The organism is Streptomyces sp. NBC_00503 (genome assembly GCF_036346895.1).
GTDB lineage: Bacteria > Actinomycetota > Actinomycetes > Streptomycetales > Streptomycetaceae > Streptomyces.
This window is the reverse complement of the sequence record NZ_CP107855.1, coordinates 2,891,385-3,122,070: the sequence shown is the minus strand read 5'-3', so window position 1 is coordinate 3,122,070 and position 230,686 is coordinate 2,891,385. Positions and strand designations below refer to the sequence as shown.

Sequence of the window (230,686 nt, the reverse complement as noted above, 5' to 3'; positions counted from 1 at the left end):
GGCCCGGGACCTCGCGGAGGCGGACGGCGGACGCCTGGAGCTGCTCCAGACCCAGCCGCCGGTGTTCGCGCTGTTCCTCAGCCAGACCGCGCCGGCCCGCACCGAACCGCCGCAGACGGTCCGCTGAGCCTCAGTTCGCGGCGGTCTCCGGCGTCCGCGCCGGGACCTCGGCCTGACCGTCCCGCTGCTCGACGACCAGCGAGACCGGCGCCGCCGCGGGCAGGGCCTTGAAGACCCAGGTCCGGTAGGACCAGAAGCGGAACACGGTGCCGAGGCCGATGCCCGCGAACTTGAAGAAGTTCGAGGCCAGGGGTCCGTCCCAGTGGAAGCCGTAGGTGGCGGCGAACAGGATGCCGTTCTCTATGACCAGGCCGATCGCGCTGAACGCGACGAACAGGCCCAGCTCCCGGGTGCGCCCGGACCCGGTGCGCTCGGCACGGTCCCGGTAGGCGAAGTAGCGGAAGCCCAGGTAGTTCGTGCCGATGGCCACCAGTGTGGCTATCACGCTCGCCCGCACGACCTGGAGGTCGGTGAGGCTGCGGATCAGGTTGAAGACACCCAGGTTGACCAGGACGCCGAGCCCGCCGACAGCCCCGAACCGGGCGACCTCGCGTACGAGCGAGCGCACGCGGTCGAGGACGGAACTGCTTTCCGGCTTGCTCATATGAGGCTTCAGTCCTGTCCCTCGGGCCCCCCGTATGAGGCATCAAGCTTTCTCGACGGCCCCATGCTAAGTGTCGCCCCACCGGTACGTCTGCGCCTTCGGGCACCGTGCGACACACGGCACACCACCCCGCCCACCGGCGGGTACCGGCCGGGGTCCCGTCCATATGGCGGAATACCGGCGGATACTCTGGAGGAGTGACGTTCCCGGTAGTCGGTATGGTCGGCGGCGGACAGCTCGCCCGCATGACCCACGAGGCGGGCATCCCCCTCGGCATCAGATTCAAGATCCTCAGTGACACCCCACAGGACTCGGCGGCCCAGGTCGTGAGCGATGTCGTCATCGGCGACTATCGCGACCTGGAGACGTTGCGCGCCTTCGCGCGCGGCTGTGACGTGATCACTTTCGACCACGAACACGTACCCATCGAGCACCTGCGGGCCCTGGAATCGGACGGCATCCCCGTCCGGCCGGGGCCCGACGCGTTGGTGCACGCCGCCGACAAGGGGGTGATGCGCGCCAAGCTCGACGAGATCGGCGCGCCCAGCCCCCGCCACCGGATCGTGAGCGATCCGGCGGACGCGGCGGCCTTCGCGCAAGAGGTCGGCGGTTTCCCCGTCATCCTCAAGACGGTGCGCGGCGGGTACGACGGCAAGGGCGTGTGGTTCGTCCGCACGCAGGAGGACGCCCAGGCCCCGTTCAAGGCGGGCGTCCCGGTCCTGGCCGAGGAGAAGGTGGACTACGTCCGCGAGCTCGCGGCCAACATCGTCCGCTCCCCGCACGGCCAGGCGGTGGCCTACCCGGTCGTGGAGTCCGTCCAGGTGGACGGGGTCTGCGACACGGTGATCGCCCCCGCCCCGAACCTCTCCGAGGAGCTGGCGGGCGAGGCCCAGGCCCTGGCCCTGCGCATCGCCAAGGAACTCGGGGTCACCGGCCACCTGGCCGTGGAGCTCTTCGAGACCACCGACGGCCGCATCCTGGTCAACGAACTGGCCATGCGCCCGCACAACAGCGGCCACTGGACCCAGGACGGTGCCATCACCTCCCAGTTCGCCAACCACGTCCGCGCCGTCCTGGACCTCCCCCTCGGCGACCCGCGCCCCCGGGCCCGCTGGACGGTCATGGCGAACGTGCTGGGCGGGGACTACCCCGACATGTACGCGGCGTACCTGCACTGCATGGCGCACGACCCCCAGCTGAAGATCCACATGTACGGCAAGGACGTGAAACAAGGCCGCAAGGTCGGCCACGTCAACACCTACGGCGACGACCTTGACGATGTGCTGGAGCGCGCACGTCACGCAGCCGGCTACCTCAGAGGAACCATCCAAGAATGAGCACCTCCGCAGCAGCTCCCGTCATCGGCATCGTCATGGGGTCGGACTCCGACTGGCCCGTCATGGAGGCCGCCGCCAAGGCCCTTGACGAGTTCGAGATCCCCTACGAGGTCGACGTGGTCTCCGCCCACCGGATGCCGCGCGAGATGATCGCGTACGGGGAGCAGGCCGCCGGGCGCGGTCTGAAGGCGATCATCGCGGGCGCGGGCGGCGCCGCCCACCTGCCCGGCATGCTCGCCTCCGTCACCCCGCTGCCGGTCATCGGCGTGCCCGTCCCGCTGAAGTACCTCGACGGCATGGACTCGCTGATGTCGATCGTCCAGATGCCCGCCGGAGTTCCCGTCGCCACCGTCTCGATCGCCGGTGCCCGCAACGCCGGGCTGCTCGCCGTACGGATGCTGGCCGCGCACGATCCGGAGCTGCTGGGCCGGATGAACGACTTCCTGCAGGAGCTGAACGACCAGGCCACCGAGAAGGGCAAGCGGCTGCGTACGAAGATCGCGGGCCAGGAGTCGTTCGGGTTCGGAAGGTGAGCGCGGCCAACGGGACGGCCCGCCTCGCGCAGGCGCGCGAGCTGCTCAGCGAGTACCCGGTGGTCGACGGGCACAACGACCTGCCGTGGGCGCTGCGCAACCAGGTCCGCTACGACCTGGACCAGCGGGACATCGCCGCCGACCAGTCCGCGTTCCTGCACACCGACATCCCCCGGCTGCGGGCCGGCGGGGTCGGCGCGCAGTTCTGGTCGGTCTACGTGCGCTCCGACTACGCGGGCGACGAGGCGGTCAGCGCCACCCTGGAGCAGATCGACGTCGTCGACCAGCTGATCGCACGCTACCCGCGCGATCTGGTGCGGGCGCTGACGGCCGACGACATGGAGGCGGCCCGTGCGCAGGGCCGGATCGCCTCGCTGATGGGCGCCGAGGGCGGGCACTCCATCAACAACTCGCTCGCCACCCTGCGCGCGCTGCACCGGCTCGGCGTGCGGTACATGACGCTGACGCACAACGACACCATCGACTGGGCGGATTCGGCGACGGACGAGCCCCGCCACGGCGGTCTGAGCGGGTTCGGCCGCGAGGTCGTCCGCGAGATGAACCGCGTGGGCATGCTCGTCGACCTCTCGCACGTCGCCGCGACGACGATGCGGGACGCCCTCGAGGTCTCGGTGGCGCCCGTGGTGTTCTCGCACTCCTCGGCCCGCGCGGTCTGCGACCACGTGCGCAACGTCCCCGACGACGTGCTGGCGCTGCTGCCGGCCAACGGCGGGGTCGCGATGGCCACCTTCGTGCCGAAGTTCATCCTGCCGGCGGCCGTCGAGTGGACCCTGGCGGCCGACGAGAACCTGCGCGCGCACGGGTTCCACGCCCTCGACACCACCCCCGAGGCGATGGTCCTGCACCGGGCCTTCGAGGAGGCGCGCCCGCGCCCGGTGGCCACGGCCGCCACGGTCGCCGACCACCTGGACCACATGCGCGAGGTGGCCGGGGTCGACCACGTCGGCATCGGCGGGGACTACGACGGCACCGCCTTCACCCCGTCCGGGCTCGATGACGTGGCCGGGTACCCGAACCTGATCGCCGAGCTGCTGACCCGCGGCTGGTCCAAGGCCGACCTGTCCAAGCTGACCTGGTCGAACGCGGTACGGGTGCTGCGCGACGCCGAAGCGGTGGCGCGCGAGGAGTCGGCCTCCCGCGGGCCCTCCAACGCGGTGCTCACGGCTCCGTAGCCCCCGCGGCAACCCCGCGCCGGGCCCGTCCGGCGGATGCGGCGACCTGGTGTGACCTGCCGGTTACACCCGAACGCCACATCCGTCGGGCGCCCGCGGCGTCCCACGTGTCACGGTGGCACCATCTCCCTGCTTCTCTCCCCGCTGCTTCCCGTACAAGCACAGCCGCCGAGACCGGAGCGACTGCCATGGCCGACCTGCAGGATGAACCGCACGCGATCCCGGTGACCCCCGTGGGCCCGGGCTCCCTCGGAGCCGAGGACACCCCCGCCTCCCTGATGCCCAGCGCCCTGGAACGGGCTGCCGCGCTGTTGTCCGTCCATCCCGTCGCGGACGGGTGCAACACCCTCGTCTGGACCTTGCACCAGAGCCCGTACCACGACATCGACACCCCCGACACGGGCGTGGACACCGACATCCCGCGGCTGCGCGCCGGGGGAGTGGGCGCCCAGTTCTGGTCGCTGCTCGTGCCGCCGGGCCAGGAGCGCGCGCCACGCGGGACGCAGGCCCCCGACCAGGTGGTGTCCGACACCCTTGAACAGATCGACGTGGCGCTCGCCCTGATGCGCCGCTATCCCGACAGCCTCTGCCTCGCGCTGAACGCCGACGACCTGGCCGATGCCCGCAACCGCGGCCGCATCGCCTCGTTCCTGGGCCCCGTGCCGGGCCGTACGCTGACCGACTCGCTCGGCGCGCTGCGCGCCTTCCACGCCCTGGGCGTACGGATCCTCGCGCCGGCCGGAGCGCCGTGGGCCGTGGAGGGGCTGACCGCCTTCGGCCACGAGGTGGTCAAGGAGACGAACCGGCTGGCGATGCTGCTGGACCTCACCGGCTGCCCGCCCGCGGCGGCCTGCCAGCTCGCCGCGGCCTCCAAGGCGCCGGTGATCATCTCGCACACGGCGGCGGCCGCGCTCAATCCGCACCCGGACAACGTGACCGACGAGGTACTGCTCGCGCTGCGCGCGGCGAACGGCCTGGCGATGGTCACCTTCGACACCGCGCTCACCGGGGACTCCCTGCACGCGGTGGCGGACCACGTCGAGCACGTACGGGCCGTGGCGGGCCCGCACTGCGTGGGCCTGGGCGCCGGCTTCGGCGCCGAGCCGGGCATCCCCCGGCCGATGGGCCTGACCGACCCCTCGGGCTATCCGCGGCTGATCGCGGAACTGCTGGAGCGGGGCTGGCCCGAGACCGACCTGGCGCTGCTGACCTGGGGCAACGCCCAGCGGGTGGTGCGCGACGCGGAGTTCACCGCCCGCGCCGCGCAGCACCGTAGGACATGCTCGTGACGCGGTACCGCCTGACGCGGTACCACCCGATGCGGTACCACGTGGCGCGGTACTAGACCCGCGCCGGAACCCCCGCCTTGGCCGCGGCCGGGGCCGGGGTCACGGCCTTCGGCCCGGGCTCCGGGAGGCGGGTGACGGAGGCCTTCCACAGCCGCTTGCAGGACAGGACGGCGGCCCAGGCCAGCAGTCCGTTGCGCAGGCACAGCAGGACGGTGCCGACGACGGTGCCCGGCAGGATCTGCGAGCCGTAGGTCAGCGGGTAGATCACCGTGCTGAGCGCGGTGGAGGCGACGATCAGCCAGGCGACCTGGCGCTGCGTGGTGTGCCGGCAGGTCAGGCAGACCGCGGCGAGCCCGACCAGCCAGATCAGGTACTGCGGGCTGAGGACCCGGCTGGTGATGGTGAACACCAGGATGGCGCAGAGCGCGGCGTCCAGCGGGGTCGCGGTCGACCAGCGGCGGGCCTTGACCCGCCACAGCAGCAGCCAGCCGAAGCCGGTGACGGTCAGCGCGACGGAGAGCATGGCCACGCTGGAGACGTACGGGCCCAGGTACTCGTAGGCGCCGTAGCGGATCTCGGTCTTCCCCGACCAGGCACCGACGAGCTTGCCGAACATCAGGGCGGAGCCGCCGAGGGACTCGACCTGGATGCCTCGGTTGCCCTGGTTGCCCAGGAAGCCGAGGGTGTCGCGGAAGAACAGCGCGAGGACGGCGAGCAGCGCGGCGGCGGCCACCACGGCGGCGACCACGGCGTCACGGGTGGTGCGCCCGCGCGGGGTGCCGATCAGGGTGAGCAGCGGCCACACCTTCACCAGGGCTCCGATGCCGGCCAGCACGCCGCCGAGCTTGCGGCGGAAGCGCAGGCACAGCAGCGAGCCGACGGCGAGCAGGGTGACCTGGAGGTCGTAGCGCCCGAAGGGCAGCGACAGCAGCAGCGGCAGCGAGGTCAGCCACAGCACGGCGCCGGCCATGCTGCCGTCGGGGCGCCGGGCGGCGCGGACCAGGCCGACGGCGATCAGGGCGTCGCAGACGACCGTCAGCGCGACGAAGGCCTGGAAGTAGCTGAAGAAGGGGAGCAGGTCGGGCGAGAGGAAGACGGCCGCCGCGGCCGGCGGGTACTGCCACATGACGTCGTTGTGCGGCATCGTCCCCGTGACGAGGACGTCGTACCAGTTGTTGTAGGTCTGGGTGATCTCCACGCGCACCGAGGAGGTGCCGTGCAGGTTCACCACCAGGAGGACCACCATCAGGATCCGGGTGGCCAGCCAGAATCCCGCCATGGCCAGGTGGCCACGGCGGGTCCGCAGGACCGAGTCGATGCGTCCCCGACCGGCACGCGGGGCAGCCCCCGGCGCGCCTGCGGTGGGGCGGACAGCGCTTCTCGTGCTGGTACTGGTCATCGGCGGCGAGTCTAGCCACGCACGAGGTGACGCCCGGGTGCGTGCTGCCAACAATCAGGTGACGGGATGTGAAACCGCCCATTCCGCAACGAAGTGGATCAAGCGCGGGGGCGGCCCATGGCGCGGTAGGTCCAGCCGGCCGCGCGCCAGCGCTCGGGGTCCAGGGCGTTGCGGCCGTCGAGGATGAGGCGGTCGGTGACGGCCTCGCCCAGGGCGGCGGGGTCGAGGTCGCGGAACTCGCTCCACTCGGTGAGGTGGAGGACGACCTCGGCGCCGCGGGCCGCGGCGATCGCGGAGTCGGCGTAGCCGAGGGTGGGGAAGACCCGGCGGGCGTTGTCCATGCCCTTGGGGTCGTAGACGGTGACCTGGCCGCCCTGGAGGTGGATCTGCCCGGCCACGTTCAGGGCGGGGGAGTCGCGGACGTCGTCGGAGTCCGGCTTGAAGGTGGCGCCGAGGACCGCGACCCGCTTGCCGAGGAACGAGCCGCCGACGGCCTCACGGGCCAGCTCGACCATGTGCCCGCGGCGGCGCATGTTGATGGAGTCGACCTCGCGCAGGAAGGTCAGGGCCTGGTCGGCGCCGAGCTCTCCGGCCCGTGCCATGAACGCCCGGATGTCCTTGGGCAGGCAGCCGCCGCCGAAGCCGATGCCGGCGCGCAGGAACTTCTTTCCGATGCGCTCGTCGTGGCCGATGGCCTCGGCCAGCTTCACCACGTCGCCGCCGGCCGCCTCGCAGACCTCGGCCATCGCGTTGATGAAGGAGATCTTCGTGGCGAGGAAGGAGTTGGCGGCCGTCTTGACGAGTTCGGCGGTGGGGAAGTCGGCGACGACCAGCGGGGTGCCCTCGCCCAGGGGGGTCGCGTAGACCTCCCGCAGGAGCTTCTCGGCGCGCTCGCCGTCGGCTCCGCCGCGGACGCCGATGACGATCCGGTCGGGGTGCAGGGTGTCCTGGACGGCGTAGCCCTCGCGCAGGAACTCCGGGTTCCAGGCGAGTTCGATCTCCTCGCCGGCCGGGGCGAGCGCGGTCAGCTTCGCGGCGAGGCGCTCGGCGGAGCCGACGGGCACGGTGGACTTGCCGACGACCAGGGCGGGCCGGTTCAGGTGCGGGGCGAGCGATTCCACGGCGGAGTCGACGTAGCTCATGTCGCAGGCGTACTCGCCGTGCTTCTGCGGGGTGTTCACGCAGACGAAGTGGACGTCGGCGTCGAAGGCGCCGAGCTCCTCGTAGGAGGTGGTGAAGCGCAGCCGGCCCGTGGAGCCGGGCAGTCCGGCCACGTGTGCGGCCAGCAGCTCCTCCAGCCCCGGTTCGTACATCGGTACGCGGCCGGAGGCGAGCACCTCGATCTTCTCGGGGACCACGTCCAGCCCGAGCACGTCGAAGCCCAGCTCCGCCATCGCCGCGGCGTGGGTCGCGCCGAGGTATCCGGTGCCGATCACTGTGATCTTCAGGGGGGCCATGCGTGCTCCTGGTGGTGCGGGGCCGTATGCGGCAACCGAGCATAGTCGGGCCCGTGACCGGGGATGCATTCCGCCGGCGGCCTCCCGGTCGCCCCTGCTGTCACGCAACTCACGTGCGACGCCCATGTCGCGCTCGAGGACCGGACACTAAGCTTGGGTTACTTAACGGTAGTTAGCATCACGCACCACCTGGGGAGTGAGAGATCTTGGCGGGTTCTGCCGACTTCGACCTGTACCGCCCGGCCGAGGAGCACGACATGCTCCGCGAGTCCGTCCGCGCGCTCGCCGAGGCGAAGATCATGCCCTTCGCCGCGGCGGTCGACGAGGAGTCCCGCTTCCCGCAGGAGGCGCTCGACGCCCTCGTGGCCAGCGACCTGCACGCCGTGCACGTGCCCGAGAGCTACGGCGGCGCGGGCGCCGACGCCCTCGCCACCGTGATCGTGATCGAGGAAGTGGCCCGCGTCTGCGCCTCCTCCTCCCTGATCCCGGCCGTCAACAAGCTCGGCTCGCTCCCGGTGATCCTCTCCGGATCCGAAGAGCTCAAGGCCAAGTACCTCGGCCCGCTGGCCAAGGGCGACGCGATGTTCTCGTACGCGCTCTCCGAGCCCGACGCGGGCTCCGACGCGGCCGGCATGAAGACCCGCGCGGTGCGCGACGGAGACTTCTGGGTCCTCAACGGCGTCAAGCGCTGGATCACCAACGCGGGCGTCTCCGAGTACTACACCGTGATGGCCGTCACCGACCCGGAGAAGCGCTCCAAGGGCATCTCCGCCTTCGTGGTCGAGAAGAGCGACGAGGGCGTCTCCTTCGGCGCCCCGGAGAAGAAGCTCGGCATCAAGGGCTCCCCGACGCGCGAGGTCTACCTCGACAACGTGCGCATCCCGGCGGACCGCATGATCGGCGCCGAGGGCACCGGCTTCGCCACCGCCATGAAGACCCTGGACCACACCCGCATCACCATCGCGGCCCAGGCCCTCGGCATCGCCCAGGGCGCCCTGGACTACGCCAAGGGGTACGTCCAGGAGCGCAAGCAGTTCGGCAAGCCGATCGGCGACTTCCAGGGCGTGCAGTTCATGCTCGCGGACATGGCCATGAAGATCGAGGCCGCCCGCCAGCTGACCTACGCGGCCGCCGCCCGCTCGGAGCGCGTCTCCGGCGGAGGCCCCCACGAGGACCTCACCTTCTTCGGCGCCGCCGCCAAGTGCTTCGCCTCGGACGTGGCCATGGAGGTCACCACCGACGCCGTCCAGCTGCTCGGCGGCTACGGCTACACCCGGGACTACCCGGTGGAGCGCATGATGCGCGACGCGAAAATTACTCAGATCTACGAAGGCACCAACCAGGTCCAGCGGATCGTAATGGCACGGAACCTGCCGTAACCGCCGCAGTCGCCGCAGGCGGTCCCCACCGGGTCCGCCTGCGGCTGCTCCGGGTCCCGGCGATGGGCTAGCTTGGGACCTCGTACGCCCGGAACCGGTTGGGGAGAAAGTTCATGACGGAAGCGATCCTGCTGGTCGGCGGGCAGGGGACGCGACTGCGCCCCGTCACGGTGAACACGCCGAAGCCGATGGTTCCCACGGCCGGCGTTCCCTTCCTCGCCCATCAGATAGCACGCGCCGCCGCCGCCGGTGTCACCCACATCGTGATGGCCACCTGCTACCTGGCCGAGGTCTTCGAGCCCTACTTCGGCGACGGATCCGACTTCGGCGTCCACCTGGAGTACGTGGTCGAGGACGAGCCCCTGGGAACCGGCGGAGCCATCCGCAACGCGGCCCGGCTGCTCACCGGCGGACCGGACTCCTCGGTCCTCGTCTTCAACGGAGACATCCTCACCGGCCTGGACATCGCCGGTCTCGTCGAATCGCACAAGGCGGCCGACGCGGACGTCTCCCTGCACCTGGTGCGCGTCGAGGACCCGCGCGCCTTCGGCCTGGTCCCCACCGACGCCGACGGGCGGGTGCTGGCCTTCACCGAGAAGCCGCAGACCCCCGAAGAGATCATCACCGACCAGATCAACGCCGGCTGCTACGTCTTCCGCCGCAGCGTGATCGATTCCATCCCTGCCGACCGCGCCGTCTCCGTCGAGCGCGAGACCTTCCCCGGCCTGCTGGCCTCCGGGGCCACCCTGCACGGAGTCACCGAGAACACGTACTGGATGGACCTCGGCAAGCCGGAGGCGATCATCCAGGCCTCCGCCGACCTGGTCCGCGGAGTCGTCTCCTCCCCGGCCGTCCCCGGACGGCGCGGCGAGTTCCTGGTGCTGCCCGGAGCGCAGGTCGCGACCGGGGCCAAGCTGTCGGGAGGCACCGTCGTGGGCGCCGGCGCCCGCGTCGATGCGGGCGCGGTCCTCCAGGGCTGCATCGTGCTGGAGGACGCCGTCGTGGGCCCCGACGCGCAGCTGAACGCCAGCCTGATCGGCGCCGGCGCCTCGGTGGGCGCGCGGACCGTGCTGGACGCCGTGGTCATCGGCGACGGCGCCGTCGTGGGAGCCGACAACGAGCTCCGTGCGGGCGCCCGGGTCTGGTGCGGGGCGCAGCTGCCCGCCGCGTCGATCCGCTTCTCCCCGGACGCCTGACACCCGACTCCAGGGTCGCGGGTCCGGGGAGCCCGACCGGGCCCCGGACCGGGCCCCGGACCAGGACCAGGACCGGCCCGGCCGCGGTCAGTTGCCGCGGACGGTGACCTTCTCGTCCTTCTGGATCTGCTGCACCAGCTGCTGGACCTTGGCCTTGTCCCAGACGAGGTTGCCGCCGCGCTGCCCGGAGATCGGCATGTTCATCGAGACGCCGTCACCACTGCTGATGCCCTTCATCGCGAAGAACATCTGACCCATGTCCCACAGCGACATGTCCTTGTCCACGATCAGCGTGTCCAGGCCCGCGCCCAGCACCGGGTACAGCGTGAACGGGTTCAGGACCGTGGAGGGGGTCGCCGCCTGGCTCGCCAGCGCCGACAGGAACTTCTGCTGGTTCTTCGTCCGCTGCAGGTCCGACTCGGCGAAGGCGTAGCGGGTGCGCACGTAGGCCAGTGACTGCTCGCCGTTGAGCGTCTGCGTGCCCTCCTTGAAGTCGGCCCCCGACTTCTCGTCCTTGAACCCCTTCTCGATGTTCAGCTCCACCCCGCCCAGCGCGTCCACGATGTTCGCGAAGCCGGCGAAGCCGATCTCGGCGTAGTGGTCGATGCGCAGGCCGGTGTTGAACTCCACCGTCCGCACGAGCAGCTCGGCGCCGTCGTCCGCGTACGCCGCGTTCAGCTTCTCCCGCTTGCCCGTCCCCGGGTACTTCTTCCCCGACTGCGAGCCGACGAAGGAGGGGATCTCCACGTCCGAGTCGCGCGGCAGCGAGATCATCGTGTTCCCGCTGGAGCACTTCGCCAGGATCATCATCGAGTCGGTCCGCTTGCCCTCGGCCGAGCCCGTGTGGAGCTTCTTCTTCTCCTCGGCGGACATGCCCTCGCGGCTGTCGGAGCCCACGATCAGGTAGGTCGTGCAGTCGCCCTCCTTCGGGCGCTCGATGACCTTGGAGAGGTCCACCTCGCGGCGCACCTTGGAGTCGGCCCAGAAGTAGGTGCCGACGCCCGTCACGACCAGCGCCGAGACCAGCACGATGGAGCCGATCTTGATCCGCTTGCCCCAGTTGGGGGCGCCTCCCGCCGGGCCGCCGGTGCCGCCCGGACCGCCGGTGCGCCTGCCCGGCCCGGTGGGGGGCTGCTGGCCGCCATGGCCGCCGCCGTAGACCTGGCCGGTGTTGTAACCGCTGTCGTACCCGTCGCGACCGGCGCCGCCGACGCTGCCGTACGAGCCGTCCTGCTGCCCGGGCACGTACGGGGTCCGGGCAGGGCCGCCGGGACCGGCGGGCGGCGGTACGGGAGGCTGCGCCGGCCGCCGCGGCTGCTGGCCCTGCTGCCCCTGCTGGGCCGGCCGCTGGACGTGCCGCATCCGCTGCGCGCCTTCCGGCTGCGCCTGGCCGCTGCCGCGCCCGTACCCGTCATCGCGGCGGCCGCGCTGGTCCTGCTCGCCGCTCCACCCGTCCCAGTCACTCATGTGCCCAAGAATGCCTGGCCGGGCGTGTCGCCGAACAGCCCGGGAGGGTGTTCGTACCGGTGCTGTTGCAGAGCTGATGCCTCGGCGGCGCACTTAAGGTGGCTGCATGACAGAGATACCGGGCGAGCCGGCGGGCAAGCCGATCTCGGCTTCCCGCACCACCCTGAGCCACATCATGACCGCCAACGACACCAACCTCCTCGGTACCGTGCACGGCGGTGTGATCATGAAACTGGTGGACGACGCCGCCGGCGCCGTGGCCGGCCGCCACTCCGGCGGCCCGGCGGTCACCGCGTCCATGGACGAAATGGCCTTCCTCGCCCCCGTCCGGGTCGGCGACCTCGTACACGTCAAGGCCCAGTGCAACTGGACGGGCCGCTCCTCCATGGAGATCGGCGTACGCGTCCTCGCCGAGCGGTGGAACGAGTCCACCCCCGCCACCCAGGTCGGCAGCGCCTACCTCGTCTTCGCCGCCGTCGACTCCGAGGGCAGGCCCCGCCGGGTCCCGCCGGTCCTCCCGGAGACCGAGCAGGACGAGCGCCGCTACCAGGAGGCCCAGATCCGCCGCACCCACCGCCTGGCCCGCCGCCAGGCGATCATGGAACTGCGCGAGCACCGCGCGGCCCAGGGCTTCGACGAGCTCTGAGGCACCCGCGGGCCCTCTGCGTCGGGCCCTACTTCGCGCAGACGACCTGGTCGCCGGTGACCACGCCGAACTCGCCCTGGTACGGGTCCTCCGCGCGCACCGCCACCACCTTGCGGTAGTCCGCGCCGGCGATGACCACCACGGTCTTGCCCTGGCCGGGAACGGCCCGCAGCTCGCTGCCGGGGAGCGCGGTGGCCACCGAACGGGCCGTACGGTCCCAGCGCGGGTCGTACGTGATCACCGTGCGCTTGACCTCGCGGCTCGCGCCCGTCCCCGGAGCTCCGGTGGTGTCGAAGCCGGTGGCGCGCAGCGCCGAGTCCACCCGGGTGCCCAGCCCGTCGATCCTGGTGCCGTTCTCCACCTGCACCCGGACCTGCTGCGGAGCCACGTCCACCGGTACCGCCGGCTGCTGGCGGGGCGCCGGCCGGCCGGGGGCGGGGGCCGGGGCCAGCGGCCGGTCCTCGCGCAGCGCCTCGAAGAGCTTCGCGGCCTTGGCCTCGTCCCACTTCACGGTGGAGCCGAGGCCCTTGACCGGGAAGGAGGCGTCGCCCACGGGCACCGAGGCGAACTCCGACGAGGAGGGGGTGAAGTCCCGCATGGCCTGCCCGAGCGCCAGCATCTGCTCCGATCCGAAGCCCTTGTCGGCCCGCACCGACCCGAGCAGGGTGGAGCTGACCTCCTTGAACTTGACCGGGTTGAGCAGCACCCCGCCGTGGGTGGCCTGCTTGATCAGGGCGGCGATGAACCGCTGCTGGCGCTGCATGCGGCCGAGGTCCGAGGCCCCGTCCACATGGCGCGAGCGCACGTACTGCAGTGCCTGGCCGCCGCTGAGGCGGTGGGTGCCGGGGAGCAGGTCGAGGCCGGTGTTGGAGTCGTGCAGGGGCTTGGCGGTGCAGATCTCCACGCCGCCCATGGCGTCGACCGTCTTCATGAAGCTGGTGAAGTCCACCTCCAGGTAGTGGTCGATCTTCACCCGGGTCATGTTCTCGACGGTGCGCACGGTCAGGTTGGGGCCGCCCTCGGCGTAGGCGGCGTTGAGCTTCACGGGGTGCGCCCCGTGCTGCTTCCCGCTGGACTCGTCCAGGTGCGCGGGCAGCTCCACGTAGCTGTCGCGGGGGAGGCTGATCACGCTCGCCCGGGTCCGGTCCGCCGAGAGGTGGACCAGCATGACGGTGTCGGTGCAGTGGCAGGGCGCCCCGCCGAGGCGGTACTCGCGCTTCTCGTCCGCGGTGATCTTGTCGCGGCCGTCGGTGCCGACGAGCAGGAAGTTCACCCCGTGCCCGGCCTGCGGGCGGTTCTTCATGTCCTTGAAGGGGTCCACCCGCTGGATGCCGGTGTCCAGCCCGGTCATCACGGCGTGCCCGAGCGCGCCGGAGCCCAGCACCGCCACCGACAGACCGGCCGCGAGCCGGACCCCCCAGCGGGGCTTGTCCGCCCGGCGGGGCTCCCGCTGCGCGCGCTGCGTCGGCCGGGCGGGCCGGGTGGGACGGTGCGGCTGGGGCACGGGGGAAACCTCCGCGGGGTCAGCGGTTCGGGTCGATCCGGAAGCTCACATTCGGCTGATTCGTCAGAACAGTAGGTCCATACGATCAGCCTCTGTCCGTACCGCTCATCCGCCGCGCACCCGTTTCCCCCGTACGCGGTAACGTGACACCGATACCCGACCTTGAAGGACCACATGCCCGTCCAGCAGCCCGCAGTTTCGGTGATCATGCCGGTACTCAACGAGGAGCGCCATCTGCGCGACTCGGTCCGCCACATCCTCGGACAGGAGTACGCCGGGGAGATGGAGGTGGTGATCGCGCTGGGGCCGTCCACGGACCGCACCGACGAGATCGCCGCCGAGCTCGTACGCGAAGACCCGCGGGTCCATACCGTGCCGAACCCCACCGGCCGGACCCCCGCCGCTCTGAACGCCGCGATCAACGCCTCGCGCCACCCGATCGTGGTACGCGTGGACGGCCACGGCATGCTCTCCCCGAACTACATCGCCACCGCGGTCCGCCTCCTGGAGGAGACCGGCGCGCAGAACGTCGGCGGCATCATGCACGCCGAGGGCGAGAACCCCTGGGAAGACGCCGTAGCCGCCGCGATGACCTCGAAGATCGGCGTCGGCAACGCGGCCTTCCACACCGGAGGCGCCGCAGGCCCCGCCGACACGGTCTACCTCGGCGTCTTCCGCCGCGAGGCCCTGGAGCGCGCGGGCGGCTACAACGAGGAGTTCATCCGCGCCCAGGACTGGGAGCTGAACTTCCGGATCCGCGAGGCCGGCGGGCTCATCTGGTTCTCGCCCGAGCTCAAGGTCCAGTACCGCCCGAGGCCCTCCGTGCGGGCGCTCGCCAAGCAGTACAAGGACTACGGGCGCTGGCGCCACGTGGTGGCCCGCTACCACTCGGGCTCCATCAACCTGCGCTACCTCGCCCCGCCGACCGCCGTCTGCGCGATCGCGGCCGGACTGGTCGCCGGCGCGGCCGTCACCCCCTGGGCCTTCGTCGTCCCGGCCGGCTACCTCGCGGCCATCACCGCCGGGTCCGTCCCGGCCGGCAAGGGGCTCTCGCTGAAGGCCCGCGCGCAGATCCCCGTCGCCCTGGCGACCATGCACCTGTGCTGGGGCTTCGGCTTCCTGACCAGCCCGCGCTCGCTCGCCGCCAAGGTGATCGCGAGCCGGCGCCCGTCGGTGCGCCGCGACCCCAGCGAGGTCTGAGCTTCGTACGCACGAGAAAGGGGTGAGCCGGTCCGATCGGACCGGCTCACCCCTTTCTCATGACCCGCGCCGGCTCAGTTCACCAGCGGAAGGGCTCGTAGATGTCCATGCAGCTGGTGTCCGTGCCGTTGAGGATCTCGGCCGACTCCGGGACCGCTCCGGCATCGGGTGCGGCCTGCTGCGGGTAGACGTTGCCCTCCCGCCAGTCCGCGCCCACCACGAGGGTGATCCGGTCGGCCCCGGCGGCCTTCTGCACCGAGCTCGCCGGAATCCCGAGGGCCGCCGCCACGCTCTGCGCCTCGGCCGCCTGGGCGTCCGCGGCGTAGCGCACGACCGTGGTTTTCTCCGGGGTGAGCGTGCTGTCCGCCTTGGCCAGCGCGAACCCCTTGGTGACCAGCTGGCCCGCGACGACCGTGGCCCGCCTGGGCGCCGGGGCCGACCCGACCCCGGTGCCGTTGACCACATGTACGGCGATCTTCGCCGGGTCGGTGGCCGGGGCCTTGGAGGGCTCGGGGGACGGCGACGGGGAAGCGCTCGTACCGGGCTTGCCGCTCTCGGCCGGGTCGCCGTTGGAGTCCATGGCGACGTCCTTGCGGAGCATCGTCCACATCTTCTCGGCGTCCGCGGGGTTGAGAGCCACCCGGTTCTTGTCCCCCGGGTAATCCATCACCGGGATCGTGGCCATCGTGATGCGGTTGATCGGTACGTCCTTGAGCGCGAGGCCGAGGTCGAGGAGCTTCTTGACCGACCCGATCTCCTCCGACACCTTCAGCGACTTCGTCGCCGCCTCCGCCAGACCCGTCAGGCGGGGGATGTCGGTGAAGGCGTTCTGGCTCTTGAGCCCGCGCATCATCGAGTTCATGTACATGTGCTGTGCCTTGGCCCGGCCCATGTCACTGCCGAAGGAGTGCCGGGTGCGCAGCCACTGGAGCGCCTGCTCGCCCTGGACCTTGGTGGTGCCCGCCTTCAGCTTGAGGCCGGATCCGCCCGTCCCCGAGCCCGGCTTCGACTGGTCGAAGACGTTCTGGTTGACGCAGACGTCGACGCCGCCGATCGCGTCGGCCATGCTCACGACACCGGTGAAGTCGATCATCATCCAGTGGTCGATGTAGACGTTGGTCATCTTCTCCCAGGTGGCCAGGGTGCAGCCGGGACCTCCCCGCGCGAGGCTCTCGTTGATCATCGTCTTGGTGGCTTTGTACTTGTCGCCCGTCTTGGGATCGGTGCACTCCGGGATGTCCACCATGGTGTCGCGCGGGACGGAGGTGACCGAGGCGTTCTTCCGGTCGGCGGAGATGTGGATCAGCATCTGCACGTCGGCCCGCGCGGGGCCGCCGATGTTGTCCCAGCCCCCGCCGAGCTTCGCGTTCGCCTCGTCGCGGATGTCGGAGCCGAGCATCAGGATGTTGATCGGGCGCCGGCCCGCGGCGTCGGCCTCGGTCCTGGCGACCCCGCTGTCACCGCTCAGGCGCTGACCGCTCTGGATGTTCCCGTTGAGGTGGCGGTAGTAGAGGTAACCGGCGGCTGCCGTGCCGAGTATGAGCAGCGCCACGACGGAGGCCACCCAGCGCAGCACGCGTCGTTTGCCGCGCCGGGTCGAGCGCTTCCCGCCACCGCTGCCGCTGCCGCCGCGGCGGCGTCGGCCGGACCCGTTCCGCGGCGGGGGTACGGATCCGCTCGCGGCCGGACGGCCGCCGGATATGCCGTCGTCGGCCTGGGCCGACGACCCCTCCCCTTGCACGCTGCTGTGCCTCACACGTCCCCCCTCAAGATCACTCTGTGTCGGCGTACTGCCGGTCCGACAGTCCAGGAATGCTATGTGGTGTTCGGGATCGGCCCGGTGGCCGCCCCGTCGGTCACTTCGCGCAGACCGACTTGTCCGCCTCGACCCGCTGGATGTCCTCGGGCGCCTTCTGCGGAGCCGTCATGGAGACCCCCGCCCCCTTGAAGTCCGCGCCGAGCGTCAGCTTCATCGGGGTCTTGGGATCGGCATCGGCCGTACCCATCTTCAGCGCTGCCGCGGGAAGACCCATCATCTCGGCCAACGCACGGGCCTGGTCGGCCTGGTTGGGCGCGTACTCCAGCTGCGTGGCGTCCACCTTGGCGGGCGCGTTGCCCAGGTTGGCGGACTTCAGGACCTTCTTGGTGTTCTGCAGCCAGGTCAGCGTGGCGGAAGCGGAACCGGCCGGCCCGCCGCCGTTGGAGACGTCCACCCGGACGTCCTTGGCCGCGGCGCGGGGCCCCTGCATGAGCGCGTCCAGCTTGGCCTGCTCCTGCGCGTCCGCCGTGTCCTGAGCTGCCTTCTCCTTCTTCTCGACCTCCGTCAGCGAGACGTCCCCGCGGATCATCTGCAGCAGCGGCTCGGCCTGCGCCGTCTTGACCACCACGGTGGCCGCCGCGCCGGGCGGCTCCGCCGGATTGTCGAGAACCGGAAGAGTGGTGAAGGTGATGTTCTTGAGGTCGATGCCCTTCAACTCACCCGCGAGATCGGTGAGTTTCCCGATCGAACCTATTCCCGAATCCACGCTCAGTGATTTGGTGGCCGCTTCGGCGAGGGAGAAGAACTTCTGCGGACTGGTCAGCGTCTGCTTCGACTTCATTTCCCGCATCATCGAACTCAGGAACTGCTGCTGGGTCTTGATCCGGTCGAGGTCGCTGCGCTGGCCGAAGGCGTGCCGGGTCCGTACGAAGGCCAGTGCGTCCTCGCCCGACAGCCGGTGCTCGCCCGCCGACAGCTTCAGCTTGGAGTCCTTGTCGTCCACGGCCTTGTCCAGGCAGACCGGCACTCCGCCGACCGCCGTGCTCAGGTTCTTCACCGCGTTGAAGTCGGCCATCATGAAGTGGTCGACCTGGATCCCGGTGAGCTCCTTGACCGTGCGCATCGTGCAGCCAGGGTCGCGGCCGTCCTGCCCGAGGCTGGTGTTGAAGCGGACGCCGTGCGCGCCGGCGATGTTCTTCGTCGAACCGTTCGGCTGTTTCGTGGGGCAGTCCGGCACGTTGGTGATCAGGTCGCGCGGAATGGACAGCGCCGTGGCGTTGGAGCGGTCCTTCGCGACGTGGAACAGGATCGTGGTGTCGGCGTGGCCGACGCTGCCGGCGTCCCCGTACCCCTCGTTGCCCGCGCCGCTGCGCTTGTCGGTGCCGATGACCAGGATGTTGATCGGCTGGTCCTTCTTGAAGCCGCCGCTCGTTCCGGCACTGCCGACGTCGGTGACCTTGAGGTTGCCGTTCAGGTGGTCGTAGTAGAGGTACCCGGCGATCGACCCGGCGACCAGCACGAACGCCAGGGATCCGCCGGTGATGACCAGGATCTTCTTGCGCCGTCCGCCGCCGCCCTTGCGCGGCCGTCCGCCGCGCCGGCCTCCGCCGGGCGGGACGTCACCGCGGCGCGGTCCGGGAACCGCCGGGGCGGCGGGGGCACCGGGGGCCGTGCGCGGCTTGGTGCCGGGGGCGCGCCGCTGCCCGGGCGCTTGCGGAGCGGATTGCTCCAGTCGCAGTTCGTAGTTACCGGTGCGGGGGTTGAGCACCCACTGGTCTGCGGGGTCGATCTCGTCGGCCCGTCCACGGCTTTGCGCATCCACGGTTTGCTCGAATCCTCCGTCGGTGCTTCACGACGCGCCTCCCCTTGGGCGCCCGGTCAACGATCCGGCTGCTGGCGCGCGGCCTCTGTACTGGCCGGGCACCGGGTCGCTCACCTTATCCGGACCGCTTCGCCGCAAACCATGCTGGTGATGAATTCCACGTTCTTACAACGGGGCAATCGCCTCAACAAGCTCGGCCCCGTCACCGGCTTTTGGGATTGCTTTACCGGCAGTCCGCGACGCCCGCGGTGGTTCCGGTGAAGGTGGGGACGGGGGCGGGGGCGTCCGCGGTTCCCTCGCCGTCGGCCTTTCCGGGAGCCGTCGAGGGCGCTTTCCCGTCGGCGCCGCTCTCCGCGGCCCGGTCCGCCTGATCGCTCTGAGGAGTGGACCGGGGCGTTGACCGGGGCGTCGGCTCGGGCGGCGCGATGCTCAGCGGCTCGTCCGCCCGCAGCCGCTGGAACAGCTGGCTCGCGTCGGGCTCCCGCAGCTCGTCCCGGTTCGCATCGGCGTGGTACGGCCGGCGCGGCACCGTGAGGAACTTGATCTGGTCGGTCGGGATGTCGCGCACGCCCCGTACGAGCTCGTACAGCCCCCGCAGCGAGGCCAGCCCCGGGTCCGTGGTCACCGAGGACGTCGCCGCGTCCAGCAGCGGATAGAGCTTCCCGGGATTGAGCAGCACCCCGTTGCTCTGCACCTTCTTCACCAGCGAGCCGAGGAACAGCTGCTGGCGCTCCATGCGCTCGGTGTCGCTGCCGTTGCCCAGGCTGTAGCGGGCCCGTACGAAGCCCAGCGCCTGCTCACCCTCCAGGGTCTGGCGTCCGGCCGACAGCTTCAGCTTGGCCTCCGGGTCGTCCACCGGCCGCTTCAGGCAGACCTCCACCCCGCCGATGGCGTCCACCATCTTCGTGAACCCGCCGAAGTCCACCACCATGTGGTGATCGACCCGGATGCCGGTCATCGCCTCCACCGTGCGGATCGTGCAGGCCGCCCCGCCCCACTCGAACGCCCAGTTGAACTGGGCGAACTGCTCCCTGGTGCGGTTCCCGTCCGGCTTCAGGCAGCCGGGTATCTCCGTCATCAGGTCCCGCGGTATCGACACCGCCGTCAGGCTTGTGCGGTCCGCGGGCAGGTGCAGCAGGATCGTGGTGTCCGAGCGCTGGGTCCCCTCGTCCTGCCCGTAGCGGGAGTTGTCCTTGCCGGAGCGGGAGTCCGAGCCGATCAGCAGGATGTTCTGCGCGCCGCCCGCCAGGTGGACCGGACGCTCCCGGTCGTAGCGCCGCAGCTCGGCGGCGGCGGAGGTGTCCTCGGTGATGTTCCCGTCGAGCTTGGAGTAGACCCACCAGCCGCCGGCCGCTCCGGCGACGACGAACAGGCAAGCCCCGATCCCGGTCCAGCGCAGCAGCCGGCGCCTACGGCCGTTCGGAGGCTTCGCACTGCCTCCGGCCGCTTCGGTGCCGTCCGGTATGCCCGCGCTGTCCCTCACTCGCGTTCCGTCCCCTCACCCGTCCCGGCAGGCCGTACGGGTGAGTACGGCCTGTGCCGATCCTGCCCCCGGGTTGCCGCGGCGGCCCGGGGGCAGGGCCCTGTACAGGGCCATGTGGGTGACAAATAGCCCGCGGGACCCGTTGGGCGGTGTGGGTGACGGGGTGCGGCCGGACGGGTAAGGCGTCCCGGAGGCCGCCGCCGGAAGGGTTGGGCCGACCGGAGGCCCGCCGGTCAGACGGTGTGGGTGACGCGCTCGCTCTCGATCCGCTGCGCCAGCCCCTCGGCCGCCAGCCGGTCCAGGTTCCGGCACAGCACCACGGAGCCGCCGGTGGCCAGAGCCGCGTAGAGCCCGGCGGACAGCCCCTCCCAGCCGTCGTAGCCGAGCCCGGTCAGCACGCGCGAACCCTCCCCGAGGCCGAGCTTCGCCGCGTCCTCGCGGGCCCGCTCACAGATCCGGGCGTACGAGAGCTCCTCGCCGCCGACCACCAGGCCGGGCCCGTCCGCGTCCACCGGCTGGAACGGCGCGAACCGGTCGCCCTGCCCCGGCACCTCCACGGCGTAGTCCGCGAACCCGGCCGGAGGCTGCGGGAACCGCCCGCCCAGCGGCCGCAGCGCGAGCGCGACCCGCTCGCCGGAGCAGGCCAGGGCCGCGTCGAGGGTGTCCGGCCCCGAGACGACGAGATCCGCGTCGGCCGGATCCCCGCCCACCTCGGCGACGACCCCGACCGAGGCGCAGGCGAGCAGCCACACCGCGCTCTGCCAGTGCGCGGGCAGCAGCAGGGCCAGCCGGTCGCCGGGCTCCGCGCCCAGGTCGCCCTGGAGCAGATTGGCGGTCTTGGCCACCCAATTGGCGAAGGTGGCGACGGACAATTCGACGCGCTCGCCCGTGGCATCGTCGTAGAAGGTGACGAGCGGGCGGCCGGGATCGGCGGCGAGCGCGGATCGCAGCAGGTCGGCAGGGGTGCGGTCAGTGGCGTTCACGCCCCAGAGCCTACGCGGCACCGGGCGGCCCCCTCCTCCGTACGGCGGCGGCAAAGTCCCCCGTACGGGGGAGGGGTATGGGCGGCTCCATCAGACGGGGCGTCAGTTCTCGGATGGCGAGCGCCGCCCGGAGTCCACAGCATCCTTTCCATGCGTGGATTCCTTGCTTCCTCGATCGGCGTCGCGACGGCTGCCGTACTGGCCCTGCCGCTCGCGCTCCCCACTACGGCCCTGGCGGCGGAGGCGGCGCCCCCGGCCGCCCGGACCGCCCAGGCCGCCCCCGCGGCCCCCGCCGGGTCCACCGAATCGGTACCGCTCGTCCCCCTGGGACCCGCGGCCGACCGCACCCCCGGCGTCCCCGGAATGAGCGCCTCGCCCCGCCTGCCCGAGACGCAGGGCCTGGCCGCCCGCGACGCCAGGAACTTCTCGCTCGTCGGCGTCGTCTGGGACGACGCGAGCGCCCGGCTCGAAGGCACCGTCCAGGTCCGCACCCGCTCCGCGGCCACCGCGGCCTGGTCCGACTGGCAGGACGTCGAAACCCACAACGGAGAACACGCCGCCGACCCCGACACGGCCGAACGCGGCTCCGGCCGCGTCCACGGCGCCACCGCCCCCCTCTGGGTCGGCGAGTCCGACGGCATCCAGGTCCGGGTCCAGGCACCGAGCGGCACCCTGACCAAGCTCCCGAAGGGGATGCGGATCGACCTCGTCGCCCCCGGGGACACCTCCGGCCGCCCGGCGACGGACGCCAAGAACGGCGCGGCCCCCGAACCCGCGCCCGCGCCGGGCCCCGCCGGAGAAGGCGACGACAAGGGCGAACTGCCCCTGCTCCCCGGCATGACCATGGAGATGACGGAGTCCTCCTCCGCCAACGTCCCCATGGCCCCCCTCGGCGCCAACGAGATCGCCGCCCTCAACAAGGCCGACTCCACCGCCGACGCCGTCCTCGCCGACAGCTCGCTGAACGCCGCCGCCCGCCCCTTCATCGGCCCGCGCCCGCGCATCGTCACCCGCAAGGGCTGGGGCGCCGACGAGAACCTCCGCGAACGGGGCTTCATCTACACGAACACGGTCAAGGCCGCCTTCGTCCACCACACCGCCTCCGGCAACGGCTACGCCTGCAAGGACGCCCCGGCGGTGCTGCGCAGCCTCTACCGCTACCACGTCGTCAGCGAGGGCTGGCGGGACATCGGCTACAACTTCGCCGTCGACAAGTGCGGCACGGTCTACGAGGGCCGCGCGGGCGGGGTCGCCAAGCCGGTCATGGGCGCGCACACCATGGGGTTCAACACCGACAGCATGGGCGTCGCGGTGATCGGCACCTTCACCAACACGGCCCCGCCGAAGGCGGCGGTCGACGCGGTGGCCCGCCTCACCGCCTGGAAGCTCGGCCTCTTCGGAGCGGACCCCCGCGCGAAGACCACCCTGCGCTCGGGCGGCGGCAACCTCTACCCGAAGGGCAGCAACGTCCGCCTGAACGTCATCTCCGGCCACCGCGACGGCTTCGCCACGGAATGCCCGGGCCGCCTGCTCTACGGCGAACTCCCCCCGACCCGCACCTCGTCGGCGAAGCTCCAGGGCCGGTAGGGACCGGGACCCCTCAGAGCCTGCCGATGTCCCCCCGGGGCATCCGGGGGGTACGGCGGGGCGGGACCACGGACGGGCCGGCCAGCAGGATCAGCCGGGCCGCCCGGTGGCGCTGGCCCGCGTACGGCGCGAGCAGCTCCAGCATGGCGGCGTCGTCGGCGTCCCGGTCCCCGGCCAGGGCGTAGCCGACGATGCCCGGGAGGTGCAGGTCACCGGTGGTGACGGCGTCGGCGTGGCCGTTGCTGCGCTGGAGGGTCTCGGCGGAGGTCCACGGCCCGATGCCGGGAACGGCCTGGAGCCGCGCGGTGGCGGCCGGCAGGTCCATCGCGGCGGCCTCCTCGAGGCGGGCGGCGACACGGGCGGCGCGCACGATGGTGGCCGAGCGCTTGGAGTCCACACCGGCCTTGTGCCAGTCCCAGGAGGCGATCATCGCCCAGGTGCGGGCCGCCGGGGGGACGTGGAGGCCCGGCTCCGGTCCGGGAGCGGGTTCGCCGTACTGGACGACCAGGCGGCGCCAGGCGCGGTACGCCTCGTCGGTGGTGACCTTCTGCTCCAGGATCACCGGGATCAGGGACTCCAGGACCAGACCGGTACGGGTCAGCCGCAGACCCGGACGGCGGCGGTGACTGGCGTGCAGGAGCCTGTGCCGGGGTACGAAGGCCGCCGGATCGTCGGCGCCGCCCAGCAGCTCGGGAAGCCGGTCGAGCACCCAGTCGGCGCCCGGCCCCCAGGCCTCGGCGAGCACCTCCCCGCCCTGCGCGGCCACCCGGAGGGTGGCGGGGCCGGCGGGGGTACGGGTGGCCCGCCAGACGGCACCGGCGGCGGTCCGGAAGGCGGGATCGGCCGGGCCGCGCCTCAGCGGCCCCAGGACGAGCCCCAGATCGACGGGACCGGGCGGAGCCCAGGTCCGGGTCTTTCCGGTGGCCGTGCCCGTCGGCTGCTGCGGCGCGGCCGGGGGCACGTCGGTGCGGCCGCCGCGGACCGCGGCGCGGGTGAGTGGGTCGAAGCGGCCGGCCATGCCTCGAGCGTAGCCCTGCGGGGTCAGCGGACCTCGATGAAGTCCTCTGTCGGGCGTTCCCACCGGGTCGGGGCCGGGGATGCCGGGTGGCCCACCGCCACCGCGCCCATCGGGTCCCAGTCCTCCGGCAGGCCCAGGACCTTGCGCACCACCTCGCGGCAGAACATCGTCGAGGACACCCACGCCGACCCCAGCCGTTCCCCGGCCAGCGCGACCAGGAAGTTCTGCACGCCCGCGCCCATGGCGACGACGAACATCTCCCGCTCCGCCGCGTCCCGCCGCGCGTGCCCGTAGTCGTGGGCGCCGTCGCTCACCATGCACGGCACCACCAGGTACGGCGCGGCCCGCAGGACGTCGCCCCGCCGGACCCGCTTGGCGATGGACTCCTCGGACTTGCCGTCGCGCCGCAGGTCCGCGATCCACGCGTCCCGCATCGCGTCGAGGAGTTCCAGCCTGGACCCCTCGGACTCCAGCAGGACGAAGCGCCACGGAGTCGTGTGGTGCGGAGCCGGGGCCGTCACGGCCGCCGCGACCGCCCGGCGGACCGCGCCCGGGTCCACCGGCTCGGACGTGAAGGCCCGTACGGTACGGCGCTGGGTGACGGCCTCGCGGACCGCCTCCGAGGTGCCCAGCCGGAACATGTCGTCGGCGGGGGAGCGGACCAGGTCCGCCGCCGAGGAGCCCTCGCCGAGCACGTGCGCGAGGCCCCGTACGACCGCGACCGGCAGTCCCTCGGACTTCCCCTTGACCAGGTCGCCCGCGGCGGCCAGCTCGTCGGCGGTGGCCACGATCGTCGCGCTCAGCGGGTTCCCGTGGGCGTCGGTGCCCCCGCGCAGGTCGTCGAGGACCCGTACGCCCGCGGCGCCGATCGCCACGTCCGTGAGCCCGGTGCGCCACGGCCGCCCGAAGGTGTCCGTCACGATCACGCCCACGTCCACGCCGAGCGACTCCCGCAGCCCCGCCCGGATCGCGGCGGCCGAGGCGTCGGGGGCCTCGGGGAGCAGCAGGACGGTGCCGGCGGGGGTGTTCGAGGCGTCGACCCCGGCCGCCGCCATGACCAGGCCCTGCCGGTTCTCCACGATCCGCAGGGGGCCCCGGCGCGCGACGACCCGTACGGTCTCGGCGTCGATCGCGGCCTCGCGCGAATCGGCACGGACGATCCGGCCCTCCGCCTTGGAGACGATCTTCGAGGTGACGAGCAGGACGTCCCCGTCGCGCAGGGCGGGCCCGGCGGCCGCGATCAGCTGTGCCAGGTCGTCGCCGGGCCGCACCTCGGGGATCCCGCCGATCGCCCGCACCTCGTACGAGGGCACGTGCGGGTGCGGAGCGTCCGGGGCGTGCGGGGCGGTCACCGGGAGGCCTCCGCCAGTTCCAGCGCGGCCCGCGCCATGGCGGCGGTGGCCTCCAGGTCGGTCATCATCAGCGGAACCGCCCGGCAGGTGATGCCGGCGGCCTCCACCTCCGCGACGGAGTCCGCGTCGGCGGTGTCGACGAGCCAGCCGTCGAGCAGTCCGGTGCCGTAGTGCAGGGCGACGGCGGAGGCGGTGGACTCGACGCCGACGGCGGCGAGCACCTTGTCGGCCATCCCGCGGACGGGGGCACCCCCGACGATGGGGGAGAGGCCCACGACGGGTGCCCCGGCGGTGGCCACGGCCTCGCGGATCCCGGGCACGGCGAGGATGGTGCCGACCGAGACCACGGGGTTGGACGGCGGGAAGAGGATCACGTCGGCGGCCGCGATGGCCTCCAGTACGCCGGGCGCGGGCTTGGCCTGCTCGGCGCCCACGGGTACGACGGCCTCGGCGTCCACCGCGGCGCGCATCCGCACCCAGTACTCCTGGAAGTGGATGACCTTCCGCTCGCCCGTGCCGGGCTCGGTGATCGCGACGTGGGTCTCGACCCGGTCGTCGGACATGGGGAGCAGCCGGACTCCGGGCTGCCAGCGGTCGCACAGGGCCTCGGTGACGGCGCTGAGCGGGTAGCCCGCACCGAGCATCTGCGTGCGGACGATGTGGGTGGCGAAGTCGCGGTCGCCGAGGCCGAACCAGCTGGGTCCGACCCCGTACGCCGCGAGTTCCTCCTTGACGGTGAAGGACTCCTCGGTGCGGCCCCAGCCCTGGTCCTCGTTGATGCCACCGCCGAGGGTGTACATCACCGTGTCCAGATCGGGGCACACCTTGAGCCCGAACAGGTGAATGTCGTCACCGGTGTTGCCGATGACCGTGATGTCCGCGTCGGGAACCGCCGACTTGAGTCCGCGGAGGAAACGGGCGCCGCCGATGCCGCCGGCCAGAACAACAATGCGCATGCAGACAGTCTGTCAGCCGCAGGCTGATCCTTTGAGGGGTGGTGGTCGGGTGACGGGCGGGACTGTCAGGCCGCTACCGGCGGGTGGCGCTCCGGTCAGACCGAGACGGTCTGGAGCCGGGCCGGGGAGCAGTTGTGCATCGGCATCGCGGTCAGGCCGGGGAAGTAGACGTGCAGGCTGACCGCCCCTTCGAGGCCGTCGTTGGCGACCTCGTGGGCGTAGCCGGGGGCGAAGACGCGCTGGGAGCCGGCTCGCAGGGTGAGCGGGCCGCGGGCGGTGTGCTCGGTGAGCTCCCCGTCCAGGACGGTGAGCACGCCGGAGGACGGGCCGTGGTCGTGCAGCCCGCTGCCCTGGCCGGGGACCCAGCTGAGCAGCCAGACCTCGTAGCCGGGGCCGGTGCGCAGCCGGTGGTACCAGCGGGTGGTGGCGTCGTAGCGGACCAGGTGCTCCCACTGGGAGCGGTCCTCGGCGATGGAGCGGGCGAGGCCCACGAACTCGGCGACGGTGGCCGGGTGCTCGCGGGCGGGCTGCAGGAGGTGCTGGACGGAGAGGATGTCGCCGGCGATCTGGAGGTCGCTCTCGACCATCGGGGCGGCGGCGGAGGCGGGGACGGACGTGCGGGGAGCCGTGGTGGGGGCGTGGTTCAGGGTGCTGGTGCTGTTCATCGGGGGGTTCCTCGACGGATGTCAGTCGTGCAGGCGGTCGCTGTGGGGGGCCGGGCTGGAGCTCAGCGGAGCCGGAGCTCCGTGGGCATCAACAGCTGCAACAGCAACAGCGAACCTGGGCAGCGCACAGGAACCCACGAATGGGGGTCCGGGTGGCGACTGCGGGCGCTGACATGGCAACAAGGAGACCGGGTGAGGGGCCGGACTGTCAACCCAATGTCCGGTTTGGTAGAAAAGTTTCACCTCATCCGGTTACCGTGCCCGGAGAAAGGTTTGTGCACCCCCCACCAGGGGATGTGGCGCTGCAAGTCGCGCCACAGCTGCTGTGGCCGTCTCAAACCTGTCAAGAGGTGCGATGTCCCCCTGTGGCTGAAATGTGATCTACGCCGCTTCTTCGGCCGGATCGGAACCACACCACAGAGTGACGCGTCGACTACAGGGGAGGAGGTGCAGCGTGCGATGCATGTGGCATGTGTCACGATTTTTGGCGATATGAACACTTTCTGCATAGGCTTGGTTCCGCAGAGTGAATAAGGGGCCCAATAGCAGATCTCGGCTTGACTGCGCTGGAGCCTCACACTTGTAATTTCACTCGTGTCGTTACGTAGCTATGAGTAACGGCAACACCACGGGGACGCACAGACAGAGCGAGGGGCGCACATGACCGAGCTGGTTCAGGAACTGCTGGTCGAGGAGGCGGACGAAGAGCTCGGATGGCAGGAGCGAGCTCTCTGCGCCCAGACCGACCCCGAGTCCTTCTTTCCGGAGAAGGGCGGCTCCACCCGCGAGGCCAAGAAGGTCTGCCTCGCATGCGAAGTCCGCTCCGAATGCCTTGAGTACGCCCTCGCCAACGACGAGCGATTCGGCATCTGGGGCGGCCTGTCCGAGCGCGAGCGCCGGCGTCTGAAGAAGGCCGCCGTCTGAAACGCCCTCGGCGCGCGACGATCGGCGCCCACGGCACCGCGTACGACATATCCGACGGCGACCCCGACGGCATATCCACCGGCATAGCCGACCGTGCCCGCGACAGTACGCACCGCCGTACGCATAGCGGCACAAATGGCAGTACAGCGAACAGCACGGCAAGCAGTACGACGAGCAGAGCAAACGGTCCGCCTCCCGCACCTTCCCCGCAGGAGGCGGACCGACTTGTTCCCAGCCGTTAGTGTGGGGCGCTGTCCAGCAGCCTCCGAGGGCACAACACCCCCGGACCCCCGGCCGGAGGGCCCGTACCGCGATGTCCCTGCACAGCCAGTCGAGCGCCTCCCACCAGGCTGCCGCCGCACCAGAGTTCCCCCGGCACGTCGTCACCGCGGTCCTCGTCGCCCACGACGGCTCCCGCTGGCTGCCCCGGACCCTCGCGGGCCTCCTCGGTCAGGAGCGCCCCGCCCAGAACCACATCGCCGCGGACACCGGCAGCGCCGACGACTCCGCGCGCCTGCTCGGCGAAGCCTTCGGTGAGGAACGCGTCCTGCACCTCGCCCGCCGCACCGGCTTCGGCGCCGCGGTCGAGGAAGCCGCCCGCACCGCAGGCACCCTGAGCCCCGAAGACCTCCCCTACCTCAAGCGCCCCTCCGGCTGGGATCCCGTCAGCCGCACCTGGCGCGACGACACGTACGACCTGCCCGAACTGCCCCACGGCGAACCCGTCCAGTGGCTCTGGCTGCTCCACGACGACTGCGCACCCGAGCCCGACGCCCTCGCCGAACTCCTGCGCGTCGCCGAGGAGAACCCCGACGCCGCCGTCATCGGCCCCAAACTGCGCGGCTGGTACGACAAGAAGCAGCTCCTCGAAGTCGGCGTCACCATCGCCCGCAGCGGCCGCCGCTGGACCGGACTCGACCGCCGCGAACAGGACCAGGGCCAGCACGACCAGGTCCAGCCCGTCCTCTCCGTCTCCACCGCCGGCATGCTGGTCCGCCGCGACGTGTACGACGCGCTGGGCGGCTTCGACCGCCGACTGCCCCTCATGCGCGACGACGTCGACCTGTGCTGGCGGGCCCAGAGCGCCGGCCACGCCGTCCTCATCGCCCCCGACGCCGTCGTCCGGCACGCCGAGGCCTCCGCCCGCGAACGCCGCACCGTCGACTGCGCCGGCCGCACCACCGCCAGCCCGCACCGCGTGGACAAGGCCGGCGCCGTCTACACGATGCTGGCCAACAGCTCCGGCCGCGCCCTCCCGTACGTCCTGCTCCGCGTCCTCCTCGGCACCCTCCTGCGCGCCCTCGCCTACCTCATCGGCAAGGCACCCGGACAGGCCGTCGACGAGATCACCGGCCTCCTCGCCACCCTGCTCCGCCCCGGCCGCATCCTCGCCGCCCGCAAGGCCCGGCGCCGCCCCGCCGTCCCCGCCAAGGAACTGCGCCCCCTCTTCCCGCCGTCCGGCGCCACCCTGCGCGCCAACGCCGAACAGCTCGCGGGCTACTTCGGCGCCGACGGCGACACCGACAGCAGCAACGCCGGCCGGCACGGCGGAGCCGTCGAATCCGGACCCGGCGGCGACGACGCCGACTACCTGGAGATCGAACAGTTCGCGCGCCTCAAGCGGATCGCCCGCAAGCCCGCGCCCGTCCTCTTCGGACTCCTCCTGCTCGTCTCCGTCGTCGCCTGCCGCTCCCTCCTCGGCGGCGGCTCCCTCATGGGCGGCGCCCTGCTCCCCGCCCCCGGCAGCGGATCCGCCCTCTGGCACGTCTACTCCGACGACTGGCAGCCCGTCGGCACCGGCACCACCACCGGCGCACCCCCCTACCTCGCGGTCCTCGGAGCCCTCTCCACCCTGCTCTTCGGATCCACCAACGCCGCCCTGACCCTGCTCCTCGTCTGCTCCGTCCCGCTCGCCGGACTCAGCGCCTACTTCGCCTCCCGGCCGCTCGTCGAATCCCGACTGCTGCGCGCCTGGGCCGCCGTCGCCTACGCCTTCCTGCCCGCCGTCACCGGAGCCCTCGCCGGCGGCCGCCTCGGCACCGCCGTCCTGGCGATCCTGCTCCCGCTCATCGCCCGCTCCGCCGTCGCCGCCTTCGGATTCGACAGCACGGCCGGCGGCGACGGCCCCGGGGGCAGCTGGCGTTCGGCCTGGACCTACACCCTCCTGCTGACCCTGGCCACCGCCTTCACCCCCGTCGTCTGGCCGCTCGCCGCCGTACTCGCCGCCGCCGCCCTGGTCCTGCGCCGCGCGCACTGGAAGACGTACGCACCGCGCCTCCTCGCGATGCTCGCCGTCCCGCTCCTCGTCCTCGCACCCTGGTCGCTGAGCCTCCTCCTGCACCCCACCCGCTTCCTGCACGAGGCCGGACTGCCCTACGGAGCCGGCTCGGCCGGCGCCCTGGACCTGCTCGGCATCAGCCCCGGCGGACCCCGCACCGCCGGCGGGCTGATCCTCATCGGCATCGTGCTCGCCGCCCTGGGCGCCCTGCTGCGCACCGACCGGCAGTTCGCCGTCCGCACCGCCTGGGCCACCGCGCTCGCCGCGCTCGTCCTCGCCGTCCTCGTCAACCGCACCGCCTGGGCCGGCCCCGCCACCCTCGTCTACGGACTCGCCCTGCTGGCCGCCGCCACCGTCGGCGCCGACGGAGCCAGGGAACGCGTCGCCGCCCGCAGCTTCGGCTGGCGCCAGCCGCTCGCCGCCCTCATCGCGCTGGCCGCCGCCGCCGGACCCCTCATCGGCGCGGCCGGCTGGATGCTCAGCGGCGCCGCCGGACCGCTGGAGCGCCGCGACCCCGTCCAGGTGCCCGCCTTCGTCGCCGAAGAGAGCGGCACCCGCGACCAGGCCCGCACCCTGGTCATCGGCGCCACCTCGCCCGCCGCCCTCTCCTACAGCCTCGTCCGCGGCTCCGGCGGCCGCCTGGGCGACGCCGAACTCGCCGACCAGGCCGGCAGCGACACCCGCCTCGACAAGGTCGTCTCCAGCCTCGTCGCCGGATCCGGCGCCGACCAGAGCGACCAGCTCGGCGGCTTCGCCATCCGCTACGTCCTGGTCCGTGACGGAGCCCCGCAGGAGATCGGCCGCGTCCTCGACGCCACCCCGGGCCTCAGCCGCCTCAGCAAGCTCGAAGGCAGCGCCCTGTGGCGCGTGGACCGCCAGGTCGCCAGGGCCGTCATCGTCTCCGCCAAGCCCGGCGAAGCACCCATCCCCGTCGCCTCCGGCCCCGTCGAAGCCCACACCAAGATCCCGGCGGGCGAGGCGGGCCGCACCCTGCGCATCGCCGACACGGCCGCCCCCGGCTGGCAGGCCACCCTCGACGGCAAGCCCCTCAAGGCCAAGACGCTGGACGGCTGGGCCCAGGGCTTCGAACTCCCCGCCTCCGGCGGCCGTCTCGACCTGGTCCACCAGGACGCCCTCACCCGCACCGCCTGGCACTGGGCGCAGGGCTTCCTCGCCCTCGTGCTCCTGGTCATGGCCCTCCCGGGCCGCCGCACCAGCCTCGACGACGACCTCCCCGAAGAGGAGACCGCGCCCGCCGAGGAGGCCGGCGAGGGCCGCCGCGCCCGCCGGCTGCGCGAGCAGTCCGAGGCGGAGGCCGAAGCCCCCGCCGAGGCGGCCGTCGCGGCCGACCCGTACGCGCAGATCCCGCAGCAGCAGGCGTACGGGGACGACGCGTACGCCTACCAGCAGGCTTACGTGGACCAGGACGGCTACGCCTACGGCGGGCAGGAACCGCAGCAGCAGGCGCCGCACCAGCCGCAGTACGAGCAGTACGAGCCCTACCCGTACCCGCAGCAGCCCCCGCAGCAGCCGCAGTACGGGGAACAGCAGCCGTACCAGGAACCGCAGCAGCAGCAGCAGCCTCAGCAGCAGTACGAGCAGTACCCGTACGAGCCGTACGACGCCTACGGACAGCCGCACGACGGACAGCACGACGGGCAGCACGTCCCGCGTCCGGACGGGAGCCCCCAGCAGTGAAGCAGCGCGTACCCCTGACGCTCGCCGCCGTGACGGCCGCGCTGGCCGCCGTCACCGGCCTGGCCACCCTCATCGCGCCCGCCGCGGACGGCGCCCCCGCCGCCGCGTCCGGCAAGGCCGCGGCCCGGATGCCGGTGGAGCGGTCCCTGCTGGTGTGCCCCGCACCCAGCACCTCCGACATCGCCGAGACCGTGTACACCTCGATCACCCCGGGCGCGGCCGCCGCCGGTGGCAAGGGCACGGCCCGGCTGCTCGGCGCGACCAAGGAGGCCAAGCCGGTACTGGAGCTCAAGGAGCCCGGAAAGCCCGTCGGCGCCAAGGCCTCCGGCGCCGAGGCCCCCGCGCTCACCGGCACCGCCGACGGGTTCCTCGCCCCCGGCTGGACCGCGCAGCAGACCACCGTCGTCTCCGTCGGCCGCGCCCGCGGACTCCTCGGCACCAGCTGCACCGTGCCCGCCACCGACTTCTGGTTCCCCGCCGTGAGCACCGCCAAGGGGCGCGAGGACTACGTCCACCTCACCAACCCCGACGACAACGCCGCCGTGGTGGACATCAAGCTCTTCGGCCCGGACGGAGCGGTCAAGGCCGAGGCGGGCACCAGTGAGAACATCCGGATCGACCCCAAGTCCAGCAAGGCCATCTCGCTGGCCTCCCTCGCCCCCGGCGCACAGCTCGCGGACCTCACCGCGCACGTGACCACCCGGGCCGGCCGGGTCGGGGCCACCGTGCAGGTGGGCGAGGAGGGCGTCGGCTCCGACTGGCTGCCCGCCTCCGTCGACCCGACGGGGACGCTGGTCATGCCGGGCATCCCGGCGGACGCCACTGACGTACGGCTGGTCGTCTTCGCCCCCGGCGAGGAGGACGCGGACCTCAGGATCCGCCTCGCCGGAGCGAGCGGCTCCATCAGCCCGGCGGGCAACGAGGAGATCCACGTCAAGGCCGGGATGACCGCGAGCGTCGACCTCAAGGACGTCACCCGCGGCGAACCGGGCTCCCTCGTGCTGTCCCCGTCCGAAGGCAAGCAGACCGTGCCGGTGGTCGCCGCGCTGCGGGTGGTCCGCGGCAGCGGTGCCAAGCAGGACCTCGGCTTCATCCAGGCGGCCGCCCCGGTGGGCAAGCGGGCGACCGTGGCCGACAACCGCACCGACGACAACGCGACGGTGCTCTCGCTGACGGCGACCGGAGCCGACGCGAAGGTCAAGGTGACGGCCTCGCCGGGCACCGAGGGCGGCGATCCGGCCGGCCAGGAGGTCACCGTCAAGGCGGGCACGACCCAGAAGGTGACCCTCGCCCCGGCGGGCGGCAAGGGCTCCTACGCCCTGACGGTGGAGACCGTCTCCGGCGGTCCGGTCTACGCGTCCCGCACCCTGACCGTGCCGCGAGACGGGACCCCGATGTTCACCGTCCAGACCGCGTCGGACGACCACGCGACGGTCTCGGTCCCCAAGGCCACCCAGGACCTGTCGGTCCTCACGGACTGAACGGCCGACGGGCTTACCGTGGACGCGGCTTACCGTGGATGCATGAGTTTCGAAGACATGTTCGCCGAGGTCATGGCCTCCAGCGACCGGTTCGGCCACCGCCAGCACGTGCACCTCACCTGGCTGGCCGTCCGCCGCCACGGCGTGCCCGCGGCGGCCGAGCTCGTGGCCGAGGGCATCGCGCGCACGGCCACCGCGGCCGGCGCCCCGCAGAAGTACCACGCCACGACGACCCGGGCCTGGGTCGAGCTCGTCGGCCGGGCGGCGGGGGCCGCCGACGTCACCGGCTTCGACACCTTCGCCGACCGCCACCCCGACCTGCTCGACAAGGACCTGCTGTCCCGGTACTACCGCCCCGAGACCCTGGCGTCCGGCAAGGAGACCTGGGTACAGCCCGACCTCGCACCGTTCCCCGGGCAGAGCGAGACGGCCTAGTCCTGCCCGTACCTCGGGTCCACCGTCTCCGGCGACAGGCCCAGCAGCTCCGCCACCTGCTCCACCACGATCTCGTGCACGAGCATCGCCTTCTCGTCCCGCGTCTTCGTGCGGATCTCCACCGGCCGCCGGAACACGACGATCCGCGCCGGCCGCCCGTCCCCCGCCTCGGCGAGGCCTCCCAGCGGCACCGCCTCGTCGTTCCAGCCGGCCTCCGCGCCGCCCGGCGGGCCGGGGACGTCGCCGACCATGAACTCCACGTCCGCCAGCTGCGGCCAGCGCCGCTCCAGACGTTCCACGGAATCCCGTACGAGGTCGCCGAAGAGCTCCGCCCGACTCGCCGACAGCGGTACCTGCGGAGGGGCCACCGGCCCGCGCATCCCCCGACCGTGCCGGTCGCGCCGCCGCACCCGCGGTTCGCCGCCGACAGCGGCCGGGGCATCGGAGTCGTTCGGAAGGGGAGGCAGGGTGCTGTCCGTCACCCCCGCAGGGTAGCCCGCACACCCCCACCGGGGCGGGGCTGATCAGCCGACACGGGGGAGCGGCCGGGGGGAGAGTCGTCGCGGCCCGGTCAAGAGTGCGGTACCGTCCAACGTCGTGAGCCTTGTACGTCGCTGTTCGCGCACTGCGTGCGGCCGCCCTGCCGTCGCGACACTGACGTACGTCTACGCCGATTCGACCGCAGTTCTCGGCCCGCTCGCCACCTACGCCGAACCCCACTGCTACGACCTGTGCGCCGAGCATTCGGAGCGCATGACCGCCCCGCGCGGCTGGGACGTCGTGCGTCTCACCGACGGTTCCCCGCCCTCGCGCCCCACCGGCGACGACCTCGAAGCCCTCGCCAACGCCGTACGCGAAGCCGCCCGCCCTCCGGAGCGCACGGCCGAAGCCCGCGGCGGCACCGGCCAGGGCGGACCCACCACGGGCGAGACCCGGCGCGGGCACCTGCGCGTGCTGCGCTCGCCGGACTCCTGAGCTCGCCGGATTCCTGAGCCGGTCCCGCGACTGTTCGAATCGCCCGACTGGCGGTCAGGTGTCCACGGTAGGTTTGCCCCACCGCACATCACCCTCAGGAGGGCAGGCAGTGGCCACCGATCTATCGAACATCGTCAAGGCGTACGACGTACGGGGCGTCGTGCCGGACGAGTGGGACGAGCCCCTGGCCGAACTGTTCGGTGCCGCGTTCGTCGAGGTCACCGGCGCGAGCGCGATCGTCATCGGCCACGACATGCGGCCCTCCTCGCCCGCCCTGTCCGGCGCCTTCGCCCGCGGCGCCGCGGCCCGCGGCGTGGACGTCACCCTGATCGGGCTGTGCTCCACCGACCAGCTGTACTACGCCTCCGGCAAGCTGAACCTGCCCGGCGCCATGTTCACGGCCTCCCACAACCCGGCCAAGTACAACGGCATCAAGCTCTGCCGCGCCGGCGCCGCTCCGGTCGGCCAGGACACCGGCCTGTCCACCATCCGCGAGCTCGCGGAGAAGTGGAGCGACGAAGGCGCCCCCGCGATCCCCGCAGGCACCGTCCCGGGCACCGTCACCGAGCAGGACACCCTCACCGGCTACGCCGCGCACCTCAAGGGCCTGGTGGACCTCGCCGCCATCCGCCCCCTCAAGGTCGTCGTCGACGCGGGCAACGGCATGGGCGGCCACACCGTCCCCACCGTCTTCGAGGGCCTCCCGCTGGACCTCGTCCCCATGTACTTCGAACTGGACGGGACCTTCCCCAACCACGAGGCCAACCCCCTCGACCCGAAGAACATCGTCGACCTCCAGGCCCGCGTGAAGGCCGAGGGCGCCGACCTCGGCATCGCCTTCGACGGCGACGCCGACCGCTGCTTCATCGTCGACGAGCGCGGCGAGGGCGTCTCCCCGTCCGCCATCACCGCCCTGGTCGCCGCCCGCGAGCTGGCCCGCAACGGCGGCAAGGGCACCGTGATCCACAACCTGATCACCTCCTGGTCCGTACCCGAGGTCGTCCGCGAACACGGCGGAACCCCCGTCCGCACCCGCGTCGGCCACTCCTTCATCAAGGAGGAGATGGCCAAGACGGGCGCCATCTTCGGCGGCGAGCACTCCGCGCACTACTACTTCAAGGACTTCTGGAACGCGGACACCGGCATGCTCGCCGCGCTCCACGTCCTCGCGGCCCTCGGCGGCCAGGACGGCCCCCTCTCCGGCCTGGTCTCCTCCTACGACCGCTACGCCGGCTCCGGCGAGATCAACTCCACCGTCGCCGACCAGGCGGGACGCCTGGCCGCCGTCAAGGAGACATACGGGGGACAGGAGGACGTCACCCTGGATGAACTCGACGGGCTCACAGTGACGAGCACCGACTGGTGGTTCAACGTACGCGCCTCCAACACCGAGCCGCTGCTGCGCCTGAACGTGGAGGCCCGCGACCCCGCGACCCTCGCCAAGGTCCGCGACGAGGCGCTGGCGCTCATCCGGGCATAGCCGACCCCACCAGGGGCCCCGCCGAGTTCACCTCCGGCCCGCACCGGAGGTGACTCGGCGGTAGGCTGACCAGGCCCGATCCACATCCCCGAAGGGAACCGCACCATGCCGCTCGAAGCCGGCCTTCTGGAGATCCTCGCCTGCCCCGCCTGCCACGCCCCCCTCGAGGACAAGTCGGCAGACGAAACGGCCCCCGAGCTGATCTGCACCGGAGGCCGGGAGTGCGGCCTCGCCTACCCGGTCCGCGACGGCATCCCGGTGCTCCTGGTGGACGAGGCGCGCCGACCCGCCTGAGGTTGCCGCAGCCACCCCGCGCACACGCTGAGACTGGTTCCGTCACCACCCTGGTTCGCTCACCACTGGTCACGTCACAGACATAGCCGGAGGCCGCCAATGCTCGACGAGTCGCTCCTCGACGCACCGGACGATCTCGCCCGTGCCGACCGCCGCGGCCTGCTCCGCGGCGCCGCCGACGCCGGGGCCCGGGTGCGCACCGCGGCCCGGCACGCCGCCGAGGCCGGCCTCGGCGACCTGCGCCCGGACGGCCGCCCCCGCGCGGTCCTCATCGCCGGGCCCGGCACCGCCGCCACCGGAGTCGCCGACCTGCTCGGAGCGCTCGCCGGAGCCTCCGCGCCCGTCATCAGGCTCCACCCCACCGGCGTGGCCCACGCCGCCGGAGCCCTGCGCTGGACCCTGCCCGGCTGGGCCGGCCCCGTCGACCTGCTGCTCATCGCCACCACCGACGGGACCGAGCCAGGCCTCGCCGTCCTCGCCGAGCAGGCCTACCGGCGCGGCTCCACCGTCGTCGCCGTGGCCCCCGAGCGCTCGCCGCTCAGCGAAGCCGTGGACGGGGCGCACGGGCTCCTGGTACCGATGGCGAAAGCCCCGTACCAGGAGTACGACGAATCCGCCGCGGCCGGACCCGGCGCCCTGTGGGCCCTGCTCACCCCGCTGCTGGTGCTCCTGGACCGGGTCGGCCTGATCGCCGCCGCCCCCGGCACCCTGGAGGCCGTGGCCGACCGGCTCGACCGCACCGCCGCCCGCTGCGGACCCGCCATCGCCACCTACTCCAACCCGGCCAAGACCCTCGCCTCCGAGCTCGCCGACTCCCTCCCGCTCATCTGGAGCGAGGGCATCGGAGCCGGACCCGCGGGCCGCCGGTTCGCCGCCACCCTCGCCGAGCTCGCCGGCCGCCCCGCACTGGCCGCCGACCTCCCCGAGGCCCTGCCGGCCCACGGAATCCTGCTCGCCGGCTCCTTCGCCGCCGGCGCCGATCCCGATGACTTCTTCCGCGACCGAGTGGAAGAACCGCAGGCCCTTCGCGCACGCATCGTCCTGCTGCGCGACCGGCCCGCAGGCGGACTGACAGCCGCCCCTGCCGCACGAGAGCTCGCCCTCAGCCACGACACGGCCATCAGCGAGCTCGAACCCGAGGAGGGCACCGAGCTGGAACAGCTCGCCGAACTCCTCGCCGTCACGGATTTCGCCACCGCCTACCTGGCGCTGGCCTCCGGGGGACACAGCTGAGGCGCGCCCGCGTGCCTCTCTCACCCAGGAAAGACGACCGATGGACCGCCTCACGAACACGATCCGCCCCTACGCCTGGGGATCCACCACCGCGATCCCGCGGCTCCTCGGAGTCGAGCCCACCGGTGAACCCCAGGCCGAGATGTGGATGGGCGCCCACCCGGGCGCACCCTCCCGCCTCGACCGGGGCGGCGGCGAGACCACCCTCTCGGACGTCATCGCCGCCGACCCGGAGCGCGAGCTGGGAGCCGCGGCCGTGGCCAAGTTCGGCCCCCGGCTGCCCTTCCTCCTCAAGCTCCTCGCCGCGGGCGCCCCGCTCTCCCTCCAGGTCCACCCCGACCTGGCACAGGCCAAGGAGGGCTACGAGGACGAGGAACGGCGCGGCGTCCCGATGGACGCCGGCCACCGCAACTACAAGGACCCCAACCACAAGCCCGAGATGATCTGCGCGATCACCCCCTTCGACGGGCTCTGCGGGTTCCGCCCGCCGCTGGAGGCCGCCGACCTCCTGGAGGGCCTCGGCGTCAACTCCCTGAAGCCCTACGTCGACCTCCTGCGGGCCCATCCCGAGGAGGCGGCCCTGCGCGAGGTGCTCACCGCCGTACTGACCGCCGACCGCACCGAAATGGCCCGCACGGTCACCGAGGCCGCGGCCGCCGCCGCCCGGCTCGGGGGCCCGTACGAGCCGTACGCCTCGCTCGTCCACGACTACCCGGGCGACCCGGGCGTGATCGCGGCCATGCTGCTCAACCACGTCCGACTCCAGCCCGGCGAAGCCATGTTCCTCGGCGCCGGCGTCCCGCACGCCTACATCGACGGCCTCGGCGTCGAACTGCTCGCCAACTCCGACAACGTGCTGCGCGCCGGGCTCACCCCCAAGCACGTGGACGTCCCGGAGCTGCTGAAGGTGGTCGTCTTCGCACCCAGCGACCCCGGAGTGATGCGCCCCGAGGGCAACGGCGAAGAGGTCTACGAGACCCCCATCGACGAATTCCGCCTCTCCCGCTTCGTCCTGGCCCCCGGCGGCGCCCCCCGGGTGCTCCCCGACACCGCCCCGCAGATCCTGCTGTGCACGGCGGGCTCCCCGAAGGCCACCTCCCCGGTCTCCGGCGAACTGGCACTGGCCCCGGGGGAGTCGGTGTTCGTACCGGCGGGCGAAAAGGTTGAACTGTCCCAAACCGGCACCGTCTTCCGTGCCACGGTGGTGGTCTGACGTACCGTCCCTCGAGGCGGCTGTGAGAATCTGCGGCCGTAGCGCGGCGTCCCGGACCGGGGCGCCGCACCGAGGAAGGGACACATCGCAACCATGAGCGCGTCGGGCGGTACCAAGGCGATCGTGGCGGCACTCGCCGCCAATCTCGCCATCGCTGTAGCCAAGTTCGTGGCCTGGTTCTTCAGCGGCTCCTCGTCGATGCTCGCGGAAGGCGTCCACTCGCTCGCGGACTCCGGCAACCAGGGCCTGCTGCTGCTCGGCGGCAAGAAGGCACAGCGCGAGGCGACACCGGAGCACCCCTTCGGATACGGGCGCGAGCGCTACATCTACGCCTTCCTCGTCTCCATCGTGCTGTTCACCGTCGGTGGCATGTTCGCCATCTACGAGGGCTACGAGAAGATCCACGACCCGCACGAGATCACGCACTGGTACTGGCCGGTCGGCGTCCTCGTCTTCGCGATCGTCGCGGAGTCCTTCTCCTTCCGCACCGCGATCAAGGAGTCCAACGAGATCCGCGGCAGCCTCTCGTGGAGCCAGTTCATCAAGCGCGCCAAGGCCCCCGAGCTCCCCGTGGTCCTCCTGGAGGACTTCGGCGCCCTCATCGGCCTGATCCTCGCCCTCGCGGGCGTCGGCCTCGCGCTGCTGACCGGCAACGGCGTCTGGGACGGCATCGGCACCCTGTGCATCGGCATCCTGCTGATCATCATCGCCATCGTGCTCGCCGCCGAGACCAAGTCCCTGCTGCTCGGCGAGGCCGCCGGCACCGAGGAGATCGACAAGATCAAGGCCGCCGTCGTCGACGGGGACACCGTCACCGGCGTCATCCACATGCGCACCCTGCACCTGGGCCCCGAGGAACTCCTCGTCGCCGCGAAGATCGCCGTCCAGAGCGACGACACGGCGACCGAGGTGGCCAACGCCATCAACGCCGCCGAGGCCCGCATCCGCGCGGCCGTCCCGATCGCCCGCGTGATCTACCTGGAGCCGGACATCTTCAACGCCGAGGCCGCGGCGAAGGGCACCAACCCGGGCAACTGAGCCCGCGCCGACGCGCACCGGATACGGAGATGCCCCCCTGCGAAGGCGCAGGGGGGCATCTCCGTATCCGGTCCGTGCCGGGCGGCTACTGGATCTCGCGCAGCACGTCCAGGATCGCGGCCTCGTCCGGCGCGGACTGCAGCCGCTCCCGGAAGCCGGTGTCCATCAGCTTGCGCGACAGGAGCGCCAGGATCCGCAGGTGTTCGTCCCCGGCGGCCGCCTCCGGCACCGAGATCATGAACACCAGCCGGGCCTTCGTCCCGTCCAGGGCGCCCCACTCGATGCCCTCGTCGGACCGGGCGAAGCCCACCGTCGGGCGGGTCACCGCGTCCGTCTTGGCGTGCGGGATCGCGATCGACTCGCCGAGACCCGTCGTGCCCTGTGCCTCCCGCGCGAGTGCGACCCGTACGAGCTCGTCCACGTCGCGGACGTTGCCGGTGGTGGCCAGCATCTCCGCCATCTCGCGGATCGCCGCCCCCTTGGAGTCGGAGGCCAGCTCGGTCTTGACGGTCTGCGCGGTCAGGTACCCGGACAGCACCTCCGGCTTCCCGGCCCCGGTCCCGCCGACGGGCGCCGCGGCCGCGGCCCGGCTCCGTACGGCCGTACCAACACCCGTACCCGCACCCGCACCCACGCCGGCCCCGACCAGGGCGGGCTCCCGCGCGAGCACCGACGGCCCGGCCGGCGCGCCTTCCCGGCGCTGCTTGAACTCGATCAGAGCATTGGTGGTCAGCGCCGTCACGACGGCACCGGCGGCGATGGCGACGAAGAACATCGCGACCCCGCTGATCGCACCGAACAGCGAGACGATCGGACCGCCGTGCGGCACGGAGTCCTGGACCCCGGCCACACCGGCGATCGCACCGGCCACCGCGCCACCGAGCATGTTCGCCGGGATGACCTGGGCCGGCCGGGCGGCCGCGAAGGGGATCGCGCCCTCCGAGATTCCGAAGAAGCCCATGAACAGGGCGGCGAGGCCGGTCTCGCGTTCCTCGTCGCTGTAGAGCTTGCGGCGCAGCAGCGTGGCCAGGCCCTGTCCGAGCGGCATGACCGGGATGGCCGCCGCGGCCATGCCCATGACGTGGTTGTTGGTGCCGATGAGTCCGACGGCGACGAGGAACGCGGTCTTGTTGACCGGACCGCCCATGTCGAAGGCGATCATCAGGCCGATGATGGTGCCGAGCACGATCGCGCTGGAGCCGGTCATCCCGTTCAGCCAGCTGGTCAGGTGCGTGAAGAGCCAGGAGATCGGCTGGCCGATCACGTAGATGTAGACCAGGCCCAGGGCCAGTGTCGACAGGATCGGGATCACGATGATCGGCATGATCGGCTGGATGACCTTGGGGACCTTGACCCTCTTGATCCACACGACCAGATAGCCCGCGAGGAAGCCCGTCGCGATGGCGCCCAGGAAGCCCGCGTTCGCCTCGGCCCCGTAGATGTTCACGGCGTCGGCGGCGAGGAAGCCGCCGATCATGCCGGGTACGAGGGCCGGCCGGTCACCGAGTGCGTAGGCGATGTAGCCGGAGAAGATCGGCAGCATCAGCTTGAAGCCGGTCACGCCCAGGGCGTTCACGTAGAACCAGAAGGTTCCCTCGGGAATGACCAGCCCGCCCTTGGAGTCCGCATGCCCGCCCAGGGACAGCGACACGGCGAGCAGCAGACCGCCCACGACCACGAAGGGGATCATGTGGGAGACGCCGTTCATCAGCGCCTTGTACGCCTGGCTGCGCTGCCTGCCGCCGCCACCGCCCCCGCTGCCCGGGGCCGCCGAGGTTCCGGCCTGCACCGGCGCGCTGCGCACGCGCTCGAAGAGCTCCTCCGGCTTGTGGATGCCGTCCGCGACGCCCGTGGACAGGACCCGCTTGCCGGCGAAGCGCTCGAGGTCCACTTCCTTGTCGGCGGCGATGATGACGCCGTCCGCCTCTCTGACATCGTTGTCAGTGAGGACGTTCTCGGCCCCGATCGAGCCTTGGGTCTCCACCTTCATCGAAATGCCGAGGCGATCGGCGGCCTGCTGGAGCTTCTCGGCGGCCATGTAGGTGTGCGCGATCCCCGTGGGACACGCGGTGACGGCCACCAATTTCACGGGCCTCGGCCCGCTCGTGCCCCCGTCGCCAGGAGCGCCTGCCGGACTGGTCACTGAAATCTCCTCACGCCATCGTGATGCGGACCGCGCTCACGACCCGGCCCACCGGCATCCTCCACCACCGCAGGGGTGGAGTAAAAGTCCGAAAGGCCCTGAAGTGTTCGGCTGGAAGGCCTGAAACCGCGACACTGCACGGAGCAAGATTCCAGACGCCTCACTCCGCCGATCGGTGTAGATTCGTCATCAGTGTCAGGCGTCGCTGCTGATGGCGGTCGGGCGGTCCTTGGAGACCGGCCGAGGGGAGAGAGGACCCCCGACGGACTGAGCGCCGGGTACGTCGTCCCCCGCGGACGGTGTACTGCTCAGCCGTACCCACCCTCTCGATCATCAGGAGCAGCATCTTCATGACTGCCGCATTCACCGACTTCAAGGTCGCGGACCTCTCCCTCGCCGTCTTCGGCCGCAAGGAGATCACCCTCGCCGAGCACGAGATGCCCGGTCTGATGTCGATCCGCAAGGAGTTCGCGGCGACCCAGCCCCTGGCCGGCGCCCGCGTCACCGGCTCGCTGCACATGACCGTGCAGACCGCCGTCCTCATCGAGACCCTCGTCGCCCTCGGCGCCGACGTCCGCTGGGCCTCCTGCAACATCTTCTCCACCCAGGACCACGCGGCCGCCGCCATCGCGGTCGGCCCGAACGGCACCGTGGACAACCCGCAGGGCGTCCCCGTCTTCGCCTGGAAGGGCGAGACGCTGGAAGAGTACTGGTGGTGCACCGAGCAGGCGCTGACCTGGCCGAACACCCCCACCGGCGGCCCGAACATGATCCTCGACGACGGTGGCGACGCCACCCTCCTGGTCCACAAGGGCGTCGAGTTCGAGAAGGTCGGCGCGGCCCCGGACCCGGCCACGGCCGACTCCGAGGAGTACGCCCACATCCTCACGCTCCTCAACCGCACCCTGGGCGAGGCCCCGCAGAAGTGGACGCAGCTCGCGTCCGAGATCCGCGGCGTGACCGAGGAGACCACCACCGGTGTCCACCGTCTCTACGAGATGATGGCCGAAGGCTCCCTGCTGTTCCCGGCGATCAACGTGAACGACGCCGTGACCAAGTCGAAGTTCGACAACAAGTACGGCTGCCGCCACTCCCTGATCGACGGCATCAACCGCGCCACCGACGTCCTCATCGGCGGCAAGACCGCCGTGGTCTGCGGCTACGGCGACGTCGGCAAGGGTTCCGCCGAGTCCCTGCGCGGCCAGGGCGCCCGCGTGATCATCACCGAGATCGACCCGATCTGCGCGCTCCAGGCGGCCATGGACGGCTACCAGGTCGCCACGCTCGACGACGTCGTGGAGACCGCGGACATCTTCATCACGACCACGGGCAACAAGGACATCATCATGGCCTCGGACATGGCCAAGATGAAGCACCAGGCGATCGTGGGCAACATCGGCCACTTCGACAACGAGATCGACATGGCCGGTCTCGCCAAGATCGAGGGCATCGTCAAGGACGAGGTCAAGCCGCAGGTCCACACCTGGAAGTTCCCCGACGGCAAGGTCCTCATCGTGCTGTCCGAGGGCCGCCTGCTGAACCTGGGCAACGCGACCGGTCACCCGTCCTTCGTGATGTCGAACTCCTTCGCGGACCAGACCCTGGCCCAGATCGAGCTCTTCACCAAGCAGGCCGAGTACCCGACCGACGTCTACGTGCTCCCCAAGCACCTCGACGAGAAGGTCGCCCGCCTCCACCTCGACGCCCTCGGCGTCAAGCTCACCACCCTGCGCCCCGAGCAGGCCTCCTACATCGGCGTCCCGGTCGAAGGCCCGTACAAGGCCGACCACTACCGCTACTGAGCCCACCGGATCCCCGAGGATCCCGATCGGCACACCGCGCGAAGCAGGCCCCCGGCACCACGCCGGGGGCCTGCCCCGTACCCGCTCCGAACCCCGCCCCGAAACCACGATCCGCACCCCGCTCCGCACAGCAAGGACCCGCCCCGATGCCCCGCGGCCGCTACTCGCTCCACGACACCCACGACCACACCCCCCTCGGCGAGGAGCACTTCCACTGCGCCCCGGGCCCCTCGGGCTGGCGCTACGTGTCCCAGCTCACCGCGCCCGACGGCAGCCACCGAGGCTCCGTGGACCTGGCCATCGACGAACTCGGCCGCCCCATCCGCCTCGAAGCCAACGCCTCCAGCTGGCAGGTCCGCGGCGCCGCCATCGACGGCGTCACCTGGGTCCGCACCGACCCCCTCGGCGCCGAAGCCACCGAAGGCAACGTCCAGGCCCCCGGGTTCACCGGCACCTCCCCGGCCTTCCTCATCGCCACGACCCGGCTGCTGCGCCTCACCCCGGGCGCCCCCGCCACCCGGGTCCGCCTCCTCGCCCTGACCGACCCCGTCCTGGCACCCCGTACGGTCGACCAGGCCTGGGCCCTGCTGCGCCGTGCCGAGCACGCCACCGACAGCGGACCGCTCCTGGTCGACGAATACCAGGTCAGCGCCCTGGACACCGGCGAGGTCCACACCGTCCACATCGCCGGAGACGTGGTCCTCTCGGCCCCCGGCATCGAGCTCGAACACCTGGAAACCCCGCCCTCGGCCTTCGAGGACTAGGGGGTCTCCCCGAGCCCGTCTCAGGCGGGCGGAGCGAACCCCGTGGCCCGGGGCGGCTGTGCCCCTACGGGCGCTACGGGCGCCACGGCGGGCACCGCGGCCACGACGGGCGGTTGCGCCGGCGCCACGGGCACGCCGGGCATGACCGGCATCCCGCCGTGCGGTCCGGGAGCCACCGGCGCCGGCGCGTACACCGGGACCTGCGGCTGCGCCTGAACACGGGCCGGGGAGAAGGCCCGCGCCGCATCCCGCGACTGCCGCTCGTGCACCACCGCCATCAGGAACGCGGCAGCCGGCACCCCGACGGGCGCGGGCGCCCCCGTACGCGCCACCAGATCGTCCGCCAGCCGCGCCGCCATCGTCGCGCCCGTCTGCGGATCCAGCTGGTTCATCCGCGTCAGGTACTGCCGGATCGCCAGCCACAGGCCGTCCGGTACCCCCGACAGGTCCAGCCCGCCGAAGCGCCCGGCCAGCCACGGCGGCGGCGGAGGCACCGGCATCACCCGGGCCCCGGGCACCCGCTCCCGGATGACCAGGGTCCCCGCGAAGACGTCGCCCAGCCGCCGACCCCGCGCGGAAACCAGCGAAGCGATGCAGGCCACGGCCCCGAAGAACGCGTACAGCTCGATGACCCCCATGGCTCCGCGCACCAGCGCGTGCCGGAAGCGGATCGGCCCGCCGTCATCGCGCACCACGCGCAGCCCGCAGGCGAGCTTGCCGAGCGAGCGCCCGTGGCTCAGCGTCTCCACCGCGATCGGCACGCCGATGAGGACGAGGACGGACGAGGACACGGCCACGGCCGCCTGCGCTGCATCGTCCAGCGAGGCGGTGGCGAAGGTCAGCCCGAGGGTGATCAGCAGATAGCCGGCGACGTAGACGGCCATGTCCAACATGATCGCCAGCGCCCGGCTCGGCAGCCTCGCAGGCCGCAGCCCCAGGACGACCGCATCCCCCGTCACCAGATCACTCACCGGTCCACACACCCTTCACCCGACCTGCCCCGCCCCTTTGGCATCCAGTCTGCCAAGCTGACGACGGAAGAAGTAAGAAAATCAGGGGCCGTTCATCGGAGCACCAGGGGCAGGGGAGCGCCAACCGCATGGATCTCGACGTCTTCGTGGCAGCGCACCAGGCCGAGTGGGCCCGGCTGGAACAGCTCCTGGGCCGCGGCCGCCGCCTCACGGGCGACGAGGCGGACGAGCTCGTCGCGCTCTACCAGCGCACCTCCACCCACCTCTCCCTCATCCAGTCCAGTACCCCGGACCCGATGCTCACGGGCCGCCTGACCCAGCTCGTGGCCCGCGCCCGCGCCACGGTGACGGGCGCCCGCCGGGGCGGCTGGCGCGACGCGGCCCGCTTCTTCACCGCCGGCTTCCCGGCCGCCGTCTACGTCAGCCGCCGCTGGTGGATACCCACGGCGCTGATCTCCCTCGCCGTCGCCGTACTCATGGGCTGGTGGATCGCCACCCACCCCGAGGTCCAGAGCGCCATCGGAGCTCCCGAGGACCTGAAGGCGATGACGAAGCCGGGCGGTGAGTACGAGACGTACTACTCGAGCCACCCCGCGGCCTCCTTCGCCGCCCAGGTCTGGACGAACAACGCCAAGGCGGCCGCGATGTGCCTGGTCTTCGGCGCCTTCCTGGGCCTGCCCGTGCTGGGGATCCTCTGGGTGAACATGGAGAACCTCGCAGCCGGCATCGGCCTGATGGGGGGCGCCGACCGCCTCGACGTCTTCCTCGGCCTGATCCTCCCGCACGGCCTGCTGGAGCTGACCGCGGTCTTCGTCGCCGCCGGTACGGGCCTGCGCCTGGGCTGGACGGTCATCGACCCGGGCCTGCGCACTCGCCGCGAGGCCCTGGCGGAACAGGGCCGCGCCGCTCTGGGCATGGCCATGGGCCTGACGGTCGTCCTGTTCGTCTCGGGCCTGATCGAAGGCTTCGTCACCCCCTCCGGCCTGCCCACCTGGGCCCGCATCGCCATCGGCGTGGCGGCCGAGGCGGCCTTCCTGCTCTACGTCTACGTCCTGGGCGGCCGCGCGGCCCGTGCGGGCGAGGTGGGCGACGTGGAGCTCGCCGACCGGGCGGCGACTCTCCCCACCGCTGCCTGATGTGCGTTCCAGCCGTCTGAGCTGCTAGTCTCCTCCTCTGTCCCGCAAAGACCGTTGACACGGACCGCGCGGGGAGGTAGATTCGAACGGTTGCCTCGAACTGGACAAGTTCGGCAGCGATGGTTTAAAGTCTTTCTCGCCCCCCGGAATTGAATTCCAAGAGGGCACACTCGACTCTCCTTTCAGGAAATCGAAGCCGGTAAATCCGGTGGAAAACTTCTGATAGAGTCGGACTCGCCGGAGAGGGAAAAGCGCGAAAGCGCAGGACCCGGAAGGCGGAAAACAAGCGAGACTGACTCTGATAGAGTCGGAAACGCAAGAACAGAACGAAGGAAGCGCCCGGAGGAAAACCCGCAGGGGTTAGTACAAAGGAAGCGTCCGTTCCTTGAGAACTCAACAGCGTGCCAAAAATCAACGCCAAAAAGTTGATACCCCGTCCACCTCGGTGGATGAGGTTCCTTTGAAAAAAGACCTGTGAGGTCGCGGTTCTGCCGCGTCACTTGTAGGCAATTACACAGCGAGGACGCAGTGGACGGTCGGTCTTATTCCGACATGACTGTCCCGCTCTAAGTGCGTGTGCACCCGATTACGGGTAAACATTCATGGAGAGTTTGATCCTGGCTCAGGACGAACGCTGGCGGCGTGCTTAACACATGCAAGTCGAACGATGAAGCCCTTCGGGGTGGATTAGTGGCGAACGGGTGAGTAACACGTGGGCAATCTGCCCTTCACTCTGGGACAAGCCCTGGAAACGGGGTCTAATACCGGATAACACTCCTGCCTGCATGGGCGGGGGTTAAAAGCTCCGGCGGTGAAGGATGAGCCCGCGGCCTATCAGCTTGTTGGTGGGGTAATGGCCCACCAAGGCGACGACGGGTAGCCGGCCTGAGAGGGCGACCGGCCACACTGGGACTGAGACACGGCCCAGACTCCTACGGGAGGCAGCAGTGGGGAATATTGCACAATGGGCGAAAGCCTGATGCAGCGACGCCGCGTGAGGGATGACGGCCTTCGGGTTGTAAACCTCTTTCAGCAGGGAAGAAGCGAAAGTGACGGTACCTGCAGAAGAAGCGCCGGCTAACTACGTGCCAGCAGCCGCGGTAATACGTAGGGCGCAAGCGTTGTCCGGAATTATTGGGCGTAAAGAGCTCGTAGGCGGCTTGTCACGTCGGATGTGAAAGCCCGAGGCTTAACCTCGGGTCTGCATTCGATACGGGCTAGCTAGAGTGTGGTAGGGGAGATCGGAATTCCTGGTGTAGCGGTGAAATGCGCAGATATCAGGAGGAACACCGGTGGCGAAGGCGGATCTCTGGGCCATTACTGACGCTGAGGAGCGAAAGCGTGGGGAGCGAACAGGATTAGATACCCTGGTAGTCCACGCCGTAAACGTTGGGAACTAGGTGTTGGCGACATTCCACGTCGTCGGTGCCGCAGCTAACGCATTAAGTTCCCCGCCTGGGGAGTACGGCCGCAAGGCTAAAACTCAAAGGAATTGACGGGGGCCCGCACAAGCAGCGGAGCATGTGGCTTAATTCGACGCAACGCGAAGAACCTTACCAAGGCTTGACATATACCGGAAAGCATTAGAGATAGTGCCCCCCTTGTGGTCGGTATACAGGTGGTGCATGGCTGTCGTCAGCTCGTGTCGTGAGATGTTGGGTTAAGTCCCGCAACGAGCGCAACCCTTGTCCTGTGTTGCCAGCATGCCCTTCGGGGTGATGGGGACTCACAGGAGACCGCCGGGGTCAACTCGGAGGAAGGTGGGGACGACGTCAAGTCATCATGCCCCTTATGTCTTGGGCTGCACACGTGCTACAATGGCCGGTACAATGAGCTGCGATACCGTGAGGTGGAGCGAATCTCAAAAAGCCGGTCTCAGTTCGGATTGGGGTCTGCAACTCGACCCCATGAAGTCGGAGTTGCTAGTAATCGCAGATCAGCATTGCTGCGGTGAATACGTTCCCGGGCCTTGTACACACCGCCCGTCACGTCACGAAAGTCGGTAACACCCGAAGCCGGTGGCCCAACCCGTAAGGGAGGGAGCTGTCGAAGGTGGGACTGGCGATTGGGACGAAGTCGTAACAAGGTAGCCGTACCGGAAGGTGCGGCTGGATCACCTCCTTTCTAAGGAGCACAGTACCGATTGCAGACAAACGTTCTGCACGGTCAGCTCAGGGTGGAACGTTGATTAGTTGGCACGGTTTCCAAAACCTTCTGTGAGTACTGCTTCGGCGTGGAAAACGGTTTGAGTGGCGGGGATCGTGCTTGGCACGTTGTTGGGTATCTGAGGGTACGGCCGTATGGTCATGCCTTCTGCGATGCCGGCCCCAGTGAACTCGCCAGCTTGTCTGGTGGGGTGATGGGTGGCTGGTCGTTGCTTGAGAACTACACAGTGGACGCGAGCATCTGTAGGCCAAGTTTTTAAGGGCGCACGGTGGATGCCTTGGCACCAGGAACCGATGAAGGACGTGAGAGGCCGCGATAGGCCCCGGGGAGCTGCCAACTGAGCTTTGATCCGGGGGTGTCCGAATGGGGAAACCCGGCAGTCGTCATGGGCTGTCACCCACTGCTGAACACATAGGCAGTGTGGAGGGAACGCGGGGAAGTGAAACATCTCAGTACCCGCAGGAAGAGAAAACAACCGTGATTCCGGGAGTAGTGGCGAGCGAAACCGGAACAGGCCAAACCGTATGCGTGTGATACCCGGCAGGGGTTGCGCATGCGGGGTTGTGGGAATTCTTTTGATCGGTCTGCCGGCCGGTCGGCGAGTCAGAAACCGTTGATGTAGTCGAAGGACATGCGAAAGGTCCGGCGTAGAGGGTAAGACCCCCGTAGACGAAACATCAGCGGCTTGCTTAAGAATCTCCCAAGTAGCACGGGGCCCGAGAAATCCCGTGTGAATCTGGCGGGACCACCCGCTAAGCCTAAATATTCCCTGGTGACCGATAGCGGATAGTACCGTGAGGGAATGGTGAAAAGTACCGCGGGAGCGGAGTGAAATAGTACCTGAAACCGTGTGCCTACAAGCCGTGGGAGCGTCGCCGTTATTCTTCGGAATAACGGTCGTGACTGCGTGCCTTTTGAAGAATGAGCCTGCGAGTTAGCGGTGTGTAGCGAGGTTAACCCGTGTGGGGAAGCCGTAGCGAAAGCGAGTCCGAATAGGGCGATTGAGTTGCACGCTCTAGACCCGAAGCGGAGTGATCTAGCCATGGGCAGGTTGAAGCGGAGGTAAGACTTCGTGGAGGACCGAACCCACCAGGGTTGAAAACCTGGGGGATGACCTGTGGTTAGGGGTGAAAGGCCAATCAAACTCCGTGATAGCTGGTTCTCCCCGAAATGCATTTAGGTGCAGCGTCACGTGTTTCTTGCCGGAGGTAGAGCACTGGATAGGCGATGGGCCCTACCGGGTTACTGACCTTAGCCAAACTCCGAATGCCGGTAAGTGAGAGCGTGGCAGTGAGACTGTGGGGGATAAGCTCCATGGTCGAGAGGGAAACAGCCCAGAGCATCGACTAAGGCCCCTAAGCGTACGCTAAGTGGGAAAGGATGTGGAGTCGCAGAGACAACCAGGAGGTTGGCTTAGAAGCAGCCACCCTTGAAAGAGTGCGTAATAGCTCACTGGTCAAGTGATTCCGCGCCGACAATGTAGCGGGGCTCAAGCGTACCGCCGAAGTCGTGTCATTGCAGCAATAGGGCCAACGCCCGCTGTGATGGGTAGGGGAGCGTCGTGTGCCGGGTGAAGCAGCAGCGGAAGCTAGTTGTGGACGGTTCACGAGTGAGAATGCAGGCATGAGTAGCGATACACACGTGAGAAACGTGTGCGCCGATTGACTAAGGGTTCCTGGGTCAAGCTGATCTGCCCAGGGTAAGTCGGGACCTAAGGCGAGGCCGACAGGCGTAGTCGATGGACAACCGGTTGATATTCCGGTACCCGCTTTGAAACGCCCAATATCGAATCAGGCGATGCTAAGTCCGTGAAGCCGTTCCGGACCCTTCGGGGAAAGGAAAGTGGTGGAGCCGACGAACCAGACTTGTAGTAGGTAAGCGATGGGGTGACGCAGGAAGGTAGTCCAGCCCGGGCGGTGGTAGTCCCGGGGTAAGGGTGTAGGCCGAGGGGTAGGCAAATCCGTCCCTCATATAAGGCTGAGACCTGATGCCGAGCCGATTGTGGTGAAGTGGATGATCCTATGCTGTCGAGAAAAGCCTCTAGCGAGTTTCATGGCGGCCCGTACCCTAAACCGACTCAGGTGGTCAGGTAGAGAATACCGAGGCGTTCGGGTGAACTATGGTTAAGGAACTCGGCAAAATGCCCCCGTAACTTCGGGAGAAGGGGGGCCAGTCCTGGTGATCGGATTTACTCCGTGAGCTGGGGGTGGCCGCAGAGACCAGCGAGAAGCGACTGTTTACTAAAAACACAGGTCCGTGCGAAGCCGTAAGGCGATGTATACGGACTGACGCCTGCCCGGTGCTGGAACGTTAAGGGGACCGGTTAGTCACATTTCGGTGTGGCGAAGCTGAGAACTTAAGCGCCAGTAAACGGCGGTGGTAACTATAACCATCCTAAGGTAGCGAAATTCCTTGTCGGGTAAGTTCCGACCTGCACGAATGGCGTAACGACTTCTCGACTGTCTCAACCATAGGCCCGGTGAAATTGCACTACGAGTAAAGATGCTCGTTTCGCGCAGCAGGACGGAAAGACCCCGGGACCTTTACTATAGTTTGATATTGGTGTTCGGTTCGGCTTGTGTAGGATAGGTGGGAGACTTTGAAGCTGTGACGCCAGTCATGGTGGAGTCGCCGTTGAAATACCACTCTGGTCGTGCTGGATGTCTAACCTCGGTCCGTGATCCGGATCAGGGACAGTGTCTGATGGGTAGTTTAACTGGGGCGGTTGCCTCCCAAAAAGTAACGGAGGCGCCCAAAGGTTCCCTCAGCCTGGTTGGCAATCAGGTGTTGAGTGTAAGTGCACAAGGGAGCTTGACTGTGAGACCGACGGGTCGAGCAGGGACGAAAGTCGGGACTAGTGATCCGGCGGTGGCTTGTGGAAGCGCCGTCGCTCAACGGATAAAAGGTACCCCGGGGATAACAGGCTGATCTTCCCCAAGAGTCCATATCGACGGGATGGTTTGGCACCTCGATGTCGGCTCGTCGCATCCTGGGGCTGGAGTCGGTCCCAAGGGTTGGGCTGTTCGCCCATTAAAGCGGTACGCGAGCTGGGTTTAGAACGTCGTGAGACAGTTCGGTCCCTATCCGCTGTGCGCGTAGGAATATTGAGAAGGGCTGTCCCTAGTACGAGAGGACCGGGACGGACGAACCTCTGGTGTGCCAGTTGTCCTGCCAAGGGCATGGCTGGTTGGCTACGTTCGGGAGGGATAACCGCTGAAAGCATCTAAGCGGGAAGCCTGCTTCAAGATGAGTATTCCCACCTCCTTGAGAGGGTAAGGCTCCCAGTAGACGACTGGGTTGATAGGCCAGATGTGGAAGCCCGGTAACGGGTGGAGCTGACTGGTACTAATAGGCCGAGGGCTTGTCCTCAGTTGCTCGCGTCCACTGTGTTAGTTCTGAAGTAACGAACTGTGTTCATATCCGGTTGGTTAACTTCATAGTGTTTCGGTGGTCATAGCGTTAGGGAAACGCCCGGTTTACATTCCGAACCCGGAAGCTAAGCCTTTCAGCGCCGATGGTACTGCAGGGGGGACCCTGTGGGAGAGTAGGACGCCGCCGAACAATCATTGTAGAGAGCCCCGTACCAGGGAACTGGTACGGGGCTTTTCTGCGTTTACCCCCGCCCGGTGTTTACGCGGACGTATACTCGGAGCATGTCTGATGCCATGATCCGCGTGCCGGCCGAGGTGAGAGACCGCCTTGCCGTCATCGCTGAGTCCCGTGGGACGTCCATCCGGTCTCTGGTGCAGGAGTTTGCGGAGACGACGCTGACCGCAGAGGAACGGCGGGAGCGGGCAGAGCGCGCTCGGGCCTACATGGCTGAGCACTTCGGGGTTGAAGTGACTGACGAGGAGAGCGGGGCCATGGGGCGGAAGCTCCGTGAGGCCTTCGAGCAACAGCAGAACGCTGCCGCGTGATCCAACACCACCTCGTCCTGGACACGCCGTCGTTGCTTGCGCTGTCCGGGAACCGGCAGGTGTCCGCACTGATCCACCGCGCCTATCTGGATACGGACACGCGTTTGTGGGTGCCGGTCCTGTCGGTTCTCGAGGCCGACGTGGTGCTCGCGGGGATCGCCGAGCACATCGGCCAGCTCGACGTCATCCACATGCTTGACCTCGACTATCCGGCGGTCCTGGCTGTGGCGCAGATGTGCCGCGACGGAGTTCCCGCGGGTATCGGAGCAGCCGTCCACGCAGCACGTCACCTTCCCGAATGGGGCTCCCAGGCTCTGGTCGCCACGGTCGAACCGAAGACCTATGCAGGTCTGGGAGTAGGCGTACTCGATCTGAATCGCTGAGCCCTGCGCTGCTCAGAGCCGGCCGGCGGCCTTGAGGGCGAGGTAGGCGTCTGCCAGGGCGGGGGCCAGGGTGTCCGGGGTGGCGTCGACCACGTGGACGCCGTGGCGGGTGAGCTGGTCCGCCGTGCGGCGGCGGGCCGACTGGGACTGGGTGGCGGCGGCCGCTTCGTAGACCGCTTCGATCGTGGAGCGGGACGTGCTCATCTCCGCGATGTGCGGGTCCGCGACCGAGGCCAGCACGACGGTGTGGCGCTGCGTGAGGCGGGGGAGGACGGGCAGGAGGCCCTCTTCCACGGCGGCCGCGTCCAGGCTGGTCAGGAGGACCACCAGGGAGCGGCGCGGGGCGCTGCGCAGGATGGTGGAGACCAGGGTGCGGGAGTCGGTCTCGACGAGCTCCGGTTCCAGGGTGGCCATGGCGTTGACGAAGGCCGGCAGGGTGTCGGCGGCGGAGCGGGCCTGGACCTGTGCGCGGGTGCGGCGGTCGTGGGCCAGCAGGTCCACGCGGTCGCCGGCGCGGGTGGCCAGGGCCGTCAGGAGCAGGGCGGCGTCCATCGCCGAGTCCAGGCGGGGGGCGTCGCCGACGCGGCCGGCCGAGGTGCGGCCGGTGTCGAGGCAGATGAGGATGTGGCGGTCCCGTTCGGGACGCCAGGTGCGGACGGCCACCTTCTGCTGGCGGGCGGTGGCCCGCCAGTCGATGGAGCGGGTGTCGTCGCCGGGTACGTAGTCGCGCAGGCTGTCGAACTCCGTGCCCTCACCGCGTGTCAGGACGCTGGTGCGGCCGTCGAGTTCGCGCAGTCGGGCCAGGCGTGAGGGCAGGTGCTTGCGGCTGGCGAAGGGCGGCAGGACGCGGACCGTCCACGGGACGGTGTGGTTGCCCTGGCGGGCCAGGAGGCCGAGCGGGCCGTAGGAGCGGATCGTGACGCGCTCGGCCCGGCGGTCGCCGCGGCGGGTGGGCCGCAGGCGGGTGGTCAGGAGGCGGCGTTCGCCCGCGGGGACCGTCAACGCGTGGCGGGAGGCGTCGACTTCGGTGCCGGGCACCCAGCTGCTGGGGGGCCATGCGTCGCGGATCCGGGCGCGAAGGGTGCGCTGGGAGGGGTTGGTGACGGTGAGGTGCACGTCGGCGGATTCGCCGAGGCGTACCGAGGTGTCGCCGGAGCGGGTCAGCCGGAGCGTGCGGACGGGCGCCGCGAGGGCGTAGTCGACCGCGCAGGCCAGGGCGAGCGGGCCGTTGACGGCGAGGATCCCCGTCCAGCTCGGTTCGAGGAGGCCGACGGGGAGGCTGCCGAGGGCCGCCAGGAGGGCGGCGCGTCCGGTGAACCCCATCAGCGCGGTACGGGGACGTGGGAGAGGATCGCGGTGATGACCGCGTCGGCCGTGACGCCCTCCATCTCGGCCTCGGGGCGCAGCTGGACGCGGTGGCGCAGGGTGGGCAGGGCCAGGGCCTTGACGTCGTCGGGGGTGACGTAGTCGCGGCCGACGAGCCAGGCCCAGGCGCGGGCGGTCGCCAGCAGCGCGGTCGCGCCGCGGGGGGAGACGCCGAGGGTGAGCGAGGGCGATTCGCGGGTGGCGCGGCAGATGTCGACGACGTACGCGGCGATCTCCGGGGAGACGCTGGTGGCCTCGACGGCCTTGCGGGCGGCTTCGAGTTCGGCGACGCCCGCGACCGGGCGGATGCCGGCGGAGCGCAGGTCGCGCGGGTTGAACCCGGCGGCGTGGCGGGTCAGTACGCCGATCTCGTCCTCGCGGGAGGGCAGCGGCACGGTGAGCTTGAGGAGGAAGCGGTCGAGCTGGGCCTCGGGGAGGGGGTACGTGCCCTCGTACTCGACCGGGTTCATCGTGGCGGCGACGAGGAACGGCTCGGGGAGCATGCGCGGGACGCCGTCGACGGTGACCTGGCGCTCCTCCATCGCTTCGAGGAGGGAGGACTGGGTCTTGGGAGGCGTGCGGTTGATCTCGTCCGCGAGGAGGAGGTTGGTGAAGACCGGGCCGTTCTGGAAGGAGAACTCGGCGGTGCGGGCGTCGTAGACCAGCGAGCCCGTGACGTCGCTGGGCATCAGGTCGGGGGTGAACTGGACGCGCTTGGTGTCGAGTTCGAGGGAGGCGGCGAGGGCCCGTACGAGGAGGGTCTTCGCTACGCCGGGGACGCCTTCGAGGAGGACGTGGCCGCGGCACAGGAGGGCTACGACGAGACCGGTGACGGCCGAGTCCTGGCCGACGACGGCCTTTCCGATCTCGGTGCGGAGCGCCTCCAGTGCGGAGCGGGCGCTGCTGTCCGTGGTGGCCGTCATGAGGAGCGGACCTCTCTTTCGAGGGCGTCGAGTTGGTCGGCGAGCGCGATGAGCGCGGCGTCGTTGGTGGGGGTGGTGCCGAAGAGCAGGGAGTGGAGGTCGTGCGAGCCGTCGGTGAGGCGGGCGGAGACGGCGGGCACGAGGGAGACGGGGTCGTGGGCCTGGGACGCCGGTACGCCGACCAGTGCGGCCAGGCGTTCGCGGGAGGCGGCGCGTAGCACGGTGGCGGCGCGGTCGCGGGCTCCGGCCTTGTGGTAGAGGCGGGCGCGGCCCTGGGTGGCCTCGGAGGCGGGGACCAGGACGGGCAGCCGTTCGGTGACGAGCGGGCCGAGGCGCCGGGCGCGCCAGAGGCCGGCGACGGCGGCGGCGAGGAAGAGCTGGAGCAGGGCCCAGCTCCAGCCCGCCGGGATCAGTTCGAGGAAGCTCTTGCCCTCGGCCTCGGCGTCGTCCGGGTCGGAGTCGGCGAGCGAGGGCATGTACCAGACCAGGTGGGGCCGGGTGCCGAGGAGTTGGAGCGCGAGGGAGGCGTTGCCCTCCTTGGCGAGGGCGTTGTTGAGGAAGATGCGCTCGGAGCCGATGAGGACGCTGTCTCCGCCGCGGGTGGAGCTCGGCAGGACGAGGAGCGTGGGGTGGCCGTCGCTGGGGTAACAGGCGGTGGCTTTGGGGGTGTTGGTGGTGTAGTGGTAGCCGCCGCCGGTGGTGGCGCGGCCCGCGGAGGTGGCTGCGGGCAGTGCGCAGCCCGGGTCGAGGTCGGTTTCCTCGCCGGTCCCGTCGGGCTGGGCGCGGGTGCCGGGGGCCAGGGCGGGGAGGCTGAGGGTGCTGGGGGCGAGCAGTACGGTGCGGCCGCCCGAGAGGTCCATGGCGGACCGGATCGCGCGCAGCCGGCTGTCTTCGAGCCGGTCGGGATCGGTGACCAGCAGGGTGGTGTCGGGTCCGGCGGCGTCGGCGGCCGCGTCGGCGGTGGTCACGACGCGGGTGTCGACCCCGTGGTTCTTGAGCAGTTCGGCCACGGCCCGGCTGCCGAAGGGGTCGGCGGAGCGGGGGTCCAGGTATCCGTGCCGGGCGCCGGAGTTCATGGCGGCCAGGGCCAGCCCGGCGGTGAGGAGCAGGGCGAGCGCGATGAGGAAGCCGCGGGCGCGGGTCCACAGGACGCCGGGGGTCAGGGGTGCGGCGGCGGTCGCCGGGGCCGGGGCGGGCGCGCCCGCGGGGGCTGCGTCCGTGGCGACTGCGGGGGCTCCGGCCCAGGCGGTCGTGGCGGCGGCGGGCGGGACGCTGGGGTCCTGGGGGCGGGTCATGGGGTGGGGCCTGTCAGGAGCGGCTTCGTGCGGGTCAGGTCCAGGTCCAGGTCGCGCAGGGTGGCGTACATGGCCCCGTTGGCCGGACGTGCGCCGTAGGTGACCTCGTCGAAGGTGCGGGCCGCGGCGCGCAGGGCGGCCTCGTGGGCCGGGAGGGACACGGCGGCTTCGGTGGCCGCCTCGTCGGCCGTGCGGCCGGGGCGGGGGTCCAGGAGGGTGCGCTCCTCCAGGGAGCGGACGACGGCGCGCATGCGCTCCTGGACGGCTTCGTTCCAGCGGCCTTCGGCGGCCAGTGCCTCGGCGCTCGTGCGGTGGTCGGCCGCGCTGCGGACGCCGTCGTCGAAGAGGGTGCCCGCGGCGCCGGCGGCCCGCTTCGGGGCGCCGAGCCGCCACCACAGGGCGGCGAGGACGAGGACGGCGAACACGGCGACGGCCACCAGGCCCAGGGCTCCGCCGGGCGTAGAGGCCGAGGCGTGGTCGAAGAGGCTCCCGACCTTGTCCCAGAACCAGTCCAGGGCGCGCTGGAACAGCCCCGGGTCGTTCTGGTGGTACATCGGCTTGGACAGCTCCTGCGCTGCCGCCTCGCGGGCGGCGTCACGGCCGATGGTGACCGGTGGCGCCGGTGATGCCGATGGTGATGCGGTCGCCGTCGCGGCCGTTGTCGTCGCTGCGAGCAGGCCCCCCGTGCCCCTCATCCGCGGTCAGCCTCCGGTGGGCGGCGCCGCGGCGCCCGTGCCGTAGTTCTGGATGCCGGCGGCCCGCGCGAGCTCCAGGTCCAGGGCCTCGCGCCGGATGCGCTGGTCGACGTAGAGCAGGACGGTGACGCCCGACTGCATGGGCAGGGTGATCGTCAGGGCGATGATCCCGCCGATGCCCGAGAGGATCAGGAAGCCCCAGCTGGTGGTTCCGGTGCCGTCGGTGAGGCCTTCGAAGCCGCCGCCGAACAGGGCCGCGCCCAGCAGCGTCAGCGGCAGGACGATGATCCCCGCGACGATGCCGGTGATGAGGCCGGTGACGAGGGTGATGCCCAGGACGCGCCACCAGGAGCCCTTGACCAGCTTCGAGGAGCGGGAGAGGGACTTGAAGACGGTGGTCTTCTCCAGCATCAGCGCCGGCGAGGCCAGCGCGAACTTGATCCACAGCCAGAGGCCCAGCCCGATGGCCACGGCGCCGCCCAGGATGGCGAAGCCCACGCTCTCGGCGAGGACGCCGGGCAGTACCAGCACGACCAGCAGGACCACCCAGCCCAGACCCAGGAGCACGGTCAGGCCGAAGAGCCGCAGCAGCTGCGAGCGGGACTCGCGCCAGGCGGCCCCCACCGAGGAGGACTGGCCCAGTACGGCACGGCTGAAGATCATGGTGAGCATCGCGGCGGCCACGAGGCCTCCGACGAGCTGGATGAACGCGTCGACCATGTTCACGGCCATGCCGGTGCCGAGGGCGTTGATCTGGTCCTGGACGGGAGCTCCGGCCGACGGGTCGAGGTTGAGCCCGCTGAACGCGAACTTCTGCGTGAGCAGTGTGGCCAGCTGTACGACGACGGCCACGACCAGGGTGATCGGCAGTACCGAACGCCAGTGCTTGCGCATGGTGGTGACCGCGCCGTCCAGGATCTCGCCCAGGCCCAGCGGGCGCAGCGGGATCACGCCGGGCTTCGCCGCCGGGACGTGGTTGCCCCAGTAGCCGGGGTGGCCGCCCTGGCCGGGCGGCGGCGGGTAGCCGCCGCCCGGACCGCCGCCGTACGAGCCCCAGCCCTGCTGGGGCTGCGGCGCCGCGGGCGGCTGCTGGCCGGGCTGGGGCGGGTTCTGGCCTGCGGCCGGGCTCGACCACTGGCCGGGCGGCGGCTGCTCGGCCGACCACTTGGGGTCGCCACCGGAAGGCTGCGCGGGTGGCTGCGTACCGTGGGAGCCCTCACCGTCGGACGGGGAGGATCCGGGCGTAGCCCAGCCCGGAGAGTCGTTCATCGTCGCTCCTTCACGTGCACTGCAGAGTGCGGGGCGCTTGGTCCGGCTGCCATCGTGCCATGTGACAACCTCGAACGGACCAGGCGTCCCCTGGATCCCGGGCCGTCCGCACCTTCATTTGTCGTGCGGATCCGGGGCACACTGGGCGCCTTGATCTCCAAGCAGAAGTCCACGTGGATGGCCACGCGGAAGTCCACGCGCAAACGCACGCAGGTCGGAGGGGCGATTTCCAGCCCCTTTGGCTGTGGGACAGCTCACCGCCAGGTAACGATTAGCTAATGGGATGATGTCAACCATGAAGGGACGCGTCCTTGTCGTCGACGACGACACCGCGCTGGCCGAGATGCTCGGCATTGTGCTGCGGGGAGAAGGTTTCGAGCCGTCGTTCGTAGCGGACGGTGACAAGGCACTGGCTGCCTTCCGGGAGGCGAAGCCGGATCTGGTCCTGCTGGACCTCATGCTGCCCGGACGGGACGGCATAGAGGTGTGCAGGCTGATCCGCGCCGAGTCCGGCGTACCGATCGTCATGCTCACCGCCAAGAGCGACACCGTGGACGTGGTGGTGGGCCTGGAATCCGGGGCCGACGACTACATCGTCAAGCCGTTCAAGCCGAAGGAGCTGGTGGCCCGCATCCGCGCCCGCCTGCGCCGCTCGGAAGAGCCGGCCCCCGAGCAGCTGGCCATCGGTGACCTGGTCATCGACGTGGCCGGGCACTCGGTCAAGCGGGACGGCGCCTCCATCGCGCTGACCCCGCTCGAATTCGACCTGCTGGTCGCACTCGCCCGCAAGCCCTGGCAGGTCTTCACCCGCGAGGTCCTGCTGGAACAGGTCTGGGGCTACCGCCACGCGGCGGACACCCGCCTGGTCAACGTGCACGTCCAGCGACTGCGCTCCAAGGTCGAGAAGGACCCGGAGCGCCCCGAGATCGTCGTGACGGTGCGCGGTGTCGGCTACAAGGCCGGACCCAGCTGACATGCAGCCCGGCAGGCCCCGGGGCGGCTCCCGCTGGGGAGCGCTGCGGGGCGGCCGGCTGTTCCACGACGGAGCGGCCGGCAGCCCCGTGCCGCGGCTGTTCGTACGCCTCGTACGCCGGCCGCTGCTTCCGGCTGTCCGGCTCTGGCGGCGCAACATCCAGCTCCGGGTGGTCGCCGCAACCCTCCTGATCTCCCTCGCCGTGGTCCTCGCCCTCGGCTTCGTCGTCATCGCCCAGGTCAGCAAGGGCCTCCTCGACGCCAAGGAGGAGGCCGCGCAGAGCCAGGCGGCGGGCGGGTTCGCGGTCGCACAGGAGAAGGCGAACACCCCGTACACGGTGGACGGAACCGACGCCTCCGACAACAAGGTCGGCCGCGACGCCAGCACCTGGATGAACTCCCTCGTCAAACAGCTCGCCAGCGGCGGGCAGAGCGCCTTCGAGGTCGCCGCCCTCGGCGCGGGCACCGGCACCGGCGAGGAACAGCCCCCCGGCCGCGGCGCCCTCGGCGTCCGCGGAGCCCGCGCCTCCGGCAACGTGGACCCGACCGCCAGCGTCCCCCTGGACCTGCGCCGGGCCGTCAACCACGCCACCGGCGCCTTCAAGACCTTCTCCCAGGTCCGCTACACCGCCGGAGCCGGCGCCAAGGCCGCCCAGCCCGCGCTCGTCGTGGGCAAGCGCCTCACCGACATCAACGGCGACCCCTACGACCTGTACTACCTCTTCCCGCTGACCCAGGAAGAGGAGTCCCTCAACCTGGTCAAGGTCACCATCGCCACCGCCGGACTCTTCGTCGTGGTCCTCCTCGGCGGCATCGCCTGGCTCGTCGTGCGCCAGGTCGTCACCCCCGTCCGGATGGCCGCCGGAATCGCCGAGCGGCTCTCCGCCGGGCGGCTCCAGGAGCGGATGAAGGTCACCGGCGAGGACGACATCGCCCGACTGGGCGAAGCCTTCAACAAGATGGCCCAGAACCTCCAGAACAAAATCCAGCAGCTGGAGGACCTCTCCCGGCTGCAGCGCCGCTTCGTCTCCGACGTCTCCCACGAGCTGCGCACCCCGCTGACCACGGTCCGCATGGCCGCGGACGTCATCCACGACGCCCGCGCCGACTTCGACCCGATCACCGCCCGCTCCGCCGAACTCCTCGCCGGACAGCTCGACCGCTTCGAGTCGCTCCTCGCCGACCTGCTGGAGATCAGCCGCTTCGATGCGGGCGCCGCCGCCCTGGAAGCGGAGCCGATCGACCTGCGCGACGTCGTACACCGCGTCATCGACGCCGCCGAACCGCTCGCCGAACACAAGAACACCCGGATCCGCGTCCTCGGCGACACCCAGCCGGTGATAGCCGAAGCCGACGCCCGGCGCGTGGAGCGGGTCCTGCGCAACCTCGTCGTCAACGCCGTCGAACACGGCGAAGGCCGCGACGTGGTCATCCGGCTCGCCTCGGCGGGCGGCGCCGTCGCCGTGGCCGTACGGGACTACGGAGTCGGGCTCAAGCCCGGCGAGGCCACCCGCGTCTTCAACCGCTTCTGGCGGGCCGACCCCGCGCGGGCGCGCACGACCGGCGGTACGGGCCTGGGCCTGTCCATCGCCGTCGAGGACGCCCGGCTGCACGGCGGCTGGCTCCAGGCCTGGGGCGAGCCCGGCGGCGGCTCCCAGTTCCGCCTGACCCTGCCGCGCACCGCCGACGAACCGCTGCGCGGATCGCCGATCCCGCTGGAACCCGAGGACTCCAGGGCCAACCGGGCCAGGGCCGCCGCGGAGGGCTCACTGGCGCCCTCGGCGTCCCGGGAACCCGCCGGCCGGCCCGACCGGTCCCCGATCCCGCCGCGCTCCGCGGTGGCCGGAGCCATGCCGGTACCGGCCGACCCGACGGCGCTGCCGGGCAGCGGGGCCCGGGTCGTCACCCGGCCCGCCGAGCAGCAGCCACCGCAGCCGCCGACAGGTGGACGGGGCGGGACGACGGGGACAGCAGACCGAGAGGGCGGATCGCGTGGAACCGGTGGGTCGAATGGACGCTGAACCGGGAACACGGCCCGGCCGGGCGGGCAGCGCCCCGAAGCGGCGGGGCCGGCTGCGCACGCTGCGGACCTACGCCTTCGCCACCGCCGGACTGCTGCTGGCCGGCTGCGCCTCGATGCCCGACCACGGCGAGATCCGGCCCGTGCAGGTCTCGCAGGGCGTCGACTCGCAGGTCCGCGTCTTCGGCGTGCCCCCGGCCGACCGGGCCAGCCCGCAGGAGATCGTCGACGGCTTCCTCGAGGCCATGACCAGCGACGATCCGCAGCTCCAGACCGCCCGCAAGTACCTCACCGAGGAAGCCGCGAAGAACTGGAAGCCCGGCGCGGCCGTCACCGTGCTCTCGGCCGGCCTCGACCGGTTCTCCGTACAGGGCGAGAAGGACCCCGCCGCGCCCCGCTTCAAGGTCGCCGGCAAGATGCTGGCCACCGTGGACGAGCGCAGCGCGTACCAGCCCGAGACCGGCGGCAAGCGCTACGAGGAGTTCCTCCAGCTCACGCAGGAGAACAAGCAGTGGCGGATCGCGACCCCGCCCAGCAGCCTGGTCCTGAGCGAGTCCGACTTCCAGCGCATCTACATGCCGGTCAACAAGTACTACTTCGCGGGCGGCACGCTCGTCGCCGACCCCGTCTACGTGCGCCAGCGCAGCGACCCCGACTCCCGGATGGACCCCACCACCCAGACCGTCAAATCGCTGCTCGCAGGCCCGTCCAAGTGGCTCGGGCCCGTGGTCACCTCCAGCTTCCCCAGCGGTACGGAGCTGCGCGAAGGCACCAAGTCCCTTTCGTACGACGGCCAGAACACGCTGCGCGTACCGCTGAACGTCAAGGCCGACAACGTCGCGCAGCCGCAGTGCCAGAAGATGGCCACCCAACTCCTGTACACCGTCAAGGACCTGACGGGCTCCCGGGTCGACCGGGTCGAACTCCTGCGCTCCGACGGCAAGTCCTCGTCGTGCTGGGTCACCGAGGCCGCCGCGGCCGTGGTCGCCAACCGGCCGCTCTCGCCGGGCCACCAGTACTACGTGGACAACGAGAGCCGGCTCATGCGGATGAGCCTGGACCCCAACCGGGAGGAGCAGCAGGACCCGCCGTCCCCGGTCCCCGGTCCGCTCTCCGGGAACCCGCCCTTCAAGGTCGGTTCCGCCGCCATCACCTACGACGAGAAGCGCGCCGCGGTCGTCTCCGAGGACGCGCACGGGCTGTACGTGGTCAACCTGACCACCGCGGGACCCGTGCCGCAGCCGCTGCTGACCGCCAAGGGATCCAAGCCGGCCGGGTTCACCGCGCCCTCGTGGGACGCGGCCGGAGATCTGTGGATCGCCGACCAGGACGACCAGACCCCCACGCTGTGGCGGCTGCCCCACGGCTCCGGACCCGCCGAGAAGGTGGCGGTGTCGGGGCTCGACGGCGGCCGGATCACCGGGCTGAAGACCTCGCCCGACGGCGTGCGGATCGCGCTGCTGGTGCAGAAGGAGAGCCGCAAGAACCTCTTCATCGGGCGGATCGAACGCCCCGACGGCAAGAGCGACGGTCCGGCGGTCTCGGTGCGCGAGCTGCGCCCGGCCGCGCCGCAACTGGCCGATGTGACGGCGATGAGCTGGGCGCCGCGCGGCCGGCTGCTGGTGGTGGGCCGCGAGAGCGGCGGGGTCGTGCAGGCGCGGTACATGCTGGCCGACGGCTCGATGGTCGGGGCCGGCCTGCCGGGCGCGACCGGGCTGGAGGCGGTCGCGGCGAGCGAGGACGAGAAGAAGCCGGTGGTCGCGTTCTCGGGCGAGGACGGGATCGTGTGGCTGCCGCCGGGGGCGCAGTGGCGCACGGTGGCGGCGGGCGGCAAGGCCCCCGTCTACCCGGGCTGACCTGCCCTTTCTCCATGCTTCTACGGTGCCACCCCTGGTTGTCCACAGGGGTGGCACCGCCCTGCCTGCGCCCGGCAGAGTGGAGCCATGCGGCAGCGGTGGCGGGCACTGACGGCGGGCCCCGGGCAGGGTCTCGGGGCAGGCCTGTTGGTGGGCTCGGTGGTGGGCTCGGCGGCGGGCTCGTTGACGGGTCTCGTGGCGGAGCTCGCCGGGCTGGTCCTGCCGGTCGACTGCGCCGGCTGCGGGGCCGTCCGGGTGGCGCTGTGCGGAGCCTGCCGGTCGGAGCTCAGCGGGGCCGGGACGGGCCCCGTACGCCCGTCTCCGGGCCCCGCGGGGCTGCCCGTGGTGCATGCGGCCGCCGCGTACGAGGGGGCCGTACGGGCCGTCGTGCTGGCCCACAAGGAGCGCGGCGCGCTCCCGCTGGCCGCCGCCCTGGGCACGGCCCTGGCGGCGGCGGTCCGGGCGGGCGCCGGCGGCGGCGGCGGGGCGGGTGGGGTGGGCGGGGAGGGGGAGGGAGTGGCGGGGGAAGTGGCCCTGGTTCCCGTGCCCTCCGCACGGCACCGGATCCGGGCGCGCGGCCACGATCCGGCGCACAGGATCGCGCTGGCCGCCTCGGCGCGGCTGCGGCGGGCGGGGGTGCCCGCGCGCGTGGCCCCCGTACTGCGGTTGCGGCGGGCCGTGGCCGACCAGGCGGGTCTGGGTGCGGCGCAGCGCCGGGAGAACCTCGCCGGGGCCCTGGAGGTCCGGCCGGGCGCCGGACGGGTGACGGCCGGGGCGCAGCGGATCGTGGTCGTGGACGACCTGGTGACCACCGGAGCCACGTTGGCGGAGGCGGCGCGGGCGCTGCGCGCGGCCGGGATCGGCCCCCTGGGCGGGGCCGCGGTGGTGGCCGCGGCGGCGGACGCGTTCGTGCGAGGGGCGGGCAAAATCCGGTCCGCAACTCGTACAGAGCAAAAAACTTGTGAATAGATTTGGAACTGGCGGGGAAGGCGCATCGTTGCAGGTAGTAAGAGGGAACGGCCACCTGAACGGAGGTACGTTCCGGTAGCGGGTGCCGACAACCGGCATAGAGGGATATGTTCGGTTGTAAGGAATTGGCGAGCCTTGGGCCCCACGCATCGGAGCGCACGTTTCGAGCGTTCGTACGTTTCGGAATCTTCGTGTCAGAGGTTGTCTCTCGACTCCGAAGTCGGTGGGGTGTAGACCTTGCCGATGGGGGAGGAGGAGGTGGAAGTCGCCAAGTCCGGGGCTCCGGTGTTCACCGGAGTCTGGTGCGAAAGGGAGACGCTTCGCCCCTGGGGCGGAGCTATCCGGGAACGGAGTTCTGCGTGGACATCGTCGTCAAGGGCCGTAAGACCGAGGTGCCCGACCGGTTCCGCAAGCACGTGGCCGAGAAGCTGAATCCGGAGCGGATCCAGAAGCTCGACGCCAAGGTGATCAGCTTGGACGTCGAGGTGTCCAAGGAGCACAACCCGCGCCAGGCCGACCGTTCCGACCGCGTGGAGATCACCCTGCGTTCGCGGGGCCCGGTGATTCGTGCCGAGGCTTCCGCCGCCGACGCGTACGCGGCGCTCGACCTCGCTCAGGACAAGCTGGAGGCCCGGCTGCGCAAGCAGCACGACAAGCGCTACACGCGGCGCGGCGCCGGACGGCTCTCGGCGGCGGAGGTCGCCGACGTGGTCCCGAACGCCGCCACCCTCAACGGCAGCGGCGAGCCGGTCAACGGCGAGAAGACGGACGCGATTCCGACGACCCGGATCGGATCGCTGGAAGTGCAGGGCGACGGCCCGCTCATCGTCCGCGAGAAGACCCACTCGGCCGCACCCATGTCGCTCGACCAGGCCCTGTACGAGATGGAACTGGTCGGTCACGACTTCTACCTGTTCGTCGACTCCGACACCAAGATGCCGAGCGTCGTCTACCGGCGCCACGGCTACGACTACGGCGTGATCCACCTCAACGCCTCCGACGCCGCCTCCAGCTCCGGTGAGCTCGACGGCGCGGGAGCGGGTGGCGCGCTCGGCGGCTGACGCCGCGCATCCCGGATGTCCGTGCGGTGCCCCCGCGTTCGCTTCGGCGGGCGCGGGGGCACCCGTCTGCGGGGATGGCCGGGAATCACCGGCCTGTAATCGTCTGCCCCCACCCGGTTACCTGGGCATGGAATCATGTCGGGCAGTCAGCCGACGGCCGCTCCCGTCGGATTGACCCAGCAGCTCAGCACATGCGGTGCAGGGGGAGGAACGATGGCGGACAGCTTCGGGCCGGTGCGCGTTGACGACGGTGCGGGCTGCCGTGAGGAAAACCAGGCCGCGGAACCGATCCGGGTGCTCGTGGTCGACGACCACGCGCTCTTCCGGCGCGGACTGGAGATCGTGCTCGCGCAGGAGGAGGACATCCAGGTCGTCGGCGAGGCGGGCGACGGCGCGGAGGCCGTGGACAAGGCGGCGGACCTGCTGCCGGACATCGTGCTGATGGACGTGCGGATGCCGCGGCGCGGCGGGATCGAGGCGTGCACCTCGATCAAGGAGGTGGCGCCCTCCGCGAAGATCATCATGCTGACGATCAGCGACGAGGAGGCGGACCTCTACGACGCGATCAAGGCCGGCGCCACGGGGTACCTCCTGAAGGAGATCTCCACGGACGAGGTCGCCACGGCGATCCGGGCGGTGGCCGACGGGCAGTCGCAGATCAGCCCGTCGATGGCTTCGAAGCTGCTGACGGAGTTCAAGTCGATGATCCAGCGGACCGACGAGCGGCGGCTGGTGCCCGCGCCGAGGCTGACGGACCGGGAGCTGGAAGTCCTCAAGCTCGTCGCCACCGGGATGAACAACCGTGACATCGCCAAGGAGTTGTTCATCTCCGAGAACACGGTGAAGAACCACGTGCGCAACATCCTGGAGAAGCTGCAGCTGCACTCCAGGATGGAGGCGGTGGTGTACGCGATGCGGGAGAAGATCCTGGAGATCCGGTAGGGGGCCAGGCCTCCTGGGAGAGGTCCCGGCCTCCTCGGAGTGAGGCCGGCTGCCTCGGAGTGAGCCCGGCCGCCTCAGAGGGCGGCCAGCTCCGACGAGACCGCCGCGGCCTCCTCGGGAGAGCCCGCCCGCTCGATGCGCACTGCGTCGCACCCGACCCAGGACGCCGCCTCCCGGAGGGCCTCCGCCATGGGGCGGGCCGCCTTCGGTGAGGTCAGGGAGAGCTGGCGGGCCACGAGGGTGGTGCCCTCGCGGGCCGGGTCCACCCGGCCCTGGAGGCGGCCGCCCGCCAGCAGCGGCATCGCGAAGTAGCCGTGGATCCGCTTCGGTTTGGGGACGTACGCCTCCAGCCGGTGCGTGAAGTCGAAGATCCGCTCCGTGCGCGGCCGGTCCCACACCAGGGAGTCGAAGGGCGAGAGCAGGGTCGTGCGGTGGCGGCCGCGGGGCGCCTCGGCGAGGGCCGCGGGGTCGGCCCAGGCAGGCTTCCCCCAGCCCTCCACCTCCACCGGGACCAGGCCGGAGTCGGCGACGACCGCGTCGAACTGCGCGCCCGCCAGCCGGTGGTAGTCCGCGATGTCGGCCCGAGTGCCGACGCCCAGGGACTGCCCCGCCAGGGCCACCAGGCGGCGCATGCACTCGCGGTCGTCCAGGTCGTCGTGGAGGAGCCGGCCGGGCACGGCGCGCTCCGGGAGGTCGTAGACCCGCTTCCAGCCCCGCCGCTCGGTGCAGACGACCTCGCCGATGTCGAGGAGCCATTCGACCGCGATCTTCGTCTCGGACCATTCGAACCACTCGCCGCCGTTCTTGGCGCCGCCCAGCTCGGTGGAGGTGAGCGGGCCCTCGGATGCGAGGCGGTCCAGGACGGTCTTCGTCGAGCGGTCCTTGTCCTCCAGGACGTGCCAGCGGCGGCCGCGCGCCTTGCGGGCCCGGCGGCGGAAGGCGAAGTGGGGCCATTCCTCGATGGGCAGGATGCAGGCCGCGTGCGACCAGTACTCGAAGGCGTGCTGGTCCGACCAGTACGCGGCTTCGACGGCGGAGCGGCCGACCGCGCCGAGGCGCGCGTACGGGATGAGCTCGTGGGAGCGGGCCAGTACGGAGATCGTGTCGAGCTGGACGGCGCCGAGGTGCCGCAGGACTCCGCGTACCCCGCCGCGCCGGTCCGGCGCCCCCATGAACCCCTGCGCGCGCAGCGCGATGCGACGGGCCTCGTCGGCGGAGAGCGGGAGGGGCGAAGGTGTGGCGGTCGTCATGACCGCACCCTAGACGCGCCCACTGACAGTCGACGGGGATGGAGACGGCTATGCCGACGGGTGCGGCAGGTACGGCAGGCGGCTCGGCAGGGACAGGTCCGAGGGCAGCAGGGCGCCCGTCCAGCAGTCCCGCAGGGTCCCGCGGGTCTCCATGCCCGCGCGGCTGACGCCTTCGACGAGGAAGCCGGCCTTCTCCGCGACCGCGCGGGAGGCGTGGTTGCCGACGGCGGCCCGCCAGATCATCCGGACGCAGCCGGCCTCGGTGAAGCCCCAGCGCGCGACGGCGGGCAGGGCCTCGCTCAGGTAGCCGCGGCCTCGGTGCTGCGCGACGGCCCAGTAACCGACCTCGTGGGCGTGGTCGCCCCTCGGGGCGAGGCCGATGGTGGCGACGAGCGGGCCGTCGGCGCCGAGGCGGACCGCGAAGTTGTACTCGGAGTCGTCCTGCCATTTGCCAGGGACCCCGGTCACGTAGGCCTCGGCGTCGGTGCGCCCGTACGGGACCGGTACGGAGATGTAGCGCTGGATGAGCGGGTCCTGGCACGCCGCGTGCACCTCGTCGGTGTCCGCGGGGAGGTGCGGGCGCAGTACGAGGCGTTCGGTGGTCAGGGTGATCGGGTCCATGGCAGGGATTCTCCCGGCGCGCGGTACCCCCGGCGAACAGTTTTTCGACAAGAGGGGCCGGCAAGAGGGGGCGCTCACACCGGCACCTTCGGCGCCCCCCACACGTTCTCATTCCGGGCAGTCCTGCCCCGCACAGAGTGCGGGCCTCCCGACGCGACCGCGTCCTCGCTTACGATGGCCGTTGCGGTGGGGCCCACCCTCCGTGCCCGTGTACGAACCAGTGCCAGGCCCGACCGGCAAGGAGACAAACCTCGGTGTCCGTCTTCAACAAGCTCATGCGTGCAGGCGAAGGCAAGATCCTCAAAAAACTGCACCGCATCGCGGACCAGGTCAACTCCATCGAAGAGGACTTCGTCAACCTCTCCGACGCCGACTTGCGTGCGCTCACGGACGAGTACAAGCAGCGTTACCAGGACGGCGAGAGCCTGGACGACCTGCTGCCCGAGGCCTTCGCGACGGTCCGCGAGGCCGCCAAGCGCGTCCTCGGCCAGCGTCACTACGACGTCCAGATCATGGGCGGCGCCGCCCTGCACCTCGGCTACGTGGCCGAGATGAAGACCGGTGAGGGCAAGACCCTCGTCGGCACCCTCCCGGCGTACCTGAACGCGCTGTCCGGCAAGGGCGTCCACCTGATCACGGTGAACGACTACCTCGCCGAGCGCGACTCCGAGATGATGGGCCGGGTCCACAAGTTCCTCGGCCTCGAGGTCGGCTGCATCCTGGCGAACATGTCTCCGGCCCAGCGCCGTGAGCAGTACGCCAACGACATCACCTACGGCACGAACAACGAGTTCGGCTTCGACTACCTCCGCGACAACATGGCGTGGTCCCAGGACGAGCTCGTCCAGCGCGGCCACAACTTCGCCGTGGTCGACGAGGTCGACTCGATCCTCGTCGACGAGGCCCGTACCCCGCTGATCATCTCGGGCCCGGCCGACCAGGCCACGAAGTGGTACGCGGACTTCGCGAAGCTGGTCACCCGCCTGACCAAGGGCGAGGCCGGCCAGCCGCTCAAGGGCATCGAGGAGACCGGCGACTACGAGGTCGACGAGAAGAAGCGCACGGTCGCCATCCACGAGACCGGTGTCGCCAAGGTCGAGGACTGGCTCGGCATCGAGAACCTCTACGAGGCGGTCAACACCCCGCTCGTCGGTTACCTCAACAACGCCATCAAGGCCAAGGAACTGTTCAAGGTCGACAAGGACTACGTCGTCATCGACGGCGAAGTCATGATCGTCGACGAGCACACCGGCCGCATCCTCGCCGGCCGCCGCTACAACGAGGGCATGCACCAGGCCATCGAGGCGAAGGAAGGGGTGGACATCAAGGACGAGAACCAGACCCTCGCCACGATCACCCTGCAGAACTTCTTCCGCCTGTACTCGAAGCTGTCGGGCATGACCGGTACGGCCATGACCGAGGCCGCGGAGTTCCACCAGATCTACAAGCTCGGTGTCGTCCCGATCCCGACCAACCGCGACATGGTCCGCAAGGACCAGGCGGACCTGATCTACCGCACCGAGGTCGCGAAGTTCTCCGCCGTCGTCGACGACATCGCGGAGAAGCACGAGAAGGGCCAGCCGATCCTGGTCGGCACCACCTCGGTCGAGAAGTCCGAGTACCTCTCGCAGCAGCTCTCCAAGCGGGGCATCCCGCACGAGGTGCTGAACGCGAAGCAGCACGAGCGCGAGGCCTCGATCGTCGCCCAGGCCGGCCGCCGCGGCGCCGTCACGGTCGCCACGAACATGGCCGGCCGCGGTACCGACATCAAGCTCGGCGGCAACCCGGACGACCTCGCCGAGGCCGAGCTGCGCCAGCGCGGCCTGGACCCGGAGGAGCACATCGAGGAGTGGGCGCACGCCCTTCCCGAGGCGCTCACGCGGGCCGAGGCGGCCGTGAAGGCGGAGTTCGAGGAGGTCAAGGAGCTCGGCGGGCTGTACGTGCTGGGCACCGAGCGCCACGAGTCCCGCCGCATCGACAACCAGCTGCGCGGCCGCTCCGGCCGTCAGGGCGACCCGGGCGAGTCCCGCTTCTACCTGTCGCTGGGCGACGACCTGATGCGCCTGTTCAAGGCGCAGATGGTCGAGCGCGTGATGTCGATGGCGAACGTGCCGGACGACGTGCCGATCGAGAACAAGATGGTCACCCGTGCCATCGCCTCGGCCCAGTCGCAGGTGGAGACCCAGAACTTCGAGACGCGCAAGAACGTCCTGAAGTACGACGAGGTCCTCAACAACCAGCGCACGGTCATCTACGCCGAGCGCCGCCGGGTGCTGGAGGGCGAGGACCTCCAGGACCAGATCCGTCACATGATGGACGACACGATCGACGCGTACATCACGGCCGAGACGGTCGAGGGCTTCGCCGAGGAGTGGGACCTGGAGCGGCTGTGGAGCGCCTTCCGGCAGCTCTACCCGATCAAGGTCACCGTCGAGGAGCTGGAGGACGCGGCGGGCGACCGTGCGGGCATCACCGCCGAGTTCATCGCGGAGTCCGTCAAGGACGACATCCACGAGCAGTACGCGGCGCGCGAGAGCACGCTCGGCTCCGACATCATGCGCGAGCTGGAGCGCCGCGTGGTGCTGTCGGTGCTGGACCGCAAGTGGCGCGAGCACCTCTACGAGATGGACTACCTGCAGGAGGGCATCGGCCTGCGGGCGATGGCCCAGAAGGACCCGCTGGTCGAGTACCAGCGCGAGGGCTTCGACATGTTCAACGCCATGCAGGAAGGCATCAAGGAGGAGTCCGTCGGCTACCTGTTCAACCTGGAGGTCCAGGTCGAGCAGCAGGTCGAGGAGGTGCCGGTGGCGGACGCCACGGGCCCGTCCCTGGCCAAGCCGGAGATCCGGGCGAAGGGCCTGGACGCTCCGCAGCGGCCGGACCGGCTGCACTTCTCCGCGCCCACGGTGGACGGGGAGGGCGGGGTCGTCGAGGGTGACTTCGAGTCCGAGTCCGGGGACGACGAGTCCGGGATGACGCGGGCGGAGCGCCGCAAGGCGGCGAAGGCCGCGGGCGGCCGCCGCCGCAAGAAGTAACCGGGGCAGCAACCCCTCCGCCGTTCGCGGCGGACCCGCCGGGGCCGGACACCACGTCTTCGTGACGGGGGTCCGGCCCCGGCCGTTTTCGCCCGTGCACCGCGCGGGCCGCCTGCGGCGCGGCCTCACGGGCGCGGGCCGCGCAGTTCGACGGCCGCGCAGCGCCAGCGCAGGTCGGGGCCCTGTTCCAGGCGGAAGGCCAGCGCGGTGAGTCGGTCGCCCGTCGCGATGCGGGCGAAGGCCTCGATGACCCCCGGGCCGGGGGTGAAGCGGCCGCACTGGCGGATGACGGGGCGCGGGCGGTCCTGGACGGGGCCGGCGTCGGCCGTGGCGGCCGCCGGGTCCGCGGTGGCCGGGGAGGCCAGGGTGATCAGCTGGTCGTAGGCGGGGCCGACGGTGTGGCCCATGAGCGAGTGGACCGGGCGGAGCCCGCTGAGCACCGCGAGCAGCCGGTCGGCGAACCAGTGGTGCGGGCCCCGGTGGATCGTGGCGGGCGGGCGGCGCTGGTCGTGGCGGCCGGGGGGCCGGACCGCGTTCCTGCCGGTCCTGCCGGTCCTGGTGATCCTGGTGCTCATGAGGGCCGTCCCCGAGGTGTCCGGGCCCGGTGCGGTACCGGGCGGTAACTTGGTAGGCAGACTTCTACGGGCCCGCGAACACGCTCCGCAACGGCCCCGCCGCCCCGCCGCGGGCCCGGCCCGCCTTCACCTATCCGTGGTGGGTGCCCGCCGCCCCCGCGCTCCCGGCGCCGCCCCGCGCGGAGCGAAGCTGACGGCCCCCGCTCCCGCCCCGGCACCCCGAAGGGGGACGGACCCGTCACCGGACGGAGTCCCGTCGGGGAACGGCCGTATCCTGAAGGCGTTTCCGACTACCGAAAGCAGCCGGCCATGCGCGTGTACGTCCCCCTGACCCTTCCCGGGCTCGCCGAGGCGCACGAGGCGGGTGAGCTGGGTCCGGCTCCGTTGCGGGCGTACGCCGTCACGCCGGGCCTGCGCGAGTGGTACGTGTCGGACGACATCGAGGAGCTGGAGTACGCCGCCCTCGGCCGGGCCGCCGCCGCCAGCCTGCGGATGCTCGCCGAGGACGGGACCGCGCCCCGCAAGCGGGTCGTGGTCGCGGTGGACGTGGACGACAAGGCCGCCGCCGCGACCCCCGGGGTCGACGAGGCCACCCTCGGCCAGGTGGCCCTCGCGGGGGCCGTACGGCTCGCCGTGGCCGCCGCCGTGCACGTGGACGCCCCGGAGGCCCTCGAGGACGTGACAGCGGCCGTGCAGGCCCTCGCGGCCGCCGACCTGGGCGACGAGGACGCACAGTTCGCCGTGGACGGCGCCGAGGACCACGAGCTGCTCTGGTTCGGGATCCAGGAGATTGAGGGGCTGCTGAAGTGAGACCGCAGGACCCCCACATCGTCTGGGACTGGAACGGCACCCTCCTCCACGACATCGACGCGGTCATAGCCGCGACCAACGCCTCCTTCGCCGAGTTCGGCTTCGCGCCGATCACCCTGGAGACGTACCGCGAGCTGTACGTCGTACCGGTTCCCAAGTTCTACGAGCGCATCATGGGCCGGCTCCCCACGGACGCCGAGTGGACCGTCATGGACGAGACCTTCCACCGCCACTACTGGGCCGCCGCCGATGGAGCCGGACTCGCGGACGGGGCCGGGGAGCTGCTGCGCGACTGGCAGACCGAGGGGCTCACGCAGTCCCTGCTGTCGCTGGCGCCCCACGACAAGCTGGTCCCGCTGGTCCGGGCGCACGGCATCGACGGGCACTTCCTGCGCGTCGACGGCCGCATCGGGCCCTCCCACACCACCAAGGCGGGACACCTCGTACGCCACCTTGAGGCCCTGGAGGGGACGGGGGTGACGGCCGGGCGTACGGTGCTCATCGGAGACGCAGTGGACGATGCGCTGGCCGCCGCGCACGTGGGCGCGCGGGCTGTTCTCTACACGGGCGGCTCACACAGCCGCAGCAGTCTGGAATCAGCCGGTGTCCCCGTCGTGGACACCCTGGCGGAGGCCGTACGCGCTGCTCGAGAGTCGGCCGATTAGCCACTTGCACGCACGCGGGGGCCCGTCGCTGTCCAGAGTGTCAAAGTTCCACCCCCGGATTTGTACACATACAGCTCATGACGAGTCGGGGGTGGGGCGAGATAGCCTGGTACCCGTGATCAGCGCGATAGTCCTCGGAGGCACTGAAGCCTCCGGCCAGCGCCCGGCGCACTACCGTGCCCGGGCCATCGCTGATCCCCGCCGCCGGGACCTCCTGCCGATCATGGCCGATTCTCTCCCCGGCGGTTTTCTCGACGACATAGCGTCGATCCCGAACGGACCACGACACCCCGCCTCGCGGCGCTACGTCATTCCTTCCTTCACCTACGTCACGCAATGGCGCGCGACAGGAGCCAGAGGACATGCAGACCAAGCTGGACGAAGCAAAGGCCGAGCTGCTCGCGCGGGCGGCACGGGTAGCTGAGAACAGCCCGGCCGGGGGGCTACTTCCGACTGGGTCCGAGCAAGGGGAGCGTCCTGACCGTCCTGATCAGGACACGATGCTCGCGTACCTCCAGCGCTACTACCTGCACACCGCCCCCGAGGACCTCCTCGACCGGGACCCGGTCGATGTGTTCGGGGCGGCGCTCTCGCACTACCGGATCGCGGAGATCCGTCCGCAGGGCACCGCGAACGTGCGGGTGCACACGCCCACGGTGGAGGAGAACGGCTGGACCTCCAGCCACTCCGTCGTCGAGGTCGTCACCGACGACATGCCCTTCCTGGTCGACAGCGTCACCAACGAGCTGTCCCGCCAGGGCCGCGGCATCCACGTCGTGATCCACCCGCAGGTGGTCGTCCGCCGCGACGTCACCGGCAAGCTGATCGAGATCCTCGGCCCCGACTGCGACGCGCACGGTCCGCGCACCGCGCGCCCCCACGACTCCCTCGTCGAGTCCTGGATCCACGTGGAGATCGACCGCGAGACCGACCGCGCCGACCTCAAGCAGATCACCGGCGATCTGCTGCGCGTCCTGTCCGACGTGCGCGAGTCCGTCGAGGACTGGGAGAAGATGCGCGACGCCGCGCTGCGCGTCGCGGAGGAGCTTCCCGACGAGCCGACCGCGCCCGACCTGCGCGAGTACGAGCTCGAAGAGGCCCGCGAGCTGCTGCGCTGGCTGGCCGACGACCACTTCACCTTCCTCGGCTACCGCGAGTACAACCTCGTCGACGGCGACTCCCTGGCCGCCGTGCCCGGCACCGGCCTCGGCATCCTGCGCTCCGACCCGCTGCACAGCGGCAAGGAGGACGGCCACCCCGTCTCGCCCTCCTTCAACCGGCTGCCGGCCGATGCCCGCGCCAAGGCCCGCGAGCACCGCCTGCTGGTGCTGACCAAGGCCAACAGCCGCTCCACCGTGCACCGCCCCTCGTACCTCGACTACGTGGGCGTGAAGAAGTTCGACGCCGAGGGCAACGTCGTCGGCGAGCGCCGCTTCCTCGGCCTGTTCTCCTCCGCCGCGTACACCGAGTCGGTGCGCCGCGTCCCGGTCATCCGCCGCAAGGTCGCCGAGGTCCTCGCGGGCGCCGGCTTCGCGCCGTCCAGCCACGACGGCCGCGACCTGCTGCAGATCCTGGAGACCTACCCGCGCGACGAGCTGTTCCAGACCCCGGTCGACCAGCTCCAGGCCATCGCCACCTCCGTCCTGTACCTCCAGGAGCGCCGCCGGCTGCGGCTGTACCTGCGCCAGGACGAGTACGGGCGCTACTACTCCGCGCTCGTCTACCTGCCCCGCGACCGCTACACCACCGGTGTGCGGCTGCGCCTGATCGCGATCCTGCAGGAGGAGCTCGACGGCATCAGCGTCGACTTCACCGCCTGGAACACCGAGTCGATCCTCTCCCGCATCCACTTCGTGGTCCGTGTCCCGCAGGGCACGGAGCTGCCCGTGCTGACGGACGCCGACGTCGACCGCATCGAGGGCCGGCTGGTCGAGGCCGCCCGCTCCTGGGCGGACGGGTTCGGCGAGGCCCTGGTGGCCGAGCTGGGCGAGGAGCGCGCCGCCGAGCTGCTGCGCAAGTACGGCACCTCCTTCCCCGAGGGCTACAAGGCCGACCACTCGCCGCGCGCGGCCGTGGCGGACCTGTGCCACCTGGAGCGGCTGTCCGCGAGCGACCGCGAGTTCGCGCTGTCGCTGTACGAGCCGGTCGGCGCGGGCCCCGGCGAGCGCCGTTTCAAGATCTACCGCACGGGTGAGCAGGTCTCCCTGTCCGCGGTCCTGCCGGTCCTGCAGCGCCTGGGCGTCGAGGTCACCGACGAGCGGCCGTACGAGCTGCGGTGCAGCGACCGTACGAACGCGTGGATCTACGACTTCGGCCTGCGGATGCCGCTCCCGAACGGCAACGGCGACTCCGCAGCGGCATCCAACTACCTCGGCGACGACGCCCGCGAGCGGTTCCAGGACGCCTTCGCGGCGGTCTGGCAGGGCGACGCCGAGAACGACAACTTCAACACCCTGGTGCTGGGCGCCGGGCTGACCTGGCGACAGGCCGTCGTCCTGCGCGCGTACGCCAAGTACCTGCGCCAGGCCGGTGCCACCTTCAGCCAGGACTACATGGAGGACACCCTCCGCAACAACGTCCACACCACCCGGCTGCTGGTCTCGCTCTTCGAGGCGCGGATGTCGCCCGGCCGCCAGTCGGCGGGCAGCGAGCTCGTGGACGCGATGCTGGAGGAGCTGGACGGGGCCCTGGACCAGGTCGCCTCGCTGGACGAGGACCGGATCCTGCGGTCCTTCCTCACCCTCATCAAGGCCACGCTGCGCACCAACTTCTTCCAGTTGAACGACGCGGGCGAGCAGCACAGCTACGTGTCGATGAAGTTCGACCCGCAGGCCATCCCGGACCTGCCGGCCCCGCGTCCGGCCTTCGAGATCTGGGTGTACTCCCCGCGCGTCGAGGGCGTCCACCTGCGCTTCGGCAAGGTCGCCCGAGGCGGTCTGCGCTGGTCCGACCGGCGCGAGGACTTCCGTACGGAGATCCTCGGCCTGGTCAAGGCGCAAATGGTCAAGAACACCGTGATCGTGCCGGTCGGCGCCAAGGGCGGCTTCGTCGCCAAGAACCTGCCGGACCCGTCGGTGGACCGCGACGCGTGGCTCGCCGAGGGCATCGCCTCGTACAAGATCTTCATCTCGGCGCTGCTCGACATCACCGACAACATGGTCGCCGGCGAGGTCGTGCACCCCCGGGGCGTGGTCCGCCACGACGAGGACGACACCTACCTCGTCGTCGCCGCCGACAAGGGCACCGCCACCTTCTCCGACATCGCCAACGGCGTCGCGGAGTCCTACGGGTTCTGGCTGGGCGACGCCTTCGCCTCCGGCGGCAGCGCCGGCTACGACCACAAGGGCATGGGCATCACCGCCCGCGGCGCCTGGGAGTCCGTCAAGCGGCACTTCCGCGAGCTCGGGCACGACACCCAGACCCAGGACTTCACGGTCGTCGGCGTCGGCGACATGTCCGGCGACGTCTTCGGCAACGGCATGCTGCTCTCCGAGCACATCCGCCTGGTCGCAGCCTTCGACCACCGGCACATCTTCATCGACCCGAACCCGGACGCGGCGACCTCGTACGCCGAGCGCCGGCGCCTGTTCGAGCTGCCGCGCTCCTCGTGGGCGGACTACGACACCGCGCTGCTCTCGCAGGGCGGCGGGATCCACCCGCGCAGCGCGAAGGCCATCCCGGTCAACGCGCAGATCCGCGCGGCCCTCGGCATCGAGTCGGGCATCACCAAGATGACCCCGGCCGAGCTGATGCAGACGATCCTCAAGGCCCCCGTGGACCTGCTGTGGAACGGCGGCATCGGTACGTACGTCAAGGCGACGGCCGAGACGCACGCGGACGTCGGCGACAAGGCCAATGACGCCATCCGCGTCAACGGCTCCGACGTGTGGGCCAAGGTCATCGGCGAGGGCGGCAACCTGGGTCTGACCCAGCTCGGCCGCATCGAGTTCGCCCGCAGCGGCGCCGGCGGCGAGGGCGGCAAGATCAACACCGACGCCATCGACAACAGCGCCGGCGTGGACACCTCCGACCACGAGGTGAACATCAAGATCCTGCTGAACTCGGTCGTCGCCGACGGGGACCTGACCGTCAAGCAGCGCAACAAGTTCCTCGCCGCGATGACCGACGAGGTCGGCCGGCTGGTCCTGCGCAACAACTACGCGCAGAACACCGCCCTGGCCAACGGCGCGGCCCAGGCGCCCAGCCTGCTCCACGCCCAGCAGCGCTTCATGCGCCGCCTGGGCAAGGACGGACTGCTCGACCGGGGGCTGGAGTTCCTGCCCAACGACCGGCAGATCCGCGAGCTCCTCAACAACGGCCGGGGCCTGACCCAGCCGGAGCTCGCCGTCCTGTTCGCCTACACCAAGATCACGGTGGCGGACGAGCTCATCCACACCGAGCTGCCGGACGACCCGTACCTCGCCCGCCTGCTGCACGCCTACTTCCCGGGCGCGCTCCGGGCCAAGTTCCCGGACCAGGTCGACGGGCACGCGCTGCGCCGCGAGATCATCACCACCGTGCTGGTCAACGACACCGTCAACAGCGGTGGCTCGACCTTCCTGCACCGCCTGCGCGAAGAGACCGGAGCCTCCCTGGAGGAGATCGTCCGGGCGCAGCTCGCGGCCCGCGAGATCTTCGGCCTGGCCGGGGTGTGGGACGCCGTCGAGGCCCTCGACAACGAGGTCGCCGCCGACGTCCAGACCCGGGTGCGGCTGCACTCGCGGCGCCTGGTCGAGCGCGGCACCCGCTGGCTGCTGAACAACCGGCCGCAGCCGCTCCAGATCACCGAGACCATTGAGCTCTTCGCCGAGCGGGTGGAGAAGGTCTGGTCGGAGCTGCCGAAGCTGGTGCGCGGCGCGGACCTGGAGTGGTACGAGGCGGTCCGGGCCGAGCTGATCGGCGAGGGCGTGCCGGAGGAGCTGGCGGCCAAGGTGGCCGGCTTCTCGTCCGCGTTCCCGACGCTGGACATCGTCGCGATCTCGGACCGTACGGGCGTGGAGCCGCTGGCGGTGGCCGAGGTGTACTACGACCTCGCCGACCGGCTGAACATCACCCAGCTGATGGACCGGATCATCGACCTGCCGCGGGCCGACCGCTGGCAGTCCATGGCCCGTGCCTCCATCCGCGAGGACCTGTTCTCGGCGCATGCGGCCCTGACCGCCGACGTGCTGTCGGTGGGCAACGGCACCTCGACTCCCGAGGAGCGCTTCAAGGCGTGGGAGGAGAAGAACGCGGCGATCATCGGGCGGGCGCGGACGACTCTGGACGAGATCCAGGGCTCGGACGACTTCGACCTGGCGAACCTGTCGGTGGCGATGCGGACCATGCGGTCGCTGCTTCGGGTGCACACGTAGCCCTGGCGGGCTGTGCTTGCCGGAACGGGCCGGGCCCGGGACCTCGTTGGTCCCGGGCCCGGCCCGTTCGTGTGTCGGCGCGGCGCCGTTGCCGGGGGCGCTGCCCCCGGACCCCCGCGCCTCAAACGCCGGCGGGGCTGGATTTCGGCGGGGCTAGTTCTTGCCCGATGTGAAGGCCTCGTACGCGTCGCAGACCTCTGCCGAGGGGCCGTCCATGCGTAGGACGCCCGACTCCAGCCAGATCGCGCGGTCGCAGGTCGCGCGGACCGTGCCGATGCCGTGGGAGACGAGGAAGACCGTGCCGGCCTGCTCGCGCAGTTCCTCGATGCGGGCCTGGCTGCGCCGCTGGAAGGCGGCGTCGCCGGTGGCCAGGGCCTCGTCGATCATCAGGACGTCGTGGTCCTTGGCGGCGGCGATGGAGAAGCGCAGCCGGGCGCCCATGCCCGAGGAGTACGTCCGCATGGGGAGCGAGATGAAGTCGCCCTTCTCGTTGATCCCGGAGAAGTCGACGATGTCCTGGTAGCGCTCGCGGATCTGCTGCTTGGTCATGCCCATCGCGAGGCCGCCGAGGACCACGTTGCGCTCGCCGGTCAGATCGTTCATCAGGGCGGCGTTCACGCCGAGCAGTGACGGCTGGCCGTGCGAGAAGATCCGGCCGGCGGCCACCGGCTGGAGGCCGGCGATGGCGGACAGCAGGGTGGACTTGCCGGAGCCGTTGGTGCCGATCAGGCCGATGGCCTCGCCCTTGTACGCGGTGAAGCTGACGCCCTTGACGGCGTGCACCTCGCGGACCGCGCCGGAGGTCGGCTTGCGGGAGAAGATCCGGCTCAGGGCGGCGGTGGCGCCGCCCCTGCGGCCGCCCGAGCCGTGCACCTTGTAGACCACGTGGACCTCGTCGGCGATGACGGTCGGGACGCGGGTGTCGGGGACCTGCGGGGCGCGGGTCGGGGTGGTGCGGGGTGCGGTTGCGGTATCAGCCACGGCCGTACTCCTCCTCAGCCTTCCAGAAGAAGACGAACCCGCCGACGCCGACGACCAGGGCCCAGCCGAGTGCGATCAGCCAGACGTGGTGCGGGAGCTGGTTCGCCTTGTACGAGTCGATGAGCGCGAAGCGCATCAGGTCGATGTAGACGGCCGCGGGGTTGGTCTTCAGGGCCGTGGAGACCCAGTGCGGCAGGTGGTCCGTGCGGAGCATCGCGTCGATGGACCACATGACGCCCGAGGCGTACATCCAGGTCCGCAGGACGAAGGGCATCAGCTGGCTGACGTCGGGGCTCTTCGCGCCGATCCTCGCCATGATCATGGCGCAGCCCGCGCAGAAGGAGGCCATGAGGAAGAGGGTCGGCAGGACGAGCAGCCAGTTCAGGGAGGGGGTCTGGCCGAAGATCAGCAGCAGGACGATCAGTGCGCCCATGGTGACGAGCAGCTGCTGGAAGAGCTGCACGACGGTGGAGAGGGGAAGGGAGGCCCGGGGGAAGTGCAGGGCGCGCACCAGGCCGAGGTTGCTCTGGACGGCGCGGGTGGAGGCGTTGACGCAGCTGCCGATGAAGTCCCAGATGAAGACGCCGGTGATCAGGAACGGCAGGTAGTTCGGCACGCCGTGGCTGGCGTGCATGACCAGGCCGAAGATGAAGTAGTAGACGGCCGCGTTGAGCAGCGGGGTCACCAGGTGCCAGACCTGGCCGAGGCTGGCCTGGCTGTACTGGGCGTGCATCCGGGCGGTGGCGTAGGCGGTGACGAAGTGGCGACGGCCCCAGAGCTGCCGGATGTAGGAGGGGAGCGAGGGGCGGGCGCCGCTGAGGGTCAGGTCGTGGGCCGCCGCCAGTTCGGCGATCGGGTCCGGGGCCTTGGCCCCGTTCCTGGCGGGCCTGCTCTTCGTGGGGGCCGGGGGCGCGGTGGTCACTGTCACGTGGGTCGCTTTCGACGGGGTCGGGGCGTCGCTGGCGATGGGACGTTGCGATGGGACGGGTCCGTATCGTCGCTACGGCGAGGGTAGGACGTGACGCGTCGAAACGCAACCGTATCGTCGTCGCGGGTTATGCTCTGCTCATGACCACTGAGCCTGCCGCCCCCGCCCCCCGAAGAGCCCCCGCAGGGGCCGCCGTACTGCGCGAGGACGTGACCGAGGCGATCCGGGCGGCCGTGGTCGAGGAACTGGCGACCGTCGGCTTCGCCCGGATGTCGATCGAGGGCATCGCACGGCGGGCGGGCGTCGGGAAGACGGCCGTCTACCGCCGCTGGAAGTCGAAGCTGCACCTGGTCCTGGACCTGGTGGGGGCATTCGCGGTGGACGGACTGCCGGTGCCGTCGACGGGAACGCTCTACGGGGACGTACGGGCGCTCCTGGAAGTGATGTCCCACGTGCTGCGGCACCCGGTCGCCTCGGCGGTGATCCCGGACCTGCTGGTCGAAGCGGCGCGCAACCCCGAGATCGCGGACGCGGTACGGGGAGCACTGCTGGAGGGGCAGCGGCGGATGGCCGAGGGGATCATCTCGGAGGCGGTCTCGCGGGGCGAGCTGCCTGTGGGGGTGGATGCGGGGCGGGCGCTTGATCTGGCGATCGGGCCGTTGTATTGGCGGCAGGTCGTTGTGCGGGACGGGGTCCCCGGGGGGTATCTGGACGACCTGGCGCGGTCGGTGGTCGCTGGGCTCAAGGCCCTGTCCGCCTGACGGGCGTGCGGACCGGCCCGGGCTGCGCCCGGGTTGCCGCTGCGCGGAGCCGTCCCCTACCCGCCCTTCCACCGTTCCCCGGGGCTCCGCCCCGGACCCCGCGCCTCAAACGCCGGCGAGGCTGATCAATTACGGCCAGCGGCCCGAGGTCAAGTGGGCCAGGGTCGGTTCCGGGGTGGCGGACGGGGCTGCCGGGGTGGGGCGGCGGTCTTCCAGGGGGACGATGGGGGATGCGGGCTGGCTGAGGAAGACCCGGCGGACTACGCGCTCCGCCGCGTGGCCGTCGTCGTGCGTGCAGAACCGGGTCCGGAACGAGGCGCGCAGCTGCGCGGAGCGCGAGCCCTGCCAGTGGCCCGTCGCGAAGATGTCCACCAGCTCGTCCTCGGTGCGGGCGATCGCGCCCGGCGGGAAGGCCCTCAGGTCGAAGTAGGTGCCGCGCGAGGCCTCGTACGCCTCCCAGTCGTCCGCGTGGATCACGATCGGGCGGTCCAGCGAGGCGTAGTCGAACATCAGGGACGAGTAGTCCGTCACCAACGCGTCCGAGGCCAGGCAGAGTTCCTCCACCGAGGGGTGGGCCGAGACGTCCAGCAGCCGCGGGTGCGGCTCCGGGGCCGCCGAGCCCGCGTACGTCAGGTGGGTGCGGGTCAGGATCGTGTAGCGCGGGCCCAGGTCGCGCAGGATCCGCTCGAAGTCCAGGTGGTCGGGGCGGCTGCGGCGGTAGTCGCGGTGGGTCGGCGCGTACAGGATGGCCGTCGAGCCCGGCGGGATGCCGAGGCGTTCGCGCAGTTCGAGGACCTCGGCCTGGGTCGCCCGGTGGAAGACGTCGTTGCGCGGGTAGCCGTATTCGAGCGTGGTGTACGAGGACGGCACCGCCTTCTCCCAGACGAGGGTGGAGTGGCGGTTCGCGGAGAGCAGGTAGTCCCACTGGTCCGCGCCCCGCAGCAGACCGGCGAAGTCCGTGGTCGGGGTGGCCGCCGGACGGTCCTGGAGGTCGAGGCCGACCCGCTTGAGCGGGGTGCCGTGCTGGGTCTGGAGGAGGACCTGGCCGGGGCGCTTGACCAGCGTGCGGTCGAAGTTGACGTTCGTGACCAGGTACGTGGCGCGGGCCAGCGCCGTCCAGTACGCCCTCGAACCCGGCCGCAGGGGCACGGTTTCGCGGGGCAGGGTCGAGGCGTGCGCCGGATCGCAGATCCAGGCCGTCCGCATGCGCGGGGCGAGTTCGCGCAGTTTGGCCTCGATGGCCGCCGGGTTGCAGGCGTAACCGCCGTGCCAGTACGCGGAGAAGACCGCCAGCTCCGGGCGCAGGGGCAGCAGGCGCTGCGTGCGGTAGTGCAGGCGCAGGGCGGATTCGCGCAGGCCCCGGCCCAGCGTGAGGCCCGCGCCGCCCGCCGCGAGCGAGGCGGCGCGCAGCGAGGACAGCAGGCGGTACGTGCGCCGCGCGCCCGCCCGCATCAGGAGGTGGCGGACCCGGTCGGTGCGGCTCAGGGACAGGGGGCGCGGGCCGGACACCCGGTAGCGGCGCAGCAGGGCGCTCGCCCGGGCGAAGAACTCGGAGCGGGCCGCGCGCGGGAGCCGGCGCGGGTCCGCGTACAGGGCGCAGAAGTGCTCGGCCATCCGCCGGTGCACGGCGGGCCGCCAGCGCTCCAGCTCGGGGCGGGTGGCGAGGTAGCCGAAGACGCGGTCGTACTGGTCGAAGATGTCGAGGTGGCGGCGGCTGGTGGTGGTCAGGATCGAGCCGGTGCGGCGCTGGCGGTAGTGGACGCACACCCGGTCCAGGACGGCCACGGACTCCGCCGCGAGGAGCGCGGGATAGGTCCAGGGGGTGTCCTCGTAGAAACCGGGCGGGAAGGTGAGCCCCTCGCGCTCCGCGTACTCGCGGCGGTAGGTCTTGTTCCAGACCACCATCAGCATGCCGAGGAGGGAGGGGCGGTCGGCGAGGCGGAAGCTGGCCGGGCCGTCTTCGGAGAGGCGGTGGGAGAGGCTGTTGCGGACCAGTTCGCCGGTCCAGAAGGTGCGCGCGTAGTCGTAGACCAGGACGTCCGGGGAGCCGGTGGCCTTGAGCCGGTCGGTGATGGCCTGCAGGGCGCCGGGGGCGAGGGTGTCGTCGCCGTCGAGGAAGACCAGGTAGTCGCCGGTGGCCCGGGCCAGGCCCGCGTTGCGGGCCGGCCCGAGGCCGAGGTTGTGCGCCAGGTGCACGGCGGTGACCCGGGGGTCCCGGGCCGCGTAGTCGTCGATGATCGAACCGCAGGCGTCCGGGGAGGCGTCGTCGACCGCGATCAGTTCGAGATCCGGGTACGACTGGGTCAGGACCGAGTCCAGACTCTCCTGGAGGTACGCCTGGACCTTGTACGCGGGCACGATGACGCTGAACCGGGGCACGGCACATCCAGGGGTCGGCGCGGGCATATTGCCCAGGAACCCCCGGCGTGGCGATCGGGTTACGCAGGGTGTGGCATTCGGGTTACGCAGCGTCAACCGGGCACGTCAGCACCGTGATCCAGGGGGTGCGCGGGGCTGTTTGACCGGGCTGCTCGACCGGGCTTTCGGGCCGGACTATTTGACCGCTCCCGCCATCACCCCCGAGACGAACTGCCGCTGGAAGGCGAAGAAGACGAGGAGCGGCACCACCATCGACAGGAACGCGCCGGGCGCGAGCACGTCGATGTTGTTGCCGAACTGCCGTACCTGCTGCTGGAGGGCGACCGTGACCGGCGGGTGCTTGGAGTCCGCGAAGACCAGCGCGACCAGCATGTCGTTCCACACCCACAGGAACTGGAAGATGCCCAGCGAGGCGATCGCCGGACCGCCCAGCGGCAGCACCACCCGTGCGAACAGCCGCAGTTCGCCCGCCCCGTCGAGCCGGGCCGCCTCCAGCAGCTCGCGCGGGATCTCCGCGAAGAAGTTGCGCAGCAGGAACACCGCGAACGGCAGCCCGAAGGCGGTGTGGAACAGCACCACCCCGGCGGTGGTCTCGAACAGCCCGATGGAGCCGAAGAGTTCGGAGACCGGGATCAGCGCCACCTGGACGGGCACGACGAGCAGCCCGACCACGATCAGGAACAGCCAGTCCCGGCCGGGGAACTCCAGCCAGGCGAAGGCGTATCCGGCGAGCGCGCCCAGCGTCAGGACCAGCAGGGTCGCCGGGACGGCGATGTACGCCGTGCTGAGCAGGGAGCCGGTGATGGTCTCGTTGGCCAGCAGCCGCTCGTAGTTCCCGGCCGTCAGCCGGGAGGGCGCGGTCAGCGCCTGCCACCAGCCGCCGCGGTTCAGTTCGGTGGGGGAGAGGAAGGAGGAGATCAGCAGGCCGAGGGTGGGCAGCAGCCAGAACAGGGCCGTCAGGACCAGGAAGACGCGCAGCGCGCCGCCGGCCGCGCGCGAGCCGAGGGCGCGCAGGGGGTGCGGGGAGCGCCGCGGGACGGTTCGGGGCGTGCTCATCGGCGGGCCTCCCGGCGGATCCGGCGGATGTTGTAGGCCATGACGGGCAGCACCAGCACCAGCAGCAGGACCGCGATCGCGGAACCGAGCCCCGGGTCCGCGTCGGTGCCGAAGGAGGTCCGGTACAGCTGGAGCGCGAGGACGTTGGCGTCGTCCTGCACCGCTCCCGGCGCGATCACGAACACCAGGTCGAAGACCTTCATCACGTTGATGACCAGGGTGACGAGGACCACCGCCAGGACGGGCCCCAGCAGCGGCACGGTGATCCGCCGGAACACCTGCCACTCGCTCGCCCCGTCCACCCGCGCCGCCTCCAGCAGCTCGCGCGGCAGGGCGGCCAGCCCCGCCCCGATCAGCACCATCGCGAACCCGGCCCACATCCACACGTAGGCCCCGATGACCGCCGGGGTCACCAGCGTCGGGCCGAGCCACTCCACGCCCCCGTACGCCTCCCGGAAGTTCGATGCGGGCAGTCGCAGCAGCGCCCCGTCGGCCCGCGCGGACAGGGTGAAGGTGCCGTCGGCCCGGGCCGTCGCCGTATCGACCACCCGGCCGTCCTTGACCGCCTCGATCCGCAGCCCGGCGAGCGCGGACTCGGTGGGGTCGACCGTGTTCACCGTGCCGCCGCCGCCCCGGGTGAAGTCCTGCCAGGCGGTACCGGTGACCTTCCCGGGCTCGGCGGCGGGCGCCTTCGCCGGGCCCGCGCCCTTGGGCAGGTCCTCCGGGGCGATCCCGACCAGCGGGAGCAGCACGGGCACGCCCGCCCGTACCGGATCGCGGGTCGTGTACCCGCCCCCGTCGGCCGGGAGCAGCGGGGAGTCCCGGCCGGGGCGGGCCTTGGGGAAGGCGGAGGATTCGGCGAAGGTGTCGTGGACGCCGACCCAGACGGCGTTGGCGACGCCCCGGTCGGGGTCGTGGTCGTAGACGAGCCGGAAGATGATGCCCGCCGCGAGCATGGAGATGGCCATCGGCATGAAGACGACCAGCTTGAACGCCGTTCCCCAGCGCACCCGTTCGGTCAGCACCGCGAAGACCAGACCGAGCGCGGTGGCGGTGACCGGGGCCAGCACCACCCACACCGCCGTGTTCTTCAGGGCGGTGCGGATGGTGGAGTCGTGGAGGATCTCCCGGTAGTTGCCGCCGCCCACGAAGGTGTCCCCGGGGCGGTCGAAGAAGCTGCGGTAGACCGAGTAGCCGATGGGGTGCACGACGAGCGCGCCGAGCAGGACGAGGGCGGGCAGGAGGAACGCCACCGCCGTCAGGCGGCGGCGCCGGGCCTCCCCCGCCCGGGTGGGGGAGGCCTTGGGCGCGGTCCCGGTCGTGGAGGCCACGGGGATCAGTTCCCGTAGGCCTTGGCCGCGTCCGCCTCCAGCCTCGCCTGGGTGCCCGCCACGTCCGACGGGTTCGCCAGGAAGTCCTGGAGCGCCTTCCACTCGCCCGCGCCCGGGGTCCCGCCGAAGGCCGCCGGAGCCTGGTCGGACATGTCGAAGCGGAAGTCGTCGCCCGCCGCGATCAGGGCCTGGGCGATGCCGCGCTGGATGTCGTTCGGGTACGCGCTCAGCTCGAGGGACTTGTTCGGGGACAGGAAGCCGCCCTCGCCCGCCTGGATCCGCGCCGAATCCGCCGAGGCCAGGAAGGTCAGCAGCGCCTGCGCGCCCTTCGAGGGCTTCAGCGCGACCGCCACGTCGCCGCCGGAGACCACCGGGGCCTTGGCGCCGACACTGGGGAAGGGGAAGACCAGGGCGTCCTTGCCCACCTTCGCCTCCGTCTGGGCGATGTTGACCGCCACGAAGTCGCCCTCGTAGACCATCGCGGCCGCCGGCCGGTCGCCACCGGTGAAGGTCTGCGTCACCGACTTGGGGAACTCCGTCGCCAGCGCCCCGCTCTGGCCGCCCGCCAGGAAGTCCTTGCGGCCGAACAGCTCGGCGAGCGAGGCCAGCGCCTGCTTGACGCTGTCGTCCGTCCACTTGATCTGGTGCTTGGCCAGCTGGTCGTACTTCTCCGGGCCCGCCTGGGACAGGTAGACGTTCTCGAACCAGTCGGTCAGGGTCCAGCCGTCGGCGCCGGCCACCGAGACCGCCGGGGTACCGGACGCGGACAGGGTGTCGGCCGCCGTCAGGAGCTCCTTCCAGGTCTTCGGGGGCTGGACGCCCGCCGCCTCGAAAGCCTTCGCGTTGTACCAGATCAGCGACTTGTTGGCGGCCTTGTAGTACACCCCGTACTGGGTTCCGTCGACCGCTCCCAGGGTCTTCCAGCCGTTCGAGTAGTTCTTGTCCAGCTGGGCCTGCGCCTCGGCGCCGACCGGCTGGACCCACTTGTTCTTGACCGCCGAGACCAGCGCGCCGACCTGCGGGAGCAGCGCCACGTCCGGCGGGGAGCCGCCCGCGATCTTCGTGCCGAGGAAGGTGACGATCGGGTCCTGCGCGGGCACGAAGGTGACGGTGGCGCCGGTCCGCTGCTCGAACTCCTTCAGCACCTTGGTGAAGTTGGCCTGTTCGGGGCCCGTCCAGACCGCCGCGACCTCCAGCTTCTCGCCGTCCAGCCGGGGTAACGCGACCGCGGGCCCGGCGGGCGTCGCACTGCCGCCCTTCGGCCCCGGCTCCTTGCCGCCGCCGTCGCTGCCGCACGCGGTGAGCGCGAGCGCGCCCGTGGCGATCAGCGCCGCCCAGGCGCGGGCCCTCGTACGGGCTCTCGTACGGGTCCTCGCGCCGGTCCCGGTCTTCGTGCGGTTCGCTCCGTGCAGTCTGCGCATGGCTCTGCCCCCGATGCCTGTGTGGCCGTGGTGTGTCCCGTGCCACAAGGTCTACGCCGCCCCGCGCACCCCCGCAATACCGCCTTGCCGGTGAGCGCGGCCCTTGCGGGCGGCCCTCAGGGGGCGGGCGGGAAGAGCACCGGTATCGCCGAGACCAGGTGCGAGGCCCGGTCCAGGGCGCTGGCCAGCAGCGCGAGGTCGGTCGGGCCGTTGCCCAGTTCGCGGACCGGACGGCGGGTCGGCGGATCGCCCATCCGCTCCCACTCCACCGGCACCACCGTCGGCCGTTGAGTCGCCGTCCGGGGGATCCTGCCGGTGACCCGGCCGCCCTGGAACGGGACGGCGCGGCCGTCGGAGTACCGGAGCAGACCGCGCCCGGGCCCCGGCTGGTCGGGGGCGTCGAGCTCGACCCGCAAGGTGGCCAGCCGGGCCAGCTCGGTGTCGGCGGTCCGGTCCGGGCGGGCGCTGGTGGCCACCAGGTGCACCCCGAGCCGGGCACCCTCGCGGGCCACCGCCTCCAGCGCGCGGACCACCGAACCGGCGGCGGGCCGGCCCGTACTGCCCAGGCCCGGCGCGACCAGCGCGTCGAAGTCGTCCACCAGCACGACCAGGCGCGGCAGCGGGCTCGGCCCCGCCGGGTCGGTGCGGGTGGCGGAGGAGCGCAGCCGCAGGGTGCCGGAGCGCTGGGGCTCCAGATCGCCGCGCAGTTCGCCCGGGGTGGGCTGACGGGGCGAGACCATCCGGTCGGAGACCTCGCGCAGCGCGTGCCACTCGGCGAAGGGCACCCCGTCCAGGAGCTCCGCCCGCCGCTTGAGCTCGGCGCCCAGCGCCTGCGCGAATTCCCGCATGCGCAGCGGGTCGGAGGCCACGAGATGGGCCGAGACGTGCGGCAGCTCGGTACAGGGCAGCAGCCCGTCACCGCGCTCCCCGCCGGCCCCGTCGAGCAGCACCAGGCCGAGCCGGTCGGGCCGGGAGGCGGCCGACAGGGAGGCGGCGACGGAACGCAGCAGCTCGGTGCGGCCGCTTCCGGCGGGCCCCTCGATCAGTACGTGCGGGCCGTCGGTGACGAGTTCGGCGCCCACGGGCCCGCGACGTCCGGAGCCGAGCACGATCTCGGCGAGGCCGCCGACGCTCTGGCCCTGGTCGGTGGCGGCGGCCCAACGGGCCATCAGCGAGGCCGGGGTGGCCCGCGCCAGCCCCAGCTCGTCGAGCAGCCGGGAGGTCGGGGGGAGGGTGGCGGCGGACGGCCGGTAGCCCTCCGTGGCGGGCGAGTCGGCCTTCAGTGGGGCCAGGGCGCGGGCGAACCGCTCCGCCCAGGCCACCGAGACGGCGTCGGCCGTGGCCGTCTCGCCGGGCGGGACCGGCTTGCCGTGGGAGACCGCGAAGGTCCGTACCGCCGTGGCCACGTCCCCGCTGAGCAGGGCGACGGTGCCGCAGTCCCGGAAGGCGGGGGTGGCGGCGCAGGCGCTCTCGTAGGTCTCGGCGACGAGCGAGGCGGGGGTCGTGGCCGGGGACTCGGCGAGCGCCAGCACGTGGATCCCGGCGGCCGGCCCGTGCGAGGCGAGGCGGCCGGTGACGTCCCGCAGGGCTCCGGCGCCGGGATCCCCGTCGAGGACGAGGAGGGTGTAGGGGCCCCGGTAGCCGTACGAGGCCTCGCGGACGGCCTCCGCGGAGGCGCCGGCCCAATGGACGCCGAGGGGACCGTCGTCGAGGCGGCGGGTCAGCTCACCGGCGCGGGCGGCCGCCTGATCGCGGTCGTACGCGAGCAGCAGCCGGCAGTCCTGCCCGTGCGCGGGCCGTACGTGGGGCAGCCAGCCGAGCCAGCCCCAGTCGCGGCGGCGTTCGGCGAGCGGGCGGGCCCGGTCGGCGGAGACCAGCACGATCTCCAGCCGCTGGCCGGGCGCGTGCAGGGCGGCGAGCTGGGCGATCACGGACCGGGCCACGCCGGTCAGGCGGGCCCGGGGCCCGGCGATGCCGAGCGCGCCGGTCTCCAGCAGCGCGACCTTGCTGCCGACGCCGAGCGTGACGTCGAGCCCGGCGGGCCCGGACCACAGCCGCGGGGCCGGACCGAGGGCGGCGAGCAGCAGCGCGGCGGGATCGTCGACCCCGGGCCGCGCGCCGGAGAACCCGGCCGCGGCGGCCGCGGCCACCGCCTCGCCGCCGACCGCCTCGGCGGCCTCCTCCCCGCGCACCCACTTGCGGGCCCAGGCCCCGATCCCGCGCCGGGCGGCCCGACGGGGCGCGGAGGCCCCGCCCGGACCGGCCGCGGAGCCGTCGCCTTGGGCGCCTTGGGCGGCTCGGGGGTCCTGCGGGCCCCGGGCCGCGCCCGAGGGGGCGCCCCAACCGGCTTCGCCGTACTGCTCCACACCGGCGACACCGGGCGATCCCGCGCCGGAGGCAACGTCGCGCCCGTGCTGCGCGGGGACGGAGTCTCCTTCCCGGCGGGCATCGGAGCCGATGCTGCCGTCCCAGCCGGCTCCGCCGGTGCGGCCCCGGCCGGAAGTGCCGGAGTCGTGGCCTGTCGCGGGCGTGCCCCAGCCGGTGCCGGAGGTGTCGGAGCCCTCCCACCCGGCCGCGCCGTGCTGCTCCGGGCCCGGGGCGCCGGAACCGGCCCGGGGGCCGCCGCCCGAGGCGCCGGGGCCGTGGCCCGTCCCGGAGGTGTCCCAGCTCGCGCCGGAGGCGCCGGAACCGGCCCGGCCCGCGCCGGGCATGCCGGGGTCGGGGGCGGAGCCCCCGTTTCGGGAAGGGGCGGGGTGGGGGAACTGTCCCTGCGGTCCCCCGCCGGGCCCCCGGGCTCCGCCGGACCCCGCGCCCTGGCCGGACCCGGACGGAGTGCCCTGCGTAGCGCTCCATGCTCCGCCGGAGGCGCCCGCGCCCGCGCCAGGGCCCGGCAGGGTGAGGGACAGGTGGCCCTCCAGATCGGGGGTCAGGGTCAGCGGCGCGGGCATCGGCCCCGTAGCGAGGCGGAGGGTGGATTCGCCGACCTGCAGCAGCGCCCCCGGCGCCAGCGCCACCGGCTCCGCCCCGACCGCCGCCCCGTCGAGCGCGGTGCCGTTCGTCGAGCCGAGGTCGGCCACGGCCACCCGCCCGTCCGGGAGCACCGTGACGGTGCAGTGCAGTCGCGAGACGTCGGGATCGTCGAGGGGGACGTCCGCGTCGGCCGAGCGCCCGATCCGGATCGCCCCCGGGTGCAGCAGGTGCACGCCGCCCGCGTCGGGTCCGGCCACCACGTGCAGCTGGGGGCCGTCCGCGGTCTCGGTGTCGGCCAGGACGTCGGGGCCGGGCAGGTGCAGGGAGAGGACCGCCCCGTCCACGAGCGGCGGTTCGCCGAGCACGCAGCGCGCGGGATCGAGCCGTTCCGTACCGGCGTAGAGCACGACCGTGCCGCCGGTGTCGGGCCCTCCGACGGTGGCCGCGAGTCCGGAGGCCACCGCGGACAGGGCGGTGCCGACGGGCGCGGTGACGAGCACGTCACAGCTGGCCGGTCCGGCGCCGCCGGAGGAAGCGGAGGAGGTGTGGGCGGTCGTGGCCTGGTGGTGGCCGCTGCGCGACCCCGACCCGAGGACGGTCAGCCGGATCTGCATCGCTGTCAGCGGTCCCTTCTGCGCGGTGCGCGGTGTTAGCGCCCGGCAGGGACCCACGGGGCACGGCACGGGATGGATCCCATGCGTGCCCGACCGCCCCCACCCGGCACGGACGCGTCGTCCGGTCAGGTCTGCCCGGAGCGGCGGGGCTCCCGTCCCGGCCGTTCCGTACGGGTGCATCCTCGCACCTGTCGTACACAACACGCCCGTCACCCACCGACAAGTGATCTTGATCGGTCGCGGACCGGCACCGGACCTGCGGCCGGGCCGATCGCATATGGACATCAAGGCGCGGAAAATCGCCCCCGGCATACGCCGCAAACATCACCCTTCGTGCATATGTGCGGCAACCAACCCTCCATGCCCCGCGTCTTCCCACAGGACACCCCCTAGAGTGGGCCGGAAAACCCAGCGCCGGATCGACCGAATCCGACGACCGGATCCGACGACGGAACCCGACGAGATCACGACGAGATGCACGACGGGATCGACGGCGGGATCGACGACGAACAAGGAGCGCGCGACGTGCGGCCAGTCGGCAGCAAGTACCTCCTCGTGGAGCCGCTCGGACGCGGCGCCACGGGCACCGTCTGGCGCGCCAGCCAGCGGGAGGCGGCCGGCGCCGAAGCGGCCGTCACCGGCCACGCCGGCGAGACCGTGGCCATCAAGGTCCTCAAGGAGGAGCTGGCCCAGGACGCCGACATCGTCATGCGCTTCCTGCGCGAGCGCTCCGTCCTGCTGCGCCTGACCCACCCCAACATCGTCCGCACCCGCGACCTCGTCGTCGAAGGCGATCTCCTCGCGCTCGTCATGGACCTCATCGAGGGTCCCGACCTGCACAAGTACCTCCGCGAGAACGGCCCCTTCACCCCGGTCGCCGCGAGCCTGCTGACCGCCCAGATCGCGGACGCGCTCGCCGCCAGCCACGCCGACGGCGTGGTCCACCGCGACCTGAAGCCCGCCAACGTCCTGCTCGACGAGCGCGACGGCCAGATGAAGCCGATGCTCACCGACTTCGGCATCGCGCGCCTGGCCGACTCCCCGGGTCTGACCCGCACCCACGAGTTCGTCGGGACCCCGGCCTACGTGGCCCCCGAGTCCGCCGAGGGCCGCCCTCAGACCTCCGCCGTGGACATCTACGGCGCCGGCATCCTGCTCTACGAGCTCCTCACCGGCCGCCCGCCCTTCGCCGGCGGTACCGCCCTCGAGGTCCTGCACCGCCACCTCAGCGAGGACCCGCAGCGCCCGGCGAACGTCCCCGAGCCGCTGTGGACGGTCATCGAGCGCTGCCTGCGCAAGGAGCCCTACGAGCGCCCGAGCGCGGAGAGCCTGGCGCGCGGCCTGCGCGTCGTGGCCTCCGGCATCGGCGTGCACTCCACGGCGGCCGAGGTCGAGGCCGCGCTCGGCGTCGGCGCATTGCTCGCCCCGGACACCTCGCCCGCACCGGTCCCCGCGACCCCCGGTTCCCACGGGCCCGCGGACGCGACCCAGGTGCTCCCCGGTGGCGCCGGGGCCTCCGCCGGGGTCTCCCCGATGGGGGCGTACGACCCCAACGGCATGACCAGCGTGCTGCCGCCGGTCGGCGCGGCCGACGCCACGTCCGTGCTGCCCAGCACGGGCGGTCCGGGCGGTCAGGGCGGCGCGGATCCGACCTCGGTGATGCCGCCCGTGCAGCGGCCGGACCAGCCGCACCCGTGGCAGTCGCAGATGCAGGCCGCCCGCGACCGCAACGAGCAGACGCAGATGCAGTACCTCGACCCGAGCGAGGACCCGCTGCGCCGCCGGCCGCAGCGCCAGGCGCCCCCGCCGCCGCAGCAGCAGCCGCCCCAGTACCGCCAGCCGCAGCAGCCCCCGCAGCAGCAGCCGTACCGGCAGGGCCCGCCGCAGCAGCAGTACCCGCAGCAGCAGCGGCCCCCGCAGCACCAGCAACAGCAGTACCCGCAGCAGCAGTACGCGCCGCAGCCCCCGCCGCAGCACTACCAGCCGCAGCAGCAGCCCCAGCAGTACCAGCAGCCGCAGCAGCAGGGGCAGCCCCAGTACCGCCAGCCCCAGCAGCAGCCCCCGCAGGGCCCGCCGCAGCGGCAGCGGCCGCCCGAGCGGGAGCCGGCCGAGCCGCGCCGCCGCAGCGCGAACCCGGTGAAGATCCCGGGTCTGGGCTGCCTGAAGGGCTGCCTGGTGCTCATCCTGGTGTTCTTCGTCGCGGGCTGGCTGGTCTGGGAGCTGACCCCGCTCCAGGAGTGGGTCGGCACCGGCAAGGGCTGGTGGGACCAGGTGTGGACCTGGGGTTCGGACGTAGTGGACTGGGTCAGCACGATCGGCGACGCCACGGGAGGCGGCTCCACCCCCTGATCCGGAACCGGAACCGGCCCGATGATTGGCGCGAAATGGCCCCCGAATCCGGCCTCATAGCGCTGACTTCGTGGATTTGTCGACTTCTGGGACGTGATTTCGCCCGCAGAAGTGAAGGTCGCCGCGATCCGTGGACTCCAACCCCCACCCGGCCGCGTAGCTTTGGTGCGTACGCCAGCCGCTGAGGGAGCAGTTGTGGCACGGAAGATCGGCAGCCGGTACACCGCGCACCAGATCCTTGGGCGCGGCAGCGCGGGCACGGTATGGCTGGGTGAGGGGCCGGACGGCCCCGTCGCCGTCAAACTGCTGCGCGAAGACCTCGCGTCCGACCAGGAACTCGTCGGACGGTTCGTCCAGGAGCGCAGCGCACTGCTCGGGCTGGAGCACCCGCACGTCGTCGGCGTCCGCGACCTCGTCGTGGACGGCAACGACCTCGCCCTCGTCATGGACCTCGTACGCGGTACGGACCTGCGCACGCGCCTCGACCGCGAGCGGCGGCTCGCCCCCGAGGCGGCCGTCGCGATCGTCGCGGACGTCGCGGACGCACTGGCGGCCGCGCACGCGGCCGGGGTGGTGCACCGGGACGTCAAACCGGAGAACGTCCTGCTCGACATGCAGGGCCCGCTCGGGCCGGGCGGCGCGCATCCGGCGCTGCTCACCGACTTCGGCGTGGCCAAGCTCATCGACTCGCCGAGGCGGGCCTCCGGCGGCCGGGTCCCGTCCCCGACCACCCGGATCATCGGGACCCCGGACTATCTGGCGCCCGAGATAGTGGAGGGCCTGCCCCCGCGTGCGGCCGTGGACATCTACGCCCTCGCCACCGTCCTGTACGAGCTGCTGGCGGGCTTCACCCCGTTCGGCGGCGGGCATCCCGGGGCGGTCCTACGCCGCCACGTGACCGAGACCGTCGTCCCGCTGCCCGGGATCCCCGACGAGCTGTGGCAGCTGATCGTCCAGTGCCTGGCGAAGGCCCCCGCATCGAGGCTGCGCGCCTCGGAGCTCTCCCTGCGGCTGCGGGACCTGCAGCCGCTGCTGGCGGGGATGCCGCCGCTGGACGTGGACGAGCCGGACGAGCCCGAGCAGCCGGACGCACCGGAACCGGAGGCCGTGGTGACGGACCCGGTCCGGCGCCGCGGAGTGGTCCCGCTGGTCCCCGGCTCCGGCTCCTCCACGGACTCCAACCGCGACACCCACACCTCGATGCGGGTGCCGGGTCCGGACGAGCTGGCGGGCGGCGCGCTGGGCACCGCCCGCGTCCCGCGCCCCGCGGGCGGCCACCGGCCGGGCTCCGCGCGGCACCGGGCGGAGACGGTCCGCAAGCGCCGGCTGGCGCTGTCCGCCGCGGCCGTTGCGCTGGCCGCTGCGGTCGGGGTCGGGAGCTGGCTGGCCGTCTCCTCCGACTCGGCGCCGCCGCAGGACAGCAAGCAGTCGGGCTCGACGGCCCCGTAGGCACCCTGCGGGGGCGTCGCCCCGTAGGCACCCTGCGGGGCCGTCCCCTACCCGCCCTTCCACCGTTCCCTGGGCTCTGCCCAGACCCGCGCCTCAAACGCCGGCGGGGCTGGATTTACGCCCCCGCCAGCTCCGGATGCCAGCGCCGCGCCACCGCCGGGTGGGCGCGGACCCATCCCTTGAGCTCGTTGCGGCCGTACTCCGCGTGCAGCGGGTTCGACGCGTCCTGCGCGAGCCCGGGGGCGGAGCGCAGGTAGTCGCCGGGGACCGTCTCGATGACGGCGTCCAGGCGCGGGTTGTAGAAGAACGGAACCGAATACCGCTCCACGGCGCCCGCCGGGCTCACCACCCGGTGGTCCGTGGCCGTCAGGTACCCCTCCGTCGCTATCTCCAGCAGCTCGCCGAGGTTGACCACGAACGCCCCCGGCAGCGGGGGAACGTCCACGAAGGCCCCGTCCCGGACCACCTGCAGCCCGCCCACCGTGTCCTGGAGCAGCAGGGTGAGGAATCCGTAGTCCTTGTGGGCCCCGACCCCCTGGTCGGTGCCGGTCGGCGAGGATCCCGGGTAGCGGATCAGCTTCGTGTGCAGGTGGGGGCGGTCGGCGAAGGCCTCGTCGAAGAAGTCGGCGGGGGCGCCGATGGAGGCCAGCAGCTCCTGGAGCAGGCGGTGGGCGACGGCCGCCAGCCGGGACTGCCACTCCAGCACCACGTCCCGTAGCTGCGGAAGGGCCTCGGGCCACTGGTTGGGGCCCTCCAGCCACAGGTAGGCCGGGTCGTCCGGGCCCAGCACGGGCGCGGGCCGCTCCGCGCCGACGTCCAGCTGGTCCCGCCAGTCGGAGGCGCCGCCCGTCAGCTCGTGGCCGATGCGGGTGTAGCCGCGGAAGTGCGGGGAGTTCAGATTGCTCACGGCCAGCCGGTCGGCCTCCGGGAGCGCGAAGAAGGCCCTGGTCAGCTCCAGCATGCGGGTGGTTTCGGCGGCGGTGACGCCGTGCCCGGTCAGGTGCAGGAAACCGCTGTCCCGGGCGGCCGCGTGCAGTTCCTTGCGGAAGGAGTCGCGCAGGGCCGGATCATCGGCCCGGGAGAGGTCCAGGACCGGGAGAGAGTCGGAAGAGTGGGCGGACGGCATGACGGCTCCGTTTCGGATGTCACGGGGTCCTGTCCCCCGGGGATGTCGGGGGTCGTGGCCGAGGGGGGCGGTCGGCAGGGGTTGGCGCCGGGGCCGCGGGGCCACTTACAGGACCAAGTCGGATCGGGGTGGATCAGGCTTGGTGCGGGGCCGGCGGCAGACAGCTCGTCGTCGTGACGCGCATGTGGTCCACATGGCGGCGCTTGACGAGGAGGAGGACAGTCATACGGTGAGCGTACGCCCGTGCGATCGTCCGCCAATACGGGTGATTCGGCCTGGCCGGAGAGGCGCCTCCCCGGACCGGCTACGCTGGACCCGTGGCAGTCGTCGATGTTTCCGAAGAGCTGAAGTCCCTCTCCTCGACCATGGGGTCGATCGAGGCCGTCCTGGACCTCGACAAGCTGAGGGCAGAAATCGCCGTGCTCGAGGAGCAGGCCGCCGCGCCGTCCCTGTGGGACGACCCGGACGCCGCCCAGAAGATCACGAGCAAGCTTTCGCACCTCCAGGCCGAGGTCCGCAAGACCGAGACCCTGCGCGGGCGCATCGACGACCTCGCGGTCCTCTTCGAGCTCGCCGTGGAGATGGAAGACGCGGACACCCTCGCCGAGGCGGAGACCGAGCTGGTCTCCGTGCGCAAGGCGCTGGACGAGATGGAGGTCCGCACCCTGCTCTCCGGCGAGTACGCCGAGCGCGAGGCGCTGGTCAACATCCGTGCCGAGGCCGGCGGCGTGGACGCCTCCGACTTCGCCGAGCGCCTGCAGCGCATGTACCTGCGCTGGGCCGAGCGCCACGGCTACCCGACCGAGATCTACGAGACCTCGTACGCGGAAGAGGCCGGCATCAAGTCGACCACCTTCGTGGTCAAGGCCCCGTACGCGTACGGCACGCTCTCCGTGGAGCAGGGCACCCACCGCCTCGTCCGGATTTCGCCCTTCGACAACCAGGGGCGCCGCCAGACCTCCTTCGCGGGCGTCGAGGTGCTGCCGGTCGTCGAGACCAGCGACCACGTCGAGATCGACGAGGCCGAGCTGCGCGTGGACGTCTACCGCGCCTCGGGCCCCGGTGGGCAGGGCGTCAACACGACCGACTCGGCGGTGCGCATCACGCACCTCCCGACCGGCATCGTGGTCTCCTGCCAGAACGAGCGCTCGCAGATCCAGAACAAGGCCAGCGCCATGAACGTCCTCCAGGCCAAGCTGCTCGAGCGGCGCCGCCAGGAGGAGAAGGACAAGATGGACGCCCTCAAGGACGGCGGAAGCTCCTGGGGCAACCAGATGCGGTCCTACGTCCTGCACCCGTACCAGATGGTCAAGGACCTCCGGACGGAGTTCGAGGTCGGCAACCCGCAGGCGGTGCTCGACGGCGAGATCGACGGCTTCCTCGAGGCCGGCATCCGCTGGCGCAAGCAGCAGGAGCAGACCGCGTAAGCACGTACACGTGACGGAAGGGCCCGGACACCACTCAGGTGTCCGGGCCCTTCCGCTGTGTGTCTTGAGAGCTGTGCGTCTGATCGGGACGTGGCGGCTGAGGAGCTACGCCGTCTGCTGGGCCACCAGTGCGAGCGCGGCCACCAGGATCACGAGCAGCGCGATGAGCGCCATCGGGTTGAGGCCGCCGGAAAAGGGGCCTTCCTGCTGGAGGCGCTGGCGGTTCGCCCGGCACACCGGGCAGCGGCCCTGGTTCACGGGCGCGGCGCAGTTCGCGCACACGAGCCGGTCGTATGTCATGCGCTCCTCCTTTCGTCCCCTCGGGTACAACGGCAGCGGGAACGACTCCGTTCCCCTACCACTGTGCCAGCTCCGGAGACATTAGGCGCGGCCCGTCCGGGCAATCACGGTCGCGCACGCCGGGGACCAGGGGATATATCGGGCAACTCCGGACGCCGGGTCCCCACCTCGCGCCCGTTCGCGTATGGTCACGCACACCTACTCCCGGCGACCGTGGTGCACCCGTGATCCGATTCGACAACGTCTCCAAGTCCTACCCGAAGCAGAGCCGTCCCGCACTCAGAGATGTCTCCCTGGACATCGCGAAGGGCGAGTTCGTCTTCCTGGTCGGCTCCTCCGGCTCCGGCAAGTCCACCTTCATGCGGCTCATCCTGCGCGAGGAGCGGGCGAGCCAAGGCCAGGTGCACGTCCTGGGCAAGGACCTCGCCAGGCTCTCCAACTGGAAGGTTCCGCACATGCGGCGCCAGCTGGGGACCGTGTTCCAGGACTTCCGGCTCCTGCCCAACAAGTCGGTGGCCGACAACGTGGCCTTCGCCCAGGAGGTCATCGGCAGACCGCGCGGCGAGATCAAGAAGGCCGTCCCGCAGGTCCTCGAACTCGTCGGCCTCGGCGGCAAGGAGGACCGGATGCCCGGCGAGCTCTCCGGTGGTGAGCAGCAGCGCGTGGCCATCGCCCGCGCCTTCGTCAACCGCCCGGCCCTGCTGATCGCGGACGAGCCCACCGGCAACCTGGACCCCCAGACCTCCGTCGGGATCATGAAGCTGCTGGACCGGATCAACCGGACCGGCACCACCGTGATCATGGCGACCCACGACCAGCAGATCGTCGACCAGATGCGCAAGCGCGTCATCGAACTCGAGCAGGGCCGTCTCGTCCGCGACCAGTCGCGCGGCGTCTACGGCTACCAGCACTGAAAGGCTCCTGAGACGCGATGCGCGCCCAGTTCGTCATGTCGGAGATCGGGGTCGGTCTCCGCCGCAATCTGACCATGACCTTCGCGGTCATCATTTCCGTATCCCTCTCGCTGGCCCTGTTCGGCGGCTCACTGCTCATGCGCGACCAGGTGAGCAAGATGAAGGGCTACTGGTACGACAAGGCCAACGTCACGGTCTACCTCTGCAACAAGAACGACGCGGAGGGCGCCGGCGGGGTCTGCTCGAAGGGGGCGGTCACCCCCGAGCAGAAGCAGGCCATCCAGGCCGAGCTCGAGAAGATGGAGCTGGTGGAGAAGGTCACCCCCGAGTCCGCCGACGAGGCCTTCAAGCACTACCAGGAGCAGTACGGGCACACCGCCCTGGCCGCTTCCATCACCCCGGACCAGATGCAGGAATCCCTCCGGGTCAAGCTCAAGGACCCGGAGAAGTACAAGGTCATCACGACCTCCTTCTCCGGCCGCGACGGGGTCCAGTCGGTCGAGGACCAGCGCAACGTGCTGGACAGCCTCTTCAAGCTGCTCGGCGCCCTCAACTGGGCCGCCCTCGGCATCATGCTGATCATGCTGGTCGTGGCGCTGCTGCTGATCGTCAACACGGTGCGCGTCTCGGCCTTCAGCCGTCGGCGCGAGACCGGGATCATGCGGCTGGTGGGCGCCTCCAGCTTCTACATCCAGGTGCCGTTCATCATGGAGGCCGCCTTCGCCGGCCTCATCGGCGCCTTCTTCGCCTGCGGGATGCTCGGCGCCGGCCAGTACTTCGTGATCGACCACGGGTTCGGGCTGCGCGCGAGGATGGAGCTCATCAACTTCATCGGCTGGGACTCGGTCCTGACCAAGCTGCCGCTGGTGCTCGTCATCGGCGTGCTGATGCCCTCCCTCGCCGCGTTCATCGCGTTGCGCAAGTACCTGAAGGTGTGACGAGCGCCCCGCGGGCGGTCCGGTCAACCACCGGACCTGCCGCGGGGCTTGTCCTAGACTCGGCGCCATGCTGGGCCTGCCGAGTATTCCCGCCTTCTGTCTCCGGCCCCGCGACCTGCGTCGCGGGGCCGCTTTGACGTTGGCCTTCTGCGCGGCCGTCGGCGCCGGTGCGTGCACGGGCAGCTGGGACCGGGAGGGCGACCGGCCGGACGCCTCCGCGGCCCCGTCCGTCCTGGTGGCCCGTACGGGTCCTGCCGCGCCCTTACGGCCGGGCGGGTCCGGGGAAGCCGCGGCGCCCCGCTCCGCCGCCACGGCCGACCGCGAAGCGGTGGCCGGCGCGGCCGCCGAGGCCGTCGCCGAGGGCAAGTCCGCCAAGAAGGCCGCCCAGGAGGTGGTCAGCCGCAGCGGGGACCGCTGGGGCACGGTGTACGACCAGAGCGAGTACGAGGCCTTCTCCGACGACCTCGATGGCCACTGGACCGGGGTCGGCCTGTGGGCCGGACGCCTGCGCGACGGCCGCATCGAGATCGACCGGGTCCAGCCGGGCGGCCCCGCGGCCCGGGCCGGCCTGCGCGCCGGGGACCGGCTGCTGAGCATCGACGGGCAGGGCGTGACGGGCCTGCGCGTCGCCGAGGTGGTGGCCCTGCTGCGCGGCGCCGTCGGAACCCCCGTCGTCCTGAACCTGACCCGCGACGGCGCGGACCTCACCGAGACCGTGCGGCGCGAGGAACTGCGCGCCGAGCCGGTGACCGTACGGAAGATCCCCGGCGGGATCACCGTCATCAAGGTGGCCTCCTTCACCCGGGGTTCCGGCGACAGCGTCCGGGCCGCCGTCCGCGCCGCCCCGCCCGGCGGCGGGGTCATGCTCGACCTGCGCGGCAACACGGGCGGTCTGGTCACCGAGGCGGTGACGGCCGCCTCGGCCTTCCTGGACGGCGGGCTCGTGGCCACGTACGACGTGCGCGGCACCCAGCACGCCCTCTACGCGACCCCCGGCGGGGACACGGCCCGGCCGCTGGTGGCGCTGATCGACGGCGGCACGATGAGCGCGGCCGAGCTGGTGACCGGGGCCCTCCAGGACCGCGGCCGCGCGGTGGCCGTGGGCACCCGCACCTTCGGCAAGGGCTCGGTGCAGATGCCCACGCAGCTCCCGGACGGTTCGGTGGCCGAGCTGACGGTGGGGACGTACCGCACTCCGGCGGGCCGCAGCCTGGACGGCGGCGGCATCACCCCGGACCTGGCGGTGGCGGACGGGGTCGAGGATCGGGCCCGGACGGTATTGAGTGGCATCGGTGCGGGTCGGTAGTGCGAAAATGACCGCACTATGGCAAAGGAAACAGGGCGCAAGCTGATCGCCCAGAACAAGAAGGCGCGGCACGACTACACGATCATCGACACCTACGAGTGCGGTCTCGTGCTCACCGGTACCGAGGTCAAGTCCCTGCGCCAGGGCCGTGCCTCGCTGGTCGACGGCTTCGTGTCGGTGGAGAGCGGCGAGGCCTGGCTCTACAACGTGCACGTGCCGGAGTACAGCCAGGGCACCTGGACGAACCACAGCGCGCGGCGCAAGCGCAAGCTCCTCCTGCACCGCGAGGAGATCGACAAGCTCGACTCGAAGACGGGGGAGACCGGCAACACGATCGTGCCGCTCGCCCTGTACTTCAAGGACGGCCGGGCGAAGATCGAGATCGCGCTGGCGAAGGGCAAGAAGGAGTACGACAAGCGGCAGTCGCTGCGCGAGCAGCAGGACACGCGCGAGACGAACCGGGTGATCTCGGCCGTGAAGCGCAAGGAGCGCGGCCAGCTTTAATCTTCTGGCACACCGTGGTCCACTTCGCGTACGATGGCGTCAGCATCACGCGCTTGCGGGTGGTGAGAACAGTCCTGGCGAGACCGGTACGACCGGTGGAGCCGCCGGGGCATGTTGCCTAACTGAATAGCGTGAAACATGGGGATGATCGGTTTCGACAGCGGATGTCGATGTAGGGGAAGCGAGCCGAGAAAGCGGCAATGATCTCGTTAACCATATGTCGCAAACAATAATCGCCAACTCCAAGAGCGATAACTCCCGCTTCACCCTCGCTGCCTAATAACAGTGAGCTGAAGCCTCTGTGAGGAGCGTCAGCCCGGAAGTGGTCCCGGTCCGGATCCTGGCGTCAACAAGGGATCTAAACCTCTAGCTCCGGTCGCGGGAGCTTGAGGGAAATCAAACAGTGACTGAGCCCGTCGGAGACTTGTCCGTGTGATCTCCGGGGCTGAGAAAAGCGCAGCGGAATGCGCTCGGAGAAGCCCTACTTCTGCACCGTTGGACGCGGGTTCGATTCCCGCCATCTCCACCACCCCATGTGGCCCCTGACCTGCGATTACGTCGCGAGGTCAGGGGCTTTTCGCATGTAATGGCCCGTGGATCGACCTGCGCCGGCTATTGCCCCCACACGGGCGCCGGGGCCCCCGGGGTCCAGCGGGCCAGGTGCAGGCGTGCGTCCACACCGAGGACCGCGGTCGCCACGCAGCCGTCCGAGGCCAGCACCGAGGAGGGTGCGTGTGCCGACAGCGGGCCCGATGCGATCCACGTGGGCGCCGGTTCCTGCACGCCCTCCGGAAGCCAGGCGAAACTGATGGTGCCGCCGTCGTTGCGGGCGGCGAGGGCGATCCTGCCGTCGTGGGTCCGGGTGGCGGTGACGGGGCCGGTGCCGCCGTGGCCGCCGAGCACCTGCGGCTCGGCCTGCCAGGGCCCCTCCGGGCTCTGCCGGTGGTAGCACAGGATCCGGCCGGTGCCGGGCTCGCGCACGAGCAGCAGGGAGCGGTTCTGATCCATTGCGAGATGGGTGATGGGTCCTGCCGGGGCGGGGAAGGGGAGCGCGTCGCCGCGGCTGAAGGGGGACGACGCCTTGTCCCGGCTCCAGCGGATGATCCGGTCGGAGGCCGGGGCGTACAACTCGGGGGCGCCGTCGGGGGAAGTCTCCCAGGCGACGCCTTCCTGGACGGTCCCTCCCAGGTCGTGCCAGGGGCTCCAGGCGCCGGTGGGTTCCTGGCGGCGGTGGCTCAGGCCGTGGCCGAAGTTGCGCACCACGAGTTCGAGGCGCCCGCCGGGCAGAGCGGCGGGTTCGGGCTGGCCGATCTCCCTGCGCTTGATCGGGTTGGGGCCCTCGACGTTGTACGGGTTCCCGAGGTTCTGCCAGCTGCCGAAGGGGCCGCCCGGCTGCTGCTGGGAGACCAGCATGACGTCGCGGCGGTGCTCGTAGCGGCCCGCCGCCAGCGACATGTGGACGCCGAACACGTGCAGCAGTCCGTCGTCGGTGGCGACGACGTTCAACTGGGTTGAGAACGTGCCCCCTTCGGGGGCTCCGGTGCCCAACGGTGCGTGGGTGGGGACACCTTCGTGCTCGTGCCACTGGACGGGATTGCCGTTGAGCACGGTGAAGGCCGTGAGGGCGCCGCTGCCGTCCTGCCGCAGCCATGTCGAGGAGTGGGAATAGCGCGCGTACGTGCTCCGGCCGTAGGGCTTGCGGTGGGCGCGGTCGCCGAGCTGGAAGTCGCCGGGGTCGATGCCGTGCTTGCGCCGGCGGCCGTCCCTTCCTCCGTAGATGTCGAGGCGACGGACCTTGTCCTGGAACGTCGGCCCGCTCAGGTTGTCCGGCCAGACCTTGTTGCCGTAACCCCGGTAGCTCTCGACCACGGGTGCGTCCTGCGGAGCCCGGGTGTCGTAGCGGCGCAGCGCCTCGAAGGCGAACAGCGCGGCCGCGGTGTGCTCCTGGTGGTCGTGGTAGGTGACCCGGCCGTTGTCGTAAGTGGCGTGGTCGGGGTCCGGATCGAGGGTGCGCACCGTCGTGGGCCGGTGCTCGGCCAGAAGGTCGACCAGGGCGTCCAGGAGCCCCTCCCGGGTGATCGCGTTGCGTACGTCCGGCAACGGCGAACCGCTCGGGCGCCGGGCCCACTGCTCCTCGATCTCTCCCGTCCAGAGCCTGTGCAGGCGCATGGGCGGAGTGCCGCCCGCCATCGCCAGGTTGAAGAAGTAGAGGGTGACGGGCGGGCCCTCGCCTCCCAGGACGGCCCGTTCCACCTGGAAACCGCTCGACGTGCCGTACGCCTCGTACGTCCAGGGGGCCGCCGTGTCGGCGCGCGCCGCATCCGCGTACGCCGCGCGCAGACCGCGCTGGCGGGCGGCCACGTACCCCTCGTAATCGACCGGCAGATCATCACGGCCGTTCTTGCCGAGCGGCACGTTGCGCCCGTCCGCCTCGCCCGCGACGAGGTACACGCTGACCACTTCGGCCCCGGCGGCGACCGCATGGAAGAGATCGGGCGCCATGAAGAAGAGGTCGTCGTCGGGGTGGGCGCAGATCTGCACGTGCGTTCCGACGGAGGAGGCGAAGGGTTCGCTCACCCGGCCCTGCAGAACGGGAGGCCGGCGGCTCCGGATCGGCGGAGCGGGAGCGAGGGCGCCTCGAAGTCGCCGGGCGATCGAGCGGACCTTGTTGAGTGGAGGGCGCATGGATTGCTTTCGTCAGTGGTTGATCAATGCCGGGGTGCTGCGGGCGGCCGGTCGTCGGAGCCGATCTAGGAGATGGAATCGGGGGGCGCCGGGTTCCCCGCTACCGGGAATCTCCGCGACGCCCCGGACGGGCTCCGACGAGGAGTGCCAGGAGGGCCGCCGTCGCGGGGAGGGCGTACGGGGTCGTCGTGCCCAGGTGGTCGATCGCGGAGCCGGCGGCGGCGGAGCCTGCCGCTATGCCGGCGAAGAGGGCGGTGACGGCCAGGGTCATGCCCTCGTTGAGGCGGCCCGGCGGGGTCACTCGGTGGATCCGGGACATCGCGGTGACCATGACCGGGGCCGTGGCCATGCCGGCGAGCAGCAGTGCCAGGGCCAGGGGGAGCACCGAGCCGGTGGCCGCCGCAGCCCAGGGGAGCGCCATGGCCCCGGCCAGGGCGGCCAGGCAGGTGGCCAGTCCGCGCGGGCGGAGGGTTCCGTAGAGCAGGCCGGCCGCGCAGGAGCCCGCCGCCTGGAGGCCGAGGACCGGGCCCGAGAGCGCGCCGAGGCCGTGGGCGCCGAGGTGGGCGACGGAGGTGATCTCCAGCGAGCCGAACATCGCGCCGAGGGCCAGGAAGAGCGGGAGGAGGGGGAACAGGCTGCGCAGGCGGGCGCCGGAGCGGGAGGGCGGGGACGGCGGCGGCTCGGTGCCGCGGTGGGCGGTGAAGACCAGCATGCCGGTGAGGAGCAGCGCGGCGCCCGTGAGGGTGCCCGCCTCCGGGAAGACGGCGGTGCACAGGAACGCGGCGGCCACCGGGCCGAGCATGTACGCGAGCTCGTCGGCGGCCTGTTCGAAGGACATCGCCGTGTGGTGCGCGGCGCGGTCGTCCCCCAGCAGGTGGGTCCAGCGGGCGCGGGACATGCCGCCGATGTTGGGGGTGGTCGCGGTGGCGGCGTAGGAGGCGAACAGGGTCCAGGCGGGTGCCTGGGTACGGACGCACACGACCAGGCAGAGCGAGCCGAGGACCGCGATCAGGGTGGCGGGGACGGCGATGCGCGCCTGCCCGTGCCGGTCCACCAGCCGGGCCGTCCAGGGTGCCACGACCGCGGTGGCGGCCAGGCCGGCCGCGACCACGGCTCCGGCGAGGGCGTACGAGCCGCGCTGGCCCGCGATCATCATGACGGCGCTGATGCCGAACATGCCCGTGGGGAGGCGGGCGATGAGGTTCCCGGTGGTGAATCCGCGGGTGCCCGGGAGGGCGAACAGCCGCCGGTACGGGCCGGGGGAGCGGGCCGGACGAGCCCGGGTGGCCGGGGTGGCTGCTGCGGCGGCGAGGACCAGGGTGGCCCCGGTGACGGTCATCAGCGGGCCGGGGGAGCCGGGGCGAGCGGTCGTGTGCGTGGCCGTGGGCGTGGGCGTCGTGGGCATGGCATCAGACTCGGGGCGCCGCCCGTGCCCGGTCCAACACCTGTTCGGGCGCGATTCACCGCTTCCCGTTGTCAATCGCCGTTAGTCTCCTGGGGTGACGCCCCGAGACCTGGACCCCCGGCTGCTGCGCGCCTTCCTCGCGGTGGCCGAGGAGCTGCACTTCACCCGCGCCGCCGCCCGGCTGTACGTCGCCCAGCAGGCCCTGAGCCGGGACGTGCGCCGCCTCGAACAGGGCCTGGGAGCACCCCTGTTCGTCCGTACCACCCGAGCCGTCGAACTGACCGCGGACGGGGAGCGGCTGCTGCCCCTGGCCCGCCGGGTGCTCGCCGCCCACGAGGAGCTGGCCGCCGCCTTCGCCGGGGACGGCGGGTCCCGGCCGCTGCTCGTCGACCTCAACACCGACGGCCCCGGCACCGCCCGCACCGTCCTGGACCGGGCCCGCGAACTCGCCCCCGACTGCGAGCTGATGGCCCGCTTCGAATCCGGGCTCACCCACGCCGCCGCCGAGATCGCCGCCGGCCGCCTCGACGTGTCCTTCGGGTACGCCGACGGCCTCGCCCCGGCGCTGCGGGCCCGCCTCGCGCAGGTGCCCGTACGGTACGAGCCGCTCGCGGTGCTGCTGCCCGACGGGCACGCGCTGGCCGCGCTGGAACACGTACCGCTGCGGGCGCTCGCGGGGGAGACCGTGTACGCCGGGGCCGGCAATCCGCGGACCCTGGAGTGGACCGGGCTGGCCCGCGAGCTGTTCGCCGGGCGGGGGATCGAGGCGGCGCCGCCCGCGCCGGTGGCGGTCGGCAAGGACGAGTTCCGCCGGGTCATGGCCAAGACCGGCAACCCGGTCCTGGCGACGGTGGGCTTCGTCGATCTGCCCGGCTGCGTGAAGCGGCCGCTGACCGGACCGGTGCCGCTGTCGCCGCTGTCGATGGTGTGGCGGAAGGGCTTCGCCCACCCCGGGTTGGACGCGCTGCGCGCCGCCGCGGCGGAGCTGGCCGCCGGGCACGGCTGGCTGGAGGTGCCCCCGGACAGCTGGCTGCCGTCACCCGCGAGCGCGGCGGCGGCCTCGCTCACACCGGGCCGCGGCGGCGGGTGAGAGCAAGGTTTCCCGGCGGTCATCCGGCGGGGACCGGGGCGGAAACGAGCCGTTTCTACGGTCGTCACCACGGACGAGATGCGACGCGACGCTACGAGGCGCGCCGCGATGCGACGTGATCGCAGCAGCTGTGGAGGCGTGTGATGACCAGTACGACCGCTACGACCGCACCGCGCAAGGGAAGCCGCTGGATCGAGCGGTGGGATCCCGAGGACGAGACCTTCTGGAGGGAGACGGGGGAGAAGACCGCCCGGCGCAACCTGGTCTACTCCGTGCTCTCCGAGCACATCGGGTTCTCGATCTGGTCCCTGTGGTCGGTGATGGTCCTCTTCATGGGCCCCAAGTACGGGATCGACCCCGCCGGGAAGTTCTTCCTCATCGCCACCGCCACCTGCGTCGGCGCCCTGGTCCGCGTCCCCTACACCTTCGCCGTGGCCCGCTTCGGCGGCCGGAACTGGACGGTCGTCAGCGCGCTGCTGCTGCTCGCGCCGACCGTGGCGGCGTGGCTGGTCATGGAGCCCGGGACCTCGTACGGCACCTTCCTGCTGGTGGCCGCGCTGACCGGGGTCGGCGGCGGCAACTTCGCCTCGTCGATGACGAACATCAACGCCTTCTTCCCGCTGCGCAAGAAGGGCTGGGCCCTCGGCCTCAACGCGGGCGGCGGCAACATCGGCGTCCCCGTGGTCCAGCTCGTCGCACTGCTGGTCATCGGCACGGCCGGGGCCGGCCACCCGAGGCTGCTGCTCGGCGCCTACATCCCGCTCATCGTGATTGCGGCCGCGCTCGCCGCGCTGCGGATGGACAACCTGGCCCCCGTGCGCAACGACACGGGCGCCGTACTGGAGGCGGTCCGCGAACCCCACACCTGGATCATGGCGTTCCTCTACATCGGCACCTTCGGGTCCTTCATCGGCTACAGCTTCGCCTTCGGACTGGTCCTCCAGACGCAGTTCGGCCGCACCCCGCTCCAGGCGGCCTCGCTCACCTTCATCGGACCGCTGCTCGGCTCGCTGATCCGGCCGGTCGGCGGGGCCCTCGCGGACCGGTTCGGCGGGGCGCGCATCACCCTCGGGACCTTCGTGGGGATGGCGGCGGCCACCGGAGTGGTGATCCTGGCCTCCGTAAGGGAGTCCCTGCCGGTGTTCCTCGTCGGGTTCGTGGCGCTGTTCGTCCTCAGCGGGCTCGGCAACGGCTCGACCTACAAGATGATCCCCGGCATCTTCCAGGTGAAGGCGCTGGTGCGCGGCATGAGCGGCGAGGACGCGGCCGCGTACGGGCGGCGGCTGTCCGGCGCCTCCATGGGACTCATCGGGGCGGTCGGAGCCCTCGGCGGGCTCGGCATCAACCTGGTCTTCCGGGCCGCGTTCCTCGGCTCCGGCTCGGGCACGGCGGCCTTCGTGACCTTCCTCGGCTTCTACGCAGCGTGCTGCGCCGTCACCTGGGCGGTATACCTTCGCCGGCCCGCGCAGGTCATGATCCCCGCGCCGGGCGCGGAGGTGAAGCCGCAGCTCACCTCGGTGTAACGGCCGCCACATCCTGGTTAACGGCACCGAAATACGCGTGAACCGAGCCTGATACGCCCCCGGGGCAGGCTCGGTTCACGCGAACTTCATGCGAGTGCGTGTGAACGCGACACCGGACCCGACGCCGGACCCGACGCCGGACCCGACCACTGCGCGAGGCAGGTCACCATGTACGACACCCCCACCGGGCCGGTCCCGGCCGCCGGGCCGCTCGCGGGCTTCACCATCGGGGTCACGGCCGCCCGCCGGGCCGACGACCTCATCGCCCTGCTCCGCCGCCGGGGGGCCACGGTGCTGCACGCGCCCGCCCTGCGGATCGTGCCGCTCGCCGACGACACCGAACTGCTGTCCGCGACCAAGGAACTCATCGGCTGCGCGCCCGACGTGGTCGTGGCCACCACCGCCATCGGCTTCCGGGGATGGATCGAGGCCGCCGACGGGTGGGGGCTCGGCGAGGAACTGCTCGGGCGGCTGCGGGAGACCGAGCTGCTGGCGCGCGGGCCGAAGGTCAAGGGCGCGATCCGGGCCGCCGGGCTCGTGGAGACCTGGTCCCCGGGGTCGGAGTCGCTCGCCGAGGTGCTCGACCGGCTGCTGACCGCCGGGGTGGCCGGCCGGCGCATCGCCCTCCAGCTGCACGGGGAGCCGCTGCCCGGGTTCATCGAGGCCCTGCGGGCGGGCGGGGCCGAGGTGGTCGGCGTACCGGTGTACCGCTGGATGCCCCCCGAGGACCTCGGCCCGCTGGACCGGCTGCTCGACGCGGTCGTCGCGGGCGGGGTGGACGCGGTCGGCTTCACCTCGGCGCCGGCGGCCGCCTCGATGCTGTCGCGGGCCCAGGAACGGGGCGTACGGGAACCCGTGCTCGCGGCGCTGACCGGCGGGTCGGTGCTGTCGGCCTGCGTGGGCCCGGTGACGGCCCTGCCGCTGCAGGCGGAAGGGGTGGCCACGGTCCAGCCCGAACGCTTCCGGCTCGGCCCCCTCGTACAGCTCCTCTGCCAGGAACTCCCGGGCCGGGCGCGGGTGCTGCCGGTCGCCGGCCACCGCCTGGAGCTGCGCGGCCACGCCGTCCTCCTGGACACCGAGCTCCGCCCGGTCCCCCCGGCCGGCATGGCCCTGCTGCGGGCCCTGGCCCGCCGGCCGGGCTGGGTGGTGGCCCGCTCCGAACTCCTGCGCACCCTCCCGGGTGCGGGCCGCGACGAGCACGCGGTGGAAACGGCGATGGCTCGCCTGCGGGTCGCCCTGGGGGTGCCGAACCTGATCCAGACCGTCGTCAAGCGGGGCTACCGGCTGTCGCTGGACGCGGGGGCCTGCGCGGACTGACGGGGATCCGTTAGCGTGCCCGGATGATCATTGACGGTGTGGAGATGAGGGAGATCCGGCCGGCGGACGCGGCCGGGCTCGCCGAGGTGCTGGAGCGGAACCAGGAATACATGGCGCCCTACGAGCCCCGGCGGGCCGAGGGGTTCTACACCGAGGCCGGGCAGCTCGCGCGGATCGAGGATCTGCTCGCGGACCGGGACGGCGGGCGGGTGCGGCCCTACGTGCTGATCGGCGGCGGGGTGCCGATCGGGGCGATCAACCTGGGCTCCATCGCGCTCGGGCCGCTCTGCAGCGGCGGTGTCGGCTACTGGGTGGATCAGGCCTGGGCGGGCAAGGGGCTGGCCACCGCCGCGCTGGAGGAGGTCTGCCGGATCGCCCGCGACGAGGTCGGGCTGCACCGGGTCGAAGCCGGGACCCGGGTCGGCAACCTGGCCTCGCAGCGGGTGCTGGCGAAGGCCGGCTTCGAGCAGTACGGGCTCGCGCCCCGCTACCTTCACGTCGGCGGGGACTGGCAGGACCACCGTCTCTTCCAGCGGCTGCTCCACGACGACCCGCCCGCCCTCTGATCCGACCGGCCGCCCCCACCCGGTCCCCATCCGTCTTACCGCCGTTCGCCCTCTAGCCGCCCGCCCGCGGGAAGGGCACTCTGGGGGCACGCCCCAAGAGTGAGGCGGTGACGGATATGTGGTTCGACTCCGGGCGGATCTGCCTGGACCTGGTGGCCACCTTCGAGTCCCGCAGGGACGGCGGGGGAGCCGAGGGGATCGGGGACGGGGACGAGCTGCGGCTGTGGCTCGCCGGAGCCGGGCTGGTGCCCGACCGGACCCCGCTCGCCCGGGTGGGAGCCGACTGGGTCCAGGCCTTCCGGGTGCTGCGCGCCGATGTCGAGAGCCTCGTACGGGCCGAGCTCGCGGGGGCCTCGCCGCCCGCGGCCGCGCTGGCCCGGGTCAACGCGGCGGCCGCCGGTCCACCCCCGGGACTGTGTGCCGTACAGGACCAAGAAGGGCACCTCGTGCGGGAGTTGTGCGGCGGCGTCGAATGCGCCGGGCTGCTCGCCGCCGTGGCCCGGGACGCGGTGGAACTGCTCACCGATCCCGGGGACCGGGCGCTGCTGCGGGCCTGCGAGGGGGACGGGTGCGCCCGGGTCTACCTCGACACCTCCCGCGGACACCGGCGCCGCTGGTGCTCCAGCGAGCGGTGCGGGAACCGCGAACGCGTGGCCCGCCACCGGCGCCGCGTGCTCGAATCCAGGCCCGGATGACCCTGCCCGGGGAGGCCGTCCGGCCCCCGCCGGACGTGATCTTCGTCTTGATCCGCGAGCCTTCCCGGAACGGGCGTGCGCGCAGGGGCCCCTTCGCGTACGGTTGACGGTCGCCCATGCACGACCGAAAGGGGCCTTGGTGGCCGCGCAGAATGCCGCTGTCGACAGCACGGCGGATTCCGTCCGCGATCGGGAGATCGCGGTCGAGCAGACGCATCTCGATCACGTGTACCGACGCCTTGAGGAGAAGATCCACGAGGCCGAGTTCCTGATGAACGACGCCGCCAAGCGTGGCCAGGTCGGCACGCCCGGCGCCCTCGCCGAGAGGGACGCACAGGTCTTCCGAGCCGGAATCCACCTCAACCGTCTCAACAACGAGTTCGAGGACTTCCTGTTCGGCCGGATCGACCTGGTCCACGGCAAGGACGGGGAGCGCGGGCCGGACGGCGCGTTCACCTCCGTCGAGCCCGCCGACGATGCGATCCGCGCCGATCTGACGGCGGACATCGCCGAGACGCTCCACATCGGCCGCATCGGGGTCCTCGACTCCGACTACGCGCCGCTCGTCATCGACTGGCGGGCCCCCGCGGCCGCGCCGTTCTACCGCTCCACCCCCAAGGAGCCCGGCCGCGTCGTACGCCGTCGCGTGATCCGTTCCAAGGGCCGCAAGGTGCTCGGCGTCGAGGACGACCTGATGCGACCCGAGGTCACCGCCTTCCTCGACGGGAGCGAACTGCCCGTCATCGGCGACGGCGCCCTGATGGCCGCCCTCGGGCGGGCCCGCACCCACTCGATGCGCGACATCGTCTCCTCCATCCAGGCCGAGCAGGACCTCGTCATCCGGGCGCCCGCCGCCTCGGTCGCCGAGGTCGCGGGCGGACCGGGCACCGGCAAGACCGCCGTCGCCCTGCACCGCGCCGCCTACCTGCTCTACCAGGACCGCCGGCGCTACTCGGGAGGCATCCTCATCGTCTCCCCGACCCCGCTGCTCGTCGCGTACACCGAGGGCGTCCTGCCCTCCCTCGGCGAAGAGGGCCAGGTCGCCATCCGTGCGCTCGGCTCGCTCGTCGACGGGGCCGAGGCGACCACGTACGACGATCCGGGCGTGGCCCGGATCAAGGGCTCGTCCCGGATGCTGAAGGTGCTGCGCAAGGCCGTACGGGGCGCCCTGGAGCTCGGCGGCCCCGGCGGGACGCCCGCCCCCGACCGGCTGCGCGTGGTGGCCTTCGGCCGCCGCCAGGAGCTGGAGGCCCCCGACCTCGAGCGGATCCGGCAGAACGTCCTGTCCGGCACCACCCCGCTCAACCTGCTGCGCCCGCGCGCCCGCAAGCTCCTCCTGGACGCGCTGTACTCGAAGTCCGGCGGCGCTGGCCGGCACAGCGACCCGGAGCTCGCCGCCGAGCTGCGCTCCGCCTTCGACGAGGACATCTCGACCGAGGACGCGTTCATCGAGTTCCTGCACGCCTGGTGGCCCGAGCTGACCCCGCGCGGGGTGCTGGCCTCCATGGCCGACGAGCGGCGCCTGGCGCGCTGGTCGCGCCGCGACCTGAACCCGCGTGAGACCCGGCAGTTGGCGCGCTCCCTGCGCCGGGTGGGCCCGGACGGCAAGGGCGCGCTGTCGGTGCACGACGTGGCGCTGCTCGACGAGCTCCAGCAGCTGATCGGCGCGCCCGCGCGGCCCAAGAAGAAGCGGGAGCTGAACCCCCTCGACCACCTGAGCGGGCTGGAGGAGCTGATGCCGACCCGCGAGGAGACCCAGTGGGAGCGGGCCGAGCGGCTCGCGGCGGAGCGCACCGAGTACGCGCACGTCATCGTCGACGAGGCGCAGGACCTGACGCCGATGCAGTGGCGGATGGTGGGTCGGCGCGGCCGGATGGGCACCTGGACGGTGGTCGGGGACCCGGCGCAGTCCTCGTGGACGGATCCGGAGGAGGCCGCGGCGGCGCGCGACGAGGCGCTGGGCTCGCGGCCGCGGCGCCGGTTCACCCTGACGGTGAACTACCGCAACCCGGCCGAGGTCGCGGAGGTCGCCTCCCGGGTGCTGAAGCTGGCCGCGCCGGGCATGGAGCCGCCGACGGCGGTGCGCTCCACGGGGCTCGAGCCGCGGTTCACGGCGGTGGCGGACGATCTGCGCACCACGGTCCGGGAGGAGACCCGGCGGCTGCTGGAGCAGGTCGACGGCACGGTCGGCGTGGTCGTGGCCATGGACCGGCGGGTGGAGGCCGCGCAGTGGCTCGCGGACCTGGGGGAGCGGGCGGTCGCGCTGGGCAGCCTGGAGGCGAAGGGTCTGGAGTACGACGCCACGGTGGTCGTCTCCCCGGCGGAGATCGCGGACGAGTCCCCGGCGGGCCTGCGGGTGCTCTACGTGGCCCTGACCCGTGCGACGCAGCAGCTGACGGTGGTCTCCACGGCGCAGGACGCCCCGGACGCGCAGGGCGTCGCAGCGCTGCTGCAGCCGTAGCGGGGGCGGGCGGTCCGGGGCCGGGTGGCTGTTCACCCGTGGTCCTCCGGGCCGCTCAGGGCCCCGTACGCCCTTCGGTGGGGGAGGCCGGGCGGGGCGCCGCAGGTGCGTACGGCTGGTTGGTCGGCGGCCACCCGCGTGGTCGTCGGAAGCTTCTGCCGGTAGGGGGATCACATCTGGCGAACCTTTGTTAGCCTGGTGAAGGCACCGACTCGATCCAAGCCCCCGGGCCCAACCTTCGTCGCCTAGAGCGACCACTTGCCGCGAGGCGAGCATGGCGGGTCGGTGTCATAGACGTACGAATCACCAGGTCCGCGTCCTCCACTCCGGTGGGGGGCGCGGACTTTTTTGTATGGGCCACCCATTCCGAAGACCCTGAGAATCTCGTATGGTGGAAGTGTCTTTCCGAAATTTGTAGCTGGTTACCTTGTACCGGCTGGTAGGTGGGACGATCGGACAACAGGTCCTGCCGCACCTGCCGTGTTCTGGGGGTGCGCCGTAGGACCCTGCGTGTACAGAAAAACCAGGGACAGAAGAGGAACACGGCAATGGCAACGGCGCCCAGCGTCTCGTACTCGATGACGGTCCGCCTGGAAGTGCCCGCGAGCGGAACCGCGGTCTCCCAGCTCACCACCGCCGTGGAGTCCTCCGGTGGCTCGGTCACCGGCCTCGATGTGACCGCCTCCGGCCACGAAAAGCTCCGCATCGACGTCACCATCGCCGCGACCTCCACGGCGCACGCGGACGAGATCGTCGGCAAGCTGCGGGGGATCGACGGGGTCACGCTCGGGAAGGTCTCCGACCGAACCTTCCTGATGCACCTCGGCGGCAAGATCGAGATGGCCTCCAAGCACCCCATCCGCAACCGCGACGACCTCTCGATGATCTACACCCCGGGCGTGGCCCGCGTGTGCATGGCGATCGCCGAGAACCCCGAGGACGCCCGCCGCCTGACCATCAAGCGCAACTCCGTCGCAGTCGTGACGGACGGCAGCGCCGTGCTGGGCCTGGGCAACATCGGCCCGATGGCCGCGCTGCCCGTCATGGAGGGCAAGGCGGCCCTCTTCAAGCGCTTCGCCGGCATCGACGCCTGGCCGATCTGCCTGGACACCCAGGACCCCGACGAGATCGTCGCGGTCGTCAAGGCCATCGCGCCGGGCTTCGCGGGCATCAACCTCGAGGACATCTCCGCGCCGCGCTGCTTCGAGATCGAGGCCCGCCTGCGCGAGGCCCTCGACATCCCCGTCTTCCACGACGACCAGCACGGCACCGCCATCGTTGTCCTGGCCGCCCTCACCAACGCGCTGCGCGTGGTGGGCAAGGCAGTTGGCGACGTCAAGGTGGTCATGTCGGGCGCCGGCGCGGCCGGTACCGCCATCCTCAAGCTGCTCCTCGCGGCGGGCGTCAAGAACGTCGTCAGCGCCGACATCCACGGCGTCGTGCACGCGGACCGCCCCGACCTCGTCGACGCGGCCGCGGACTCCCCGCTGCGCTGGATCGCCGACAACACCAACCCCGAGGGCTACACGGGCACCCTGAAGGAGGCCGTGGTCGGCGCCGACGTGTTCATCGGCGTCTCGGCCCCGAACGTACTGTCCGGCGACGACGTGGCCGCCATGGCCGAAGGTGCGATCGTGTTCGCGCTCGCGAACCCGGACCCCGAGGTGGACCCGGCGATCGCCCGCCAGACCGCCGCCGTCGTGGCCACCGGCCGCTCCGACTTCCCGAACCAGATCAACAACGTGCTGGTCTTCCCGGGCGTCTTCCGCGGCCTGCTCGACGCGCAGTCGCGAACGGTGAACACCGAGATGATGCTGGCCGCCGCGACCGCCCTGGCCGACGTGGTCGGCGAGGACGAGCTCAACGCCAACTACATCATCCCGTCGGTCTTCAACGACAAGGTCGCGGGCGCGGTCGCCGGAGCCGTCCGCAAGGCCGCCTCGGCCGCCGTGGCGGCCCCCGCGTCCGCCTGATCCCCGCCTCGGCCCGATATCCACCCCCGCCCGATCCCCGGCGCGTCGCGATCCCCGGCGCGTCGCGGGATGCGGGCCCGCCGGGCCGCCTCTAGGGTTGCGGGGATGCCCGCGTGGCCCGCGGTCGGCGTCCTGATGGCGTCCGGACACCATCCGGACGCCTTCTGGTGCCGACGGAGCGTCACCGCGGCGTGACTGTGGCGCTTTTCGTGTGACCCCGGCGGGTGCCGGATTGGCTTTCCCGCCGCTGGTGGGGGCAGGATGCGTAACCGGGCGAGAGGGTCTGACGTCAGACCCGGGTCCGGGGACTGTCCTAGGGCCCTGGCAGCATCGGCTTCGATCTCACGCCTCTAAGGCACGTTGAACACGGGAGTACAACATGAACCGCAGTGAGCTGGTGGCCGCTCTGTCCGAGCGCGCCGAGGTGACCCGCAAGGACGCCGACGCCGTTCTGGCCGCGCTCGCCGAGACCGTCGGCGAGATTGTCGCCAAGGGCGACGAGAAGGTCACCATCCCCGGCTTCCTGACCTTCGAGCGCACCCACCGTGCCGCTCGCACCGCGCGCAACCCGCAGACCGGCGACCCCATCCAGATCCCGGCCGGCTACAGCGTGAAGGTCTCCGCGGGCTCCAAGCTCAAGGAAGCCGCCAAGGGCAAGTAGTCCGCCCTTGTGCCGGGGGCCGCGGAGGCCCTCGGGACGGCAGGAGTACGTGAGTACTCCGAGAAGTACGGAGAGGCGGCCACCCGGCACCGGGTGGCCGCCTCTCTGCCGTCCCGCCGCGCCTCCCGGGTCCCTGAACGCCAGAACGCCCCCACAGGCCCTGTACGGGGCCTCTGGGGGCGTTCTGGGACGGTCTGTGTCGATCTACGGGACGAGGTCGCCGCCCGGCAGCTCGACCTTGGCGCCCAGCTCCACGAGCTTCTCCATGAAGTTCTCGTAGCCGCGGTTGATCAGGTCGATGCCGTGCACCCGCGAGGTGCCCTCGGCCGCGAGCGCCGCGATCAGGTACGAGAACCCGCCGCGCAGGTCGGGGATGACCAGGTCGGCGCCCTGGAGCTTGGTGGGCCCCGAGACGACCGCCGAGTGCAGGAAGTTGCGCTGGCCGAAGCGGCAGGCGCTGCCGCCCAGGCACTCCCGGTAGAGCTGGATGTGCGCGCCCATCTGGTTGAGCGCCGAGGTGAAGCCCAGACGGGACTCGTAGACCGTCTCGTGGACGATCGACAGGCCCGTGGCCTGGGTCAGCGCCACGACCAGCGGCTGCTGCCAGTCGGTCTGGAAACCGGGGTGGACGTCGGTCTCCAGCGCGATGGCGTTGAGCGGGCCGCCCGGGTGCCAGAAGCGGATGCCCTCGTCGTCGATCTCGAAGGCGCCGCCGACCCGGCGGAAGGTGTTCAGGAAGGTCATCATCGAACGCTGCTGCGCGCCGCGCACGTAGATGTTGCCGCCGGTGGCCAGCGCGGCGGACGCCCAGGAGGCGGCCTCCAGCCGGTCCGGGAGCGCCTTGTGGTTGTAGCCGCCCAGGCTGTCGACGCCGGTGATCCGGATGGTCCGGTCGGTGTCGACGGAGATGATCGCGCCCATCTTCTGCAGTACGCAGATGAGGTCCTCGATCTCCGGCTCCACGGCGGCGTTGCTGAGCTCGGTGACGCCCTCGGCCAGGACGGCCGTCAGCAGCACCTGCTCGGTCGAGCCGACCGAGGGGTAGGGCAGGCGGATCTTGCAGCCGCGCAGGCGCTGCGGGGCTTCCAGGTACTGGCCGCCTTCGCGCTTCTCGATGGTCGCGCCGAACTGGCGCAGCACGTCGAAGTGGAAGTCGATCGGCCGGCCGCCGATGTCGCAGCCGCCGAGGCCCGGGATGAAGGCGTGGCCCAGGCGGTGCAGCAGCGGGCCGCAGAACAGGATCGGGATGCGCGAAGAGCCCGCGTGGGCGTCGATGTCGGCCACGTTGGCGCTCTCGACGTACGTCGGGTCGAGCACCAGCTCGCCCGGCTCGTCGCCGGGGCGCACGGTGACGCCGTGCAGCTGGAGCAGCCCGCGCACGACGCGGACGTCACGGATGTCCGGGACGTTGCGCAGTCGGCTGGGTCCGCTGCCCAGCAGGGCCGCCACCATCGCCTTGGGTACGAGGTTCTTCGCGCCGCGGACACGGATCTCCCCCTCGAGCGGGGTTCCACCGTGAACAAGCAGTACATCGTCGCTGATGCCGGTCATGAATCTCGCGTTCCGGGAGGGATGGGCAGGGGGCCAGTGATAAAGGGTAAGGGGCAGCACCCCCCTGTTCGTAAGGCTGACGGGGCCGTAGGACTGTCATGAATTAGCCACAACACCCTGGGTGCCCGCCAGGTGGCGGAGCGTCTCCTTCCGTGCGGGGTCCTTTCGGGCCCTCCGTGCGCCCTCCCCGCTGCCGCCGTGCGCCCTGAGCTGCGTACGTTCCGAACGCGCCGTCCACTCCCCCTCGCGGGCGAATGTGCGAGACCATGGCGCCATGACCGAGGTGTCCTCCCTCACAGGGCGGTTGCTCGTGGCCACCCCCGCCCTCGCGGACCCGAATTTCGACCGCGCGGTCGTTCTGCTGCTCGACCACGACGAGCAGGGTTCGCTCGGCGTCGTCCTCAACCGGCCCACCCCGGTGGGTGTCGGCGACGTCCTGCTGCCCTGGGCCGGGCTGGCCGGCGCCCCCGGAGTGGTCTTCCAGGGCGGCCCGGTGGGGCTGGACTCCGCGCTGGGGGTCGCGGTCATCCCGGGGGAGGAGGGGCCGCTCGGGTGGCGCCGGGTGCACGGGGCGATCGGCCTGGTGGACCTGGAGGCTCCGCCGGAGCTGCTGGCGGCGGCGCTGGGGGGCTTGCGCATCTTCGCCGGATATTCGGGCTGGGGCCCGGGCCAGCTGGAAGCGGAACTGGGCGAAGGGGCCTGGTACGTCGTGGACTCGGAGCCCGGCGACGTCTCCTATCCGGATCCGGAACGGCTGTGGCGGGCCGTGCTGCGGCGCCAGCGCAGCGAGCTCGCGATGGTGGCCACCTACCCGGACGACCCGTCGCTGAACTGACCCTGCCCGGGATCGGTACCCTGGCTGCATGAGCACTCTTGAGCCCGATCGCGGGACTGGTACGGGGACCCTCGTAGAGCCGACGCCGCAGGTGTCCCACGGTGACGGAGACCACGAGCGCTTCGCCCACTACGTCCAGAAGGACAAGATCATGGAGAGCGCGCTCGGGGGCACCCCCGTCGTCGCGCTCTGCGGCAAGGTCTGGGTGCCGGGCCGGGACCCGAAGAAGTACCCGGTCTGCCCCATGTGCAAGGAGATCTACGAGTCCATGGGCCCCGGCGGGGACAAGGACAAGGGCGGCAAGGGCGAGTAGTCCGGCCCCCTCTTGGCGAGGCCTTCGCAAGGTCTTCGCAGGACCAAGGCCCTCGGGTGCGCTGTGGCGCGCCCGGGGGCCTTTGCCGTGCGCGGAGGGCGGGTTAGGGTCGCCGCGTAAGCGTCCTGTGCGTCCTGTGAAACGTGCGTTGCGCATGCTGCAACGGTGGAGGGTTGAGACCATGCCCGAGTTGATTCCGGAACCCCGGTACGCGCGGTTCGTGCCGGGCGCCGGTGTGCTGGAGCTCGCCGACCCGCTGCTCGCCGCCGGACCCGGTACCGAGGGCACGGCCCGCTGGCTGCGCCGGGAGCTCGGCGCGGCCACCGGCTGGGCGCTGCCGGCCGCGGGGGACCCGTCCGCCGACCGCACGATCGGGCTCGTGCTGCGCCCGGAGATCGCGCGGAGCCTGGGACCGGAGTCCTACGAACTCCACGTCGCGCCCGGGTTCGTACTCCTCGAGGGAGCCGACGAGGCGGGCCTCTTCTACGCGGCGCAGACGCTGCGTCAACTGCTCGGACCCGACGCCTACCGGCGGGCGCCGCTGCCGGGAGCGGTGTGGCGGCTGCCCGTCGGGGGCCTGATGGACGGCCCGCGCTTCGGCTGGCGCGGGATGATGCTCGACGTCGCGCGGCACTTCATGCCCAAGGACGGGGTGCTGCGCTACATCGACCTGCTCGCCGCGCACAAGCTCAACGTGCTGCACCTGCACCTGACGGACGACCAGGGCTGGCGGATCGAGATCAAGCGCTACCCGGAGCTCACCGGGGTCGGCGCGTGGCGGGCCCGCAGCCGCTGGGGCCACCGGGCCTCCCCGCTGTGGAACGAGACCCCGCACGGCGGCTTCTACACCCAGGACGACATCCGCGAGATCGTCGCCTACGCCGCCGAGCGGCACGTGCGGGTGGTCCCCGAGATCGACGTGCCCGGGCACTCGCAGGCGGCGATCGCCGCGTACCCGGAGCTGGGGAACACCGACGTGGTCGACACGGCCGCGCTGGAGGTGTGGGACGACTGGGGGATCAACGAGAACGTGCTCGCGCCCACCGAGGCCGTCCTGCGGTTCTACGAGGGGGTCTTCGAGGAGCTGCTGGAGCTGTTCCCGGCGGAGGTCTCGCCCTTCGTGCACGTGGGCGGCGACGAGTGCCCCAAGGCCCAGTGGAAGGCCTCCGCGGTCGCCCAGGAGCGGATCCGCGAGCTGGGGGTGGACGGGGAGGACGGGCTGCAGTCCTGGTTCATCCGGCACTTCGACGGCTGGCTCGCCGAGCGCGGCCGCCGGCTCATCGGATGGGACGAGATCCTGGAGGGCGGGCTGGCCCCCGGGGCGGCGGTGTCCTCCTGGCGCGGGTACGCGGGCGGGATCGCCGCGGCCGAGGCCGGGCACGACGTGGTGATGTGCCCCGAGCAGCAGGTGTACCTGGACCACCGTCAGGCGGGCGGCGAGGACGAGCCGATGCCGATCGGGTACGTACGGACATTGGAGGATGTGTACCGCTTCGAGCCGGTTCCGCCGAAGCTGTCCGAGGAGGCCGCTTCGCACGTGCTGGGCGCCCAGGCCAATGTGTGGACCGAGGTGATGGAGAACCAGGGCCGGGTCGACTACCAGGTGTTCCCGCGGCTGGCGGCCTTCGCCGAAGTGGTGTGGTCGCGGCTGCCCGAACCGGCCGAACGGGACTACGAGGGCTTCGAGGCGCGGATGGCCGCGCACTACCGGCGCCTGGACGTGCTCGGGGTCGACTACCGGGCGCCCGGCGGCCCGTTGCCCTGGCAGCGCCGGCCCGGGGTGCTCGGACGCCCGATCGAGGGAGCGCCCCCGAACGTGTGACGAGCCCCCCGTGCGGATGAGGCGGGGAGGTGGCGGAGCGGTGGCGGCACGGGGCCGGAGCGGGGCCGTTCGGGGGCCGTGCGGGGGGTGGGACGGGGTCCGCGCGGCGTCCGCGCAGGGTCGGGTACGGGGGGTGGCGAGGTGGTGGCCGACCCTCGCGTCCGGCGTTTCGGAAGATGTGCCAGAGTTGCCACCTCCCGGCGGTGAGCACGTACCGTACGGCGGACAGGCGTGAGCGCCGGGACCGGGACATCGGGAAGGGGCAGCTGGGTTGACCACGCACGCACCGCACGCACCGCAGGCACGGGATTCGTCCCAGGGCCCCCAGGACGACCCGCAGGCGGGCAACGCGTCGGGGAACGCGTCGCAGTCCGCGGCACAGTCAGTGACGCTGCCGACCTCGCTCGACGAGGCCGTGGCGGCGCTCGCCGCCATGCCCGCCGCCGTCCCCGTCGCGGGCGGCACCGACCTGATGGCCGCCGTCAACGCCGGGCAGCTGCGGCCCGCCGCCCTGGTGGGCCTCGGCCGCATCAACGAGATCCGCGGCTGGCAGTACCAGGACGGCCACGCGCTCCTGGGCGCCGGCCTCACGCACGCACGGATGGGGCGGCCCGACTTCGCCGCCCTGATCCCGGCCCTGGCGGCCGCCGCGCGCGCCGCCGGGCCCCCGCAGATCCGCAACGCCGGCACGCTGGGCGGCAACATCGCCACGGCCGCGCCCACGGGCGACACACTGCCCGTGCTGGCCGCCCTGGAAGCCGTACTCGTCATCGTCGGCCCGGGCGGTTCGCGCCGGGAGGTCCCGGTCTCCTACCTGCTGGCCGGCCGGGAGATGCTGCGCCCCGGAGAGCTGATCGGCTTCGTACGGGTGCCGTTGCTGCACGCGCCGCAGGTCTTCCTGAAGGCCACGGGACGTACGGGGCCGGGGCGCGCGGTGGCGTCCGTGGGGCTCGTGCTGGATCCCGCGCGCCGGGGAGTGCGCTGCGCGATCGGCGCGGTCGCCCCGATGCCGCTGCGGCCGCTGGAAGCCGAGCAGTGGGTGGCTTCTCTGATCGACTGGGACGGGGACCGCAGCCTGGCCCCCGAGGCACTGGACGCCTTCGGCGAGTACGTCGCCGCCGCGTGCGTGCCCGACCAGGGGGAACCCGTGGCTCCCGGAGTACTGCATTTGCGGCGGACGGTGGCCGTACTGGCACGGAGGGCCCTGGGGAGGGCGCTGAGCTCATGAGTGAGAACGAGAACACGGGTCCCGCGGGCCCCGCTTGGGGCTGGGAGCCGGTGCCGCACGGCGGCGAGTACGACTCCGAGGCGACGGCTTTCGTGAAGCTGCCGCAGGACATGCTGGACGCGCTCGGCACCGGGGAGCCCCTCGCGGCACCCGGGCACGGGTACGTGCCCCCGCCGATGATCGTGCCCCTGGGCACGGCCAGCACGGACCCTTCGGCCACGGGGACGTGGACGATTCCGGTGCAGTGGCCCGAGGCGGGCGCGGCGGTTCCGGCGGATTCGGGTGCTTCCGGTTCCGGTGGCGGCGGGGCTCCGGTGCGGGCGCCGATCCCGGCCTCGGTGCCGATCCCGGCGTCCGTGGCGGCGGCCTTCGCGGAGCCGCTCGCGGAGCCGTTCGCCGAGCCGTTCGCGGCGGAGCCCGCGGGTGAGGCGTATGCGGGCGAGGCGTATGCCGAGGCGCGGTCCGAGGAGCATTCCGGGACCTATCCCGCCGCGTACTCCGACGGGTATCCCGATGCGTATCCCGACGGGTATCCCGATGGGTATGCGCAGCCGTTCGCCGAGCCCGCCGGCGAGTCCTTCGCGGAGCCCGTCGCCGGGCCGTTCGCCGGGTCGTACGCCGGGGCCGACGCGGCCGGGGAGCGCTCCGGGCGCGAATCGGGGGAGACCGCCGAGTGGCGGTTCCCCGGGGCGGCCGCCTCCGATGTGTGGGTGCCCGGCGGTACGGGTGACACCGGAAGCTTCGGGCAGCTCGCGGCCTCGGCCGACTGGAGCCAGGCTCCCGCGACGCTGCCGGGCGGGGCGCCCGCGGGTACGTGGCGCAGCAGCCGGGTCCGGACGGCGGTCTGGGCTCGGGGGTGCTTCCGGGGGCTCCCGCCGCCGGTGGCGCGGCCGCGACCGCCGGGGGGCCGGTCGGCGGAACCCTCGGCCGGGGGCCCCGGGTGCTCGGGGGCCCGGGGGTCGGCAGCCCGCTCGCGGCGGGGTTCGCCGAACCGGAAGGGGAGCCGGTCCATCCGGCTCCGGACGACATCGAAGCCGCCCACGGCCCGGCGCGGATCCCGGTGACGGGCGAGCGGCCGCATCCGGGGGCGGCGGAGCCCGAGCCGGCGCCTGCGCAGGCGGGGCCGGACGAGGCCGTGCCGGCCCCGGGCGGAGCGGGGGCCGCGCCCGTCCCGGGTGAGGATGCCTCCGACCCGGCTGTGGCGGCGGGGTCTGGGGAACCGGGCGAAGGGACTCCGGGCGGGGAAGCGGCGTACGAAGAAGAAGCGGACTCCGACGGGGCGCAGGCCGCGGCCGTCGCCGGTGACGACACCGCCACCGGTACCGCCGTCGGGCACGGTGAGCAGGTCGGGCAGCACGCCCCCGTCGAGCACCACGAGCACCCGCCGGCCTCCTACGTGCTGCGCGTCAACGGCGCCGACCGGCCCGTGACCGGCGCGTGGATCGGCGAGTCCCTCCTCTACGTGCTGCGCGAGCGCCTCGGCCTCGCCGGCGCCAAGGACGGCTGCTCGCAGGGCGAGTGCGGCGCGTGCGCCGTGCAGGTCGACGGCCGGCTCGTCGCCTCCTGCCTCGTACCGGCGGCCACGGCGGCCGGCAGTGAGGTCCGTACGGTCGAAGGTCTCGCGACGGGCGGGGAACTGTCGGACGTGCAAGAGGCGTTGTGCAGGTCGGGTGCGGTGCAGTGCGGGTTCTGCGTGCCCGGCATGGCCATGACCATCCACGACCTGCTGGAGGGCAACCACGCCCCCAGCGAGCTGGAGACCCGCCAGGCCCTGTGCGGCAACCTCTGCCGCTGCTCGGGCTACGCGGGCGTCATCGAGGCGGTGCGCGAGGTCGCCGCCGAGCGCGAAGCGGCGTCCGAAGCGGCCGCCGCGGCCTCGGCCGAGGCCCGCATCCCGCACCAGGCCCCGCCCGGCGAGGGCGGCATCCACGGGATGCAGGGCACGTACGACGGCTCGCGGGACGGCACGTACGACGGCACGTACGACGGCTCGCGGGACGCCACCTACGACGGCTCGCGCGACGGCATGACCGACGGCTCGCACGGCGACCAGCAGGGAGGCACGGCGTGAGCGCGCACGACGCGGCGACGGTACCGACGGGCCCGGCAGGCCTGACGGGCACCGCGGGTCCGGCCGGCTCCACGGCCCTCTCCGAGGGCTCGGACCGGGCGGAGGGTGCCGAGCGGGACGTCCCGCGCGGCATCGGCGCCTCCGTCCCGGCCACCGACACCCGGGCCAAGACCGAGGGCACCTTCCCCTACGCCGCCGACCTGTGGGCCGAGGGCCTCCTGTGGGCCGCCGTGCTGCGCTCCCCGCACGCCCACGCCCGCATCCTCTCCATCGACACCTCCGCCGCCGCCGAAATGCCCGGCGTGCGCGCCGTCGTCACCCACGCCGACGTCCCCGGCGCCACCACCCACGGCCGCCGGATCGCCGACCGGCCGGTGTTCGCGCACGACGTGGTCCGCCACCACGGCGAACCCATCGCCGCCGTCGCCGCCGACCACCCGGACACCGCGCGCCTCGCCGCCGCCGCGATCGCCGTCGAGTACGAGCTCCTCGACCCGGTCACCGACCCCGAACAGGCCTTCGGCGCCCCCGCCCTGCACCCCGACGGCAACCTGATCCGGCACATCCCGCTGCGCTACGGGGACCCCGACGCCACCGGCGAGGTCGTCGTCGAGGGCCTCTACCGCATCGGCCGCCAGGACCCCGCCCCCATCGGCGCCGAGGCCGGGCTGGCCGTGCCGCGGCCCGACGGCGGCGTGGAGATCTACACCGCCTCCACCGACCCGCACACCGACCGCGACCTGGCCGCCGCCTGCTTCGGGCTCGACCCCGACCGGGTACGGGTCGTGGTCACCGGGGTGCCCGGCGCCATGGCCGACCGCGAGGACGCCGCCTTCCAGCTCCCGCTCGGCCTCCTCGCCCTGCGCACCGGCTGCCCGGTCAAACTCGTAGCCACCCGCGAGGAGTCCTTCCTCGGCCACACCCACCGCCACCCGACCCTGCTGCGCTACCGCCACCACGCGGACGCGGAAGGCCGCCTGGTCAAGGTCGAGGCCCAGATCCTGATGGACGCGGGCGCCTACGCCGACGCCTCCTCGGAATCCCTCGCCGCCGCCGTGGCCTTCGCCTGCGGCCCGTACGTGGTCCCGCACGCCTTCGTCGAAGGCTGGGCCGTCCGCACGAACAACCCCCCCTCCGGCCACGTGCGCGGCGAAGGCGCCATGCAGGTCTGCGCGGCCTACGAGGGCCAGATGGACAAGCTCGCGGCCGCCCTCGGCATCGACGGCGCCGAACTGCGCCTGCGCAACGTCCTGGCCACCGGCGACCTCCTGCCCACCGGCCAGACGGTGACCTGCCCGGCCCCGGTCGCGGAACTCCTGCGCGCGGTCCGCGACTACGAACTCCCCGCGCTCCCGAAGGACGCGCCGGAGGAGGACTGGCTGCTCCCGGGCGGCCTGGAAGGCGCCGGCGAACCGGGCGCGGTGCGGCGCGGCGTCGGGTACGGGGTCGGCATGGTCCACATGCTCGGCGCGGAAGGCACCGACGAGGTGTCGACGGCCACGGTCAAGGTGGTGGGCGGCACGGCGACGGTCATCTGCGCGGCGGTCGACACCGGCCAGGGCTTCTCCACCCTCGCCCGCCAGATCGTCCAGGAGACCCTGGGCGTGGACGAGGTCGTCGTGGCCCCGGTCGACACCGACCAGCCGCCGGCGGGCCCCTCGGCACACGGCCGCCACACGTGGGTCTCGGGCGGCGCTGTCGAACGGGCCGCGAAGATGGTCCGCACCCAACTCCTCCAGCCGATGGCCCACAAGCTCGGCATGTCCACCGAACTCCTCCAGATCGCGGATGGCCGGATCACGTCGTACGACGGTGCGTTCTCCACGACGGTCGCGGAAGCCATAGACGGCAAGGAACTCTGGGCAACGGCCCAGTGCCGCCCCCACCCCACGGAGCCCCTGGACGCGGACGGCCAGGGCGACGCCTTCGTCGGCCTCGCCTTCTGCGCGATCCGCGCGGTGGTCGACGTGGACATCGAACTGGGCTCGATCCGTGTCGTCGAACTGGCCGTGGCCCAGGACGTGGGCCGCATCCTCAACCCCCGTCAACTGCAGGCCCGTATCGAAGCGGGCGTAATCCAGGGCGTGGGCGCGTCCCTAACGGAAAACCTCCGCACCGCGTCCGGCCTCATCCGCCACCCCGACCTGACGGGCTACGCCCTCCCCACGTCCCTGGACGCCCCGACGGTCCGCATCGTCAAACTGGTCGAGGAACGCGACGTGGTGGCCCCCTTCGGCGCCAAACCGGCCAGCGCCGTCCCGGTGGTCACCTCCCCGGCCGCCATCGCCTCAGCAGTCCGCGCAGCCACGGGCCGCCCGGTCAACAGGCTCCCGATCCGGCCATCGGCAGCGGTGGCGGCGCCCAACTCATGACCTTGTGACCCTGATTGCACCTGCAACCCGAAACTTGGGGGCTGTGGGTCGTTGTCGCTAGAGTGATTGGGGACACTGGCGACGTGCGTGTGCGAACGCGGGCGAACCTGGTGTGAACGGGGACGGGGAGCGGGGAGGCCACTGTGGCAGTGAACTATGGACCAGGCTTGTTGGGCGTGGACTTCGGCGTGGGCGTGGCCTCGCCGGCCACCCTGCAGGCGCTGCATATCGAGTACGAATCGCTTTCGGAGTACAAGAAGCGCGTAGACGGTCTGCTGTCGAAGCTGGACGAATCCCCCGCGAGCGACAAGAAGTTGGCGGACGGCACGCTTCCGGAAAACTCCCTCGGTGAGGGCTTCCCGGAGGCCAAACGCCTTTTCACGGCGTACACGAACGTCCACACGCAACTCTTGGCGCTGTCCAAGGGGCTGGCCGACCAGATCGAGGGACTGGGCATCGCGATCCAGACGGCGGGCAAGGGCTTCGGGGACGTGGACGAGGACACGAAGCGCCGGATGATCGCGATCAGTGAGCAGGCGAAGGCGAACTACGTCCCGGAACGGGACCCGCTGGCACCGCCGCCGCCGCATAGCTCGGCTTCGCAGGGGACTAGGCCTGCAAGTACTCACGGGGAGAGCTTCTGATGGCGACCGACTTTGAAGGCCACACTCATCAGCAGCTGCTGGCCATGATCGCCTCGGCGAACGCGGAGACCCTGAAGACGCGCGGCGCCCAGCTGGCGGACGCCGCCAAGGTCATCATGGAGATCGGCGAAGACCTCAAGGACTACCGGGTGACCGGCTGGGAGGGCGAATCGTTCACGGCCTTCCAGGACTGGGTCAGCCGCACGGGCAACGCGACGCTACACCTGAGCAAGTACAGCGCCGAGAGCGGCGAGCAGATGACGCTTGCCAGCCAGGTCGTCATCGAGGTCAAGGCCAACATGCCGGCCTACGACACTGCGGCGGCCGAGAACCTCAAGGCGGCCCGGGAGTTCCACAACGACCCGGACTCGCAGCAGATGGGGCAGCAGGCGAACTCCAAGCTCAACGGTGACCACCAGCAGGCGGTCCAGCAGATGACGAAGCTGGCGCAGAGGTACGAGGCCTCGGCAACCGGGATGGAGATGGCGGAGGTTCCGACGTTTCCGGAGCCGCCGGCGAGGTTTGTTCCGCAGAACGTCGGCACGGACAGTGATCGGGCACGATCTGAAGGCAGTTCCGGCGGCGCTACAGGAGCGCGGGGGTCTTCGTACGCGCCTCCGGGTCCGGGTGGCTCAACGTACGACTCCGGCTCGACGTCCGGACCGCAGCCGTCGCCGGGTGGCACGGTCCATACCTCGACGCCTGGCCCCACTTCGGTGCTCCCGGACCGCAACGTCGGCGTAGGCCTCGACACTGTCGGGACTCTGCCTGACAGGACTGTGCCCCCTACTACGGGACTGCCCGGCGGCGTGAGTCCGGTGGGACCGGGCGGCGGCAACACCGGTGTTGGCCCTGGCGGCTTCGTTCCGCCAGTGACGGTTCCGCCCATCGGCGGTATGTCGAAGCCGGGCGGCGGCTTCGTCCCCACGGTGCCCGGCCCCGGCGGGGTCGGCGGCAAGGTCGGAGGCGGAATCGCCGGTCTGCCCCCGCGGGACAGCGGCATCGTAGGCGGTCGGCCAGTGACGTCCGGTGGACCGAATTCGAGCATTCCTCGTGGCACGGTCATCGGCGGTGAAGGTGCCCAGGCAGCGGGCCGCGGTATGGGCGGCATGGGTGGCGGCATGGGCGCGGGTGGCGGTGGCGCGCACGGCGGTGCCGGCGGTTCCGTGGCCGGTCGTCGTCTTGCCATGGAACCGGGCGGTGTCGTCGGTGGGCGCCAGGCGGGTGCCGGTGGTCGCTCGGTTGCTGGTGGTCAGCCTTTCACCCAGGGTGGTTCGGGGCTGGTCCGCGGTGGATCGGGAGCCGGTCCGTCGGGTGGTCCGATGGGCCACGGTGGTGTGGGTGCTCATACTCCGGGCCGACGGGGTGACGGTCAGCGTGGCGAACGCCCTGACTATCTGGCCGAGGACGAAGAGACATGGCAGGGCGACCATAGTGTCGTTCCGCCGGTGATCGACTGAGTGGAGCAGACGTTGCACGGGATGCGTATGCGTAGGGCGACCGCGACCTTGGTGGGAATCCTGCTGGCCGGGGTCGCGTCTACCCCGGCCCATGCTGAGACCATTCGGTCTCAGCAATGGCATCTTACGTCGATGAAGGCTGATGAGATCTGGAAGACCAGCACAGGCAAAGGCGTCACAGTCGCGGTCATCGACAGCGGTGTGGATCGCATCCCCGAACTGGAGGGGCAGGTACTCCCCGGAAAGAACTTCGCCACGATGCTTGAAGGTGATGAGCGAACGGACGGGGAGAAGCACGGCACCACTATGGCGGCAATCATCGCTGGTAGTGGGAAACACCCCAGTGGGGACGGAGCGTTCGGACTTGCGCCAGGCGCCAAGATTCTTCCGATCCGTGCGCCAGGAAATCTCGATGTAAAGAACTCCATCTGGACTGCTGCGATTCGATACGCAGCAGATTCGGACGCGAAGATCATCAACATTTCCATGGCTTCGGGCGACGAGGATCCGGCACGCCTAGACGCGGTGAAGTATGCACTCTCCAAGGGGAAGTTGATCTTTGCCGGTGTAGGTAACACCGGAGATGGGTCGAACGGAGTCCTGTACCCGGCCGCGACGCCAGGTGTAGTGGGTGTTGGGGCCGTCGATAAGGACGGCAAGGTGACGGCGGAGTCGCAGCACGGCACCCAGGTGGATCTGTCCGCGCCTGGGATGGACATCGTCACAGCCTGCGGCGGCAAGACCGGCCTGTGCACGAGCCACGGCACGAGTGACGCGACTGCCATCGCCTCCGCATCTGCAGCGCTCATCTGGTCCGCCCACCCCGAGTGGACCAACAACCAGGTGCTCCGCGTCATGATGAACACGGCTGGCAAGCCCACAGACGGCGCCGCACGCAGTGACTTCGTGGGATACGGCATCGTCCGCCCCCGTATCGCCGTCGCCACCCCCGGCGACCCCGGTCCCGCGGACGTCTACCCCCTCCCCGACCTGGCGGCAGCCGGCGGCGGAACGGGAAGCAGTACCTCGCCCGCCCCCTCCGCAGACGGCAAGACGCCCCAGTCCGGAGGCGCCTCCACCCCCGCCCCCCAGGCGGCGGACGCGTCAAAGAACGACGACGGCGGCAGCCTCCCCTGGCTCGCCCTGGGCCTCGGTGCCTGCGTGCTCATCGGTGGCGCCGTCACCGCGGTCGTCATACGCCGCCGGAACGGCTGATCCGGGTACCGCGCGCAGAACACACCGAGGCAGAGGGAGCAGGGCGCACCATGTCGTTCGACGAGGAATGGGCCGCAGCCCGGACCACCGCCGCCGCCAGCGTATCCATGCGGCTCAACCACGTTCCGGCCGAGCCCGGCGGTGGCGGCGGCGCCGACCTCGAGCTCAACCAGGACCACATCGGAGAAATCGGCTCCGAGGCCTACAAGCTCCACGCGCGGCTCTCCACGGACGGCAAACACGCCAATGCCTCCACCGCCGAGGCCGCCGCCGCGCTCACGCGCGAGCACTTCGCCAGCGGCGCCGCCCTGCTGAAGGTCAACACCCGCTGGGAGAGCCAGCTCAAGACCCTCGTCGCCGCCTGCGCGACCGTCTCCAACGGCCTGAACTACTCCCTCTCCTCCCACGACAAGGAGGAGCAGCAGCTGCACGCCGATTTCACGTCCTCCAAGATCGACCAGCTCCTCAAGTAAGGCGGCGGACACGTGCTGACGTACGAGAACGTGATGAACGCGCCCCTGGGCCCGCTCCAGACCGCGATCACCGACTGGGCCGCGATGGTCACGAAGCTGAACGAGCTGGCGGAGTCGGCGAGAAGCGGCATGAAGGCCAAGTCGGACAAGGCCCAGTGGAACGGCGTCACGGCGGGCGTCGGCCGCTCCTTCATCGACAAGACGGCCAAGGAGTTCGACGACGCGGCCCAGGAGGCCAAGGGCGTCCACCTCCTCCTCACCGACGGCCACGCCACCATCAAGGCCGCCCGGGACCAGCTCAAGAAGCTGGCCGAGGACGCCCCGGCCGCCGGCTTCCGCATCGACGAGAGCGGCCGCGTCTCCGCCATCCCCCTCACCGACCCACAGGACCAGCAGGCGGCCCGACACGACCCGGACTACCAGGCGAGCCTCCGCAAGAACCACGACCTGTGGCAGCAGCGGATCGACAGGGCCGTCGAGGACGCCCAGGACGCCGACGACTCCCTCGCACGCGCGCTCCAGGCCAACGTCACGGACGACAACAACTTCAGCGGACCGAAGTACAGCTCCCTGGACGCCGAACAGGTCGACCGCGCGGCCGCGTTGATGAAGAAGGTCACCGGGGAAGGCGGCACGGCACGGAACCCCGAGGCGTTGCGTGAGCTGGAGGACCTGCTCGACGACAACCGCGAGGACCCCGAGTTCGCGACGGGCTTCTACCGCACGATGGGCCCCGAGGGCACGCTCCAGGCGTACTCGAAGATGTCCCTGGACTCCACGGGCCTGGGCCCGGCCGGCGCGGACCGTGCGCTCATGGTGGGCAACATTCAGAGCGACCTCGGCGCGATGCTGGGCCTGGCCACGCACAAGGACGTCCCGAACCACCTCGACGCCGCCTGGACGAACCAGCTGATGAAGGCCGGCCACAAGCAACTGGACGTCGGTCTGACCACGAACGTCTACGGGTACCAGGCGCTGGGCTCGCTGATGCGCGAGGGCACGTACGACAAGGAGTTCCTGACGGCGGTCGGCCGCGACATGGTGGCGATGGACCGCAAGAACCCGGGGATCTGGGAGAACAGCACCCCCCTCGACCTGCAGATGAGTCTCAACCCCGGGGGCGATGACGGTCGCGGCTTCTACCCGCTGACCGGCCTGATGGAGGCCCTCGGCAACAACCCGGACGCGGCGACGGCCTTCTTCAACGAGCCGGTACGCGAGGACAGCAACGGCGACGGCATCGTCACCAAGGACGACAAGGCGGTCAAGGGGCAGCACGGACAGGCGCAGGGCATGGTCGATTACATGCTCGACAAGACGCCCTACGCGGACAGCTTCGACGCCACACGAACCGGAGAACAACACCCCGCACAGGAAGCGCTCGGCGGAGCCCTGGAGGCCGCGGTGTCGGGCCGGGCGACGGGCGACGACGACGCGAAGCCCGTACCGCACACCGCGGCGATGACGGACGTCATGGAGCGGGTCGTCGCGAAGATCGGCGACAAGCCGGAGCTGGTGGCAGGGGAGGACGGTCCTCTGAACGGACTGTCCGGTCACTTCGGCCAGATGGCCGCCGAATATATGCCGGATCTGCAGGCTTCCGCCGCGAACCATCCCGGCCACATCAAAGTCACCGGCGAGATGGCGGAGTTCAACAAGGCGGACACGGCGCGCTTCCTGGGGGCGGTTGGCCAGGATCCGGGAGCGTACGGCGCGATCACCAACGCCAACCAGGCCTTCACCGGGGTTCTCGTCAACGACGCCGTTGCGCACCGTGGTGAGAGCGGGGACCTGGGTTCGGCGATCGATAGCGCGGTTCATCCGGGTGCTCGGATCACAGGGATGCTGACCGAGGCCCGGGCCCAGAACCTGCACTCCGAGACGGCGCACAGCAACGAGGAATACACGAAGGGCGTCGAAGACGGCGCGAAATGGATCAACCGTGGCATTAACGCTGCCGGCGGCAAATACATCGAGTTGGTCCCGCTGGCCGGAGATGTCGTGGAGTGGGTCCAGGAGGACGTCACCGAGCACTTCACGGAAGACGCGGAGAAGAGGGCGGAGGACAAGACCGCCGCCACGGAGAAGAAGGTGGCGGTGATGTATGCCGCGGCCGAGGACGGTTCGAGCAGGGCGGCGGAGGCCGCCGTGAAGCACGCGACTGCCGGGACGGATCTGCCGGCGGCGTACGTCCAGACCTTGGCGACGTCCGCTTCCAAGGAGTCGGCCAACGGTCACTCCGTCGGCCGGGACCTGGTGGCGACGGCCGCCGGCCGGTCATGAGCGGAGGGGTGCACGGATGACGTGGGTCAGGACGGCGCGCATCGTGGTGCTCATCGCGGGCGCCGTGCTCGCGGCCGGGTGCGGAGGCTCGGACAACGGGGCGAAAGCCCCCGTGGTGAAGAATCCCGAGGCCGAGGCGAGGGAAGCCTGTCCCGGATTGCTCGACGCGGCGGCCGCGAAAGCTCTGATGCGGGTGCTTGACTCCGGCTATCTGGTTCCGGACGACGATCAGGCTGTAGGTGCATCTGCCATGCGCAAGGCCCTGGACGAGGTACGCCCCATTCCGGTGTGTCTGGCGACGGGACGGGTGGGGTCGGGCAGCAGGGTCGGTGAGATCCGGTTGAGACCAGGGCCCGTTGGGGATGGCGGCGTCGGAGTCCGGGTTGTGCGTAGGGAGAACGCGAGGGGTGTGTCCTTCGACTGCACGAGCTCCCGGTTCGGGTCCGGAGGTACCTTGCGGGTCACCACCACCTTCGAGGACCAGTGGGAGCGCGGTTCCTGGGATCCCAAACTCGGCAACGACTACCTCGTCATCGCGCACTCCGCCGCCCGCGGCATCGCCAAGGAGCTGGGCTGCCGCGACGGCGGCGGCTTGCCGGAGCAGGCTGCGGGGCTGCCCGCCGCGCCGTGAGGTCGCCGGACATGGCGCAGGCCGCTCGGGGGAGCGCCTGCCCCCGAGCGGCCTGCCGCGAAGCCGTGACCGGAATCGAACCGGCGTAACTCGCTTTGCAGGCGAGTCCCTCAACCACTCGGGCACACGGCTGGGTGGTGGTGATGGGTATGACCGTACGAGGCCGCGTGCGGGTGGGGAAGGGATGCGCGGGGGGTGCAATGCGACTGCCATGTCGCGTTCACAGTTCGGGGTCGGGGAGGGGCCGCGGAGGGGCGGGGTGACCTTTGGCCTAGGGCTTGCGGACGAGGGAGGATACGTCGTCGGGACAGGGTCGATATGTGGTCATGCCCCTTACTCTGAGGCGATGAGCGTTCTCCCGCAGCGAGCCACCGCACCTGTACCCGCACCCGTCCCGCCCCACCCGCAGGGCGGGATTTTCGGGGCCGCGTACCGGACGCTCAGCATCGGGATCATTTCGGTCATTTTTCTGATCGCCTTCGAAGCCACCGCCGTCGGGACCGCGATGCCCGTGGCCGCGCGGGAGCTGGAGGGGATCGGGCTCTACGCCTTCGCCTTCTCCGCCTACTTCACGACCAGCCTCTTCGGGATGGTGCTCTCCGGGCAGTGGGCCGACCGGCAGGGGCCGTTGCGGCCGCTGACCGTGGGGATCGGGGCCTTCGCCGCCGGGCTGGTGTGTTCCGGGACCGCCGGGACGATGTGGATCTTCGTGCTGGGGCGGGCCGTGCAGGGGTTCGGCGGCGGGCTCGTCATCGTGGCGCTGTACGTGGTGGTGAGCCGGGCCTACGAGGAGCGGCTGCGGCCCGCGATCATGGCGGCCTTCGCCGCGAGCTGGGTCGTGCCGTCGATCGTCGGGCCGTTGGCCGCGGGGACCGTCACCGAGCACCTCGGGTGGCGCTGGGTCTTCCTCGGGATACCCGCGCTGGTCTTCGTACCGCTCGTGGTGGCGCTGCCGGCGATACGGCGGAGCGCGTCGGGGCCGGTGGATCCCGAGGCTGCGCCCGTGGCGTTCGACCGGCGGCGGATCCGGCTCGCCCTCGGGATCTCGGCGGGTGCGGGGCTGCTGCAGTACGCCGCGCAGGATCTGAGGTGGCTGTCGCTGGTGCCGGGGCTGGCCGGGGCCGCTCTGCTGGTGCCCGCCGTGCTGGGGCTGCTGCCGCGCGGGACCTACCGGGCGCGGCGCGGGCTGCCGTCGGTGGTGCTGCTGCGGGGTGTGGCGGCGGGGTCGTTCATCGCGGCGGAGAGCTTCGTCCCGCTGATGCTGGTCACCCAGCGGGGGCTGAGTCCGACGCTGGCCGGGTTCTCGCTCGCGTTGGGCGGGGTGACCTGGGCGCTGGGCTCGTGGGTGCAGTCGAAGGGGCGGATGGTGCCGCACCGGGAGCGGCTGATGGTGCTGGGCATGGTCATGGTCGCGGCGGCCGTGGCCGGGGCGCCGGCGGTGCTGGTGGAGTGGGTGCCGGTGTGGACGCTGGCGCTGGTGTGGGCGCTGGGGTGTCTGGGGATGGGGCTGGTGATCGGCTCCACGAGCGTGCTGCTGCTGAAGCTGTCGGCGCCGGAGGAGGCGGGGGCGAACTCCGCCGCGCTGCAGATCTCGGACGCGCTGGCCAATGTGGTGCTGCTGGCGGCGGGCGGCGCGGCCTTCGCCGCGCTGGGCGGGGGCGCGGTGGGCGCGGCGCACTCCGTGGCGGAGGGGGGCGGTGCGTCGCATCCGGCGGCCTTCGTGGTGGTCTTCCTGCCGATGGCCTGCGTGGCGCTGGTGGGGGCCTGGGTCGCCACCCGGCTGGATGTGCGACCGGCGACCCCGGTCGCGAAAGCCGGCTGACACCGGCTGACACCGGCTGGTACCGCGCGGTACCATCGACTCATGGCTGGTCTCAACGTCAGGTTCACCGAAGAAGAGCTGGACGCCCTGCGCGAGCGCGCCGAGGCGGAGGGCCGCAGCATGCAGTCCTTCGCCCACGAGGCGGTGATCAGGGCCATAAACGAACACTCCCGGCTGTTCAACGAGGCGGCCGAGCACGTCCTGAAGGTCAGCGGCGAGCTGAACCGGAGGCTTGCGTGACCCATTACCTGACCCTGCCCGAGGTGCTGAACCTCGCGGAGCGGCTCGGGACCAGTGAGGTGCGCGACTTCGGGCTGCTCGACTCGGCGCTCGCGCGCCCCCAGTCGAGCGTGTTCGGTCAGGACGCCTACCCGGACATCTGGGAGAAGGCCGCCGCGCTGATGGAGTCGCTCGCCCGAAACCACGGCCTGGTGGACGGCAACAAGCGCATCGCCTGGTACGCGACCTGGGTCTTCCTCCACATGAACGGCCACCCCCTGGACGCCGGCTTCGATGTCGACGAGGCCGAGAGCTTCGTGCTGGCCGTGTGCCAGGGCTCGCTGGACGTACCCAAGATCGCCGCGCAGCTACCGCGGTTCGCTCGCTGACCCGCCGATGTGACGCTCACCGCACGCGCCGAGGTCACGGGCCTGTCCCTCCGCGAGGGGCGGGCCCGTGCCGGTAAGGTGGCCCGGTTGTCCTACGTACGACTGCCCGTGCCAGTAGATACGCCGAGAGCCCGAACCGGAGACCGTGACTACTACCGCCTCCCACCACCTCTCACCCGCCTTCCCCGGCCGCGCGCCGTGGGGTACCGCCAGCGCCCTGCGAGCTTGGCAGCAGGGTGCGCTGGACCGGTACCTGGAGACCCAGCCCCGCGACTTCCTCGCCGTCGCCACCCCCGGCGCGGGCAAGACCACCTTCGCGCTGACCCTCGCCTCGTGGCTGCTCCACCACCACGTGGTGCAGCAGGTGACCGTCGTCGCGCCGACCGAGCACCTCAAGAAGCAGTGGGCGGAAGCCGCCGCCCGGATAGGCATCCGGCTGGACCCGGAGTACTCCGCCGGTCCGCTCAGCAAGGACTACCACGGCGTCGCGATCACGTACGCGGGTGTGGGCGTGCGGCCGATGCTGCACCGCAACCGGTGCGAGCAGCGCAAGACCCTGGTGATCCTCGACGAGATCCACCATGCCGGTGACTCCAAGTCCTGGGGCGAGGCCTGCCTCGAAGCCTTCGACCCGGCGACCCGGCGGCTCGCGCTGACCGGCACGCCCTTCCGGTCCGATACGAACCCGATCCCCTTCGTGGCGTACGAGGAGGGGAACGACGGGATCCGGCGGTCCTCCGCCGACTACACCTACGGCTACGGGAACGCGCTCGGCGACGGCGTCGTCCGGCCGGTCATCTTCCTCTCCTACAGCGGCAACATGCGCTGGCGCACCAAGGCGGGCGACGAGATCGCCGCGCGCCTCGGCGAGCCGATGACCAAGGACGCCATCTCCCAGGCCTGGCGCACCGCGCTGGACGCGCGCGGGGACTGGATGCCGAACGTGCTGCGCGCCGCCGACCAACGGCTGACCGAGGTCAGGAAGGGCATCCCGGACGCGGGCGGGCTCGTCATCGCCGCCGACCAGGACTCGGCGCGCGCGTACGCCAAGCTGATCCGCGAGATCACGGGGACCAAGGCCACCGTCGTACTGTCCGACGACACGGGCGCCTCGAAGCGGATCGACGAGTTCGCCGCGAGCAACGACCGCTGGATGGTCGCCGTCCGCATGGTGTCCGAGGGCGTCGACGTACCGAGGCTCGCGGTCGGCGTGTACGCCACCACCATCTCGACCCCGCTGTTCTTCGCGCAGGCCGTCGGGCGCTTCGTGCGTTCGCGCAGGCGCGGCGAGACGGCCTCGGTGTTCCTGCCGACCATTCCCTACCTGCTGGGCTTCGCGAACGAGATGGAAGTCGAGCGCGACCACGTCCTCGACAAGCCGAAGAAGCAGGGCGAGGAGGACCCGTACGCCGACTCCGAGAAGGAGATGGAGGAGGCGAACAAGCAGGAGGACGAGGACACCGGCGACGAGGAGCAGATGTCCTTCGAGGCGCTGGAGTCCGACGCCGTCTTCGACCGGGTCCTGTACGACGGCGCCGAATTCGGCATGCAGGCGCACCCGGGCAGCGAGGAGGAGCAGGACTACCTCGGCATCCCGGGCCTGCTGGAGCCGGACCAGGTGCAGATGCTGCTCCAGAAGCGGCAGTCGCGGCAGATCGCGCACAGCAAGCGCAAGCCGGACTCGGAGGCGGACCTGCTGGAGCTGCCGGCCGACCGGCGGCCGGTGGTCTCGCACAAGGAACTGCTGGAGCTGCGGAAGTCGCTGAACACGATGGTGGGCGCGTACGTCCACCAGAGCGGCAAACCGCACGGGGTGATCCACACGGAGCTGCGCCGCGTGTGCGGCGGGCCGCCGAGCGCGGAAGCCACGGCGGGACAGCTGCGGGAGCGGATCAAGAAGGTCCAGGAGTGGGCCACCCGCATGCGGTGATTTCCTACGGAATGTGCGGCGGGGGTCGCGCGGATGTTCGTACGGCCCCCCGCCCGCCCCGGCCTCGTACCGGCATCGGGTCACCCGTGGTGAGGCCGTCCGGGAGCCCTTCGGGCGATGCACCGGTCTCAAGGTGGCGTCGAGACTCCGGAGGTCACGAAATGACAGCTACCCCGGTTCACAACCGGCATAAATCGGCAGTAGGCGCCCGGATTCTGGACGAGCCCTTCCGCTGAGCGGACCAGCTCGCTACTGTCCCCGCATCGAACGCCCCGTGGCAGCGCCGCTGCGGGAGCGCAGCCGGTGCCATGGCCGCTACCGGCGGCCTCTCCGTGCGTCGCCGAGGGACCGGCGGCGCTGTATCCAGAGAGTCACCGCCGCCCACCGAAAGAGGGAGAGGCGTCGTGACCGCGGAAACCTCCCAGACTCTCGACCGAGGACTCCGAGTTCTCAAACTGCTCGCCGACACCGACCACGGTCTGACCGTCACCGAGCTCTCCAACCGCCTCGGTGTGAACCGCACCGTGGTCTACCGCCTCCTGGCCACCCTCGAACAGCACGCCCTGGTCCGCCGCGACCTCGGCGGCCGCGCCCGCGTCGGGCTCGGCGTGCTGCGCCTGGGCCGGCAGGTGCACCCGCTGGTGCGCGAGGCGGCCCTGCCGGCGCTGCGCTCCCTCGCCGAGGACATAGGCGCCACCGCGCACCTGACCCTCGTGGACGGAACCGAAGCGCTCGCCGTGGCCGTCGTGGAGCCGACCTGGACCGACTACCACGTCGCGTACCGGCCCGGCTTCCGCCACCCGCTCGATCGCGGGGCCGCCGGCCGGGCCATCCTGGCCGCCCGTCAGGGCACGCTCACCGAGCCCGGCTACACGATCACCCGCGGGGAGCTCGAAGCGGGCGCCAGCGGGGCCGCGGCGCCTCTCGTGGGCATCACGGGGCTGGAGGGCAGCGTGGGCGTGGTGATGCTGGCCGACGCCGTACCCGAGCGGGTCGGCCCGCGCGTGGTGGACGCCGCCCGCGAGGTGGCCGACGCCCTGCGCTGAGCCGCGCGGGACCCGCTTGCCCCATCGGAACACCGGAACACCGAGCCGCGCCCCCGTCCACCGGGGGCGCGGCTCGACCCGTTGGCGGGGGGCCACGCTAGATTGGCCGGGTGCTCTCTCGCCTCACACGTCTGCCGCGTCCCGCCGCCCTCGCCGTCTGCGCCGTGCCCGTGCTCGCGCTGTTCGCCGTCGCGGCCGCCGCACCGCTGCCCTTCGTGATCGCGCAGCCCGGCCTCACGGCCGACGTGCTCGGCTCCCGCGACGGCAAGCAGGTCATCGTCGTCACGGGGGCGCCCACCCGGGAGACCACGGGCCAGCTGCGGATGACCACCATCCAGGCCACCGGGCCCTCCACCTCCGTCGCCCTGCCCGAGCTGGTCGGGGACTGGTTCGACACCACCCGTGCGGTCATGCCCCGGGAGGCCGTGTACCCGTCGGGTGGAAGCGACAAGCAGATCGAGGAACACAACCTGGAGGAGATGACCAAGTCGCAGTCCTCGGCCTCCGAGGCGGCGCTCGGCTACCTCCACAAGGACCCGAAGGACGTCAAGGTCGAGCTGAACCTCGCCGACGTCGGCGGCCCGAGCGCCGGGCTGCTCTTCTCCCTCGGCATCGTCGACAAGCTCGACGGGAACGGCAGCGGCGGCGACCTCACCGGCGGCCGCACCATCGCCGGTACCGGCACCATCGACGCGGACGGCAAGGTCGGCGCGGTCGGCGGGGTGGCCCTGAAGACTCAGGCCGCCCGGCGCGACGGGGCGAGCGTGTTCCTCGTACCGGCGGCGGAGTGCTCGGACGCGCGGTCCGAACTCCCCGAGGGGCTCCGGCTGGTCCCCGTCACCTCGCTGACGGATGCGGTGAACGCTCTGCGGGCTCTGCAGAAGGGCGAGTCGGTTCCGTCCTGCTGACCTCGGCGGCCTCCAGGCCGCGCCAGGCCGGGAACACCACCGGGGAGAGCGTGGTGAGCAGGTAGAGGCTGCCGAAGACCAGCAGGGCCCGCGTCACCCCGAACCCGTCGACGAGCAGCCCGGCGGCCAGCCCGCCCAGCGGCATCGTCAGCTCGCAGCCGGCCGTGGTCACCCCCGCGACCCGGCTGCGCAGGGCCTCCGGGACCTTCTCCAGCATCACCGTGGTCAGGATCGGGTTGAGGACGCCCGCGCCCAGTCCCGACAGCGCCATGGTCACCGCGAGCGGCAGCGGGGTGTCGGTGAAGGCGGCGACGAAGTAGCGGGGGGCTCCGCATATGAGGAAGGCCGCCGCGAACACCGTCCTACGGGGGAACCGTGCTCCCCACGCTCCGTAGAGCAGGGCCCCCAGCAGGGCGAAGCCGCCGAACAGGGAGATCATCAGGCCCAGGGTGGTGGCGCCGCCGAGGGCTTCGCGGCCGTGCACGGGCAGCAGCACCGAGGACCAGCCCTGGTCGATGCCGTTGGTCATCATCACCATCGCGGTGATGCCGAGCAGCAGCGGAGTGCGGGTCAGGAACCGCCAGCCTTCGCCGAGTTCGGCCCGGTATCCGGCGAGCGAGACCTTCCCGGCGGCCTTCTGCGGCTCGGCGGCCGGCACCCCGCGCAGGAAGGCCGCGACCAGCAGGGCCGATATCCCGAAGGTGGCCGCGTCGAGGACCAGGACGGACCCGGCGCCGACCGTGGTGATCAGTACGCCGGCCAGCGCGGCCCCGATCATGCGGGCCCCGCGCGAGACGGCGTCGTAGAGGCTGGCGGCGCGGGCGACGGTGGTGCCGGCGTGCTCGGCGAGGTGGGGGAGCAGGACGTAGCGCGCGGTCATTCCGGGGGTGTGGACGAGCCCGCCGACGGCCATCAGCGCGCACAGCATCCAGAACTCCAGGAGCCCGGCGTAGTGCAGCAGGGGTATCGCGCCGACGGTCAGTGCGCAGATCAGGTCGGAGGCGGCGGAGACCCGGCGGCGGCCGAGCCGGTCGATGACCGGACCGCCGACGAGGGCGGCCACGACCACGGGCAGGGTGGCGCAGAAGGCGACGATCCCGGCCCGGCCGGCGCTGCCCGTGGTCTGGAGCACGAACCAGGGGACGCCGATCAGGGTGAGCGAACTGCCCGCGATGGAAATGGTGTTGGCGGCGAGGACGGCGAGGAAGGGGCGGCGGCTCATGCAGTGCCGCCGTACGCCTGCTGGTACGGGACGCGGGTGATGCGGGCGTGCAGGTGGGCGGGGCGTATCAGCCGGATCCCGGCGGCGATCAGGGCCTCGCCGAGCCGGTCGCGCAGGGCGGGCCCCGAGGGGGCGAGCGGGGTGGCCAGGGCCGCTGCCCGTCCCAGGCGCCAGGCGGCGGCCTCGGCGGTGCGGGTGGCGTGGAGCCCGGAATGGATCTCGTCGTGGGTGAAGGCGTGCATGGCAGGACTCCCTCGGGTGTGGTGCGGTTACTCGCTGACGCGGCGGGGGAAGGCGTGCGTGTGGAAGCGGACCGCTTCCATGCCCTCTTCCGGCGGCAGATCGCGGTAGCTGTTGACCAGGTCGTGCATCTTGAGGATCAGCTCGTGGCTCTGCGCGGCGGTGAGTTGCAGGGTGAAGTCGCTGAGGTCGGAGCCCCGGCGCCACTCCACCGACCAGTTGTGGGTCTGGCCCAGCCAGTTGCTCAGCTCCTGCGTGTGGATCTTCATGATCTCGGCCAGGAAGACCTCGGCCGCGCCACGGGTGGCCGGGTCCTCGTCGAAGACCAGGGACTCGTCGAACGCCGTGCCGTCGTGGGCGGCCCGCCACCAGCGCTCGCGGCCCTTGCCGTGTCCGGGCGCGTCCTCGACGAACCCGTGCGCGGCCAGCTGGCGCAGGTGGTAGCTGGTGGCCCCGCTGGACTCGCCGAGCCGCTCCGCGAGTTGGGAGGCCGTGGCCGGACCGTCGTTGCGCAGGGCGCCGAGCAGGCGGATGCGCAGCGGATGGGCCAGACCGCGCAGCGACTGGGCGTCGAGCAGGCGTACCTCGGGTTCGGCGGGCTTGGAGGGGCGGGCGGGCTCGGAGGGTTCGGGAGGGACGGGCGGTCCGGCGGCTTCGGCGTTCTTCTCGGGCATGCCTCAACAGTAGAGTTGCAAAGAAGTCTATGCAAGGGTTTCTTTGCAACTACTTCTTTGCATCCGTTCCTTTGGAACTCAGCCCTCCTTGATGAACCCCTCCCCGACCAGCCACTCCTTCGCCACGTCGTGCGGGTCCCGCCCCTCCACGTCCACCATCGCGTTGAGCCGCTGCGCGGTCTGCGTCGTCAGCCGCTTCGTCACCGGGTCCAGCAGCCCCGCGATCGCCGGGTGTTCGGCCAGGGTCCTGGCGTGCAGTTCGGGCGCCGCGTTGTAGTTGGGGAAGAAGTGCCGGTCGTCCACGAGCGTGTCCAGGTCCATGGCCTTGATCCGGCCGTCCGTGGTGAAGGCCTCGCCCAGCAGGCAGGAGTCGGACTTCGAGACCTGGGTGTAGATGATCCCGGCGTCCATCTTCATGACGTTGCCCGCCGGGATCTTCATCCCGTACGCCTTCTCCATCCCCGGCAGCCCGTCCTCGCGCGAGGCGAACTCGTTCTCCACGCAGACGGTCACCGCCGACGGGTTCTCGTTCGACAGCCTCGCCACGTCCGACATCGTCTTCAGCCCGTACTTGGCGTTGTTCTTCTTGCTGATGGCCAGCGTGTACGTGTTGTTGAGCGTGGACGGGGGCAGCCAGGCCACCCCGTTCCTCACGTCCGCGTCCCGCACGGCCTCCCACTGCTTGTACGGGTCCTCGATCGGCTTGTCGTGGCCCAGGTAGGTGATCCAGGCCGTGCCCGTGTACTCGTACATCGCGTCCGCGTCGCCCTGTCGGACGGCCTCGCGCGCGCTGATCGAGCCGGGCAGGTTGGTGCGGTCGAGCACCTCCGCCCCGGCGGCCTTGAAGACCAGGCCGATCATCTGGCCGAGGATGATGTTCTCGCTGAAGTTCTTCGAAGTGACCGTGAGCGAGGCGCCCTTGAGGGGCAGTCCCTGCCCGACCGAGCCGGGTACGACGTCGTCCACCATCGGCGATCCGCTCTTGAGGCCGCAGCCCCCGAGCGTCACCGCCAGCAGCGGCAGCAGGGCCGCCGAGACCGCGGCCGTCCGCACTGCGGCGAGCTTGTGCATCTACGCCTCCAGCCCGCGCGGGGTCAGGACCGTCTCGGCGAGCGAGGCCAGCCAGTCCACGAACAGGGCGAGGGCCACCGTCAGCACCGAGCCCAGCACCAGCACCGGCATCCGCTGCGTCTGGATCCCGGAGGTGATCAGGTCGCCCAGGCCGCCACCGCCGCCGAAGGTGGCCAGGGTCGCGGTGCCGACGTTGAGGACGAGGGCGGTCCGCACGCCTGCCAGGATCAGCGGGACGGCCAGCGGCAGTTCCACCTTGGCCAGCGTCCCCATGGAGGACATCCCGATCCCGCGGGCGGCCTCCACCAGCTGCGGGTCGATGGCCCGCAGCCCGGCGACGGTGTTCGACAGCACGGGCAGGACGGCGTAGGCCACCATGCCGATGATCGCGGTCGACGGGCCGATGCCGAGCCAGATGACCAGCAGGGCCAGCAGTCCGATGGCGGGCGTGGCCTGCCCGATGTTGGCGATCGCGGTGACCAGCGGGGCCGCCCTGCGCAGGCCGCGCCGGGTGAGGGCGATGCCGAGCGGGATCGCGATGACCAGCACCCAGAAGGTGGAGACGGCGGTGAGCTTCACGTGCTGCCACAGCCGGAGCTGGACGTTGCCGCCCGCGAGGGAGTTCTCGGCGATCGTGTCGAGGGTGGTGTTGGTGATCCACAGGTAGGTGGCCAGCAGCACCAGCGCGAGCACCAGCGGCAGGGTCACCAGCTTGGCCCAGGTGATCCGCGACGCGCGCCGGGGCGGCGCGGAGGGCTCCTGCCGCGGTTCGACGAGCTCCTCGTCGCGGAAGACGACGCCCCTGACCTCGTGTTCACCCGGCGGGCGTTCGGGGGTGAGCGGATTCCTCGGGCTCATGAGTCGGCCGTGCCGTCGTCCGTCAGCCCCTCCAGGTCCCGCTCGACGCGGTGGTGGCGCAGTTCCTCCAGGTCGTGCGCGTGCTCGGCGGCCGCCAGCCGGTCGGCCTCCAGCATTTCGTGGACGGAGTTCATCAAGGTCTCCATGTCCACGACCCCGATGTACTCGCCGCGCCGCCCGGTCACGGCGACCCGGCCGCCGCTGTCGATGAGGACCGCCTCCAGGGCGTCGTGCAGGGTCGCGTCCCGGGTCACCGTGTCGTGCACGAGCTGACCGGCCCGTGCGAGGGAGCCCTTGGCGCGCATGAGGTCGCCGCGGCGCAGCCATTTGTACGGGCGCCCGCGCCGGTCCAGCATCAAGAGCTCGTTGCCCTGGCCGGTGCGCAGGGTGTTGAAGATCTGCTGGAGCGGATCGTCCACGGACACGGTCGGGAAGTCGGCGATCTCCACGTCCCGCACGCGGGTCAGGTTGAGCCGTTTGAGGGCCGCGCCGGCCCCGACGAATCCGGAGACGAAGTCGTCGGCGGGGTTGGTGAGGATGGCCTCGGGGGTGTCGAACTGCGCGATGTGCGAGCGCTCGCGCAGGACGGCGATCCGGTCGCCGAGCTTGATGGCCTCGTCGAAGTCGTGGGTGACGAAGACGATCGTCTTGTGCAGTTCGTGCTGGAGCCGGATCAGCTCGTCCTGGAGGTGGTCGCGGGTGATGGGGTCGACGGCGCCGAAGGGCTCGTCCATCAGCAGGACGGGCGGATCGGCGGCCAGGGCCCGCGCCACGCCCACGCGCTGCTGCTGGCCGCCGGAGAGCTGGCGCGGGTAGCGGCCGTGGAACTCGCGGGGGTCCAGGCCGACCAGGTCGAGCATCTCCTCCACCCGGTCCTTGACCCGCGACTTGGACCAGCCGGTCATCTTCGGGACCAGGGCGATGTTCTCGGCCACCGTCATGTGCGGGAAGAGCCCGGAGGACTGGATCGCGTACCCGATCTTGCGCCGCAGCTTGACCGGGTCCATGTCGGTGACGTCCTCGTCGCCGATCCGGATCCGGCCGGAGGTGGGCTCGATCAGCCGGTTGATCATCTTGAGGGTGGTGGACTTCCCGCAGCCGGAGGGACCGACGAAGACCACGGTCTCGCCCGCCTTGATCTCCATCGAGACGTCGTCGACGGAGGGGTTGGGGTTGCCCGGGTAGCGCTTGGTGAGGTTCTCCAGCTGGATGGTGGCGCCGGAGGTGGCGTGGGTCTTGTGCGTCGGTTCGGTCGTCGCCGTCGGCTCGGACACGGATTCCCCTGGCTCAGACACGGATTCCCCTAGGGATGGTCAGACGCCCGAGCAGGACGTACGCGGCGTCGAAGAGCAGGGCGAGGACGACCACGCCCAGGGTCCCGGCCAGGACCTGGTTGATGGCGTTGGCGCTGCCGAGCGAGGCGATCCCGCGGAAGATCTCGTTGCCCAGACCCGGCCCGGACGCGTAGGCCGCGATGGCGGCGATGCCCATCAGCATCTGCGTGGAGACCCGGATCCCGGTCAGGATCGGCGGCCAGGCGAGCGGCAGTTCCACCTTGAGGAGCCGGGCGGCGCGGGACATCCCGATGCCCTTGGCGGCGTCGACCAGGGCCGGATCCACCCCGCGCAGCCCCACGATGGAGTTGCGGACGATGGGCAGCAGCCCGTACAGGGTCAGGGCGATCACGGTCGGCGCGACGCCGAGCCCGACCAGCGGGATCAGCAGGCCGATCATGGCGAGGGAGGGGATGGTCAGCACCGTGGAGGTGGAGGTGACGGCGAGGTTCCCGGCCCAGCCGCTGCGGTAGGTCAGGACGCCGATCCCGATGCCGAGCACGGTCGCGATCACCATGCACTGGAAGACCGCGCTGGCGTGCTGGAGGGCGTCGGTGAGGAGCTGCTGGTGGCGGTTGGACAGGTAGTTCCAGAAGCTCACGCCGCCTCACCGTGCCCCTTCGCCCGGGCCGGTCGCCCGGGTCAGTCGTCCTGGGCCGCCTGCTCGACCAGGGGGATGATCCGCAAGGGCACGGGATTTTCCATGACGATCGCGGTCGAAGCCCTCACGATGCCATCGAACCCGACAACCCGGTCGATCACCCGCTGGAGGTCCGCGTTGGACCGGGCCACCAGCCGGCAGAGCATGTCCCCGTGCCCGGTCGTGGTGTGCAGCTCCAGCACCTCCGGCACCCCGTCCAAGTGGGCCCGTACGTCGGCCCCTTGCCCCTGCTTGATCTCCAGCGTGGCGAAGGCGGTCACGGGGTATCCCAGGGCCGCCGGATCCACCTGCGGGCCGAAGCCGCGGATGACTCCATTCGACTGAAGCCGGTCGAGGCGGGCCTGCGCGGTGCCGCGGGCCACTCCGAGCCGCCGCGAGACCTCCAGGACCCCGATACGGGGCTCCCGGGCGAGCAGCACGATGAGCCGGCCGTCGAGTTCATCGATTCCCACGGGCACCTCCAGGGGTGGTCATAGTGCGCAGATATTCCAACCATCCTGGGCTCAGACTGTGCAGCTTGTACAGCAGAAATGGAAACTATTGCGCATCTTGTGGAACGGCGGGACTCTGCGCTCATGACTGAGACCCAGCCTCTCGACACCGTCCCGCACACCGCGCGCAAGGCCGACCCCTTCCCGGTCAAGGGCATGGACGCGGTCGTCTTCGCCGTGGGCAACGCCAAACAGGCCGCGCACTACTACTCGACGGCCTTCGGCATGAAGCTCGTGGCCTACTCCGGACCGGAGAACGGCACCCGCGAGACGGCAAGCTACGTCCTGACCAACGGCGCCGCGCGCTTCGTCCTCACCTCGGTCATCAAGGCGTCCACCGACCGTGGCCGCTTCCTCGCCGAGCACGTCGCCGACCACGGCGACGGGGTCGTCGACCTCGCGATCGAGGTGCCGGACGCACGGGCGGCGTACGCGTACGCCGTCGAGCACGGCGCCCGCGGTCTGGACGAGCCGTACGAGGTCAAGGACGAGCACGGCACGGTGGTGCTCGCCGCCATCGCCACCTACGGCCAGACCCGTCACACGCTGGTCGAGCGCGTGGACTACACCGGCCCCTACCTGCCGGGCTACGTGGCCGTCGAGCCGATGGTCGAGCCCCCGGCCAAGCGGACCTTCCAGGCCATCGACCACTGCGTGGGCAACGTCGAGCTCGGCCGGATGAACGAGTGGGTGGCCTTCTACAACAAGGTCATGGGCTTCACCAACATGAAGGAATTCGTCGGCGACGACATCGCCACCGAGTACTCGGCGCTGATGTCCAAGGTCGTCGCGGACGGCACGCTCAAGGTCAAGTTCCCGATCAACGAGCCGGCGATCGCGAAGAAGAAGTCGCAGATCGACGAGTACCTGGAGTTCTACGGCGGGGCCGGCGTCCAGCACATCGCCCTCGCGACGAACGACATCGTCTCCACCGTGCGCGCGATGCGCGCCGCGGGCGTGACCTTCCTGGACACCCCCGACTCGTACTACGACACGCTCGGCGAGTGGGCCGGCGAGACCCGGGTGCCGGTCGAGACCCTGCGCGAGCTGAAGATCCTCGTCGACCGCGACGAGGACGGCTACCTGCTCCAGATCTTCACGAAGCCGGTGCAGGACCGTCCGACGGTCTTCTTCGAGATGATCGAGCGCCACGGCTCGATGGGCTTCGGCAAGGGCAACTTCAAGGCCCTGTTCGAGGCGATCGAGCGGGAGCAGGAGAAGCGCGGCAATCTGTAGATTGCGGGAGCCCTGGTGAGCGGAGCCCCTGCGGCGCCGCTCCCGGGGCTCCGCCCGGCCCCCGCGCCTCAAGCACCGGCGGGGCTGGATTTGGCCGCAGCCGCAGCCGGCTTCGCCTTCGCGGCCGGCTTCGGCTTCGCCTTGGGGAGCTCCGGGGCCACCCACGGGGTGGTGGGCTGCATGTTCTCCGGGCCGCCCGCCGGGGGCTGGCCGATCGTCGCCAGGGCGTCCTTCGCCAGCGGACCCCGCACCGGCGAGAAGTGCGGGTTGGTCCGCAGCGTCTCCTGGAGGTGGCGCCGGGCCCCCGCCTCGTCGCCCAGGCCCCGCTCGATCATCGCCCGGTGGTACGAGAACTCCGCGAGCCGCAGCCCCTTGTCGGTGGCCTGCTTCGCGTACTCCAGCGCCGCCGTGTCGTCGCCCGTCTTGTGCAGCGCCCAGCCCAGGGCGTCCGCCACCTGCAGGTTCTTGTGCCGCGCCCACTCCGCGGTCAGGCGCCGCACCGCCGCCGCCGGTTCGCCGTGGTCCGCCTCGAACTGGCCCAGCACCAGCTCCTCGTTGACCCCGCCGCTCGCCCCGCCTCCCCGGCTGGCCCGGGCCGCGAGGCCCTCGTACACCGTCCGCGCCTCGTCGCCCCGCCCCAGCGACTCCAGCAGCTCGCCCAGCTCCAGCGACAGCCTCGGCAGCGGCGCCCGGCCCAGCGCCAGCCGGTAGTCCCGTACCGCCTCCCCGCCCCGGCCCAGCGCCGCCAGCACCCGGGCCCGCCCGCCCAGCGCGTCCGCCTGCGCGGGATCGGTGCGCAGCGCGGCCTCGTACTGACGCAGGGCCTCCGTCTCGTCCCCGCGCTCCCAGGCCAGCTCCCCGAGCCGGAACAGCACGTAGGCCTTCTCCGCCGGGGCCTTCGCCGCTCCGCCCGCGTGCTCCATCGACATGGTCGCGTCCTCGCGCCAGCCCCGGTCCCGGTAGACCTGCGAGGCCCTGACGAAGGCCGCCAGTCCCGGCCGCATGTCCACCAGGCGCTCCATCGCCTTCTCGGCCGCCTTGTAGTCGCCGAGCCCGGCGTAGGCGTCCACGAGCACCGGGTACGCCGTCCACCGCTTCGGCGCCTGCGCCCGTACGAGCTCGCCCCAGCGCTTCCCGGTCCCGTAGTCCCGCCGGGCGTTGGCCAGCGCGCCCATGCCGGTCATCGCGTCGAAGTTCCCCTTCTCGACCGGGCGCACCTCCAGCGACCGCTTGAGGGCCTGCTCCGCCTTCGGGTACCAGGCCGGATCGGCCGTCCGGCGCGCCTGCTCCAGGTACGCCGACCCGAGCACCGCCCACGAGGCGTCGTCGTCGCCGTGGCCCGCCAGCCACTTCTCCCGGTCCGCCACCAGCGCGGAGAGGTCCACCGCCGCCGCGGGCGCGCCCATCCCGACCGCCGCGCGGGCCCGCTCGCCGGGCCCCGGCGGCCGGGCGTCGTCGCCGCCGCGGGCCGGCCGGATCAGCAGGGCTCCGGCGATCAGGACCACCGCGACCGCCGCCGCCACCAGGGTCTTGCGGCCGGTCAAGTTCACGGGAGGGGCAGGCCGGCGAGACTCCGCACGCCGCGGCTGCGGCTCCTGGCGGAGCTGCTCCTCGGCCGACGCCTTCTCGGAAGGCGCTTTCTCAGGCGCTTTCTCGGGGTGCACTGCCTGACGCATGGGATCCATGGGGTCACTGTGCGTCAATATGAAGAGCTCGCGGAGGTGTCCGAAGAGCGTCGTGGGCGTGTTCACACCGATGGCCCCGGCTGTCACGCTGGCCCCATGGATGAGGAAGATTCCACCCGGCTCCACGGTTCGCCCCACGGGCGGCTCCACGCGATGCTCCTCGAAGGCCTCCCTCCCGGGGCGCTGCTCACCGATCCCCAGGTGACCGCCTCCTACGCCACCGACATGGCGAGCTTCTGTGCCGCCGGCACCCCGGCCGCGGTCGTCCTGCCCCGCACCGCCGAACAGGTCCAGCACGTCCTGCGCACCGCCCACGCGCTGCGCGTCCCCGTGGTCCCGCAGGGTGCCCGCACGGGCCTGTCGGGCGCGGCCAACGCCTCCGACGGCTGCATCGTGCTGTCCCTCGTGAAGATGGACCGGATCCTGGAGATCGACACCGTCGACCGGATCGCCGTCGTGGAGCCCGGAGTCGTCAACGCGGTCCTCTCCCGCGCCGTCGCCGAGCAGGGCCTGTACTACCCGCCCGACCCCTCCAGCTGGGAGCAGTGCACCATCGGCGGGAACATCGGCACCGCCTCCGGCGGCCTGTGCTGCGTCAAGTACGGGGTCACCGCCGAGTACGTGCTCGGCCTCGACGTGGTCCTCGCCGACGGCAGGCTCATGCGCACCGGGCGGCGGACCGCGAAGGGGGTCGCCGGGTACGACCTCACCCGCCTGTTCGTCGGCTCCGAAGGCAGCCTCGGCGTGGTCGTCAAGGCCGTCCTCGCCCTGCGTCCCGCACCGCCCCGCCAGCTCGCGCTCGCCGCCGAGTTCCCCTCGGCCGCGGCCGCCTGCGAAGCCGTCTGCGCCGTCATGGAGGCGGGGCTGACGCCCTCGCTGCTGGAGCTGATGGACCGTACGACCGTCCGCGCCGTCAACGCGCTGGGCCGGATGGGCTTGCCCGAAACCACCGAGGCCCTGCTCCTCGCCGCCTTCGACACCCCGCACGCGCCGGCCGACCTGGCGGCCGTGGGGAAGCTGTGCACCGCCGCCGGGGCGAGCGCCGTCGTACCGGCCGAGGACGAGGCCGAGTCCGAACTGCTGCTCCAGGCCCGGCGGATGTCCCTGACCGCGCTGGAGGCCCTGCGGCCCGCGACGATGATCGACGACGTGTGCGTACCGCGCACCCGGCTCGCCGAGATGCTCGACGGCACCGCGGCCATCGCACGCGACCACGACCTGCTCATCGGGGTCTGCGCGCACGCGGGCGACGGCAACACCCACCCCGTCGTCTGCTTCGATCCGGCCGACGAGGACGAGACCCGGCGGGCCCGCGCGTCCTTCGACGAGATCATGGCGCTGGGCCTCGCGCTGGGCGGGACCATCACGGGGGAGCACGGGGTCGGCGTCCTGAAGAAGGAATGGCTCGCCCGCGAACTGGGCCCGGTGGGCCTGGAGATGCAGCGCGCCGTCAAGCACGCCTTCGACCCGGAGGGACTGCTCAACCCGGGCAAGCTGTTCTGAGTGTCCTACGGGGCTGCGTGCGCGGGCGGCCGTGCGCGGGCTCACTCCCCGTCCGCGGACTCGTCCGACGGCCACGGGTCGCGCATCCACAGTTCGTCGGCCGGAGTCGGGGTGAGCAGCTCCGCCAGCGCGGCGTCGAGGCCGAGCCGCTCGGCCTCGGTGCCGGGCGGCACGATCCGCAGGGTGCGCTCCAGCCAGGCGGACACGGACGCGGCGGGGGCCTCCAGCAGGGCGTCCCCGTCGGGGGAGCTGAGCGCCATGCACAGGACGGCCTTGTTCTCGACCTTCGTGGGCCAGATCCGGACGTCTCCGTGGCCGCACGGGCGGAACACCCCCTCGACCAGCAGCTCGCGGGCGAAGGTCCAGTTGACCGGGGTGCTGGAACCGGTGTGGAAGGTGATGTGGACGGCGTACGGGTCGTCCGTGAGGTAGAGGAGCCGGGCGGCGACGGGGATGCTGCGCTCGGGGGAGAGGACCAGCTTCAGTTCCAGCTCGCGTTCGATGACGGGGTGGTGCATGACGGCCTCACTTCGGTGCGGTGTACGTACTTCTGCCGGTGGGCGGGGCCGGGAAACCGGTCCCACACCCGCAGAGAGCGCCGAAGTGCCCGGGTATGACGCGACTTCTCGGAGCAATCTCGGGATTGGCCGGATTCTGTCGGCTGACCGGAATTGTGCGTACGGGTCCGCGTTCGCTCAAAGGCTTGGATTCTCCCGTTACCGGACCTGTCGGGGGGCGGTTCTTGGCTATGGTCCACCCCTGCACAAGCCTCAAGCCACGATCGGAGTTGGGGACATTGACGGCCTCCCCTGGTGACGGCGAGCACGCGGCCCGCGAGGGCTACTACCCCGATCCGTCCATCCCCGGGTACGTCAGGTTCTGGAACGGCCTGAACTGGGTTCCCGGTACGAGCCGCCCCGCGGTCGCGGCCGACGAGACGGGTCCGGTGTTCCTCGACGAGACCGGTGTCACGGAGGCGTTGCGCGAACCCGAACGCGAACCCGAACGCGAGCCCGAGCCCGCGCGCTGGCCCGAACCGGAGGCGGAGTTCGGGGCCGAGCCCGTGGTGTGGCAGGCCGACCCCCTCCACCAGTCCGGCTTCGGAGGGCCGCGCGACCACCGGGTGTCCTGGGGCAACGAACCCGCCGCCCGCCCGGCGGGGATCTCGCTGGCCCGTACGCCGGTCCCGGTCTCCGGCCCCGCACCCGTCCCGGTGGCCGCGGCCCTTCCCGCGCCCGCGCCGATGCCGCTGCACGCGCGGGTGTCCGGCTCCGCGGCCCCCGAGGGCATCGGGATCCTGTCGGCCCGCTCCCCGGTCAGCGCGGCCGCCCACGCCGCCCCGGCCCCGGCGGCCCCCGTCCACGCGGCTCCGGTCCACGCGGCCCCCGTCCACGCGGCTCCCGTCCACGCCGCCCCTGCCCCGGCCCCCGCCGCGGCCTGGCCGCCCGCACCCCTCCCGCCCGCGGAGCCGGTGGAGCGCGAGGCGCCCGTAGTGCCCGTGGCGCCGGCGAGGTCCGTGGAGCGGGCCGAGCCCGTCGCGGCGCCCGCCGCATCGAGGCCCGTCACCCAGCGGGCCGTGTTCGAGCGGATGGCGGAGCGGGCCGTGCGCCCCGCCGGGTTCGGGCGCCGCGCCGCGGCCCGGCTGCTGGACACCCTGGTGTACGCGGGCGTCGCGACCGCGGTGGCACTGCCCCTCGTACCCGGGGCGACCGCACACCTCCAGGCCAAGGTGGACGCGGCCCGGGTGAGCGGGCGGACCACCACCGTGTGGCTGTTCGACGGCACCATCGCGGGCGGGCTGGGCCTCGTGCTCGGCGCCGTCCTCGTCTTCGGCGTCCTCTACGAGGCCCTGCCCACGGCCCGTTGGGGCCGCACCCCGGGCAAGAAGCTCTTCGGCGTGCGCGTCCTGGCCGCCGCCACCCTGCGTCCGCCCCGCTTCGGCGCGGCCCTGCGGCGCTGGCTCGTGTACGCCTTCCTGGGGCTCCCCGGGGCCGTGTGGGCCCTCGGGGACCGCCCGCGGCGCCGGACCCTCCACGACCGCCTGGCACGCACGTACGTGGCCCGCTAGGGACTCGTCGGAGGCCCGCCCGCGCGGGGGCGTCCCCCGAATGGCCGCGTCCCCGTTGCGGGTCGGGCCGGGCCGGGTTCGACTCGGGCCATGAGCACCGACCAGCCGCCGCCCGGCCAGCCGCCCGAGGACGACCCGTTCCTCAAGAAGCCCCAGGAACCGACGCCCCCGTCGGGTGGTTCGCCGTACGGCTCACCGCCCGCAGGCGGGTCCGGCTATCCCCCTCCGCCCCCGCCCGGCGGCGGCGGAGGGTTTCCGCCGCCCCCGCCCGGTGGTGGCGGCTACCCGCCCCCTCCGCCTCCCTACGGCGGTGGCGGAGACCCGTACGGCGGTGGCGGCGGCATGCCCGACCCGCTCGCCGGGATGCCCCCGCTCGCCGACTTCGGCAAGCGGCTCGCCGCCCGCATCATCGACGTGGTGATCGTCGCCGTCCCGCTGTTCCTGATCCAGCTGGCCTTCGGCACGAAGCGCTACACGGTGGACACGAGCAACGGCGAGGACGTCTCCGAGGTCATCACCAAGTCCTACAGCGGCAGCGGCCTGATCATGACCTTGATCTCGATCGCCGCCTACGTGGGCTACGACTGGTGGTTCACCAAGAAGAACGGCCAGACCTTCGGCAAGAAGTGGATGGGCCTGCGCGTCGCGATGCTCAACGACGGCAGCGTCCCGCAGTCCAACGCCGCGCTGTCCCGTGCGGCCGTGCTCTGGCTGCCGACGCTGATCTGCTGCTTCTGCCTGTGGCCGATCGCGCTCGTCATCTCGATGCTCGTGGACAAGCCCTACAAGCAGGGTCTGCACGACAAGGTCGGCAAGACGGTGGTGGTCCAGTCCGGCTGACCCGTCCAGCGGTCAACAGGCATACAGGCATACAGGCATACAGGCGTACGCAGCTCAGCGCGCGGGCGGTCTCCCCAGTGGGAGGCCGCCCGCGCCGCGCTGGGCTGTTCGAAAACCGGTGCCCGACCGGTCAGTGGTGCACGGGATGTTCGGAGGCGGAGGCCGCTTCCACGTCCTGGGCGACGGTGTCGGGCACGGTGTCGGGCACCGGGGAGGCGGCGGCCGTCCTCGTACGGGCCGACGCCGCGTGCCGGCCGCGCCGGCGCGGGATCGGCACGGTGAGTGCGACGAGCAGCCCGAGGGCGAGGGCGGCGGCGGAGATGACCGCGACGCCGAGTCCCGTGCTCGTCTGCGAGAGCAGCAGCATGGCGATCGTCGAGACGACGACGGTGGCGGACCCGTAGGTGAGCTGTGCGGCAGTCGGACGCGGCATGGCGATTTCCGTCCTCGTAGCGGGAGGGGGAGTCGGCTCAACCTGGTCGGGCGTCAAGTGACTCTACGACGGTGGATGCCCGAGCGGCACTGCCGGTAAGCGCGACCTAACCCACAGCTGCGGAGCACAGGGGGCGCACGGGGCTCATTCTCCAGCCGGACTCGAGGCGGAGAAGCGCCGTTCGTCCCATATGGCCGGGGTACGTCCGCATAGCGGAACTCCGAACCCGCATAGTGCAGTTGTAAGGATCAAGTCAAGGTCTGTCTTTTCTCGCGACTCTCCGGTCAAATGTCGTCACTTGAGACGCGCGCCGCACGGAACCCCCCGCTCCTATGGAGACGTTCCGCACTTAGTCGCGGCCGCGGGAGGGGAACGACGTCAAGTGACCAGCAATTCCGCGAGAAGACGAGCGCTTCGCGCCGCCGCAGTCGGCGCGACCCTGGCCGTCACGGCGGCCACCGGCGCAGCCTTCTCGATCGCCCAGGCGGACCAGGGCCCGACCGCCCACGCCGCAGACCGTCAGGACCCGACCTCCTCCGCCAAGGAGCAGGTCGACCACAACCTGAAGGGTCCGTTCAGCGACCAGCAGGCGCAGGCCAGGAAGGCCGCCCTGGAGCAGGTGCTCTCGGGCAAGAAGGAAGTCGAACAGCGCGGCGCCTCCAAGGTCGTCAAGCTCGCCGACAAGAAGTACGTCGAGCTCGGCCGCGAGAAGACCGACAAGATCTTCACGATCCTCGTCGACTTCGGTGACCAGGTCGACAGCACCACCATGTTCGACCCGGACGGTCCGAGCGGCCCCAAGCCCCCGGTCGTCAAGTACGGCGGCACCCCGGGGCCGGCGCACAACCAGATCGCCCAGCCCGACCGCGCGACGAACAACAGCACCGCGTGGCGCAAGGACTTCAGCCGTGACTACTTCCAGGACCTGTACTTCGGTACCGGCCAGGGCAAGAACTCGCTGAAGACCTACTACGAGAAGACCTCCTCGGGCCGCTACTCGGTCGACGGCCAGGTCGCCGACTGGGTCAAGATCCCGTACAACGAGGCCCGTTACGGCTCGAACTACTGCGGCCAGAAGAACTGCAACAACGTCTGGGACACCGTCAAGGACGGCGTGAACGCCTGGGCCGACGCGCAGAAGAAGGCCGGCAAGACCGACGCCGAGATCAAGGCGACGCTGTCCCAGTACGACCAGTGGGACCGCAACGACTTCGACGGCGACGGCAACTTCAACGAGCCCGACGGCTACATCGACCACTTCCAGATCGTCCACGCGGGCGAGGACGAGTCGGCCGGCGGCGGCGTGCAGGGCGCGGACGCCCTGTGGGCGCACCGCTGGTACGCCTACGGCACCGACGCGGGCAAGACCGGCCCGGCGAACAACAAGGCCGGCGGCACCCAGATCGGCAACACCGGCATCTGGGTCGGCGACTACACGATGCAGCCGGAGAACGGCGGCCTCGGCGTCTTCGCGCACGAGTACGGCCACGACCTCGGCCTCCCGGACCTCTACGACACCACCGGTGGCGGCGAGAACTCGGTCGGCTTCTGGTCCCTGATGTCGGCCGGCTCCTGGCTCGGCGACGGCAAGGACTCCATAGGCAACCTCCCGGGCGACATGACCGCCTGGGACAAGCTCCAGCTGGGCTGGCTGAACTACGCCTCGGCCAAGGCCGCGACGAAGTCCACCCACAAGCTGGGTGTCTCGGAGTTCAACACCAAGGACAAGCAGGCGCTCCTCGTCGAGCTGCCGAAGAAGCAGGTCAAGACCGACGTCGTCGCTCCCGCCGAGGGTTCCTCGCAGTGGTGGAGCAACATGGGTGACGACCTCAAGAACACCCTGACCCGGTCGGTCGACCTGACCGGCAAGAAGTCCGCCGCCCTGTCCCTCAAGGGCTGGTGGGACATCGAGCAGGACTACGACTTCCTGTACACCGAGGTCTCCACCGACGGTGGCGCCACCTGGACCGCCCTCGGCGGCACCGCCGACGGCACGGCCATCCCGGCCGACGCCTCCGGCAGCCCGTCGCTCACCGGCGCCTCCGAGGCCTGGAAGTCGCTGGCCTTCCCGCTCGACGCCTACGCGGGCAAGAAGATCGACCTCCGCTTCCGCTACCAGACCGACGGCGGCGCGGGCGGCAAGGGCTTCACGGCCGACGCCGTCAACATCACCGCGGACGGCTCCACCCTGTTCACCGACGGCGCCGAGAACGGCGACAACGGCTGGGTGGGCAAGGGCTTCTCGCGCATCGGTGCCGGCTTCACCAAGGAGTACGCGCAGTACTACCTGGCGGAGAACCGTCGCTACGTCTCGTACGACTCCACCCTCAAGGTGGGCCCGTACAACTTCGGCTTCGCCAACACGAAGCCGAACTGGGTCGAGCACTACGCGTACCAGGACGGTCTGCTGATCTGGCTCTGGGACACCTCCCAGAAGGACAACAACACCAGCGTGCACCCCGGCGCCGGTCTGATCCTGCCGATCGACGCCAACGCCAAGCCGATGAAGTGGTCGGACGGCACCCTGCTGCGCAACAAGATCCAGCCGTACGACGCCGCCTTCAGCTCGTACAAGACGGACGCCTTCACCCTGCACAAGAACGGCGAGTCGCTGTTCCTGAAGTCGAAGCCGGCCAACACGGTCTTCGACGACCACAAGGGCACGTACTACTACGACGAGAACCCGACCGGTTCGGTGAAGGTCACTGACACCAACACCAAGATCAAGATCGTCAAGGAGCCGCGCGACGGTCTCCAGATGACGGTCGAGGTCGGTCCCGCCGCTAAGTAATTCGGCAAAACCGCAGGTCAAAGCATGATCGGCCGTCGCCCCTCTAGCGGGCGGCGGCCGATCGCGTTTAGATGCGTCTTGCGAGTTTCTTATTGACGGGGGAGATGAAGGCATGCCCGGTGGCGGTTTCGTCAGATTGCCCGGCGGCAGCGTGGTCGTCGCGCTCACGCTGCCCAGACCGTCCGGAGAGGGCGGAAACGTCCGCGTGCTGGTGCACGCCGCGAACCGGGCCCGCGCCCTGACCAGGCTGCGGAACCTCGGAATGCGCGCCGTCTACCTGCGGGGCAACGCCCAGCCCCCGACCCCGGACGAGATCACCGCCGTCCTGCACCACCCCGACGGCCTGCTCTGGCGCGGCGCGCCCGACCGGGCGCAGGAGCTGTGGCACCCGATCAGGGCCCTGCTGGGCTGAGCGCCGGGAGCGGCCCCCGCTCAGCCGGCCACCACGGGGGTACCGCTCAGCTCGACCCCGGCCTCGCGGAGCTCGGCCAGGGCGCGGGTGGTGGTGTGCGGGGCCACGCCCGCCGTCAGGTCCAGCAGGACGTGCGTACGGAATCCCGCGCGGGCCGCGTCCAGGGCGGTGGCCTTGACGCAGTGGTCGGTGGCGATGCCCACCACGTCGACCTCGGTGACCTGGCGGTCGCGCAGCCACTCCGTGAGCCCGCGGCCGTTCTCGTCCGCCCCCTCGAACCCGCTGTACGCGGCCTCGTACGCCCCCTTGTCGAACACGGCGGCCACGGCCCCCGAGGCGACGGCCGGAGCGAAGTTCGGGTGGAAGCCCACGCCCTCGGTCCCGGCGACGCAGTGCACGGGCCAGGAGGTCTCGAAGTCCGGCTGCGCCGGGGGGCGGGCGAAGTGCGACCCGGGGTCGATGTGGTGGTCCCGCGTGGCCACGACGTGCCGGTACCCGGCGGTGGCCTGCCCGATGAGCTCGGTGATGGCGGCGGCCACGTCGGCCCCGCCGGTGACCGCGAGGCTGCCGCCTTCGCAGAAGTCGTTCTGTACGTCGACGACGATCAGTGCGCGGTGCATGTCCGGTGCCCTTCGGCTTGATGAGTGGTGGGACGGGATCCCGCGGGGGCTCTTCCCCCGGACAGCGGCAAATCAAGCCCCGCCGGCGTTTGAGGCGCGGGGTCCGGGGCGGAGCCCCGGGGAACGGCGGAAGGGTGGGTAGGGGACGAGCCCCGCAGGGCCCCGCCCCCGGCCCCGGAGCTACACGTACTCGGTCGGGATCACGGCCTCGCCGCGCGAGAGCTGCGTGGCGGAGAGCGGCAGGGCCGCGAGGGCCTCGCGGTGGCGGTCGCGGGCCGTCTCCAGGGACTCGCGGGCCACGACCTCACCGGCCTTCACCAGCTGGACCAGGAGCTGCGAGTCGGCCAGCGCGGCCGGCACCGGCCCAACGCCGATGACCTCGGCCTCCGCGATGCCCTCGGAGTCGGTCCGCCGCGCCGCCCACTTGCGGCCCCCGACGGACGTCTTGCCGCCCGAGGACTTCTTCGCGACCGACACCAGCGGCGCCTTCACGTCGGCGGAGGCGGCCCGCGCCACCAGCTTGTAGACCATCGAGCACGTCGGGTGCCCGCTGCCCGTCACCAGCTGGGTGCCGACCCCGTAGGCGTCCACGGGGGCCGCGGCCAGCGAGGCGATCGCGTACTCGTCCAGGTCCGAGGTCACCACGATCCGCGTCTCCGTCGCCCCCAGCTCGTCCAGCTGCTGGCGCACCCGGTGCGCGACGAGCAGCAGGTCCCCGGAGTCGATCCGGACCGCGCCCAGGCCGGTTCCGGCGACCTCCACGGCCGTGCGGACCGCCTCGGCCACGTCGTAGGTGTCCACCAGCAGGGTGGTCCCGTTGCCCAGCGAGGCGACCTGCGCCGTGAAGGCGCCGCGCTCGTCGTCGTGGAGCAGGGTGAAGGCGTGCGCGCTGGTGCCGACGGTGGGGATCCCGTAGCGGAATCCGGCCGCCAGGTCCGAGGTCGAGGTGAAACCGCCGACGTACGCGGCCCGCGCGGAGGCGACGGCCGCCAGCTCGTGGGTGCGCCGGGCGCCCATCTCGATCAGCGGCCGGCCACCGGCGGCCGAGGACATCCGGGAGGCGGCCGCGGCGATCGCCGAGTCGTGGTTGAGGATCGACAGGACCACGGTCTCCAGCAGCACGCACTCGGCGAAGCTGCCCTCGACGCGCAGGACGGGGGAGCCGGGGAAGTAGACCTCGCCCTCCGGGTAGCCCCAGATGTCGCCCGAGAAGCGGTACGAGGCCAGCCAGTCGAGGGTCCGGTCGTCGACGACGGCCCGCTCGCGCAGGAACTCCAGTACGGCGCCGTCGAAGCGGAAGTTCTCCACCGCGTCGAGCACCCGGCCGGTTCCGGCGAGCACTCCGTAGCGCCGGCCCTCGGGCAGCCGCCGGGTGAAGACCTCGAAGACGGAGCGCCGGTCGGCGGTGCCGCTGGCCAGGGCGGCCTGCAACATCGTGAGCTCGTAATGGTCCGTGAAGAGCGCTGTCGACGGCACGTCCACCGGCAGGCCCAGGTCCGCAGGGTTCATGCGACGGATGCTAGCGCACATCTCGTCAGATTGACGAGATGTAGGGGCCCGTTTGTGCGACCGGCCCCCGGCAGTGGCAGCATGGGACAAGTGAGTGTTGCTCCTGTTGAGATCGAACGCACCGAATCGGCCGAAGAGACCTTCGCGGTCCCGGAACCCGACGTCCCCTGGGTGACCCTGGTGCACAACGACCCGGTGAACCTCATGAGCTACGTGACGTACGTGTTCCAGGCGTACTTCGGCTACTCCAAGGACAAGGCGAACAAGCTGATGCTCGACGTCCACCACAAGGGCCGGGCGGTCGTCTCCAGCGGCACCCGCGAGGAGATGGAACGCGACGTGCAGGCCCTGCACGGCTACGGCCTCTGGGCGACCATGTCCCAGGACCGCAACTGATGGGCGGCGTGTTCGAGGCCCTGGAGGGCGGCGGCGCCGCCATCGCGCTGGACGAGATCGAGATCTCGATCCTGCGCTCCCTGGCCGTGCAGCTGCTGGAGCTCATCGGACCCGGCGACCCGGAGCCCGAGCCGGACGCCGATCCGCTCGCCGTGCTCTTCGCGGCCTCCGACGGCCCCACCGAGCCCCCGTCCGACCCGGCCCTGGCCCGGCTCTTCCCCGACGCCTACGGCGGCCCGGAGACCCTGCCCGAGGCCGACACGGAGGAGCTGCGGGCCCACTCGGCCGAATTCCGCCGCTTCACCGAGAACGACCTGCGCACCCGCAAGCGGGAGGACGCGCTGGCCGTCGTACGCAGCCTCGACGGGCTCGCTCAAGCGGGCGACGGGGCGGCCGTCCTGGAGGTGACCGGCGAGCTGCGGCTGCGCTGGCTCGGCGCCCTCAACGACCTGCGGCTCACCATCGCGGCCCGCCTCGACATCACCGAGGACGACGAGAGCGCCGTCCTCTTCCGGCTGCCGGACGACGATCCGCGCAAGCCGATGGTGATGGCGTACCTGTGGCTCGGCGGTCTCCAGGAGACCCTCATCGAAACCCTCGTCGACAACCTCTGAGGATCCTCAAGCGGCATTCGCCCCAGGGAGCCGTTCGCTCAGCGGACGCTCAAATCCGGATAACGATCAGATCACCGCCATGCGGTGATCTGATCTGCTCCAGGGCCTTTGTCCCGATTTTTTTGAGCCTTGCGTCACACTTTCACCCCTCGATCACCCGTAAGCACGTGATAAATCTTCACGACCGCCGACGGGGCGCCACCCATGTCCCCCGGCCTGCTTGAACCGGCTGACCGCCGGCGTGCAACTCCATCCGTATCCGGGGGGATCGAGGACCCGATCCGCAGCCAGACAAGGCGCGGACCGGCGTGGAGAAAGGCGCACCAAGACATGACCTCCGTACAGGTCGACGAGCAGCAGCACGACAAGACGCCCGCACAGGGCGGCGGGGCCGAGGGCGGCGGCGAGGGATACCACCGCGCACTGGGCGCCCGCCAGATCCAGATGATCGCGATCGGCGGCGCCATCGGCACCGGCCTCTTCCTGGGCGCCGGAAAGGCCATCTCCAAGGCCGGACCGAGCCTGATCCTGGCCTACGCCATCGCCGGCCTGGTCATCTTCTTCATCATGCGGGCCCTGGGCGAGCTGCTCATGTACCGCCCCGTCTCCGGCTCCTTCTCGGACTACGCCCGGGAGTTCCTCGGCCCCTTCTGGGGTTACGTGACCGGCTGGACCTACTGGCTCTTCTGGGTGGTCACCGGCATCGTCGAGGTCACCGCGGCCGCGCAGTACATGGCGTACTGGACCCACGACAGCTTCCCGCAGTGGGCGTACGCGCTGATCTTCACCTTCGTCCTCTACGGCGCGAACCTGATCTCCGTGAAGCTCTTCGGCGAGCTGGAGTTCTGGTTCTCCATGGTCAAGGTCACCGCCATCGTCGGCATGATCCTGATCTGCGCCGGCATCCTCACCATCGGCTTCTCCGACGCCGCCGACACGGCGACCGTCTCGAACCTGTGGAACGACGGCGGCTTCTTCCCCAAGGGCCTCGGCGGCACGCTGATGACCCTGCAGATCGTGATGTTCGCCTTCCTCGCGGTCGAGCTGGTCGGAGTCACCGCCGGCGAGTCCAAGGACCCCGAGAAGACCCTGCCCAAGGCCATCAACACCGTGCCGTGGCGCATCGCCGTCTTCTACGTCGGCGCACTGGTCATGATCCTGTCGGTCGTCCCGTGGCACGAGTTCCAGCCGGGCGTCAGCCCCTTCGTCGCCGCCTTCGAGAAGATGGGCCTGGGCGTCGGAGCGGCGATCGTCAACTTCGTCGTCCTCACCGCCGCACTGTCCTCCTGCAACTCGGGCATGTACTCCACCGGCCGCATGCTGCGCGACCTCGCGCTCAACGGCCAGGGCCCGAAGGTCTTCACCAAGCTCACCAGGAGCGGCACCCCGCTCGCCGGCACCACCTTCTCCGCCGCGCTGATGCTGGTCGGCGTCTGGATCAACTACGTCGCCCCCGGCAAGGCCTTCGACTACGTCGTCTCCTTCGCCACCATCTCCGGCATGTGGGCCTGGATCATGATCCTGGTCTGCCAGATCCGCTACCGGGCCGCCTCCGACCGCGGCGACCTCCCGAAGTCGCCGTTCCGGGCGCCCGGAGCCCCGTACACCAGCTGGTTCGCCCTGGCCTTCATCGCGATGGTCATCGTGATGATGGGCATCGACAAGGACGCCCGCGTCTCGCTCTACTGCGCCCCGCTGTGGGGTCTGCTGCTGGGCGTCTCGTACCTGGTGCTGAAGTCCCGCGCCCCGAGCTCCGAGGCCTTCTCGAAGGTCTCGTAGCCCGCCAGGGGTCGCTCCCGAACCGTGAGTCCCGGCCGCCTGCCACGGCCGGGAACCACGCTCCCTCGGGCCTCGTGTCCGTCATTCGGGCCCTCCCGTACCACTCCTCGGTACGGGAGGGCCCGTCTGCTTATCCTGTCGAACATGCTGACCCTCACCCAGGCCCTGTACGACCAGATCGTCGCGCACGCCCGTCAGGACCACCCCGACGAGGCGTGCGGAGTGGTGGCCGGACCGGCGGGCGCGGACCGCCCGGAGCGGTTCGTCCCGATGCTGAACGCGGCCCGGTCGCCCACGTTCTACGAGTTCGACTCGAAGGATCTGCTCAAGCTCTACCGCGAGCTCGACGACCGGGACGAGGAGCCCGTCATCGTCTACCACTCGCACACCGCGACCGAGGCCTACCCCTCGCGCACCGACATCACCTACGCGAACGAGCCCGGCGCGCACTACGTACTGGTCTCCACGGCGGACAAGGACGGCCTCGGAGAGTTCCAGTTCCGGTCGTACCGAATCGTCGAAGGCGTGATCACCGAGGAAGAAGTACGGGTCGTCGAGGCCTACTGACGGGTTACTGCCCAGTATGTGAGCGGTATCCGTCCACGATGCGGGATCACACTCCAAACCAGGGGCCGGGAATCGTTAACATGACCGCATGGTTTCCCACGACGTGAGCATCGAGACGCCCAGCAGGCTGCTGCTCGTGGCGCGGCTGCACGTCGACCTGTGCCGCCTCGCCAGTGCCATCTGTCCGGCTGGCTGAGCCCGGAAGCCCCCGTGCGGGGCCCGTGCGCTCACGCCCGCGCGCCGCACGACCCCACCGCCTTCCTTACTCCCTCACCACCCTGACTGGAGCCTGCCATGGCCATCGAGGTCCGCATCCCCACCATCCTCCGTACCTACACCGGCGGCGAGAAGGCCGTCTCGGGTGAGGGCACGACCCTGTCCGAGCTCTTCTCCGACCTGGAGACCCGCCACAAGGGCATCCGGGAGCGCATCGTCGACGAGGCGAAGGGCAGCGAACTGCGCCGCTTCGTCAACGTCTACCTCAACGACGAGGACGTCCGCTTCCTCGACGGCATCTCCACCGCGCTCAAGGACGGCGACAACGTCACCATCCTCCCGGCCGTAGCCGGCGGATCGAAGTAATGCGCTACGACTCCCCACTGGCAGCGGTCGGCAACACGCCGCTCGTACGCCTGCCCCGGCTCTCGCCCTCGGACGACGTCCGCATCTGGGCGAAGCTGGAGGACCGCAACCCGACCGGCTCGATCAAGGACCGCCCGGCGCTCCACATGGTCGAGCAGGCCGAGAAGGACGGCCGGCTGTTCCCCGGCTGCACGATCCTGGAGCCCACCTCCGGCAACACCGGCATCTCCCTGGCGATGGCAGCCAAGCTCAAGGGCTACCGGATCGTCTGCGTGATGCCGGAGAACACCTCGCAGGAGCGGCGGGACCTGCTGGCCATGTGGGGAGCCGAGATCATCCCATCGCCGGCGGCGGGCGGCTCGAACACGGCCGTCCGCGTCGCGAAGGAACTGGCGGCGGAGCACCCGGACTGGGTGATGCTCTACCAGTACGGCAACCCCGACAACGCGGGCGCCCACTACGCCACGACCGGCCCCGAGATCCTCGCGGACCTCCCGTCCATCACCCACTTCGTCGCGGGCCTCGGCACGACCGGCACCCTGATGGGCGTCGGCCGCTACCTGCGCGAGCACGTACCGGGCGTCAAGATCGTGGCCGCGGAACCCCGCTACGACGACCTCGTCTACGGCCTGCGCAACCTCGACGAGGGCTTCGTCCCCGAGCTCTACGACGCCTCGGTCCTGACCACCCGCTTCTCGGTGGGCTCGGCGGACGCGGTGACCCGCACCCGCGAGCTCCTCCAGCAGGAGGGCATCTTCGCCGGAGTCTCCACCGGCGCGGCCCTCCACGCGGCGATCGGCGTCGGCCGCAAGGCCGTCGCGGCGGGCGAATCGGCCGACATCGTCTTCGTCGTGGCCGACGGCGGCTGGAAGTACCTCTCGACGGGCGTCTACACGGCCGCCACGACCGAGGAAGCCATCGAGGTCCTCCAGGGGCAGCTCTGGGCATAACCCTTCGACGCGGGCGGGGCTGGGACTACCCTCCGGGCATCCCAGCCCCGCCGCACCCTCTCAGCCCCGCCGGCGTTTGAGGCGCGGGCTCCGGGGCGGAGCCCCGGGTCTTCCGGGTCCGGGCGGAGCCCGGGGAACGGTGGAAGGGCGGGTAGGGGACAAGCCCCGCGCAGCGGCACCCCCGCAGCGGGGCCCGGAAGACGGCCCCGGCCCCGGCAGACGGCCCCGGCCCCGGCAGACGGCCCCGGCCCCGGCTCAGGCGAGCATCGCGGCCAGCACCCCGGCGTGGCTGGACTCCGGATCCTTGACCGCGGTCAACAGCGTCACCGGCCCGCTCACCGCAAGGCCCCGCAACCGCTCCAGCTCGGCCACGGCCCCTTCCGCGGAAAGCTCCACCGCATACCGCTCCCGGAACTCCTCCACGGACCCACCCCCGTGAAACCACTTCCGCAGCTCCGTCGAAGGGGCGACAGCCCTCGCCCAGTCGTCGACCCCCGCGGCCTCCTTCGACAGCCCCCGTGGCCACAGCCGGTCCACGAGCACCCGGACCCCGTCCACCCCCGGCTCGGGGGGATCGTAGACCCGCTTCAGTCGGACGACCCCAGCCCCCCGAGTCCCTTCAGCTCGTCCCACACCGCGGGATCCACCGTGCCCAGCGGCCGCGCCCGCTTGAACTCCCATACCGACACCTCCAGCACCCGCTCCGCTTCCACGAACGCCCCCCGCGACCCCACCACCCCCGGCGGCAGCGGAATCACCCCGGCGCTCCGGTCGTCGTACTTCCCGGTGATCCGCGCGATCCGCGCCCGGTGGCCCCGTACGCCCAGCACCAGGCAGCGCCGTCCGTCGGCCAGGGTCCACAGCTCTCCGGCCTCCGGCCGCGGCGGCGGACCCGGCCCGTGCGGCGGTTCCGCGGGCCGCCGCACCCGCCGGGGTATCAGCACCAGCAGGATCACGGCCACCACCGCGGCGGCCGCCGGCCACCAGGACGTGTCCATACTCCGACCGTAGCCGCGCAAGGACACCGCGGCACGGCAGCGACGGCGCCCCCGGGCGGCAACCCGCATCCGCCCTGTCGCTCCCCCGGGTGACAGCACAGGTGATTCCCCCCACAACGGCCCGCCGCGGAGGAGCGACCGGAGGTTTCGCGCCTTACGCTCGACCCACGCACGGCCCGCATTCCGTCCACGGACCGTCCACGGAGGTTCACGCTCCATGAAGCTCACCGTCGTCGGCTGTTCGGGTTCGTTCCCGTCCGCGGAATCGGCCTGTTCGAGCTACCTCGTCGAGGCCGACGGCTTCCGGCTGCTCCTCGACATGGGCAATGGTGCCCTCGGCGAGCTCCAGCGGCACATCGGGCTCTACGACCTCGACGCGATCTTCCTGAGCCATCTGCACGCCGACCACTGCATCGACATGTGCGCGTACTTCGTCGCCCGCTTCTACCGGCACGAGGGCGGCCGCTGCGGCACCATCCCCGTCTACGGCCCCGAGGGCACCGAGAAGCGGCTGTCCACGGCCTACGAGGACGTCCCCGACGAGCGTTCCATGAGCGAGGTCTTCGACTTCCGGACCCTGAAGTCCGGCAGCTTCGAGATCGGCCCGTTCCAGGTCCGTACAGAGAAGGTCTGCCACCCGGTCGAGTCCTTCGGGATCCGCATCGAGCACGGCGGCCGCTCGCTCACGTACTCCGGTGACACCGGCGCCTGCCCCGAGCTGGGGCTGCTCACCGAGGACACCGACCTCTTCCTGTGCGAGGCCTCCTTCACGCACGGCAAGGAGGACATCCCGGACCTCCACCTCAACGGCCGCGAGGCCGGCGAGTTCGCCCGCGGCGGCCGCGTGGGCCGCCTGGTCCTGACGCACATCCCCCCGTGGACGGACGCCCAGCAGAACCTGTCCGACGCCCGCGCGGTCTACGACGGCCCGGTGGACCTGGCGTACGCGGGCGCGGTCTACGAGATCTGACCGGTCCCGGGGCCGGTCCCGGGGCCGGTCCCGGTCCGGACGCCCGAAGCTCGACCACGAAGAAGCCCCCGCCCTCCCTTCCGGGAGAGCGGGGGCTTCTTCGTGGCGTCAGTACGGTCGTACGTACCTACTCGCTTACTTGGCCTCGGCCTTGAGCAGCTCGGCGAGCTCCTCGTCGGACTCGCGGCCCGGCGTCGGCAGGTTCCACTTGGTGATGGCGAAGCGGAAGACGAAGTAGTAGACGACCGCGAAGCAGAGGCCGATGCCGGCCAGGCCCCACGGGTTGTTCGCGATGCCGAGGTTGAGCACGAAGTCGACCGCACCGGCGGAGAAGCCGAAGCCGTCCCGCATGCCCAGGGCCCAGGTGAGCGCCAGGGAGACACCGGTCAGGACCGCGTGGATCGCGTAGAGGACCGGGGCGATGAACATGAAGGTGAACTCGATGGGCTCGGTCACACCGGTCACGAAGGCGGTGAGCGCGAGGGAGAACATCATGCCGCCGACGACCTTGCGGCGCTCGGGGCGGGCGCAGTGGACGATCGCGAGGCAGGCCGCCGGGAGGGCGAACATCATGATCGGGAAGAAGCCGGTCATGAACTGTCCGGCCGAGGGGTCACCCGCGAGGAAGCGGCTGATGTCGCCGTGGACGGCGCCGGTCGGGGTGTCGAAGGAGCCGGCCTGGAACCACGGGAAGGAGTTCAGCAGGTGGTGCATGCCGATCGGGATCAGTGCGCGGTTGGCGACACCGAAGATGCCCGCGCCGACGGCGCCGGAGCCGGTCAGCCACTCACCGAAGTTGTGCAGACCGGTGCCGAGGACCGGCCAGATGAGACCGAAGACGATGCCGGCGACCAGGCCCGCGAAGGCGGAGAGGATCGGAACCAGGCGGCGGCCGCCGAAGAAGCCCGCCCAGTCGGGCAGCTTGGTCCGGTAGAACTTCTGGTAGAGCAGGGCGGTGATGACACCCATCACGACGCCGCCGAGGACACCGGCGTTGACGGTCGCGTCGACCAGGGCGACCTTGTGGTCGACGACCTTCTCGACCTTCGGCAGGTTGCTGTCCGTGAAGGTGGCGAGCACCTTCTGGAAGACCAGGTAACCGGTGACGGCCGCGAGGGCGGTCGAACCGTCCGACTTCTTGGCGAAGCCGATCGCGATGCCGACGGCGAACAGCAGCGCCATGTTGTCGAGGATCGCGCCGCCACCGGCGGCCATGTAGCCGGCGATCTTGTTCACGAAGGCCGGGAAGGTGTCCTTCCCGAGCATGTCGCCCGCGCCCAGGCGCAGCAGGAGTGCGCCGGCCGGCAGCACCGCGACGGGGAGCATGAGGCTCCGGCCGATGCGCTGCATGACGGCCATCACGCCAGCGCCCTTCTTGCTTTCCGCAGCGGTAGCTGTGGACATGGTCTTCCTCCAGTGGACAAGGCGCTGCCAAGGCATGGAAAAGGGGGTTTGGCGGCGTCTCGGAACGGGGGACCGCGGGGCCGAAAGGCCTACGTGGTCTACACCACTCAGTGGTGTAGACCAGTTGTAGCACGGTGAGGTCCGCGTAAGGAACCCACCAATTCCGTGGGGGAGGACACACCCGGGCATACAACGCAAAGGCCTTCGGACCCTGTGGGTCCGAAGGCCTTTGGCACTCGTATGGGCGCCCCGAGCAGGGCGTATGGCGTTCGGGAGGGGGGCTTCGGCCTCCCCGGGGGTAGGCGCGGCTAGCCGCTCACGCCTTGGTGTTCTCCGCCTCCATCGCCGCGATCTCCTCGTCCGACTCCCGGCCAGGGGTCTTGATGTCCCACTTGGTGATCGCGAAGCGGAAGATGGCGTAGTAGACGACCGCGAAGCACAGTCCGATCGGAATGATCATCCAGGGCTTCGTCGCCAGCCCCCAGTTGATGACGTAGTCGATCAGGCCCGCGGAGAAGGTGAAGCCGTCCTTCACTCCGAACGCCCAGGTCACCGCCATCGACACGCCCGTCAGCACCGCGTGCACCGCGTACAGCACCGGCGCCAGGAAGAGGAACGAGTACTCCAGCGGTTCGGTGATGCCGGTGATGAAGGAGGTCAGGCCGACCGACAGCATCAGGCCGCCGACCTCCTTGCGCCGTGCCGGCTTCGCGCAGTGCGTGATCGCCAGCGCCGCCGCGGGCAGCGCGAACATCATGATCGGGAAGAAGCCGGTGGTGAACTGGCCCGCGTTCGGGTCGCCCGCCAGGAACATCGGGATGTCGCCGTGGACGGTCTGGCCGTCCGGCTTGGTGTAGCTGCCGAACTGGAACCACACCGGCACGTTCAGGAACTGGTGCAGGCCGATCACCAGCAGCGCGCGGTTCGCGAGGCCGAAGATGCCGGCGCCCACCGAGCCCAGGCCCACCAGCCAGTCCGAGAAGCTCTCCAGCGCGTCGCCGATCGGCGGCCAGATCCACAGGCAGAGCACGGCGAACACGATCGCCACGAAGGTCATGATGATCGGGACGAGGCGGCGGCCGTTGAAGAAGCCGAGCCAGTCGACCAGCTTGACCCGGTGGAAGCGCATCCAGAACCAGGCGGCCAGCCAGCCCATGACGATGCCGCCGAACACTCCCGGGTTCTGGTAGGTGTACTCGACGAAGGCGTCACCCGCCCCCAGGCAGGCGCCCTTGATGTCCTTGGTGCCCTCCGGGCAGGACTTGGGGAAGGCGTGCAGCACGCTGCGATAGACGAGGAAGCCGACCACCGCCGCGAGGGCGGTCGAGCCGTCCGCCTTCTTGGCCAAGCCGATCGCGACGCCGATGCAGAAGAGCAGCGGAAGGCCGATGTCGGCATTGAGCAGGGCTCCGCCCGCGGCCGCCATGACCTTGGCGACGTCCGTCCAGCCCAGGCCGTCCTTGCCGAACACGTCGTCCTGGCCCAGGCGGTTCAAGATGCCTGCCGCGGGCAGTACGGCGATCGGCAGCTGAAGGCTCCGGCCCATCTTCTGCAGCCCTTGGAACAAGCCGTTCCACCACTTCTGCTGTGGCACTGCTGCGGCGCTGCTCGCGCTCATCCGCGTCCTCCCTGACCGGCCCGTTTTTGGCAGCCGCCCCACGTGCGGCACACTGGTGTAGACCACTTGTGGTGCGATCGCATTTCGCCCGCCCGTAGGGCAGGTTGATGCTGATCGTCATCATTCGGCAGATGGCGGGCATGCGCTCGCGAAGATGGGCCAATCGTGGGCTACCGTGACAAAGCGGACCACGCTGGCTGGTCAGCCGCACCATTCGCCGGCCCACAGGCAACGGTGGCCGCCGAGACTCGTTCTTCGTAGAACTCAGGGAGAAACACATGGCCACCAAGGCTGAGAAGATCGTCGCCGGGCTCGGCGGTATCGAGAACATCGAAGAGGTCGAGGGCTGCATCACCCGCCTGCGCACCGAGGTCATCGACCCGAGCAAGGTCGACGAGGCCGCGCTGAAGGCCGCCGGCGCCCACGGCGTCGTCAAGATGGGCACCGCGATCCAGGTCGTCATCGGCACCGACGCCGACCCGATCGCCGCCGACATCGAAGACATGATGTGAGCTGAGCCCACCGGCTCGCACACACGCCTGCGCACACGCTTCCGCGCACGCCCTCGCGTACGACAAGACCCCGACCGGACGCACCCGGACGGGGTCTTTTCGCACCCCCGCACCGACTAGGCTCGGTGCCATGTCTCGTATCGACGGCCGTACGCCCGATCAGCTCCGCCCGGTCACCATCGAACGCGGATGGAGCAAGCACGCAGAGGGCTCCGTCCTCGTCTCCTTCGGCGACACCAAGGTCTTCTGCACCGCCTCCTTCACCGAAGGCGTCCCGCGCTGGCGCAAGGGCAGCGGCGAAGGCTGGGTCACCTCCGAGTACTCGATGCTGCCCCGCGCCACCAACACGCGCGGCGACCGGGAATCCGTCCGCGGCAAGATCGGCGGCCGCACCCACGAGATCTCCCGCCTGATCGGCCGTTCCCTGCGCGCCGTCATCGACTACAAGGCGCTGGGCGAGAACACCATCGTCCTGGACTGCGACGTCCTCCAGGCCGACGGCGGCACCCGTACCGCCGCCATCACCGGGGCCTACGTGGCCCTGGCCGACGCGATCTCCTGGGGCCAGGGCAAGAAGCTCATCAAGGCCGGCCGCAAGCCCCTGACCGGCACCGTCGCCGCCGTCAGCGTGGGCATCGTCGACGGCGAACCGCTCCTCGACCTCTGCTACGAGGAGGACGTGCGCGCCGAGACCGACATGAACGTGGTCTGCACCGGCGACGGCCGCTTCGTCGAGGTCCAGGGCACGGCCGAGGCCGAGCCCTTCGACCGCAAGGAACTCAACGCCCTCCTCGACCTGGCCGCCGGCGGCTGCGTCGACCTCCAGGCCCTGCAGCTGAGCGCGTTGGAACTCACGCTCTGAGCTCAGCGGCAACCGCGCGGAGCCCGCGCGCGTCTCTTGCGGTACGGGCGCACGGTGTCAAAACCGTGCGCCCGTCCACGCATCCGAACCCGAATCCCCTGGGGGCCCAAGTGAAGCCGAAGCACCGCCTGGCAGCCGTCGCCCTGACGGCAGCCCTCGCCATACCCGCGATCACCTCCTGCGACGCGATCTCGACGGCGATGGACTGCGCGAACACGGCGGTCGCCATCACGGACGGCGCGAACGACCTCCAGCAGGCCGTCTCGCAGGCCGGCAACAGCCCGCAGGACGCCCAGAACGCGCTCAACCAGATCGAGGCGAACCTCAAGAAGGTCGGCGACCAGACGGACAACGCCGACCTGAGCAAGGCCATCACCTCGATGAACACGGCCGTCTCGAACGTCCGCACCTCGCTGCAGAACGGCAACTCCACCCCGGACATCACGCCGGTCGCGGACGCGGCGAAGGAGATCTCGAAGGTCTGCACGCCGGGCTGATCCCCGCTCCGGCCCGGGCGGCGGAGGGCGGGACGGCCGCTATCGGCCCGCCCCGCCCCGCCCCGCCCCGAGATAATGACCCCATGACCTCGACGCCCACGCCCTCTCCCAGCCGCCTGATCCTCGCCACGCGCAACGCGGGCAAGGTCACCGAGCTCCGCGCCATCCTCTCCGCCGCCGGCCTGCCGCACGAGCTGGTCGGGGCGGACGCGTACCCGGAGATCCCGGACGTCAAGGAAACCGGCGTCACCTTCGCCGAGAACGCCCTCCTCAAGGCCCACGCCCTGGCCCGGGCCACCGGCCTGCCGGCGGTCGCCGACGACTCAGGCCTCTGCGTGGACGTCCTGAACGGCGCCCCGGGCATCTTCTCGGCCCGCTGGGCCGGCACCCACGGCGACGACCGGGCCAACCTGGACCTCCTGCTCGCCCAGCTCTCGGACATCGACGACGCCCACCGCGGCGCCCACTTCTTCTGCGCGGCCGCCCTCGCCCTCCCGGACGGCACGGAACGCGTGGTCGAAGGTCGCCTCCTCGGCACCCTGCGCCACACCCCGTCCGGCACGGGCGGCTTCGGCTACGACCCGATCCTCCAGCCCCTGAACGACACCCGCACCTGCGCGGAACTCACCCCGGCGGAAAAGAACGCCATCTCCCACCGGGGCCAAGCCTTCCGAGCCCTGGTCCCGGCGGTCAGAGAACTGCTGGGCTGACACCACTCATGCGAACGGCCTGTGAATCAGTCCTTCGATTCACAGGCCGTTATTGGTGCGGCGGAAGGGATTCGAACCCTCAAGCCGTTTCACGGGCCACAGATCCTAAGTCTGCTGCGTCGCCGTTGCGCCACCGCCGCTAGCCGCTTGCCATGATAGCGGCAGGCGGCTGCGACCGGTCGAACAAGATCAACGACGGGGCTTGTTGCGGCCTCTTCGACACCACGTGGTCGTAATTGCATGGCAGTTGGGGCACAGCAGCCGCAGGTTCTCGCGGCGGTCGTCACTCCAATCGCCATTGATGTGGTCGATCTCCAGCGTCATGGGAAGGCCCAGCCACTCCGGAGCCGTCCCGCAGCCGGCGCACACGTCGGGGACGCCGATCTCGTGCAAGGCGCGGCGCAGTGTCCTGGTCGTGGTCCGCCGTTCTCCCTCGTGTCGAACGAGGACTTCGGCGGCGGGCCGTGCGGTGGTTCCCCTCTTGCCGCGCTGATGTGCCTGCCCCGTGAAATGGGCGGTTGAGAGGGAGGCTTCCTCGATCCATCGCTTGAGCGCGGCATGCTGACTGCCTGACGCGGGCCTGCCCAGGCGGCGCAAGGTCTCTGCTAGAGAGTGTGATCGTGCGACGGCTTCACGCAGGGCATTTTCGTCCGGTTTCCCGCGCCGCACGTACGCCGCACGATTACCGCTGCTCATCGCCGCCCCTTGCCGCGTCCACGGTACGTGTCCGTTGTGGAGTGGCAGTTGGGGCACAGAAGTCGCAGGTTGGCCGCTTGGTTGTTGCGCCACTCCCCGTCGATGTGGTCGACCTCCAGGGGTAGCGGCTCGCCCTGCCAGACCGCCTCTATCCCGCACAGAGCGCAGCGCTCCTCGCGTCCTGTCTCCAGGAGTGCGCGCCTGAGTCTGGTGGGGTCGACCCGAGTGGCGATCGGAGACCGGTCGTCGCGCAGGATTTCCCCGGCGGATCGACGGCGACGGATGTCTCGCGTGCCTGCCGTGCTCGGCGGGGGCGCGAAGTGCGAGGTGTCTATCCCGAACCTCTTGACCTTGCGGCTGATGTGAGTGTGGTGACCGCCGACAACATCGAGGCCGAGTCGGCGCAGCACCTCGCACATCGTCCTCGAGGATGCGACGACTTCGGTCAGGATCTCCCTCGTCCACTTCACCCCCTCGCGCTCGAAGTGCGAGACGTCCACATCCAACTTCCGCATGCGGTCGAGCAGGTACCTTCGTGACGCACTCTTCGGATCCACCCCCAGCTTTGTCAGTGCCTCGGACAGCGTCCGCGAACCCTCCGCCGCCTCCGCGAGGCGTTCCCTCGTGTACGGACTGATCGGCATCGTCCCCTCCATCTCCCGGCCACGCGTGCGGCCCTCGTACGGAGTAACGGACCGATAGTCGGACGGTTATGGGGGATCTCGTCCGATAAAGGGAGCGGCCCGCACCTGGCTGAGGTGCGGGCCGCTTCGTCGGGGACGGGTGGACTCAGATGCCCAGGTCCTTGATGATCTTGGCTACGTGGCCCGTGGCCTTGACGTTGTAGAAGGCGTGCTCGATCTTGCCCTCCTCGTCGACGACGACCGTGGAGCGGATGACTCCGGTGACCGTCTTGCCGTACAGCTTCTTCTCGCCGAACGCCCCGTAGGCCGTCAGGGTCTCCTTCGAGGGGTCGCCGACCAGGGTGACCTTCAGGTGCTCCTGCTCGCGGAACTTCGCCAGCTTCTCCGGCTTGTCCGGGGAGACGCCGATGACGTCGTAGCCGGCCGTGGCCAGAACCGCCAGGTTGTCCGTGAAGTCGCAGGCCTGCTTCGTGCAGCCCGGCGTCAGCGCGGCGGGGTAGAAGTACACGATGACCTTGCGGCCCTTGTGGTCGGCGAGCGAGACCTCGTTGCCGTCCGCGTCGGGCAGGGTGAAGGCGGGGGCGATGTCGCCCGGCTCAAGTCGCTCGCTCATCTAACAGTCTCCTCGGGAGGGGATCGGTACGGTCTCGAGACTAAGCTGCTGACAGACTGTTCATGGTGGGCTACACCCCTCCATACGACCGACCCGGTCACGACCACGACGACGGAGGCAGCGCGGTGCCGGAAGCCAGGACCCCCGCACAGATCGAGGCGGACATCGTCCGCCGCCGCGAGCAGCTCGCCGAGACGCTCGACGAGATCGGTGTGCGCATGCATCCCAAGACGATCATCGGGGACGCGAAGGCCAAGGCCGTCGGACTGGTGGACCACACCGCCGGGCGTGCCGTGGCGACGGTGAACCGCCTCGTCACCGACGCCCGCGACGGGCTGCGCCACGAGGACGGCGCCCCGCGCGTCGAGCGGATCGTCCCGGTCGCGCTGCTCGCGGTCGGTGTGGTGGGGCTGCTCGTGCTGTCGGCTCGCCGCAAGCGCTGATGGCAGGGCTGATGGCGGAGCTCATGACAGGGCTCATGACCCGGCGGGGCGCGGTGCGGGTGCGGGCGGGTAGGTTCGGGGCGTGAGCGAGAACACCACCACCCACGACAAGCTGCCCATCCGCATGCTCCACGACCGCGTGCTCGTGAAGTCCGACTCGCCCGAGGGCGAGCGGCGCTCCGGCGGCGGCATCCTGATCCCCGCGACGGCCGCGGTGGGCAAGCGGCTGGCCTGGGCGGTCGTGGTGGCCACGGGTCAGAACGTACGTTCCGTCGAGCCGGGTGACCGGGTGCTCTACGACCCGGAGGACCGGGCCGAGGTGGAGGTGCGCGGGGCGACGTACGTGCTGATGCGCGAGCGGGACCTGCACGCGGTGGCCGCCGAGCGGCTGGAGGGGTCCGAGGACTCCACAGGGCTGTACCTCTAGCCCCCGAGAGATTTGGGAAACGGCCGGTGACCATCGTCACCGGCCGTTTTCGTGGGGTTTTGCTACGGTGGTGGGGAACCCCCGACGAGACGCGCCGTACCGGGTAGCTGCCAGCGATGGCGGATGACAAGACGACGCACCCCCCGTTCCGCTCTCGTCCCGGAGGTGCCTGTCATGGCCTGGGTTCTGCTTCTCGTCGCCGGTCTGCTCGAAGTCGGCTGGTCGATCGGCATGAAGTTCACCGAAGGATTCACCCGTCTGTGGCCGAGCGTCTTCACGGGCGCCGGCATCGTGGCGAGCATGGTGCTGCTGTCGTACGCGGCCAAGACCCTGCCCATCGGTACGGCGTACGGGGTGTGGGTCGGCATCGGCGCGGCCGGGGCCGCGGTGCTCGGGATGGCGGTGCTGGGGGAGCCCGTGACCGCCGCCCGGATCTTCTTCATCTGCCTGCTGCTGGTCGCCGTGGTGGGGCTCAAGGCGACCTCCGGTCACTGACTTCCGGTCACTGAGCCGAATCGTTCCGGGGTGGCACCCGTCCGTCTGTTGACGGGTGCCACCCGGTGGGCGTCATTCCAGGAGGTCCGCCGGTGGGCGGCGCAAGCCTCCGGTGGTGACGCCCTGGTCGCCGGCCGTGGCGCCGCCGTCCGTCTGGCCGCCCGTGGTCTGGCCCCCGGTGGTCTGGCCGCCCGTCGTTTGGCCGCCGGTGGTTTGGCCTCCGGTGGTTTGGCCCCCGGTGGTCTGACCGCCGTTCGTCTGGCCCCCGTTGGTCTGACCGCCGTTCGTTTGGCCGCCGTTCGTCTGGCCCCCGTTGGTCTGGCCGCCCGTCGACGGGGTCCGGGAAGGCCGGACCGGCGGGCCCGAGGGGCGCTCGCCCGGGGTTTCCTCTTGCGACTGGTTCGGATTCGGGTTCACGGGCGAGGGCGGCGGGGGCTGGTTGGCGCCCTGCATGAGCTCCAGGTCGAAGTCCAGGGGGTCGCTGTCCGACAGGGCCGTCTTCGTGTACTGCGCCCAGATCCGGGCCGGGTAGCCGCCGCCTCCGATGCGGGCCTCGCCCAGGGCCCCGTAGAGGGATTCCAGGGTGCCGGTGTCCGGGTCCTGGCCCATCATCGAGACGACGGTGACCAGGTCCGGGGTGTACGCGGCGAACCAGGCGGAACGGTCCAGTTCGCCGGTCCCCGTCTTGCCCGCGGCGGGGTGGCCGGCGGCGAGGGCGGCCGTGCCGGTGCCGTTGTCCACGACGCTGACCAGCATGGAGGTGGTCGTGTCGGCGGCTTCGCGGCTGACGGCCTGGGTTCGGTCGCGGTGCGGGAGCGGGACGGTGTCCCCCGCCTTGGTGATCTTCTCGACGAAGGTGTGTGGGGTGTGGCGGCCGTGGTCGGCGAGGGTCGCGTAGGCCTGGGTCATGTCCAGGACGCTGGCCTGCATGGTGCCGAGCGCCATGGCCGGACCCGCGTCGAAGTTCGGGGTGTTCTCGGGGATGCCGAGGGCGATGGCGGTCTGCTTGACCTTGTCGGTGCCCACGTCGACGACCATCTGGGCGAAGACGGCGTTGACGGAGAGGTCGGTGGCGGTGTTCACGGTGATGTTGCCGTAGCTGATCTGCCCCTCGTTCTCCGGGGCGTAGGGGATCCGGGTGCCGACGACGCGCCGCTTGTTGTCGCCGTTGTAGATCGTGTACGGGGTGATCGTGCGGCCGTCCTGGGTGCGGGAGTTGTTCTGTACGGCGGAGGCGAAGACGAACGGCTTGAAGGTGGAGGCCACTTGGTAGTCGTGCCGGGTGGCGTTGTTGACGAACTGCTTGGTGTAGTCGATGCCCCCGTACATGGCGACGACCTTGCCGGTGGCCGGGTCGATGGAGACGGCACCGGTGCGCACCAGCCGGTCGGCCTTGCGCTGCTCGGGTTCGAGCTTGCTGACCATCTTGTCGTTGACGGCGTCGACGACGGCGGTCTGGCGGCGCTTGTCGATGGTGGTGGTGATGCGGTAGCCGCCCTCGGCGAGGGTTTTGTCGTCGAGGATCTTGTTCTCGAGGATGTAGTCCTTGATGGCTTCGACGAGGTAGCCGCGCTGTCCGGAGAGGCCTGCGGCCGGGCGGACCTTGCCGGGCTCGGGGAACTGGGTGGTCGCGCGTTCGGCGGCCGTCAGCCAGCCCTTCTTGACCATGCCGTCGAGCACGTAGTTCCAGCGGGCGAGGGCGCGGGGGCGGCCCTGGGGGTGGGCGACGACGTCGAAGGCGCTGGGGGAGTTGAGGAGGGTGGCGAGGTAGGCGCCTTCGGAGGTGGTGAGCTTGTTGACGTCCTTGCCGTAGTAGGCCTGGGAGGCGGCCTGGATGCCGTAGGCGTTGCGGCCGAAGTAACTGGTGTTCAGGTACCCCTCGAGGATGTAGTCCTTGGACTTCTCGCGACCGAGTTTGATCGCGATGAAGAACTCCTTCACCTTGCGCTTGATCGTCTGTTCCTGGCCCAGGTAGTAGTTCTTGACGTACTGCTGGGTGATGGTGGAACCGGACTGGGTGCCCTTGCCGGTCGCCGTGTTCCAGGCGGCGCGGAGCATCGCGGCCGGGTCCACCGCCCGTTCGGCGTAGAAGTCGCGGTCCTCGGCGGCCAGCGCGGCTTCCTGGACGGACCGGGGGATCTGTGAGAGCGGGACGTTGACGCGGTTGACCTCGCCGTCGCGGGCGAGCTGGGAACCGTCGGCGTAGAGGTAGACGTTGGACTGGGCGACGGCCGCCGCGTTGGCGGGCGGGATGTCGACCAGCAGGTAGCCGGCCACGAGGGCGCCGCCGCACAGCAGGGCGAGCAGCAGGAAGCCGCCCAGCACCATGCGCCAGGTCGGGAAGAGGCGGCGCCAGCCGGTGCGCTTGCGCTTGGTCCGCTTGCCCTGCTTCGCCGCGGCCGCTTCCGCCTTGGCCCGGTCCTTCGCCGCCTCTTTGGCTTCCTTGGCGGTCATTTCAGGCCCGGGGGGTGAGGCCGCGTCCGCACCGGTGGCCTGCGGTTCCTCGGGGGTGTCCGGATCGCGCGGGGTCCAACCGGGCGGTGGTGACGGGTCGCTCATCTCCGGGACTCCTCGGCGCCGTACGAAATATCCACATCTGTACCTCATGGTGTCTACCCGATGGCCGTCGATTCCGCTTCGAACGGGCGTAAACCGTTCGCATGGATCGCCCCTCCGCACTAAGCTCGCGCGCTTTGGCCGACGTAGGAACGACGCAGCAACGACGTGGGAAACGGAGGGACACGGTGCGTCAGGGAGTGATGCGCGCAACAGCGCTCTACGGGGCGGTCGCGGCCGGGGGCTTCCGCCGGTACGCCACCTACGGGACGGCCACCGCGGCCGGGGTGTTCACCAACACCGTGTTCGGTTTCATCCTCGCCTGTACGTACGTCGCGCTCTGGGACGAACGGCCCGGACTCGGCGGCTACGACCAGTCCCAGGCCCTGACCTTCATCTGGGTCAGCCAGGGGCTGCTCACCGCCGTCGCGCTGATGGGCGGCGGCTTCCAGGAAGAGATCCAGGAGCGCGTCCGTACGGGTGACATCGCCGTCGACCTGTACCGGCCGGCCGACCTCCAGATGTGGTGGCTCGCGGGAGATCTGGGCCGGGCCGGGTTTCAACTCATGGGCCGCGGCGTAGTACCGCTGACGGCCGGAGCGCTCGTCTTCGACCTGGCGCTGCCCGCCGACCCGCTGCGCTGGCTGCTGTTCCTGGTCTCGGTGTTCCTCGGAGTGCTGGTGAGCTTCGCGCTGCGCTACCTGCTGGGGCTGGCGGCGTTCTGGCTGATGGACGGGGCCGGGATCAACATGATGGCCACGGTCGTCGCGGTCTTCTTCTCGGGGATGCTGCTGCCGCTGAGCGTGTTCCCGGGCGGCTTCGGGGAGTTCGTCCGCGTCCTGCCCTGGTCGGCGATGCTCCAGGTGCCCCTGGACGTCCTGCTCGGCAAGGGCGCGGGGGCCGGAGCCGCGGCCGGGGCGTTCGCCTTCCAGGCGGCGTGGGCGCTGGGCCTGCTGGGACTGGGCCGGCTGCTGCAGTCGGCCGCGACGCGGAAGGTGGTGGTCCAGGGTGGCTGAGGGGACGGCCGGGACGGCGCTGGTACCGGACGGGGCGGGTGACGGGGCGGGTGACGGACCGGGTGGCGGACCGGGTGGCGGACCGGGTCGGGCGCAGGAACCGGCGGCGCTGGAGGCGCGGAAGGGCGAAGGGCCGCTCCTCGTACCGGAGCGGAACCGGGCCCTGGAGGGGCTGCGCGGCTACGGGCTGATCGCGGCGATGTGGATCCGGTCGACGATGACGTACCGCACGTCCTTCTTCCTCTCCACCTTCGGGAACGGGGCGATCACCCTCCTGGACTTCGTCGCGATCTACATCATGTTCTCGCACGTGGACCAGCTGGGCGGCTTCACCCTCCCCGAGATCGCGCTGCTCTACGGCTCCTGCTCGGCCTCCCTGGGCCTGGCCGACCTGCTGCTCGGCAACACCGACCGGATCGGCTCCCGGATCCGCGACGGCTCCCTCGACACCATGCTCGTCCGCCCGGTCCCGGTGCTGGCCCAGGTCGCGGCCGACCGCTTCGCGCTGCGCCGGCTGGGGCGGATCGGGCAGGGGCTCGCGGTGATGGGGTGGGCGGTCTCGGACCTGGGGCCGCAGCTGGACTGGACGGTGGGGAAGGTGCTGCTGGTGCCCGTGATGATCACGGCCGGTGCGGCGATCTTCGGGGCGGTGATGGTGGCCGGTGCGGCGTTCCAGTTCGTCGCCGGGGACGCGGCGGAGGTGCAGAACTCCTTCACGTACGGCGGTTGCACGATGCTCCAGTACCCGCCGACGGTCTTCGCGAAGGACCTGCTGCGCGGGGTGACCTTCATCCTGCCGCTGGCCTTCGTCAACTGGCTGCCGGCCCTGTACATCCTGGGCCGGCCCGACCCGCTGGGGCTGCCCGCCTGGGCGGCGTACGCGAGCCCGCTGGTGGCGTTCGCGGTGTTCGTGCCCGCGTCGCTGGCCTGGCGCGCGGGGGTTCGTTCGTACCGGAGCACGGGGAGCTGAGGGGCTGTGACAGACGGGACCGAGGCGTTGATCGAGCTGGACGGGGTCGAGAAGGTCTTCGACGTACGCCGCCGGACCGGCCTGATGCGCCGGGAGAAACGGCAGGTCAGAGCCGTGGACGGGATCAGCTTCCAGGTGAAGCGCGGAGAGGTGGTCGGCTACATCGGGCCCAACGGGGCCGGCAAGTCGACCACGATCAAGATGCTGACCGGCATCCTCACCCCCAGCGGCGGCCGGCTGCGGGTCGCCGGCATCGATCCGGCGCGGGAGCGGATGCGCCTCGCGCACCGCATCGGGGTGGTGTTCGGGCAGCGCACGACACTGTGGTGGGACCTGCCGCTGAAGGACTCGTACGGGCTGATGCGGCGGATGTACCGGATCCCGGCGGCGCGGTTCGCGGAGAACCTGGAGCGCTGCGTGGACCGGCTCGACCTGGCCGAGCTGCTCGACGTACCGGTACGCCAGCTCTCGCTGGGGCAGCGGATGCGCGGGGACATCGCGGCGGCCCTGCTGCACGACCCGGACGTGCTGTACCTGGACGAGCCGACGATCGGGCTCGACGTGGTGAGCAAGGCGAAGGTACGGGGCTTCCTGCGGCAGTTGAACGAGGAGCTCGGGACCACGGTGCTGCTGACCACGCACGACCTCCAGGACATCGAGCAGCTCTGCGAGCGGGTGATGGTGATCGACCACGGGCGGCTGATGTACGACGGATCCCTGGGCGGGCTGCACACGGCGGGCGGGGCGGGGGAGAGCGAGCGGACGCTGGTGGTGGACCTGGAGCGGGAGCTCCCGCCGATCGAGGTGGCGGGGGCGCGGGTGGTGAAGGTGGAGGGGCCGCGGCAGTGGCTGGCGTTCCCGGCCCGGGCCTCGGCGGCCCCGCTGGTGGCGGCGGTGGCCGCGCAGTACCCGCTGCTGGACCTGTCGGTGCGGGAGCCGGACATCGAGGACGTGATCGCGCGGATGTACGCGGGGCGGGGATGAGGTGGGGGGCGGGGACGAGGTGCGGGGCGGGGATAAATCAGGGACAACCCTGAGCCGGAGGCGGGGTGAAGCCGTACAACTCTCATGGATGACTGCATAGGCTGGTCCTTATGAGTGACGAGCGGCCTGAGAAGTCGTTGTCGGGGAACCCGCCCAGCAATCCGCCTGGGAATCAGTTGCCGGAACTGAGGGCGTCGGACGCCGACCGCGACCGGGTGGTGGAGCGGCTGCGGGACGCCGTCGCCGAGGGCCGGCTCGACATGGAGGAATTCGAGGAGCGGCTCGAGGCGACGTACAAGTCCCGTACGTACGCGGAGCTGGAGCCCCTGACCCGGGACCTGCCCGGGGCAGGCGTCGCGGCCCCGGTGGCGTCCGCGCCGGTCGGCCTGACCAAGAACGTGCCCGCCGGGTCGGACTCCGCCTGGCCGGCCCGGATCGGCGGCGGCGGCCCGGTCGGCGGCCCCGCCCTGGCCGTCGCGGTCATGTCGGGCTTCCAGCGCAAGGGCAACTGGACCGTGCCCGCCCGGTTCCAGGCGGTGGCGTTCTGGGGCGGCGGTGAGATCGACCTGCGCGAGGCGAACTTCGCGGAGCGCGAGGTCGTCATCAACTGCGTGGCCATCATGGGCGGCATCCAGATCACGGTGCCGCCGGGCGTGGAGGTCGACGTACGGGGCATCGGCATCATGGGCGGCTTCGACCGGCGCGACAACCCCGGGCCGTCGGACCCGGGGGCTCCGCGGGTGATCGTCACGGGCCTCGCCTTCTGGGGCGGGGTGGACATCAGGGTCAAGCCGCCGAAGAACGGGTCGAAGAACGGGTCGAAGAACGGGAAGTCGCTCGGGAAGTCGAAGCCGCGCAAGGAGCTGTAGGGGCGTAGCCCGCGTAGTCCGCGTAGAGCTCGTAGATAGGCCGTGGGGCCGCGGCACGGCGCGCCGGGAACTCCCAGGGCGCCTCGGGAGTCGGATGCTATGCAGACAAAACCGACGCCCGGGGGAAGGCAGGAGCACGTGGAGCAGGGCAGCAGTACGAAGAAGACGGCGACGGTGACGGCGCGAGGCGGGTTCGTCTTCAGCGAGGCGGACGAGGAGCGCCGCCGCGGGGTCCGGCAGATGAAGCGGATCGCCACCGGCCTGCTGATCCTGGTGGCGCTGGTCTACGTGGCGGCGAAGTGGGCGCAGCACTCCGGTGCGGGCGGCTGGGCGGGCTACGTCGCGGCCGCGGCCGAGGCGGGCATGGTCGGTGCGCTCGCGGACTGGTTCGCCGTCACCGCGCTGTTCCGGCGCCCGCTGGGGCTGCCGATCCCGCACACCGCGATCATCCCGACCAAGAAGGACCAGCTCGGCGTCTCCCTCGGCGAATTCGTCGGGGAGAACTTCCTCTCCGCCGACGTGGTGCGTACGAGGCTGCACGCCCTCGGCATCGGCGGCCGGCTCGGTGCCTGGCTGGCCGAGCCCGCGCACGCGGACCGGGTCACGGCGGAGCTGGCCACCGCCCTGCGCGGCGCGCTGACGGTCCTGCGGGACTCCGACGTGCAGGCCGTCGTGGGCGAGGCGATCACGCGGCGCGCGGAGACGGCGGAGATCGCGCCGGGGATCGGCAAGACGCTGGAGAGGATCGTCGCGGACGGCGGGCACCACCGGGTCGTGGACCTGCTCTGCTCCCGGGGGCACGACTGGCTGGTCACGCACGCCGAGTCGGTGGAGGCGGCGGTCCAGGGTGGGGCGCCGGGATGGACCCCGAGGTTCGTGGACCGCAAGATCGGCGACCGGGTCTACAAGGAGCTGCTGCGCTTCGTCCAGGAGATGCGGGACATGCCGGAGCACCCGGCGCGGGGGGCGGTGGACCGTTTCCTCAAGGACTTCGCGGCCGACCTCCAGTCGGACACGGAGACCCGGGCCAAGGTCGAGCGCCTGAAGTCGGAGATCCTGGCGCGGGGCGAGGTGCAGGACGTGATCGCCTCCGCGTGGACCGCGGTCCGCTCGATGATCATCTCGGCGGCGGAGGACGAGCGCAGCGAGCTGCGGCTGCGCGTGCGGTCCTCGCTGATGGCGCTGGGGGCCCGGCTGGCCACGGACGGCCGGCTCCAGGACAAGGTGGAGGGCTGGATCGAGGGGGCGGTGGTGTACGTGGTCACCACTTACCGGACCGAGATCACCTCGCTGATCACGGACACGGTGGCGGGCTGGGACGCGGAGCACACCTCGCGCAAGATCGAGGCCCACATCGGCCGCGACCTCCAGTTCATCCGCATCAACGGCACGGTGGTCGGCGCGTTGGCGGGGCTGCTGATCTACAGCGTGTCGCGCGCGTTCGGGGCGTAGGCGGGGCCGACCCGCTCGGGGTCGGCCCCGGCGGAGCGGCGGGTCAGCCGCGCTCGGCGTCGCCCGGCCGCAGGGGAGGGGCGGCCGCGCTCAGCCCCGGTCGGCGACGGCCCAGGACGCCGCGGCCACGACTCCCGCGGCCCCGAAGACGGCCGGCCACGCGCCGACCTTCTTCGCCAGCGGGTGCGCCCCCGCGAACCCGGCGAGGTACAGCGCGCCGAGCCCGGCCGCGGCGGGGATCCCGCCGCTCTTGTGCCACTCCCGCCCGGCGGCGATTCCGGCGGCGCCCAGTACGACACCGCCGAGCGGCCGCTTCTTGGTCCACCGGGCGACGGCGTACCCGCCGACCAGACCGGCGGCCGCCACTACGGAACTCGGTACCCGTGCCATGCCCAACTCCTTCACGTCATCAGCCAGTACGCTCATCGACTCGCATGCTCATCAGGTCACACGTTCACATGCTCATCGGCTCGCAAGCTCGTTCTACGAGGCTAACGCGCGCGCCAACGCGCTGGCGCGAGGCCTTGACCGGCCTAGCGCGAGGCCTTGACCGCCCGCCGGGCGCCCAGCGCCCCCAGCACGAGAACGGCACCGCCGATCACCGCATTCGGAACCGCGTCCCGCACACCGCGCGGCAGTACCGCCACCACGCCCAGGACGAGAAGAAACGCGAGTCCGCACCCGCCGGCGACCCGAAGCAGTCTGTCCACGCGCTGCTCAACGCGGCCGCCCCGCCGCCGACACGGAGGGCGGGGAGGGGATTTGTCGCACACTCGCCGGATCCGTGCGATGTCTGCCCAGGGAACCTGATGGGCATAAATTCAATCTCCCACCCAAAGGGGCAAACCACCTCAGCCCCCGCGGCCCCTTCCGGTGCCCACCACCCCCCTATCAACATCAGGAGCAAGGACATCGTGATCTGCTACGGACAGGCCGTCCTCGACCTCGCGGACGAACTGGTCGACGCCTACGCCGAGACCTTCTCCGCCCCGCCGTGGAACGAAGACGAAGAAACCATTCGCCAGTTCGCTGCCCGCCTCCCGGCCGACGCCAGGCGCCGTGGATTCCGTACGGCCCTCGCCCAGTCCTCCACCGGCATCGACGGGTTCGCGACCGGCTGGATCACCCCGGCGGCCTTTCCGAAGAACCGCGCGTACGCCCAGGTCGCGGCGCAGCTCGGGACGGCCCGGGTGAAGGAGCTCCTCACCGGAGCCCTGGAGATAGACGAACTGGCCGTACGCCCCTACGCCCGCGGCCGCGGCACCGGCCGGGCCCTCCTCACGGAGATCACCACCGACGCCCCGGACCGCCGCGCCTGGCTGCTGACCTCCCGCCTCGCCAGGGAGACGGTGGCCACGTACCGCCGCCTGGGCTGGCACGAGGTCACGGCCCTGCCCGGCACGGAGACGGGCGTGATCGTCTTCCTGTCCCCGGAGCACCCGAACCGGGCGGCGTAGCCGGTCGTCCGCAGGGCGCATCCGGCATTCGCAGGGCGTATCCGGCATTCGCAGAACACGGCCGGCGCGGCGGGGCATCCGAGCCCCCGGGGCGGGGCATACCGCGCCCATGAACCCCACCACACGACCCACCCGCACCCCCCAGGCCACCCACCCCCGCCACCCCCGCCAAGCCACCCGAACCTCCCGCCCTACTGCACCCACGGGCACCCCCACCCACACCATCCCCACCCCCACGACGCCCGTCACCATCACGCACCGGCAGCTCAATCTCGCCACGCGCCACCAACTCACCACCACGGCAGGCATCCCGCCCGGCACGATCACCTCCCGCACCCGGCCCGGCGGGCCCTGGCAGCGCCTGCTGCCCCGGGTCTACCTCCTCCAGACCGGCCCCCCGGACCACCGCCAACGCGTCCTGGCGGCCGTCCTCTACGCCGCCGAGCCCGGCTCCGACCCGCTGTCCGGCGACACCGCCGCCCTCACCGGAGGCGCGGCCCTGGCCCTCCTGGGCATCCGCGAAGCCCCGTACGCCCCGGCCGACGTCCTGATCCGCGCCCCGCGTCGGCTGGGCGGGTCGCCCGCGGTACGCCCGTTCCCCACCACCCGCTGGCCCCGCACCATCACCGTCTCGGGCATCCCCTGCACCCGCCCGGTCCGCGCGGCCGCCGACTTCGCGGCCCGGACGCCCGACCCGGACCTGGTCCGCACGGTCCTCGCGAACGTCGTCCAGTCCGGCTGGTGCCACCCGCAGGACCTGCGCACCGAACTCGGCGCGGCCCGCCTGCTCGCCCGCCCCGCGATCCGCTCGGCGGCGGCGGAACTGGTGGCCGGAGTCCGCTCGGTGGCCGAGGCCCAGGCCCGCGACACCCTCTCGGCCACGGACCTCCCGACCCCCCTGTGGAACGCCCGCCTCCACACCCCGGACGGCACCTTCCTGGCGAGCCCGGACGCGTACTGGCCCGACGAGGGCGTGGCCCTGGAGATCGACTCCGCGGAGTACCACTACACCCGCGACTCCTGGCACGCCACCCTCCTCCGCCGTCTCCGCCTGGAAGCCCACGGCATCCTGGTGGTCAGCGCGACCCCGTCAATGATCCGAGACACCCCGACAGAAGTAGTCGCAGCCCTCCGCACCCTCCTCGCCCTAGCGACCACCCGCCCCACCCCACCCACAGCCCAGGCCCGCGGCCACCAGCAGCTCATGCTGCCCGGATGGGGTCGCTCTCTGCCGGCGGCTGGAAGGGCGAGGGCCCGCTCCGGTCCCTGACCCGACCTTCCTCAGTCCGGCGCGACGGCTGCTTCTGGCACGGCTGTCCGCAGCACGCCACCAGTTCGAAGGTGAATTCGGAATGGTGGCGGGCTCGGGTTGTCGCTGCCGTGAGCGAAAGACGCTGAACCGGCCCTGCTGGTCAGGCTGTCGAGCCGTGACAGTCCCCGTAGGGCCGGCCCGAGGTGCACCAGCAGGGGGTGGCCGGGGTCGGAGGCCAGGGAGTGGCTTTGCCTCGGGCGGCCAGGGTGGTGGCGTACTCGGCCAGGAGGGACGGGGAGGACGGGGAGGTTTTCTCCGAGGCCGCGAAGGCTTCGTAGGAGGGGACGCTTGCCGTGACGATGCCCAGGTTGGTGGTGCCCGAGGCGGCCAGGGCGCGCAGCGAGGCTTCGACCTCGGCCAGGTGGGCGTCGTGTGAGGGGTACTCCGCCGTCAGGGTCGGGTACGAGGTCAGGAGCTCGGCGAGTTCCCGCGCGGGCCAGTGGAGGAGGGCTACCGGGAACGGGCGGGAGAGCGCGGCGCGGCGGTCGCCCAGTTCGGCGCGCAGGCGGGCGATCTCGGCGCGCAGTTCGGCGGGGTCGTCGGAGCCCAGGGCCCAGATGCGCTTGGGGTCGTGGAGTTCGTCCAGCGGGATCGGGCCGATGTGACGGGTGTCCGCGACCATGTCCCAGTCGTCGTGCGGGAGTCCCAGGAGGCGGCGTACGCGGTGGCGGCCGGTGAGGAGCGCGGTCGTGGCGGGGGTGAGGGGGGCGTTGTCCGGGGCCAGGAGGGTCGCAGCTTCTGTGAAGCACTCGTGGGAGGCTTCCAACTCGTCGTGGGCTTCCAGGGCTTCGGCGATGACTTCCCAGGGGGCCGGGTCCGAGGGGGCGGCCGCGCGGATGCCCTGGATGAGGGCGCGGGCCTCGGGCTCGTGGCCGTACTCCCAGAGGTTGGCCGCCTGTAGGGCCTTGATGAGGGACGGGTCGTCGACCGTTTCGCTGGACAGGAGTTGGTCGTAGAGGGCGCTCGCCCGTTCGCGTTCGTCGGCCAGTTCGAGGTGGGCGGCGGCCTGGAGGAGCAGCGGCTCCTGGTCCTCGGGGTAGCGGGTCGCCGTGCGGATGAGGCGCTCGGCTTCGGCGATGTGCTCGGCAGGCGTGTCGGGGCGCATGGTTTGCAGCGTACTGCCGCTGGTCAGTTGAGGGGGGAGGACTTAAGGTGCCGCCCGTGCGAGATCGCGTGCGGGTCGTGGTGCAGGGGAAGGGCCGGCGGACGTGGCATGCGCGTCGGGTCGGTCTCGCGGGTGTGCTGTGGGCGGCGGGTGAACTGGCCGTCACGGTGGGAGTGGTTGTCCTGTTGCTGGTGGTGCATCAGGTGTGGTGGACCAATCGGCAGGCCCTGACCGCGGCACACGAGCGGGTCGCGGAGCTGGAGGGGGAGTGGGGTGCCCCCGGGGCGAGTTCCGGGTCCACCGGCGCAACCGACGACGATCCGGTGTCCGACGACCCTGCGGCCGATGAGGATTCCGCCGTCCAGGGCGGGGGCGATGGGGGCGATGGGACCTCCCGGGCTCCTCGATCCGGCTCCGGCCCGGGTTCCGGCTCCGCCGCCAAGCCGCCGCCGCAGGAGGGTGCGTACGGGGTCCTGCGGATCCCTCGCCTCGGTGTGGTCGTGCCCGTCGCCCAGGGGGTCGACAAGCGGTCCGTCCTGGACAAGGGGTACGCCGGGCACTACGTGGGGACCGCGCAGCCCGGGGCGGAGGGGAACTTCGCGCTCGCCGGGCACCGCAACACGCACGGGGAGCCCTTCCGCTACATCAACCGGCTGAAGGCGGGCGACGAGCTGATCGTCGATGTGAAGGGGCGCAGGTACGTGTACGTCGTGGGGAAGACGCTGGGGCAGACGACCGAGCACGACACCGGGGTGATCGCGCCGGTCCCGCGCAGCACCGTCGATCCGGAGGCCGGCTACAGCGAGCCCGGCGCGTACATCACGCTCACCACCTGCACGCCCGAGTACACCTCCAAGTACCGGCTCGTGGTGTGGGGGACGCTCAAGCGCTGACGGGCGGCAGCAGATATTGCGCATGCGCGCCTTAGTGTGGGGCGGTGCGTGTGAAATGGGTGAAACGTCCGCAGTTGCTGTGGCTGGCCGTGCCGTTCGTGATGTTCGTCGGGGCGCTGCCCTTCGTGAACCGGGTGGAGCCGGCGCCCGGCGGCGTACCGTTCCTGCTCCTCTGGTTCAGCGGGTCGACCCTGGTGACCCCGCTCGCCGTCTGGCTGACCTGGCGCGGTGATCACCGGTGAGCGCGGCGGCCGTTGCGACCTCCGTCTTCGCCGTGTCCATGGTGGCGACCGTCGCGCTGGGGCTGCTCGCGGTGCGCGGGCGCGGCGGGGGCGGCGGCGGGCTCGCCGAGTGGTCGGTGGGCGGGCGCTCGCTGGGGACCGTCTTCATCTGGGTCCTGATGGCGGGAGAGGGGTACACGAGCTTCAGCTATCTCGGCGCGGCCGGCTGGGGCTACAACTACGGCGCTCCCGTGATGTACGTGGTCGCGTACATGTCCTGCGGGTACGCGATCGGGTACGTGGTCGGGCCCGTGCTGTGGGACTACGCGCGCCGCCACGGCCTCGTCGGCATCACCGACATGGTGGCCCACCGCTACGGGCGCCCCTGGCTGGGCGCGGCCGTCGCGGTCCTGGCCACCGTCTTCCTGCTCCCCTACATCCAGCTCCAGATCACCGGTATGGGCGTGGTGGTCTCGACCGTGACGTACGGGACGGTGTCCCTGGAGTGGGCCTACTTCATCGCCTTCGCCGTCACCACCGGCTTCGTCGTCGTCAGCGGACTGCGCGGCAGCGCGTGGGTGTCGGTGCTCAAGGACGTGCTGGTCATCGCCACGCTCGCCTTCCTCGCGGTGTACGTGCCCCTGCACTGGTTCGGCGGCTACGGGGAACTCTTCGACCGGCTCGCGGCCGAGCGGCCGCAGTGGCTGACGCTCCCGGGCGCCGGGAGCGGCGAGGGCGGGCGCGGGGAGCTGGGGGTGGCGTGGTTCGCGTCCACCTCCGTGCTGAACGCGCTGACCGTGGTCATCTTCCCGACCACCGTGGCCGGGTACCTGGGCGCGCGCAACGCCGACGCGCTGCGCCGCAACGCGATCCTGCTGCCCGCTTACAACGTTCTGCTGTTCGTGCCGATGCTGCTGGGCATGGCCGCGCTGTTCGTCGTACCGGGGCTGGCGGGCGCCGATTCCAACCTCGCGCTGTTCAAGCTGGTCGTGGACTCGCTGCCGGCGTGGGCGGTGGGGGTGATCGGGGTGGCGGCGGCGCTGTCGTCGATCGTGCCGATGGCGGTGTTCATGCTGGTCATCGGGACGATGTGGGGGCGCAGCGTGCTCTCGCTCGTGCCGCGTTGGAGCTCGGGCGAGCGGCAGAAACTCGCCTCGCAGCTGGTGGTCGTCGCGGCCGGGACGATCGCGCTGGTGATGACGTACACCGCGCCGAACACCCTGGTGAGGCTCTCGCTCATCTCCTACGAGGGCATGGCGCAACTGGTACCGATGCTGCTGTTGGGGCTGGTGTGGCGCAGGTTCACGCTGACTGCCGCGGTGAGCGGGCTGGTGGCGGGCGTCGGGGTCGTCTGCGGGCTGGTCTTCACGGGCAACGACCCGGTGTGGGGCGTGAATGCGGGCATGGTCGCGCTCGGTGTGAACCTGGCGGTGGCGCTGGGGGTGACCTGGTTCGGTCCGCGGGAAGTGGGGGATCGGCGGCCGGACGAGGAGGTGCTCGCCCGTGATCCACAGCCCCTGCGGGTTGTGGGCACGCGGGGTTAGTATCGGTGTCGAGTACCGAATGTCGTACGGGAGTTCGTGCGCGGGAGCTGGAGGGGGGTGGTTCGCATGGCCGGGCACAGCAGTCTTCGCCACATGCTGTTGCCGCTGCCCGCACCGCTGTTGCCCGCGCGGCTACTTCCGACCCGGCTGCTGGCCGCCCGCCTGGTGGCCGTGCTGCTGCCGCTCGTGCTGCTCGGCGGATTCCTCGGGCTGTTCGCCGGTGAGGGCGGGCTCGGGGCGGTGGTGGTCGTCCTCACCGCCACCCTGGCCGTGGGCGCCTCGGCTCTGGCCGCCCGGCTGGTCCGGGCCGTGCCGCCGCACCGAATACGTACCGCGATCCGTGATCGCGAGGAGCGCACGGCATTCCTGCCGCAGCGCGACCCCGATGCCTCGGGCCGGTCGCGGCCCAGGGCGCCCGGCCGTCTGGTCCCGACGGCCGCGTAGGGGCGCAGCTCCTTCCGATCCCTCCGATCCTTCCGATCACTGAATCAGTGATCGGTGATCGCTGATCACCGTTGTCGCCCCTCGCGGGTCGTCACGCCGAAATGCATGTCTTTCGACGTTCGACGAGACCCCTCGGAGGGCCCACGTGTCCGTATTCACTCATCTTGTTGCCCTGCTGGGCCGGCTCCTGGAGCCGGTACTGGCCGAGTCCGCGACCGCTGCCGCGATCGTGCTGTTCACCGTCCTCGTGCGGCTCGCGCTGCACCCGCTCAGCCGGGCAGCCTTCCGCGGGGCGACCCCGGCGGCCGGCTGCCTGCCGGTCCTGCTCCAGCTGCCGGTGTTCTTCGTGATGTACCGGGCCTTCTCTTCGGCGGAGATCGGCGGGGCCGCCAACGAGCTGCTCGGTCACCGGCTGCTCGCCGCCCCGCTGGGCGGCCGATGGACGGACGCCCTCGGGGAGGGCGGCCCGTTCGGGGCGCAGGGGCTGGTGTTCCTCGGGCTGTTCGCCGCCATTGCGGCGGTGGCCGCGTGGAGCGCGGTCCGCGGGCGCAGGGCCGCGGCGCTGACGGCTGCTGCGGCGGCGGTGGCCGCCGCCGAGGCGGGCGCCAAGGGCGAGAGCAAGGCCGCGGGCAAGGCCGCGGGCAAGGGTGCGGGCGCCGGGAAGGCCGGGGGTGAGGCTGCGGTCGTCGGGGTGAGTGCCGAGCAGCAGGAGGTCATGCGCAAGCTGGGCGGCGTACTGCCCCTGCTGTCGTTCGGGACGCTGATCACGGCTGCCGTGGTGCCGCTGGCCGCCGGGCTGTACCTGGTCACCACCACCGCCTGGTCGGTGGCCGAGCGGGCCTGGCTCCAGTACCGCAAGGAGCGGGCCGGACGGGAGATCGCCGGAGGGGTCCGTTCCAGTCTGTGAACAGGGTCTTGCGGATTGGGTCGACATCTTGGAGGATCGACCAATCCTCCGATGGCCGCAACCCATCGTCCGGCCCGGGGCATGCCCATGGGTCGACCACCCACGACCACGGGAGAATGCCCATGAAGCTGCTGCGTGTAGGACCCGTCGGGTCGGAGCGCCCCGCGCTGCTCGACCAGGACGGCATCCTGCGGGATCTGTCCGGCCTGATCACGGATGTGGACGGCGCGCTGCTCGCCGACGACTCCGTGCTGTCCCGAGTACGGGAAGCGGCCGCGGCCGGGGACCTCCCCGTGCTCGACGCCGAAGGTCTGCGCATCGGGTCCGCGGTCGGCCGCATAGGCAAGGTCGTGGGCATCGGCCTGAACTACCACGGGCACGCGGCAGAGGTCGGCGCCGAGGCGCCGGCCGAGCCGATCCTGTTCCTGAAGGCCTCCGACACCGTGGTCGGCCCGGACGACACCGTGCTGATTCCGCGCGAGAGCGTCAAGACGGACTGGGAAGCCGAGCTCGGCGTCGTCATCGGCAGCACCGCCCGCTACCTGGCCTCGGCCGAGGAGGGCCTCGCCCACGTCGGCGGGTACGTGCTGGTCAACGACGTGACGGAGCGCGCGTTCCAGACCGAGCGCGGCGGCACCTGGGACAAGGGCAAGAACTGCGAGACCTTCACGCCGCTCGGCCCCTGGCTGGTCACCGCCGACGAGATCCCGGACCCGCAGGTCCTGGACGTGAAGCTGTGGGTCAACGGCGAGCTCAAGCAGGACGGCCACACCTCGGACCAGATCTTCCCGGTCGGCGAGGTCGTCCGCTACGTCAGCCAGTTCATGACCCTGTACCCGGGCGACGTCCTCGTCACCGGCACCCCGGCCGGTGTGGCCGCGGGCCAGCCGGAGCCGAAGCCGTTCCTGCGGGCCGGTGACGTGGTCGAGGTGGAGATCGAGGGCCTCGGCCGTCAGCGCCAGGAGTTCAAGGACGCGTAGTTCGCGTAGCTCAAGGGGGAGGGGCGGTGCCGTCGTCGACGGCGCCGCCCCTTTCCCGTGGGCCGACCGGAACTACGGCGAAGTCCGACGGCGCCGGTTGACGAGGACCAGGCCGGCGCCCGCCGCGAGCGCGGTGGCGGCGCCGCCCGCGATCCAGCCGTTCTCGGCGCCCGCGCCCGTGCTCGCGAGGTCGCCGGACGCACCGCCCGCCGGGGTCACCTGGTTTCCGGTGCCGGTCCCCGGCGCGGTGCCGTTGTTGTCGACGATCGGCTTGACGCCCTCGTCCTTGCCGTCGCCCTCGCCCTGGCTCCCGTCCTGGCCGCCGTCCGGCTTGCCGGCCGCTTCCTCGGCGGCCTTGTCCTTCGCGCGCGCCACGTGCTGGCCGGTCTCGAGGAATGCGACGCGGTCCTCGGGCGTGCCGAGCATCGCCGCCCGCGCGGCCTTCCTCACCTCGGGTCCGCCGACGCTCGAGATCTGGGCGATCAGGAGCTCGTTGTCCAGGTCGCGCAGCCCGTGCTGGGTGGTCGTGACGAACTCGCGCAGCTGGGCGGGGGAGGGGTTGCTGTCGAGAAGCCTCTGGATGGCCGCCTTCAGGCTCGGTCCCGCGTCCTCCAGCATCCGCAGGATCGCGACCCTGTCGTCGTCCGCGCGGATCGCGTGCTGCTCCGTCTCTACGAACGCGCGGATCTCCTCCCGCGTCCCGTGGCTGAGCAGGTAGTTGACCCGTTCGGTGATGCCCTTGCCCGCGCCGGTCAGCATCCGCAGCATCTCGAACCTGTCGTCCTCCAGGCGGGCCACGTGCTGCCCGTTCTTGAGGAACTCCGTGAGCGCGGCCTGGGTGCCCGCATTGAGGGCCCTTTCGGCTTCGCGCTTCACTCCGACGCCACCGGTGCTGTGGATCCGCAGGACCTTCACCCGGTCGTCCGTGAACTGCTGCTGCGCCCAGACGACCTTCAGGAAGTGCCGCATGTCCGCGGCCGTTCCCTTGAGCGCCTTCTCCGCCGCCGCGCGCACACCCGGGCCGGTCTCCGGGTCCGCGAGGATCGCCTCGATCGCCGCCCGGTCCTCGGCCGCCTGCCCGTCGCCCTCCGAGGCACCGCCGTCCTTCGTACCGGCGCTCTCCGTCGCACCCCGGTCCGGCGCGGAAGGCGCCGGGGGAGCGGAGGGTGACGAGGTGTCGGCGGCGAAGGCCGGAGAGGAGAACAGGACGGCGGGGGCTATTGCCGCGGCGACGACGGCCGACGCGGCCCGGGGCAGCTTCACGGAAGACTTCCTCAATCTTTACACATGTGACGATCTTTCGCTTAAGCAAACCATAGATCGACTCCTGTCCCTATTTGGTCAGTTTTCATCGCGGATCGGACGCGACCGGACGGATCTCCACGACGCCCCCGTCCCTCGACGACCTGTGCGCCGCCTCCAGCACGTCCAGGCAGTGCGCCGCCTCGTGTGCCGTGACCGGGGCGGGTCCGCCGTCGCGCAGTGCCGCGGCCACGGCCGCGTAGTACGCCGGGTAGTCGCCCGGGGTGGTGGCGACCGGGATCCCGCCGCCGGTCAGCGGCGACTCCCCGGAGCCGAGCCGGCCCCACAGGTGCTCGGGCTCCTCGCCCCACGGCCGGTCGGGGTCGCCGGGCCGCAGCCCTTCGCGCAGGGCGCCCTCCTGCGGGTCCAGGCCGTACTTGACGTAGCCCGCGCTGGAACCGAGGACGCGGAACCGCGGCCCCAGCTGGGCGGTGGTCGCGCTGACGTACAGGTGGGAGCGGACCCCGCTCGCGTGGGTGAGGGCGATGAAGGTGTCGTCGTCGGCTTCGGCGCCGGGCCGGCGCACGTCGGCCTCCGCGTAGACCCGTACCGCCGGCCCGAACAGCACCAGCGCCTGGTCCACGACATGGCTGCCGAGGTCGTACAGCAGTCCGCCGATCTCCTCCGGGGCGCCGGACTCCCGCCAGCCCCCCTTGAGTTGCGGACGCCAACGCTCGAAGCGGGACTCGAAGCGCTGGATCTCGCCCAGTTCGCCGTCGGCGAGGAGGCGGCGCAGGGTGAGGAAGTCGTTGTCCCAGCGCCGGTTCTGGAAGACCGACAGGAAGGTCCCCGTCCGGTCGGCGAGCGCGGCCAGCTCGCGGGCCTCGGCGGCGGTGGCGGCGAGCGGCTTGTCCACGACCACCGGGATTCCGGCGGTGAGGGCGGCGGTGGCCAGCGGGACGTGCGTCTTGTTCGGGGAGGCGATGGCGACGAGGTCGGGCGCGGGGTCCTGTGCGAGCAGCTCGTCGGCGGTGGCGGCGATCCGGACGCCCGGGTAGGCCTCGCGCGCCTGGGCCGCGCGACCCGGGTCCGAGGTGACGACGGTGTCCAGGACGAGGCCGTCGGTCGCGGAGACGAGCGGGGCGTGGAAGACGGAACCGGCCAGTCCGTAGCCGATGAGTCCTACGCGGAGCGGGGTGGTGGGAGTGGAGGGGGTGGTGTCGTTCATGGCTCCACTTTGGCAACAGTGTTTCCTAAGTGCAAGGAGGGTGGACAATGGGCAGGTGGACAGGGGTAGCAGGGGCATGGGGAGCGGCGTGAATCTGCCGGCGCTGCGCGGGCACAACGACGCGCTGGTGCTGCACCTGCTGCGCGGAGCCGGCCCCGTCGGGCTCGGCCGCGGCGACCTCGCCGACCGTACGGGGCTCACCCCGCAGGCCGTCGGCAAGATCACGGCACGGCTCCGGGGCGAGGGCCTGGTGGCCGACGCGGGGCGCGAGGCGTCCACCGGCGGCAAACCGCGCACCCTGCTGAGGCTGGTCCGGGAGGCGCGCCACGCGGTCGGGCTGCACCTGGACCGCGACGAGGCCACGGCGGTACGGGTGGACCTGGCGGGCCGAGCCGTCGCCCGGTGGCAGGGCCCGATGGACTTCGGGGCGGGCCCGGACGCGGTGGTGGAGGAGGCGGTACGGGCGGTCGCGCGGGTACGCGGTGACCGGCCGCTCCTCGGCGTCGGCGTGGCCGCGCCCGGGCCGTTGGACTGGCGCAGCGGGGTACTGGGGCGGGTGACGGGATATCCGCAATGGGAGGGGTTCCCGTTGCGGGAGGTACTGGAGGGGCGGCTCGGAATCCCGGTGCGGGTGGACAAGGACACCAACGCGGGCGTGGCCGCAGCCACCCTCCCCGGGGTCGGGTCCGAGGGCGTCGACCCCGAAGGGGCCGTGGCGTACGTACACGTCGGCACCGGACTCGGAGCGGGGCTCCGGCTGCTCGGCGGCGGCGAGGTGTACCGGGGGCGGCGCTCGGCGGCGGGGGAATTCGGACACCAGGTGCTGCGGTTGGACGGCCCACCGTGCCGCTGCGGAGGGTACGGGTGCGCGGAGGTGCTCTGCCTGGACGCGGTGGCGGCCGGCCGGCCGCAGGAGGCGGCCCGGATCGTGGGGGAGGCCGCGGCGAACCTGGTGGCGCTGCTCGACGTGGACCGCGTGCTGCTCGGGGGGCGGGTGGTGGCGGCCACGCCGGAGGTGTTCCTGGAGGGGGTCCGAGCGGTGCTGGCGGCCCGATCCGTGGCCCTGGCCGGCGGCGAGGGCGTACGGGTGGAACTCGCGCGGGTCGGCGTGGCGGAGGGGGCGGCGGAGCTGGTGCTGGCGCCGGTGTTCGGGGGCGGGGTCTGAGCCGTGCCGCGCCCGCACCGGGCCGTGGCTTGCGGTGGCCACCGGGGGCCGTCCCCGCCCGGTCGGCGCGAGGCTGCGGCTGATCGTCCCTGCGGGGCATGTCCCCTACCCACCCTTCCACCGTTCCCCGGGCTGCGCCCGGACCCGACCCGGGCTGCGCCCGACGACCCCCCGGCTCCGCCCCCATCCCCCGCCCCAGCCATCCATCGGCCAAACGGGGGGAATCCCGCACAACCCAGGCGTGCCCCCGCCAGGCGTTCGCGGGCGCGTGGGAGGGTGCGGGCAGGGCCGGGGTGATTGTCGCCTCGTCCGACTATCGTCCTGTTCGTCGGTCCGGTGAGTAGCGAAGGTCTTCCATGCGACTGCGCAAAGCCCTTGCCCTCTCCGCCGTCCTCGTAGCTGTCACCGCGGCCACCGCTCCCACCGCGGTCGCGGACATCGGCACCGGCGGCGGGGCCCGCCCCGCCCCGGCGCTGCCCTCGCGGGTGGAGGCCAGCTGCGGCGACGGGAAGGGCGCGCAGTTCCCCATCGGCGCGCGGATCCGCGGCGGTCCGGCCGTGTACCGCACCGGCGGCGACGCGCAGACCTGGTACCTCGACCTCACCAACACCACCGGCAGCGAGTGCACGGCCATCCACCCCGTCGTTGTGTTCACCGACAAGGCCCGCGCCTTGCGACCGGCGCATTTCCGGATGGAGTTCGACGCCCCCGGCGCGCCCGCCGGCACCCTCCCCGTCAGCCTGGAGCACACCGACCGGGACGAGGTCATCGCGGTCTTCGACGGCGGCGACGCCTTCTCGGGATTCACCGTCGGCCCCGGCGGATCCCTGACCGTCACCGTCCGCCTCGCCTTCGCCCCCAACACCCCGCACGGCGAGGCCGTCGCCGACGCGGCCCTGGTGCAGCGCAAGGGGGACGACGGCGACTGGGTCGGCGAGGCCGGCGGCTACCGCTTCGACGTCCAGGGGCCGGATGCCGAGACGGGCGAAGCCGGAGCGCTGGCCCAGACCGGCCGCAGCCGCGAGGCCTGGACGTACGGCGCCGGAGCCGCGACCGCCCTGGCCGCGGGTGGCGGACTCCTCCTCGGCGCCCGCCGCCTGCGCGCGAAGTCCGCCGGATCCACGCCTTCCTGACCGCGACCCCCGCCCCCCGGGGGACCGGCCCCCGCACGCAGTCCACGTAGAGTCCGAGGGTGGAAGAACCGATCCAGTACGCGCACCACCACCAGCCCGGCCTGCCCGTCCGGTCCGGGATTCCGGAGCACGGGCGCATCCCCAAGTACTACGCCGTCAAGGCCCGCATCGCCGGGCTCCTCGACGAGCTCGGCGAGGGCGGGCTGCTGCCCACCGAACGGGATCTGGCCGAGCAGTACGAGGTCTCCCGCGAGACCGTCCGCCAGGCCCTGCGCGAGCTGCTGCTGGAGGGCCGGCTGCGCCGTTCCGGCCGGGGCACCGTCGTCGCCGGGGCCAAGCTCGAACAGCCGCTGTCGCTGGCGAGTTACACCGAGGGCGTGCGCCGCCAGGGCCGCAGGCCCGGCCGCAATCTGATCGGGCTGGAGCGGTTCCCCTGCCCGCCCGACGTCGCCGCCGGAATCGGCGCCGATCCCGGTGAGCCGGTCTGGCACCTGGAGCGGGTGCTGCTGGCCGACGACGAACGGGTCGGGCTGGAGAGCACGTACCTCCGGGTCTCCCGCGCACCCCGCCTCGACATCGATTTCCAGCCGGACTCCTCCTTCTACGGATACCTCCGCGACAGCCTCGGCATCTCCTTCGGCGATGCGGACGAGAAGCTGGAAACGGTCCTCGCCACCCCGCGCGAGGCCCTGCTGATCGGTACTCCGCCGGCGCTTCCGATGCTGCTCATCCACCGTTTCTCGCGGGACCAGGACGGCCGGCCGCTGGAGCGGGTGCGTTCGCTCTACCGTGGCGACCGGTTCAGCTTCACGACCCACCTGCGGCCCGAGTAGTCCCCGTCAATCCCGCCAACTCGCCCCAAAGAGGGCGCGCTCAGATCACGTAATGATAACGGGTCTAGTCCAAGAGTCGAGGGCTGTTCACCGGGAGGTCGCCCGCCGGATCCTCCCGGGTCACGCTCCGCCGACACCGTGGACGACGTGAGAGTCATAGTCGTCGGAGGCGGCGTGGTAGGCACCATGCACGCCTGGCAAGCAGTCGAACGCGGCCACGAGGTCGTCCAGATCGAGCGAGAGGCCGAGGCCCGGGGCGCGTCACTGCGCAATTTCGGCCAGATATGGGTCAGCGGGCGGGCCGGGGGCGAGGAGCTCGACACCGCCCTGCGGGCCCGCGAGCTCTGGGAGGGGATCGGCGAGCGGGTGCCCGGCCTGGGCTTCCGCGCCATCGGCTCCCTGACCCCGGTGCGCAACGCCCGCGAGCACGCGGTCGCCGAGGCGGCCGTCGCCCGCCCCGACGCCGCCGCCCGCGGCTACAAACTGGTCACCGCCGCCGAGGCCCGGGCGATCAACCCGGCCCTGCGCGGCGCGTTCGAGGCCGCCCTGTGGTGCGAGCGGGACGCGGCCGTCGAACCGCGCACCGCCCAGCTCCACCTGCGCGAGGCCCTCAAGGCCTCCGGCCGCTACACCTTCCTGCCCGGACGGGAGGTCCGCGACGTCCTGGAAGACGCAGCCGGCCCCGCCGTCCGCGACGACCACGGTGACGTCCACCGCGGCGACGTCGTCGTCCTCGCCACCGGCGCCTGGCTGTCCGGCCTGGTCCGCGAACTGGCCCCCGAACTGCCCGTGCGCCGCGTCCGCCTCCAGATGATGCAGACGGCCCCCCTCGGCGAGTCCCTGACCACCTCGGTCGCCGACGCCGACAGCTTCCGCTACTACCCCGCCTACCGGAGCGCGGCCCTCGACGAGCTCAACGCCGAGCAGGCCCAGGCGCCGATCGCCGCCGCGCACAAGATGCAGCTGCTGATGGTCCAGCGCAAGGACGGCGGACTGACCATCGGCGACACCCACGAGTACAAGCACCCCTTCGCGTTCGACACCCTCGAAGACCCCTACGAGCACCTCACCGAGGTGGTCGAGTCCTTCCTGGGCCGCCCGCTGCCCAAGATCCAGCACCGCTGGGCGGGCGTGTACGCGCAGTGCACCGACACCACCCGCGTCGTCCACCGCCAGCAGGTGCGCGATGGCGTCTGGCTGGTGACCGGACCCGGCGGCCGGGGCATGACCTGCTCGCCCGCCATAGCCGAGACCACCGCGAACGAACTGGGCTGGTAAGCGAAATGACCGACAACACCCCCCACGCGACGACCCCCCACACCGACGCCCCGACCCACCGGCTGGTCGTCCTCGACATGGCCGGCACCACCGTCGCCGACGGCGGCCTCGTCGAGCGCGCCTTCGAGCGCGCCGCCGAGCGGCTCGGCGTCGAGCCCGGCAGCGCCGACCACGACGCGAAGCTCCAGTACGTCCGCGACACCATGGGCGAGTCGAAGATCTCCGTCTTCCGCCACCTCTTCGGCACCGAAGAGCTCGCCCAGCGCGCCAACTCGGCCTTCGAAGAGGCCTACGGCGAGCTCGTGGACGGCGGCCTCATCGCCCCGATCCCGGGTGCCCGCGAGGCCATCGAGAAGCTCCGTGCCGACGGCCGCACCGTGGTCCTGACCACGGGGTTCGCCCGCGTCACCCAGGACGCCATCCTCGACGCGCTGGGCTGGCAGGGCCTCGCCGACCTCACCCTGTGCCCCGCCGACGCGGGCGGCCGCGGCCGACCCTACCCGGACATGGTGCTGGCCGCCTTCCTGCGCACGGGCGCCGTGGACGGCGTACGGGAGATCGTGGTCGTCGGCGACACCGCGTACGACATGCTCAGCGGGGTCCGCTCCGGCGCCGGGATCGTGGCCGGTGTCCTCACCGGCGCCCACGACCGCGCGGCCCTCACCGGGCACGGCGCGACCCACGTCCTGGCCTCCGTCGCCGAACTTCCCTCGGTCCTGGCCGAGCAGGAGCGGGAGTCCGGCGCGTGAGCGGCATCCGCTTCGACGCGGTCTCGGTCGCCTACGGCGGCAACACCGTCCTGGACCGGCTCGACCTGACCGTCGAACCGGGCGAGGTCATGGCGCTGCTCGGCCCTTCCGGCTCGGGCAAGACCACGGCGCTGCGCGCGGTCGCCGGTTTCGTGCGGCCCGCCTCGGGCCGGGTGCTGATCGGCGGCCGGGACGTCACCGCGCTGCCGCCCCACAAGCGCGGCATCGGCATGGTCGTCCAGCAGTACGCGCTCTTCCCGCACATGCGGGTCGCCGACAACGTCGCCTTCGGCCTGCGGGCGCAGAAGGCGCCCAAGGCCGAGATCCCCGGCCGGGTCGCCGAGGCGCTGGAGATGACCGGGATGGCGGCCTACGCCAGGCGCTATCCGCGCGAGCTCTCCGGCGGCCAGCAGCAGCGCGTGGCCATCGCCCGCGCGCTCGCCATCCGTCCCGGGGTGCTGCTGCTGGACGAGCCGCTGTCCGCGCTCGACGCGCAGCTGCGCTCCGGGATGCTGGCCGAACTGGCCCGGCTCCACCGCGAACTGCCCGAAGTATCGATTCTCTACGTCACCCACGACCAGGTCGAAGCGCTGACCCTGGCCGACCGGATCGCGGTCATGGACCAGGCCCGTCTCCAGGACTGCGGCACCCCGCAGGAGCTGTACCGGGCCCCGCGCACCGAGTTCACCGCCTCCTTCGTCGGCAACGCCAACCTGCTGCCGGTCACCGTGGCCGACGGCGGCGCGCTGTTCGCCGGGCACCCGCTCGCCCTCGACCCGGGCCCCGCGGCCGTGGGCGCCAGCGCGACCCTGTGCGTACGCCCGCACCTGCTCGGTCTCGGCGCCGGACCCAACGCCCTGTCCGGCACGATCACCGAGGTCCAGTGGCGCGGCTCCACGCACCGCCTCTACGTCGACATCGAGGGCCACCGCGTCAAGGCGGACCTGCCCGAACTCCGCGAGACCCCGGCCCTGGGCGACCACGTCACCCTGCACTTCGAGCCGAGGGACGCGGTCCTGCTGTCCGCGGGGGTATCCGATGGCTGACCACCCGGCAACGGCCCACCGCCCCCCGGATCCGACAGCCGAACCCGAGGCTGTCTCCGTTCCCCACCAGCCGGTACGAAGCCCTGCCCCGGGCGAGCCCGAACCCCCGGCCGCAGCCCCCGGCGGCACTGCGGCCCAGGCCGCCGGCACGCCCCGTACCGTGCCCGGCTGGCTGTGGGCGGTGCCTCCCGTGGCCGTGCTCGCCGCCGTCTTCCTCTACCCCCTCGCGCTGGTCGTCCAGCAGTCGCTCAGCCCCGAGAACGGCGGCGGGGCCTTCGACGCCTACGCCAAGGTCTTCGCCTCGCACTCCTTCCGCGAAGCCCTCGGCACCACGGTGTGGCTGGCCGTCGGCGCCACCATCGGCTGCCTGGTCCTCGGCTTCGCGCTCGCGCTGGTCATCGCCTTCGTCCCCTTCCCCGGGGCGCGCGCCGTGGCCAAGTTCATCGACGTCTTCCTCTCCTTCCCCTCCTTCCTCATCACCCTCGCCCTCCTCTTCGTCTACGGCACGGTGGGCATGGCCAACGGGCTGTGGACCGACGTCTTCGGAGTCTCGGACGGGCCCTTCCACTTCCTGGCCACCCCCTGGGGGGTCCTCCTCGCGGAGATCACCTACTTCACCCCCTTCGTGATGCGCCCGCTGCTGGCCTCCTTCTCCCAGCTGGACACCGCACAGCTGGAGGTGGCCTCCTCGCTCGGCGCCAGGCCCGCCCGGATCGTCCGGCGGGTGATCCTCCCCGAGTCCCTCCCGGCGCTCGCCGCCGGCGGCAGCCTCGTCCTGGTCATGTGCCTCAACGAGTTCGGGATCGTCCTGTTCACCGGAGCCAAGGACGTCACCACGCTCCCGATGCTCATCTACGGCAAGGCGATCCTCGAATCCGACTACTCGGCCGCCTGCGTGGTGGCCGTCGTCAACATCGCGATCTCCGTCGGCCTGTTCGGCCTCTACCGGGTGGTGAGCAAGCGTGCTGGTGCATAGCAGAAGCGGCCGCTGGGCCGCCTGGAGCCTCTTCGGACTCCTCTTCCTGCCGCTCTTCGCGCTGCCGCTGCTCGTGGTGGTGGCCGCCTCCTTCTCGACCCACTGGTCCGGCGCCTTCCCCTCCGGCCCGACCACCGGGAACTACGCCGCAGCCGTCCGCGGCGAATCCCTCCAGGCCCTGACCACCTCGCTGGTCACCGCCCTGGTCGCCAGCCTGCTCGCGCTCACCGTCGGCACCTGGGCGGCGCTCGCCGCCGCGGGGCTGCGCCGGCGCGGCAAGCGGTCCCTGGACGCGCTGTTCATGCTGCCCGTCGCCGTGCCGTCCGTGGTCGTCGGCCTCGCCGTGCTCGTCGCCTTCAGCAAGCCCCCGCTGCTGCTCAACGGCACCAGTTCGATCGTGATCCTGGCGCACACGATTCTTGTCACGGCGTTTGCCTACCAGTCGGTTTCGGCTGCCATCGTGCGTCTCGATCCCGCGTACGAACAGGCGGCGGCCTCCTTGGGCGCCCGCCCCGGGTACGTGCTGTGGCGGGTCAAGCTCCCCCTCCTGCTGCCGTCGCTCACCGCGGCCGCCGGACTCTGCTTCGCCCTGTCCATGGGCGAGCTGAGCGCCACGATGATGCTCTACCCGCCGGACTGGATGCCCCTCCCGGTCCGGATCTTCACCGCCACCGACCGCGGTTCGCTCTTCAGCGGCTCCGCCGTCGCCGTGGTCCTGATGGCCGCCACCCTGCTGGTCCTCCTGGCCGTCTCACGTGTCCGCACCAAGGCCGCGTACCGCTGAGCCGCACCTCTGCACCCCTGCCGCACCACCCCGCTGAATTCCTGCTGACTCCCTTTCCCCGTGAGGAAGTTCCATGCCCAGCAACAAGTACCTGCGCGTCACCGCGGCCGTCACCGGCGCTCTCGCCCTCGCCGCCGGCCTCACCGCGTGCGGCGGCTCCTCCTCCGCCGACTCCAAGGACGGCGGCGGCGAGAAGATCGTCACCGTCTACAGCGCCGACGGCCTCAAGAGCGAGAAGGGCGACGGCTGGTACGACAAGGTCTTCGCCGAGTTCACGAAGAAGACCGGCATCGAGGTCAAGTACGTGGAGGGCGGCTCGGGCGAGATGGTGCAGCGCGCCGTCCGCGAGAAGACCAACACGCAGGCCGACCTGCTGATCACCCTGCCCCCCTTCATCCAGCAGGCCGACGGCAAGGGCCTGCTCCAGGCCTACACCCCGCAGGGCGCCGACAAGGTCAACGGCGCCGACAAGGCCGCCGACGGCAAGTGGACCTCGGTCGTCAACAACTACTTCGGCTTCGTCTACAACAAGAAGGAGCTCGCCGAGGCCCCCAAGACCTGGGAAGAGCTGCTGGACCCCAAGTACAAGGGCAAGCTGCAGTACTCCACCCCGGGCGTCGCGGGCGACGGCACCGCCGTGCTCATCAAGGCGATGCACGACTTCGGCGGCAAGGAGCCGGGATGCGAGTACCTGAAGAAGCTCCAGGCCAACAACGTCGGCCCGTCCTCCTCCACTTCCAAGCTCGCGCCCAAGACCGACAAGGGTGAGCTGCTCGTCGCCAACGGCGACGTCCAGATGAACTTCGCGCAGTCCAAGTCCATGCCGAACCTGGGCATCTGGTTCCCGGCCAAGGACGGCGGCAAGCCCACCACCTTCGCCCTGCCGTACGCGGCCGGCCTGGTCGACAAGGCCCCGCACACCGAGAACGGCAAGAAGCTCCTCGACTACATGCTGAGCGAGGACGCCCAGAAGCTGGTCAGCTCGGTCGGCGGCGGCTTCCCGGCCCGCACGGACGTCAAGCCCACCGACGCCAACGCCGTCGAACTCACCAAGATCCTGACCGGTGTCGAGATCTTCGAGCCGGACTGGACCGACATCGACAAGAACCTCACCGGCTACGTCGACGCGTGGAAGTCGGCGACCGGAAGCTGACCGGCAGCCGACTGGTCGCCTCCCGGTCATCCACGACCGGGATAGTGACGCTTGCATAACGGGTCTGGACCGAAGGCCGCACTTTCGGTCCTTCGCTCCTTCGGTCCGGACCCGAGGCCTGTCCCCCTGAGTCCTCTCCCACGATTACTCCCGGAGGAGTACGTGCCCGTGCCCACCGTCCTGCCCGGACGCGCCCTCGCCGTGGCCGCCACCGCCACGGCCCTGCTCGCCACCACCCTCGGCGCCGCGGCCACCGCCGCACCCGCCGCCGGTGAGGCCGCCGCCACCACCAACAAGGTCCTCGTGATCGGCATCGACGGAACGGTCCTGGACCGCGTCAAGGCCGCCGACGCGCCCAACCTGAACGGCCTGATGGCCCAGGGTCTGACCGCACGCAGCACCCTGTACGCGAACCCGATGGCCGCCACCTCCTCGGGCCCCGGCTGGTCGACCATCGCCACCGGCGTGTGGCCCGACAAGCACGGGGTGAAGGACAACTCCTTCACGGGCAAGAACTACGCGGCCTACCCGGACTTCCTGACCCGCATCGAGAACGCGAAGCCGGAGCTCAACACCTACGCGGCCGCCGACTGGGAGCCCATCACCTCCACCGACCAGAACGGCCCGATCTTCTCGGCCAAGGTCGACAAGCGGCTCAGCCTCAAGGGCGACCGCGACGGCTACGGCAGCGAGGACCCGAAGATCGCCGCCGCGGCCGCCGCCGAACTCCGCGACCAGAACCCCGACGCCGCCTTCGTCTACTTCGGCGAGATCGACCATGCGGGCCACGCCTCCGGCGCCGCGAGCCAGGAGTACCTGAACACGATCGGCCGCGTGGACAAGCTGATCGGCCAGCTCCTCACCGCCGTCCAGGCGCGCCCCACGTACGGGCAGGAGAACTGGAAGATCCTGGTCACCACCGACCACGGCCACACCGACGCGGGCGGCCACGGCGGCTCCACCATCCAGGAGCGCGGCACCTTCGTCATCGCCAAGGGCGCGGGCATCGCCGCCGGTTCGGTACGCAACGACGTGAAGCTCGTCGACGTGGCGGCGACCGCGCTGTCCCAGGTCGGGGTCTCGGCCGGCTCCGCCATCGACGGCATCCCGCTGGACGCCCCGGACGACAACGACCCCTTCGACACCCTGCGCCCGGTCCTCCAGGCTCGCGTGGACGAGACGGGCATTCCGGCCGCCACCAAGGGGTTCACGCACACCCCGCCGGCCGGCTGGTCGATCGACAACTCCAAGATGGGCACGGGCGGTGTCACCGAGTGGGCCGGATGGGCCTTCGCCACCGACGAGTTCTGGAGCCAGTCGCAGCGCGACCAGTGGCGCGAGCTGAACGTCCGCTCCCGTGACGTGTTCGCCGTCGCCGACTCCGACGAGTGGGACGACAAGAGCCACACCGGCTCCTACGACTCCACCCTGATCACCCCCAAGTGGCCGGTCACCGGCGGCTCGGTGAAGAACCTGACCTTCCAGGCGCACTACCACCACGAGGCCGGCCAGACCGCCCAGGTCCTGGTCTCCTACAACGGCGGTACCCCGTCGGTCGTCAAGAGCTACACCGCCGACGCGGTCGCCAAGTCCGAGTCGATCGCGCTCCAGGTACCGGCGGGCGCCACCGACGTCCAGGTCCGCTTCCGCTACGCCGGCAGCAACAACTGGTACTGGACCGTCGACAACGTCAAGCTCGGCTGACGGGACCTTCGCACCCGGTCCCGTTCCACCGTGCGGTCCGGGCTGTGGACGCCGAACGCGTTCACAGCCCGGCCCCGATAAGGTGGTAGAGACCAGAGGTCACCGTGGTCAGAGGCCACCGAGAGCGGAGAACAGTCCCGTGGCAGAGCGCAAGCCGATCGAATCCTGGCTCACCGACATGGACGGGGTCCTCATCCACGAGGGCACTCCGATCCCCGGCGCCGATGCCTTCATCAACCGGCTGCGCGAGTCCGGCAAGCCCTTCCTGGTGCTGACCAACAACTCCATCTACACCCCGCGCGACCTCCAGGCCCGGCTGTCCCGGATGGGCCTGGAAGTCCCGGTCGAGAACATCTGGACCTCGGCGCTGGCCACCGCGAAGTTCCTCGACGACCAGCGTCCGGGCGGCACCGCGTACGTCATCGGCGAGGCGGGCCTGACCACGGCCCTGCACGACATCGGCTACATCCTGACCGACCACGAGCCGGACTACGTGGTCCTGGGCGAGACCCGGACGTACAGCTTCGAGGCGATGACCAAGGCGGTCCGCCTGATCAACGCGGGCGCCCGCTTCATCTGCACCAACCCCGACGAGACCGGCCCCTCCACCGAGGGCCCGCTGCCCGCCACGGGCGCGGTGGCCGCGCTGATCACCAAGGCGACCGGCAAGCAGCCGTACTTCGCCGGCAAGCCCAACCCGCTGATGATGCGGACCGGCCTGAACGCCATCGGCGCGCACTCGCACAGCAGCGCGATGATCGGCGACCGGATGGACACCGACATCCTGGCCGGGCTGGAAGCGGGCATGCAGACCTTCCTCGTGCTCACCGGTCTGACGTCCGAAGAGGACACCGAGAAGTTCCCGTACCGCCCGACCAAGACGGTCAACTCGATCGCGGACCTCGTCGACCTGGTCTGAGCCCCGGCCGGACCCCCGTGGTCCCTCGCGGCCCCGTTCGGCCTCGTCCGACCGGCCCAGCTATTAGGGCGTACGGCTGACACGTACGGGCCAAGAGAGCGCCGCTCCGGATGCGGAGCGGCGCGCCGCGCGTGAATCTCCTTGTTGAGGAGGTTCACCATGCGCAGTGATCTGATCGCTCTCCGTGTCGCCGGGTTGGCCGTCGCCCTGACGGCCCTCTCCGCCGCGACCGCGCCCTTCGCCTTCGCGGAGGAGCAGTGGAACCGTGGCAGCGTCTCGGCCGACCCCAATCCGGCGGAGCCGGGGGCGCAGGTCAAACTGCGCGTCCGCGGCTGCGACGACGACTGGGCCATCGCCCAGTCACCCGTCTTCGTCTCCGAGGTCCGGCTCTCCAGCGGCCGCGACGACCGCCACACCCTGTGGGGCGACGCGATGATCCGCTCCTGGGCCGACCCCGGGCGCCACCCCATCCGGATCAAGTGCGGAGGCCGCGGCGACGAGAAGGAGTTCGGCTCCATCGAGATCGAGCACCGCCGCGAGCACCCCAACCCCCACCACACGCCGGTCTGGCCGGTCCACGCGGGCGGTGGCGGCATGTCCGAGGAGATCGCCGCGAAGGCGAAGAAGGACGCGGGCTCGGCGGAGCAGGCCAAGGCCGCGGACTCCGCCCAGCTGGCCGCGGCGGCGAAGAAGAGCCACACGGGCGACGGCCCCGGCCTGCCGCACACGGTGATCGGGGCGGTGCTGGCCGCCGTGGCCACCCTGGCGGTCGCCGGCCGGGCGCTGAGCCTGCGCCGCCGTCGCAGCGGCGAGTGAGCGCGGGGTGAGCGGGGAGCCGAGGAGCTCCGGCGGCTCCCGGCTGCTGACCTTCGCCGCCTGGTCGGTGCTGGTCCTGGGCCTGTGGCTGTGGGGCCGGGAGATCACCGGGGTGCCCAGCCCCCTCCCCGGCCAGGCCGGCGGGCCGGCGGCTCCGGGGCTGCCGACGGCGCACGTCCCGCTGGGACCGGCGCCGCCCGCACGGGTCGACGTACCGTCCATAGGCATCCAGGCCCCGGTGATCACCCGGGACCTGGACACGCAGGGGGCGATCGAGCCGCCCCCGTACGAGAACCCGGGCACGGTCGGCTGGTGGCGCGGCGGAGTCCAGCCCGGCACGGCCGGGACCGCGCTGATGGTCGGGCACGTGGACACGCAGTCGAAGCCGGCGGTGTTCTACGGGCTGAGCTCGGCGAAGCCGGGCGACAAGATCCGCGTGGTGCGGGCGGACGGCTCGGTCGCCGAGTTCACGGTCGAGGACGTACAGGTCCACGAGCGCGCGGGCTTCGACCCGGCGAAGGCCTACGGCCCGCGGGTCAAGGGCAGGGCCGAGCTGAGGCTGGTGACCTGCGGCGGCGCGTACGACAAGGCGGCCAGGCAGTACTCGGCGAACGTGGTGGTGTCGGCGTACCTGACGGGCGCCGGAATCCGCTCGGGAGCGGCGGCCTAAGCCCCGCCGGGCCCCGCGGAACAAGGTGAACGAAGAAGCCCCCGTAGCTTTCGCTACGGGGGCTTCTTTGCGTCTGTGCGCCGCCAGGGACTCGAACCCCGGACCCGCTGATTAAGAGTCAGCTGCTCTAACCAACTGAGCTAGCGGCGCTTGGTGACAGGGAAAACTCTACCCCACCCGCACCCGTGCTCGTGACAGGCCGCGCCCACGCTGTCCGATTAACCCATGTTTGGGGGTTTTGTCGTGCACGATATGTCTGGGCCAGGCCGATTCTGATGCCTCGTCAGACGCGGTCCCGGCCGACCAGCGGACGAGCAGGGGAGTGACGGAACCGCATGACGATGCAGCCTCCGACGCATGTGCACGAAGCGAAGCCCACAGCGACACAGACAGTGACACAGGCAGTGACAGGGGCATCGGCACCGATGCCGCCGCCCGCGCTCACCCGCGCCACGAAGATGCCGATGCCGGCCTTCGAGGAATACGAACCCGCCGGCGACTGCCCGTGCAGGGGCTGCGCCCAGCGCCGCCGCACGCTCGCCCGCGCCCGAGCCATACCGCTGCGCGACGGCGGTCATCCCGCCGCGCGCGGAGCCCGCCGGGCGCTGGTCCTGGCCACCGCCGCGGGGGTGGTCCTCGGCGGCGGTACGGGAGCGGCCGTGGCAGTGACCACCCCGGGCCCCGGCGGCACCGTGTCCCTGGACGACCCGGGCTCGCCGCAGGGCGGCCGGGCCCCGCTGCACGGAGGCAAGCAGGGCGCGCCCGCGAAGCCCGCCGGCCTGCCCGGAGCGCCCTCGGCCGTGAAGCGGACCGACCGGTCGACGATCATCAACCGGGCGAAGCTGTGGCTGGACGCGCAGGTCCCGTACAGCATGGAGCAGTACTGGTCGGACGGGTACCGGCAGGACTGTTCCGGCTTCGTCTCCATGGCGTGGAACCTCGGCACGAACGAGTGGACCGGCAGCCTCGACAAGTTCGCGACCCGGATCACGAAGGACGAGCTGCTGCCGGGGGACATGCTGCTCTTCCACAACCCCGCCGACCCCAACAAGGGCTCGCACGTCGTGCTCTTCGGCGGATGGGTGGACGAGTCGCGGACCTACTACACCGCCTACGAGCAGACGCGGCCCACGACGCGGCGCCAGGCCACGCCCTACGGCTACTGGAACAACGCGACGAAGTACATCCCGTACCGGTTCAACGGGGTGGCCGGCGGGGTCGTTCCCGAGAAGCCGGTCCCCGACCCGCCGGCGCCGGGCGGCACCCCGGTCGTCTCTCCGACCTACCCCGGGGCGTCGAAGTTCGGGCCGGGCGCCAACAACGCCTACGTGACCCAGCTCGGCAGGATGCTGACCGAACGCGGCGGCTCCCGCTTCTACCCGCAGGGCATCGGCCCCCTGTGGACCGACTCCGACCGGCAGGCGACCCAGGCCTTCCAGCGCGCCCAGGGCTGGACGGGAGCCGACGCCGACGGCATCCCGGGCGCGGAAACGTGGCGGATGCTCGCGCAGCACCAGGGCAAGGACATCCCGCCGACGACCGGCGGCGCACCGGGCCCGGCGGGCAGGCCCGCCTTCCCGGGCGCCTCTGTCTTCCGCCCGGGGGTGTCCCACCCGTCCATCACCGCCCTTGGCCGCCAGCTGGTGAAGAAGGGCTTCGGCAAGTACTACACATCCGGGCCGGGCCCCCGCTGGGGCGAATCCGACCGCCGCAACGTCGAGGCCTTCCAGCGCGCCCAGGGCTGGCGCGGAGCCGAGGCCGACGGCTACCCGGGCCCGGAAACCTGGCGCCGGCTGTTCGCATGACGGAGGCAACGATGTACCCCACGCGCACGACATCGACCACGGGCAGCTTCCACGTCCCCCCGGTCCCGGAACCCCAGGCCCCGCCGGCCGCCCCGGCCGCCACCACCAGCGGCTGGGCCGCGCAGACGGGCTGGGAGGTGTCCCGGACACCGGAGCCGGAGCACGAGCCGGTGCCCGCGGCTGCCGCCACCCTGACCGAGACCACCGAGCCCTGGCAGCAGGGTCGTGCCGGGGCCCCCGCCGGGGTGCAGGAGCCGTACGCCCGCCCGGCCTGGGCGGAAGCCGCGTCGCGGGCCGCGGACGGGCCGGCCCCGTGGCCGGTCCGGGCCGAGGAGCCGTACGCCCCGGCACTGCGGACCCGGACCGAAGCGGGCCCGCAGCTGCCGCACCTCCCGCATCCGCAGCCGGAGGCGGGCCCGCACTTCCCGCATCCGCAGCCCGAGGCCGTCCCCGAGTTCGCGCACGCCCAGGCCGAGGCGGGGCCCCAGGCGGGCCCCCAGGCGGGCCCCCAGGCGGGTCACGCCGGTGCGACCGCGCTCCGGCTCGGCGGCCTCGAAGCCGAAGCCGGGCGTTCGCACCCGCAGGACGACGTGTGGCCGGTCCCTTCGCCGGTCCGGGGCGAGCCCCTGGCGGCGGCGATTTCCCCCGCCGAGGGCGAAGCCGCCCACCGCATCGGGCTGTTGATCGGGGCGCCCGCCCCGGAAGCCGATCCGGCCGCGCGGGAGCCGTCCTGGTCGGTGCCGGCCCCTGCCGCTGCGGAGGGTGAAGCCGCCCCGCAGGGAGGCCTGTTCATCGGGGCGCCCGCCCCGGAGGCGGAGCCCGTCGCACGGGACCTGTCCTGGTCGGTGCCCGCGCCCGCGGGGGAGGCCGCCGCGCACGCGGAGCCCCGTACCGACACCTACGGCGACATCGGCATCGGCATCGACAGCGGCGTCGACAGCGCCTCCGACGCCCACAGCGAAGCCGGGCATCCGGCGGAACCGGAAGCCGCGCACGCAGACCCGTCCGGCGATACCTCCGAAGCCGAAGCCGAAGCCGAAGCCGAAGCCGAAGCCGAAGCCGAAGCCGAAGCCGAAGCCGAAGCCGAAGCGCCCGATCCCTCCCGGTTCGTGCCCGGACCCGGACCGGGCCCCGGCGTCGTGGAGGTGGTCGCGCGGGCCGTGGCGCGGATGGGGGAGGACGATACGCAGGATCTGCCGCGGATCGGGGCGGTGCGCGGGGTCGCGGTGAGCGAGGTGCCGGTGCACCTCCCGTTCCGGGGCGCCGGCGCCGGCGCCGCCCGGCCCCCGGCCCAGGGCGACGCCCGGTCCCGGGCCCACGCCCCGGCCGGGGAGAAGCCGAAGCCCGCCGTCCGCCCGGCCCCCGGCCGCCGCGTGCCCCGTGGCGACGACCGGCTGCGCGAGCACCACGGCCCCGTGCTGCCCGGCTGGATCGGCGTGGCCGTCGGCGGGCTCGCGCTCGCCGGCTGCGCGGTCGTGCTCTGGCGGGCCGGGGCCGTCCCCGACGCCCTCGCCGTGGCGTTCGGTGCGGAGCCCCGCCCCTACCGCGGGCTCCAGGCCCGGTTCTGGCCCCCGCTCGCCTTCCTCGGGGTCGTCGCCCTCCTGGCCCTCGGCGGTCTGGGCCGCGGCCGGGCCGGGCACGCCTGGGTGCTGACCCTCTTCGGCCGCTACCGGGGCACCGTCCGCCGCTCCGGTCTGACCTGGATCAGCCCGCTGCTGCTGCGCCGCCGGGTCGACGTCCGGCTGCGGCACTGGCGCAGTGACCCGATGTCCGCCGTCGACTCCGGGGGCCTCGCCCTCCAGGTGGTCGTCCAGGTCGTCTGGCAGGTCAAGGACACGGCCCGCGCGACCCTGGCCGTCGCCGACCACGTGGACTACCTCGCCGAACAGGTCGAATCGGCCATGGCCCGCGTCCTGTCCCAGCTCCCCGCCGATGCCTTCCACGAGGACGCCCCGACCCTGCGCGACGCCGAGGCCGTCGGCGACGCGCTGACCCGGATGCTGGCGGCCGAGACCGAGGCGGTGGGCGTGGAGGTGTTCTCGGCGCAGCCGACGCGGATCGAGTACGCCCCCGAGGTGGCGGAGGCGATGCGGCGGCGCCGGGTCGCGGCGATCGACGCCAAGCACCGGGACACCGTCCTGACCTCGGTGGTCGACGCGGTCGACGACACCGTCCACCGGCTGACCTCGCGCGGGATCGTGGAGCTGGACGACTACGAGCGCAAGGCGCTGGTGAAGGACCTGACCGTTGCCTTCTACACGGGCCGCCCGGAGTAGCGCGAACGGGCAATCACTGCAGTGGCGTTGGAGAGCGGGTGGATCCGGAGGGCTCGGACCACCCGTTCTTCCATTGGTCTGGACATGGCCAAGTCCCGTCAATACTGTGGGACTTGGTCTAGACCTAAAGAATCGAGAACGGGCCGTGCCGGTGGCAGCACCGGCGGGGCCCATCCCCACGCGTGCGCACGCTCTCGCCGAACCTCCCCCCACGTTCAAGGAGCATCATGCGTTCCTTCCGCATGCCCAGAGCCCAGCAGGCCGCGGCCACCGCCGTGGGCCTCGGCGTCGCCGCGGCCCTCGCGCTGGTCACGGCCCCCACCGCGAGCAGCCACGGGTACACCGACACCCCCATCAGCCGCCAGAAGCTCTGCGCCAACAAGACCGTCGCCGACTGCGGCCCCATCCAGTGGGAGCCCCAGAGCGTCGAGGGCCCCAAGGGCTTCCCCGCGGCCGGTCCCGCCGACGGTCACATATGTTCGGCCAACCACTCCGAGTTCGCCCAGCTCGACGACCCGCGCGGCGGCGCCTGGCCGGCCACCCCGGTGACCAGCGGGCAGAGCTACAGCTTCCGCTGGCAGTTCACCGCGAACCACTCCACCACCGACTTCCGGTACTACGTCACCAAGAACGGCTGGGACCCGACCAAGCCCCTCACCCGCGCCGACCTCGACCCGCAGCCCTTCCTGACGGTCGCCTACAACGGCGCCCGCCCCGACATGACCACCGTCCACCAGGGCAGGATGCCGAGCGGCAAGAGCGGTCGGCACCTGATCCTCGCGGTCTGGACGGTCAACGACACCACCAACGCGTTCTACTCCTGCTCCGACGTCCAGTTCTGACGCCCGGACCGCCCATGCGGCGTTCAGTTTTGACTGAGCGTCAGCTATCCTCCGGCGGCATGCGGTCAACGACGACACCCGAAACCGTCGCGGAGCTCATCGCGAGCCAATGGGGCGACCACCGGCCCGGCCTGATGCACGCCGAAGGCGTCCTCAGCCACCACCGGACCGCCCTGGCCGCCGCGGCGCGCGCCGCGCTCCTCGTCGACCTGCTGCCGCCGGGGGCGGAGCCGCACATCGGGGTGCTGCTCGACAACACCACCGAGTTCCCGTTCTGGCTCGGCGCGGCGGCCCTCGCGGGGGCCGCCGTGGCCGGGATCAACCCCACCCGGCGCGGCCCCGAGCTGGCCCGCGACATCCTGCACACCGACTGCCGGATCCTGGTCACCGAGCGGACCCACCTGCCGCTCCTGCGCGGACTCGACCTGCCCGGCGTACGCCTCCTGGTCACGGACACGCAGGAGTATGAGGCCCTGCTCGCCCAGTACGCCGGCGCGAAGCCCGGCGACGCCACGCTCGGTGACGGCCCCGGCCCGTCCTCCCGGCTGCTCCTGTACTTCACCTCCGGTTCCACCGGCGCCCCCAAGGCCGCCATCTGCACCCAGGGCCGCCTCGCCGCCGCGGGAGACTCCCTCGCCCGGCACTTCTCGGTGACCCCGGACGACGTCCACTACATCTGCATGCCCCTCTTCCACGGCAACGCCGTCATCGCCGACTGGCTCCCGGCCCTCGCGGGCGGCGCCGCGGTGGCTCTGCGCCGACGGTTTTCGGCCTCCGCGTTCCTGGACGACGTACGGGCCTACGGGGCGACCTACTTCACCTACGTCGGCCGGGCCGTCCAGTACCTCCTCGCCACCCCGCCCGGATACGACGACCGGGCCCACACGCTGCGCCTCGGCTTCGGCACCGAGGCCGGCGCCGTCGACGCGGCGCGCTTTGCCGAACGGTTCGGGGTCCGCCTGGTCGAGGGCTACGGGGCCACCGAGGGCGGCGCCTCCGTCCAGCGGACCCCCGAGACCCCGCCGGGCGCCCTGGGCCGCGCGGGCGCGGGCGACGACCTGGCCGTCATCGACCCGGAGACGGGCCAGGAGTGCCCGCCCGCGGTCCTCGACCCGCAGGGCCGCCTCCTCAACGGCGCCGAGGCCATCGGCGAGCTGGTCAACAAGGGCCGCAGCCTCTTCGAGGGGTACTGGCGCAACCCCGAGGCGGAGGCGGCGCGCACCCGCGAGGGCTGGTACTGGACCGGGGACCTCTTCTTCCGCGACGCCGAGGGGTTCCTGTACTTCGCGGGCCGCACCGACGACCGGCTGCGCGTCGACAGCGAGAACCTGGCGGCGGCCGTGATCGAGAACATCCTGGCCCGCTGGACCCGGGCGGCCGCCGTCGCGGTGTACGCGGTCCCGGACGAGGTGGCGGGCGACCAGGTGATGGCGGCCGTCGCCCTGCGCGAGGGCGCCGTCTTCTCCCCGCAGGGCTTCGAGGCCTTCCTCGCCGCCCAGCCGGACCTCGGTACGAAGATGGCCCCGCGCTACGTACGGATCGTCCGGGCCATGCCGGTGACGGCGACGAACAAGGTCCACCGGGTGTCCCTGCGCCGCGCGGCCTTCCTCCCCGAGCCGCTGCCGGGAGCCGTCTGCGGTCCGGACCCGGTCTGGTGGCGGCCGCCGGGCGAGGCCTCGTACCGGCTGCTGGATCCGGAGGCGCTGGCCGCCCTCCTGGCCTCCTACGAGGCCCAGGGGCGGGCCGATCTGCTGGGCCGCTGAAATGCGGTTTTGAGCACCCCTGAGGACCAGGTAGTATTTTCTCTGTCAGCAGGCGCCGCTAGCTCAGTTGGTTAGAGCAGCTGACTCTTAATCAGCGGGTCCGGGGTTCGAGTCCCTGGCGGCGCACCTGTCCTTCGGGCGGTTTCCGGTTCACCGGGAACCGCCCGAAGTGTTTTCCGGGCCTGTCCCCGGGCCCGGGTCCGAACGGACCAGGGGCCCCTTCCGGGGCCCCGGCCGCTCACAGGGTGAGCGACAGCAGCAGCGGCGCGGCCCTCCGGTTCAGTGCGTCGGCCGCGGCCCGCAGCCGGTGGGCGTGCTCGACCGGCATCGACAGGGCCAGGCAGCCCACCGAGGCCCCGGCGGTGATCGGGACGGCCGCGCAGACCGTGCCGACGGCGTACTCCTGCAGGTCCAACATCGGCACCGTGGCCGGCTGGCTGTCCAGCTTCGAGAACAGGATCCGCTCGTTGACGATTGTCTTCGACGTCAGCCGCGCGATCTTGTGCCGGGACAGGTGGTCGCGCCGCCCGTTCTGGTCGAGCTGGGTCAGCAGGCACTTGCCGACCGCGCTGGCGTGCGCGGCCGAGCGGAAGTCGACCCACTCGTGCACCTTGGGGGTGCGCGGGCTGTCCGCGAACTGGGTGATGCGGACCTCACCGTCCACGTACCGGCTGATGTAGACCGCCGCGCCGACCGAGTCCCGCAAGCGGTCCAGGGTGTCCTGCAGCTTGTTCTGCAGGGCCTGCTGGCGGTCGACGCCGGAGCCCAGGAGGACGAGGGAGTCCCCTATGGCATAGGCGCCGTCGGACACCTGCAGCACGTACCCCTCACGGCGCAGCATGAGGAGCATCGGGGCGAGATGGGCCGCGGGCAGGCCGGTCTCACGCGCGATCTGTACATCGGTCACGCCGCCGGTATGGCGGGCGACCGTTTCAAGTACGCGCAGGGCGTACTGCACCGAGTGGAACGGCGCGGTCGGCTCGGGCTTCAGCGCCACGGTTTCCCCCTAGCAGGTTGTTACCGCTTGCCCTACCACGATAGCCATCAAGAGGCCCACGTGGAGCGCCTGTTGAAGAGTTTGATGGCCAGATCACGTCCCTCTGCCTGGATCTACTCCTATGGCATATGCCATGGTCATGAACCTGCCCCGGTGTGCCGGGAATGCCCGACGGGCGGGCGGCGGTTGCCCCCAGCGTAAGGACGACCGAGCGGAGCGGGGAGCACGATGAGTGACAGGGCCGACAGCACCGAGACCACCGGCGGTGCGGGCGCCGATGAGATCAGAGGAACCGCCCACGGGCACGCCCCCGCGCCGCTCTCGGTACTGGACCTCGCCTTCGTCGGCGCCGGCTCCACGGCCCACGGGGCCCTGCGCACCAGCGTGGAGATAGCCCGGCTCGCCGAAGCCCGCGGCTACCACCGGCACTGGGTCGCCGAGCACCACTCCCACCCCGGCGTGGCGAGCTCCTCCCCGGCCGTGATCCTGGCGCACCTCGCCGCCCACACCTCCCGGATCCGGCTCGGCTCGGGCGGCATCATGCTGCCCAACCACGCCCCGCTGGCGATCGCCGAGCAGTTCGGCACCCTGGAGGCCTTCGCCCCGGGCAGGATCGACCTGGGCCTCGGCCGCGCGCCCGGCACCGACGGGCAGACCGCCGCCGCGCTGCGCGGACCGGGGCGCCGCGAGGAGTCCGTGGACGAGTTCCCCCGGCAGCTCGCGGAGCTGATCCGCTTCCTCGACGACGACTTCCCCGACGGGCACCCGTACGCCCGCGTGCGCGCGGTGCCCGGCCCGGCGCAGGGCGCCACCGGGCGGCCGCCGGTCTGGCTGCTCGGCTCCTCCGGTTTCAGCGCGAGCCTCGCGGGACAGCTCGGACTGCCCTTCGCCTACGCGCACCACTTCTCCGCGCCCGGCACCCTTCCCGCCCTGGACCGCTACCGGCGGTCCTTCCGGCCCTCGGCCGTCCTGGACGCCCCGTACGCCATGGTCGCGACCGGAGCGCTCGCCGCCGACACCGCCGAGGAGGCCCGCGCCCAGGTGCTGGCGGGCGCGCTGTGGGGGCTGCGGCTGCGCACCGGGAAGCTGGGACCGGTCCCGACGCCCGAGGAGGCGGCGGCGTACGCGTACTCGCCGATGGAGCGGGAGATCGTGGACGAACGGCTCTCGAGCGTGGTCCACGGCACCCCCGACGAGGTGCGCAAGGGGCTCGACGCACTGGCCGAGCTGACCGGTGCCGACGAGCTGATGCTGACCTCCAACGCCCATTCCGGCGAGGCGCGGTTGCGCTCCTACGGCCTCATCGCAGATGCGTACGGGATGCCGGGGGAGGACCCCGCACGGCTCTGACCGAAGGCGAACGGGGTTTGGCTGGTTTGTTGCCGAAACCTTGCGCGCGGATGGCATAAGAGGTCCTTAAACTGCTCGTCACCCGGGGTGGCGGGCAGTTTTTGGTATGCGCTCACGCCTCTGACTAGGGGGTTTGTCCCGCGAGTGGTCTAGTCCTTCTTTGGTCCAAACCATTGACGCGGACGGTGCGTGATCGCTATCACTTCTCCCACCTGATGTTCTCGCTCTCCCCTCCCACCCCCCGGAGGCAGTTCATGCACATCCGTAAACCCCTCATCGCGGCCGCCGCCACGGCAGCGCTGGCAGCCGGAGCGCTGGCCACCTTCGCGGGGCTCGGTACGGCCGCGGCCGCCGAATCCTCGACCACCGCGACGGCCGGCAACGTCAAGATCGCTTACTACGACCAGTGGAGCGTGTACGGGAACGCCTTTTATCCCAAGCACCTCGATACCCGTGGCATAGCGAGCAAACTGGACGTCATCAACTACTCGTTCGGCAACATCCACCCCACCGACCTCACCTGTTTCGAGGCGAACAAGGCGGCGGGCGACGACAACAACGCCAGCGCGGGTGACGGTGCGGGCGACTCGTACGCCGACTACCAGAAGTCCTTCAGCGCGGCCGACAGCGTCAGCGGCGTCGCGGACAAGTGGGACCAGCCGATCGTCGGCGTCTTCAACCAGTTCAAGCAGCTCAAGGCCAAGTACCCGAACCTGAAGATCAACATCTCGGTCGGCGGCTGGTCCTACTCGAAGTACTTCAGCGACGCGGCCAAGACCGACGCTTCCCGCAAGAAGCTCGTCTCCTCCTGCATCGACCAGTACATCAAGGGCAACCTGCCCGTCGAGGGCGGCTACGGCGGCGTCGGCAGCGCGGCGGGCATCTTCGACGGCATCGACATCGACTGGGAGTACCCGGGCTCGGCGGGCGGCCACCTCGGCAACCACTACGCCCCCGAGGACAAGCAGAACTTCACGCTCCTGCTCAAGGAGTTCCGCACCCAGCTCGACGCCTACGGCGCGGCCAACGGCGGCAAGCACTACATGCTGACCTCGGCCCTGCCGGCCGGCCAGGACAAGATCAAGAACGTCGAGACGGACAAGATCGGCGCGTACCTCGACTACGCGAACATCATGACGTACGACATGCACGGCGCCTGGGACGCGGACGGCCCGACGTACCACCAGTCCCCGTTGCTGAACTCGGCGGCCGACCCGACCGACGCGATCGCCCCGGGCACCCAGAAGTACAGCATCAAGAACGCCATCGACTCCTGGATCGACGGCAACGCGGCCTACGGGATCACCGGCGGCTTCCCCGCCAACAAGCTGACCCTCGGCTACGAGTTCTACTACCGCGGCTGGAAGGGCGTTTCGCCCGGCACCACCAACGGCCTCGCCCAGCCCGCCACCCTGGCCTCCGCGGCGCGTCCGACCAGCCAGCAGGCCGGCATCGCGCTCTACAAGGAGCTCGGCGGCATCGTCGACAACCCGGCGACCACCTTCTGGGACGACCAGGCCAAGGCCTCGTACTTCTTCAAGGACGGCGAGTTCTTCACCGGCCTGAACCAGAAGTCCATCCAGGCCCGGGTCGACTACGGCAAGCAGCGCGGCCTGGCCGGCGCGATGATGTACTCGCTCCTCGGCCTGGACGACAAGGCCACGCTGCTCAACCAGATCTCGGACTCCCTCGGCGGCACCACCCAGCCGCCGACCACCCCGCCGACCACGCCTCCGACGACCCCGCCCACGACCCCGCCGACCACGCCCCCGACCACGCCTCCGACGACGCCGCCCAGCACGGGCTGCACCGCCGCGGCCTACGTCCCGGGCAACATCTACACCGGCGGCAGCGAGGTCTCGTACAACGGCCACAAGTACAAGGCCCAGTGGTGGACGCAGAACGAGGTGCCCGGCACCACCGGTGAATGGGGTGTCTGGAAGGACCTCGGCGCCTGCTGATTCCCCCCACCCCGCGCCGAGCGCCGGCCGCCCCTGCCCCCTCTTCTCTCGGGGGGCGGGGGCGGCCGTGTTGCCGTGTCACATGGTTAGCGGATTCACCGTCCCGGAGCGTGTCGAAGTCACTACGCTCGGCGATGACTTGATTCCGCACGCGTTCTTCATGGGGGTGACCATCCCATGGTCAACATCCGCGACCTCGACCCCAGCGCCTCGCCGCTGGACTACTACGGCTCCGAACTCCGCCGCCTGCGGGAGGCCGCAGGCCTCAAACAGCAGCAGCTCGGCGACATCATCTTCTGCGCCGCCTCCCTGATCGGGCAGGTGGAGACGACCAAGAAGGTCCCGACCCGGGAGTTCTCGGAGCGGCTGGACGCGGCGCTGGGCACGGACGGGCACTTCTCCCGCCTGGTGGGGCTGGTGCTACGGAGCCAGTTGCCGAGCTGGTTCCAGGTGTACGCGGAGATGGAGGCCCGGGCGACGCACATCTCCTCGTTCCAGCCGCAGTTGGTGTACGGGCTTTTGCAGACCGAGGCGTATGCGCGGGCGGTCCTTCAGGCCGGGTGGGGCGAGAACCTTGAGGAGGCGGTGGCCGCGAGGATGGAGCGTCAGCGGATCCTGCAAAGGGAGCGGCCGCCCCTTGTGTGGGTGGTTCTGGACGAGGCCGTGTTGCACCGCCCGTTCGGTGGTCGCGAGATCATGCGGGAGCAGCTGGATCGACTGCTGGAGTTCCGGGACCGGCGCGAAGTGGGTATCCAGATCCTCCCGTTCAGCGCAGGACAACATCCAGCTACCGTCGGGGCGTTCAACGTCCTTCGGTTCGTTGACGACCCGGACATCGTCTACGCCGAGAGCTACGACTCGGCCAACGTGACAGCTAATCCCGAGACGGCCAGAGACTGCGCTCATCGCTACGATCATCTGCAAGCCGCGGCACTCTCCGTGGAGGATTCGGCGGCGTTGATCGCTCGCGTACGGGAGGAACGTTATGGGGAGCATGCGGGACCTGACGGGCGCGCAGTGGCGTAAGTCCACCTACAGCGGCGGGACCGGCGGCGACTGCATCGAATGCGCCCCCCTCGGCGCAGCTGCCTGGCGCAAGGCTTCGTACAGCGGCAACACCGGCGGCGAGTGCGTCGAAGTGGCCCTCCAGCCCTGCCAGGTGGCCGTCCGGGACTCCAAGCGGCCCGACGGGCCCGCCTTCGCCGTGGGCCCGGAGGCGTTCGGGGCGTTCGTCCGGAGTCTCTGATGGCGATCCAGGATCCCGGCGCCGCCGAGGTGGAGCCGGCCCGGCGGGTCAGGCGCGCCGGGCTGGCCGCCGGTGGGGCGCTCGGGGCGATGGCCGTCGTGACCTTCGTCGCGCGGGGCGCCGAGGTCGCGCCCTGGTGGGTGCTGGCGCCCGGAAGCGTGCTGGTGGCGGCCCTCGCGGGCCTGGCCGGTGCGCGGCTGGGTCGGGAGGACGCCGTGCGCGCGCAGGCCCTGGCGCCCGGTGAGATCGTGCTCGGCGCGCACACCGTGCGACCTCCGTACACGGACCACAGTCCTTCCGGCCCCTACGAGAGCCCGCCGTACCAGCTGCGGGTGACCACGAGGGGGATGCAGCTGTGGGAGCGTTCCGTGCTCCTGTGGAACCACCCGTGGCCGGAGCTGCGCGTGGTGCTCGACGGCCCGCGGCTGCGTGTCCAGCACCAAGGCCTTGAGGCCGGGGTGATGCTGCTCGAACGCGCTGGCGCCGAGCACGAGGTGCTGGCCACCGCCCGGAGGTACGGCGCCGGGTGATCTGACGGCGCCCTCCGCGCATTCCGCGCCGAGCGCCGGCCGCCCCGTCTCCTTCCCGGGGACGGGGCGGCCGTGTCGCGCGATCAGTACTGGTACTGGCCGACCGTCACGAAGTAGCGGAGCTCCTCGGGGGTGCCGTCGATGGCCTTGTCGGCCGCCGCGCGCAGGGCGTCGCTGATGCCGGGGCGGGCCAGGATCCTGGCGACGGTGACGCGGTCGTCCTCGGCCCGGGCGAGCCGCAGGCCGGTGGCGAGGAAGGCCGCGCGGTCGGCGGCGGTGCCGCTCAGGGCCTTGTTGGCCTCGCGCTTCACGGCCCTGCCCGACGCCGGGTCGGCCAGGAGGCTGACGATGGCGAAGGTGTTGTCCTCGTCCCGGGCGATCGCGAGGCCGGTGGCGAGGAAGGTCACGCGGTCGGCGGCGGTGCCGCTCAGGGCCTTGTTGGCCTCGCGGATGACGGCCTTGCCGGAGGCCGGGTCGGCCAGCAGCCGGGCGATGGCGACGGCGTTGTCCTCGTCCGTCGGCGTCGTCGCCGATACGGCGGCGGGCGCGGCGGCCGGGCCGGCGGCGAGGGCCGGGGTGGACAGGAGCAGGGCCGGAGCGAGTGCGCCGGCCGCCAGGACGAGGGCGGCTCGGGTCGGCTTCATGTGGTTCCCCCTGGAGCGAAGAGCTGCCGGCGGTCTGCCGACAGCAAGATCGTTCCAAGGACGGCCCGGCGGCGTAATGCCGGAGACCGGCAACACCCCGGCACCGCTGCTTGCCGCACGCCTCCGTTCCGCCTGGTCGGGCGGCCGTCGGCCCTAGTGGGCGTCTCCGGTGCGCGGCCGGGCCGCGATCATCTCCGCGATCAGTTCCGGGGCCACCGCCCGGGAGTACAGCCAGCCCTGGCCGGTGTCGCAGCCGACGCGGCGCAGCCTCGCCGCCTGGCCGGCCGTCTCCACGCATTCGGCCGTCACCGTCAGGCCCAGCCGGTGCGCGAGCTGGACCATGGCCTCGACGATGGTTTCGTCGGCCGGGTTGGGGTGGGTGCCCTCCTCGTAGCGGAAGCCCCGTACGAAGGAGCCGTCCAGTTTGAGGACCGAGACCGGCAGACGGCTCAGGTAGGCCAGGTTCGAGTAACCGGTGCCGAAGTCGTCGATGGCGATCCGCACCCCCATGTCGCTCAGCGCCTGCAGGGCCTGGAGCGGCCGGCCCGCCGAGCCCATCACGGCGGATTCCGTCAGTTCCAGCTGGAGCAGCTGCGGGGCCAGTCCGGTCTCGGCGAGGATCTCCGCGACGTCGCCGACCAGGTCGGAGTCCCAGACCTGGCGCACCGCGACGTTGACGGAGACGAAGACGGGGGAGTCGCTGGGCTGCTCGATCTGCCAGCGGCGCGCCTGGCGGCACGCCGTGCGCAGCACCCAGCTCCCCAACTGGACGATGGAGCCGTCCTCTTCGGCGATCCCGATGAACCGATTCGGCGTCAGGGTGCCGAACTGCGGGTGGTTCCAGCGCACCAGGGCCTCCACCCCGCGCACCACCCCGCTCTCCAGGTCCACCAGCGGCTGGTACTCCAGGGTGAACTCTCCGCGCTCCACGGCCGGTCGCAGGGTGGAGGAGAGGGCCTGGCGGGTCATCCGGTGGGCGTTGCGTTCGGGGTCGAAGAGGGTCCAGCGGGCCTTGCCGTCCGCCTTGGCCCAGTACAGCGTGGTGTCCGCGGCCTGCATCAGCCCGGTCGCCGAGGTCCCTTCGGCGGCCCGTTCCACCACCCCGATCGAGGCGGAGACCGACAGCCGCTGCCCGGCCAGGTCGAAGGGCTCCTGTACGGCGGCCAGTACGCTCCGCGCCAGGTCCGCGAGCTGCTCGGTGCCGGTGGAGTCCTCGACCAGCAGGGCGAATTCGTCGCCGCCGAGCCGCGCCACCAGGTGGCCGCCGGTGCGTCCGTAGCCGGACTGGTCGGCGCAGCGGGTCAGCCGCTTGGCGACGGCGGTGAGCAGCCGGTCGCCGACGCGGTGGCCCATGGTGTCGTTGACGGCCTTGAACCCGTCGAGGTCCAGGTAGCACAGCCCGATCCGGCCGGTGCCGCCGTGCTCGTACGAGGAGGCCTCCAGGGCGGCGGAGAGCCGCTCGAAGAACAGCGCCCGGTTGGGCAGCCGGGTGACCGGGTCGTGCATCTGGAGATGGCGCAGCCGGGCCTGGAGGTCGCGCCGGTCGCTGATGTCGGCGACGGACAGCAGGATGTCGCCGCTTCCGGGGACGGGCCCGAGGGTGACCTCGGTCCACAGTGAGTGCCCGTCGGGGTGCTTGACCCGGCGGGTGCAGCGCAGCCGGGCCTGACGCCCGCGCAGGACTTCCTGGTAGGCCTGCCAGGTCCGCGCCTCGGAGGCCAGGTCCACCAGGTCGGCGGCGGCCCGCCCGGTGAGGGCGTGCGGCTCGGCGCCGAGGAGGTCGGCGAAGGCCCGGTTGGCGCCGACGACGTGACCGGTGCGGTCGACGACGGCCATGGCGAGGTGGGCCGCGTCGAAGGCGGACCGGTAGTCGGCCGGGAGGTCGGCGGGTTCCGCCGTCGCCGGGTGACGCTGTGTCATGGCCGGTCGGATGCCGTCGGCCGCCGAACCGATTCCTTCTGAGGTTCCGCTCACCGTTGGCTCCCGCAGTGCGTGTGAGTGTCCGTGCAGGAAAGTGTGCCGATCATAGAGGCTGCCGTACGGCCCTATCCAGCGGCGTCGCCGTGTGGGGCGCGGGAGTTCGGCGGGATGACGGATCGTCGGCCCTGGGCAGCGTGATCGTTTCCGCGCATCTGTGAGCACGCGGCGGCCGCCAGTGACCTCACCTGATCGGTCGTGACGTTCTGTAGGCGGGTGCGTGAAGCCCGGGGGTCACCGGCTTGCCCTAGTGCTCACTCGTGTGGGGCAGCGGAACAGGGCATTAGTAAGACAATCGCCCCAAGGTGGATGAAGAGGTATGAAATCCACCACCGGAGGTCGATGTGCCGCGACAGCAGACACCCGGGGGAGTGGACCGCTCCCACTTTCGCACCACGGCGGCGGCGCTCACTTCCCTGGCGGCGCTCGCCGCCATGTCGCTCGTCGCGGGACCCGCGGTCGCCGCCCCCGGAGCCGGACCCTGCGCGCTGACCCGTACCGCGGCCCACCACTCCCTGGGCCTGGACACCTGGAACGCCGCCTACCCCAAGCCGGTGCGCACGCTCAACGCGGTCATGGTCTTCCTCTCCTTCCCCGACCACCGCACCAACCTGACGACCGGGCAGCTCACCGGCGACTACTTCCCCGCGACCAGCGAGTTCTTCGAGCGGGCCTCGTACGGCCGCTTCCGCCTGGTCCCGCACCCGCAGAAGCAGTGGATCAGGATGCCGAAGCCGTCCACCGCGTACGGGATACAGCGCGACTGGGCCCCGGCCGACCGTGCCGCGTACCTGCGCGACGCCGTCGCCGCCTCCGACCCCGAGGTGGACTTCTCCCAGTACGACGTCGTCTACTTCGTCGCCGACCCCGAGGCCCCCGGCGTCGACTCGGATGCCACGAAGGTGGTCAACTTCGACCGCCCGATCGTCGCGGACGGGACGGAGCTGCGCCGCATCGTCACGGTGTTCGAGAAGCACCCGCCGGACCGCAACGTCCTCGCCCACGAGACCGGGCACGTCTTCGACCTGCCCGACCTCTACCACCGGCCCTCGGACGGCAAGGGCGACTGGGACACATACGTGGGCGACTGGGACGTCATGGGCAGTCAGTTCGGCATGGCCCCCGACCTCTTCGCCTGGCAGAAGTGGAAGCTGGGCTGGCTGGACGCCTCCCAGATCGACTGCGTGCCGACGGGCTCCTCCCTGCACACCCTCCAGCCCCTGTCCGCCACCCCGCCCCGGGGCGGTACAGGCGGAACCCGGCTCGCGGTGATCCGTACGGGTACCGGCAGCGCGATCGCCGTCGAGGCGCGGGGCTCCGCCGGCAACGACGGGGACACCTGCACGGAGGGCGTCCTCGTCTACCGGGTCCGCAACGAGGCGGCCTCGGGCGGCGGGCCCATCGAGGTCGTGGACGCGCATCCGAACACGGAGGCCTGCTGGGACCGCTCGGTGTACCCGCCGCTCGCGGACGCGCCGCTGGAGGTCGGGGAGACGTTCACGGTGCCGGGGGAGCGGATCACGATCGAGGTGGCCGACCGGACCCAGTCCGGGGCGTACACGGTGAAGATCACGCGCTGATCCGGGACGCCCGGACACGAAGAAGGCCCCCACTTGCGTGGAGGCCTTCTTCCGTCTGTGCGCCGCCAGGGACTCGAACCCCGGACCCGCTGATTAAGAGTCAGCTGCTCTAACCAACTGAGCTAGCGGCGCTTGGTGACGAGGAAGACATTAGCACCCCGACCGGCGATCCGAAAAATCGATATCCGCAGCTCGGGCGGCCCGGACGAACGCCCACAGCAGGGCCTCGGGTCCGGGCAGCCAGGGCAGCCGCGTATCGGGGGCCACGAGCCACCGGGACGGCCCGGGTACGGCGGCCAGCGGGGGCACCGTGACGGCGTCGCCGCGGCCGTGGCAGAGCGGGGCCGCGACCGGAGCGCCCCATTCCTCCCAGGCGAGCAGGGCCGGGAGCCGGTGGGCGGTGCCGGGCGCGGCGAAGAGCAGCATCCGCCCGCGGTGCACGGCGGCGGGCCCGGAGCCGGGGCCCTCGGCCCACAGCAGGTCGAGCATGCGGCGCCCGAGGACGGGGGTGACGTTGACGACGTCGAAGGCGGTCCCGCAGGGCAGCGCGGCGGGCGCGGTGGGCCGGGCCTGCCAGGCGGTCAGGGTGGCGCGGGGGTGCACGGAGGCGGAGGCCAGCCATGCGGCGCCGCTCGGGGTGACGTGCGTCGCGGGTGCGGCGGTCCGCGCGCCGCGGGTGTCTAGTGCGGGACAGCCGGTCATCGTCGTCATATGCCAGGTCTACCCGGCGTAGCGGACCGATCCCCGGGAGTTACCGAAATCCGGGACAGCCCGCCCGCGGCTGCGGTATGTTGCGCCCGCATATGCCACCGCATATGCCTTAGGGGAGCTCCGGGGCGGTGCCGCGCAGGAGCGATTCGCCGAATTCGATCATCTTGCGGGCGTAGTCCTCGGTCCACTCCGCCTGTTCCGCGATCGCCGCCGCGGGCAGCCGGTCGAACCGCCTCGGATCCGCCAGCTGCGCCGCCGCCACCGCCTGGAACTCCACCGCCCGCTCCTGCGCCGCACGGAAGGCCAGCGTCAGCTCCGTCGCCCGGGCCAGCAGCTCGCGGGGGTCCTCGATCGATTCCAGGTCGAAGAAGTGCTCCGGGTCGGCGACGGTCTGCGAGGGCTCGAAGAGCAGCTGCGCGGGTCGCAGCCTCCGCTCGGCCTGCTGCCGCTCGGGCTCTGCCATGCGTGTCCTCCTGCTGCGCGTGGGAAGGGCTGGGGGCCCGCAACCGTCCGGTCGGAAGGATTCCGGGCCACCGTCCATTGTCCAACCTCGCGCAAGGGCGCCCGAGGGTGCCCGTCCATCGGCTAGAACATCCGTATGGCCGATGGTGTGCACGGGGAACTGGACCGGCTCTGCGACGCGGGTGTCGGGCAGGTGATCGAATGGCGCCGCCACCTGCACCGGAATCCCGAGTTGCCGAACCGCGAGGCCGCCACCGCGCGACTGGTCGCCCGGGAGCTCTCCGGCTTCGGGCTGGACGAGGTGCGGACCGGCATCGCCGGACACGGCGTGGTCGGCGTACTGCGCGGCGGCCTGCCGGGAGACCGGGTGGCCGCGCTGCGGGCCGACATGGACGCGCTGCCCGTCCCCGACCGCTGCGGCGCGGAGTTCGCCGCCCCGGGCGGGGTCTCGCACGCCTGCGGCCACGACTGCCACACGGCGATGCTCCTCGGAGCCGCGCGCGCACTGGCGGGCGTACGGGACCGGCTGCCCGGCACCGTCCTGTTCGTGTTCCAGCCCGCCGAGGAGGGGCCGCCGGTCGGCGAGGAGGGCGGGGCGCGCCTGATGGTGGCCGAGGGGGCCTTCGACGACCCCGTCCCCACCATGGCCTTCGGAATGCACGTCACCCCCCACCCCAAGGGCTGGGTCGGCTACCGGTCCGGCCCGGTGTACGGGGCCTCCTGCCTGGTCCGCATCACCGTCACCGGCCGCCAGTCGCACGCCTCTTCGCCCTGGCACGGCATCGACCCGATGCCCGCCGCCGGAGCCCTGCTGACCGGCATCGGCCAGCTGTACCGGCAGGTCTCGGCGTTCTCCCCGGTCACCGTCTCCATCGGCCACATCGAGGACGTGGGCCGGTACAACGTCATCGGCGAGACCGTCACCCTGTGGGGCACGATCCGCTGCGCCGAGGAACGGGACATGGACGGGGTCAAACGCCGGCTGACCGTGCTGGCCGAGCACACGGCCCTGGCGTACGGGGCGGAGGCGGCCGTCGACCTGCTCCAGGACGTGCCCGCCGTGCGCAACGCCCCCGGCTGGGTCGAGGCCGCGCTGCCCACCCTGCGTCGGGTCGCGGGCGCGGACCGGGTGGTGGAGACCGGCGCCACCCTCGGCTACGACGACGTCTCCGAACTCATCACCCGCTTCGGCGGGCTGTACGTGATGCTCGGCGTCCAGGACACCGCCCTGGACCCGGCCACCGGCGAGCCCATCGCGGTGCCCGGCGGGCGGGGCCTGGCGGGCAACCACCACCCCGCCTTCTACGCCGACGACGACGCGCTGGTCACCGGCGTACGGCTGCACGCGCACGCCGCGTACGACCACTTGACCGGGGCGCTGGTCACGCGCTGACCGGAGCCTTCGCCAGCGCCGCCACCTCGTCCAGTACGCGGGCCAGCTCGCCCGCGAGGCCCTCCGGGGCCCGGAAGCCCTCGGCCGACACCAGCCCGTCGATGCCCGGGACGGCCACCGAGGACTCGGCGGGCACCATGCCCACGGCCTCCAGCACCGGCCGCAGCATCCGGGCGGCCGGGGCCCCGCCGGTGCCTCCGGCGCTGTACGAGACGAGGCCGACGGGCTTGCCCCGCCATTCGGCGTGGAGGAAGTCGATGGCGTTCTTGAAGGGGGCCGTGAAGCCGCCGTTGTACATCGGGAGCACGAAGAGGAAGGCGTCGGCGGAGTCCGCCAGCGCGCTCCAGGCCCGGGTGTGGGGGTGGGCGTAGATCCCGCTGGAGGCGTACTCGGGCTCGTCGAGGAAGGGCAGCGCGAGATCGGCGAGGTCCACGGGGGTGACGTCGAACCCACCGTGCTCGCGGGCCCGCCCGGCGACCCATCCGGCGACGGGCCGGGCGGCGGAGGTCGGGCGGACGGAGGCGGAGACTACGTGCAGGCGCAGGTGCGGGCGCAGGGTCATGGCTGGGCTCCCGGGAAGTGGTTGACGTGTCACCTATGAGACCCTCGAGATGGGTGACGTGTCAACCAGATAGATGACACGTCACCCATCGGTCTACACTCCACCCATGACCGAGACCGAGGACGGGCCGCGCTGGCTCACCGCACCCGAACAGGACGCCTGGTACGCCTGGCGGAGGATGTTCCCGCTGGTCAACGCCGGTATCGCACGGGACCTGACCCAGGACAGCGCGCTCTCCGAAGCCGACTACGACGTCCTGTCCGTCCTCGGCTCCACCGACGGCCACCGCATGCGGATCAGCGCCCTCGCCGTCCTCATGCAGTGGTCCCGCAGCCGCCTCTCCCACCAGCTCACCCGCATGGAGCAGCGCGGGATCGTCCGCCGCGAGGAGGTGCCCGGCGACGGCCGCGGCGCCGAGGTGGTCCTCACCGACCACGGCGTCACCACGATCATGACGGCGGCCCCGCTCCACGTGGAGTCGGTCCGCCGCCACCTGATCGACATCCTGACCCCGGAACAGCTGCACACCTTCGCGGAGGTCGGCGAACTCCTGCGCACCCGCCTGGGCGTCGAGCGCAAGTCGGGCTAGGGACGCCGCGGGCCGTCAGGTCGGGGCGTCAGGGCTTCCAGCTCACGCGGTGTTCCGCCAGGTGGGCCAGGACCGAGTGGTTGGCCTCCCAGCCGTCCGGGAACTTCACCGTCACGCCCAACTGCACCGGTTCCGTCGACGGGTGGTCGTCCAGCAGCTGCGCTATCCCCGCCCGGGCCACCACCACGCACGCGTGCCGGTGCCGCGAGGCGAGCACGCACAGCCGGCCCGTCTCCAGGTGGAAGGCCGTGGCGTCCGGGCGGCCCGACAGCGGGTGGAGGACCACCGTGAGGTCGTACTCGCGCCCCTGGAGCCGGTTCGCCGTGTCCACCGTGACCCCGGTGACGCCCAGCGCGGCCAGTGCCGCGCGGACCGCCGCCGCCTGGTCCCGGTGGGCGGTGCCGACCGCGATCCGGTCGGCCGTCAGCGGGGTCGGGCCGCCGGGCTGTTCGTCCACCGTCACCGCACCGCGGTCCAGCGCCCGGCGGACCACCAGGGCCACCGCCCGCACCGCCTGGGGGTCGGTCCGCGGGGTGTGCCGGGCCGGGAGCTCCAGCAGCCCCCACCCCGACGCGGCGGCCTCGTCCAGCACCCGGTCGGGGCCCGAGCCGTCGCCCGCGACCCCGTAGGACAGCCGGCGCTCGCCCGGACCCGTACCGCTGCGGAACCGCGTGTACGGGTAGAACGCGCGGGAGACCAGCGGCGCGGCCGAAGCCGGCAGCCGCCACGACACCGGCAGCCGGTGCTGCGGCAGGGTCGGGTTGTGGGCGAGGAGCGTGGAGACCGCCGAGGCGGAGGGGTCGTAGGACAGGCCCGCCCACTGCTCGGCACCGACCACGCTGAAGGGGTCCAACTGCCCCGGGTCGCCCACGAACAGCGCCCGGTCGAACAGCCCGGCCACGGCCAGCAGCGCGTCCGAGCGCATCTGGTACGCCTCGTCCACGATGGCGTGCTCCCACGGCTCCACGTCCTTGACCCAGGCCCACTTGGCCGCCGTGGAGATGGTGACCGGCAGACCGGCCAGATCCGCCGGCTTCGCCGACAGGACCACCGAGTCCAGCTCGCGCAGCGCGGGATCGTAGGCCTCGCCGTCACTGCTGTGCAGCCGGCCGACCTTCAGCTCCGGATCCTTCTTGTGCAGCCGCAGCACCAGGTCGTCCACCTGCGCGTTCGTCTGCGCGACCACCATCAGCCGACGCCCGGCCGCCGCCAGCTCCCGGGCCGCCCGCACCACCAGCGTGGACTTGCCGGCCCCGGGCGGGGAGTCGACGACGACGCCCCGCGCCGAGCCGTGCAGGGTGTCGCGCAGGATGGCGTCGGTGGCCCGGTCGGCCGCGGTGCCGGGGTCGAAGGTGGCCGGATCGAAGGTGCCCGGATCGAAACTCACAGCAGGTCCTCGTCGGTGACGGCATCGGGCAACGGCAGCGGCGGTGCGGAGGCGGAGCCGGCGCTCAGGTGCGCGGGCGGGCCGCCGTGGGTCCACGGGGTCTGCTCGGCGTCCGGCAGCTTCGGGCCGCCGCGCGAATCGTGCTCGAACAGCGTCCAGCACACCCGGTCGCCCTTCTCCGGCACCGAACCCGCATCGGGCTCCTTGCCGCGCCCCATCTTGTCGAGCAGGCGCAGCACCGCCCGGCCGTCCTCGTCCCAGCGCACGAACCGCGCGCTCTGCGGCCGTCCGTCCAGCGAGCGGAACACCTTCCCGCCGCCGCTGCCGTCCTCGCCGCCGTCCGCGAGCTGCGGCCGGTCCTCCGTCGCCACCGTCACCAGCGGGCGCGGGCTCGGCCGCTTCGACTCCGTCCACTCCATGACCACTTCGGTGACCTCGCCGGCGAAGGCCTCGCCCGCGAGCCGCCGGCCCGCCATCACCAGCGGATCGTCCAGCGCCTCCTGGGCATCGAGCCTGACCTGCTCGTTCTCCCGGGTCGCGAGCTTGCGCGCCGCCGTCACCGCGTCGTCGCGGCGCGGCTGCGGGGCCTCGCCCGCCCGCACCCGGTCCCGGTGGCCGGTGTACGACCAGCGGTCGCCGGTCCAGCGGTCGACGGTCCGCTCCCCGGCGGGCAGTTCGCGCAGCAGCCCGACGGCCTGCCAGGTCGCCCGCCAGGTGCTCTCCATCTGATCCACGACCAGCCGGCGCACCGCCAGCTCGGCGGCCCGCACCCCGTCGCCGTTGCCGTCGCCGTTGCCGTCCCGGGGACCGGCCGCCCGCGCCGCGTCGAACTTCGCGATCGCCGGAGCCAGCAGCTTGTTGTCGAAGGCCGGATCGGTGGCCGGACCGGCCGGCGGCACCAGCAACTGGCCGTCCGCGCCCCGGCCGAGCTCCGCGCGCAGCGCCCGCTCGGCTCCGGACTCGCCCTCCGGCGGGTCGATCCAGGCCAGCAGCGCCTGGAGGTGCTGGTCCTCCAGGTTGCTCTGGCCGGTCGCCCAGTGCCGGGACAGCAGGTCGGTGGCCGCCAGCAGCATCGAGGACCCGGGCACCCGCGAGCGCTCGGCGAGGTGCGTGAACCAGCGCCCCAGCAGCGGTACCCGGGCGGGCGCCGGATAGGGGTTCTCGGGATCCTCCTCGGCCGTCCGCCGGAACCGCATGGACCGGCCCAGGAGCCGTACGTACTCGATGCCCGCGCGGCTCGGCACGATCAGCTGCGGCGCGTCCAGGCACAGCTCGGAGGTCACCTTGAGCCCGGTCTCGGGATCGGTCTCCCGGCCCTCGATCAGCTCGACGGCGTCCGCGTACTCCTCGAGGTACGGGACCACGTGCCCGGCCAGCTCGGCCAGGAACTCCCACCGCAGGTCGCGGTCGCGCGGCTGCGGTATCACCAGGATCCGCGGCTCCTCGGGGTCGGTCCCGAACATCGCGCCGAGCGGCGCCCCGGCCTCGCCCGCGGTCGTCAGGGGTACGAGGACCATCGGGCGCTCGCTCAGGTGCCGGTG

At 71.4% G+C, this 230,686-nt stretch carries 197 protein-coding genes, 5 tRNA genes, 3 rRNA genes, 1 other RNA gene, 2 pseudogenes and 1 riboswitch (2 of these 209 only partly in view); of the genes and pseudogenes, 134 read left to right on the top strand and 74 right to left on the bottom strand.

Translation table 11 applies throughout. The features are described 5' to 3' along the window. Positions 1-127: the 3' end of an ATP-binding protein gene (locus OG490_RS14500; RefSeq protein ID WP_330296700.1), read on the top strand. 1,139 nt of this gene lie to the left of the window's left edge; the window shows 127 of its 1,266 coding nt (coding positions 1,140-1,266); its start codon lies off the left edge, out of view; its stop codon occupies positions 125-127. A 3-nt stretch (positions 128-130) separates the two neighbouring features. Here OG490_RS14500 and OG490_RS14495 read toward each other — a convergent pair whose 3' ends face one another. Continuing rightward, entirely contained in the window at positions 131-664 is a 534-nt protein-coding gene (locus OG490_RS14495; protein WP_330296699.1) for a GtrA family protein, read from the bottom strand. A gap of 218 nt (positions 665-882) precedes the next feature. On the opposite strand from OG490_RS14495, the gene OG490_RS14490 reads away from it, so the two are divergent. The 4 genes from OG490_RS14490 (at position 883) to OG490_RS14475 (ending at position 5,016) form a co-directional block, all read left to right on the top strand. Beyond that, positions 883-2,001 carry a 5-(carboxyamino)imidazole ribonucleotide synthase gene (locus OG490_RS14490; protein WP_330300924.1) on the top strand — a complete coding sequence of 373 codons (1,119 nt, stop codon included), beginning with the start codon at positions 883-885 and terminating at the stop codon, positions 1,999-2,001. Beyond that, entirely contained in the window at positions 1,998-2,534 is a 537-nt protein-coding gene (purE, locus tag OG490_RS14485) for a 5-(carboxyamino)imidazole ribonucleotide mutase (RefSeq protein ID WP_330296698.1), read from the top strand. The genes OG490_RS14490 and purE overlap by 4 nt, the downstream gene beginning before the upstream one ends. Continuing rightward, positions 2,531-3,727 (top strand): dipeptidase, encoded by a 1,197-nt coding sequence (locus OG490_RS14480; protein WP_330296697.1) that lies wholly within the window; start codon positions 2,531-2,533, stop codon positions 3,725-3,727. Before purE ends, OG490_RS14480 begins: the two co-directional genes overlap by 4 nt. A gap of 188 nt (positions 3,728-3,915) precedes the next feature. Then, a complete protein-coding gene (locus OG490_RS14475) occupies positions 3,916-5,016 on the top strand; it encodes a membrane dipeptidase (RefSeq protein WP_330296696.1) in 1,101 nt (366 codons plus the stop codon). Between the two features lie 52 nt (positions 5,017-5,068). Here the strand turns inward: OG490_RS14475 and OG490_RS14470 are convergent, their stop codons facing one another. Continuing rightward, positions 5,069-6,415 carry a glycosyltransferase family 87 protein gene (locus tag OG490_RS14470; protein WP_330296695.1) on the bottom strand — a complete coding sequence of 449 codons (1,347 nt, stop codon included), beginning with the start codon at positions 6,413-6,415 and terminating at the stop codon, positions 5,069-5,071. A gap of 98 nt (positions 6,416-6,513) precedes the next feature. Next, positions 6,514-7,872, bottom strand: a complete 1,359-nt coding sequence (locus OG490_RS14465; protein WP_330296694.1) for a UDP-glucose dehydrogenase family protein — start codon at positions 7,870-7,872, stop codon at positions 6,514-6,516. A gap of 206 nt (positions 7,873-8,078) precedes the next feature. On the opposite strand from OG490_RS14465, the gene OG490_RS14460 reads away from it, so the two are divergent. Both OG490_RS14460 and OG490_RS14455 read left to right on the top strand, forming a co-directional pair. After that, positions 8,079-9,251, top strand: coding sequence for an acyl-CoA dehydrogenase family protein (locus tag OG490_RS14460; protein WP_327253049.1), 1,173 nt, complete (start codon positions 8,079-8,081; stop codon positions 9,249-9,251). Between the two features lie 113 nt (positions 9,252-9,364). Continuing rightward, positions 9,365-10,447, top strand: coding sequence for an NDP-sugar synthase (locus OG490_RS14455; protein ID WP_330296693.1), 1,083 nt, complete (start codon positions 9,365-9,367; stop codon positions 10,445-10,447). Positions 10,448-10,534: 87 nt separating this feature from the next. Here the strand turns inward: OG490_RS14455 and OG490_RS14450 are convergent, their stop codons facing one another. Then, positions 10,535-11,914 (bottom strand): LCP family protein, encoded by a 1,380-nt coding sequence (locus OG490_RS14450; protein WP_330296692.1) that lies wholly within the window; start codon positions 11,912-11,914, stop codon positions 10,535-10,537. Positions 11,915-12,020: 106 nt separating this feature from the next. On the opposite strand from OG490_RS14450, the gene OG490_RS14445 reads away from it, so the two are divergent. Then, positions 12,021-12,560 carry an acyl-CoA thioesterase gene (locus OG490_RS14445; RefSeq protein WP_330296691.1) on the top strand — a complete coding sequence of 180 codons (540 nt, stop codon included), beginning with the start codon at positions 12,021-12,023 and terminating at the stop codon, positions 12,558-12,560. Between the two features lie 28 nt (positions 12,561-12,588). Here OG490_RS14445 and OG490_RS14440 read toward each other — a convergent pair whose 3' ends face one another. Further along, the gene (locus OG490_RS14440; protein ID WP_330296690.1) at positions 12,589-14,064 is read right to left on the bottom strand and encodes an LCP family protein; all 1,476 of its coding nucleotides are present in this window, start codon (positions 14,062-14,064) and stop codon (positions 12,589-12,591) included. 174 nt (positions 14,065-14,238) lie between these two features. On the opposite strand from OG490_RS14440, the gene OG490_RS14435 reads away from it, so the two are divergent. Continuing rightward, positions 14,239-15,264, top strand: a complete 1,026-nt coding sequence (locus OG490_RS14435; RefSeq protein WP_330296689.1) for a glycosyltransferase family 2 protein — start codon at positions 14,239-14,241, stop codon at positions 15,262-15,264. 79 nt (positions 15,265-15,343) lie between these two features. Here the strand turns inward: OG490_RS14435 and OG490_RS14430 are convergent, their stop codons facing one another. The 4 genes from OG490_RS14430 to OG490_RS14415 form a co-directional block, all read right to left on the bottom strand. Continuing rightward, positions 15,344-17,020 (bottom strand): LCP family protein, encoded by a 1,677-nt coding sequence (locus OG490_RS14430; RefSeq protein ID WP_330296688.1) that lies wholly within the window; start codon positions 17,018-17,020, stop codon positions 15,344-15,346. Between the two features lie 100 nt (positions 17,021-17,120). Further along, positions 17,121-18,845, bottom strand: a complete 1,725-nt coding sequence (locus OG490_RS14425; protein ID WP_330296687.1) for an LCP family protein — start codon at positions 18,843-18,845, stop codon at positions 17,121-17,123. A 223-nt stretch (positions 18,846-19,068) separates the two neighbouring features. Further along, positions 19,069-20,328: an LCP family protein gene (locus OG490_RS14420; RefSeq protein WP_330296686.1), complete on the bottom strand. Its 1,260-nt coding sequence runs from the start codon at positions 20,326-20,328 to the stop codon at positions 19,069-19,071. A 233-nt stretch (positions 20,329-20,561) separates the two neighbouring features. Continuing rightward, positions 20,562-21,311, bottom strand: a complete 750-nt coding sequence (locus OG490_RS14415; protein ID WP_330296685.1) for a TIGR03089 family protein — start codon at positions 21,309-21,311, stop codon at positions 20,562-20,564. Between the two features lie 150 nt (positions 21,312-21,461). Here OG490_RS14415 and OG490_RS14410 point away from each other — a divergent pair, with 150 nt between their 5' ends. Next, positions 21,462-22,898, top strand: a complete 1,437-nt coding sequence (locus tag OG490_RS14410) for a peptidoglycan recognition protein family protein (protein WP_330296684.1) — start codon at positions 21,462-21,464, stop codon at positions 22,896-22,898. Between the two features lie 13 nt (positions 22,899-22,911). On the opposite strand, the gene OG490_RS14405 is transcribed toward OG490_RS14410, so the two are convergent. The 4 genes from OG490_RS14405 to OG490_RS14390 all read right to left on the bottom strand — a co-directional run bounded on the left by OG490_RS14405 (position 22,912) and on the right by OG490_RS14390 (position 26,811). Next, positions 22,912-23,916 carry a DNA-3-methyladenine glycosylase family protein gene (locus OG490_RS14405; RefSeq protein ID WP_330296683.1) on the bottom strand — a complete coding sequence of 335 codons (1,005 nt, stop codon included), beginning with the start codon at positions 23,914-23,916 and terminating at the stop codon, positions 22,912-22,914. Between the two features lie 23 nt (positions 23,917-23,939). Next, positions 23,940-25,268, bottom strand: coding sequence for a coenzyme F420-0:L-glutamate ligase (locus OG490_RS14400; protein ID WP_330296682.1), 1,329 nt, complete (start codon positions 25,266-25,268; stop codon positions 23,940-23,942). Next, positions 25,265-26,224 (bottom strand): 2-phospho-L-lactate transferase, encoded by a 960-nt coding sequence (cofD, locus tag OG490_RS14395; RefSeq protein WP_330296681.1) that lies wholly within the window; start codon positions 26,222-26,224, stop codon positions 25,265-25,267. Before cofD ends, OG490_RS14400 begins: the two co-directional genes overlap by 4 nt. Positions 26,225-26,319: 95 nt before the next feature. Beyond that, on the bottom strand, positions 26,320-26,811 hold the full coding sequence (locus OG490_RS14390; protein ID WP_330300923.1) for a cysteine dioxygenase: 492 nt from the start codon (positions 26,809-26,811) through the stop codon (positions 26,320-26,322). Between the two features lie 738 nt (positions 26,812-27,549). Between OG490_RS14390 and OG490_RS14385 the strand changes: the two genes are divergently transcribed. The 4 genes from OG490_RS14385 to OG490_RS14370 all read left to right on the top strand — a co-directional run bounded on the left by OG490_RS14385 (position 27,550) and on the right by OG490_RS14370 (position 33,705). Further along, the gene (locus OG490_RS14385) at positions 27,550-27,813 is read left to right on the top strand and encodes a WhiB family transcriptional regulator (protein WP_112450237.1); all 264 of its coding nucleotides are present in this window, start codon (positions 27,550-27,552) and stop codon (positions 27,811-27,813) included. Positions 27,814-28,126: 313 nt separating this feature from the next. Beyond that, on the top strand, positions 28,127-31,789 hold the full coding sequence (locus tag OG490_RS14380; protein ID WP_330296680.1) for a glycosyltransferase family 2 protein: 3,663 nt from the start codon (positions 28,127-28,129) through the stop codon (positions 31,787-31,789). Then, entirely contained in the window at positions 31,786-33,270 is a 1,485-nt protein-coding gene (locus OG490_RS14375; protein ID WP_330296679.1) for a DUF5719 family protein, read from the top strand. Before OG490_RS14380 ends, OG490_RS14375 begins: the two co-directional genes overlap by 4 nt. 42 nt (positions 33,271-33,312) lie before the next feature. Then, on the top strand, positions 33,313-33,705 hold the full coding sequence (locus tag OG490_RS14370) for a hypothetical protein (RefSeq protein ID WP_330296678.1): 393 nt from the start codon (positions 33,313-33,315) through the stop codon (positions 33,703-33,705). Here OG490_RS14370 and OG490_RS14365 read toward each other — a convergent pair. Further along, positions 33,702-34,187, bottom strand: coding sequence for a metallopeptidase family protein (locus tag OG490_RS14365; RefSeq protein WP_443065814.1), 486 nt, complete (start codon positions 34,185-34,187; stop codon positions 33,702-33,704). The two genes, OG490_RS14370 and OG490_RS14365, sit on opposite strands and share 4 nt — an antisense overlap. Positions 34,188-34,302: 115 nt before the next feature. Here OG490_RS14365 and OG490_RS14360 point away from each other — a divergent pair, with 115 nt between their 5' ends. The 6 genes from OG490_RS14360 (at position 34,303) to OG490_RS14335 (ending at position 39,938) form a co-directional block, all read left to right on the top strand. Continuing rightward, entirely contained in the window at positions 34,303-34,680 is a 378-nt protein-coding gene (locus tag OG490_RS14360; RefSeq protein ID WP_330296677.1) for a DUF3499 domain-containing protein, read from the top strand. Between the two features lie 109 nt (positions 34,681-34,789). After that, complete coding sequence (locus OG490_RS14355) at positions 34,790-36,160, top strand: phosphomannomutase/phosphoglucomutase (protein ID WP_330296676.1); 1,371 nt, start codon at positions 34,790-34,792, stop codon at positions 36,158-36,160. Between the two features lie 105 nt (positions 36,161-36,265). Next, complete coding sequence (locus OG490_RS14350; RefSeq protein WP_330296675.1) at positions 36,266-36,454, top strand: Trm112 family protein; 189 nt, start codon at positions 36,266-36,268, stop codon at positions 36,452-36,454. A gap of 99 nt (positions 36,455-36,553) precedes the next feature. Continuing rightward, positions 36,554-37,687, top strand: coding sequence for an SIS domain-containing protein (locus OG490_RS14345; protein WP_330296674.1), 1,134 nt, complete (start codon positions 36,554-36,556; stop codon positions 37,685-37,687). A gap of 40 nt (positions 37,688-37,727) precedes the next feature. Next, entirely contained in the window at positions 37,728-38,900 is a 1,173-nt protein-coding gene (gene manA, locus OG490_RS14340; RefSeq protein WP_330296673.1) for a mannose-6-phosphate isomerase, class I, read from the top strand. A 93-nt stretch (positions 38,901-38,993) separates the two neighbouring features. Beyond that, positions 38,994-39,938: a cation diffusion facilitator family transporter gene (locus OG490_RS14335; protein WP_330296672.1), complete on the top strand. Its 945-nt coding sequence runs from the start codon at positions 38,994-38,996 to the stop codon at positions 39,936-39,938. Positions 39,939-40,023: 85 nt separating this feature from the next. Here OG490_RS14335 and OG490_RS14330 read toward each other — a convergent pair whose 3' ends face one another. Continuing rightward, positions 40,024-42,081, bottom strand: a complete 2,058-nt coding sequence (locus OG490_RS14330; RefSeq protein ID WP_330296671.1) for a fructose-specific PTS transporter subunit EIIC — start codon at positions 42,079-42,081, stop codon at positions 40,024-40,026. Positions 42,082-42,431: 350 nt separating this feature from the next. On the opposite strand from OG490_RS14330, the gene ahcY reads away from it, so the two are divergent. Both ahcY and OG490_RS14320 read left to right on the top strand, forming a co-directional pair. Beyond that, positions 42,432-43,883: an adenosylhomocysteinase gene (gene ahcY / locus OG490_RS14325; protein ID WP_330296670.1), complete on the top strand. Its 1,452-nt coding sequence runs from the start codon at positions 42,432-42,434 to the stop codon at positions 43,881-43,883. Between the two features lie 146 nt (positions 43,884-44,029). Further along, the gene (locus tag OG490_RS14320) at positions 44,030-44,647 is read left to right on the top strand and encodes a hypothetical protein (protein ID WP_330296669.1); all 618 of its coding nucleotides are present in this window, start codon (positions 44,030-44,032) and stop codon (positions 44,645-44,647) included. Positions 44,648-44,667: 20 nt separating this feature from the next. Here the strand turns inward: OG490_RS14320 and OG490_RS14315 are convergent, their stop codons facing one another. After that, on the bottom strand, positions 44,668-45,618 hold the full coding sequence (locus tag OG490_RS14315) for an RDD family protein (RefSeq protein ID WP_330296668.1): 951 nt from the start codon (positions 45,616-45,618) through the stop codon (positions 44,668-44,670). A 128-nt stretch (positions 45,619-45,746) separates the two neighbouring features. Here OG490_RS14315 and OG490_RS14310 point away from each other — a divergent pair, with 128 nt between their 5' ends. From OG490_RS14310 to OG490_RS14285, 6 genes are all read left to right on the top strand, one after another. Further along, positions 45,747-46,754, top strand: a complete 1,008-nt coding sequence (locus OG490_RS14310; protein ID WP_330296667.1) for a stage II sporulation protein M — start codon at positions 45,747-45,749, stop codon at positions 46,752-46,754. A gap of 599 nt (positions 46,755-47,353) precedes the next feature. After that, a 16S ribosomal RNA gene (locus OG490_RS14305) occupies positions 47,354-48,878 on the top strand. Between the two features lie 287 nt (positions 48,879-49,165). Next, positions 49,166-52,289: ribosomal RNA gene (locus tag OG490_RS14300) — 23S ribosomal RNA — on the top strand. Between the two features lie 74 nt (positions 52,290-52,363). Continuing rightward, positions 52,364-52,481: ribosomal RNA gene (gene rrf, locus OG490_RS14295) — 5S ribosomal RNA — on the top strand. Together the 16S, 23S and 5S rRNA genes form the textbook arrangement of a ribosomal RNA operon. Positions 52,482-52,573: 92 nt before the next feature. Further along, complete coding sequence (locus tag OG490_RS14290) at positions 52,574-52,837, top strand: hypothetical protein (protein ID WP_330296666.1); 264 nt, start codon at positions 52,574-52,576, stop codon at positions 52,835-52,837. Continuing rightward, positions 52,834-53,220: a hypothetical protein gene (locus tag OG490_RS14285; RefSeq protein WP_330296665.1), complete on the top strand. Its 387-nt coding sequence runs from the start codon at positions 52,834-52,836 to the stop codon at positions 53,218-53,220. The genes OG490_RS14290 and OG490_RS14285 overlap by 4 nt, the downstream gene beginning before the upstream one ends. A gap of 12 nt (positions 53,221-53,232) precedes the next feature. Here OG490_RS14285 and OG490_RS14280 read toward each other — a convergent pair whose 3' ends face one another. From OG490_RS14280 to OG490_RS14260, 5 genes are read right to left on the bottom strand one after another with little or no spacing between them, the layout of a single operon-like run. After that, a complete protein-coding gene (locus tag OG490_RS14280; RefSeq protein WP_330296664.1) occupies positions 53,233-54,543 on the bottom strand; it encodes a DUF58 domain-containing protein in 1,311 nt (436 codons plus the stop codon). Further along, on the bottom strand, positions 54,543-55,508 hold the full coding sequence (locus OG490_RS14275; protein WP_330296663.1) for an AAA family ATPase: 966 nt from the start codon (positions 55,506-55,508) through the stop codon (positions 54,543-54,545). The genes OG490_RS14280 and OG490_RS14275 overlap by 1 nt, the downstream gene beginning before the upstream one ends. Continuing rightward, entirely contained in the window at positions 55,505-56,803 is a 1,299-nt protein-coding gene (locus OG490_RS14270; protein ID WP_330296662.1) for a DUF4350 domain-containing protein, read from the bottom strand. The genes OG490_RS14275 and OG490_RS14270 overlap by 4 nt, the downstream gene beginning before the upstream one ends. Further along, positions 56,800-57,498, bottom strand: coding sequence for a DUF4129 domain-containing protein (locus tag OG490_RS14265; protein ID WP_330296661.1), 699 nt, complete (start codon positions 57,496-57,498; stop codon positions 56,800-56,802). The genes OG490_RS14270 and OG490_RS14265 overlap by 4 nt, the downstream gene beginning before the upstream one ends. A gap of 6 nt (positions 57,499-57,504) precedes the next feature. Then, a complete protein-coding gene (locus tag OG490_RS14260; RefSeq protein WP_330296660.1) occupies positions 57,505-58,767 on the bottom strand; it encodes a hypothetical protein in 1,263 nt (420 codons plus the stop codon). Between the two features lie 283 nt (positions 58,768-59,050). Here OG490_RS14260 and mtrA point away from each other — a divergent pair, with 283 nt between their 5' ends. From mtrA to OG490_RS14230, 6 genes are all read left to right on the top strand, one after another. Beyond that, positions 59,051-59,740: a two-component system response regulator MtrA gene (gene mtrA, locus OG490_RS14255; RefSeq protein ID WP_189747360.1), complete on the top strand. Its 690-nt coding sequence runs from the start codon at positions 59,051-59,053 to the stop codon at positions 59,738-59,740. 1 nt (position 59,741) lies between these two features. Then, positions 59,742-61,760: an MtrAB system histidine kinase MtrB gene (gene mtrB, locus OG490_RS14250; RefSeq protein ID WP_330296659.1), complete on the top strand. Its 2,019-nt coding sequence runs from the start codon at positions 59,742-59,744 to the stop codon at positions 61,758-61,760. Further along, a complete protein-coding gene (locus tag OG490_RS14245) occupies positions 61,750-63,615 on the top strand; it encodes an LpqB family beta-propeller domain-containing protein (protein WP_330296658.1) in 1,866 nt (621 codons plus the stop codon). Before mtrB ends, OG490_RS14245 begins: the two co-directional genes overlap by 11 nt. Before the next feature lie 87 nt (positions 63,616-63,702). Beyond that, positions 63,703-64,584, top strand: coding sequence for a ComF family protein (locus tag OG490_RS14240; protein WP_330296657.1), 882 nt, complete (start codon positions 63,703-63,705; stop codon positions 64,582-64,584). A gap of 359 nt (positions 64,585-64,943) precedes the next feature. Then, the gene (hpf, locus tag OG490_RS14235) at positions 64,944-65,645 is read left to right on the top strand and encodes a ribosome hibernation-promoting factor, HPF/YfiA family (RefSeq protein ID WP_443065813.1); all 702 of its coding nucleotides are present in this window, start codon (positions 64,944-64,946) and stop codon (positions 65,643-65,645) included. Positions 65,646-65,858: 213 nt separating this feature from the next. Then, positions 65,859-66,587: a response regulator transcription factor gene (locus OG490_RS14230; RefSeq protein ID WP_330296655.1), complete on the top strand. Its 729-nt coding sequence runs from the start codon at positions 65,859-65,861 to the stop codon at positions 66,585-66,587. Positions 66,588-66,661: 74 nt separating this feature from the next. Here OG490_RS14230 and OG490_RS14225 read toward each other — a convergent pair whose 3' ends face one another. Together OG490_RS14225 and OG490_RS14220 are read right to left on the bottom strand one after the other, a co-directional pair. Continuing rightward, the gene (locus tag OG490_RS14225; RefSeq protein WP_330296654.1) at positions 66,662-67,837 is read right to left on the bottom strand and encodes a winged helix-turn-helix domain-containing protein; all 1,176 of its coding nucleotides are present in this window, start codon (positions 67,835-67,837) and stop codon (positions 66,662-66,664) included. A gap of 48 nt (positions 67,838-67,885) precedes the next feature. Next, positions 67,886-68,458, bottom strand: a complete 573-nt coding sequence (locus tag OG490_RS14220; protein WP_330296653.1) for a GNAT family N-acetyltransferase — start codon at positions 68,456-68,458, stop codon at positions 67,886-67,888. A 254-nt stretch (positions 68,459-68,712) separates the two neighbouring features. Here OG490_RS14220 and secA point away from each other — a divergent pair, with 254 nt between their 5' ends. Next, positions 68,713-71,493, top strand: coding sequence for a preprotein translocase subunit SecA (secA, locus tag OG490_RS14215; protein WP_330296652.1), 2,781 nt, complete (start codon positions 68,713-68,715; stop codon positions 71,491-71,493). A gap of 125 nt (positions 71,494-71,618) precedes the next feature. Here secA and OG490_RS14210 read toward each other — a convergent pair whose 3' ends face one another. Then, positions 71,619-72,068, bottom strand: coding sequence for an Rv3235 family protein (locus tag OG490_RS14210; protein ID WP_330296651.1), 450 nt, complete (start codon positions 72,066-72,068; stop codon positions 71,619-71,621). Positions 72,069-72,377: 309 nt separating this feature from the next. Between OG490_RS14210 and OG490_RS14205 the strand changes: the two genes are divergently transcribed. From OG490_RS14205 to OG490_RS14195, 3 genes are all read left to right on the top strand, one after another. Next, positions 72,378-72,878, top strand: coding sequence for a DUF6912 family protein (locus OG490_RS14205; protein WP_330296650.1), 501 nt, complete (start codon positions 72,378-72,380; stop codon positions 72,876-72,878). Then, positions 72,875-73,543: an HAD family hydrolase gene (locus OG490_RS14200; protein ID WP_330296649.1), complete on the top strand. Its 669-nt coding sequence runs from the start codon at positions 72,875-72,877 to the stop codon at positions 73,541-73,543. The genes OG490_RS14205 and OG490_RS14200 overlap by 4 nt, the downstream gene beginning before the upstream one ends. A 362-nt stretch (positions 73,544-73,905) precedes the next feature. After that, positions 73,906-78,897, top strand: coding sequence for an NAD-glutamate dehydrogenase (locus tag OG490_RS14195; protein WP_330296648.1), 4,992 nt, complete (start codon positions 73,906-73,908; stop codon positions 78,895-78,897). A 153-nt stretch (positions 78,898-79,050) separates the two neighbouring features. Here OG490_RS14195 and OG490_RS14190 read toward each other — a convergent pair whose 3' ends face one another. Both OG490_RS14190 and OG490_RS14185 read right to left on the bottom strand, forming a co-directional pair. Continuing rightward, positions 79,051-79,878 (bottom strand): ABC transporter ATP-binding protein, encoded by an 828-nt coding sequence (locus tag OG490_RS14190; RefSeq protein ID WP_330296647.1) that lies wholly within the window; start codon positions 79,876-79,878, stop codon positions 79,051-79,053. After that, entirely contained in the window at positions 79,871-80,806 is a 936-nt protein-coding gene (locus OG490_RS14185) for an ABC transporter permease (RefSeq protein ID WP_443065812.1), read from the bottom strand. The genes OG490_RS14190 and OG490_RS14185 overlap by 8 nt, the downstream gene beginning before the upstream one ends. Positions 80,807-80,946: 140 nt before the next feature. Here OG490_RS14185 and OG490_RS14180 point away from each other — a divergent pair, with 140 nt between their 5' ends. Continuing rightward, a complete protein-coding gene (locus tag OG490_RS14180) occupies positions 80,947-81,567 on the top strand; it encodes a TetR/AcrR family transcriptional regulator (RefSeq protein ID WP_330296646.1) in 621 nt (206 codons plus the stop codon). A 129-nt stretch (positions 81,568-81,696) separates the two neighbouring features. Here the strand turns inward: OG490_RS14180 and OG490_RS14175 are convergent, their stop codons facing one another. The 5 genes from OG490_RS14175 to OG490_RS14155 all read right to left on the bottom strand — a co-directional run bounded on the left by OG490_RS14175 (position 81,697) and on the right by OG490_RS14155 (position 91,338). Beyond that, complete coding sequence (locus OG490_RS14175) at positions 81,697-83,946, bottom strand: bifunctional glycosyltransferase/CDP-glycerol:glycerophosphate glycerophosphotransferase (protein WP_330296645.1); 2,250 nt, start codon at positions 83,944-83,946, stop codon at positions 81,697-81,699. 174 nt (positions 83,947-84,120) lie between these two features. After that, entirely contained in the window at positions 84,121-85,002 is an 882-nt protein-coding gene (locus tag OG490_RS14170; protein WP_330296644.1) for a carbohydrate ABC transporter permease, read from the bottom strand. Next, positions 84,999-86,333 (bottom strand): carbohydrate ABC transporter permease, encoded by a 1,335-nt coding sequence (locus tag OG490_RS14165; protein ID WP_443065811.1) that lies wholly within the window; start codon positions 86,331-86,333, stop codon positions 84,999-85,001. Before OG490_RS14165 ends, OG490_RS14170 begins: the two co-directional genes overlap by 4 nt. Positions 86,334-86,338: 5 nt before the next feature. Further along, positions 86,339-87,754: an ABC transporter substrate-binding protein gene (locus OG490_RS14160; protein WP_330296643.1), complete on the bottom strand. Its 1,416-nt coding sequence runs from the start codon at positions 87,752-87,754 to the stop codon at positions 86,339-86,341. A 116-nt stretch (positions 87,755-87,870) separates the two neighbouring features. Further along, entirely contained in the window at positions 87,871-91,338 is a 3,468-nt protein-coding gene (locus OG490_RS14155) for an FHA domain-containing protein (RefSeq protein WP_330296642.1), read from the bottom strand. Between the two features lie 525 nt (positions 91,339-91,863). Between OG490_RS14155 and OG490_RS14150 the strand changes: the two genes are divergently transcribed. Continuing rightward, on the top strand, positions 91,864-93,687 hold the full coding sequence (locus OG490_RS14150; protein ID WP_330300919.1) for a serine/threonine-protein kinase: 1,824 nt from the start codon (positions 91,864-91,866) through the stop codon (positions 93,685-93,687). A 195-nt stretch (positions 93,688-93,882) separates the two neighbouring features. Further along, entirely contained in the window at positions 93,883-95,136 is a 1,254-nt protein-coding gene (locus OG490_RS14145; protein WP_330296641.1) for a serine/threonine-protein kinase, read from the top strand. A gap of 115 nt (positions 95,137-95,251) precedes the next feature. Here the strand turns inward: OG490_RS14145 and OG490_RS14140 are convergent, their stop codons facing one another. Then, positions 95,252-96,262, bottom strand: coding sequence for an isopenicillin N synthase family dioxygenase (locus OG490_RS14140; RefSeq protein WP_330296640.1), 1,011 nt, complete (start codon positions 96,260-96,262; stop codon positions 95,252-95,254). 317 nt (positions 96,263-96,579) lie between these two features. Here OG490_RS14140 and prfB point away from each other — a divergent pair, with 317 nt between their 5' ends. Next, positions 96,580-97,689 (top strand): peptide chain release factor 2, encoded by a 1,110-nt coding sequence (gene prfB, locus OG490_RS14135; RefSeq protein WP_330296639.1) that lies wholly within the window; start codon positions 96,580-96,582, stop codon positions 97,687-97,689. 105 nt (positions 97,690-97,794) lie between these two features. Here prfB and OG490_RS14130 read toward each other — a convergent pair whose 3' ends face one another. Next, entirely contained in the window at positions 97,795-97,989 is a 195-nt protein-coding gene (locus OG490_RS14130; RefSeq protein ID WP_330296638.1) for a hypothetical protein, read from the bottom strand. 224 nt (positions 97,990-98,213) lie between these two features. Here OG490_RS14130 and ftsE point away from each other — a divergent pair, with 224 nt between their 5' ends. The 5 genes from ftsE (at position 98,214) to ssrA (ending at position 102,180) form a co-directional block, all read left to right on the top strand. Then, positions 98,214-98,903 carry a cell division ATP-binding protein FtsE gene (gene ftsE, locus OG490_RS14125; RefSeq protein WP_330296637.1) on the top strand — a complete coding sequence of 230 codons (690 nt, stop codon included), beginning with the start codon at positions 98,214-98,216 and terminating at the stop codon, positions 98,901-98,903. A gap of 17 nt (positions 98,904-98,920) precedes the next feature. After that, entirely contained in the window at positions 98,921-99,841 is a 921-nt protein-coding gene (ftsX, locus tag OG490_RS14120) for a permease-like cell division protein FtsX (RefSeq protein ID WP_330296636.1), read from the top strand. 67 nt (positions 99,842-99,908) lie between these two features. Next, positions 99,909-101,147 carry a S41 family peptidase gene (locus OG490_RS14115; RefSeq protein WP_330296635.1) on the top strand — a complete coding sequence of 413 codons (1,239 nt, stop codon included), beginning with the start codon at positions 99,909-99,911 and terminating at the stop codon, positions 101,145-101,147. Positions 101,148-101,165: 18 nt separating this feature from the next. Next, the gene (smpB, locus tag OG490_RS14110) at positions 101,166-101,651 is read left to right on the top strand and encodes an SsrA-binding protein SmpB (protein ID WP_330296634.1); all 486 of its coding nucleotides are present in this window, start codon (positions 101,166-101,168) and stop codon (positions 101,649-101,651) included. Between the two features lie 140 nt (positions 101,652-101,791). Continuing rightward, positions 101,792-102,180, top strand: a transfer-messenger RNA (tmRNA) gene (gene ssrA / locus OG490_RS14105). Between the two features lie 83 nt (positions 102,181-102,263). Here the strand turns inward: ssrA and OG490_RS14100 are convergent. Continuing rightward, positions 102,264-104,228, bottom strand: coding sequence for a PIG-L family deacetylase (locus tag OG490_RS14100; protein WP_330296633.1), 1,965 nt, complete (start codon positions 104,226-104,228; stop codon positions 102,264-102,266). A gap of 208 nt (positions 104,229-104,436) precedes the next feature. Next, positions 104,437-105,741 carry an MFS transporter gene (locus OG490_RS14095; RefSeq protein ID WP_330296632.1) on the bottom strand — a complete coding sequence of 435 codons (1,305 nt, stop codon included), beginning with the start codon at positions 105,739-105,741 and terminating at the stop codon, positions 104,437-104,439. Between the two features lie 94 nt (positions 105,742-105,835). Between OG490_RS14095 and OG490_RS14090 the strand changes: the two genes are divergently transcribed. The 8 genes from OG490_RS14090 (at position 105,836) to OG490_RS14055 (ending at position 116,027) form a co-directional block, all read left to right on the top strand. Next, the gene (locus OG490_RS14090; protein ID WP_330296631.1) at positions 105,836-106,831 is read left to right on the top strand and encodes a LysR family transcriptional regulator; all 996 of its coding nucleotides are present in this window, start codon (positions 105,836-105,838) and stop codon (positions 106,829-106,831) included. Positions 106,832-106,974: 143 nt separating this feature from the next. Next, positions 106,975-108,354, top strand: a complete 1,380-nt coding sequence (locus OG490_RS14085) for a nitrate/nitrite transporter (protein ID WP_330296630.1) — start codon at positions 106,975-106,977, stop codon at positions 108,352-108,354. A gap of 168 nt (positions 108,355-108,522) precedes the next feature. Next, on the top strand, positions 108,523-109,671 hold the full coding sequence (locus OG490_RS14080; protein WP_330296629.1) for a uroporphyrinogen-III synthase: 1,149 nt from the start codon (positions 108,523-108,525) through the stop codon (positions 109,669-109,671). A gap of 23 nt (positions 109,672-109,694) precedes the next feature. Next, positions 109,695-110,237, top strand: coding sequence for a GNAT family N-acetyltransferase (locus OG490_RS14075; protein WP_330296628.1), 543 nt, complete (start codon positions 109,695-109,697; stop codon positions 110,235-110,237). A 116-nt stretch (positions 110,238-110,353) separates the two neighbouring features. Continuing rightward, entirely contained in the window at positions 110,354-110,932 is a 579-nt protein-coding gene (locus OG490_RS14070; RefSeq protein WP_330300918.1) for a CGNR zinc finger domain-containing protein, read from the top strand. A 139-nt stretch (positions 110,933-111,071) separates the two neighbouring features. After that, positions 111,072-113,393 (top strand): HelD family protein, encoded by a 2,322-nt coding sequence (locus tag OG490_RS14065; RefSeq protein WP_330296627.1) that lies wholly within the window; start codon positions 111,072-111,074, stop codon positions 113,391-113,393. A gap of 548 nt (positions 113,394-113,941) precedes the next feature. Further along, positions 113,942-115,366 (top strand): NAD-dependent malic enzyme, encoded by a 1,425-nt coding sequence (locus OG490_RS14060; protein WP_330296626.1) that lies wholly within the window; start codon positions 113,942-113,944, stop codon positions 115,364-115,366. Between the two features lie 379 nt (positions 115,367-115,745). Beyond that, positions 115,746-116,027 carry an HU family DNA-binding protein gene (locus OG490_RS14055; RefSeq protein WP_007264399.1) on the top strand — a complete coding sequence of 94 codons (282 nt, stop codon included), beginning with the start codon at positions 115,746-115,748 and terminating at the stop codon, positions 116,025-116,027. Between the two features lie 204 nt (positions 116,028-116,231). Here OG490_RS14055 and murA read toward each other — a convergent pair whose 3' ends face one another. Continuing rightward, the gene (gene murA, locus OG490_RS14050) at positions 116,232-117,578 is read right to left on the bottom strand and encodes a UDP-N-acetylglucosamine 1-carboxyvinyltransferase (protein ID WP_330296625.1); all 1,347 of its coding nucleotides are present in this window, start codon (positions 117,576-117,578) and stop codon (positions 116,232-116,234) included. A 274-nt stretch (positions 117,579-117,852) separates the two neighbouring features. Here murA and OG490_RS14045 point away from each other — a divergent pair, with 274 nt between their 5' ends. The 13 genes and pseudogenes from OG490_RS14045 (at position 117,853) to OG490_RS13990 (ending at position 132,925) form a co-directional block, all read left to right on the top strand. Continuing rightward, positions 117,853-118,413 (top strand): YqgE/AlgH family protein, encoded by a 561-nt coding sequence (locus OG490_RS14045; RefSeq protein WP_330296624.1) that lies wholly within the window; start codon positions 117,853-117,855, stop codon positions 118,411-118,413. A 28-nt stretch (positions 118,414-118,441) separates the two neighbouring features. Then, a complete protein-coding gene (locus OG490_RS14040) occupies positions 118,442-118,726 on the top strand; it encodes a DUF3039 domain-containing protein (protein ID WP_267758818.1) in 285 nt (94 codons plus the stop codon). A gap of 181 nt (positions 118,727-118,907) precedes the next feature. Then, positions 118,908-120,548, top strand: a complete 1,641-nt coding sequence (locus OG490_RS14035; protein WP_330296623.1) for a beta-N-acetylhexosaminidase — start codon at positions 118,908-118,910, stop codon at positions 120,546-120,548. Between the two features lie 385 nt (positions 120,549-120,933). Further along, on the top strand, positions 120,934-121,776 hold the full coding sequence (locus OG490_RS14030) for an FAD binding domain-containing protein (RefSeq protein ID WP_443065952.1): 843 nt from the start codon (positions 120,934-120,936) through the stop codon (positions 121,774-121,776). Next, positions 121,773-122,840, top strand: a complete 1,068-nt coding sequence (locus tag OG490_RS39185) for a hypothetical protein (protein ID WP_443065810.1) — start codon at positions 121,773-121,775, stop codon at positions 122,838-122,840. The genes OG490_RS14030 and OG490_RS39185 overlap by 4 nt, the downstream gene beginning before the upstream one ends. Before the next feature lie 308 nt (positions 122,841-123,148). After that, positions 123,149-123,847 (top strand): annotated as a pseudogene (locus tag OG490_RS39180) ((2Fe-2S)-binding protein); the annotation flags it as partial. Next, complete coding sequence (locus tag OG490_RS14020) at positions 123,844-126,219, top strand: xanthine dehydrogenase family protein molybdopterin-binding subunit (protein ID WP_443065809.1); 2,376 nt, start codon at positions 123,844-123,846, stop codon at positions 126,217-126,219. The pseudogene OG490_RS39180 and the gene OG490_RS14020, both read left to right, overlap by 4 nt. Before the next feature lie 176 nt (positions 126,220-126,395). Next, positions 126,396-126,863 carry a hypothetical protein gene (locus OG490_RS14015; RefSeq protein ID WP_330296622.1) on the top strand — a complete coding sequence of 156 codons (468 nt, stop codon included), beginning with the start codon at positions 126,396-126,398 and terminating at the stop codon, positions 126,861-126,863. After that, a complete protein-coding gene (locus tag OG490_RS14010) occupies positions 126,863-128,323 on the top strand; it encodes a hypothetical protein (protein ID WP_330296621.1) in 1,461 nt (486 codons plus the stop codon). The genes OG490_RS14015 and OG490_RS14010 overlap by 1 nt, the downstream gene beginning before the upstream one ends. Positions 128,324-128,455: 132 nt before the next feature. After that, positions 128,456-129,538, top strand: coding sequence for a type VII secretion-associated serine protease mycosin (mycP, locus tag OG490_RS14005; RefSeq protein WP_330296620.1), 1,083 nt, complete (start codon positions 128,456-128,458; stop codon positions 129,536-129,538). Positions 129,539-129,588: 50 nt separating this feature from the next. Next, complete coding sequence (locus OG490_RS14000) at positions 129,589-130,011, top strand: hypothetical protein (protein WP_330296619.1); 423 nt, start codon at positions 129,589-129,591, stop codon at positions 130,009-130,011. 12 nt (positions 130,012-130,023) lie between these two features. Then, positions 130,024-132,294, top strand: a complete 2,271-nt coding sequence (locus OG490_RS13995) for a hypothetical protein (RefSeq protein WP_330296618.1) — start codon at positions 130,024-130,026, stop codon at positions 132,292-132,294. Between the two features lie 454 nt (positions 132,295-132,748). Further along, positions 132,749-132,925, top strand: coding sequence for a hypothetical protein (locus tag OG490_RS13990; protein WP_330296617.1), 177 nt, complete (start codon positions 132,749-132,751; stop codon positions 132,923-132,925). Between the two features lie 60 nt (positions 132,926-132,985). On the opposite strand, the gene OG490_RS13985 is transcribed toward OG490_RS13990, so the two are convergent. Beyond that, positions 132,986-133,057: transfer RNA gene (locus OG490_RS13985), tRNA-Cys, on the bottom strand. Between the two features lie 214 nt (positions 133,058-133,271). Here OG490_RS13985 and OG490_RS13980 point away from each other — a divergent pair. The 6 genes from OG490_RS13980 (at position 133,272) to OG490_RS13955 (ending at position 139,239) form a co-directional block, all read left to right on the top strand. Then, the gene (locus tag OG490_RS13980) at positions 133,272-134,747 is read left to right on the top strand and encodes an MFS transporter (protein WP_330296616.1); all 1,476 of its coding nucleotides are present in this window, start codon (positions 133,272-133,274) and stop codon (positions 134,745-134,747) included. A gap of 42 nt (positions 134,748-134,789) precedes the next feature. Next, the gene (locus tag OG490_RS13975) at positions 134,790-134,987 is read left to right on the top strand and encodes a plasmid mobilization protein (RefSeq protein WP_053702279.1); all 198 of its coding nucleotides are present in this window, start codon (positions 134,790-134,792) and stop codon (positions 134,985-134,987) included. Continuing rightward, positions 134,984-135,355, top strand: a complete 372-nt coding sequence (locus OG490_RS13970; RefSeq protein ID WP_330296615.1) for a type II toxin-antitoxin system death-on-curing family toxin — start codon at positions 134,984-134,986, stop codon at positions 135,353-135,355. The genes OG490_RS13975 and OG490_RS13970 overlap by 4 nt, the downstream gene beginning before the upstream one ends. A gap of 145 nt (positions 135,356-135,500) precedes the next feature. After that, complete coding sequence (locus OG490_RS13965; RefSeq protein ID WP_330296614.1) at positions 135,501-137,285, top strand: DEAD/DEAH box helicase; 1,785 nt, start codon at positions 135,501-135,503, stop codon at positions 137,283-137,285. Between the two features lie 404 nt (positions 137,286-137,689). Next, positions 137,690-138,331, top strand: a complete 642-nt coding sequence (locus tag OG490_RS13960) for an IclR family transcriptional regulator (RefSeq protein ID WP_330296613.1) — start codon at positions 137,690-137,692, stop codon at positions 138,329-138,331. A 110-nt stretch (positions 138,332-138,441) separates the two neighbouring features. Then, positions 138,442-139,239 carry a S16 family serine protease gene (locus tag OG490_RS13955; RefSeq protein ID WP_330296612.1) on the top strand — a complete coding sequence of 266 codons (798 nt, stop codon included), beginning with the start codon at positions 138,442-138,444 and terminating at the stop codon, positions 139,237-139,239. On the opposite strand, the gene OG490_RS13950 is transcribed toward OG490_RS13955, so the two are convergent. The 8 genes from OG490_RS13950 to OG490_RS13915 form a co-directional block, all read right to left on the bottom strand. Next, positions 139,169-140,461 (bottom strand): MFS transporter, encoded by a 1,293-nt coding sequence (locus tag OG490_RS13950; RefSeq protein ID WP_330296611.1) that lies wholly within the window; start codon positions 140,459-140,461, stop codon positions 139,169-139,171. The genes OG490_RS13955 and OG490_RS13950 overlap by 71 nt on opposite strands. Next, positions 140,458-140,703: a hypothetical protein gene (locus tag OG490_RS13945; RefSeq protein ID WP_330296610.1), complete on the bottom strand. Its 246-nt coding sequence runs from the start codon at positions 140,701-140,703 to the stop codon at positions 140,458-140,460. The genes OG490_RS13950 and OG490_RS13945 overlap by 4 nt, the downstream gene beginning before the upstream one ends. Positions 140,704-140,730: 27 nt before the next feature. After that, entirely contained in the window at positions 140,731-141,375 is a 645-nt protein-coding gene (locus OG490_RS13940; protein ID WP_330296609.1) for an ArsR/SmtB family transcription factor, read from the bottom strand. 78 nt (positions 141,376-141,453) lie between these two features. After that, positions 141,454-142,446: a glycine betaine ABC transporter substrate-binding protein gene (locus OG490_RS13935; RefSeq protein ID WP_330296608.1), complete on the bottom strand. Its 993-nt coding sequence runs from the start codon at positions 142,444-142,446 to the stop codon at positions 141,454-141,456. Continuing rightward, complete coding sequence (locus OG490_RS13930) at positions 142,447-143,304, bottom strand: ABC transporter permease (protein WP_330296607.1); 858 nt, start codon at positions 143,302-143,304, stop codon at positions 142,447-142,449. It lies immediately after the preceding gene. Further along, positions 143,301-144,578, bottom strand: coding sequence for a betaine/proline/choline family ABC transporter ATP-binding protein (locus OG490_RS13925; protein ID WP_330296606.1), 1,278 nt, complete (start codon positions 144,576-144,578; stop codon positions 143,301-143,303). Before OG490_RS13925 ends, OG490_RS13930 begins: the two co-directional genes overlap by 4 nt. A 13-nt stretch (positions 144,579-144,591) precedes the next feature. Then, on the bottom strand, positions 144,592-145,239 hold the full coding sequence (locus OG490_RS13920; protein ID WP_330296605.1) for an ABC transporter permease: 648 nt from the start codon (positions 145,237-145,239) through the stop codon (positions 144,592-144,594). A gap of 41 nt (positions 145,240-145,280) precedes the next feature. Continuing rightward, entirely contained in the window at positions 145,281-145,751 is a 471-nt protein-coding gene (locus tag OG490_RS13915) for an Lrp/AsnC family transcriptional regulator (protein ID WP_330296604.1), read from the bottom strand. A gap of 123 nt (positions 145,752-145,874) precedes the next feature. Here OG490_RS13915 and hppD point away from each other — a divergent pair, with 123 nt between their 5' ends. Next, a complete protein-coding gene (hppD, locus tag OG490_RS13910; RefSeq protein WP_330296603.1) occupies positions 145,875-147,026 on the top strand; it encodes a 4-hydroxyphenylpyruvate dioxygenase in 1,152 nt (383 codons plus the stop codon). A gap of 68 nt (positions 147,027-147,094) precedes the next feature. On the opposite strand, the gene OG490_RS13905 is transcribed toward hppD, so the two are convergent. Continuing rightward, positions 147,095-148,576, bottom strand: coding sequence for a tetratricopeptide repeat protein (locus OG490_RS13905; protein WP_330296602.1), 1,482 nt, complete (start codon positions 148,574-148,576; stop codon positions 147,095-147,097). Between the two features lie 288 nt (positions 148,577-148,864). Here OG490_RS13905 and OG490_RS13900 point away from each other — a divergent pair, with 288 nt between their 5' ends. After that, positions 148,865-150,214 (top strand): FAD-binding oxidoreductase, encoded by a 1,350-nt coding sequence (locus OG490_RS13900; protein ID WP_330300915.1) that lies wholly within the window; start codon positions 148,865-148,867, stop codon positions 150,212-150,214. A gap of 41 nt (positions 150,215-150,255) precedes the next feature. On the opposite strand, the gene OG490_RS13895 is transcribed toward OG490_RS13900, so the two are convergent. After that, a complete protein-coding gene (locus tag OG490_RS13895) occupies positions 150,256-150,732 on the bottom strand; it encodes an SsgA family sporulation/cell division regulator (protein WP_330296601.1) in 477 nt (158 codons plus the stop codon). A 278-nt stretch (positions 150,733-151,010) separates the two neighbouring features. On the opposite strand from OG490_RS13895, the gene OG490_RS13890 reads away from it, so the two are divergent. Both OG490_RS13890 and OG490_RS13885 read left to right on the top strand, forming a co-directional pair. Beyond that, positions 151,011-152,282: an RDD family protein gene (locus tag OG490_RS13890; RefSeq protein WP_330296600.1), complete on the top strand. Its 1,272-nt coding sequence runs from the start codon at positions 151,011-151,013 to the stop codon at positions 152,280-152,282. A 90-nt stretch (positions 152,283-152,372) separates the two neighbouring features. Next, on the top strand, positions 152,373-153,122 hold the full coding sequence (locus tag OG490_RS13885) for an RDD family protein (RefSeq protein WP_330296599.1): 750 nt from the start codon (positions 152,373-152,375) through the stop codon (positions 153,120-153,122). Between the two features lie 130 nt (positions 153,123-153,252). Here OG490_RS13885 and OG490_RS13880 read toward each other — a convergent pair whose 3' ends face one another. After that, positions 153,253-153,555 carry a hypothetical protein gene (locus OG490_RS13880; protein ID WP_330296598.1) on the bottom strand — a complete coding sequence of 101 codons (303 nt, stop codon included), beginning with the start codon at positions 153,553-153,555 and terminating at the stop codon, positions 153,253-153,255. A 382-nt stretch (positions 153,556-153,937) separates the two neighbouring features. On the opposite strand from OG490_RS13880, the gene OG490_RS13875 reads away from it, so the two are divergent. Both OG490_RS13875 and OG490_RS13870 read left to right on the top strand, forming a co-directional pair. Further along, the gene (locus tag OG490_RS13875) at positions 153,938-156,346 is read left to right on the top strand and encodes an immune inhibitor A domain-containing protein (protein ID WP_330296597.1); all 2,409 of its coding nucleotides are present in this window, start codon (positions 153,938-153,940) and stop codon (positions 156,344-156,346) included. Between the two features lie 112 nt (positions 156,347-156,458). Further along, positions 156,459-156,758, top strand: coding sequence for a hypothetical protein (locus tag OG490_RS13870; RefSeq protein ID WP_330296596.1), 300 nt, complete (start codon positions 156,459-156,461; stop codon positions 156,756-156,758). Between the two features lie 20 nt (positions 156,759-156,778). On the opposite strand, the gene OG490_RS13865 is transcribed toward OG490_RS13870, so the two are convergent. Both OG490_RS13865 and OG490_RS13860 read right to left on the bottom strand, forming a co-directional pair. Further along, positions 156,779-157,378, bottom strand: coding sequence for a nicotinamidase (locus OG490_RS13865; protein ID WP_330296595.1), 600 nt, complete (start codon positions 157,376-157,378; stop codon positions 156,779-156,781). A 180-nt stretch (positions 157,379-157,558) separates the two neighbouring features. Further along, on the bottom strand, positions 157,559-158,887 hold the full coding sequence (locus tag OG490_RS13860; RefSeq protein WP_330296594.1) for a nicotinate phosphoribosyltransferase: 1,329 nt from the start codon (positions 158,885-158,887) through the stop codon (positions 157,559-157,561). 81 nt (positions 158,888-158,968) lie between these two features. Between OG490_RS13860 and clpS the strand changes: the two genes are divergently transcribed. From clpS to OG490_RS13825, 7 genes are all read left to right on the top strand, one after another. Then, a complete protein-coding gene (gene clpS, locus OG490_RS13855; protein ID WP_330296593.1) occupies positions 158,969-159,283 on the top strand; it encodes an ATP-dependent Clp protease adapter ClpS in 315 nt (104 codons plus the stop codon). Continuing rightward, entirely contained in the window at positions 159,283-159,897 is a 615-nt protein-coding gene (locus OG490_RS13850) for a DUF2017 domain-containing protein (RefSeq protein WP_330296592.1), read from the top strand. Before clpS ends, OG490_RS13850 begins: the two co-directional genes overlap by 1 nt. A 330-nt stretch (positions 159,898-160,227) precedes the next feature. Further along, positions 160,228-161,676, top strand: coding sequence for an amino acid permease (locus tag OG490_RS13845; RefSeq protein ID WP_330296591.1), 1,449 nt, complete (start codon positions 160,228-160,230; stop codon positions 161,674-161,676). Positions 161,677-161,820: 144 nt separating this feature from the next. Next, positions 161,821-162,243: a M67 family metallopeptidase gene (locus OG490_RS13840; protein WP_330296590.1), complete on the top strand. Its 423-nt coding sequence runs from the start codon at positions 161,821-161,823 to the stop codon at positions 162,241-162,243. Between the two features lie 88 nt (positions 162,244-162,331). Further along, positions 162,332-162,439: a putative leader peptide gene (locus OG490_RS13835; RefSeq protein WP_330296589.1), complete on the top strand. Its 108-nt coding sequence runs from the start codon at positions 162,332-162,334 to the stop codon at positions 162,437-162,439. Positions 162,440-162,537: 98 nt separating this feature from the next. After that, positions 162,538-162,825: a MoaD/ThiS family protein gene (locus tag OG490_RS13830; protein ID WP_330296588.1), complete on the top strand. Its 288-nt coding sequence runs from the start codon at positions 162,538-162,540 to the stop codon at positions 162,823-162,825. Further along, the gene (locus OG490_RS13825; protein ID WP_330296587.1) at positions 162,825-163,775 is read left to right on the top strand and encodes a PLP-dependent cysteine synthase family protein; all 951 of its coding nucleotides are present in this window, start codon (positions 162,825-162,827) and stop codon (positions 163,773-163,775) included. The genes OG490_RS13830 and OG490_RS13825 overlap by 1 nt, the downstream gene beginning before the upstream one ends. A gap of 255 nt (positions 163,776-164,030) precedes the next feature. On the opposite strand, the gene OG490_RS13820 is transcribed toward OG490_RS13825, so the two are convergent. Then, positions 164,031-164,408 (bottom strand): DUF488 domain-containing protein, encoded by a 378-nt coding sequence (locus OG490_RS13820; protein ID WP_330296586.1) that lies wholly within the window; start codon positions 164,406-164,408, stop codon positions 164,031-164,033. Further along, entirely contained in the window at positions 164,363-164,773 is a 411-nt protein-coding gene (locus OG490_RS13815; protein WP_330296585.1) for a hypothetical protein, read from the bottom strand. The genes OG490_RS13820 and OG490_RS13815 overlap by 46 nt, the downstream gene beginning before the upstream one ends. Positions 164,774-164,990: 217 nt before the next feature. Here OG490_RS13815 and OG490_RS13810 point away from each other — a divergent pair, with 217 nt between their 5' ends. Then, positions 164,991-165,743: an MBL fold metallo-hydrolase gene (locus OG490_RS13810; RefSeq protein WP_330296584.1), complete on the top strand. Its 753-nt coding sequence runs from the start codon at positions 164,991-164,993 to the stop codon at positions 165,741-165,743. A 135-nt stretch (positions 165,744-165,878) separates the two neighbouring features. Here OG490_RS13810 and OG490_RS13805 read toward each other — a convergent pair whose 3' ends face one another. After that, positions 165,879-167,147: a PTS transporter subunit EIIC gene (locus OG490_RS13805; RefSeq protein WP_330296583.1), complete on the bottom strand. Its 1,269-nt coding sequence runs from the start codon at positions 167,145-167,147 to the stop codon at positions 165,879-165,881. Between the two features lie 316 nt (positions 167,148-167,463). Next, positions 167,464-168,765, bottom strand: a complete 1,302-nt coding sequence (locus OG490_RS13800; protein WP_330296582.1) for a PTS transporter subunit EIIC — start codon at positions 168,763-168,765, stop codon at positions 167,464-167,466. Positions 168,766-168,962: 197 nt separating this feature from the next. Here OG490_RS13800 and OG490_RS13795 point away from each other — a divergent pair, with 197 nt between their 5' ends. From OG490_RS13795 to rdgB, 4 genes are all read left to right on the top strand, one after another. Further along, complete coding sequence (locus OG490_RS13795; protein WP_330300914.1) at positions 168,963-169,277, top strand: PTS glucose/sucrose transporter subunit IIB; 315 nt, start codon at positions 168,963-168,965, stop codon at positions 169,275-169,277. 130 nt (positions 169,278-169,407) lie between these two features. Next, positions 169,408-170,139: a ribonuclease PH gene (gene rph, locus OG490_RS13790; RefSeq protein ID WP_330296581.1), complete on the top strand. Its 732-nt coding sequence runs from the start codon at positions 169,408-169,410 to the stop codon at positions 170,137-170,139. 110 nt (positions 170,140-170,249) lie between these two features. Further along, on the top strand, positions 170,250-170,636 hold the full coding sequence (locus OG490_RS13785) for a hypothetical protein (protein ID WP_330296580.1): 387 nt from the start codon (positions 170,250-170,252) through the stop codon (positions 170,634-170,636). An 83-nt stretch (positions 170,637-170,719) separates the two neighbouring features. Next, complete coding sequence (gene rdgB / locus OG490_RS13780; RefSeq protein ID WP_330296579.1) at positions 170,720-171,346, top strand: RdgB/HAM1 family non-canonical purine NTP pyrophosphatase; 627 nt, start codon at positions 170,720-170,722, stop codon at positions 171,344-171,346. A gap of 53 nt (positions 171,347-171,399) precedes the next feature. Here the strand turns inward: rdgB and OG490_RS13775 are convergent. The 4 genes from OG490_RS13775 to bcp all read right to left on the bottom strand — a co-directional run bounded on the left by OG490_RS13775 (position 171,400) and on the right by bcp (position 173,299). Next, positions 171,400-171,486 (bottom strand) — tRNA-Leu (locus OG490_RS13775). 49 nt (positions 171,487-171,535) lie between these two features. Beyond that, a complete protein-coding gene (locus OG490_RS13770; RefSeq protein ID WP_330296578.1) occupies positions 171,536-172,042 on the bottom strand; it encodes an HNH endonuclease signature motif containing protein in 507 nt (168 codons plus the stop codon). Beyond that, entirely contained in the window at positions 172,039-172,686 is a 648-nt protein-coding gene (locus OG490_RS13765) for an HNH endonuclease signature motif containing protein (protein ID WP_330296577.1), read from the bottom strand. Before OG490_RS13765 ends, OG490_RS13770 begins: the two co-directional genes overlap by 4 nt. A 145-nt stretch (positions 172,687-172,831) precedes the next feature. Continuing rightward, on the bottom strand, positions 172,832-173,299 hold the full coding sequence (gene bcp / locus OG490_RS13760; protein WP_330296576.1) for a thioredoxin-dependent thiol peroxidase: 468 nt from the start codon (positions 173,297-173,299) through the stop codon (positions 172,832-172,834). Between the two features lie 125 nt (positions 173,300-173,424). Here bcp and OG490_RS13755 point away from each other — a divergent pair, with 125 nt between their 5' ends. From OG490_RS13755 to OG490_RS13745, 3 genes are all read left to right on the top strand, one after another. Further along, positions 173,425-173,742, top strand: a complete 318-nt coding sequence (locus OG490_RS13755) for a DUF3618 domain-containing protein (RefSeq protein ID WP_330296575.1) — start codon at positions 173,425-173,427, stop codon at positions 173,740-173,742. Between the two features lie 82 nt (positions 173,743-173,824). Then, complete coding sequence (locus tag OG490_RS13750) at positions 173,825-174,169, top strand: GroES family chaperonin (RefSeq protein ID WP_330296574.1); 345 nt, start codon at positions 173,825-173,827, stop codon at positions 174,167-174,169. 56 nt (positions 174,170-174,225) lie between these two features. After that, positions 174,226-174,310: riboswitch (guanidine-III (ykkC-III) riboswitch) on the top strand. A gap of 33 nt (positions 174,311-174,343) precedes the next feature. Then, positions 174,344-174,664: a DMT family transporter gene (locus OG490_RS13745; RefSeq protein ID WP_030158619.1), complete on the top strand. Its 321-nt coding sequence runs from the start codon at positions 174,344-174,346 to the stop codon at positions 174,662-174,664. Between the two features lie 72 nt (positions 174,665-174,736). On the opposite strand, the gene OG490_RS13740 is transcribed toward OG490_RS13745, so the two are convergent. Beyond that, positions 174,737-177,223 carry a transglycosylase domain-containing protein gene (locus OG490_RS13740; protein WP_443065808.1) on the bottom strand — a complete coding sequence of 829 codons (2,487 nt, stop codon included), beginning with the start codon at positions 177,221-177,223 and terminating at the stop codon, positions 174,737-174,739. 200 nt (positions 177,224-177,423) lie between these two features. Here OG490_RS13740 and OG490_RS13735 point away from each other — a divergent pair, with 200 nt between their 5' ends. The 5 genes from OG490_RS13735 (at position 177,424) to OG490_RS13715 (ending at position 182,511) form a co-directional block, all read left to right on the top strand. Further along, the gene (locus OG490_RS13735; protein WP_330296573.1) at positions 177,424-178,236 is read left to right on the top strand and encodes an ABC transporter permease; all 813 of its coding nucleotides are present in this window, start codon (positions 177,424-177,426) and stop codon (positions 178,234-178,236) included. Between the two features lie 109 nt (positions 178,237-178,345). Continuing rightward, complete coding sequence (locus tag OG490_RS13730; RefSeq protein ID WP_330300912.1) at positions 178,346-179,206, top strand: ABC transporter permease; 861 nt, start codon at positions 178,346-178,348, stop codon at positions 179,204-179,206. Between the two features lie 6 nt (positions 179,207-179,212). Next, positions 179,213-180,190, top strand: coding sequence for an ABC transporter ATP-binding protein (locus OG490_RS13725; RefSeq protein WP_330296572.1), 978 nt, complete (start codon positions 179,213-179,215; stop codon positions 180,188-180,190). Positions 180,191-180,366: 176 nt separating this feature from the next. After that, positions 180,367-181,059, top strand: a complete 693-nt coding sequence (locus OG490_RS13720) for a DUF1707 SHOCT-like domain-containing protein (RefSeq protein WP_330296571.1) — start codon at positions 180,367-180,369, stop codon at positions 181,057-181,059. Positions 181,060-181,158: 99 nt separating this feature from the next. Beyond that, positions 181,159-182,511 (top strand): DUF445 domain-containing protein, encoded by a 1,353-nt coding sequence (locus OG490_RS13715; protein ID WP_330296570.1) that lies wholly within the window; start codon positions 181,159-181,161, stop codon positions 182,509-182,511. Between the two features lie 90 nt (positions 182,512-182,601). Here the strand turns inward: OG490_RS13715 and OG490_RS13710 are convergent, their stop codons facing one another. Together OG490_RS13710 and OG490_RS13705 are read right to left on the bottom strand one after the other, a co-directional pair. Then, on the bottom strand, positions 182,602-182,901 hold the full coding sequence (locus tag OG490_RS13710; protein ID WP_330296569.1) for a hypothetical protein: 300 nt from the start codon (positions 182,899-182,901) through the stop codon (positions 182,602-182,604). A 143-nt stretch (positions 182,902-183,044) separates the two neighbouring features. After that, entirely contained in the window at positions 183,045-183,221 is a 177-nt protein-coding gene (locus tag OG490_RS13705) for a hypothetical protein (protein ID WP_330296568.1), read from the bottom strand. Positions 183,222-183,425: 204 nt separating this feature from the next. Here OG490_RS13705 and OG490_RS13700 point away from each other — a divergent pair, with 204 nt between their 5' ends. Further along, a complete protein-coding gene (locus OG490_RS13700; RefSeq protein ID WP_330296567.1) occupies positions 183,426-183,968 on the top strand; it encodes a GNAT family N-acetyltransferase in 543 nt (180 codons plus the stop codon). Positions 183,969-184,077: 109 nt separating this feature from the next. Further along, the gene (locus OG490_RS13695) at positions 184,078-185,238 is read left to right on the top strand and encodes a hypothetical protein (RefSeq protein WP_330296566.1); all 1,161 of its coding nucleotides are present in this window, start codon (positions 184,078-184,080) and stop codon (positions 185,236-185,238) included. A gap of 142 nt (positions 185,239-185,380) precedes the next feature. On the opposite strand, the gene OG490_RS13690 is transcribed toward OG490_RS13695, so the two are convergent. Continuing rightward, entirely contained in the window at positions 185,381-186,385 is a 1,005-nt protein-coding gene (locus OG490_RS13690; RefSeq protein WP_330296565.1) for an SEC-C domain-containing protein, read from the bottom strand. A 56-nt stretch (positions 186,386-186,441) separates the two neighbouring features. On the opposite strand from OG490_RS13690, the gene OG490_RS13685 reads away from it, so the two are divergent. The 6 genes from OG490_RS13685 (at position 186,442) to OG490_RS13660 (ending at position 191,374) form a co-directional block, all read left to right on the top strand. Then, complete coding sequence (locus OG490_RS13685) at positions 186,442-187,278, top strand: class E sortase (RefSeq protein ID WP_330296564.1); 837 nt, start codon at positions 186,442-186,444, stop codon at positions 187,276-187,278. A gap of 44 nt (positions 187,279-187,322) precedes the next feature. Further along, positions 187,323-187,520, top strand: a complete 198-nt coding sequence (locus OG490_RS13680) for a DUF3311 domain-containing protein (protein WP_330296563.1) — start codon at positions 187,323-187,325, stop codon at positions 187,518-187,520. 38 nt (positions 187,521-187,558) lie between these two features. Continuing rightward, positions 187,559-189,043, top strand: coding sequence for a sodium:solute symporter family protein (locus OG490_RS13675; protein WP_330300911.1), 1,485 nt, complete (start codon positions 187,559-187,561; stop codon positions 189,041-189,043). 93 nt (positions 189,044-189,136) lie between these two features. Continuing rightward, positions 189,137-189,487, top strand: a complete 351-nt coding sequence (locus tag OG490_RS13670; protein ID WP_330296562.1) for a DUF6412 domain-containing protein — start codon at positions 189,137-189,139, stop codon at positions 189,485-189,487. Positions 189,488-189,632: 145 nt separating this feature from the next. After that, positions 189,633-190,394 carry a YidC/Oxa1 family membrane protein insertase gene (locus OG490_RS13665; protein ID WP_330296561.1) on the top strand — a complete coding sequence of 254 codons (762 nt, stop codon included), beginning with the start codon at positions 189,633-189,635 and terminating at the stop codon, positions 190,392-190,394. A gap of 122 nt (positions 190,395-190,516) precedes the next feature. After that, positions 190,517-191,374 (top strand): fumarylacetoacetate hydrolase family protein, encoded by an 858-nt coding sequence (locus OG490_RS13660; RefSeq protein WP_330296560.1) that lies wholly within the window; start codon positions 190,517-190,519, stop codon positions 191,372-191,374. Between the two features lie 72 nt (positions 191,375-191,446). Here OG490_RS13660 and OG490_RS13655 read toward each other — a convergent pair whose 3' ends face one another. Together OG490_RS13655 and OG490_RS13650 are read right to left on the bottom strand one after the other, a co-directional pair. Next, positions 191,447-192,637 (bottom strand): ALF repeat-containing protein, encoded by a 1,191-nt coding sequence (locus OG490_RS13655; RefSeq protein WP_330296559.1) that lies wholly within the window; start codon positions 192,635-192,637, stop codon positions 191,447-191,449. Positions 192,638-192,722: 85 nt separating this feature from the next. Continuing rightward, positions 192,723-193,844, bottom strand: coding sequence for a Gfo/Idh/MocA family oxidoreductase (locus OG490_RS13650; protein ID WP_330296558.1), 1,122 nt, complete (start codon positions 193,842-193,844; stop codon positions 192,723-192,725). 76 nt (positions 193,845-193,920) lie between these two features. On the opposite strand from OG490_RS13650, the gene OG490_RS13645 reads away from it, so the two are divergent. From OG490_RS13645 to OG490_RS13585, 13 genes are all read left to right on the top strand, one after another. Continuing rightward, complete coding sequence (locus OG490_RS13645) at positions 193,921-195,009, top strand: ROK family transcriptional regulator (RefSeq protein WP_330296557.1); 1,089 nt, start codon at positions 193,921-193,923, stop codon at positions 195,007-195,009. 356 nt (positions 195,010-195,365) lie between these two features. Further along, a complete protein-coding gene (locus tag OG490_RS13640) occupies positions 195,366-196,142 on the top strand; it encodes a hypothetical protein (protein WP_330296556.1) in 777 nt (258 codons plus the stop codon). Positions 196,143-196,201: 59 nt separating this feature from the next. Beyond that, complete coding sequence (locus OG490_RS13635) at positions 196,202-196,975, top strand: GntR family transcriptional regulator (protein WP_330296555.1); 774 nt, start codon at positions 196,202-196,204, stop codon at positions 196,973-196,975. Between the two features lie 147 nt (positions 196,976-197,122). Further along, positions 197,123-198,253: a TIGR03364 family FAD-dependent oxidoreductase gene (locus OG490_RS13630; RefSeq protein ID WP_330296554.1), complete on the top strand. Its 1,131-nt coding sequence runs from the start codon at positions 197,123-197,125 to the stop codon at positions 198,251-198,253. 5 nt (positions 198,254-198,258) lie between these two features. Further along, positions 198,259-199,002, top strand: coding sequence for a phosphonatase-like hydrolase (locus OG490_RS13625; RefSeq protein ID WP_330296553.1), 744 nt, complete (start codon positions 198,259-198,261; stop codon positions 199,000-199,002). Continuing rightward, positions 198,999-200,048, top strand: a complete 1,050-nt coding sequence (locus OG490_RS13620; protein WP_330296552.1) for an ABC transporter ATP-binding protein — start codon at positions 198,999-199,001, stop codon at positions 200,046-200,048. Before OG490_RS13625 ends, OG490_RS13620 begins: the two co-directional genes overlap by 4 nt. A gap of 160 nt (positions 200,049-200,208) precedes the next feature. Next, entirely contained in the window at positions 200,209-201,024 is an 816-nt protein-coding gene (locus tag OG490_RS13615; protein WP_330296551.1) for a 2-aminoethylphosphonate ABC transporter permease subunit, read from the top strand. Further along, on the top strand, positions 201,011-201,808 hold the full coding sequence (locus OG490_RS13610; RefSeq protein ID WP_330296550.1) for an ABC transporter permease: 798 nt from the start codon (positions 201,011-201,013) through the stop codon (positions 201,806-201,808). Before OG490_RS13615 ends, OG490_RS13610 begins: the two co-directional genes overlap by 14 nt. 73 nt (positions 201,809-201,881) lie before the next feature. After that, on the top strand, positions 201,882-202,961 hold the full coding sequence (locus tag OG490_RS13605) for a 2-aminoethylphosphonate ABC transporter substrate-binding protein (protein ID WP_330296549.1): 1,080 nt from the start codon (positions 201,882-201,884) through the stop codon (positions 202,959-202,961). A 162-nt stretch (positions 202,962-203,123) separates the two neighbouring features. Beyond that, positions 203,124-204,665 (top strand): alkaline phosphatase family protein, encoded by a 1,542-nt coding sequence (locus OG490_RS13600; RefSeq protein WP_443065807.1) that lies wholly within the window; start codon positions 203,124-203,126, stop codon positions 204,663-204,665. Between the two features lie 139 nt (positions 204,666-204,804). Beyond that, positions 204,805-205,584: an HAD-IIA family hydrolase gene (locus OG490_RS13595; RefSeq protein WP_330296547.1), complete on the top strand. Its 780-nt coding sequence runs from the start codon at positions 204,805-204,807 to the stop codon at positions 205,582-205,584. Between the two features lie 159 nt (positions 205,585-205,743). Then, a complete protein-coding gene (locus OG490_RS13590; protein WP_330296546.1) occupies positions 205,744-206,400 on the top strand; it encodes a hypothetical protein in 657 nt (218 codons plus the stop codon). Between the two features lie 7 nt (positions 206,401-206,407). Further along, a complete protein-coding gene (locus OG490_RS13585; RefSeq protein WP_330296545.1) occupies positions 206,408-207,070 on the top strand; it encodes a class F sortase in 663 nt (220 codons plus the stop codon). Between the two features lie 76 nt (positions 207,071-207,146). Here the strand turns inward: OG490_RS13585 and OG490_RS13580 are convergent. After that, positions 207,147-207,220: transfer RNA gene (locus OG490_RS13580), tRNA-Lys, on the bottom strand. A 308-nt stretch (positions 207,221-207,528) separates the two neighbouring features. On the opposite strand from OG490_RS13580, the gene OG490_RS13575 reads away from it, so the two are divergent. The 5 genes from OG490_RS13575 to OG490_RS13555 all read left to right on the top strand — a co-directional run bounded on the left by OG490_RS13575 (position 207,529) and on the right by OG490_RS13555 (position 213,882). After that, complete coding sequence (locus OG490_RS13575; protein WP_330300910.1) at positions 207,529-208,875, top strand: peptidoglycan-binding protein; 1,347 nt, start codon at positions 207,529-207,531, stop codon at positions 208,873-208,875. 11 nt (positions 208,876-208,886) lie between these two features. After that, positions 208,887-211,151: an SPFH domain-containing protein gene (locus OG490_RS13570; RefSeq protein WP_330296544.1), complete on the top strand. Its 2,265-nt coding sequence runs from the start codon at positions 208,887-208,889 to the stop codon at positions 211,149-211,151. Positions 211,152-211,378: 227 nt separating this feature from the next. Further along, the gene (locus OG490_RS13565; protein ID WP_330296543.1) at positions 211,379-211,993 is read left to right on the top strand and encodes a lytic polysaccharide monooxygenase auxiliary activity family 9 protein; all 615 of its coding nucleotides are present in this window, start codon (positions 211,379-211,381) and stop codon (positions 211,991-211,993) included. Positions 211,994-212,052: 59 nt separating this feature from the next. Then, positions 212,053-213,756: an AMP-binding protein gene (locus tag OG490_RS13560; RefSeq protein ID WP_330296542.1), complete on the top strand. Its 1,704-nt coding sequence runs from the start codon at positions 212,053-212,055 to the stop codon at positions 213,754-213,756. 52 nt (positions 213,757-213,808) lie between these two features. After that, positions 213,809-213,882, top strand: a tRNA-Lys gene (locus OG490_RS13555). Between the two features lie 112 nt (positions 213,883-213,994). Here OG490_RS13555 and OG490_RS13550 read toward each other — a convergent pair. Next, positions 213,995-214,753, bottom strand: coding sequence for an IclR family transcriptional regulator (locus tag OG490_RS13550; protein WP_330296541.1), 759 nt, complete (start codon positions 214,751-214,753; stop codon positions 213,995-213,997). 228 nt (positions 214,754-214,981) lie between these two features. On the opposite strand from OG490_RS13550, the gene OG490_RS13545 reads away from it, so the two are divergent. The 5 genes from OG490_RS13545 (at position 214,982) to OG490_RS13525 (ending at position 219,840) form a co-directional block, all read left to right on the top strand. Further along, a complete protein-coding gene (locus OG490_RS13545; RefSeq protein WP_330296540.1) occupies positions 214,982-216,103 on the top strand; it encodes an LLM class flavin-dependent oxidoreductase in 1,122 nt (373 codons plus the stop codon). Between the two features lie 254 nt (positions 216,104-216,357). Then, complete coding sequence (locus OG490_RS13540; RefSeq protein WP_330296539.1) at positions 216,358-218,064, top strand: glycosyl hydrolase family 18 protein; 1,707 nt, start codon at positions 216,358-216,360, stop codon at positions 218,062-218,064. Between the two features lie 177 nt (positions 218,065-218,241). Continuing rightward, on the top strand, positions 218,242-219,090 hold the full coding sequence (locus OG490_RS13535; protein WP_330296538.1) for a helix-turn-helix domain-containing protein: 849 nt from the start codon (positions 218,242-218,244) through the stop codon (positions 219,088-219,090). After that, complete coding sequence (locus OG490_RS13530) at positions 219,050-219,310, top strand: DUF397 domain-containing protein (protein ID WP_330296537.1); 261 nt, start codon at positions 219,050-219,052, stop codon at positions 219,308-219,310. The genes OG490_RS13535 and OG490_RS13530 overlap by 41 nt, the downstream gene beginning before the upstream one ends. Then, positions 219,310-219,840, top strand: a complete 531-nt coding sequence (locus tag OG490_RS13525; RefSeq protein WP_330296536.1) for a hypothetical protein — start codon at positions 219,310-219,312, stop codon at positions 219,838-219,840. The genes OG490_RS13530 and OG490_RS13525 overlap by 1 nt, the downstream gene beginning before the upstream one ends. 83 nt (positions 219,841-219,923) lie before the next feature. Here OG490_RS13525 and OG490_RS13520 read toward each other — a convergent pair whose 3' ends face one another. Together OG490_RS13520 and OG490_RS13515 are read right to left on the bottom strand one after the other, a co-directional pair. After that, positions 219,924-220,484: an ALF repeat-containing protein gene (locus OG490_RS13520; RefSeq protein ID WP_330296535.1), complete on the bottom strand. Its 561-nt coding sequence runs from the start codon at positions 220,482-220,484 to the stop codon at positions 219,924-219,926. Between the two features lie 153 nt (positions 220,485-220,637). Continuing rightward, positions 220,638-222,404, bottom strand: coding sequence for a putative bifunctional diguanylate cyclase/phosphodiesterase (locus OG490_RS13515; protein ID WP_330296534.1), 1,767 nt, complete (start codon positions 222,402-222,404; stop codon positions 220,638-220,640). Between the two features lie 401 nt (positions 222,405-222,805). Here OG490_RS13515 and OG490_RS13510 point away from each other — a divergent pair, with 401 nt between their 5' ends. Beyond that, on the top strand, positions 222,806-224,041 hold the full coding sequence (locus tag OG490_RS13510; protein ID WP_330296533.1) for a M6 family metalloprotease domain-containing protein: 1,236 nt from the start codon (positions 222,806-222,808) through the stop codon (positions 224,039-224,041). Between the two features lie 58 nt (positions 224,042-224,099). Here OG490_RS13510 and OG490_RS13505 read toward each other — a convergent pair. The 3 genes and pseudogenes from OG490_RS13505 to OG490_RS13495 all read right to left on the bottom strand — a co-directional run bounded on the left by OG490_RS13505 (position 224,100) and on the right by OG490_RS13495 (position 225,215). Continuing rightward, positions 224,100-224,173, bottom strand: a tRNA-Lys gene (locus OG490_RS13505). Beyond that, positions 224,164-224,743 (bottom strand): annotated as a pseudogene (locus OG490_RS13500) (bifunctional DNA primase/polymerase). The gene OG490_RS13505 and the pseudogene OG490_RS13500 overlap by 10 nt, the downstream one beginning before the upstream one ends. Before the next feature lie 118 nt (positions 224,744-224,861). Then, complete coding sequence (locus OG490_RS13495; protein WP_330296532.1) at positions 224,862-225,215, bottom strand: hypothetical protein; 354 nt, start codon at positions 225,213-225,215, stop codon at positions 224,862-224,864. Positions 225,216-225,350: 135 nt separating this feature from the next. On the opposite strand from OG490_RS13495, the gene OG490_RS13490 reads away from it, so the two are divergent. After that, the gene (locus OG490_RS13490; RefSeq protein WP_330296531.1) at positions 225,351-226,607 is read left to right on the top strand and encodes an amidohydrolase; all 1,257 of its coding nucleotides are present in this window, start codon (positions 225,351-225,353) and stop codon (positions 226,605-226,607) included. On the opposite strand, the gene OG490_RS13485 is transcribed toward OG490_RS13490, so the two are convergent. Beyond that, positions 226,597-227,169, bottom strand: coding sequence for an NADPH-dependent FMN reductase (locus OG490_RS13485; protein WP_330296530.1), 573 nt, complete (start codon positions 227,167-227,169; stop codon positions 226,597-226,599). The genes OG490_RS13490 and OG490_RS13485 overlap by 11 nt on opposite strands. Positions 227,170-227,275: 106 nt before the next feature. On the opposite strand from OG490_RS13485, the gene OG490_RS13480 reads away from it, so the two are divergent. Beyond that, positions 227,276-227,758 carry a MarR family winged helix-turn-helix transcriptional regulator gene (locus OG490_RS13480; protein WP_330296529.1) on the top strand — a complete coding sequence of 161 codons (483 nt, stop codon included), beginning with the start codon at positions 227,276-227,278 and terminating at the stop codon, positions 227,756-227,758. A gap of 28 nt (positions 227,759-227,786) precedes the next feature. On the opposite strand, the gene OG490_RS13475 is transcribed toward OG490_RS13480, so the two are convergent. Both OG490_RS13475 and OG490_RS13470 read right to left on the bottom strand, forming a co-directional pair. Beyond that, positions 227,787-229,145 (bottom strand): AAA domain-containing protein, encoded by a 1,359-nt coding sequence (locus OG490_RS13475; RefSeq protein ID WP_330296528.1) that lies wholly within the window; start codon positions 229,143-229,145, stop codon positions 227,787-227,789. Then, positions 229,142-230,686: the 3' portion of a hypothetical protein gene (locus tag OG490_RS13470; RefSeq protein WP_330296527.1), read on the bottom strand. The gene runs 75 nt beyond the window's last position; only the last 1,545 of its 1,620 coding nucleotides appear in the window; its start codon lies beyond the right edge, outside the window; its stop codon occupies positions 229,142-229,144. The genes OG490_RS13475 and OG490_RS13470 overlap by 4 nt, the downstream gene beginning before the upstream one ends.

Bases quoted from the DNA above. Each gene is read 5' to 3' on its own strand.
- OG490_RS14290 (WP_330296666.1), top strand. From the start codon at position 52,574: ATGTCTGATGCCATGATCCGCGTGCCGGCCGAGGTGAGAGACCGCCTT.
- OG490_RS14405 (WP_330296683.1), bottom strand. From the start codon at position 23,916: ATGGCCGGCCGCTTCGACCCACTCACCCGCGCCGCGGTCCGCGGCGGC.
- OG490_RS14270 (WP_330296662.1), bottom strand. From the start codon at position 56,803: ATGACCCGCCCCCAGGACCCCAGCGTCCCGCCCGCCGCCGCCACGACC.
- OG490_RS14490 (WP_330300924.1), top strand. From the start codon at position 883: ATGGTCGGCGGCGGACAGCTCGCCCGCATGACCCACGAGGCGGGCATC.
- mtrA (WP_189747360.1), top strand. From the start codon at position 59,051: ATGATGTCAACCATGAAGGGACGCGTCCTTGTCGTCGACGACGACACC.
- ahcY (WP_330296670.1), top strand. From the start codon at position 42,432: ATGACTGCCGCATTCACCGACTTCAAGGTCGCGGACCTCTCCCTCGCC.
- OG490_RS13575 (WP_330300910.1), top strand. From the start codon at position 207,529: ATGCCGATGCCGGCCTTCGAGGAATACGAACCCGCCGGCGACTGCCCG.
- mycP (WP_330296620.1), top strand. From the start codon at position 128,456: ATGAAGGCTGATGAGATCTGGAAGACCAGCACAGGCAAAGGCGTCACA.
- OG490_RS14230 (WP_330296655.1), top strand. From the start codon at position 65,859: ATGGCGGACAGCTTCGGGCCGGTGCGCGTTGACGACGGTGCGGGCTGC.
- OG490_RS14240 (WP_330296657.1), top strand. From the start codon at position 63,703: ATGCGGCAGCGGTGGCGGGCACTGACGGCGGGCCCCGGGCAGGGTCTC.
- OG490_RS13560 (WP_330296542.1), top strand. From the start codon at position 212,053: ATGCGGTCAACGACGACACCCGAAACCGTCGCGGAGCTCATCGCGAGC.
- OG490_RS13520 (WP_330296535.1), bottom strand. From the start codon at position 220,484: ATGAAGCCGACCCGAGCCGCCCTCGTCCTGGCGGCCGGCGCACTCGCT.
- OG490_RS13930 (WP_330296607.1), bottom strand. From the start codon at position 143,304: ATGAGCCCGAGGAATCCGCTCACCCCCGAACGCCCGCCGGGTGAACAC.
- OG490_RS13545 (WP_330296540.1), top strand. From the start codon at position 214,982: ATGAGTGACAGGGCCGACAGCACCGAGACCACCGGCGGTGCGGGCGCC.
- OG490_RS14180 (WP_330296646.1), top strand. From the start codon at position 80,947: ATGACCACTGAGCCTGCCGCCCCCGCCCCCCGAAGAGCCCCCGCAGGG.
- mtrB (WP_330296659.1), top strand. From the start codon at position 59,742: ATGCAGCCCGGCAGGCCCCGGGGCGGCTCCCGCTGGGGAGCGCTGCGG.
- OG490_RS13650 (WP_330296558.1), bottom strand. From the start codon at position 193,844: ATGAACGACACCACCCCCTCCACTCCCACCACCCCGCTCCGCGTAGGA.
- OG490_RS14205 (WP_330296650.1), top strand. From the start codon at position 72,378: ATGCGCGTGTACGTCCCCCTGACCCTTCCCGGGCTCGCCGAGGCGCAC.
- OG490_RS14140 (WP_330296640.1), bottom strand. From the start codon at position 96,262: ATGCCGTCCGCCCACTCTTCCGACTCTCTCCCGGTCCTGGACCTCTCC.
- OG490_RS13530 (WP_330296537.1), top strand. From the start codon at position 219,050: ATGGGGAGCATGCGGGACCTGACGGGCGCGCAGTGGCGTAAGTCCACC.
- OG490_RS14260 (WP_330296660.1), bottom strand. From the start codon at position 58,767: ATGAACGACTCTCCGGGCTGGGCTACGCCCGGATCCTCCCCGTCCGAC.
- OG490_RS14380 (WP_330296680.1), top strand. From the start codon at position 28,127: ATGTCCCTGCACAGCCAGTCGAGCGCCTCCCACCAGGCTGCCGCCGCA.
- OG490_RS13765 (WP_330296577.1), bottom strand. From the start codon at position 172,686: ATGCCGATCAGTCCGTACACGAGGGAACGCCTCGCGGAGGCGGCGGAG.
- OG490_RS14335 (WP_330296672.1), top strand. From the start codon at position 38,994: ATGAGCGCGTCGGGCGGTACCAAGGCGATCGTGGCGGCACTCGCCGCC.
- OG490_RS13710 (WP_330296569.1), bottom strand. From the start codon at position 182,901: ATGGCACGGGTACCGAGTTCCGTAGTGGCGGCCGCCGGTCTGGTCGGC.
- OG490_RS13660 (WP_330296560.1), top strand. From the start codon at position 190,517: ATGAAGCTGCTGCGTGTAGGACCCGTCGGGTCGGAGCGCCCCGCGCTG.
- OG490_RS13515 (WP_330296534.1), bottom strand. From the start codon at position 222,404: ATGACACAGCGTCACCCGGCGACGGCGGAACCCGCCGACCTCCCGGCC.
- OG490_RS13485 (WP_330296530.1), bottom strand. From the start codon at position 227,169: ATGACCCTGCGCCCGCACCTGCGCCTGCACGTAGTCTCCGCCTCCGTC.
- OG490_RS13835 (WP_330296589.1), top strand. From the start codon at position 162,332: ATGGTTTCCCACGACGTGAGCATCGAGACGCCCAGCAGGCTGCTGCTC.
- OG490_RS13605 (WP_330296549.1), top strand. From the start codon at position 201,882: ATGCCCAGCAACAAGTACCTGCGCGTCACCGCGGCCGTCACCGGCGCT.
- OG490_RS14310 (WP_330296667.1), top strand. From the start codon at position 45,747: ATGGATCTCGACGTCTTCGTGGCAGCGCACCAGGCCGAGTGGGCCCGG.
- bcp (WP_330296576.1), bottom strand. From the start codon at position 173,299: ATGAGCGAGCGACTTGAGCCGGGCGACATCGCCCCCGCCTTCACCCTG.
- OG490_RS14450 (WP_330296692.1), bottom strand. From the start codon at position 11,914: ATGAGTGACTGGGACGGGTGGAGCGGCGAGCAGGACCAGCGCGGCCGC.
- OG490_RS13525 (WP_330296536.1), top strand. From the start codon at position 219,310: ATGGCGATCCAGGATCCCGGCGCCGCCGAGGTGGAGCCGGCCCGGCGG.
- smpB (WP_330296634.1), top strand. From the start codon at position 101,166: ATGGCAAAGGAAACAGGGCGCAAGCTGATCGCCCAGAACAAGAAGGCG.
- OG490_RS14070 (WP_330300918.1), top strand. From the start codon at position 110,354: ATGTGGTTCGACTCCGGGCGGATCTGCCTGGACCTGGTGGCCACCTTC.
- OG490_RS14345 (WP_330296674.1), top strand. From the start codon at position 36,554: ATGCTCGACGAGTCGCTCCTCGACGCACCGGACGATCTCGCCCGTGCC.
- OG490_RS13895 (WP_330296601.1), bottom strand. From the start codon at position 150,732: ATGCACCACCCCGTCATCGAACGCGAGCTGGAACTGAAGCTGGTCCTC.
- OG490_RS14045 (WP_330296624.1), top strand. From the start codon at position 117,853: ATGACCGAGGTGTCCTCCCTCACAGGGCGGTTGCTCGTGGCCACCCCC.
- OG490_RS13975 (WP_053702279.1), top strand. From the start codon at position 134,790: ATGGCTGGTCTCAACGTCAGGTTCACCGAAGAAGAGCTGGACGCCCTG.
- OG490_RS14265 (WP_330296661.1), bottom strand. From the start codon at position 57,498: ATGAGGGGCACGGGGGGCCTGCTCGCAGCGACGACAACGGCCGCGACG.
- OG490_RS14455 (WP_330296693.1), top strand. From the start codon at position 9,365: ATGACGGAAGCGATCCTGCTGGTCGGCGGGCAGGGGACGCGACTGCGC.
- OG490_RS14095 (WP_330296632.1), bottom strand. From the start codon at position 105,741: ATGCCCACGACGCCCACGCCCACGGCCACGCACACGACCGCTCGCCCC.
- OG490_RS14470 (WP_330296695.1), bottom strand. From the start codon at position 6,415: ATGACCAGTACCAGCACGAGAAGCGCTGTCCGCCCCACCGCAGGCGCG.
- OG490_RS14320 (WP_330296669.1), top strand. From the start codon at position 44,030: ATGCCCCGCGGCCGCTACTCGCTCCACGACACCCACGACCACACCCCC.
- OG490_RS14220 (WP_330296653.1), bottom strand. From the start codon at position 68,458: ATGGACCCGATCACCCTGACCACCGAACGCCTCGTACTGCGCCCGCAC.
- OG490_RS13495 (WP_330296532.1), bottom strand. From the start codon at position 225,215: ATGGCAGAGCCCGAGCGGCAGCAGGCCGAGCGGAGGCTGCGACCCGCG.
- OG490_RS13810 (WP_330296584.1), top strand. From the start codon at position 164,991: ATGAAGCTCACCGTCGTCGGCTGTTCGGGTTCGTTCCCGTCCGCGGAA.
- OG490_RS13590 (WP_330296546.1), top strand. From the start codon at position 205,744: ATGCGCAGTGATCTGATCGCTCTCCGTGTCGCCGGGTTGGCCGTCGCC.
- OG490_RS14465 (WP_330296694.1), bottom strand. From the start codon at position 7,872: ATGGCCCCCCTGAAGATCACAGTGATCGGCACCGGATACCTCGGCGCG.
- OG490_RS13740 (WP_443065808.1), bottom strand. From the start codon at position 177,223: ATGAGCGACCCGTCACCACCGCCCGGTTGGACCCCGCGCGATCCGGAC.
- OG490_RS14085 (WP_330296630.1), top strand. From the start codon at position 106,975: ATGACCAGTACGACCGCTACGACCGCACCGCGCAAGGGAAGCCGCTGG.
- OG490_RS14055 (WP_007264399.1), top strand. From the start codon at position 115,746: ATGAACCGCAGTGAGCTGGTGGCCGCTCTGTCCGAGCGCGCCGAGGTG.
- OG490_RS13670 (WP_330296562.1), top strand. From the start codon at position 189,137: ATGCTGTTGCCGCTGCCCGCACCGCTGTTGCCCGCGCGGCTACTTCCG.
- OG490_RS13800 (WP_330296582.1), bottom strand. From the start codon at position 168,765: ATGAGCGCGAGCAGCGCCGCAGCAGTGCCACAGCAGAAGTGGTGGAAC.
- OG490_RS14410 (WP_330296684.1), top strand. From the start codon at position 21,462: ATGCGTGGATTCCTTGCTTCCTCGATCGGCGTCGCGACGGCTGCCGTA.
- OG490_RS13735 (WP_330296573.1), top strand. From the start codon at position 177,424: ATGCGCGCAACAGCGCTCTACGGGGCGGTCGCGGCCGGGGGCTTCCGC.
- OG490_RS13885 (WP_330296599.1), top strand. From the start codon at position 152,373: ATGAGCACCGACCAGCCGCCGCCCGGCCAGCCGCCCGAGGACGACCCG.
- OG490_RS13715 (WP_330296570.1), top strand. From the start codon at position 181,159: ATGCAGACAAAACCGACGCCCGGGGGAAGGCAGGAGCACGTGGAGCAG.
- ftsX (WP_330296636.1), top strand. From the start codon at position 98,921: ATGCGCGCCCAGTTCGTCATGTCGGAGATCGGGGTCGGTCTCCGCCGC.
- OG490_RS13805 (WP_330296583.1), bottom strand. From the start codon at position 167,147: ATGTCCACAGCTACCGCTGCGGAAAGCAAGAAGGGCGCTGGCGTGATG.
- OG490_RS14170 (WP_330296644.1), bottom strand. From the start codon at position 85,002: ATGAGCACGCCCCGAACCGTCCCGCGGCGCTCCCCGCACCCCCTGCGC.
- OG490_RS14390 (WP_330300923.1), bottom strand. From the start codon at position 26,811: ATGGTCGAGAGCGACCTCCAGATCGCCGGCGACATCCTCTCCGTCCAG.
- OG490_RS14225 (WP_330296654.1), bottom strand. From the start codon at position 67,837: ATGACGACCGCCACACCTTCGCCCCTCCCGCTCTCCGCCGACGAGGCC.
- OG490_RS14035 (WP_330296623.1), top strand. From the start codon at position 118,908: ATGCCCGAGTTGATTCCGGAACCCCGGTACGCGCGGTTCGTGCCGGGC.
- OG490_RS13865 (WP_330296595.1), bottom strand. From the start codon at position 157,378: ATGCACCGCGCACTGATCGTCGTCGACGTACAGAACGACTTCTGCGAA.
- OG490_RS13940 (WP_330296609.1), bottom strand. From the start codon at position 141,375: ATGCCCGAGAAGAACGCCGAAGCCGCCGGACCGCCCGTCCCTCCCGAA.
- OG490_RS14245 (WP_330296658.1), top strand. From the start codon at position 61,750: ATGGACGCTGAACCGGGAACACGGCCCGGCCGGGCGGGCAGCGCCCCG.
- OG490_RS13675 (WP_330300911.1), top strand. From the start codon at position 187,559: ATGGTGGCGACCGTCGCGCTGGGGCTGCTCGCGGTGCGCGGGCGCGGC.
- OG490_RS13690 (WP_330296565.1), bottom strand. From the start codon at position 186,385: ATGCGCCCCGACACGCCTGCCGAGCACATCGCCGAAGCCGAGCGCCTC.
- OG490_RS13935 (WP_330296608.1), bottom strand. From the start codon at position 142,446: ATGCACAAGCTCGCCGCAGTGCGGACGGCCGCGGTCTCGGCGGCCCTG.
- OG490_RS13625 (WP_330296553.1), top strand. From the start codon at position 198,259: ATGACCGACAACACCCCCCACGCGACGACCCCCCACACCGACGCCCCG.
- OG490_RS14080 (WP_330296629.1), top strand. From the start codon at position 108,523: ATGTACGACACCCCCACCGGGCCGGTCCCGGCCGCCGGGCCGCTCGCG.
- OG490_RS13535 (WP_330296538.1), top strand. From the start codon at position 218,242: ATGGTCAACATCCGCGACCTCGACCCCAGCGCCTCGCCGCTGGACTAC.
- OG490_RS14385 (WP_112450237.1), top strand. From the start codon at position 27,550: ATGACCGAGCTGGTTCAGGAACTGCTGGTCGAGGAGGCGGACGAAGAG.
- OG490_RS14000 (WP_330296619.1), top strand. From the start codon at position 129,589: ATGTCGTTCGACGAGGAATGGGCCGCAGCCCGGACCACCGCCGCCGCC.
- OG490_RS14010 (WP_330296621.1), top strand. From the start codon at position 126,863: ATGGCGACCGACTTTGAAGGCCACACTCATCAGCAGCTGCTGGCCATG.
- OG490_RS14130 (WP_330296638.1), bottom strand. From the start codon at position 97,989: ATGACATACGACCGGCTCGTGTGCGCGAACTGCGCCGCGCCCGTGAAC.
- OG490_RS14445 (WP_330296691.1), top strand. From the start codon at position 12,021: ATGACAGAGATACCGGGCGAGCCGGCGGGCAAGCCGATCTCGGCTTCC.
- OG490_RS14475 (WP_330296696.1), top strand. From the start codon at position 3,916: ATGGCCGACCTGCAGGATGAACCGCACGCGATCCCGGTGACCCCCGTG.
- OG490_RS13980 (WP_330296616.1), top strand. From the start codon at position 133,272: ATGAGCGTTCTCCCGCAGCGAGCCACCGCACCTGTACCCGCACCCGTC.
- OG490_RS13945 (WP_330296610.1), bottom strand. From the start codon at position 140,703: ATGCACGCCTTCACCCACGACGAGATCCATTCCGGGCTCCACGCCACC.
- OG490_RS14350 (WP_330296675.1), top strand. From the start codon at position 36,266: ATGCCGCTCGAAGCCGGCCTTCTGGAGATCCTCGCCTGCCCCGCCTGC.
- rph (WP_330296581.1), top strand. From the start codon at position 169,408: ATGTCTCGTATCGACGGCCGTACGCCCGATCAGCTCCGCCCGGTCACC.
- OG490_RS14060 (WP_330296626.1), top strand. From the start codon at position 113,942: ATGGCAACGGCGCCCAGCGTCTCGTACTCGATGACGGTCCGCCTGGAA.
- OG490_RS14370 (WP_330296678.1), top strand. From the start codon at position 33,313: ATGAGTTTCGAAGACATGTTCGCCGAGGTCATGGCCTCCAGCGACCGG.
- OG490_RS13640 (WP_330296556.1), top strand. From the start codon at position 195,366: ATGCGACTGCGCAAAGCCCTTGCCCTCTCCGCCGTCCTCGTAGCTGTC.
- cofD (WP_330296681.1), bottom strand. From the start codon at position 26,224: ATGCGCATTGTTGTTCTGGCCGGCGGCATCGGCGGCGCCCGTTTCCTC.
- OG490_RS13745 (WP_030158619.1), top strand. From the start codon at position 174,344: ATGGCCTGGGTTCTGCTTCTCGTCGCCGGTCTGCTCGAAGTCGGCTGG.
- OG490_RS14495 (WP_330296699.1), bottom strand. From the start codon at position 664: ATGAGCAAGCCGGAAAGCAGTTCCGTCCTCGACCGCGTGCGCTCGCTC.
- OG490_RS13880 (WP_330296598.1), bottom strand. From the start codon at position 153,555: ATGCCGCGTCCGACTGCCGCACAGCTCACCTACGGGTCCGCCACCGTC.
- OG490_RS13645 (WP_330296557.1), top strand. From the start codon at position 193,921: ATGGGGAGCGGCGTGAATCTGCCGGCGCTGCGCGGGCACAACGACGCG.
- OG490_RS13490 (WP_330296531.1), top strand. From the start codon at position 225,351: ATGGCCGATGGTGTGCACGGGGAACTGGACCGGCTCTGCGACGCGGGT.
- OG490_RS13845 (WP_330296591.1), top strand. From the start codon at position 160,228: ATGACCTCCGTACAGGTCGACGAGCAGCAGCACGACAAGACGCCCGCA.
- OG490_RS13840 (WP_330296590.1), top strand. From the start codon at position 161,821: ATGCTGACCCTCACCCAGGCCCTGTACGACCAGATCGTCGCGCACGCC.
- OG490_RS13850 (WP_330296592.1), top strand. From the start codon at position 159,283: ATGGGCGGCGTGTTCGAGGCCCTGGAGGGCGGCGGCGCCGCCATCGCG.
- rdgB (WP_330296579.1), top strand. From the start codon at position 170,720: ATGACCTCGACGCCCACGCCCTCTCCCAGCCGCCTGATCCTCGCCACG.
- OG490_RS13830 (WP_330296588.1), top strand. From the start codon at position 162,538: ATGGCCATCGAGGTCCGCATCCCCACCATCCTCCGTACCTACACCGGC.
- OG490_RS14115 (WP_330296635.1), top strand. From the start codon at position 99,909: ATGCTGGGCCTGCCGAGTATTCCCGCCTTCTGTCTCCGGCCCCGCGAC.
- murA (WP_330296625.1), bottom strand. From the start codon at position 117,578: ATGACCGGCATCAGCGACGATGTACTGCTTGTTCACGGTGGAACCCCG.
- OG490_RS14210 (WP_330296651.1), bottom strand. From the start codon at position 72,068: ATGAGCACCAGGATCACCAGGACCGGCAGGACCGGCAGGAACGCGGTC.
- purE (WP_330296698.1), top strand. From the start codon at position 1,998: ATGAGCACCTCCGCAGCAGCTCCCGTCATCGGCATCGTCATGGGGTCG.
- OG490_RS14195 (WP_330296648.1), top strand. From the start codon at position 73,906: ATGCAGACCAAGCTGGACGAAGCAAAGGCCGAGCTGCTCGCGCGGGCG.
- OG490_RS14435 (WP_330296689.1), top strand. From the start codon at position 14,239: ATGCCCGTCCAGCAGCCCGCAGTTTCGGTGATCATGCCGGTACTCAAC.
- OG490_RS13570 (WP_330296544.1), top strand. From the start codon at position 208,887: ATGTACCCCACGCGCACGACATCGACCACGGGCAGCTTCCACGTCCCC.
- OG490_RS14040 (WP_267758818.1), top strand. From the start codon at position 118,442: ATGAGCACTCTTGAGCCCGATCGCGGGACTGGTACGGGGACCCTCGTA.
- OG490_RS39185 (WP_443065810.1), top strand. From the start codon at position 121,773: ATGAGTGAGAACGAGAACACGGGTCCCGCGGGCCCCGCTTGGGGCTGG.
- clpS (WP_330296593.1), top strand. From the start codon at position 158,969: ATGGGACAAGTGAGTGTTGCTCCTGTTGAGATCGAACGCACCGAATCG.
- OG490_RS14075 (WP_330296628.1), top strand. From the start codon at position 109,695: ATGATCATTGACGGTGTGGAGATGAGGGAGATCCGGCCGGCGGACGCG.
- OG490_RS13815 (WP_330296585.1), bottom strand. From the start codon at position 164,773: ATGGACACGTCCTGGTGGCCGGCGGCCGCCGCGGTGGTGGCCGTGATC.
- hppD (WP_330296603.1), top strand. From the start codon at position 145,875: ATGACTGAGACCCAGCCTCTCGACACCGTCCCGCACACCGCGCGCAAG.
- OG490_RS13950 (WP_330296611.1), bottom strand. From the start codon at position 140,461: ATGAGCCGCCGCCCCTTCCTCGCCGTCCTCGCCGCCAACACCATTTCC.
- OG490_RS13860 (WP_330296594.1), bottom strand. From the start codon at position 158,887: ATGAACCCTGCGGACCTGGGCCTGCCGGTGGACGTGCCGTCGACAGCG.
- OG490_RS13900 (WP_330300915.1), top strand. From the start codon at position 148,865: ATGCTCCTCGAAGGCCTCCCTCCCGGGGCGCTGCTCACCGATCCCCAG.
- OG490_RS14275 (WP_330296663.1), bottom strand. From the start codon at position 55,508: ATGACGGCCACCACGGACAGCAGCGCCCGCTCCGCACTGGAGGCGCTC.
- OG490_RS13480 (WP_330296529.1), top strand. From the start codon at position 227,276: ATGACCGAGACCGAGGACGGGCCGCGCTGGCTCACCGCACCCGAACAG.
- manA (WP_330296673.1), top strand. From the start codon at position 37,728: ATGGACCGCCTCACGAACACGATCCGCCCCTACGCCTGGGGATCCACC.
- OG490_RS13870 (WP_330296596.1), top strand. From the start codon at position 156,459: ATGCCCGGTGGCGGTTTCGTCAGATTGCCCGGCGGCAGCGTGGTCGTC.
- OG490_RS14280 (WP_330296664.1), bottom strand. From the start codon at position 54,543: ATGGGGTTCACCGGACGCGCCGCCCTCCTGGCGGCCCTCGGCAGCCTC.
- OG490_RS13565 (WP_330296543.1), top strand. From the start codon at position 211,379: ATGCGTTCCTTCCGCATGCCCAGAGCCCAGCAGGCCGCGGCCACCGCC.
- OG490_RS14160 (WP_330296643.1), bottom strand. From the start codon at position 87,754: ATGCGCAGACTGCACGGAGCGAACCGCACGAAGACCGGGACCGGCGCG.
- OG490_RS13770 (WP_330296578.1), bottom strand. From the start codon at position 172,042: ATGAGCAGCGGTAATCGTGCGGCGTACGTGCGGCGCGGGAAACCGGAC.
- OG490_RS13825 (WP_330296587.1), top strand. From the start codon at position 162,825: ATGCGCTACGACTCCCCACTGGCAGCGGTCGGCAACACGCCGCTCGTA.
- OG490_RS14155 (WP_330296642.1), bottom strand. From the start codon at position 91,338: ATGCAGATCCGGCTGACCGTCCTCGGGTCGGGGTCGCGCAGCGGCCAC.
- OG490_RS13540 (WP_330296539.1), top strand. From the start codon at position 216,358: ATGCACATCCGTAAACCCCTCATCGCGGCCGCCGCCACGGCAGCGCTG.
- OG490_RS13695 (WP_330296566.1), top strand. From the start codon at position 184,078: ATGAACCCCACCACACGACCCACCCGCACCCCCCAGGCCACCCACCCC.